This is a genomic window from Microbacterium fluvii (assembly GCF_025515205.1).
Taxonomy (GTDB): Bacteria; Actinomycetota; Actinomycetes; order Actinomycetales; family Microbacteriaceae; genus Microbacterium; species Microbacterium fluvii.
Genome location: NZ_JAOPFX010000001.1, coordinates 740721 through 967020 on the forward strand (window position 1 = coordinate 740721; position 226300 = coordinate 967020).

The 226300-nt window shown below is 70.4% G+C and carries 208 protein-coding genes, 6 tRNA genes and 1 other RNA gene (2 of these 215 only partly in view); 125 read left to right on the forward strand and 90 right to left on the reverse strand.

From position 1 onward, the window contains the following. Nucleotides 1-344: the 3' portion of a 50S ribosomal protein L7/L12 gene (gene rplL, locus OAW74_RS03310; RefSeq protein ID WP_262872909.1), read on the forward strand. 40 nt of this gene lie to the left of the window's left edge; 344 of the gene's 384 nt are visible here — the last part of the coding sequence; the start codon falls outside the window, past its left edge; the stop codon is at nucleotides 342-344. Between the two features lie 48 nt (nucleotides 345-392). On the opposite strand, the gene OAW74_RS03315 is transcribed toward rplL, so the two are convergent. Continuing rightward, nucleotides 393-1400 (reverse strand): LacI family DNA-binding transcriptional regulator, encoded by a 1008-nt coding sequence (locus OAW74_RS03315; RefSeq protein WP_262872910.1) that lies wholly within the window; start codon nucleotides 1398-1400, stop codon nucleotides 393-395. 242 nt (nucleotides 1401-1642) lie between these two features. Between OAW74_RS03315 and OAW74_RS03320 the strand changes: the two genes are divergently transcribed. The 3 genes from OAW74_RS03320 (at nucleotide 1643) to OAW74_RS03330 (ending at nucleotide 5173) form a co-directional block, all read left to right on the forward strand. Continuing rightward, nucleotides 1643-2977: an ABC transporter substrate-binding protein gene (locus tag OAW74_RS03320; protein WP_262872911.1), complete on the forward strand. Its 1335-nt coding sequence runs from the start codon at nucleotides 1643-1645 to the stop codon at nucleotides 2975-2977. 91 nt (nucleotides 2978-3068) lie between these two features. After that, nucleotides 3069-4208 (forward strand): carbohydrate ABC transporter permease, encoded by a 1140-nt coding sequence (locus OAW74_RS03325; protein ID WP_262872912.1) that lies wholly within the window; start codon nucleotides 3069-3071, stop codon nucleotides 4206-4208. Further along, complete coding sequence (locus OAW74_RS03330; protein WP_262872913.1) at nucleotides 4208-5173, forward strand: carbohydrate ABC transporter permease; 966 nt, start codon at nucleotides 4208-4210, stop codon at nucleotides 5171-5173. The genes OAW74_RS03325 and OAW74_RS03330 overlap by 1 nt, the downstream gene beginning before the upstream one ends. A 21-nt stretch (nucleotides 5174-5194) precedes the next feature. Here OAW74_RS03330 and OAW74_RS03335 read toward each other — a convergent pair whose 3' ends face one another. Both OAW74_RS03335 and OAW74_RS03340 read right to left on the reverse strand, forming a co-directional pair. Continuing rightward, the gene (locus tag OAW74_RS03335; RefSeq protein WP_262872914.1) at nucleotides 5195-5857 is read right to left on the reverse strand and encodes a DUF305 domain-containing protein; all 663 of its coding nucleotides are present in this window, start codon (nucleotides 5855-5857) and stop codon (nucleotides 5195-5197) included. After that, complete coding sequence (locus OAW74_RS03340) at nucleotides 5854-6558, reverse strand: DUF3105 domain-containing protein (protein ID WP_262872915.1); 705 nt, start codon at nucleotides 6556-6558, stop codon at nucleotides 5854-5856. The genes OAW74_RS03335 and OAW74_RS03340 overlap by 4 nt, the downstream gene beginning before the upstream one ends. A gap of 135 nt (nucleotides 6559-6693) precedes the next feature. Between OAW74_RS03340 and OAW74_RS03345 the strand changes: the two genes are divergently transcribed. The 6 genes from OAW74_RS03345 to OAW74_RS03370 all read left to right on the forward strand — a co-directional run bounded on the left by OAW74_RS03345 (nucleotide 6694) and on the right by OAW74_RS03370 (nucleotide 14432). Next, nucleotides 6694-7350: a phosphatase PAP2 family protein gene (locus tag OAW74_RS03345; RefSeq protein WP_262872916.1), complete on the forward strand. Its 657-nt coding sequence runs from the start codon at nucleotides 6694-6696 to the stop codon at nucleotides 7348-7350. Nucleotides 7351-7355: 5 nt separating this feature from the next. After that, on the forward strand, nucleotides 7356-9314 hold the full coding sequence (locus tag OAW74_RS03350) for a DUF853 domain-containing protein (RefSeq protein WP_262872917.1): 1959 nt from the start codon (nucleotides 7356-7358) through the stop codon (nucleotides 9312-9314). 54 nt (nucleotides 9315-9368) lie between these two features. Beyond that, nucleotides 9369-11891, forward strand: coding sequence for an FdhF/YdeP family oxidoreductase (locus OAW74_RS03355; RefSeq protein ID WP_262872918.1), 2523 nt, complete (start codon nucleotides 9369-9371; stop codon nucleotides 11889-11891). A gap of 67 nt (nucleotides 11892-11958) precedes the next feature. Next, nucleotides 11959-13512: an SDR family oxidoreductase gene (locus OAW74_RS03360; protein ID WP_262872919.1), complete on the forward strand. Its 1554-nt coding sequence runs from the start codon at nucleotides 11959-11961 to the stop codon at nucleotides 13510-13512. A 9-nt stretch (nucleotides 13513-13521) separates the two neighbouring features. Continuing rightward, on the forward strand, nucleotides 13522-14004 hold the full coding sequence (locus OAW74_RS03365; protein ID WP_262872920.1) for a MogA/MoaB family molybdenum cofactor biosynthesis protein: 483 nt from the start codon (nucleotides 13522-13524) through the stop codon (nucleotides 14002-14004). Further along, a complete protein-coding gene (locus OAW74_RS03370) occupies nucleotides 14004-14432 on the forward strand; it encodes a molybdenum cofactor biosynthesis protein MoaE (protein ID WP_262872921.1) in 429 nt (142 codons plus the stop codon). Before OAW74_RS03365 ends, OAW74_RS03370 begins: the two co-directional genes overlap by 1 nt. Nucleotides 14433-14439: 7 nt before the next feature. Here OAW74_RS03370 and OAW74_RS03375 read toward each other — a convergent pair whose 3' ends face one another. From OAW74_RS03375 to OAW74_RS03400, 6 genes are read right to left on the reverse strand one after another with little or no spacing between them, the layout of a single operon-like run. Continuing rightward, a complete protein-coding gene (locus OAW74_RS03375; RefSeq protein WP_262872922.1) occupies nucleotides 14440-14673 on the reverse strand; it encodes a MoaD/ThiS family protein in 234 nt (77 codons plus the stop codon). Beyond that, nucleotides 14673-14936 (reverse strand): DUF6457 domain-containing protein, encoded by a 264-nt coding sequence (locus OAW74_RS03380; RefSeq protein WP_262872923.1) that lies wholly within the window; start codon nucleotides 14934-14936, stop codon nucleotides 14673-14675. Before OAW74_RS03380 ends, OAW74_RS03375 begins: the two co-directional genes overlap by 1 nt. Continuing rightward, nucleotides 14933-15571 (reverse strand): molybdenum cofactor guanylyltransferase, encoded by a 639-nt coding sequence (mobA, locus tag OAW74_RS03385; RefSeq protein ID WP_262872924.1) that lies wholly within the window; start codon nucleotides 15569-15571, stop codon nucleotides 14933-14935. Before mobA ends, OAW74_RS03380 begins: the two co-directional genes overlap by 4 nt. Beyond that, nucleotides 15568-16044 carry a cyclic pyranopterin monophosphate synthase MoaC gene (gene moaC / locus OAW74_RS03390; protein WP_262872925.1) on the reverse strand — a complete coding sequence of 159 codons (477 nt, stop codon included), beginning with the start codon at nucleotides 16042-16044 and terminating at the stop codon, nucleotides 15568-15570. The genes mobA and moaC overlap by 4 nt, the downstream gene beginning before the upstream one ends. A 20-nt stretch (nucleotides 16045-16064) precedes the next feature. Then, on the reverse strand, nucleotides 16065-17300 hold the full coding sequence (locus tag OAW74_RS03395; RefSeq protein WP_262872926.1) for a molybdopterin molybdotransferase MoeA: 1236 nt from the start codon (nucleotides 17298-17300) through the stop codon (nucleotides 16065-16067). After that, the gene (locus OAW74_RS03400) at nucleotides 17297-18424 is read right to left on the reverse strand and encodes a ThiF family adenylyltransferase (protein WP_262872927.1); all 1128 of its coding nucleotides are present in this window, start codon (nucleotides 18422-18424) and stop codon (nucleotides 17297-17299) included. The genes OAW74_RS03395 and OAW74_RS03400 overlap by 4 nt, the downstream gene beginning before the upstream one ends. 134 nt (nucleotides 18425-18558) lie before the next feature. Between OAW74_RS03400 and OAW74_RS03405 the strand changes: the two genes are divergently transcribed. The 5 genes from OAW74_RS03405 (at nucleotide 18559) to OAW74_RS03425 (ending at nucleotide 22354) form a co-directional block, all read left to right on the forward strand. Next, nucleotides 18559-18951, forward strand: coding sequence for a TOBE domain-containing protein (locus tag OAW74_RS03405; protein ID WP_262872928.1), 393 nt, complete (start codon nucleotides 18559-18561; stop codon nucleotides 18949-18951). A gap of 1 nt (nucleotide 18952) precedes the next feature. Continuing rightward, the gene (gene modA / locus OAW74_RS03410; protein ID WP_262872929.1) at nucleotides 18953-19741 is read left to right on the forward strand and encodes a molybdate ABC transporter substrate-binding protein; all 789 of its coding nucleotides are present in this window, start codon (nucleotides 18953-18955) and stop codon (nucleotides 19739-19741) included. A 73-nt stretch (nucleotides 19742-19814) separates the two neighbouring features. Next, nucleotides 19815-20627 (forward strand): ABC transporter permease, encoded by an 813-nt coding sequence (locus OAW74_RS03415; RefSeq protein WP_262872930.1) that lies wholly within the window; start codon nucleotides 19815-19817, stop codon nucleotides 20625-20627. Continuing rightward, the gene (locus tag OAW74_RS03420) at nucleotides 20624-21727 is read left to right on the forward strand and encodes a sulfate/molybdate ABC transporter ATP-binding protein (protein ID WP_262872931.1); all 1104 of its coding nucleotides are present in this window, start codon (nucleotides 20624-20626) and stop codon (nucleotides 21725-21727) included. Before OAW74_RS03415 ends, OAW74_RS03420 begins: the two co-directional genes overlap by 4 nt. 30 nt (nucleotides 21728-21757) lie before the next feature. Beyond that, nucleotides 21758-22354, forward strand: a complete 597-nt coding sequence (locus OAW74_RS03425; protein WP_262872932.1) for a GNAT family N-acetyltransferase — start codon at nucleotides 21758-21760, stop codon at nucleotides 22352-22354. Nucleotides 22355-22357: 3 nt separating this feature from the next. On the opposite strand, the gene cydC is transcribed toward OAW74_RS03425, so the two are convergent. From cydC to OAW74_RS03445, 4 genes are all read right to left on the reverse strand, one after another. Further along, on the reverse strand, nucleotides 22358-24025 hold the full coding sequence (cydC, locus tag OAW74_RS03430; protein ID WP_262872933.1) for a thiol reductant ABC exporter subunit CydC: 1668 nt from the start codon (nucleotides 24023-24025) through the stop codon (nucleotides 22358-22360). Then, nucleotides 24022-25704: a thiol reductant ABC exporter subunit CydD gene (gene cydD / locus OAW74_RS03435; protein ID WP_262872934.1), complete on the reverse strand. Its 1683-nt coding sequence runs from the start codon at nucleotides 25702-25704 to the stop codon at nucleotides 24022-24024. Before cydD ends, cydC begins: the two co-directional genes overlap by 4 nt. Nucleotides 25705-25812: 108 nt before the next feature. Then, nucleotides 25813-26841 (reverse strand): cytochrome d ubiquinol oxidase subunit II, encoded by a 1029-nt coding sequence (gene cydB / locus OAW74_RS03440; RefSeq protein ID WP_262872935.1) that lies wholly within the window; start codon nucleotides 26839-26841, stop codon nucleotides 25813-25815. Nucleotides 26842-26853: 12 nt separating this feature from the next. Further along, entirely contained in the window at nucleotides 26854-28299 is a 1446-nt protein-coding gene (locus tag OAW74_RS03445; protein WP_262872936.1) for a cytochrome ubiquinol oxidase subunit I, read from the reverse strand. A 123-nt stretch (nucleotides 28300-28422) separates the two neighbouring features. On the opposite strand from OAW74_RS03445, the gene moaA reads away from it, so the two are divergent. Both moaA and fdhD read left to right on the forward strand, forming a co-directional pair. Continuing rightward, nucleotides 28423-29487, forward strand: coding sequence for a GTP 3',8-cyclase MoaA (moaA, locus tag OAW74_RS03450; protein WP_262872937.1), 1065 nt, complete (start codon nucleotides 28423-28425; stop codon nucleotides 29485-29487). A 1-nt stretch (nucleotide 29488) separates the two neighbouring features. Next, on the forward strand, nucleotides 29489-30364 hold the full coding sequence (fdhD, locus tag OAW74_RS03455) for a formate dehydrogenase accessory sulfurtransferase FdhD (protein ID WP_262872938.1): 876 nt from the start codon (nucleotides 29489-29491) through the stop codon (nucleotides 30362-30364). Here fdhD and OAW74_RS03460 read toward each other — a convergent pair. Continuing rightward, the gene (locus tag OAW74_RS03460) at nucleotides 30315-30920 is read right to left on the reverse strand and encodes a helix-turn-helix transcriptional regulator (protein WP_262872939.1); all 606 of its coding nucleotides are present in this window, start codon (nucleotides 30918-30920) and stop codon (nucleotides 30315-30317) included. The genes fdhD and OAW74_RS03460 overlap by 50 nt on opposite strands. Before the next feature lie 126 nt (nucleotides 30921-31046). On the opposite strand from OAW74_RS03460, the gene OAW74_RS03465 reads away from it, so the two are divergent. After that, entirely contained in the window at nucleotides 31047-33209 is a 2163-nt protein-coding gene (locus OAW74_RS03465) for a serine hydrolase (RefSeq protein WP_262872940.1), read from the forward strand. Nucleotide 33210: 1 nt separating this feature from the next. On the opposite strand, the gene OAW74_RS03470 is transcribed toward OAW74_RS03465, so the two are convergent. After that, nucleotides 33211-33618, reverse strand: coding sequence for a winged helix-turn-helix transcriptional regulator (locus OAW74_RS03470; protein WP_262872941.1), 408 nt, complete (start codon nucleotides 33616-33618; stop codon nucleotides 33211-33213). 102 nt (nucleotides 33619-33720) lie between these two features. Here OAW74_RS03470 and OAW74_RS03475 point away from each other — a divergent pair, with 102 nt between their 5' ends. Next, nucleotides 33721-34086 (forward strand): DoxX family protein, encoded by a 366-nt coding sequence (locus OAW74_RS03475; RefSeq protein WP_262872942.1) that lies wholly within the window; start codon nucleotides 33721-33723, stop codon nucleotides 34084-34086. Between the two features lie 13 nt (nucleotides 34087-34099). On the opposite strand, the gene OAW74_RS03480 is transcribed toward OAW74_RS03475, so the two are convergent. Beyond that, nucleotides 34100-35128, reverse strand: coding sequence for an LLM class flavin-dependent oxidoreductase (locus OAW74_RS03480; protein ID WP_262872943.1), 1029 nt, complete (start codon nucleotides 35126-35128; stop codon nucleotides 34100-34102). A 71-nt stretch (nucleotides 35129-35199) separates the two neighbouring features. On the opposite strand from OAW74_RS03480, the gene OAW74_RS03485 reads away from it, so the two are divergent. Genes OAW74_RS03485 through OAW74_RS03495 form a run of 3 tightly spaced genes read left to right on the forward strand, consistent with a single transcriptional unit; the run spans nucleotide 35200 to nucleotide 36854 of the window. Continuing rightward, the gene (locus tag OAW74_RS03485; RefSeq protein WP_262872944.1) at nucleotides 35200-35934 is read left to right on the forward strand and encodes a sulfurtransferase; all 735 of its coding nucleotides are present in this window, start codon (nucleotides 35200-35202) and stop codon (nucleotides 35932-35934) included. Further along, a complete protein-coding gene (locus tag OAW74_RS03490; RefSeq protein ID WP_262872945.1) occupies nucleotides 35931-36302 on the forward strand; it encodes a DUF3054 domain-containing protein in 372 nt (123 codons plus the stop codon). Before OAW74_RS03485 ends, OAW74_RS03490 begins: the two co-directional genes overlap by 4 nt. 54 nt (nucleotides 36303-36356) lie before the next feature. Beyond that, the gene (locus OAW74_RS03495; protein ID WP_262872946.1) at nucleotides 36357-36854 is read left to right on the forward strand and encodes a bifunctional nuclease family protein; all 498 of its coding nucleotides are present in this window, start codon (nucleotides 36357-36359) and stop codon (nucleotides 36852-36854) included. 4 nt (nucleotides 36855-36858) lie between these two features. Here OAW74_RS03495 and OAW74_RS03500 read toward each other — a convergent pair whose 3' ends face one another. The 3 genes from OAW74_RS03500 to OAW74_RS03510 all read right to left on the reverse strand — a co-directional run bounded on the left by OAW74_RS03500 (nucleotide 36859) and on the right by OAW74_RS03510 (nucleotide 39094). Further along, nucleotides 36859-37038 (reverse strand): DUF2510 domain-containing protein, encoded by a 180-nt coding sequence (locus OAW74_RS03500; protein ID WP_262872947.1) that lies wholly within the window; start codon nucleotides 37036-37038, stop codon nucleotides 36859-36861. A gap of 127 nt (nucleotides 37039-37165) precedes the next feature. Further along, nucleotides 37166-38191, reverse strand: coding sequence for an FUSC family protein (locus OAW74_RS03505; RefSeq protein ID WP_262872948.1), 1026 nt, complete (start codon nucleotides 38189-38191; stop codon nucleotides 37166-37168). A 9-nt stretch (nucleotides 38192-38200) separates the two neighbouring features. Beyond that, nucleotides 38201-39094, reverse strand: a complete 894-nt coding sequence (locus tag OAW74_RS03510; protein WP_262872949.1) for a hypothetical protein — start codon at nucleotides 39092-39094, stop codon at nucleotides 38201-38203. Nucleotides 39095-39217: 123 nt separating this feature from the next. Here OAW74_RS03510 and OAW74_RS03515 point away from each other — a divergent pair, with 123 nt between their 5' ends. The 8 genes from OAW74_RS03515 to OAW74_RS03550 all read left to right on the forward strand — a co-directional run bounded on the left by OAW74_RS03515 (nucleotide 39218) and on the right by OAW74_RS03550 (nucleotide 49858). Further along, nucleotides 39218-41896, forward strand: a complete 2679-nt coding sequence (locus OAW74_RS03515) for a hypothetical protein (protein WP_262872950.1) — start codon at nucleotides 39218-39220, stop codon at nucleotides 41894-41896. Continuing rightward, nucleotides 41893-44652 (forward strand): FtsX-like permease family protein, encoded by a 2760-nt coding sequence (locus OAW74_RS03520; RefSeq protein ID WP_262872951.1) that lies wholly within the window; start codon nucleotides 41893-41895, stop codon nucleotides 44650-44652. Before OAW74_RS03515 ends, OAW74_RS03520 begins: the two co-directional genes overlap by 4 nt. Next, the gene (locus tag OAW74_RS03525) at nucleotides 44652-45608 is read left to right on the forward strand and encodes an ABC transporter ATP-binding protein (protein WP_262872952.1); all 957 of its coding nucleotides are present in this window, start codon (nucleotides 44652-44654) and stop codon (nucleotides 45606-45608) included. The genes OAW74_RS03520 and OAW74_RS03525 overlap by 1 nt, the downstream gene beginning before the upstream one ends. Continuing rightward, nucleotides 45601-46284 carry an ABC transporter ATP-binding protein gene (locus OAW74_RS03530; protein WP_262872953.1) on the forward strand — a complete coding sequence of 228 codons (684 nt, stop codon included), beginning with the start codon at nucleotides 45601-45603 and terminating at the stop codon, nucleotides 46282-46284. The genes OAW74_RS03525 and OAW74_RS03530 overlap by 8 nt, the downstream gene beginning before the upstream one ends. A gap of 151 nt (nucleotides 46285-46435) precedes the next feature. Then, nucleotides 46436-46690: a hypothetical protein gene (locus tag OAW74_RS03535; protein WP_262872954.1), complete on the forward strand. Its 255-nt coding sequence runs from the start codon at nucleotides 46436-46438 to the stop codon at nucleotides 46688-46690. Between the two features lie 78 nt (nucleotides 46691-46768). Continuing rightward, on the forward strand, nucleotides 46769-47371 hold the full coding sequence (locus OAW74_RS03540; protein ID WP_262872955.1) for a PadR family transcriptional regulator: 603 nt from the start codon (nucleotides 46769-46771) through the stop codon (nucleotides 47369-47371). A 40-nt stretch (nucleotides 47372-47411) separates the two neighbouring features. Further along, nucleotides 47412-49100: an ABC1 kinase family protein gene (locus OAW74_RS03545; RefSeq protein WP_262872956.1), complete on the forward strand. Its 1689-nt coding sequence runs from the start codon at nucleotides 47412-47414 to the stop codon at nucleotides 49098-49100. 41 nt (nucleotides 49101-49141) lie between these two features. Continuing rightward, nucleotides 49142-49858, forward strand: coding sequence for an NUDIX hydrolase (locus OAW74_RS03550; RefSeq protein ID WP_262872957.1), 717 nt, complete (start codon nucleotides 49142-49144; stop codon nucleotides 49856-49858). Between the two features lie 58 nt (nucleotides 49859-49916). On the opposite strand, the gene OAW74_RS03555 is transcribed toward OAW74_RS03550, so the two are convergent. Next, nucleotides 49917-51524: a plasmid pRiA4b ORF-3 family protein gene (locus tag OAW74_RS03555; protein ID WP_262872958.1), complete on the reverse strand. Its 1608-nt coding sequence runs from the start codon at nucleotides 51522-51524 to the stop codon at nucleotides 49917-49919. Nucleotides 51525-51651: 127 nt separating this feature from the next. Continuing rightward, complete coding sequence (locus OAW74_RS03560; RefSeq protein ID WP_262872959.1) at nucleotides 51652-53253, reverse strand: sunset domain-containing protein; 1602 nt, start codon at nucleotides 53251-53253, stop codon at nucleotides 51652-51654. A gap of 221 nt (nucleotides 53254-53474) precedes the next feature. Here OAW74_RS03560 and OAW74_RS03565 point away from each other — a divergent pair, with 221 nt between their 5' ends. Next, a complete protein-coding gene (locus OAW74_RS03565) occupies nucleotides 53475-54782 on the forward strand; it encodes an HNH endonuclease signature motif containing protein (RefSeq protein ID WP_262872960.1) in 1308 nt (435 codons plus the stop codon). A 42-nt stretch (nucleotides 54783-54824) separates the two neighbouring features. Here the strand turns inward: OAW74_RS03565 and msrA are convergent, their stop codons facing one another. After that, entirely contained in the window at nucleotides 54825-55376 is a 552-nt protein-coding gene (msrA, locus tag OAW74_RS03570) for a peptide-methionine (S)-S-oxide reductase MsrA (protein ID WP_262872961.1), read from the reverse strand. A 143-nt stretch (nucleotides 55377-55519) separates the two neighbouring features. Between msrA and OAW74_RS03575 the strand changes: the two genes are divergently transcribed. Beyond that, a complete protein-coding gene (locus OAW74_RS03575; RefSeq protein ID WP_262872962.1) occupies nucleotides 55520-56611 on the forward strand; it encodes a DNA glycosylase AlkZ-like family protein in 1092 nt (363 codons plus the stop codon). 4 nt (nucleotides 56612-56615) lie between these two features. Here OAW74_RS03575 and OAW74_RS03580 read toward each other — a convergent pair whose 3' ends face one another. Next, nucleotides 56616-56987 carry a hypothetical protein gene (locus tag OAW74_RS03580; protein ID WP_262872963.1) on the reverse strand — a complete coding sequence of 124 codons (372 nt, stop codon included), beginning with the start codon at nucleotides 56985-56987 and terminating at the stop codon, nucleotides 56616-56618. 81 nt (nucleotides 56988-57068) lie between these two features. On the opposite strand from OAW74_RS03580, the gene OAW74_RS03585 reads away from it, so the two are divergent. Further along, a tRNA-Ser gene (locus OAW74_RS03585) sits at nucleotides 57069-57160 on the forward strand. A gap of 52 nt (nucleotides 57161-57212) precedes the next feature. Here OAW74_RS03585 and OAW74_RS03590 read toward each other — a convergent pair. The 6 genes from OAW74_RS03590 to OAW74_RS03615 all read right to left on the reverse strand — a co-directional run bounded on the left by OAW74_RS03590 (nucleotide 57213) and on the right by OAW74_RS03615 (nucleotide 65934). Beyond that, entirely contained in the window at nucleotides 57213-59492 is a 2280-nt protein-coding gene (locus tag OAW74_RS03590) for a transglutaminase family protein (protein WP_262872964.1), read from the reverse strand. Beyond that, on the reverse strand, nucleotides 59482-60708 hold the full coding sequence (locus OAW74_RS03595) for a DUF58 domain-containing protein (protein WP_262872965.1): 1227 nt from the start codon (nucleotides 60706-60708) through the stop codon (nucleotides 59482-59484). The genes OAW74_RS03590 and OAW74_RS03595 overlap by 11 nt, the downstream gene beginning before the upstream one ends. Nucleotides 60709-60730: 22 nt before the next feature. Next, on the reverse strand, nucleotides 60731-61717 hold the full coding sequence (locus OAW74_RS03600) for an AAA family ATPase (RefSeq protein WP_262872966.1): 987 nt from the start codon (nucleotides 61715-61717) through the stop codon (nucleotides 60731-60733). Between the two features lie 101 nt (nucleotides 61718-61818). Beyond that, nucleotides 61819-62334 (reverse strand): hypothetical protein, encoded by a 516-nt coding sequence (locus OAW74_RS03605; protein WP_262872967.1) that lies wholly within the window; start codon nucleotides 62332-62334, stop codon nucleotides 61819-61821. Between the two features lie 3 nt (nucleotides 62335-62337). Then, nucleotides 62338-64371: a primary-amine oxidase gene (locus tag OAW74_RS03610; protein WP_262872968.1), complete on the reverse strand. Its 2034-nt coding sequence runs from the start codon at nucleotides 64369-64371 to the stop codon at nucleotides 62338-62340. A gap of 27 nt (nucleotides 64372-64398) precedes the next feature. Next, nucleotides 64399-65934, reverse strand: coding sequence for an APC family permease (locus OAW74_RS03615; protein ID WP_316250202.1), 1536 nt, complete (start codon nucleotides 65932-65934; stop codon nucleotides 64399-64401). A gap of 166 nt (nucleotides 65935-66100) precedes the next feature. Between OAW74_RS03615 and OAW74_RS03620 the strand changes: the two genes are divergently transcribed. The 16 genes from OAW74_RS03620 to OAW74_RS03695 all read left to right on the forward strand — a co-directional run bounded on the left by OAW74_RS03620 (nucleotide 66101) and on the right by OAW74_RS03695 (nucleotide 92750). Next, nucleotides 66101-67591, forward strand: a complete 1491-nt coding sequence (locus tag OAW74_RS03620) for an APC family permease (RefSeq protein WP_262872969.1) — start codon at nucleotides 66101-66103, stop codon at nucleotides 67589-67591. Then, complete coding sequence (locus OAW74_RS03625; protein ID WP_262872970.1) at nucleotides 67588-68307, forward strand: helix-turn-helix domain-containing protein; 720 nt, start codon at nucleotides 67588-67590, stop codon at nucleotides 68305-68307. The genes OAW74_RS03620 and OAW74_RS03625 overlap by 4 nt, the downstream gene beginning before the upstream one ends. A gap of 32 nt (nucleotides 68308-68339) precedes the next feature. Then, nucleotides 68340-68436, forward strand: an RNA gene (gene ffs, locus OAW74_RS03630) — signal recognition particle sRNA small type. Nucleotides 68437-68508: 72 nt separating this feature from the next. Continuing rightward, nucleotides 68509-70635, forward strand: coding sequence for a phosphate acetyltransferase (pta, locus tag OAW74_RS03635; protein WP_262872971.1), 2127 nt, complete (start codon nucleotides 68509-68511; stop codon nucleotides 70633-70635). Further along, the gene (locus OAW74_RS03640) at nucleotides 70632-71861 is read left to right on the forward strand and encodes an acetate kinase (RefSeq protein WP_262872972.1); all 1230 of its coding nucleotides are present in this window, start codon (nucleotides 70632-70634) and stop codon (nucleotides 71859-71861) included. The genes pta and OAW74_RS03640 overlap by 4 nt, the downstream gene beginning before the upstream one ends. A gap of 51 nt (nucleotides 71862-71912) precedes the next feature. After that, nucleotides 71913-72638 (forward strand): HAD family hydrolase, encoded by a 726-nt coding sequence (locus OAW74_RS03645; RefSeq protein WP_262872973.1) that lies wholly within the window; start codon nucleotides 71913-71915, stop codon nucleotides 72636-72638. Further along, on the forward strand, nucleotides 72635-75163 hold the full coding sequence (locus OAW74_RS03650) for a glycoside hydrolase family 65 protein (RefSeq protein WP_262872974.1): 2529 nt from the start codon (nucleotides 72635-72637) through the stop codon (nucleotides 75161-75163). The genes OAW74_RS03645 and OAW74_RS03650 overlap by 4 nt, the downstream gene beginning before the upstream one ends. A 38-nt stretch (nucleotides 75164-75201) precedes the next feature. Next, nucleotides 75202-77265, forward strand: coding sequence for a DNA polymerase III subunit gamma and tau (locus tag OAW74_RS03655; protein ID WP_262872975.1), 2064 nt, complete (start codon nucleotides 75202-75204; stop codon nucleotides 77263-77265). Further along, nucleotides 77265-77858: a recombination mediator RecR gene (gene recR, locus OAW74_RS03660; protein WP_262872976.1), complete on the forward strand. Its 594-nt coding sequence runs from the start codon at nucleotides 77265-77267 to the stop codon at nucleotides 77856-77858. The genes OAW74_RS03655 and recR overlap by 1 nt, the downstream gene beginning before the upstream one ends. Next, the gene (locus tag OAW74_RS03665) at nucleotides 77855-78787 is read left to right on the forward strand and encodes a DMT family transporter (RefSeq protein WP_262872977.1); all 933 of its coding nucleotides are present in this window, start codon (nucleotides 77855-77857) and stop codon (nucleotides 78785-78787) included. The genes recR and OAW74_RS03665 overlap by 4 nt, the downstream gene beginning before the upstream one ends. Nucleotides 78788-78865: 78 nt before the next feature. Beyond that, a complete protein-coding gene (locus OAW74_RS03670) occupies nucleotides 78866-80149 on the forward strand; it encodes an aspartate kinase (RefSeq protein ID WP_262872978.1) in 1284 nt (427 codons plus the stop codon). A gap of 217 nt (nucleotides 80150-80366) precedes the next feature. After that, nucleotides 80367-81962: a collagen-binding domain-containing protein gene (locus OAW74_RS03675; protein WP_262872979.1), complete on the forward strand. Its 1596-nt coding sequence runs from the start codon at nucleotides 80367-80369 to the stop codon at nucleotides 81960-81962. A 191-nt stretch (nucleotides 81963-82153) separates the two neighbouring features. Continuing rightward, nucleotides 82154-83224 carry an aspartate-semialdehyde dehydrogenase gene (locus OAW74_RS03680; RefSeq protein ID WP_262872980.1) on the forward strand — a complete coding sequence of 357 codons (1071 nt, stop codon included), beginning with the start codon at nucleotides 82154-82156 and terminating at the stop codon, nucleotides 83222-83224. Between the two features lie 105 nt (nucleotides 83225-83329). Then, nucleotides 83330-84802 (forward strand): malate:quinone oxidoreductase, encoded by a 1473-nt coding sequence (locus tag OAW74_RS03685; RefSeq protein WP_262872981.1) that lies wholly within the window; start codon nucleotides 83330-83332, stop codon nucleotides 84800-84802. Between the two features lie 98 nt (nucleotides 84803-84900). After that, nucleotides 84901-92328, forward strand: a complete 7428-nt coding sequence (locus OAW74_RS03690) for a DUF5979 domain-containing protein (protein WP_262872982.1) — start codon at nucleotides 84901-84903, stop codon at nucleotides 92326-92328. After that, nucleotides 92325-92750: a pyrimidine dimer DNA glycosylase/endonuclease V gene (locus OAW74_RS03695; RefSeq protein WP_262872983.1), complete on the forward strand. Its 426-nt coding sequence runs from the start codon at nucleotides 92325-92327 to the stop codon at nucleotides 92748-92750. Before OAW74_RS03690 ends, OAW74_RS03695 begins: the two co-directional genes overlap by 4 nt. On the opposite strand, the gene OAW74_RS03700 is transcribed toward OAW74_RS03695, so the two are convergent. Then, nucleotides 92747-93982: an RNA polymerase sigma factor gene (locus tag OAW74_RS03700; protein ID WP_262872984.1), complete on the reverse strand. Its 1236-nt coding sequence runs from the start codon at nucleotides 93980-93982 to the stop codon at nucleotides 92747-92749. The two genes, OAW74_RS03695 and OAW74_RS03700, sit on opposite strands and share 4 nt — an antisense overlap. 4 nt (nucleotides 93983-93986) lie before the next feature. Then, a complete protein-coding gene (locus OAW74_RS03705) occupies nucleotides 93987-94400 on the reverse strand; it encodes a YciI family protein (RefSeq protein ID WP_262872985.1) in 414 nt (137 codons plus the stop codon). Nucleotides 94401-94492: 92 nt separating this feature from the next. Between OAW74_RS03705 and OAW74_RS03710 the strand changes: the two genes are divergently transcribed. Then, entirely contained in the window at nucleotides 94493-95140 is a 648-nt protein-coding gene (locus OAW74_RS03710) for a thymidine kinase (protein WP_262872986.1), read from the forward strand. Between the two features lie 3 nt (nucleotides 95141-95143). Here OAW74_RS03710 and OAW74_RS03715 read toward each other — a convergent pair whose 3' ends face one another. Beyond that, on the reverse strand, nucleotides 95144-95965 hold the full coding sequence (locus OAW74_RS03715; protein ID WP_262872987.1) for a DUF1295 domain-containing protein: 822 nt from the start codon (nucleotides 95963-95965) through the stop codon (nucleotides 95144-95146). 113 nt (nucleotides 95966-96078) lie between these two features. On the opposite strand from OAW74_RS03715, the gene OAW74_RS03720 reads away from it, so the two are divergent. Then, complete coding sequence (locus OAW74_RS03720) at nucleotides 96079-96786, forward strand: FadR/GntR family transcriptional regulator (protein WP_262872988.1); 708 nt, start codon at nucleotides 96079-96081, stop codon at nucleotides 96784-96786. 41 nt (nucleotides 96787-96827) lie between these two features. Next, nucleotides 96828-98099, forward strand: coding sequence for an alpha-hydroxy acid oxidase (locus OAW74_RS03725; protein ID WP_262872989.1), 1272 nt, complete (start codon nucleotides 96828-96830; stop codon nucleotides 98097-98099). Between the two features lie 81 nt (nucleotides 98100-98180). Here OAW74_RS03725 and OAW74_RS03730 read toward each other — a convergent pair whose 3' ends face one another. From OAW74_RS03730 to OAW74_RS03745, 4 genes are all read right to left on the reverse strand, one after another. Further along, nucleotides 98181-98933: an HAD-IIB family hydrolase gene (locus tag OAW74_RS03730; RefSeq protein WP_262872990.1), complete on the reverse strand. Its 753-nt coding sequence runs from the start codon at nucleotides 98931-98933 to the stop codon at nucleotides 98181-98183. A 54-nt stretch (nucleotides 98934-98987) separates the two neighbouring features. Continuing rightward, a tRNA-Pro gene (locus OAW74_RS03735) sits at nucleotides 98988-99064 on the reverse strand. Between the two features lie 18 nt (nucleotides 99065-99082). Further along, a complete protein-coding gene (locus OAW74_RS03740) occupies nucleotides 99083-100030 on the reverse strand; it encodes a metallophosphoesterase (protein ID WP_262873913.1) in 948 nt (315 codons plus the stop codon). 19 nt (nucleotides 100031-100049) lie between these two features. Then, nucleotides 100050-102671, reverse strand: coding sequence for a transglycosylase domain-containing protein (locus OAW74_RS03745; protein ID WP_262872991.1), 2622 nt, complete (start codon nucleotides 102669-102671; stop codon nucleotides 100050-100052). A 77-nt stretch (nucleotides 102672-102748) separates the two neighbouring features. Between OAW74_RS03745 and OAW74_RS03750 the strand changes: the two genes are divergently transcribed. Both OAW74_RS03750 and OAW74_RS03755 read left to right on the forward strand, forming a co-directional pair. Further along, nucleotides 102749-102964, forward strand: a complete 216-nt coding sequence (locus tag OAW74_RS03750; protein ID WP_262872992.1) for a DUF4177 domain-containing protein — start codon at nucleotides 102749-102751, stop codon at nucleotides 102962-102964. Next, complete coding sequence (locus tag OAW74_RS03755) at nucleotides 102964-103434, forward strand: RidA family protein (RefSeq protein ID WP_262872993.1); 471 nt, start codon at nucleotides 102964-102966, stop codon at nucleotides 103432-103434. Before OAW74_RS03750 ends, OAW74_RS03755 begins: the two co-directional genes overlap by 1 nt. A 12-nt stretch (nucleotides 103435-103446) precedes the next feature. On the opposite strand, the gene acs is transcribed toward OAW74_RS03755, so the two are convergent. Next, nucleotides 103447-105420 carry an acetate--CoA ligase gene (gene acs, locus OAW74_RS03760; protein WP_262872994.1) on the reverse strand — a complete coding sequence of 658 codons (1974 nt, stop codon included), beginning with the start codon at nucleotides 105418-105420 and terminating at the stop codon, nucleotides 103447-103449. Nucleotides 105421-105846: 426 nt separating this feature from the next. Between acs and OAW74_RS03765 the strand changes: the two genes are divergently transcribed. The 10 genes from OAW74_RS03765 (at nucleotide 105847) to OAW74_RS03810 (ending at nucleotide 116969) form a co-directional block, all read left to right on the forward strand. Beyond that, complete coding sequence (locus tag OAW74_RS03765; protein WP_262872995.1) at nucleotides 105847-106890, forward strand: TadA family conjugal transfer-associated ATPase; 1044 nt, start codon at nucleotides 105847-105849, stop codon at nucleotides 106888-106890. Beyond that, a complete protein-coding gene (locus tag OAW74_RS03770) occupies nucleotides 106878-107804 on the forward strand; it encodes a type II secretion system F family protein (RefSeq protein ID WP_262872996.1) in 927 nt (308 codons plus the stop codon). The genes OAW74_RS03765 and OAW74_RS03770 overlap by 13 nt, the downstream gene beginning before the upstream one ends. 34 nt (nucleotides 107805-107838) lie before the next feature. Next, nucleotides 107839-108033, forward strand: coding sequence for a DUF4244 domain-containing protein (locus OAW74_RS03775; RefSeq protein WP_262872997.1), 195 nt, complete (start codon nucleotides 107839-107841; stop codon nucleotides 108031-108033). Beyond that, nucleotides 108030-108362 (forward strand): TadE family type IV pilus minor pilin, encoded by a 333-nt coding sequence (locus OAW74_RS03780; RefSeq protein WP_262872998.1) that lies wholly within the window; start codon nucleotides 108030-108032, stop codon nucleotides 108360-108362. The genes OAW74_RS03775 and OAW74_RS03780 overlap by 4 nt, the downstream gene beginning before the upstream one ends. Continuing rightward, on the forward strand, nucleotides 108362-108682 hold the full coding sequence (locus tag OAW74_RS03785; protein ID WP_262872999.1) for a helicase: 321 nt from the start codon (nucleotides 108362-108364) through the stop codon (nucleotides 108680-108682). Before OAW74_RS03780 ends, OAW74_RS03785 begins: the two co-directional genes overlap by 1 nt. A 70-nt stretch (nucleotides 108683-108752) precedes the next feature. Then, entirely contained in the window at nucleotides 108753-111476 is a 2724-nt protein-coding gene (gene topA / locus OAW74_RS03790; protein WP_262873000.1) for a type I DNA topoisomerase, read from the forward strand. Then, nucleotides 111473-112105, forward strand: coding sequence for a dTMP kinase (tmk, locus tag OAW74_RS03795; protein WP_262873001.1), 633 nt, complete (start codon nucleotides 111473-111475; stop codon nucleotides 112103-112105). The genes topA and tmk overlap by 4 nt, the downstream gene beginning before the upstream one ends. A 236-nt stretch (nucleotides 112106-112341) precedes the next feature. Continuing rightward, nucleotides 112342-114210, forward strand: coding sequence for a hypothetical protein (locus tag OAW74_RS03800; RefSeq protein WP_262873002.1), 1869 nt, complete (start codon nucleotides 112342-112344; stop codon nucleotides 114208-114210). A 63-nt stretch (nucleotides 114211-114273) separates the two neighbouring features. Further along, nucleotides 114274-115428, forward strand: a complete 1155-nt coding sequence (locus OAW74_RS03805) for a DNA polymerase III subunit delta' (RefSeq protein ID WP_262873003.1) — start codon at nucleotides 114274-114276, stop codon at nucleotides 115426-115428. Continuing rightward, nucleotides 115425-116969 carry an alpha/beta hydrolase gene (locus tag OAW74_RS03810; protein WP_262873004.1) on the forward strand — a complete coding sequence of 515 codons (1545 nt, stop codon included), beginning with the start codon at nucleotides 115425-115427 and terminating at the stop codon, nucleotides 116967-116969. Before OAW74_RS03805 ends, OAW74_RS03810 begins: the two co-directional genes overlap by 4 nt. Nucleotides 116970-116973: 4 nt before the next feature. On the opposite strand, the gene OAW74_RS03815 is transcribed toward OAW74_RS03810, so the two are convergent. From OAW74_RS03815 to OAW74_RS03825, 3 genes are all read right to left on the reverse strand, one after another. Further along, complete coding sequence (locus OAW74_RS03815; RefSeq protein WP_262873005.1) at nucleotides 116974-117633, reverse strand: methionine ABC transporter permease; 660 nt, start codon at nucleotides 117631-117633, stop codon at nucleotides 116974-116976. After that, complete coding sequence (locus tag OAW74_RS03820) at nucleotides 117626-118693, reverse strand: methionine ABC transporter ATP-binding protein (protein WP_262873006.1); 1068 nt, start codon at nucleotides 118691-118693, stop codon at nucleotides 117626-117628. Before OAW74_RS03820 ends, OAW74_RS03815 begins: the two co-directional genes overlap by 8 nt. A gap of 64 nt (nucleotides 118694-118757) precedes the next feature. Continuing rightward, nucleotides 118758-119657, reverse strand: a complete 900-nt coding sequence (locus tag OAW74_RS03825; protein WP_262873007.1) for a MetQ/NlpA family ABC transporter substrate-binding protein — start codon at nucleotides 119655-119657, stop codon at nucleotides 118758-118760. Nucleotides 119658-119893: 236 nt separating this feature from the next. Between OAW74_RS03825 and OAW74_RS03830 the strand changes: the two genes are divergently transcribed. Beyond that, nucleotides 119894-119968: transfer RNA gene (locus OAW74_RS03830), tRNA-Thr, on the forward strand. Between the two features lie 49 nt (nucleotides 119969-120017). Beyond that, nucleotides 120018-120410: a hypothetical protein gene (locus OAW74_RS03835; RefSeq protein ID WP_262873008.1), complete on the forward strand. Its 393-nt coding sequence runs from the start codon at nucleotides 120018-120020 to the stop codon at nucleotides 120408-120410. Nucleotides 120411-120427: 17 nt separating this feature from the next. On the opposite strand, the gene OAW74_RS03840 is transcribed toward OAW74_RS03835, so the two are convergent. Further along, complete coding sequence (locus tag OAW74_RS03840) at nucleotides 120428-121387, reverse strand: EamA family transporter (protein WP_262873009.1); 960 nt, start codon at nucleotides 121385-121387, stop codon at nucleotides 120428-120430. A 55-nt stretch (nucleotides 121388-121442) separates the two neighbouring features. On the opposite strand from OAW74_RS03840, the gene OAW74_RS03845 reads away from it, so the two are divergent. Genes OAW74_RS03845 through OAW74_RS03855 form a run of 3 tightly spaced genes read left to right on the forward strand, consistent with a single transcriptional unit; the run spans nucleotide 121443 to nucleotide 125663 of the window. Beyond that, the gene (locus OAW74_RS03845; protein ID WP_262873010.1) at nucleotides 121443-123683 is read left to right on the forward strand and encodes an MMPL family transporter; all 2241 of its coding nucleotides are present in this window, start codon (nucleotides 121443-121445) and stop codon (nucleotides 123681-123683) included. After that, nucleotides 123680-124261 (forward strand): isochorismatase family protein, encoded by a 582-nt coding sequence (locus OAW74_RS03850; RefSeq protein WP_262873011.1) that lies wholly within the window; start codon nucleotides 123680-123682, stop codon nucleotides 124259-124261. Before OAW74_RS03845 ends, OAW74_RS03850 begins: the two co-directional genes overlap by 4 nt. Nucleotides 124262-124304: 43 nt before the next feature. After that, nucleotides 124305-125663 (forward strand): hemolysin family protein, encoded by a 1359-nt coding sequence (locus OAW74_RS03855; protein ID WP_262873012.1) that lies wholly within the window; start codon nucleotides 124305-124307, stop codon nucleotides 125661-125663. Between the two features lie 13 nt (nucleotides 125664-125676). On the opposite strand, the gene OAW74_RS03860 is transcribed toward OAW74_RS03855, so the two are convergent. After that, nucleotides 125677-125749, reverse strand: a tRNA-Lys gene (locus OAW74_RS03860). Nucleotides 125750-125826: 77 nt separating this feature from the next. Beyond that, entirely contained in the window at nucleotides 125827-126489 is a 663-nt protein-coding gene (locus tag OAW74_RS03865; protein WP_262873013.1) for a fasciclin domain-containing protein, read from the reverse strand. 171 nt (nucleotides 126490-126660) lie between these two features. Between OAW74_RS03865 and OAW74_RS03870 the strand changes: the two genes are divergently transcribed. The 5 genes from OAW74_RS03870 (at nucleotide 126661) to OAW74_RS03890 (ending at nucleotide 131513) form a co-directional block, all read left to right on the forward strand. Next, complete coding sequence (locus tag OAW74_RS03870) at nucleotides 126661-128376, forward strand: cytochrome c biogenesis protein DipZ (RefSeq protein ID WP_262873014.1); 1716 nt, start codon at nucleotides 126661-126663, stop codon at nucleotides 128374-128376. A 34-nt stretch (nucleotides 128377-128410) separates the two neighbouring features. Continuing rightward, nucleotides 128411-129013: an ECF RNA polymerase sigma factor SigK gene (gene sigK, locus OAW74_RS03875; protein ID WP_378733315.1), complete on the forward strand. Its 603-nt coding sequence runs from the start codon at nucleotides 128411-128413 to the stop codon at nucleotides 129011-129013. Next, the gene (locus OAW74_RS03880) at nucleotides 129010-129792 is read left to right on the forward strand and encodes an anti-sigma factor (RefSeq protein ID WP_262873016.1); all 783 of its coding nucleotides are present in this window, start codon (nucleotides 129010-129012) and stop codon (nucleotides 129790-129792) included. Before sigK ends, OAW74_RS03880 begins: the two co-directional genes overlap by 4 nt. 43 nt (nucleotides 129793-129835) lie before the next feature. Further along, nucleotides 129836-130474, forward strand: coding sequence for a DNA-directed RNA polymerase subunit beta (locus tag OAW74_RS03885; RefSeq protein ID WP_262873017.1), 639 nt, complete (start codon nucleotides 129836-129838; stop codon nucleotides 130472-130474). Nucleotides 130475-130628: 154 nt separating this feature from the next. Beyond that, entirely contained in the window at nucleotides 130629-131513 is an 885-nt protein-coding gene (locus tag OAW74_RS03890) for an aminotransferase class IV (protein WP_262873018.1), read from the forward strand. 81 nt (nucleotides 131514-131594) lie between these two features. On the opposite strand, the gene OAW74_RS03895 is transcribed toward OAW74_RS03890, so the two are convergent. From OAW74_RS03895 to OAW74_RS03930, 8 genes are all read right to left on the reverse strand, one after another. Next, on the reverse strand, nucleotides 131595-132443 hold the full coding sequence (locus OAW74_RS03895) for a type IV toxin-antitoxin system AbiEi family antitoxin domain-containing protein (RefSeq protein ID WP_262873019.1): 849 nt from the start codon (nucleotides 132441-132443) through the stop codon (nucleotides 131595-131597). A 248-nt stretch (nucleotides 132444-132691) separates the two neighbouring features. Further along, entirely contained in the window at nucleotides 132692-133471 is a 780-nt protein-coding gene (gene pstB, locus OAW74_RS03900) for a phosphate ABC transporter ATP-binding protein PstB (protein WP_262873020.1), read from the reverse strand. 19 nt (nucleotides 133472-133490) lie between these two features. After that, the gene (gene pstA / locus OAW74_RS03905; protein WP_262873021.1) at nucleotides 133491-134588 is read right to left on the reverse strand and encodes a phosphate ABC transporter permease PstA; all 1098 of its coding nucleotides are present in this window, start codon (nucleotides 134586-134588) and stop codon (nucleotides 133491-133493) included. 1 nt (nucleotide 134589) lies between these two features. Further along, nucleotides 134590-135540, reverse strand: a complete 951-nt coding sequence (pstC, locus tag OAW74_RS03910) for a phosphate ABC transporter permease subunit PstC (protein ID WP_262873022.1) — start codon at nucleotides 135538-135540, stop codon at nucleotides 134590-134592. Between the two features lie 67 nt (nucleotides 135541-135607). Continuing rightward, entirely contained in the window at nucleotides 135608-136708 is a 1101-nt protein-coding gene (locus OAW74_RS03915; protein WP_262873023.1) for a phosphate ABC transporter substrate-binding protein PstS, read from the reverse strand. A 131-nt stretch (nucleotides 136709-136839) separates the two neighbouring features. Continuing rightward, nucleotides 136840-137778 carry an NUDIX hydrolase gene (locus tag OAW74_RS03920; RefSeq protein WP_262873024.1) on the reverse strand — a complete coding sequence of 313 codons (939 nt, stop codon included), beginning with the start codon at nucleotides 137776-137778 and terminating at the stop codon, nucleotides 136840-136842. Next, nucleotides 137775-139940, reverse strand: a complete 2166-nt coding sequence (locus tag OAW74_RS03925) for an RNA degradosome polyphosphate kinase (protein ID WP_262873025.1) — start codon at nucleotides 139938-139940, stop codon at nucleotides 137775-137777. Before OAW74_RS03925 ends, OAW74_RS03920 begins: the two co-directional genes overlap by 4 nt. Before the next feature lie 34 nt (nucleotides 139941-139974). Then, entirely contained in the window at nucleotides 139975-140679 is a 705-nt protein-coding gene (locus OAW74_RS03930; protein WP_262873026.1) for a response regulator transcription factor, read from the reverse strand. 67 nt (nucleotides 140680-140746) lie between these two features. Between OAW74_RS03930 and OAW74_RS03935 the strand changes: the two genes are divergently transcribed. The 4 genes from OAW74_RS03935 (at nucleotide 140747) to OAW74_RS03950 (ending at nucleotide 144004) form a co-directional block, all read left to right on the forward strand. Next, nucleotides 140747-141037, forward strand: a complete 291-nt coding sequence (locus tag OAW74_RS03935) for a hypothetical protein (protein WP_262873027.1) — start codon at nucleotides 140747-140749, stop codon at nucleotides 141035-141037. 134 nt (nucleotides 141038-141171) lie between these two features. Next, complete coding sequence (locus OAW74_RS03940; protein ID WP_262873028.1) at nucleotides 141172-141777, forward strand: nitrobindin family protein; 606 nt, start codon at nucleotides 141172-141174, stop codon at nucleotides 141775-141777. Then, nucleotides 141777-142892 carry a CAF17-like 4Fe-4S cluster assembly/insertion protein YgfZ gene (gene ygfZ, locus OAW74_RS03945; protein ID WP_262873029.1) on the forward strand — a complete coding sequence of 372 codons (1116 nt, stop codon included), beginning with the start codon at nucleotides 141777-141779 and terminating at the stop codon, nucleotides 142890-142892. Before OAW74_RS03940 ends, ygfZ begins: the two co-directional genes overlap by 1 nt. Beyond that, the gene (locus tag OAW74_RS03950) at nucleotides 142892-144004 is read left to right on the forward strand and encodes an FUSC family protein (protein WP_262873914.1); all 1113 of its coding nucleotides are present in this window, start codon (nucleotides 142892-142894) and stop codon (nucleotides 144002-144004) included. Before ygfZ ends, OAW74_RS03950 begins: the two co-directional genes overlap by 1 nt. 12 nt (nucleotides 144005-144016) lie before the next feature. Here OAW74_RS03950 and OAW74_RS03955 read toward each other — a convergent pair whose 3' ends face one another. Continuing rightward, complete coding sequence (locus OAW74_RS03955) at nucleotides 144017-144835, reverse strand: class I SAM-dependent methyltransferase (protein ID WP_262873030.1); 819 nt, start codon at nucleotides 144833-144835, stop codon at nucleotides 144017-144019. Between the two features lie 42 nt (nucleotides 144836-144877). On the opposite strand from OAW74_RS03955, the gene OAW74_RS03960 reads away from it, so the two are divergent. Beyond that, entirely contained in the window at nucleotides 144878-145627 is a 750-nt protein-coding gene (locus tag OAW74_RS03960; protein ID WP_262873031.1) for a phosphoglyceromutase, read from the forward strand. A gap of 62 nt (nucleotides 145628-145689) precedes the next feature. Here the strand turns inward: OAW74_RS03960 and phoU are convergent, their stop codons facing one another. Then, entirely contained in the window at nucleotides 145690-146370 is a 681-nt protein-coding gene (phoU, locus tag OAW74_RS03965) for a phosphate signaling complex protein PhoU (protein WP_262873032.1), read from the reverse strand. Between the two features lie 165 nt (nucleotides 146371-146535). Here phoU and OAW74_RS03970 point away from each other — a divergent pair, with 165 nt between their 5' ends. The 3 genes from OAW74_RS03970 to OAW74_RS03980 all read left to right on the forward strand — a co-directional run bounded on the left by OAW74_RS03970 (nucleotide 146536) and on the right by OAW74_RS03980 (nucleotide 149502). Continuing rightward, nucleotides 146536-147771 carry a sensor histidine kinase gene (locus tag OAW74_RS03970; RefSeq protein WP_262873033.1) on the forward strand — a complete coding sequence of 412 codons (1236 nt, stop codon included), beginning with the start codon at nucleotides 146536-146538 and terminating at the stop codon, nucleotides 147769-147771. Continuing rightward, nucleotides 147768-148451 (forward strand): response regulator transcription factor, encoded by a 684-nt coding sequence (locus OAW74_RS03975; RefSeq protein WP_262873034.1) that lies wholly within the window; start codon nucleotides 147768-147770, stop codon nucleotides 148449-148451. Before OAW74_RS03970 ends, OAW74_RS03975 begins: the two co-directional genes overlap by 4 nt. Before the next feature lie 196 nt (nucleotides 148452-148647). Further along, nucleotides 148648-149502, forward strand: coding sequence for a type IV toxin-antitoxin system AbiEi family antitoxin domain-containing protein (locus OAW74_RS03980; RefSeq protein WP_262873035.1), 855 nt, complete (start codon nucleotides 148648-148650; stop codon nucleotides 149500-149502). Between the two features lie 99 nt (nucleotides 149503-149601). Here the strand turns inward: OAW74_RS03980 and OAW74_RS03985 are convergent, their stop codons facing one another. Continuing rightward, nucleotides 149602-150138 (reverse strand): DNA modification methylase, encoded by a 537-nt coding sequence (locus OAW74_RS03985; RefSeq protein ID WP_262873036.1) that lies wholly within the window; start codon nucleotides 150136-150138, stop codon nucleotides 149602-149604. 116 nt (nucleotides 150139-150254) lie between these two features. Between OAW74_RS03985 and OAW74_RS03990 the strand changes: the two genes are divergently transcribed. Both OAW74_RS03990 and ispD read left to right on the forward strand, forming a co-directional pair. Continuing rightward, nucleotides 150255-150737: a CarD family transcriptional regulator gene (locus OAW74_RS03990; protein ID WP_191765721.1), complete on the forward strand. Its 483-nt coding sequence runs from the start codon at nucleotides 150255-150257 to the stop codon at nucleotides 150735-150737. Nucleotides 150738-150763: 26 nt separating this feature from the next. Further along, nucleotides 150764-151939 (forward strand): 2-C-methyl-D-erythritol 4-phosphate cytidylyltransferase, encoded by a 1176-nt coding sequence (gene ispD, locus OAW74_RS03995; RefSeq protein ID WP_262873037.1) that lies wholly within the window; start codon nucleotides 150764-150766, stop codon nucleotides 151937-151939. 3 nt (nucleotides 151940-151942) lie between these two features. On the opposite strand, the gene OAW74_RS04000 is transcribed toward ispD, so the two are convergent. Then, nucleotides 151943-152410 carry a GNAT family N-acetyltransferase gene (locus OAW74_RS04000; protein WP_262873038.1) on the reverse strand — a complete coding sequence of 156 codons (468 nt, stop codon included), beginning with the start codon at nucleotides 152408-152410 and terminating at the stop codon, nucleotides 151943-151945. A gap of 40 nt (nucleotides 152411-152450) precedes the next feature. Further along, entirely contained in the window at nucleotides 152451-153377 is a 927-nt protein-coding gene (locus OAW74_RS04005) for a DMT family transporter (RefSeq protein ID WP_262873039.1), read from the reverse strand. A gap of 40 nt (nucleotides 153378-153417) precedes the next feature. Between OAW74_RS04005 and cysS the strand changes: the two genes are divergently transcribed. The 3 genes from cysS to OAW74_RS04020 all read left to right on the forward strand — a co-directional run bounded on the left by cysS (nucleotide 153418) and on the right by OAW74_RS04020 (nucleotide 156505). Beyond that, nucleotides 153418-154818: a cysteine--tRNA ligase gene (cysS, locus tag OAW74_RS04010; protein ID WP_262873040.1), complete on the forward strand. Its 1401-nt coding sequence runs from the start codon at nucleotides 153418-153420 to the stop codon at nucleotides 154816-154818. Next, a complete protein-coding gene (gene rlmB / locus OAW74_RS04015; protein ID WP_262873041.1) occupies nucleotides 154811-155797 on the forward strand; it encodes a 23S rRNA (guanosine(2251)-2'-O)-methyltransferase RlmB in 987 nt (328 codons plus the stop codon). Before cysS ends, rlmB begins: the two co-directional genes overlap by 8 nt. Nucleotides 155798-155866: 69 nt before the next feature. Continuing rightward, complete coding sequence (locus tag OAW74_RS04020) at nucleotides 155867-156505, forward strand: NAD(P)-dependent oxidoreductase (RefSeq protein WP_262873042.1); 639 nt, start codon at nucleotides 155867-155869, stop codon at nucleotides 156503-156505. On the opposite strand, the gene OAW74_RS04025 is transcribed toward OAW74_RS04020, so the two are convergent. The 3 genes from OAW74_RS04025 to OAW74_RS04035 all read right to left on the reverse strand — a co-directional run bounded on the left by OAW74_RS04025 (nucleotide 156489) and on the right by OAW74_RS04035 (nucleotide 159617). Further along, on the reverse strand, nucleotides 156489-157124 hold the full coding sequence (locus OAW74_RS04025; protein WP_262873043.1) for a YdcF family protein: 636 nt from the start codon (nucleotides 157122-157124) through the stop codon (nucleotides 156489-156491). The genes OAW74_RS04020 and OAW74_RS04025 overlap by 17 nt on opposite strands. 5 nt (nucleotides 157125-157129) lie before the next feature. Continuing rightward, entirely contained in the window at nucleotides 157130-158449 is a 1320-nt protein-coding gene (locus OAW74_RS04030; RefSeq protein WP_262873044.1) for a DUF4032 domain-containing protein, read from the reverse strand. A 70-nt stretch (nucleotides 158450-158519) separates the two neighbouring features. Beyond that, on the reverse strand, nucleotides 158520-159617 hold the full coding sequence (locus OAW74_RS04035; protein WP_262873045.1) for an ABC transporter ATP-binding protein: 1098 nt from the start codon (nucleotides 159615-159617) through the stop codon (nucleotides 158520-158522). A 240-nt stretch (nucleotides 159618-159857) separates the two neighbouring features. Between OAW74_RS04035 and OAW74_RS04040 the strand changes: the two genes are divergently transcribed. Beyond that, nucleotides 159858-160787, forward strand: a complete 930-nt coding sequence (locus OAW74_RS04040; protein WP_262873046.1) for a DsbA family protein — start codon at nucleotides 159858-159860, stop codon at nucleotides 160785-160787. 6 nt (nucleotides 160788-160793) lie between these two features. Here the strand turns inward: OAW74_RS04040 and OAW74_RS04045 are convergent. Beyond that, nucleotides 160794-160868: transfer RNA gene (locus OAW74_RS04045), tRNA-Thr, on the reverse strand. A gap of 71 nt (nucleotides 160869-160939) precedes the next feature. Here OAW74_RS04045 and OAW74_RS04050 point away from each other — a divergent pair. Then, nucleotides 160940-161893 carry a DMT family transporter gene (locus OAW74_RS04050; RefSeq protein ID WP_262873047.1) on the forward strand — a complete coding sequence of 318 codons (954 nt, stop codon included), beginning with the start codon at nucleotides 160940-160942 and terminating at the stop codon, nucleotides 161891-161893. On the opposite strand, the gene OAW74_RS04055 is transcribed toward OAW74_RS04050, so the two are convergent. Further along, complete coding sequence (locus OAW74_RS04055; RefSeq protein ID WP_262873048.1) at nucleotides 161890-162438, reverse strand: nitroreductase family protein; 549 nt, start codon at nucleotides 162436-162438, stop codon at nucleotides 161890-161892. The two genes, OAW74_RS04050 and OAW74_RS04055, sit on opposite strands and share 4 nt — an antisense overlap. Continuing rightward, nucleotides 162435-162848: a peptide-methionine (R)-S-oxide reductase MsrB gene (gene msrB, locus OAW74_RS04060; RefSeq protein ID WP_262873049.1), complete on the reverse strand. Its 414-nt coding sequence runs from the start codon at nucleotides 162846-162848 to the stop codon at nucleotides 162435-162437. Before msrB ends, OAW74_RS04055 begins: the two co-directional genes overlap by 4 nt. 88 nt (nucleotides 162849-162936) lie before the next feature. On the opposite strand from msrB, the gene OAW74_RS04065 reads away from it, so the two are divergent. The 6 genes from OAW74_RS04065 to groL all read left to right on the forward strand — a co-directional run bounded on the left by OAW74_RS04065 (nucleotide 162937) and on the right by groL (nucleotide 167975). After that, complete coding sequence (locus tag OAW74_RS04065; RefSeq protein WP_262873050.1) at nucleotides 162937-163938, forward strand: DUF2332 domain-containing protein; 1002 nt, start codon at nucleotides 162937-162939, stop codon at nucleotides 163936-163938. A 9-nt stretch (nucleotides 163939-163947) separates the two neighbouring features. Further along, on the forward strand, nucleotides 163948-164193 hold the full coding sequence (locus tag OAW74_RS04070; protein WP_262873051.1) for a DUF3263 domain-containing protein: 246 nt from the start codon (nucleotides 163948-163950) through the stop codon (nucleotides 164191-164193). A gap of 37 nt (nucleotides 164194-164230) precedes the next feature. Beyond that, the gene (locus OAW74_RS04075) at nucleotides 164231-164812 is read left to right on the forward strand and encodes a LytR C-terminal domain-containing protein (protein ID WP_262873052.1); all 582 of its coding nucleotides are present in this window, start codon (nucleotides 164231-164233) and stop codon (nucleotides 164810-164812) included. Nucleotides 164813-164948: 136 nt separating this feature from the next. Then, a complete protein-coding gene (locus OAW74_RS04080) occupies nucleotides 164949-165149 on the forward strand; it encodes a cold-shock protein (protein ID WP_262873053.1) in 201 nt (66 codons plus the stop codon). Between the two features lie 29 nt (nucleotides 165150-165178). Further along, nucleotides 165179-166243 carry a DUF3048 domain-containing protein gene (locus OAW74_RS04085; protein ID WP_262873054.1) on the forward strand — a complete coding sequence of 355 codons (1065 nt, stop codon included), beginning with the start codon at nucleotides 165179-165181 and terminating at the stop codon, nucleotides 166241-166243. Between the two features lie 112 nt (nucleotides 166244-166355). Continuing rightward, complete coding sequence (gene groL / locus OAW74_RS04090) at nucleotides 166356-167975, forward strand: chaperonin GroEL (RefSeq protein WP_262873055.1); 1620 nt, start codon at nucleotides 166356-166358, stop codon at nucleotides 167973-167975. Between the two features lie 146 nt (nucleotides 167976-168121). On the opposite strand, the gene OAW74_RS04095 is transcribed toward groL, so the two are convergent. The 4 genes from OAW74_RS04095 to OAW74_RS04110 form a co-directional block, all read right to left on the reverse strand. After that, nucleotides 168122-168904, reverse strand: a complete 783-nt coding sequence (locus OAW74_RS04095) for a CAP domain-containing protein (protein ID WP_262873056.1) — start codon at nucleotides 168902-168904, stop codon at nucleotides 168122-168124. 112 nt (nucleotides 168905-169016) lie between these two features. After that, the gene (locus OAW74_RS04100; RefSeq protein ID WP_262873057.1) at nucleotides 169017-169304 is read right to left on the reverse strand and encodes a WXG100 family type VII secretion target; all 288 of its coding nucleotides are present in this window, start codon (nucleotides 169302-169304) and stop codon (nucleotides 169017-169019) included. 109 nt (nucleotides 169305-169413) lie between these two features. Then, nucleotides 169414-171006, reverse strand: coding sequence for a sensor histidine kinase (locus OAW74_RS04105; RefSeq protein WP_262873915.1), 1593 nt, complete (start codon nucleotides 171004-171006; stop codon nucleotides 169414-169416). A gap of 138 nt (nucleotides 171007-171144) precedes the next feature. Continuing rightward, nucleotides 171145-171837 carry a response regulator transcription factor gene (locus tag OAW74_RS04110; protein ID WP_262873058.1) on the reverse strand — a complete coding sequence of 231 codons (693 nt, stop codon included), beginning with the start codon at nucleotides 171835-171837 and terminating at the stop codon, nucleotides 171145-171147. A 92-nt stretch (nucleotides 171838-171929) separates the two neighbouring features. Here OAW74_RS04110 and folP point away from each other — a divergent pair, with 92 nt between their 5' ends. Then, nucleotides 171930-172808, forward strand: coding sequence for a dihydropteroate synthase (folP, locus tag OAW74_RS04115; RefSeq protein WP_262873059.1), 879 nt, complete (start codon nucleotides 171930-171932; stop codon nucleotides 172806-172808). 52 nt (nucleotides 172809-172860) lie between these two features. Next, nucleotides 172861-173895 (forward strand): CPBP family intramembrane glutamic endopeptidase, encoded by a 1035-nt coding sequence (locus OAW74_RS04120; protein ID WP_262873060.1) that lies wholly within the window; start codon nucleotides 172861-172863, stop codon nucleotides 173893-173895. On the opposite strand, the gene OAW74_RS04125 is transcribed toward OAW74_RS04120, so the two are convergent. Genes OAW74_RS04125 through OAW74_RS04135 form a run of 3 tightly spaced genes read right to left on the reverse strand, consistent with a single transcriptional unit; the run spans nucleotide 173859 to nucleotide 177516 of the window. Beyond that, complete coding sequence (locus OAW74_RS04125) at nucleotides 173859-175499, reverse strand: DNA repair helicase XPB (RefSeq protein WP_262873061.1); 1641 nt, start codon at nucleotides 175497-175499, stop codon at nucleotides 173859-173861. The genes OAW74_RS04120 and OAW74_RS04125 overlap by 37 nt on opposite strands. 40 nt (nucleotides 175500-175539) lie before the next feature. Next, entirely contained in the window at nucleotides 175540-177249 is a 1710-nt protein-coding gene (locus tag OAW74_RS04130) for a helicase-associated domain-containing protein (protein ID WP_262873062.1), read from the reverse strand. Further along, complete coding sequence (locus OAW74_RS04135) at nucleotides 177250-177516, reverse strand: multidrug ABC transporter ATPase (RefSeq protein WP_262873063.1); 267 nt, start codon at nucleotides 177514-177516, stop codon at nucleotides 177250-177252. Between the two features lie 123 nt (nucleotides 177517-177639). On the opposite strand from OAW74_RS04135, the gene OAW74_RS04140 reads away from it, so the two are divergent. Further along, complete coding sequence (locus OAW74_RS04140) at nucleotides 177640-178023, forward strand: cold-shock protein (protein WP_262873064.1); 384 nt, start codon at nucleotides 177640-177642, stop codon at nucleotides 178021-178023. Then, nucleotides 178007-178609 (forward strand): DUF3027 domain-containing protein, encoded by a 603-nt coding sequence (locus OAW74_RS04145; protein ID WP_262873065.1) that lies wholly within the window; start codon nucleotides 178007-178009, stop codon nucleotides 178607-178609. Before OAW74_RS04140 ends, OAW74_RS04145 begins: the two co-directional genes overlap by 17 nt. 2 nt (nucleotides 178610-178611) lie before the next feature. On the opposite strand, the gene OAW74_RS04150 is transcribed toward OAW74_RS04145, so the two are convergent. The 6 genes from OAW74_RS04150 to OAW74_RS04175 all read right to left on the reverse strand — a co-directional run bounded on the left by OAW74_RS04150 (nucleotide 178612) and on the right by OAW74_RS04175 (nucleotide 186238). Then, nucleotides 178612-180852 carry an exo-beta-d-1,3/1,6-glucosidase gene (locus tag OAW74_RS04150; protein WP_262873066.1) on the reverse strand — a complete coding sequence of 747 codons (2241 nt, stop codon included), beginning with the start codon at nucleotides 180850-180852 and terminating at the stop codon, nucleotides 178612-178614. Further along, complete coding sequence (locus OAW74_RS04155) at nucleotides 180849-181868, reverse strand: ABC transporter permease (RefSeq protein ID WP_262873067.1); 1020 nt, start codon at nucleotides 181866-181868, stop codon at nucleotides 180849-180851. The genes OAW74_RS04150 and OAW74_RS04155 overlap by 4 nt, the downstream gene beginning before the upstream one ends. A 1-nt stretch (nucleotide 181869) precedes the next feature. Next, a complete protein-coding gene (locus OAW74_RS04160; RefSeq protein ID WP_262873068.1) occupies nucleotides 181870-182853 on the reverse strand; it encodes an ABC transporter permease in 984 nt (327 codons plus the stop codon). Beyond that, the gene (locus tag OAW74_RS04165; protein WP_262873069.1) at nucleotides 182850-183647 is read right to left on the reverse strand and encodes an ABC transporter ATP-binding protein; all 798 of its coding nucleotides are present in this window, start codon (nucleotides 183645-183647) and stop codon (nucleotides 182850-182852) included. Before OAW74_RS04165 ends, OAW74_RS04160 begins: the two co-directional genes overlap by 4 nt. Further along, on the reverse strand, nucleotides 183644-184495 hold the full coding sequence (locus OAW74_RS04170) for an ABC transporter ATP-binding protein (protein ID WP_262873070.1): 852 nt from the start codon (nucleotides 184493-184495) through the stop codon (nucleotides 183644-183646). Before OAW74_RS04170 ends, OAW74_RS04165 begins: the two co-directional genes overlap by 4 nt. Before the next feature lie 78 nt (nucleotides 184496-184573). Beyond that, entirely contained in the window at nucleotides 184574-186238 is a 1665-nt protein-coding gene (locus OAW74_RS04175; RefSeq protein ID WP_262873071.1) for an ABC transporter substrate-binding protein, read from the reverse strand. Nucleotides 186239-186338: 100 nt separating this feature from the next. On the opposite strand from OAW74_RS04175, the gene OAW74_RS04180 reads away from it, so the two are divergent. Next, the gene (locus tag OAW74_RS04180) at nucleotides 186339-186974 is read left to right on the forward strand and encodes a TetR/AcrR family transcriptional regulator (RefSeq protein ID WP_262873072.1); all 636 of its coding nucleotides are present in this window, start codon (nucleotides 186339-186341) and stop codon (nucleotides 186972-186974) included. On the opposite strand, the gene serC is transcribed toward OAW74_RS04180, so the two are convergent. Next, nucleotides 186947-188065, reverse strand: a complete 1119-nt coding sequence (gene serC, locus OAW74_RS04185) for a phosphoserine transaminase (RefSeq protein WP_262873073.1) — start codon at nucleotides 188063-188065, stop codon at nucleotides 186947-186949. The two genes, OAW74_RS04180 and serC, sit on opposite strands and share 28 nt — an antisense overlap. 82 nt (nucleotides 188066-188147) lie before the next feature. On the opposite strand from serC, the gene OAW74_RS04190 reads away from it, so the two are divergent. The 3 genes from OAW74_RS04190 (at nucleotide 188148) to OAW74_RS04200 (ending at nucleotide 190801) form a co-directional block, all read left to right on the forward strand. Further along, nucleotides 188148-188849, forward strand: a complete 702-nt coding sequence (locus OAW74_RS04190; protein ID WP_262873074.1) for a metal-dependent transcriptional regulator — start codon at nucleotides 188148-188150, stop codon at nucleotides 188847-188849. 272 nt (nucleotides 188850-189121) lie between these two features. Next, nucleotides 189122-190000, forward strand: a complete 879-nt coding sequence (locus tag OAW74_RS04195; RefSeq protein ID WP_262873075.1) for a M23 family metallopeptidase — start codon at nucleotides 189122-189124, stop codon at nucleotides 189998-190000. 303 nt (nucleotides 190001-190303) lie between these two features. Beyond that, nucleotides 190304-190801: an HNH endonuclease gene (locus OAW74_RS04200; RefSeq protein WP_262873076.1), complete on the forward strand. Its 498-nt coding sequence runs from the start codon at nucleotides 190304-190306 to the stop codon at nucleotides 190799-190801. Here OAW74_RS04200 and OAW74_RS04205 read toward each other — a convergent pair. Further along, nucleotides 190780-191307 carry a MarR family winged helix-turn-helix transcriptional regulator gene (locus OAW74_RS04205; protein ID WP_262873077.1) on the reverse strand — a complete coding sequence of 176 codons (528 nt, stop codon included), beginning with the start codon at nucleotides 191305-191307 and terminating at the stop codon, nucleotides 190780-190782. The genes OAW74_RS04200 and OAW74_RS04205 overlap by 22 nt on opposite strands. 40 nt (nucleotides 191308-191347) lie before the next feature. Here OAW74_RS04205 and OAW74_RS04210 point away from each other — a divergent pair, with 40 nt between their 5' ends. The 6 genes from OAW74_RS04210 (at nucleotide 191348) to poxB (ending at nucleotide 201050) form a co-directional block, all read left to right on the forward strand. Continuing rightward, on the forward strand, nucleotides 191348-192325 hold the full coding sequence (locus OAW74_RS04210) for a DMT family transporter (protein ID WP_262873078.1): 978 nt from the start codon (nucleotides 191348-191350) through the stop codon (nucleotides 192323-192325). Further along, nucleotides 192282-193022 carry a hypothetical protein gene (locus tag OAW74_RS04215; RefSeq protein ID WP_262873079.1) on the forward strand — a complete coding sequence of 247 codons (741 nt, stop codon included), beginning with the start codon at nucleotides 192282-192284 and terminating at the stop codon, nucleotides 193020-193022. Before OAW74_RS04210 ends, OAW74_RS04215 begins: the two co-directional genes overlap by 44 nt. A gap of 1 nt (nucleotide 193023) precedes the next feature. Further along, on the forward strand, nucleotides 193024-194574 hold the full coding sequence (locus tag OAW74_RS04220; protein ID WP_262873080.1) for a DNA polymerase Y family protein: 1551 nt from the start codon (nucleotides 193024-193026) through the stop codon (nucleotides 194572-194574). Continuing rightward, nucleotides 194574-197993: an error-prone DNA polymerase gene (locus OAW74_RS04225; RefSeq protein ID WP_262873081.1), complete on the forward strand. Its 3420-nt coding sequence runs from the start codon at nucleotides 194574-194576 to the stop codon at nucleotides 197991-197993. Before OAW74_RS04220 ends, OAW74_RS04225 begins: the two co-directional genes overlap by 1 nt. 130 nt (nucleotides 197994-198123) lie before the next feature. Next, entirely contained in the window at nucleotides 198124-199275 is a 1152-nt protein-coding gene (locus tag OAW74_RS04230; protein ID WP_262873082.1) for an amidase domain-containing protein, read from the forward strand. Nucleotides 199276-199316: 41 nt separating this feature from the next. Further along, the gene (gene poxB / locus OAW74_RS04235; protein ID WP_262873083.1) at nucleotides 199317-201050 is read left to right on the forward strand and encodes a ubiquinone-dependent pyruvate dehydrogenase; all 1734 of its coding nucleotides are present in this window, start codon (nucleotides 199317-199319) and stop codon (nucleotides 201048-201050) included. Nucleotides 201051-201105: 55 nt separating this feature from the next. Here poxB and OAW74_RS04240 read toward each other — a convergent pair whose 3' ends face one another. After that, a complete protein-coding gene (locus OAW74_RS04240; protein ID WP_262873084.1) occupies nucleotides 201106-201387 on the reverse strand; it encodes a Fe-S cluster assembly protein HesB in 282 nt (93 codons plus the stop codon). 147 nt (nucleotides 201388-201534) lie between these two features. On the opposite strand from OAW74_RS04240, the gene OAW74_RS04245 reads away from it, so the two are divergent. Beyond that, nucleotides 201535-201606 (forward strand) — tRNA-Arg (locus OAW74_RS04245). A 363-nt stretch (nucleotides 201607-201969) separates the two neighbouring features. On the opposite strand, the gene OAW74_RS04250 is transcribed toward OAW74_RS04245, so the two are convergent. Then, nucleotides 201970-202662, reverse strand: coding sequence for a DCL family protein (locus tag OAW74_RS04250; protein ID WP_262873085.1), 693 nt, complete (start codon nucleotides 202660-202662; stop codon nucleotides 201970-201972). Nucleotides 202663-202860: 198 nt separating this feature from the next. Further along, nucleotides 202861-203934: a DUF3644 domain-containing protein gene (locus OAW74_RS04255; RefSeq protein WP_262873086.1), complete on the reverse strand. Its 1074-nt coding sequence runs from the start codon at nucleotides 203932-203934 to the stop codon at nucleotides 202861-202863. A 341-nt stretch (nucleotides 203935-204275) separates the two neighbouring features. Between OAW74_RS04255 and OAW74_RS04260 the strand changes: the two genes are divergently transcribed. Next, nucleotides 204276-205148, forward strand: coding sequence for a hypothetical protein (locus OAW74_RS04260; RefSeq protein ID WP_262873087.1), 873 nt, complete (start codon nucleotides 204276-204278; stop codon nucleotides 205146-205148). Nucleotides 205149-205957: 809 nt separating this feature from the next. On the opposite strand, the gene OAW74_RS04265 is transcribed toward OAW74_RS04260, so the two are convergent. Beyond that, nucleotides 205958-206755, reverse strand: coding sequence for an AMP-binding enzyme (locus OAW74_RS04265; RefSeq protein ID WP_316250203.1), 798 nt, complete (start codon nucleotides 206753-206755; stop codon nucleotides 205958-205960). Here OAW74_RS04265 and OAW74_RS04270 point away from each other — a divergent pair. After that, nucleotides 206732-206896: a TetR family transcriptional regulator C-terminal domain-containing protein gene (locus OAW74_RS04270; RefSeq protein WP_262873088.1), complete on the forward strand. Its 165-nt coding sequence runs from the start codon at nucleotides 206732-206734 to the stop codon at nucleotides 206894-206896. The genes OAW74_RS04265 and OAW74_RS04270 overlap by 24 nt on opposite strands. Before the next feature lie 106 nt (nucleotides 206897-207002). On the opposite strand, the gene OAW74_RS04275 is transcribed toward OAW74_RS04270, so the two are convergent. After that, on the reverse strand, nucleotides 207003-208322 hold the full coding sequence (locus OAW74_RS04275) for a YhgE/Pip domain-containing protein (RefSeq protein WP_262873089.1): 1320 nt from the start codon (nucleotides 208320-208322) through the stop codon (nucleotides 207003-207005). Between the two features lie 561 nt (nucleotides 208323-208883). Between OAW74_RS04275 and OAW74_RS04280 the strand changes: the two genes are divergently transcribed. Next, complete coding sequence (locus OAW74_RS04280) at nucleotides 208884-209288, forward strand: TetR/AcrR family transcriptional regulator C-terminal domain-containing protein (protein ID WP_262873090.1); 405 nt, start codon at nucleotides 208884-208886, stop codon at nucleotides 209286-209288. An 89-nt stretch (nucleotides 209289-209377) separates the two neighbouring features. On the opposite strand, the gene OAW74_RS04285 is transcribed toward OAW74_RS04280, so the two are convergent. Together OAW74_RS04285 and OAW74_RS04290 are read right to left on the reverse strand one after the other, a co-directional pair. After that, entirely contained in the window at nucleotides 209378-210019 is a 642-nt protein-coding gene (locus OAW74_RS04285; protein WP_262873091.1) for a TetR/AcrR family transcriptional regulator, read from the reverse strand. Nucleotides 210020-210079: 60 nt separating this feature from the next. Next, a complete protein-coding gene (locus OAW74_RS04290; protein WP_262873092.1) occupies nucleotides 210080-211582 on the reverse strand; it encodes an FAD-dependent monooxygenase in 1503 nt (500 codons plus the stop codon). 139 nt (nucleotides 211583-211721) lie between these two features. Between OAW74_RS04290 and OAW74_RS04295 the strand changes: the two genes are divergently transcribed. From OAW74_RS04295 to OAW74_RS04315, 5 genes are all read left to right on the forward strand, one after another. Then, nucleotides 211722-213143, forward strand: coding sequence for an amidohydrolase family protein (locus OAW74_RS04295; protein WP_262873093.1), 1422 nt, complete (start codon nucleotides 211722-211724; stop codon nucleotides 213141-213143). A gap of 348 nt (nucleotides 213144-213491) precedes the next feature. Beyond that, nucleotides 213492-215255, forward strand: coding sequence for an FAD-binding oxidoreductase (locus OAW74_RS04300; protein WP_262873094.1), 1764 nt, complete (start codon nucleotides 213492-213494; stop codon nucleotides 215253-215255). A gap of 192 nt (nucleotides 215256-215447) precedes the next feature. Then, nucleotides 215448-216305: an alpha/beta fold hydrolase gene (locus tag OAW74_RS04305; RefSeq protein WP_262873095.1), complete on the forward strand. Its 858-nt coding sequence runs from the start codon at nucleotides 215448-215450 to the stop codon at nucleotides 216303-216305. Further along, a complete protein-coding gene (locus tag OAW74_RS04310; RefSeq protein ID WP_262873096.1) occupies nucleotides 216305-217228 on the forward strand; it encodes an alpha/beta fold hydrolase in 924 nt (307 codons plus the stop codon). The genes OAW74_RS04305 and OAW74_RS04310 overlap by 1 nt, the downstream gene beginning before the upstream one ends. A gap of 107 nt (nucleotides 217229-217335) precedes the next feature. Next, complete coding sequence (locus tag OAW74_RS04315; RefSeq protein WP_262873097.1) at nucleotides 217336-218574, forward strand: DUF3500 domain-containing protein; 1239 nt, start codon at nucleotides 217336-217338, stop codon at nucleotides 218572-218574. A 94-nt stretch (nucleotides 218575-218668) separates the two neighbouring features. Here OAW74_RS04315 and OAW74_RS04320 read toward each other — a convergent pair whose 3' ends face one another. From OAW74_RS04320 to OAW74_RS04330, 3 genes are all read right to left on the reverse strand, one after another. Further along, on the reverse strand, nucleotides 218669-218881 hold the full coding sequence (locus tag OAW74_RS04320; RefSeq protein WP_262873098.1) for a hypothetical protein: 213 nt from the start codon (nucleotides 218879-218881) through the stop codon (nucleotides 218669-218671). A gap of 363 nt (nucleotides 218882-219244) precedes the next feature. Beyond that, nucleotides 219245-219808, reverse strand: a complete 564-nt coding sequence (locus tag OAW74_RS04325; RefSeq protein ID WP_262873099.1) for an ImmA/IrrE family metallo-endopeptidase — start codon at nucleotides 219806-219808, stop codon at nucleotides 219245-219247. Nucleotides 219809-219811: 3 nt separating this feature from the next. Continuing rightward, entirely contained in the window at nucleotides 219812-220183 is a 372-nt protein-coding gene (locus tag OAW74_RS04330) for a transcriptional regulator (RefSeq protein ID WP_262873100.1), read from the reverse strand. 136 nt (nucleotides 220184-220319) lie between these two features. On the opposite strand from OAW74_RS04330, the gene OAW74_RS04335 reads away from it, so the two are divergent. The 4 genes from OAW74_RS04335 (at nucleotide 220320) to OAW74_RS04350 (ending at nucleotide 222822) form a co-directional block, all read left to right on the forward strand. After that, on the forward strand, nucleotides 220320-220487 hold the full coding sequence (locus OAW74_RS04335; protein ID WP_262873101.1) for a hypothetical protein: 168 nt from the start codon (nucleotides 220320-220322) through the stop codon (nucleotides 220485-220487). Nucleotides 220488-220490: 3 nt separating this feature from the next. After that, nucleotides 220491-221078 carry a hypothetical protein gene (locus tag OAW74_RS04340; protein WP_262873102.1) on the forward strand — a complete coding sequence of 196 codons (588 nt, stop codon included), beginning with the start codon at nucleotides 220491-220493 and terminating at the stop codon, nucleotides 221076-221078. A gap of 10 nt (nucleotides 221079-221088) precedes the next feature. Next, complete coding sequence (locus OAW74_RS04345; RefSeq protein WP_262873103.1) at nucleotides 221089-221859, forward strand: hypothetical protein; 771 nt, start codon at nucleotides 221089-221091, stop codon at nucleotides 221857-221859. 420 nt (nucleotides 221860-222279) lie between these two features. Beyond that, nucleotides 222280-222822 carry a hypothetical protein gene (locus OAW74_RS04350; protein WP_262873104.1) on the forward strand — a complete coding sequence of 181 codons (543 nt, stop codon included), beginning with the start codon at nucleotides 222280-222282 and terminating at the stop codon, nucleotides 222820-222822. 363 nt (nucleotides 222823-223185) lie between these two features. Here OAW74_RS04350 and OAW74_RS04355 read toward each other — a convergent pair whose 3' ends face one another. Together OAW74_RS04355 and OAW74_RS04360 are read right to left on the reverse strand one after the other, a co-directional pair. After that, on the reverse strand, nucleotides 223186-223584 hold the full coding sequence (locus OAW74_RS04355; protein WP_262873105.1) for a VOC family protein: 399 nt from the start codon (nucleotides 223582-223584) through the stop codon (nucleotides 223186-223188). A gap of 102 nt (nucleotides 223585-223686) precedes the next feature. Then, nucleotides 223687-224145 (reverse strand): DUF1294 domain-containing protein, encoded by a 459-nt coding sequence (locus OAW74_RS04360; RefSeq protein WP_262873106.1) that lies wholly within the window; start codon nucleotides 224143-224145, stop codon nucleotides 223687-223689. 114 nt (nucleotides 224146-224259) lie between these two features. Between OAW74_RS04360 and OAW74_RS04365 the strand changes: the two genes are divergently transcribed. Next, nucleotides 224260-224376, forward strand: coding sequence for a ribbon-helix-helix protein, CopG family (locus OAW74_RS04365; RefSeq protein ID WP_262873107.1), 117 nt, complete (start codon nucleotides 224260-224262; stop codon nucleotides 224374-224376). A 237-nt stretch (nucleotides 224377-224613) separates the two neighbouring features. Here the strand turns inward: OAW74_RS04365 and OAW74_RS04375 are convergent, their stop codons facing one another. Beyond that, on the reverse strand, nucleotides 224614-225093 hold the full coding sequence (locus tag OAW74_RS04375; protein WP_262873108.1) for a nucleoside deaminase: 480 nt from the start codon (nucleotides 225091-225093) through the stop codon (nucleotides 224614-224616). Nucleotides 225094-225316: 223 nt separating this feature from the next. On the opposite strand from OAW74_RS04375, the gene OAW74_RS04380 reads away from it, so the two are divergent. Further along, on the forward strand, nucleotides 225317-225610 hold the full coding sequence (locus OAW74_RS04380; RefSeq protein WP_262873109.1) for a hypothetical protein: 294 nt from the start codon (nucleotides 225317-225319) through the stop codon (nucleotides 225608-225610). Between the two features lie 140 nt (nucleotides 225611-225750). After that, nucleotides 225751-226300: the 5' portion of a hypothetical protein gene (locus OAW74_RS04385; protein ID WP_262873110.1), read on the forward strand. 182 nt of this gene lie beyond the right edge of the window; the window shows 550 of its 732 coding nt (coding positions 1-550); the start codon lies at nucleotides 225751-225753; its stop codon lies beyond the right edge, outside the window.

Consider the following 226300-nt stretch of genomic DNA (forward strand, 5'->3'; position numbering starts at 1 on the left):
CCGACCTGACCCTCGTCGAGCTCAGCGAGTTCGTGAAGGCGTTCGAGGAGAAGTTCGACGTCACCGCTGCTGCTCCCGTCGCCGTTGCCGGCGCCGGTGGCGCGGGCGCCGAGGCCGCTGTCGAGGAGGAGAAGGACTCGTTCGACGTCATCCTCGAGGCCGCAGGCGACAAGAAGATCCAGGTCATCAAGACGGTCCGCGAGCTCACCTCGCTGGGCCTCGGCGAGGCGAAGGCCGTCGTCGACGGTGCCCCCAAGGCCGTGCTCGAGGGCGCGAACAAGGAGACCGCCGAGAAGGCGAAGGCCGCTCTCGAAGAGGCCGGTGCTACGGTCACGCTCAAGTAACTCTCACGAGTTCACGAAGGCCCCGGATGCTGTCATCCGGGGCCTTCGTCATGCCTGCGCGAGCGCGGAGGTGGAGCTGCGCACGATCAGCCGTGCCTGCATCTGCACCGAGGTCGGCGGCCGGTGCGGTTCGTCCAGGTGCGCCAGCAGCAGCTCGACGGCCGCCGCGCCCTGCTGACGGGGGAGCTGCTGCAGGGTCGTGAGCGAGAACATCTCGGCGTACTCGTGGTCGTCGATGCCGACGACGCTGAGTGCCCCTGGCACCGGCACGCCGAGCCGCCGCGAGGCGATGATCGCGCCGATCGCGACTTCGTCGCAGACGGCCACCAGGGCGCTGGGCCTGGTGCGGGAATCGCCGAGCAGATCGACGGCCGCGTCGTAGCCGCCAGGGATGCTGACCTCCGAGCGCACATGCCGCGTCGTCGAGGCGAGGCCGGCCTCGGCCATGGCCGCTTCGTACCCGGTGAGCCGGCGACGGTCGACCTGCGCCCAGTGCTCACCCACGCCACCGCCGAGGAACACGATGTCGGTGTGCCCGAGGGCGATGAGGTGCTCTGTCGCCCTCCGCGCGGCGTAGTCGTCGTCGATCGAGACGACGCTCGAGCCCTCGTCGGCGCCGACCACCGAGACGATCGGGCGCCCGATCTGCATGAGCCGCTGCAGTTCGCGATCCTCGGGCTCCAGGCCCACCGCGATGAGGCCGTCGAAGCGCTTTCTGGCCAGGAAGTCGTCGAAGATGCGCGCTCGCCCCTCGGTGCCCGGCTTCGCGTCGTAGAGGGTCAGGTCGAGCCCGCGCTCCAGCAGTGGCTGCTGGATGCCCTCGAGCACCTCGGCGAAGAACCACCGGTTGACATAGGGCATCACGACGCCGACGTTGCGGGTGCGCCCCGTCGCGAGGCTCACGGCGCTGGTCGAGGGCACGTATCCGAGCGAAGCAGCGGCATCCAGCACGCGACTGCGGGTCGCCTGCGAGACGTGGCCGCTGCCGGTGAGTGCCCGGCTCGCGGTCGCCTTCGACACTCCCGCGAGCGCGGCGACGTCCGCGATGCCGCTCATCATGCTGACTCCACTCCGTCGTGGGAACGAACCGGGCGCACCTTCTGGAACCGGTTGCACCAGAGTATGGCGTGGGATACTCCTCCGCTGCCACGCGCCGCCGCATCCAGTTATGCACCTGTGATGAATCGCGCGTTGTGTCGGCCCGCGCTCATCCCCTAGCGTGACTGGAAGCGGTTCCCGAGCCGACGTCGATCGACTCCGGTGGCCGGCGTTCCTGCATCACTCAACGAGGAGGACACATGAAGGCACACGGACGGGGGAGGACCCTCATCTCCGTCGCAGCTCTGGGCGCGGTCGGCATCGTCGTCGCGGGCTGCTCGGGCGGACCCGGCGACACCGGCGGCGGCGCAAGCGGCGGCGCAGACGACAACGTCGTCACTGTGTACGGCACGATCGCCGACACCGAGGCCGAACTGCTCGAGCAGTCGTGGGCCGATTGGGAAGACGAGAACGGCATCGACATCAAGTACGAGTCGTCGAAGGAGTTCGAGGCGCAGATCGCCGTGCGCGCGCAGGGCGGCAACGCTCCCGACATCGCGATCTTCCCGCAGCCCGGCCTCATGGCCGACATGGCGACCCGCGGGTACCTCAAGCCGGCACCCGAAGCGGTGCAGAAGAACGTCGCCGACGGGTGGACAGAAGACTGGGCCAATTACGCGACGGTCGACGGCACGCTCTACGGCGCGCCGCTGATGGCCAGCGTCAAGGGCTGGGTCTGGTACTCGCCGTCGTTCTTCGAAGAGCACGGCTACGAGATCCCCACCGACTGGCAGGGTCTGCTCGACCTCACGGCCCAGATCCAGTCCGACACCGACAGCCCGCCCTGGTGCATCGGCTTCGGCTCCGACGCGGCGACCGGCTGGCCGGGCACCGACTGGGTCGAAGACATCGTGCTGCGCCAGAGCGGCACCGACGTCTACGACAAGTGGGTCTCGAACGAGATCCCGTTCACCGACCCCGCCATCAAGAGCGCGTTCGACGAATTCGGCAAGATCGCCCTCAACCCCGACTACGTCAACGCGGGCTTCGGCGACATCAAGTCGATCGTCACGACGCCGTTCGGCGACCCGGCGACGGCCTTGGTCGACGGCGACTGCGCCCTGCACCACCAGGCCTCGTTCTATGACGGCTTCATCACGGATGCCGGCGGCACCGTGGCAGAAGACGGCGACATCTGGGCCTTCCTGCTGCCCCCCTACGAGGCGGGCGGGTCGAGCTCCGGTGCGGTCGTGACCGGCGGCGGCGAGATCGTGGCGGCCTTCGACGACGCAGAGTCGACGCAGAAGGTGCAGGAGTACCTCTCCAGCGCCGACTGGGCGAACTCCCGCGTCGCGCTGGGCGGTGTGATCAGCGCGAACAAGGGGCTCGACCCCGCGAACGCGTCGAGCAACATCCTCAAGGAGGCCATCAGCATCCTGCAGGACGACACCACGACGTTCCGCTTCGACGCGTCGGACCTGATGCCGTCTGCGGTCGGCTCCGGCACGTTCTGGAAGGGCATGATCGACTTCGTCAACGGCACCGACACCGACACGGTGCTGCAGCAGATCGAGGCCGGCTGGCCGTCGAGCTGATCGGAGAGTGAGAGCGGGGTCGCCCCGAACGGCGGCCCCGCTCCCTTTCCGCACCCACCCGAGTCCACCGTCGCACTCGAGAAAGGTCCTCATGTCCGCCAGAGAGTTCTTCATTTGGCTGAGCACGCTCTCGCCGTTCCTGGAGATCGTCGTCATCGTCGGGGTCTTCCTCGCCGTCGTGGCGCTGATCCTCTTCTTCGTCGAGATCGCCCCTCGCAAGGGGCGCGTCTACACCTACATCCGTCTGGCCGCCTGCATCGCGGGGCCGGCCTTCGTGTTCTGGTTCCTGCAGTCCTACCAGTGGGCGATCGCGTCGGCGGCGGTCTTCGGGCTGCTCTTCTTCTTCCTCGACAAGCGCGCGAAAGACGGGCAGGGCTCGCTCTTCCAGCTGTGGGGCTTCCTCACCCCCGCGATCGCGCTGATCCTGGTGGGGCTGGTGGTGCCGACCATCCAGACCTTCATCCAGGCGTTCATGAACTCGTCGAGCACGCAGTTCATCGGCTTCGCCAACTTCGAGTGGGTCTTCACGAACCCGCAGAATGTGCGCATCATCGTCAACACGCTGCTGTGGGTGCTCATCGCGCCGATCGTGTCGACGTCGGCGGGCCTGGCCTACGCCTACTTCATCGACAAGACCCGCGGCGAGAAGTACTACAAGATCCTCGTGTTCATGCCGATGGCGATCTCGTTCGTGGGCGCCTCGATCATCTGGCGCTTCATGTACACCGCACGTCCGGAGGGGCAGAACCAGATCGGTCTGCTCAACCAGATCATCGTGTGGTTCGGCGGAGAGCCCTACAACTTCCTCGCCGACGACCCATGGAACTCGCTGTGGCTCATCGTGGTGTTCATCTGGATCCAGACCGGATTCGCGATGGTCGTGCTCTCGGCGGCCATCAAGGGCGTTCCCACCGAGCAGCTCGAGGCGGCCGAGCTCGACGGCACCAACGGCTGGCAGAAGTTCTTCAACGTCATCGTGCCCGGCATCCGCCCCGCACTCATCGTGGTGCTGACGACGATCTCGATCGCGTCGCTGAAGGTCTTCGACATCGTGCGCACGATGACGGCGGGCGCCAACAACACCTCGGTGCTGGCCAACGAGATGTACACGCAGTTCAAGAACTTCGAGGCGGGGCGATCGGCCGCCTACGCCGTCATCCTGTTCATCCTGGTCGTGCCGCTGGTCGTGTACAACGCCGTGCAGCTGAAGAAGCAGAGGGAGATCCGCTGATGTCCGTCACACCCGCAGAGCTCCCGCTCAACACCGAGGCGGCCACGACCCTCAAGCGCGGCGAGCGCAGGGCCGAATCGGGCCTCGGTCGCACCAAGCGGCGCCTCACCTCGCGATGGGCGACGGTCGCCGCCATCATCATCGCGGCGATGTGGATCACGCCGACCTTCGGCCTGTTCGTCACGTCGTTCCGGCCGCAGCAGCTGATCCAGACGACCGGCTGGTGGACGGTCTTCGAGAACTGGGGCTGGACGCTCGACAACTACTCGACCGCTCTTCAGGCCGGCAACAGCCAGCTGACGATGGCGGGCGCGTTCGTCAACTCGATCGCGATCACGGTCCCGGCGGTGATCATCCCGCTGTCGATCGGGATGCTCGCGGCCTACGCGTTCGCGTGGATGGATTTCCGCGGCCGCAACGTGCTGTTCATCGGCATCTTCGCCCTGCAGATCGTGCCGATCCAGATGGCTCTGGTTCCGCTGCTGCTGCTGTTCTCGCGCGGCACGATCTTCGGGTTCCCGATCATCCAGGCGATCGGCTCATCGGGCTACACGCAGGTGTGGATCGCGCACACGATCTTCGGCCTTCCGCTGATCATCTTCCTGCTGCACAACTTCGTCTCGGAGATCCCCCGAGAGGTGATCGAGGCGGCGAGGGTCGACGGCGCAGGGCACGGGCAGATCTTCTTCCGCCTGATCCTGCCGCTGACCGCCCCGGCGATCGCGGCGGTCGGCATCTTCCAGTTCCTGTGGGTGTGGAACGACCTGCTGGTGGCCCTCATCTTCGCCGACGGCAACGTGGCGCCCATCACGAAGCTGCTGGCCGAGATGACGGGCAGCCGCGGTCAGGACTGGTACCTGCTCACGGCGGGCGCGTTCATCGCGATCGTCGTGCCGCTGATCGTGTTCCTGTCGCTGCAGCGCTACTTCGTGCGGGGTCTGCTGGCAGGGTCCACCAAGGGGTAGGCGGATGCCGTCCGCTCGGGCTCAGCCGGTGCAGCCGAGCCGGGCCTGAGCGGACTGCATCGCGTCGATCTCGGCCGTCTGGGTCTCGATGACGGCCTGGGCGAACTGCAGCACGCGGGGCTGGGACCCGAGTTCGATGACCGCCTCGGCCATCGGCACGGCGCCCTCGTGGTGGCGGATCATGAGCCCCAGGAACAGGCAGTCGGCCTCGGTGCCCGTCGCCGCGTTCAGCTCGGCGAGCTCGGCATCGGTCGCCATGCCCATCTGGGCCTCGAGCTCCTCGGTCGAGAGCTGCTCGGTGTCGCCGTGGCCGGCGTGCTCGTCGGAGGTCGCCATCCAGCTCATGAGCGGGCCGTCGGCCTGCGGGAGGCCCCACTGTACGAGCCAGTCGTACATCTCGCCCTTCTGGGCGGACTGGCCGGTCGCGATGTCGTACGACAGGGCGCGCACGGTGTCGTCGTCGGTCGTGCGGTACACCTGCATCGCCATCTCGACGGCCTGCGCGTGATGCACCTGCATGTCGCGGGCGAAGCCCGCCTCGGCCGAGTCGGAGGTCGGCGTCGCCGTCTGCTGCGCGACGCCGAAGGTCGAGAACCGGCCGATCGCGAACGCGGCGCCGGCGATCAGCAGCACCGCCAGCATCCACGGCCAGATGCGGGCAGGGCCCTGCCGTTCGTCGGTCACGAGACCTTGCCGGGGCCGTCGATGCCGCCGGTGCAGGCGGCGTTGGGCTCGGGGGCGCTCGTGGAGCGCCAGTAGGCGGCCAGGAACTCGCCGATGCGCTCGTCGTCGGCCGAGTCGACCTTGACCTGCGCGTTCCAGGCGCTGAGAACGATGGGGGAGTCGAGGCCGTCGTAGGGCGAGAGCACGATGTAGCTCGAGGGCAGCTGGGCCTTGAGGGTGGCGAGCTCTGCATCGTCGACCTGGGCGGCGTCGTAGGTGATCCACACGGCGCCGTGCTCGAGCGCATGCACGGCGTTCTCGTTCTGCTGCGGCTCGGTGTAGACGCCGCAGTTGAGCCAGACGGCGTTGTGGTCGCCGCCGGCAGGCGGGTTCTGCGCGTAGTCGACGGTGCCTTCGACGTGGTTCGCGGTGTTCTCGAAGGTCTCAAGACCCGAGATGCCGGTGCCGTCGCCGTCGCCGCGGGCGATCTCGACCGGGCGCGGCGTCAAGACGACCGAGGCGACGATGAGGGCGACGACCACGAGGGTCGCGACGGAGCCGACGGTCCACCACACGGCCTTCGAGCGGCGGCGCTTGGCGAGCTGCCGCTGGTACTCGGCGAGCTTCTCCTGGCGCTTCTGCTCGCGCTGCTGCTTGACGGTGAGGTCGATCTTGGCCTGCGTCGCGGGGTTGCCGCTGGTGCGCTTGGGGGAGGAGGACATGTGCTGTGCTCTCGGCTCGGGCCTCGGGAGGGCGGCGGGTCGGGCGCCGCGATGCGGCGGAATCCCAGCCTATGCGCCTGAATGGGGGTGAAGGCTGGGAGAAGGCCAGGATGTGCGTCGTGCCAGGATGGCGGGATGCCGCCTCAACCGATCTCCTTCGCCCGGCCGCTGTGGATCGGCCTGGGGCTGCTCGCGGCGGGCGTGCTGCTGGGCGTCGGCATCGCCGTCGGCCTGGGCGCGCAGCCCTGGGCGATCGACGCGTGGTGGCAGGACCTGCTCGCCGGCGCCAGAGGCCCGGTGCTGCTGGCCTTCGCCTACGGCATGGACTTTCTCGGCGGGGGCTGGTTCGCCGTCTGGGTCGTCCCGCTCGGCGGCGCGCTCGCGCTGCTGATCGCGCGGCGGCCGTGGGGGGCGCTGCTGTTCCTGCTGGCCTCGATGGTGTCGGCGGGCCTCGTGCAGGTGCTCAAGCACGCCGTCGGCCGCGCGCGGCCAGAAGACATGATCGTGGTGTCGGACTACGGCTCCTTCCCCTCGGGTCACGTCGCGAACGCCGCGACCCTCGCCGTGGTGCTGTGGATGCTCTTCCCCCGGCTGTGGGTCGCCATCGCCGGCGCGGGATGGGTCGTGCTGATGGCCTTCTCGCGCACCTACCTCGGTGCGCACTGGCTCAGCGACACGGTCGGCGGGGCGCTCGTGGGGGCGGCATCCGCCCTGTTGGTCGCCGCCGCTCTCGCCGTGCCGCTCGCCCGAGAGGACGCCCGTGTGCGACCGGGAGCGCCGTCGCTAGAGTGAGCGCCATGAGCGCCGACCAGCCCGATCCCGCCGAAGCAGAGCTCGAGCGCCTTCGCGCCGAAGCCGCAGCCGCCGAGGCCGAGGCCAGAGCCGCGCAGGCCAGGGCGGCGCTGGCGGCCGCAGAGGCCGCGGCCGCCCAGGCGAGGGCGGCGGGTGCCGCGGCCCCCGCATCCGCTCCGCCCGCGGCCCCCGCATCCGCTCCGCCCGTGGCTCCCGCCTCCCCGCCAGATCAGGAGATCTCGCCGACACAGGACGATTCGGCCCAGAAGCCTCCTGCTTCAGCCGAATCACCTGATCTCGCGAGCGCGCCGGAGCCGGATGCTGCGGCACCGCCCGCCGGCCCGCTCGACGCCGACGAGATCGCCGCGATCGCGAAGGGCTACACCTTCGAGGGTGCCACGCTCGACCTCGGCGCCCTGATGAACACCGAGCCGGTGCCCGAGGCGCAGATCCGCATTCCGCTGGCCATGATGAACCGCCACGGGCTGGTCGCCGGGGCCACCGGAACCGGCAAGACCCGCACCCTGCAGGGGCTCGCCGAGCAGCTCGCCGCCCAGGGCGTGCCGGTGTTCGCCGCCGATATCAAGGGCGACCTGTCGGGGGTGGCGTCCCCGGGCGAGCCGAGCGACAAGCTGCTGGCGCGCACCGCGGCGATCGGCCAGGACTGGAAGCCCGAGGCATCGGTCACCGAGTACTTCGCCCTCGGCGGCATCGGCAAGGGCGTGCCGGTGCGGGCGACCGTCAGCGGATTCGGGCCGCTGCTGCTGAGCAAGGTGCTGGGGCTGAACGCGACGCAGGAGTCGAGCCTGGGCCTCGTGTTCCACTACGCCGACGCGCACGGGCTGGCCCTGGTCGACCTCAGCGACCTGCGCGCCGTGCTGACCTACCTCACGAGCGACGAGGGCAAGGTCGAGCTCAAAGACCTCGGCGGACTGTCGGCGGCGACGGCCGGGGTGATCCTGCGCGAGCTCATCACTTTCGCCGACGACGGGGCGGACGTCTTCTTCGGCGAGCCCGAGTTCGCGGTGACCGACCTGCTGCGCGTCGCCCCCGACGGCCGCGGGGTCGTGAACCTCCTGGAGGTGCCGGGGGTGGCCGACAAGCCGGCCCTCTTCTCGACGTTCCTGATGTACCTGCTGGCGGAGCTGTTCGAGGTGCTGCCCGAAGTGGGAGACGCCGACAAGCCCAAGCTCGTGTTCTTCTTCGACGAGGCGCATCTGCTGTTCCGCGACGCGTCGAAGGACTTCCTCGCCGCCATCACGCAGACGGTGCGGCTCATCCGCTCGAAGGGGGTCGGCGTCTTCTTCGTGACGCAGACGCCGAAAGACGTGCCCGGCGACGTGCTCGCCCAGCTCGGCTCGCGCGTGCAGCACGCCCTGCGCGCCTTCACCCCCGACGACGCCAAGGCGCTGCGGGCGACCGTGGGCACCTACCCGAAGAGCGGCTACGACCTCGAGCGCGTGCTGCAGGAGCTCGGCACGGGCGAGGCGATCGTCACCGTCATGAGCGAGAAGGGCGCGCCGACGCCGGTCGCGTGGACCAGGCTGCGCGCGCCGCAGGGCCTCATGTCGCCCACGCCCGACCCCGAGATCGAGCGGGCCGTGCACGCCTCGCCGCTGCTGGCGAGGTACGGCACCGCGATCGACCGCGAGTCGGCTCGCGAGATCCTCACCGCCAAGATGAAGGCGGCGCAGGACGCGGATGCTGCCGCCACCGCCGCCGCCGAGAAGGCCAAGGCCGAGGCGGAGCTGGCCAAGCAGCAGGCCGCGATCGACAAGCAGCAGGCCGCCGCCGACCGCAAGGCCCAGCAGGAGTACGAGCGGCTGCTGAAGAAGACCGCCGGCACCAGTCGCACGACGCGCAAGAGCACGAAATCGCCGCTGGAGGAGATCCTGGGCTCCGCCACCACGCGGTCGGTGCTCAACACCGTCATCAGGGGCATGTTCGGCAACAGCAGGCGGTGAGCCGCAGGCTTTGCTGAACCGCCGTGGCGACAGCATCCGCCGTACGATCGGACCATGGCGTCGAAGGCACCGAAGCACGACATCGACGAGGCGCGGCTGCGCGTCACCGAGCCCAGGAAGGTCGCGGTGGGCGTGCCCGCCGTGCTGCACGCGCTGCAGATCTCGGAGCGCCAGATGGGGCTCGTGCGCTCGGCGCAGACGCTGCTGCGGGTCAATCAGAGAGACGGCTTCGACTGCCCCGGCTGCGCATGGCCCGAGGAGGACAAGCGGCACGTCGCCGAGTTCTGCGAGAACGGCGCCAAGGCCGTCGCCGAAGAGGCGACGCTGCGCCGGGTGGGCCCCGAGTTCTTCGCCGAGCACTCGGTGGCGGCCCTGCGCGCGCACGACGACTGGTGGCTCGGCCAGCAGGGGCGGCTGACGCATCCGATGATCCTCGACGAGGGCGCGACGCACTACCGGCCGCTCTCGTGGGACGACGCACTGCGCGAGATCGCCGATGCCCTCCGCGATCTCGACGACCCGAACGAGGCGATCTTCTACACATCGGGGCGCACGTCGAACGAGGCGGCGTTCCTCTACCAGCTGCTCGTGCGGGGCCTGGGCACCAACAACCTGCCCGACTGCTCCAACATGTGCCACGAGTCCAGCGGTTCGGCCCTCACCGAGACGATCGGCATCGGCAAGGGCACGGTCTCGATCGACGACATCCACGACGCCGACCTGCTGATCGTCGCGGGACAGAACCCCGGCACGAATCATCCGCGGATGCTGTCGGCCCTCGAGAAGGCGAAGCAGCGCGGCGCGACCATCGTCGCGGTCAATCCGCTGCCCGAGGCCGGCCTCATCCGCTTCGAGAACCCGCAGACGCCGCGGGGCGTGATGCTCGGCGGAACGATGCTCGCCGATGAGTTCGTGCAGATCCGCCTCGGCGGCGACCAGGCCCTCTTCCAGGCGATCGGCAAGCACCTGCTCGAGGTCGAGGAGCGCTCGGGCGGGGTCGTCGACCACGCCTTCGTCGCGGCGCACACGACGGGGTTCGACGCCTACGCCGCCGAGGTCGCGGCGGTCTCGTGGGCCGACCTCGTCGAGGCGACCGGCGTCGCAGAAGACGAGCTGCGCCGAGTGGCGGAGCTCGTGCGCGCATCGAAGGCCACGATCGTGTGCTGGGCGATGGGCCTGACGCAGCACAAGCACTCGGTGCCGACGCTGCGCGACGTCGTGAACGTGCTGCTGCTGCAGGGGAACATCGGGCGGCGCGGCGCGGGCGTATGCCCCGTGCGCGGGCACTCGAACGTGCAGGGCGATCGCACCGTCGGCATCTACGAGAAGCCCGCCGAGGCGTTCCTCGCGGCGCTCGACCGCGAATTCTCGTTCCGCGCTCCCCGCGAGCACGGCCACGACGTCGTCGAGGCGATCCGCGCGATGCGCGACGGCCGAGGCCGCGTCTTCTTCGCGATGGGCGGCAACTTCGTCTCGGCGACCCCCGACACCGCCGTGACCGAGGCGGCGCTGGGCTCGGTCGGGCTCACGGTGCAGGTCTCGACGAAGCTCAACCGCTCGCACGTGGTCACCGGCCGCCGCGCCATCATCCTGCCCACCCTCGGCCGCACCGACCGCGACCGCCGCGGCGGCGTCGACCAGCGCGTCTCGGTCGAAGACTCGATGGGCGCCGTGCACTCCTCGCGGGGGCGGCTCGCGCCGCCCGCCGACGACCTGCTCAGCGAAGTCGCGATCGTGGCGCGGCTGTGCGGACTGCTGTTCGCGGGTCAGCCGACAGCATCCGCCCCTGCCCTCGCCTCGAGCGAGGAGATCTCGCGGAGCGAGGACGCTTCGGGTCGAAAGGGCCCTCGCCCGGCCGGATCTCCTCGCGTCGAGCGAGGAGGGGGAGCGCGGGGCGGTGCCGGCGAGCACGACCGCGGGCTCCCGGAGCGGCCGGAGGCCGAGGAGGCGGAGGGGAGCGACGGGCCGGAGGTGCGGCATCCGTCGAACGTGCCGCGTGCCGACTGGGCGGCGCTCGAGAACGACTATGCGCTCATCCGCGCGCACATCGCGGCGGTGATCCCCGGGTTCGACGACTACGACCGGCGCATCGACAAGGGGCGCACCTTATTCCTGCCGAATGGGCCTCGGGACGAGCGCCGCTTCGCCACGACGAGCGGCCTGGCCCACTTCACGGCGAACCCGCTCGAGTTCCCCCGCATCCCCGCCGGGCGCGTGCTGCTGCAGACCCTGCGCTCGCACGACCAGTACAACACCACGATCTACGGCAAAGACGACCGCTACCGCGGCATCCACGGCGGCAGGCGCGTCGTGCTCGCCCACGCCGACGACATCGCCGCGGCGGGCTTTCTCGACGGCGACGTGGTCGACCTCGTGTCGGAGTGGACCGCCGCCGACGGGCACGTCGAGGAGCGTCGCGCCGAGGAATTCCGGCTCGTGGCCTATGCGACGCCGCGGGGCAACGCCGCCGCCTACTACCCGGAGACCAACGTGCTCGTGCCGCTGGATTCGGTCGCCGATGTGTCGGGCACCCCCACCTCGAAGTCGGTGGTCGTGCGGTTCGAGCGGCGCGGCTGACAAGCACGACCGGTCCGATCGCGCAACCCCGCGCCGGCGACGGATGCCGCCGCGTACCGTCGCAGTCATGACAGAGCTCTCCGCCCCCACCGGACGCGAGCCCGCGCTGCGCGCGCAGGAACGCCCCGACGGCACGATGCCGATCGCGCTCGTGCTGGGAGCGACCGGCTACATCGGCGGACGGCTCGTGCCTCGTCTGGTGGCAGCCGGCTACCGGGTGCGCGTGCTGGCGCGGCGCCCCGAGCGCGTCACGGCATTCGACTGGGGCGACGACGTCGAGGTCGTCGCCGGCGCCGCTCAGGATGAGACGGCCGTCGCCGCGGCCTGCCGCGACGTCGACGTGCTGTACTACCTCGTGCACTCGCTCGCCGCCGGCGCGGGATTCGAGCGCGACGACCTCAGCGCGGCCCGCGCGGTGGCTGCGGCGGCGGCCGCGGCGGGGGTGGGGCGCATCGTGTACCTCGGCGGGCTGCATCCGTCCGGCGTGCGCCTGAGCGCGCACCTGCGCTCCCGAGTGGAGGTGGGCGAGGTATTCCTCTCGGGCGGCGTTCCCGCCCTCGTGCTGCAGGCCGGCGTCGTGATCGGCTCCGGCTCGGCGTCGTTCGAGATGATCAGGCACCTCACCGACGTGCTGCCGTACATGCCGGCGCCCCGATGGGTGCGCAACCGCATCCAGCCGATCGCGGTGCGCGACGTGCTGCACTATCTGCTCGGCGCCGCCAGGGTGGACGGGGCGGTCAACCGCGCCGTCGACATCGGCGGACCCGACATGCTGCGGTACGGCCAGATGATGAACGGCTACGCGGTCGCGGCGGGGCTCCGCCAGCGCCCGATCGCGGCGCTGCCGGTGCTCACGCCCCGCCTCGCCTCGCTGTGGGTGAACCTGGTGACCCCCGTACCGCGGGCACTGGCCAGGCCCCTCGTGGAGTCGCTGCAGAACGAGTGCGTCATGGACGACAGGGCCGTCGACGAGATCATCCCGCCGCCCGAGGCGGGTCTCACGCCCTACCGCCGCGCGGTCGAACTCGCCCTGGGCAGGGAGCGCGCCGACAGCGTGGAGACGAGCTGGCGCGACGGCGAGGTGTCGGGGGTGCCCAGCGATCCGCTGCCGAGCGACCCCGAGTGGGCGGGGCGCACCGTGTTCACCGACGAGCGCAGCGCCGTGTGCGACGCCGCGCCCGAGCGGCTCTGGGCCGTGGTCGCCGGCATCGGCGGTGACAACGGCTGGTACTCGACACCGGCGCTGTGGCGTCTGCGCGGCCTCATGGACCGGCTGGTGGGGGGAGTGGGCCTGTCCAGGGGGCGCCGCAGCCGGTCGCGAGTGAGCGTCGGCGACGCCGTGGACTTCTGGCGCGTCGAGACCGTGCAGCCGGGGAGCCTGCTGCGGCTGCGCGCCGAGATGCGGGTGCCCGGCCTCGCGTGGCTCGAGCTGCGCGTCAGTGCGGAGGGCGGGGGATCCCGCTACGATCAGCGCGCCGTCTTCTTCCCGCGGGGGCTGCTCGGCCGCCTGTACTGGCTGGCCGTCCTCCCGTTCCACGGACTCATCTTCCGCAGCATGACCGCGCGCATCACCGAGGCGGCCGGGCGGCCCGCCCAGAAGGTTCCTGCGCCGACCTCCTAAGCTGAGACGATGCGCGCCGTCGTCATCACCGTCTCCGATCGATCGGCCGCCGGCACTCGTGCCGACACGAGCGGTCCCGTCGCCGTCACGGCGCTCCGCGACGCCGGCTGGGAGTGCCACGACGCCGTCGTCGTGCCCGATGGCGCCGATTCCGTCGCGCAGGCGATCACGGATGCCGTGGCCTCCGGCGCCCGGCTGGTCGTCACGACCGGCGGCACGGGGCTGGGCCCCCGTGACCGCACCCCCGAGGGCACGGCGGGCGTGCTGAGCCGCCAGGTGCCGGGGATCGCCGAGGAGCTGCGCCGCCTCGGCGCCGCCGAGAAGCCCGCCGGCATGCTCTCGCGAGGTCTCGCCGGGGTGATCGAGACCGACGGAGGCGGGTCTCTGGTGGTGAATCTGCCCGGCTCGGAACGGGCCGTGCGCACCGGTGTGCCGGTGATCGTGTCGGTCGCCCGGCACGTCGTCGATCAGCTCGCGGGAGGGGACCACTGATGCGCGGAGTGCAGATCGCCCGGATCAGCGCCGAGCCGCTCGATGTCGACGCGCACCTCGCCGCCGTGCAGCACCGCACGGCCGGCGCCGTCACGTCGTTCGTCGGCACGGTGCGCGACCACGACCCCGATGCGGGCGGCGACGTCGTGGCGCTGGAGTACTCGGCCCACCCCGACGCCGAGGCGACGCTGCACGACATCGCCGTGCGCGCCATCGGAACAGCCCCAGCCCTCGTGGCGGTCAGTCACCGCGTCGGGCGGCTCGAGGTGGGCGACGCCGCCGTCGTGATCGCGGTGGCGACGCCGCACCGCGCCGAGGCGTTCGAGATCTGCCGCGACCTCATCGAAGAGATCAAGCGCGCCCTGCCGGTGTGGAAGCGACAGGTCGAAGCCGACGGCACGGCCGCCTGGAAGGGCATCGGCGGGTAGTCGCCTGTCAGCCGCCGGCGAAGGGCGGCAGCACGTCGACGAGCACATCGTCGTCGAGGGGTGCGGCGTCGTCGACGCGGGAACCTGCCACGAGCACGGCGCAGCGGGGGAGGATGCCGGCCAGCGCCGGGTGGTCGGCGGTCAGCCCGGCTCTGAGGGCGCCGAGCGTGCGCTCGTCGCGCCGCTCGTCGTCGCGTCCGGTCGCCTCCTGCGCGGCGGCGAAGAACCTGACGTGCGCCATCAGCCCTGCCAGCCCTCGGCGAGCTGGGCGATCGCGGCGACCGTCTCGCGCACCTGCTCGGGCGTGCCGCCGGTGCGTCCGGCGACCAGGCCCGCGACGAAGGCGCTGAAGGGTGCCGCAGGGCGGGCGACCCCGTGGGCGACAGACGCGGCCAGCTCGAGGATCAGCGCGATCGGCACGTCGCCTGCGGCGAGGTCGAAGCGCTCGCGCAGGGCAGCGGCCCACGCGTCGAGGGCCTCCGGAGGAAGGGTGCGCTCGCTCATCGGTGCTCCTGGGTGTCGGGTGCGGCGCCGAGCGCCGCGGTCAGATCCTCCCACGTGTCGACGTCGCGCGCGCCGCCGTCGCGGTCGCGCACCACGGCGATGGCGAGGTCGTCGAGCAGGGCGCGCATCGGGGCGTCGCGCGCCGCATCGGGCATCGCGGCGGCCGCCCGACGGAGGGCATCGGTGCGATAGAGGCCCGTCAGCCACTGCGGTCTGCCGCCCGCGTCGGCCAGGCACACGCCCTCGGTGTCGGAGGGCAGCAGCACACTGTCATCGAGCAGCTGTCGCACGGCGCGGTCGACGCGGGGGAGGTCGCAGGCCAGCACGAAGGTCCAGCGGGGGGTGTGCGGCGGCTGCTCGTCCTCCAGGGGGCGCAGCGCCGCGACGATCGCTGCGGCGGGCCCGGCGAAGGGCGGGTCTTCGCGCACCCACTGCACGCGCGCGTCGCCGGCGGCGAAACCCGCCACGGGATCCGCGACGATCACGATCGGCGCGGCGCCGACACCGTGTACGGCGTCGACGGCGCGGGCCAGCATCGAGCGCCCGCCCACCTCTATCAGCGGCTTGGCGGCGCCGCCCATGCGCGTCGCACGGCCCCCCGCCAGCAGCACGGCACCGTACGGAGGGGCGCTCACGGCTCGCCCGGGCGCGTCCAGTCGCCGCTGCGGCCGCCCGTCTTGGCGACGACGCGCACGTTCTCGATCGCGGTGCCCTTGTCGAGGCCCTTGACCATGTCGACGATCGCGAGCGCGGTGACCGACACGGCCGTCAGCGCCTCCATCTCCACCCCGGTGCGGTCTGCGGTGCGCACGGTCGCCTCGATCGCGACGCCGTCGTCGTCGATGCGCAGGTCGACGACGGCGCCGTGCACCCCGATCACGTGGGCGAGCGGCAGCAGGTCGGGCGTGCGCTTGGCGGCCTGGATGCCGGCGATGCGGGCGACGGCGAGCACGTCGCCCTTGGGCACGGCGCCGTCGCGCAGGGCCGCGACCACCGGCGCCGCGCACCGCACGAAGCCTCGCGCGGTCGCCGCTCGCACGGTCGGCTGCTTGTCGGTGACGTCGACCATGCGCGCGTGGCCGGACTCGTCGAGGTGCGTGAAACCCATGTCTGACAGCATCCCATCGTTCATCGCAGCATCACCTCGACCGCATCGCCCACGGCCACCTCGGCCGTCTCGGCCGGCACGATCGCCCACGCCTGCGCGCGGGCGAGCCCACCCGCCAGGTGCGAGGCCGAGCCGCCTCCCGTGGCGGGGGCCACCGTCCAGCGGGCGGGGTCGGTGCGGTCGATGACGGCGGGAAGGTACTGGCGACGGCCGGGCGGGGTGCGCCATGCGGATGCGGCGGGCAGCAGCATCCGCGGCCGCTCGAGGTCGCTGCGGCCCTGCAGGGCGAGGAGCGCAGGCCGCACGAACACCTCGAACGACACGGCGGCGCTGACGGGATTGCCCGGCAGGCCGAACAGCAGCACGCCGCCTGCAGTCGCCCCGAACCCCTGCGGCTTTCCCGGTTGCATCGCGACCCTGGCGAACTCCATGACCTCGCCCAGGGTGTTCTTGACGACCTCGTAGGCGCCCGCGCTGACGCCCCCTGAGAAGACGACGACGTCGGCGCCGAGCCGCCCCGCCTCGGCGACGATGCGCGCCGGGCCGTCGCCGTCGTCGGCGACCGTGGTGCGCAGCACGACCTCGCCCGCGGCCTCGGCGACGAGCCCCGCCAGCAGCTCGCTGTTGGACTCGGGGATCTGGCCGTGCGTGAGCGGCAGGCCGGGGGCGACGAGCTCGGACCCCGTCGAGACCACGATCACGCGGGGCGCGCGCGAGACGACGACCTCGGCGACTCCCGCGGCTGCGGCTGCGGCCAGCTGCAGCGGGCCGAGAGCGACCCCGGCCGGCAGCAGCTCGTCGCCGGTGCGGGCGTCGCCGCCACGGCGGCGGATGTGGGCGCCGACGGCCGCGGGCGCGTGGCGCACCTCGATCTCGCCGAGCGAGTCCGCCAGCCCTCCCGCCGTGTCTTCGAACGGAACGATCGCGTCGGCTGCCGTGGGCACGGGCGAGCCGGTCATGATGCGGGCGGCCTGACCGGCCCGCAGTGCAGGGTCGAGGGCGGTGCCGGCCGGGAGATCGGCGACCACCTGCAGTCGGGCAGGGCGATCGGGTGAGGCATCGGCGACATCGGCGAACCGCACCGCGAAGCCGTCCATCGCGGAGTTGTCGAACACCGGGATGTCGACGGCGGCGCGCAGGGGCTCGCGCAGGGTGCGGCCGATCGCGGCCGGGACGGGCACGACGTGGGCCTCGAGCGGGCGCACCGCGGCCAGCACGCGCTCGAGCTGCTCTTCGACCGTGCGCAGCCCGCTCACCGGGCGACCGCCGTCTGGGCGGTGTGCCGGTCGTGCGCGAGCGTCCACGCCGCCATGCCGCCCGCCAGTACGACGGCGTCGGCGCCTTCGCCGCGCAGCGCACGGGCAGCCTGAGCGGCGCGCGCCCCCGCGGCGCACACCACGACGACGCGGTGCCCGTCGAACCGGGCGGCCGTCGAGGCCGGATCGGCCAGTACGGCGGCCAGCGGCACGTGCACGGATCCGTCGATCGCGCCGGCGGCGACCTCGTGGCCCTCGCGCACGTCGATCAGCACGGCGCCGGAGGCGAGGGCGGCCTCGAGGTCGGCGACGGCGAGCGGCGGGGGAGTCGTGGCGGCGGCATCCGCATCCCGTGCGGCGGCGGGGCGCAGCGGCGCCTCCGTCTGACGGGCGCGCAGCGCGTCGATCAGCAGCACGCGGCCCACGAGCGGCTCGCCGATGCCGGCGATGAGCTTCACGGCCTCGGTGGCCATGAGCGCCCCGACCTGCAGGCACAGTGCGCCGAGCACCCCCACGGCCGAGCACGAGGGCGGCTCGCCGACGGTCGAGGGCGGATAGAGGTCGCCCAGCACCACCGGCGACAGGCCGGCAGGGGGAGCCGACCAGAACACCGTCAGCTGGCCGCAGAACTCCTGCACCGTGCCCCACACGAGCGGCGTGCCGAGCCGCTCGCATGCGGCGGCCACGGCGGCACGGGTGTCGAAGGTGTCGCTGCCGTCGAGCACGACGTGTGCTCCGGCGAGCAGCCGCTCGGCGTTGCCTGCGTGCAGCCGCTCCGCCACAGCCACGACCTGGGTCTCGGGCGAGAGGTCGGCGCCCACGCGCACCGCACTGTCGACCTTGCGGCGGCCGACGTCGCCCGCGCGGTGCATCACCTGGCGCTGCAGATTCGCGACCTCGACGAGGTCGTCGTCGATGACGGTGAGGGTGCCGACGCCGGCGGCGGCGAGAGCCAGCACGGCGGGCGAACCGAGTCCGCCCGCACCGACGATGGCGATGTGCGCGGCGGAGAGCCGGCGCTGGCCGAGATCGCCGAGACCGGCGAGGACGCGGTGGCGCGCCGTGCGCGCGGATTCCGCGGCACTGAGGGCGGCGACGGGCTCGACCAGCGGCGGCAGTGGCATTGCTCCAGCGTAGGCGGCGGTCACCGCGCTCGGGCGTTCCGCTCAGTCTGCACGCAGCGGATGCGTCGAGTGATTCCCGCAACAGCGGATGATCGGATTGGATGCTGCCGCATCCGCGGAGATAGGGTGAGGCCGTGACGAGCTATCGCATCGCAGAAGCCGCGCAGCTGCTGGGAGTCTCCGACGACACGGTACGGCGCTGGGTCGACCAGGGACACCTGCCCACTGACGGCGGAGCGCCCGCGCGCATCCCCGGCGACGCGCTCGCCGCCCGCGCCGTGGAGCTGGCGGCGGCTCCGCCCGATCCGGCCGGCGTGCTCTCGAGCGCGCGCAACAGATTCGTCGGCATCGTGACCCGACTGCAGGTCGACGGCGTGATGGCGCAGGTCGACATCCAGGCGGGCCCCCACCGCGTGGTGTCGCTGATGTCGTCGGAGGCCGTGCGCGAGCTCGGACTCGAGGTCGGCTCACTCGCCGTCGCCGTCGTCAAGGCCACCACCGTCATCGTCGAGACCCCGAAAGACTGAGATGCGCACACCCCCGATCCTGCTGGCCGCCGCGGCCGCCGCGGCACTCCTGCTCACCGGCTGCGCCGGCACGGCCGACGCCCCCGGCGCCGCGCCCTCCGAATCGATCAGCGAGACCGGTCCGACCGGCACCCTCACCGTCTTCGCGGCCGCCTCGCTCGGCGCCGCCTTCGACGACATCGCCGGGGCCTTCGAAAGCGCCTACCCCGGCGTCGACGTCGAGCCGATCACCTACGACGGCTCGAGCACGCTGGCCACCCAGATCGTCGAGGGAGCCGCGGTCGACGTGTTCGCCTCGGCCGACGAGAAGAACATGGCGACCGTCACCGACGGTGGCCTTGCCGCAGACCCGCAGCTGTTCGCGACGAACACCCTCGTCATCGCGGTGCCCGCGGGAAACCCCGCCGGCGTGACGGGACTCGACGATCTGCCGTCGGTGACGACGGTGCTGTGTGCCGTCGAGGTGCCGTGCGGGTCGGCCTCGCAGACCTTGCTCGAAGGCGCCGGTGTCGAGGTGACACCTGCCAGCTCCGAGCAGAACGTCACCGCCGTGCTGACCAAGGTCGCAGCCGACGAGGCCGACGCGGGGCTCGTCTACGCGACCGATGTGATCGGCCGCGACGACGTCGAGAGCATCGTCCCGGAGGGCGCCGCCGACGTCGTCAACCGCTACCCGATCGTCGCCCTCGACGACGCGCCGAACCCCGAGGCCGCGGCCGCCTTCGTGGCGTTCGTGTGCGGGGAGCAGGGGCAGCAGATCCTCGCCGGCCTCGGCTTCGGCGCCCCCTGACCCGCATGCCGGCACCCGCGCTGCGGGCGTCGACACGTGACCGCGCCCCTCGCCCCGTGAGAGGGTGGGACGCGTGAGCGGATCGCGCGAGACCCGCGGCTTCGTGCCCGGCGTGCTCGCCGTGCCCGCACTGATCGGCCTCGCCCTGCTCGTTCTGCCGCTGGCGGCTCTCATCGGCCGCGTCGACTGGTCGACGCTGTGGGGCGACATCACGTCTCCTCAGGCCCTCTCGGCGCTCTGGCTGTCGCTCGTGACGGCATCGGTCGCCACCGCCGTGTGCGTGCTGCTGGGGGTTCCGCTGGCGCTGATCATCGCGCGGGCGCGCCCCGGGCTGTCGGCGGCGCTGCGCGTGCTCGTGACGGTGCCGCTCGTGCTGCCGCCCATGGTCGGCGGTGTCGCCCTGCTGTTCCTGCTGGGGCGCAGCGCGCCGCTGGGCGCGCTGCTCGACCAGTGGTGGGGGCTGCGCATCCCGTTCACAGCCGCCGCCGTCGTGATCGCACAGGTGTTCGTCGCCCTGCCGTTTCTCGTCCTCACCGTCGAGGGGTCTCTGCGCACCGTGGGGGTCGGCTACGAGCGCGCCGCCGCGTCGCTCGGCGCCGGCCGCTGGCGCACGCTGGCCAGGGTGACGCTGCCGCTGGCGGCGCCGGGGCTCGTGGCCGGCACCATCCTGTGCTTCGCGCGTGCGCTCGGCGAGTTCGGCGCCACGGCGCTGTTCGCCGGCAACGCCCCCGGAGTCACCCAGACGATGCCGCTGGCGATCTACACGGCCTTCAACGGCTCGGGAGTGGGTCAGGGCACCGCCGTGGCGCTCTCGCTGCTGCTGCTGGTGACGGCCATCGCCGTGCTGCTGCTCGTGCGCGGCTGGCGGCCGGGAGCGCCGCGATGACCGGCGGGGCGCTGCGGGCGCACGTCGTGGCGCCGCGCAAGGGCGGCTTCCGCCTCGACGCGGAGGTCTCCGCGGCGCCCGGCGAGATCGTCGGCGTCATGGGCCCGAGCGGCGCAGGCAAGTCGACCCTGCTCGCCGTGATCGCGGGGCTGCTGCGCCCCGAGAGCGGCACCGTGCAGCTCGACGGCGTCGACCTGCAGCGCCGTCGGGTGCCGGCGTCCCGCCGCGGCATCGTACTGCTGGGGCAGGAGCCTCATCTGTTCCCCCACATGACGGCGCGACAGAACGTCGGCTTCGGCCTGCGGGCGCGCGGGGTCGAGCGAGAGCAGGCCGCCCGCAGCGCCGACGAATGGCTGTGGAACGTGGGGCTCGACGGCTTCGGCGACCACGCACCGCGCGAGCTGTCCGGCGGCCAGCAGCAGCGGGTCGCCCTCGCGCGCGCGCTGGCGACCGAGCCGCGCCTACTGCTGCTCGACGAGCCGCTCACGGCCCTCGATGCCGAGACGGCGGGCGACATCAGGGCGCTGCTGCACCACCAGCTCGTCTCCACCCGCACGACGGCACTCGTGGTGACCCACGACACCGTCGACGCCGTCGCCCTCGCGCAGCGCCTGGTCGTCATCGAGGCCGGTGCGGTGACGCAGCAGGGGCCGGTGCGCGAGGTGCTCGCCGCTCCCGCGACCCGCTTCGTCGCGGTCGCCGCGGGGGTCAACCGGGTGCAGGGCACGGCGAGAGCCGGCGCGTGGCACAGCGGAGGCGAACCCGCCGTCGTGCTCACAGCTCGCGCGCACACCAAGGTCGCCGACGGCGCCGCGCTCGCCGCTCTCGTGCGGCCGGGATCGGTGGTGCTCGAGCGTCCAGCCGATCTGTCGTGGACGGGCGCGCTGCGCCTCGCCCGCGTCGAGGAGGTGACGCCCAACACGTGGCTCGCGCGCATCGTGCGGCTCGAGCAGACCCCCGCCGGTGTGCGCGTGCACACCGCGGAGCCCCGCTTCGCCGTCGACCTGCCGGTCGACCGCGTCGCCGAGCTGCAGCTGACCCCCGGCGATCCGGTGCGCCTGAGCGTCAAGCCGTCGGATGTGCGGCTGCTGCCGGTGTGAGGCCGCGCGGGTTCTGGCAGACTCGCGCAGGTGAGCAGCATCCGCCCCTTCCGTCCAGGTGACGAGCCGGCGCTCGCCGAGATCTGCCTGCGCACCGCGGATGCCGGAGCCGACGCGACGGGCGTGCTCGCCGACGACGATCTGTGGGCCGAGATCTTCGTGCTGCCCTACGTGGCGCGCCACCCGGAATGGGCGTGGGTCGTTCAGGGCGACGACGGGGAGCCGGCCGGGTATCTCGTCGGAGCGCCGGACACCGACGCGTTCGAGGAGTGGTTCGCCGAGGCCTGGTGGCCGCGCTTCGCCGACCGCTGGCCCCGGCCAGAGGCCGAGACGACCCGTCAGGACGGCATTCTGCTCTACGCCTACGGTCGCCGCCCCGGCGCCGAGCCCTTCTCGACCGACCACCCCGCGCATCTGCACATCGACCTGCTGCCTGACCTGCAGGGGCAGGGGTGGGGGCGCCGGCTCATCGACACGTACGTCGCCGCCCTCCGCGAGGCCGGCGTGACCGGGCTGCACCTGGTCGCCGACGCGAACAACGCCGGGGTGATCGGGTTCTACCCCCGGCTCGGGTTCGCCGAGATCCCGGCGCACGAGGGCGTGCGGGCGTTCGGCATGGCGCTGTAGCGCTCAGCCGGCGAGGGCGCCGTGCTCGAGTCGCACGACGCGGTCGACGAGCTCGTCGGGAACGGTGACATGCGATATGAGCACGACCGCCTGGTCGTCGCCGACCGCGCCCAGCAGATCGCGGAGCAGAGCATCGGAGGCCTCAGGGTCGACGCCGGCGGTCGGCTCATCGAGCACCAGCACGGGAAAGCCGTGCAGCAGCGCGCGGGCCAGCGCGATGCGCTGCGCCTGGCCGCCCGAGACGAGTGCGCCGCGCTCGCCGACCCGCGCATCGAGGCCGCCGCGCTCGCGGAGCCACGGCCCGAGCCCGACCCGTTCGAGCGCGGCTTCGAGTTCGGCGTCGGTGGCCGTGTCGTGGGCGAACAGCAGATTCTGGCGGATGTCTTCGTCGAACAGCATCGGATGCTGCTCGCACAGCCCGACGACGCGCCGCACGTCGTCGGGGTCGAGCTCGCCCACGGCGGTGCCGCCGAGCTCGTACGTGCCCTCGATCTCGAGGAAGCGCACGAGCACATGCGCGAGGGTGGTCTTGCCCGCACCGCTCGAGCCCACCACGAGCACGCGCTCGCCCGGTCGCACCTCGAACCGCACGTCGCGCAGCGACGCCGAGGAGGAGCCCGGCCAGCGGGCGGCGACGCCGTGCAGCCGGATGCCGTCGCCGAGCGAGGGGGCGGCATCGGTCGCCGGCGTCGAGGCCTCGTCGACGAGCCCGTCCGGCAGGTCCGCGGGCAGCGCCAGGGCGATGCGCCTGGCGGCGGCGTGCACCTGGCGCCACGACGAGGCGGCCAGCGGAACGGCGGCGAACACCTCGAACACCGCCATCGGCACGAGCACCGCGACGGCGAACGCCGGCGCAGCGAGCTCACCCGTCGTCAGCGCGGGCGCGGCGGCCAGCACCGCGACGATCGAGGCGGCGCCGGCGGCCAGCGAGACGAGCGCCGAGGTGCCCGCCTGCGCTCCTGCGCGACGCACCGCGGCCCGGCGCAGGTCGGCATCGAGTGCGCGGATGCGGTCGCGACTGCGCGCCTCGGCGCCGCACGCCTGCAGCACCTCGAGGCTGCCGAGGTGGTCGACCAGGGCGCCGGCCAGGCGCCCTCGGAGCGGAGCGATCGTGCCCTCCGCACGGGAACCGGCCGCCCACCCCCACAGCGTCGCCACCGCCCCGGCGACGACGAGGCAGCCCAGCAGCGTCAGGGCGGCCGGCCACGACACGAACGCGACCAGCACGACGGCGCCGAGGGCCACCGCCGCCGAAGACATGAGTGGCTGCACGACCCGCAGCGGCAGGTTCTGCAGCTCGTCGACGTCGTCGACGAGCGCGCCCAGCACCGACCCGCGGCCCGTGCGGCCGAGCCCGTCGGGAGCCAGCGGCACGAGCCTGCGCACGAGATCGGTGCGGGTCGAGGCGAGCTGGCGCAGGGCGGCGTCGTGCCCGGCGAGGCGCTCCAGGTAGCGGAACGACGCGCGGCTCAGGGCGAACAGGCGCACGCCCACGACGGCCGCCGACAGATACATCACGGGAGGCTGCTCGCTCGCGCGCACGATGAGCCAGGCACTGACGGCCAGCAGCGCCACCGCCGACGCCTCGGAGAGGAATCCCGAGGCCGCGCCCGGCCAGAATCGGCGTGCGGGCGGCATGGCCCCTCGGAGCACGTCGGCGGCCGAGGTCATGCGAGCACCTCCGCAGGCTCCAGCCGCATCACCCGGTCGGCGATCGCGCGGGCGCTCGTGCGGTGCGAGACCAGCAGCACGGCCGCGCCCGCGTCGGCCAGCGATCGCGTCGCCGCCCACAGGCGCTCCTCGGTCGCGGAGTCGAGCGCCGAGCTCGGCTCGTCGAGCGCGATGACGGGCGCGAGGCCGCGCAGGTGCCGGTAGAACGCGCGGGCGACGGCGACGCGCTGGCCCTGTCCGCCCGAGAGACCGGCGCCCTGCACGCCCAGGGGCAGATCGGGGTCGAGGTCGGCGCAGGCGAGATCCAGGGCGCGGGCGACGAGCGCGGGGTCGGGGGAGTCGTCGCCGAGCGCGACGTTATCGGCGACGAGGCCCGCGACAAGTCCCGGCTGCTGCCCCGCCCAGCCCAGCCAGGTCGACGGCGACGCCGAGCGCACATCCACGCCGCCCCAGTGCGCGCCGCCCGTGAACGTGGCGGCGCCGCGCAGGGCCGCGATGACGCTCGACTTGCCCGATCCGCTCGGTCCTTCCAGCAGCACCACTTCGCCGGAGCGCACCTCGAGAGACACGGGCGCGAGCGTGCGCTCGCCGCGCTGCACCGCCACCGCCTCCAGGCGCAGCATCCCTCGATCCACGGATGCTGCCTGCGCCGTCACGGAGGGCGTGCTGCCGGCGGGCGGCAGCGCCCTGGCTGCGTCGAGCACGGCGAATACGTCGTCGGTGGCGGCGACCCCTTCGCTGGCGGCGTGGAACTGCACACCCACCTGTCGGAGGGGCAGGTAGGCCTCGGGTGCCAGCAGCAGCACGAACAGGCCGACGGCGAGCATCAGCGACCCGTCGATGAGGCGGAAGCCGATCGAGACGGCCACGATCGCGACCGAGATGGAGGCCAGGAACTCCAGGGCGAAGCCGGAGAGGAACGAGACCCGCAGCACGCGCATGGTCTCGGCGCGGTAGGTCTCGGTGACGCGCTGGATGGAGTCTGCGGCCCGGTGCTGACGTCCGAACACCTTGAGCGTCGACAGGCCCTGCACCGTGTCGGAGAAGCGCGCCGCGAGCCGCTGCAGCGTCTGCCACTGCTTCTGCTGCACCGATCTGGTGGCCATGCCGATCAGCACCATGAACACGGGGATGAGGGGCAGGGTGAGCACGACGGTCAGGCCCGAGATCCAGTCCTGCCACCACATCACCAGCACGATGATGGGCGTCGCCACGACCGTCGAGACGAGTTGGGGGAGGTAGCGGCCGAAGTAGGCGTCGAGGGAGTCGAGGCCCCTGCCCGCCGTCACGGCGAGCTTCGCGGTGTTCTGCGTCGTGAGCCACGCCGGTCCGAGCGCGTCGACGGCCCCCACGAGCCGGTCGCGCAACTGCGCCTCGACCCGCGCCGCTGCTCGCGCGGCGACGTATTCGCGCGCCCACAGCAGCGCGGCGCGCGCCGCGACCGTCGCCGCCAGCCACGCGAGCGTCGAGGCGAACTGTGGCCTCGGCATCCCGTCGATCGCACCGGTGATCGCGCGGGTGAGCAGCCAGGCGAACAGCACGACGATCACGGTCTGCGCGAAGGCGATCGCGCCGATCGCGACGAAGAAGCCGCGAGAGGCGCGCGCGTAGCGCAGCAGCCGGGGATCGACGGGCTTCATGCCGGTGCGCGGCGCAGCGTCCGCGTCGTCAGAAGCCATACGACGATCCTCCCACGCGCGGTCTGTGTCGGTTACGGTCACGACGCGCCGCGTCGATCTCACCGGGGCGCGGCGCGTCGTGACCGTAAACGGAATGGGGCGGGGGGATCAGTGGGCGGCGGCGGCCTGCTCGATGCGGGAGCGGGTGACGCGCTTGCGGAAGATCCAGTACGTCCACCCCTGGTAGAGCAGCACGAGCGGCAGGAAGATGACGGCGGCCCAGGTCATGATCGTCAGCGTGTAGTCGGTGCTCGACGCGTTCTCGATCGTGAGGCTGTTGGCGATGTCGGTCGACGACGGCATCACGTACGGGAAGAGGGCCAGCCACAGTGTCAGCACGGCGAAGACGATCGTGACGGCGCCGGCGGTGAAGGCCCACCCGTCGCGCTTGACCCAGTTCGCCGCGAGCGAGGCCAGCAGCGCCACGGCGGCGATGACGCCGCACGTCACCGACAGCCACAGCAGCGGGGCCTCGCGCCCCGCCGCGATCACCGTCGTCCAGATGACGCAGCCGGCGGCGAAGACCACCGTCGGGGCGGCCAGACGCCGCGCCAGCCGCATGGCGTCCTGCTGCACCTGCCCGTCGGTCTTCAGGCCGATGAAGTACACGCCGTGCAGCCAGAACAGCAGCAGCGTCGTCACGCCCACCCACAGACCGTAGGGGTTGAGGAGAGTCAGCAGCGAACCGGTGAACTCGTGGTCGGCGTCCAGCGGCACGCCCTGCACGATGTTGCCGACGGCCACGCCCCACAGCAGCGCCGGCACGACCGAGCCGACGACGATCATCGTGTCGAAGCCGCGCTTCCACTTCAGCGACTCGCGCTGGTGGCGGTACTCGAACGAGACGCCGCGGGCGATGAGGGCCAGCAGGATCAGCAGCAACGCGAGGTAGAAGCCGCTGAACAGCGTCGCGTACCACTCCGGGAACGCGGCGAACAGGCACGCGCCGGCCACGATGACCCACGTCTCGTTGAGGTCCCACACGGGGCCGATCGTGTTGATGATCTGCCGGCGGGAGATGTCGTCCTTGCCGAGGAAAGGCAGCGACATGCCGACGCCGAAGTCGAAGCCGTCGAGCACGAAGTAGCCCACGAAGAGCACGCCGACGATGAAGAACCAGACGTATGCGAGATCCATGTCCGTCGCCTCTCAGTAGACCGTCGTGGGGGTGTCTTCGACCGACATCTCCGACGGATGCGGATCGTCGGGGCCGGGGAGGGGATCGGGGCCGGTCTTCGCGGTCTTGATGATCAGCCCCGCCTCGACCACGGCCAGGGCCGCGTAGATCGCGGTGAACGCGATGAGCGAGATCAGCACGCTCCACCCCGGAACGCTCGGCGAGACGCCGTCTTCGGTGAGCATGAGGCCGAACACGATCCAGGGCTGGCGGCCCATCTCGGTGAAGACCCACCCGACGAGGATCGCGAACAGCGACGCCGGCCACGACCACACCGCGAGCTTCCACGCCCACTGCGGCACATCGCGCTTGGCGTTCTTGCGGGTCAGCCAGAGCCCGACCACTGCCACCAGCGCGCCGATGGCGCCCAGGCCGATCATCCAGCGGAACGCCCAGTAGGTGACCCACAGCACGGGGGCGAAGCTGCCGCCGACCTGGTCGGCGAACTGCGGGAACATCTCGGTCGTGTAGAGGGCGTTGAGGTCGTTGATGCCCTCGACGCAGCCGTCGAACGTATGGGTCGACAGCACGGCGAGCAGGTAGGGCACCCGCAGCGACCAGATCTCGCCGGTGCCGTCGGGCGTGCCGATCGAGAAGAGCGAGAACGAGGCGTCGGCCCCGCACGCGGTGTCGAACATCGCCTCGGCGGCGGCCATCTTCATCGGCTGGGTCTGCACCATTACGATCGAGAGCTGGTCGCCGGAGAGGAAGACGAGGGCGAAGCCCACCAGCATCCCCCACAGTCCGTACTTGAGCGCCGAACGCATGGTCTCGACGTTCTGCTTGCGCATGAGGTGCCACGCGGCGATCGAGATGATGACGCCCGCGGTGAACATGAACGAGGCGGTCAGTGTGTGGGGGAGGGCCGCGAGGGCGACGGGATTGGTGAGCACCGCGAAGAAGTCGGTCATCTCGGCGCGTCCGCCGTCGGCGGCCATCTGGTAGCCCACCGGGTTCTGCATGAAAGCGTTGGCGGCGAGGATGAAGTAGGCCGAGAACCACGCGCCGATGGTCGCGATCCAGATGCTCGCCAGGTGGAGTCCCTTGGGAAGCTTGTCCCACCCGAAGATCCATAGGCCGATGAAGGTGGCCTCGAAGAAGAAGGCCATGAGGCCCTCGAAGGCCAGCGGGGCGCCGAACACGTCGCCGACGAAGCGCGAGTAGCTCGACCAGTTCATGCCGAACTGGAACTCCTGCACGATGCCGGTGACCACGCCCATGGCGAAGTTGATCAGGAAGATCTTGCCGAAGAAGCGCGTCAGGTGCAGCCACTTCACGTTGCCGGTGCGGAACCAGGCGGTCTGGAAGATCGCGACGGTCAGCGCCATCCCCAGCGTCAGCGGCACGAAGAGGAAGTGGTACAGCGTCGTCAGTCCGAACTGCCACCTCGCGAGCAGGAGCGGGTCGAGCAGATCCATGGGAACCCCTTCCACCTATCTGAAGGTCACGGTACACAGCGCACTCTCAGCCAGGGTAGGTGAGCGGGCCGTGCAAAATAAGCCGACGCCCCGTGCGGCCGCCCCGACGGTAGCCTGAAGCGCATGGTCGCCGTTCCGCTCACGCTCGCGACGCGCCCTCCCGAGCGCCGGCACGCCGATGCGGATGCCGCCGCCTCCGGCCCGCTCGTCGACCGCTTCGGTCGCGTGCACCGCGACCTCCGCGTCTCGCTCACCGACCGCTGCTCGCTGCGCTGCACCTACTGCATGCCCGAGCAGGGCAACGAGTGGCTCGCCCGCACGAGCATCCTCACCCTCGACGAGATCGTGCGGGTGGCCGGCACCGCGGCGGAGTGCGGCATCACGACGTTCCGATTGACCGGCGGCGAGCCGCTGCTGCGCACCGACATCGTCGAGGTGGTGCGCCGGCTCGCGGCGCTGCGCACGCCGTCGGGGGAGCGCGTCGAGATCGCCATGACGACCAACGGCATCCGCCTGCGGGAGGTGCTGCCCGAGCTCGTCGAGGCGGGGCTGTCGCGCCTGAACATCTCGATCGACACGCTCGACCGCGAGCGATTCCTCGCCCTCACCCGCCGCGACCGCCTCGACGATGTGCTCGACGGCATCGCGGCGGCCGCGGCATCCGGACTGCGCCCGCTCAAGCTCAACGCCGTCGCGATGCGCGGGGTCAACGACGGCGAGCTGGTCGACCTGGTGGAGTTCGCCCTCGCGCACGACGCGCAGATGCGGTTCATCGAGCAGATGCCGCTCGATGCCGGCCACACGTGGGACCGCACGCAGATGGTCACGCGCGACGAGATCCTCACTGCCCTCGCGCAGCGGTGGACCCTCGCCGCGGTGCCGGGGCGCGGCGGAGCGCCGGCCGAGCGCTTCGTGCTCGACGGCGGCCCGGCCACGGTCGGGGTGATCGCATCGGTCACGGCGCCGTTCTGCGGCGACTGCGACCGGCTGCGGCTGACCGCCGACGGTCAGCTGCGCAACTGCCTCTTCTCGACGAGCGAGTACGACCTGCTGCCGGTGCTCCGCGGCAGCGGCGGCTCGGTGGAGCGGATGCTGCGCTCCTGCGTCGCCGGCAAGCTCCCCGGTCACGCCATCGACGACCCCTCCTTCTTGCAGCCGGCGCGCGGCATGAACGCGATCGGGGGCTGAGGTGGGACGCCTGACCGCCCGTCGGCCGCTCGTGCGCATCCGCCTGGGCGACGAGCCGGCGCGGAGGGTCGACACGCTGGCGGTGGAGGAGCCGCTCGAGATCCGCGTCGGCGGGTCGGCGTTGGCGATCACGATGCGCACGCCCGGGCATGACGTCGAGCTGGCAGCCGGGTTCCTGGTCTCGGAGGGCGTGATCGCCGAGGGCGGCCAGTTCCGCGGGGCGATCCACTGCGGCGGGCCGGGGACGGGCGGCGCAGACGGCAACACCTACAACATCCTCGATGTGACCCTCGCCCCCGGCGTCGCGCCGCCCGATCCCGACCTCGCCCGCCGCTTCTACACGACCAGCTCGTGCGGATTGTGCGGCAAGGCGTCGATCGACGCGGTGCAGACGGTGTCGAGTCACGACCTCGCCGTCGACGAGACCGTGCTCGACCCTGCGCTGCTGGCGACCTTTCCCGATCGCCTCCGCGAGGCTCAGGCGGTGTTCGACAAGACCGGCGGGCTGCATGCCGCGGCGCTGTTCGATGCGGCGACCGGCGAACCGGTCGTCGTGCGCGAAGACGTCGGGCGCCACAACGCCGTCGACAAGGTCGTGGGCTGGGCGGTCCTGGGCGACCGGCTGCCACTGCGCGGTCAAGTGCTCGTGGTGAGCGGACGCGCGAGCTTCGAGCTCGTGCAGAAGGCCGTCATGGCCGGCATCCCGATCCTGGCGGCGGTCTCGGCGCCGTCATCGCTGGCGGCCGAGCTGGCGTCAGCATCCGCACTCACCCTCGTCGGGTTCCTGCGGGGCGAGACGATGAACGTCTACGCGGGTGTCGAACGGCTCACCGGCGCAGCATCACGACGCACGTCGACGGATCGCACGACGTCGTGATCTGCGCGATGCGCAGCGGTCCGCCCGCCTGCGTCAGCACGCCCTCCATGAGTCCCTGATGCACGGCGCACAGCACATCGCGGTGCGAGCCGTCGGCCGAGGCGTGCGGGCACGGCGAGAGGTCGACGGTGAGCGCGCCCTCGTCGATGATCGGGTCGAACCCCGCGTCGCCGAGGTCTTCAACGAGCGCATCGATCTGGTGGAGCGCATCCGAGGGCAGCTCGGCGTCGGCCGTCCAGGGAAGCACGCGGCGCATCAGGTCGCCGCGGCGCGCGGCCTCCTCCGCCTTGCGGCGCGCGATGGGGCTCGATGCGGCGGCTTCGCCCGTCGCGGCGCTGTAGAGCACCCGGGGGCGACCGCGGGTGGTGCGGCGCTCGGTCTCGGCGACGAGGTAGCCGCCCTCGATGAGGCGCTGCACGTGCTCGCGCACCGTGTTGGCGTGCAGGCCCGTCTCGTCGCACAGGTCGGTGATCGTTCGGCCAGGGTGGTCTTGCACGAGTCGCATGATCTGCACACGCGAGTAACTCGACAGTGCGCTGTATGCGAGTCGGGTCATATGACGATCATCCCACGGATGCGGGGCCATCGGCCGGACTTCATGAGGAGTTCGTGAGGCGCGAGTGTACCTGAGTGCACGGTGTGACCGGATGCGGTTACCGTCGAAGACGGAGAGGTGTGCCGCATGCGTCTGGGAGAAGAACGATCATCGACACGTCTGACGGCGATCGCAGTCGGGTTGGTGCTGGTGATCGGGGCGCTGGCGCCGAGCGCGGCGAGCGCTCAGGCGATCGGCGACGAGGAGCAGGCGACGGCGGCGCCGACGCCGAGTGCAGCGGCGATGGACGACAACGCACCGCAGCCGTCGCCGACGCCGGCGGCGACCGCCGCGGATGAGACATCGACACCCGCCCCCACACCCACCCCCACTTCCAGCGAGTCCGAGACGCCGACGCCCGTCGTCTCGTCGCGCGCCGTCGCTCCCGACGCGACCACCGCGGCGTCGGCCGTGGTGCCCGCGACCTCGAGGATCGGCGACGCCGACATCTCCGCCAGGGCGGTCTCGGCCTCGGAAGCCGCTTACCCCGACGGCGCATCGACCGTCGTCGTCTCGCTCGGCGACGCCGCCGTGGCGCCCGCGGTGGCATCCGGACTCGCGGCGGAGCTCGAAGCACCGCTGCTGTTCATCACGGGCACCTCGGTGCCCTCTGCCGTGACGACCGAGATCACGCGACTCGGCGCGACCGACATCATCGTGGCCGCCTCCGCCGGCAAGGTCTCGAGCTCGGTGTACACCGCGCTCGGTCGGCTCGGCACCGTCGAGAAGCTGGTCGTCGACTCGCGGTACACGGGCGCCCGCGAGGTGCTCTCGCGGCTGTCGCATGACGTGGGGATCGTCTACCTGACCGGCAGCAGCCTGCTGGCCTATCCCGTCGTGGTGGCGGCGGCTGCGGCCAAGAACCGCGCCGCCCTCATGGTCGACGGCACGGCATCGTCGGCCGGTTCCCGCACGATCGCCGCGCTGAAACGCACGGGGGCGTCGAAGATCATCGTCTTCGGCGGCGCCACGAGTGTCAGCAGCGGCTACATCAGGTCGCTGCGGGATGCGGGCTTCACGGTGTCGCGGAGGGCGGAGGGCGACATCTACGCCCTGTCGACCTCGGCATCGGCCACCTACCCCGCGGGAGTGGACCGCGCCGTGATCGTCAACCCCAAGAGCAGGATCGACGCGGCGCTGGGCGCCGCTCTGGCCGGAGCGACGTCGCAGATGCTCGCCTATTCGACCTACGCGTGCGTGCCGAGCGGGCTCAGCGGTCAGATCTCCGCGCAGGGCGCCACGGTGCTGCCCCTGGGCACGACGTACTGGCTGACATCGGCGGTCGCCTCGAACACGCCGTGCTCTGAGCAGAACGCGAAGGCGAAGTCGTCGCTGCAATCGGCGATCAACGCGACGATCGCCCAGCGCGGCGGCAAGTACGCGGTCACCGCCTACGAGCTCGGTGCGACCAACGTCATGACCGGCACGAAGGGCAGCACGAAGCTCGAGCCCGCCAGCATGATGAAGCTCTACGCCGCCTGGGTGGCCCTCAAGAGGGTGCAGGACGCCAAGACGACGACGTCATCGGTGATCCTCTCGTCCGGATACTCCCTGCGCAGCTGCATCCGCATCATGATCCATGTCTCCGACAACTACTGCCACGACGACATCGTCCACTGGCTCGGCGTCTCGAGGCTCAACTCCGCGATCAAGAAGGCGGGCTTCTCGAGCACGAAGTACGGGGCGAGTGCCGACACGGGCAGCGTTCTGTACGCGGGCAACCGCACGACCACGAACGACCTCGTGCGCTTCATGAAGAAGCTGAGGGAGGGCGACCTGCTCGATGCGTCGCGCACCGACTTCCTCCTCGATCTGATGGGCGACCAGATCTGGCGCACGCGCATCCCCTCGGGCATCCCAGCGGGGATCGTGCAGCAGAGCAAGCCAGGCGCGCTCTGGATCGCGGCGGGACTGCTGCAGGCCGACACCGCGATCGTCTACGGCAAGCGCTCGACCTACGTGCTGTCGATCATCGGCTACGACGATGCGTCGAAGGCCGACCTCGCCGCGATCAGCCGCACCGTCTACACCTACTTCAACGGATCTTTCGGCGACGCCAAGGTGTACCCCGCGAAGCAGATGGTGACCACGAAGTCGATCTCGATGCGCTCGAGCGCTGCCGGAAAGGTCGTCGGCACGATCCCCAAGGGCAAGTACGTCGAGATCACCGACTCGCGACGCAAGTGGTACAAGCTCTACTACGGCTCGAAGCTCGTGTGGGTGGACTCCGGGGCCCTCAAGAACCGGTGAGTCAGCGCGCGTCGTAGGCGGCGCGCGACTGCTCGATGAGCGGATGCCGGGCGATCGCCCACTCCGCGAGTGCCGTCGCGACCTCGATCAGGGTCGCACCCAGCTCTGTCAGCTCGTACTCGACTCTGGGCGGGACCTCCGCGTGCACGGTGCGTGTGATGAGCCCATCGCGCTCGAGCTGGCGCAGGGTGAGGGTCAGCATCCGCTGCGAGATGCCGGGGATGTGCCGCTGCAGTTCGCTGAACCGCAGCCGCTCGTCGCGCAGCGTGCCGATCACCAGCAGCGACCACTTGTCGCCGATGCGGTCGAGCACATCGCGGATGGCGCGCCCGTCGGTGCCGCCGGAGGCCGTCGCCGCGCACGACCGGTCGTAGGCGCTCTTGGGCGCGGAGGGATCCACTGCCGTCATCTGTGCCTCGGTTACCCGGATGTGCCTTTTGCACGACCCGTCTCGGTCACTCATCATTGGGTCAGTACTCAACAGTAACCGACCCCACCGGAAAGAACCATAATGATCATCGCCCTCTGGATCGTCAACGCCCTGCTCGCGCTGGCTTTCATCGCCGCCGGCTTCATGAAGGCCGTGCGACCCAAGGAGCAGCTCGCCGCCGCCGGAATGGCGTGGACCGACGACTATGCCGCCGGCAGCGTCAAGGCCATCGGCCTGCTCGAAGTGGTCGGCGGGCTCGGCCTGATCCTGCCGCTGGCCACCGGCATCCTCCCGATCCTCGCTCCGCTGGCCGCCGTCGGTCTCGCGATCGTGATGGCCGGCGCCGTCGTCGTGCACGTGCGCCGCTCCGAGTCGTTCGCGCCGTCGCTCGTGCTCGGCGTGCTGTCGATCGTGAGCGCCGTGCTGGGCTTCGTCGCGCTGGTGTGACCAGACGCCCGGCTCAGCCCCGCGTGCTCTGCCATCCGAGGGCGGGAGCGACGTGGGTCGAGAACGACTCGACCAGGCGCAGGTTGAACTCCACGCCCAACTGGCTCGGGATGGTGAGCATGAGCGTGTCGGCCGACATGACGGCGGCGTCCTGCAGCAGCTGCTCGACGAGAACGTCGGGCTCGGCGGCGTAGGTCTTGCCGAACGTCGAGCGGAAGCCGTCGATGTAGCCGATGCCGTCGCCCTCGCCGCTGCGGCCGAAGTACATGGCGTCTTCGGCGGTCACGATCGGGAAGATCGACCGGCTCACCGAGGTGCGCGGCTCGCCCGCGTGCCCGGCCTCGCGCCAGGCCGCCCGGAACGCGTCGAGCTGCTCCGCCTGCAGGATGTCGAACGGGCGGCCGTCGGCTTCGGTGAGCAGGGTCGACGACATCAGGTTGACGCCCGTGCGACCTGCCCACTCCGCCGTCTCACGGGTGCCGGCGCCCCACCACACCCGCGAGCGCAGGCCGGGCGACTGCGGCTCGACGCGCGCCCTGCCGCTCACGCCCCCGAAGGGGCTGTTCGGGTCGCCGTCGGCGAGGCCCTCGCCGTCGATCGCACGCAGGAACAGATCGAAGTGCTCGCGGGCGAGGTCGGCTCCGCGCACATCCTCTGCGCCGGTGTAGCCGAAGGCCTCGTAGCCGCGCACGACCGTCTCGGGTGAGCCACGGCTCACGCCCAGGGCGAGCCGTCCCTCGCTGATGAGGTCGACCGCGGCGGCCTCCTCCGCGAGATACAGCGGGTTCTCGTAGCGCATGTCGATGACGCCCGTGCCCATCTCGATGCGCTCGGTCGTGGCGGCGATGGCCGCCAGCAGCGGCATCGGCGACGACTGCTGCCTGGCGAAGTGGTGCACGCGGAAGTAGATGCCGTTCGCGCCGAGGTCGTCCATGCCCTGCGCCAGGTCGATCGCCTGGCGCATCGAGTCACCGGCCGTCAGCTGCCTGCCGCCGCCGAGGGGGCCGTAGTGTCCGAACGAGAGTGTTCCGAAGCGTCGCATGCCCGGTGCAACGCCGCGGCGGCAGCATCCATTCCTCTGCATGGATGCTGCGCCGCCGTAGTCTGGAGGGCGTGTTCGAGTCCGTGCTCAATGTCGCCGCCTACCTGTTCACGAGGGTCGACGACCCCGCGGCGCTGCGCACGCCGCTGCGCGAGCGCGCCCTCGCCGGCGGACTCAAGGGCACCATCATCCTCGCCGAGGAGGGGATCAACCTCTTTCTCGCGGGTGACCCGTCCGCGCTGCGCGGCTTCGTCGACGACCTGCGCGCCGATGCGCGCTTCGCGGCACTCGCCACGAAGGAGAGCTGGTCGCAGGAGCAGCCGTTCGGCCGGATGCTCGTGAAGGTCAAGCGCGAGATCATCCGCATGGACCACCCTCAGATCCGGCCCGCTGCCGGCCGCGCGCCGGCGGTGAGTCCCGCGACGCTCCGGCGCTGGCTCGACACCGGTCGGGACGACGAGGGGCGCGAGGTCGTGCTGCTCGACACCCGCAACGCCTTCGAGGTCGACTACGGCACGTTCGACGGTGCGCTGGACTGGCGCATCGAGCGGTTCACCGAGTTTCCGCAGGCCGCTCGCGACCACCGTGCGCAGCTCGATGACAAGACGGTGGTCAGCTTCTGCACCGGCGGCATCCGCTGCGAGAAGGCGGCGCTGCATCTGCGCGAGCAGGGTGTGCAGGCCTGGCAGCTCGACGGCGGCATCCTGGGATACTTCGAGCAGGTCGGCGGCGCGCACTTCACCGGCGACTGCTTCGTCTTCGACGAGCGCGAGGCGCTGGGCGCCGACCTGGCGGCGCGCGCATGAAGTGGCACGCAGCGCTCGGGCTCGACGCGGTGCTCGTCGTGGTCTTCGCCGCGATCGGTCGCGCCAGTCACGGCGAGGGGGTGTTCGACGGGCTCTGGGTCACCGCGTGGCCGTTCCTCGCCGGTCTTGTGGTCGGCTGGCTCCTCACGTTCGCGTGGCGCGCCCCCGTCGCGCTGCTTCGCACAGGGCTCGGTGTCTGGGCGGCGACCCTCGTCGGCGGCATGCTGCTGCGCGCCGTCTCTGGCCAGGGCGTGCAGGTCGCCTTCGTCATCGTCGCCGCCGTCGTGCTGGCGCTGTTCCTGATCGGCTGGCGGGCCGTCGCGCGCCTCATCGTCTCGCGGCGCAGCGAGGGCCGCGCCGCCCACTGACCGCGAGGCGCGTTCCGTGCCTACCATGGACAGACGCCCACGAGGGGAGTCGCCATGGTGCAGGTGCGCGTTGCCGGGGTCGCACTCGACCAGACCGGCCAGCACGTCGTGCTGCTCAAGCCCGTCGACGAGATCCCCGGCGAGGGCCGCGTGCTGCCGATCTGGATCGGCCAGCTCGAGTCGACCTCGATCCTCGTCGCGATCGAGGGCGCCGAGGTTCCGCGCCCGCTCGCGCACGACCTCATGCGATCGATGCTCGATTCGCTCGGCGCGGAGCTGATCCGCGCCGAGGTCACTCGCATCGACGACGGCACGTTCTACGCCGAGCTGACCGTGCGCACCGCCGACGGCGTCGTGGCCATCGACTCGCGACCGTCGGATGCCGTCGCCCTCGCCGCCCGCGTCGGTGCGCCCCTCCACGTGGCACAGGCCGTGCTCGACGAAGCCGGGGTTCCCGACGTGCTCACCGACGCCGGCGAGGAGGCCGCGAACAGCATGAGCGAGTTCAAGGAGTTCCTCGACGACGTCGAACCCGAGGACTTCAACGGCTGACGGGTCAGCTCGCCAGATCGAAGTCCGGCAGCTCCGGCAGGGCCGCACCGGGGAACGCACCCACCGCCGGCGCCGTGTGCATCGTCCAGTCCTGCCCGTCCCAGTAGCGCAATGCCCCAGCATCCTGCGCGTCCTGATACCAACCCGCCGGCCACGCCGCGGGCGTACTCCACGTACCGCTCATACCTCTCCCCAGATGAGTGAACGCTGTCTTGTCGACCGTCGCCGTGCTCCCCATATCGCCCGGCGCCGCGTTCCCCGATCCGCGGTGGTGGACAGACTCTATCGGTACCTGCGCCACCGTGCGCAAGTCACTTCTGCTGCATCTCTTCGTGCACCCGTCGCAGGTCTTCCAGCAGCGACCCCACCAGCACCCACTGTGCGGGAGGGCGCAGCACCTGCAGCGGCGTCGTGAGGGCGGGGACGGGGGCCGTGTCGAGGGCGGGCTCGGGGGCGGCGCCGCCCGTGTGCCGCCGCACGTCGTGCGCCGCGCGGTGCAGCTGCTCGGCGATCGCCCGCACCGAGGGCTCTGCCGCAAGACCCGGCTCGTACCGGTCGTAGACGGCGCGCGTCATGCCGATCACCTGGGTCACCACGGGCGACAGCCGCTCCACCGCCGCGCGCAGCGCGTGCAGCTCCGCGCGGCGGCTGCCGCCGCGCGGATTGAGGGTGAGCGACTCCTCAGCGGCCGAGATCGCCTGCTCGGCGCCGTCCCGCATCGGCCGCATGAGTCGCGCCTGCAGCATGAGTTCTTCGAGCTGTGCGGGGGACTGCTCGCTCTTCAGGGCGATCGCGAGGCGGTCGAGCGATGCCGCGAGCTCCCGGCCGAGCACACCGGTGCGCTGACGGGCAGGGGCCAGCTGCACCGGCGGAACGACGACGGCGTTCACGACGATGCCCATCACCGCCCCGATCAGGGTCTCGAGGATGCGGTCGAGCGCGTAGCCGGGGGTGGAGGTGCCGAGCACGAGCACCAGCAGCGCACTGATGGCCACTTGATTCGACGTTCCCGGCGTCATCCGCAGCGCCCATGCCATCAGTAGCGCGAGTGCCAGCGCGACCAGCACGACCCACGACGCGTCGCCGAAGACCAGGCCAAGGCCCGAGGCGATCGCGACGCCGACGATGACGCCGACGCTGCGCTCGACGGCCTTCGCGAGCGACTGGTTGACACTGGGCTGCACCACCAGCAGCGCCGCGATGGCCGCGAACACGGGCGGCGCACCGCCGACGATCCAGCCGGCGACGATCCACGCCGCCGCGGTGGCGATGATCGACTTCGCCACTTGCAGCAGCGGGGTGCGGGCGGGCGCGCGCAGCGCCGAGGTCATGCGCATGTATCCACGCTACGGCGCGGTGACCGCCTGGGCGGGGCTGCGCCGCGCGGCCTTCATCACCTCGCGCCCTTCCAGGTTCGCGCCGTGCAGGGATCCTGCCACCGCATCCATCACGAGCACCGCGATCCCTGCACGGTCGGCGAAGAGGGTGACCCCCTCGCCGGGCGCGGAGGTGAAGAAGGCGATGCCTCGGGCGTGCGGGTGGGCGGCGACCGCGCCGGCGAGTTCTCGCACGGATGCGGCGGCGTCTTCGTCGCGGCCGGTCACCCGCGCCAGGCAGGGGCCGAACCGGATGTCGATGCCGTCGACGCGCACGGGGCTGATCGCGGGCGCGAAGCCGAGGTGGCGCAGCCATGCCGAGGCGAGTTCGACGGCGCCGCGCTCGGAGATGCCGTAGGTCTGCGGGCCCGGCGCGGGCGGCAGGTTGCCGAAGGTGCGGGCGGCGATGCGGCGGTTGTCGACCCGCAGCAGCGCCTCGCGAAGAGCCAGGGCGTGATGGTCGGCGAGGAGCGAGATGCGCCTGCGGGCTGCGATGGTGCGGCTGATGGCATTGCCGATGATGGCGATCACGACGCCGAGCACGGCGACCAGCCACGTCACCGCGGCGATCGCCAGCGTCTGGGCCGAGAGAACGGGAAGCGCGACACCCGCGTCGGGCAGCCACATCCACAGGCCCACGGCGGCGATCCCGGCGAGGGCGACCACGATGCACACGACCATGACCGCGATCCACAGGCGCTGTGCGTTGGAGCGGCGCACCGCGTGAGCGCGCAGCCACGCCGTGAGGTCATCGGAGATGCGCTGCACGACGACTTCGTCCGGGTCCCAGATCGTCGCGTGCTCTTCACCCAGGCGTGCACCACGATGACGCGCCTCGTCGGCGGTGGGCAGCCCCAGCGGCATGAGCGCTCCTCCCCAGGTGTGTCGCGCGTGGTCATTCTGACATGGTCCTCGCGCGCGGGGCGGCATCGGCACGGGGCGGCGCGCGCTGTCACCTAGGGTGGAGGCCATGCGAAGGAGCGGTGTGTGATCGGAGGGCCCCGGTTCGCGCTCGCCCGCGCACGTGCCGCCCTGCCTGCACTGCTCGCGCTCACCGTGGTCTCCACGCTCGCCGCGGCGCTGACGGTCGGCGCCGCAGCGAGCGTGCGATCGCTCGAGGCGCGCGAGGTGCGCACCGCCGTCTCCGCCCTGTCGGCCGACCGCGGCCGAGTGGTCGTGTCGACCGAAGAGGGCGAGCCCACCGCGGCCGTGCTCGACGCCGTGCGCGGCGTGCTCGCGCAGCACGGCGTCGAGAATGCCGTCACGGCGACAGTCGAGGGCGACGGCATCGTGGTCGCCCCCGATGTCGGGGCGATCACGGCAGACGACCTCTCCGGGCTCGGCGATGCGCTCGGCGAGCTCAAGAGCGCCGTCGATGACGTCACCGACGCGCGCGTGCAGGTCGACGGCGGCCTCGGCTCGGCACTCGACTCGATCGCCGAGAGCGTGCGCGTGCGCCGAGGGCCGACGCTCGTGGCGATCGGGATGCTGGCGCTGCTGGTGTCGGTCGTGATGGGCGCGGTGGCCGTCGAGCCCGTGCGGGCCCGGCATGCCGAGACGCTGCTGCTGCGTGCCCGCGGCGCACGCACGCGCGCGCTGGCGGCGCTGGCCGGCGCCGAGGCCGTCGTCGTGGCCGGCGTGGGCGGTCTGGTCGGGGCGGGGCTGGCGACCGCGATCCCCGCGGCGCTCGGCGGCGTGCTGACGGTCGTCGCCGCTCCGCCGCTGATCGCCCTCGCGACAGCCGGTGCGCTCGCGCTGGTGGCGGCGGTCAGCGCCGCCGTGGCCACCGGTCGCAGCGCCGACCGCCGCTCGACACGGGCCGAGACCGCCACGCTCGTGAGCGTCGCGGTCGTGCTCGGAGTCGTCACGGTGCTCGCCGCCTGGCGGTTCGCCGAGGCCGGCACGCCGGTGGACTCCGCCGGGGTCATCGACCCGCTCGTCGCTCTGGCGCCGGCGCTCGTGCTGCTGCTCGCGGCGCTGGTGGCGGTGCTGATGACGACCCCGATCGCCCGGCTGATCTCGGCCGGCCTTCGCACGACGCGCGGCGTGACGCCGATCACGCCGCTGCGACTGGGCAGCAGGCGCCCCGCGCGGCACGCCCTGCCGATCACGCTCGTCGCGCTCGCGGTGGGCTCTTCGCTGGTGGCCGTCTCGTACGCCGCAGGCGTGGCGCACCTGGGAGACGCGCCGGAGGCGCTGCGGGTCGGGGCGGACGTGCGGATCACGACGATCCCCGACGATGTGGGGGCCGCCGACGTCGCGGCGGCCGCCGAGCCGAAGGACGCCGCGATGCCCGCCCGGTCGCTCGTCGTGAGGGGATCCGACAGCCGCATCCCGCTCATCGCCGCGCAGGCGGCGCAGCTGGGCGACGTCATGCTCGACGCCGGCGGAGCGATCGATCCGGTGGCGATCTCCGACGCCGTCGCGCCCGCTCATCTCGGCATCCCGCTAACGGGTGCCGACCTCACTCTCACCGTGGAGTCGGAGCCGCAGCAGATGCTGGTCGACGACACGGGCGCACTCGCGCAGCCGTACCCGCTGGACGTGCGTGTGGCCGTGGCCGATGCCGACGGGGAGCTGCACTGGTTCGCCTTCGGCACGGCCGACATGACGACGGTCGAGAACGACGACGGCAGCACCATGACCAGCTGGGACGTGCACGCCGAGGTCACCGAGCAGCTCGACCTCGGCGAGGGGGAGTGGTCGCTCGCGGCGATCACGACCCAGCCCTACGACTGGTTCGCCCCTGAGCAGGGAGCGGTGATCACGGCGACCAGCGGTGGTCAGACCGTCGACCTCGCGGGCTTCACCGCGGCACCCGGCACGCCGGGTCAGGTGGAGGCGGCCGGCGACGGGGTGCGCATCGTCGCCGTCTCGGACGACCGCGACCGCCAGCCCACCCGCGCCCTCGCCCCCGAGACGCCGGCGTCCGCGCCGGTCGTGATCACCCGGGCTCTGGCCGACTCGATGGGCCTCGCCGAGGGCGACGCGCTCTCGCTCGACATCGACCAGCCGCGGTTCGCCGTCGACGCGGTCGTGGCGGCGGTGGTCGCGGTGCTGCCCGGCACCCCCGCAGGCGAAGGAATGGTCGTCGACTTCGGCACGCTGTCGCTGCTGTCACCGGTCGAGCTCGTCGCGAACCAGGTGTGGGTCTCGTCGGCAGACCCGGATGCCGCGGCCACCGCCGTGCAGGCGGCCTTCCCCGAACCGGTGGTGCTCGTGGCCGACCCCCGCGCCGGCAGCAGCGCCGCAGGCACCACGGTCGCCTTCGCGGTCACCGCCGTCGGTGCGCTCATGCTCGCCGCCGCCGTGTTGGTGCTGCGCCGCACGCGCACCCGCGCCGACTCGCACGAGCTCGCCCTGCTCGCGGTGCTGGGGCTCGGTCGCCGGCGCGCCGCCCGGCTGCGCGCCGGCGAGGATCTCTTCGCGCTGCTGGCCGGCGCTGCGGCGGGGGCGCTCGCCGGTCTGTTCACGGCGTGGCTCGTCGTGCCCTCGCTCGTGCGCGCCGCCTACGGAACCATCCCGGACGCCTACCCCGTCGAGCTGATCGTGCCGTGGGGTGCGGTGGCCGCATCCGTCGCGCTCATCGTCGCGATCGGGGCCGTCGTCGTGCTGACCGTGCGGGTGCCGTCGCGGCTCGCGCCCCTGCTGCGGGAGGACGAATGAGCACGACTCCTGGCCTGTTCGCCCTCACCAGGCGCCGCTTCGCCACCCCGCGCAGCGCGGCGCTGGTCATCGTCGCGCTGACGCTGCTGGCCGCCTTCGTCATCTCGGCTGCGCCGCGGGCCCTCGTGGGGGTCGTGCGCGACGAGGTGGCGCACCAGATCGCGGGGGTGCCCGCCACGTCGCGCGATCTGACGGGCTCGACGATCGGCATCCCGGCCTTCGGCGCGGCCGCCGACGCCGGCATCGCCGACGGCTGGGATGCCGGTGCGGCGGAGGTCTTCGGGGCGCTCGGCCAGGCGCTGGCCGACAACCGCGACGGGTTCGACACGGCGCTGCGCCCCCTCACCGCTCCCGCGCAGTTCGCCGAATACGCCGAGCGGTTCGCCGTCGTACCCGACGATCTTCCCGCCGATGCGCCGATCTCGTACATCCAGCCGCTGGCGGAGCCCGCCGCAGCGGAGCACCTCGAGGTCGTCGAAGGAGAATGGCCGACGGTCGGCGCCGTCGAGACCGAACTGCCAGGCGGATCGGAGGTCGCGCGGGCCGTCGTTCCGATCGTGCTGAGCGTCGAGGCGGCCGAGACCATGCAGTGGGCCGTCGGCGAGCGACGCGGAGTCGCCGCCGACGCGTCGCGCCCCGCGAAGGGCGTCGTCGAAGAGCTGCCGGAGTACGAACTGGTCGCCACCGTGCAGGCCGTGGACACCGCCGCCGACCGCTGGCTGCATCTGCCGACGGCGCTGACGGCGACCGTCTTCGACGACGGCAACCAGCGGCCGCAGGCGACGTCTGTCGCGTGGATCGCTGCGGACGTCTGGCCGGCGGCGACTGCGGGAATCATGACGCGCACGTGGACGACCGCGTGGTACCCCGTCGACGGCACGGCCGCGCAGAGCGAAGAGCCCGCCGACGTGCTCGCCGGGCTGCGCGCGGCGACCGCGTCGTCGGTGGCGCTCGATTCCACCGGGCAGCTGCGCATGCGCTTCGAGTCCGACCTCGTCGCGGAGCTGTCGACGGCGCTGGCGCGCTCGGCCTCTGCCTCGGCGATCCTCGCCGTCGCCGCCGTCGGGCCGCTCGCGGTGAGCGTGGCCCTCGTCGTGCTCGCCTCGGCGCTCATCATCCGGCGCCGGCGCGCCGATCTGGCGCTGATGTCGGCGCGGGGGGCGCCGCTGCCGCGGCTGCGACGGCTGCTCGCGGTCGAAGGACTGCTGCTGGGGGTGCCGGCGGCCGTCGTCGGCGCCGTCGCCGGCGTGGCCGTCACCTCCCACGACGCGGGGCCGGTGCCGACCGTCGTCGCGATCGCCATGGGGCTCGCGCCGGCAGCCGCACTCGCCTTCACTCTGCGGGCGCGCACTCTGGAGCGCTCGGCGCGGGCCGACCTCGATGCCCCGGTGCGCGGACGCGCCGTGCGGCTGGTCGAGATCATCGTGATCGTGCTCGCCGTGCTCGCCGTCGGGCAGCTCGTGATCGGAGGCGTCGGAGCGGGAGAGGCGATCGACCCGCTCGTGATCGTCGCGCCCCTGCTGGCCACCGTGGCGCTCGCCCTGATCTTCGTGCGGCTGCATCCGCTGCCGATCGCTGCGGTCGCACGCGCGGCCCGCCGCGGTCGGGGCGTCGTGTCGCTCGTCGGTGCGGCCCGCAACCTGCGCGATCCTGCCGCCGGCACCACGGCCGTGCTCGCGATGATCGTCGCGGTGGCGATCGCGGTGTTCTCGTCGCTCGTGCTGGCCACCGTCGACCGGGGTGCGGTCGCCGCGGCGCAGCGCGAGGTCGGCGGCGACATCCAGGTCGCGGGGCCCTACTTCTCCGACGAGGTGATCGACGCCATGCGGGGCGTCGACGGCGTCGTGCAGGCGGCCGGCGTCCTGCGCGGCGACTACATCGACGTCACGGGTCCGGACGATCGCGTCAGCGCTCAGGCGTTCGTCACCGACCTCGACGCCTTCACGGCCGTGCAGGCCGGCATGATCGGCGCCGTGCCGCCCGGCTCCGTCACCGCGGGCGCCGATCCCGTGCAGGTCGGGCTGTCGGCCGCGGCGCTCGAGGAGATCGGCCGCGGCGACACGACGGTGGTCGGCACGCCGGTGGAGGTGGGGGCCGCCTTCGACAGGGTGCTGGGCTTCACCCAGCCCGACGAGGTCGTGCTGGTCGACCGCGCGGACTACGAGACGCTCACCGGTGCCGGCTTCTACCCGCGGGCGGTCGTCGTCGACCTCGCAGAGGGGGCTGACGCGGCCGCGGTGGCCGCCGAGCTCGGCGAAGCGGTGGGCACGACCCACAGCATCCGCATCCTCGACGACTCGCTCGCCGAGATCCAGGCGTCTCCCGCCGTCGCGGCGCTGCGGTTCGTGCTGTTCGCGGCGCTGGCGCTGGCCGTGGCACTCTCGGTGGTCGCGGTGCTGCTGGTGGCGGGGGTCTCGAAGGACGCGCGCTCGCGCGTGATCGCCCTGCTGCGCACTCTGGGCCTCGACCGCCGACGCAGTCGAGGCATCGTGGCGTGGGAGTTCGCCCCGCTCGGGATCACGGCGCTCGTGGGCGGCGTCGTGCTGGGCGCCGTGCTGCCGCTGCTGGTGGTCGCATCGATCGACCTGCGCCCGTTCACCGGGGGAGGACGCCAGCCGGCGCTCGCCGTCGACCCCGTGCTCACAGGCGTGCTCATCGCCGTCGTGGTGGTGGCGCTGGCCCTGGCGGTCGTCGCCGGGGTGGTCAGCGCCCGCACCATCTCGATGGCGACCGTGCTGCGAACCGAGGAGGACTGATGACAGAACCCGACATCGTCTGCGAGGGGCTGGTGCGCATCTTCGCCGTGGCCGACATCGAGGTGCAGGCCCTGCAGGGCCTCGACCTCGTGATCGACCGCGGCGAGCTCGTGGCGCTCGTGGGCGCCTCCGGCTCGGGCAAGTCGACGCTGCTGTCGATCCTGTCGGGGCTCGATCTGCCCACGGCCGGGTCGGCGACCGTCGCCGGGCGCAGCCTGCCGTCGCTGTCTGCGCGCCAGCGCGTGGACTATCGCCGCGAGGTGGTGGGCTTCGTGTGGCAGCAGACGGCGCGCAACCTGCTGCCCTACCTCTCGGCGCTCGAGAACGTGCAGCTGGCCAGGGCGATCGGCGGCGACCGCCGCCGCGATCCCGGCCGCGCGCAGGAGCTCCTGGAGCTGACCGGCGTGGCGGATGCCGCGGGCCGCCGCCCCGCCGAGCTGTCGGGCGGGCAGCAGCAGCGCGTCGCGATCGCGGTCGCCCTCGCCAACGAACCGCGGGTGCTGCTCGCCGACGAGCCCACAGGAGACCTGGACGAGCACGCGTCGGCCGAGGTGCTGTCGACCTTCGAGGCGGTCAACCGCGAACTCGGCACGACGGCGCTCATCGTGACGCACGATCCGGCCGTCTCTGAGCACGTGCAGCGCACCGTGCAGATCCGCGACGGGCGCACCTCGACCGAGGTGCTGCGCTGGACGCACACCGACGAGACCGGCCAGGAGCACGCGATGGCCGAGGAGTTCGTCGTGCTCGACAAGGTGGGACGCATGCAGCTGCCGACCGAGTACATGACCCAGCTCGATCTGCGCGATCGGGTGCGACTCGAGCTCAACCCCGACCATGTGGGGGTGTGGCCGGGCGATTCGCGTGCGGTGCCCGCCGCGGCTGAACCCCCGTCGGGATTGCCGCAGACCCGCCGGCAGCGGCGCCTGAGCCAGGAGGAGCAGAGCCATGACTGAACCCGTGCTGACGGCATCCGGTCTGTCCGTCGTCCATCGCACGCGAGCCGGCGACGTGCACGCACTCTCCGACGCGTCGCTCGAACTGCACCCCGGCGAGTTCGTCGTGCTGGTCGGCCCGTCGGGTGCCGGCAAGACGACGCTGCTGCACGTGCTGGGCGGCATCCAGGAGCCCACGACCGGCACGGTGCAGGTGGGCGAGGTGGAGCTCACGACGGCGCCCGAGCGCGAGATCGACCGGGTGCGCCGCGAAGACGTCGGGTACGTCTTCCAGTCGTTCGGCCTGATCGCGGCCCTCTCGGCGGAGGAGAACGTCGAGCTGCCGCTGCGTATCCGCGGCGCCGACCCCGCCGAGCGCTCGGCGCGGGTGGCGCACCTGCTCGAGCGGGTGGGGCTCGCCGCCCACGCGCGGCAGCGCCCGGGGGAGCTGTCGGGCGGCCAGCAGCAGCGGGTCGGCATCGCGCGGGCCCTGGCCGGATCGGCGCGCATCCTGCTGGCCGACGAGCCGACCGGTCAGCTCGACTCGCACACCGCCGAAGCCATGATCGAGCTCATCGCCTCGATCGCGCACGACGACGGTGTCGCGGTGCTGCTGTCGACCCACGACCCCTCGGTGCGTGCACGTGCCGATCGTGTGCTGGAGCTTCACGACGGGGTGCTGCGCGCCGCATCCTGATCTTCTTCCTCGCCCGAGGCGAGGAGATCTCGCGGAGCGAGGACGGTATCGGGCGGATCGGTCCTCGCTCCCCGCATCCTCCTCGCTCCAGGCGAGGATGTGCCCCGAGGGGTCGCGTCCGCGCGCATCGCGCGTACGGTGGGACGAGGAGGTGAGCGCCGTGGCCGACGACCTGACGCCCGACGAGGCGGAGCGCATCGCGCAGCAGGCGCGCGACGGCCGGCTCGAGACCGACGACCCCCAGATCCGCAAGGTCGTCACGCGCGCACAGCGCACGGTCGTGCGCACCTCGCTGTGGGGCGACGCCCCTCGGAGCAGGCGGATGCTGGTGCTCTGGCTCGCGATCGGCTTCATCGCGCTGTGGGTGGTCGGACTGGCGGTTCCGCTGATCCTGACATTCGGCTGAGATCCCTTCCCGATGTGCGCTGAGCGATATATCGTTATGTATCGCTGAGATCCAGTGCACACGCGCGAGGAGGTCGCCATGAACAACAGCAGTGGCTTTGCCGGATACGGCTTCGGAGGTCGTCAGGGACAGGGCCCGGGCTCGGGCGGCGGATTCCCCGGCGGCGGGTTCCCGAGCGGTCAGGGTCTGTGGGACGCCATGGACCAGCTGCGCACGATGTTCGACCAGAAGGTCGCGCCGCGCATGGGCCGCGGCGACGTGCGCGCGGCCGTGCTGGCGCTGCTGGCCGAGCAGCCGATGCACGGCTACCAGATCATCCAGGAGATCTCCGACCGCACCGGCGGCTCGTGGAAGCCGAGTGCCGGCTCGGTGTATCCGACGCTGCAGCTGCTCGCCGACGAGGGGCTCATCCGGGCCGAGGAGGCGAACGGGCGCAAGACCTATTCGCTCACCGACGAGGGCAGAGCAGAGGCCGACGCCTCCGAGAAGCCCGCTCCGTGGGAGACCGGCACCGCCACCCCGCGGGAGAACCGCGGCGGGCCGCTCGCGAAGGCGGGCATGGAGCTCGCGCAGGCCGCGGCGCAGGTGGGCCGCTCCGGAACGCCCGACCAGGTGACGGCGGCGGTCGACGTGCTCGAAGACGCGCGCCGTAGGCTCTACAGCATCCTGGCTCAGGACTGACGCTGGCTCCGCACATCCGCGGCGGCGTCGAGGAGAACCGATGACCGACGCCCCGCGCACGCGCGCCCGTTATCGCCGCATCATGCGGTTCGCCCTGCGCTACATGGTGCAGACGTGGTGGTTCGAGCTGGTTCTGCCCCGCATCGGGTTCGGCGCTCTGGCGGAGCGGGGTCGGTCGGCACGGCTGGTGCGCATCGCGGAGCGGTTCCACGTGCTGGCCGTCGACCTCGGCGGGCTCATGATCAAGGTCGGGCAGTTCATGTCGTCGCGGCTCGACGTGCTGCCGCCCGAGATCACGAGCGAGCTCGCCGGCCTGCAAGACGAGGTGCCCGCAGTCGCGTTCGGCGAGATCCGCGCGCTCGCCGAGTCCGAACTCGGGCAGAGCCTCGACTCGGCGTACGCGAGCTTCGACGAGGTGCCCGTGGCGGCGGCATCCCTCGGTCAGGCCCACCGCGCGACGCTGGGCGACGCGGATGCCGCCGCCACGGGCCTTCGCGAGGTCGTCGTCAAGGTGCAGCGGCCCGGCATCGAGCAGATCGTCGAGGTCGACCTGTCGGCGCTGCGGCGCGTGGCGGCGCTCCTCAGCAGGGTCAGGGCCGTCCGAGAGCACGTGGACCTGCCGGCGCTCGTGGAGGAGTTCGCGCACACGAGCCTGGAAGAGATCGACTATGTGCACGAGGCCGCGAACGCCGAGCGGTTCGCGGCGGCCTTCGCGGGAAACCCCGGGGTCGCCGCGCCCACGGTGGTGCACGAGCGTTCGACAGGACGCGTGCTGACACTGCAGGACGTCACGGCGATCAAGGTCAACGACGTCGAGGCGCTCCGGGCGGCAGGCATCGACCCGACCGAGGTCGCGCATGCGTTCGCCGGGGTGATGTTCGATCAGCTCTTCGGCAACGGCTTCTTCCATGCCGATCCCCACCCCGGCAACATCTTCGTGACCCCGCTGCCGAACGGCACCTGGCGGCTGACCTTCATCGACTTCGGCATGATGGGCGAGGTCTCCGATCAGCTGCGCGGCGGGCTGCGAAAGGTGCTGATCGCGGTGGCCGGGCGCGACGGCAAGGGTCTCGTGCAGGCGATCCAGCAGGTCGGAGCGCTGCTGCCCTCCGCCGAGACCGGTCAGCTCGAGCGGGCGATGACCCAGCTGTTCGGCCGCTTCGGGGGTATGGGCATGGCCGAGCTGCGCGAGGTCGACGAGCGCGAGTTCCGCGATTTCGCCGTCGAGTTCGGCGATGTCGTGCGGGAGCTTCCGTTCCAGCTGCCCGAGAACTTCCTGCTGATCATCCGCGCCATCTCGATCACCTCGGGCATGTGCAGCGCGCTCGATCCCGAGTTCAACATCTGGAACGCGGTCGAGCCGTACGCGACCCAGCTGCTCCGAGACGAGAGCGGCAACATCGTCAAGCAGTTCGGCACGCAGGCGCTGTCGGTGGCCGGCACCGCCGTGAAGCTCCCTGGCCGCATCGACGAGGTCATCACGCGGCTCGAAGACGGCACGATCTCGGTGCAGACGCCCAAGCTCGACCGTCGCCTCGAGCAGCTGGAGCGGATGCTGCGGCGCGTCGTCTCGGCGGTGCTGTTCGCCGGGCTGCTGGTGGGCGGAGTGCTGCTGCGCGGACAGGACGTCGGGTGGGGCATCGCGCTGATGGTCGTGTCGGTGCTGCCGCTGCTGCACGCGGTGTTCGCCGGCCGCAGGCCCCGCCACCCCGGCTCTCGGCGGCGCTGATCGCCTCGGTGCGCCCGATCGGGGGCAGGATGGATGCTGCGATGCCTGATCAGACACCCACTCCCGCCGGCGCCAGGGCGCAGCTGGCGGCGCTGGCCGCCTCGGTGGGCCACGGCACGCCACCGCACTCGCGCTGGGTCGATCGGATGCCGCCGGCACCGGGTGCCCGTTCCGCCGCGGTGCTGATGCTCTTCGGCGTGCTCGACGCAGTGCCGGCCGAAGCCCTCGACACCGCTGTGTCGCGCGATCTCGACGTGCTGCTGCTGGCGCGCGCCGAGACGCTGCGGGCGCACCCCGGCCAGATCGCGTTCCCCGGAGGAAGGGTCGATCCGGGGGACGCCGACCCGATCGCCGCCGCCCTGCGCGAGGCGCAGGAGGAGACGGGCCTCGAGCCTGCCGGCGTCGAGGTGCTCGGTGCGCTCGAGCCAGTGCCCCTCGCGTTCTCGCAGCATCTCGTGACCCCCGTGCTGGGGTGGTGGCGGCATCCGTCACCGGTGCGCGTGGTCGACGAGGCCGAGTCGGCGGATGTGTTCCGCGCGCCGGTCGCGGAGCTGCTCAGCCCCGCCCACCGGGGCGTCACGGTGATCCGCCGCGACGGCCAGGAGTGGCGCGGGCCGGGGTTCGTCGCCGGTCGGCACCTCGTGTGGGGCTTCACCGGGATGCTGCTGGACGGCCTGTTCGATCGGCTCGGCTGGACCGAGCCCTGGGACGAGTCCCGCGAGCTGCCGTTCGTGGCCCCTGTCGACACCGGTCGATGAGCCGTGTGATCTGTGCGGCTGCGACCGCCATGCTGACACTCGAGACAGCGCCGACCGGTCAGAAGGCGCCGCTTCGCGCGTCCCAGGTGCTGCGCACGCTCGCCGAGCGGCTGTGCAGCGCGGCGAGAGCGAACTCGCGCAGCAACGGCGCGACGACCCAGCCCCCGTCGGGTGAACGCTCGAGCCCGAACAGTGCGAGCACCTCGATCAGCGCGCGGCAGCCGTTCAGCAGTTCCCGCTCGAGTGCGGCGGGCGTCTCGTGCGCGTCGTCGCGCTCCCGCTGCAGCAGCAGTCGAGGGGTCGACTGCTCGTCCAACCACGTCCAAGGGGCGTAGGGGTCGTCGTATGGGCTGCCCTGCGAGGCCACAGTGTCGGCTCCATCCGTGGCGACCTCGGCTGCGGCATCCCGCACGCACTGCACGACGATGTCGTGCCAGCTCGCTCCCGCGATGCGAGGGCATCGGCACTGTTCGCTGCAGTCGTCGGTGCCCGTGTCGTCGTCGTACCCCCACAGCCGCGATCGAGCTCCGGTGCGGGTGAGTCGGTACGCCTGCGCCGCGGGGGCGCCGCCGGCCGCGGGGTCGGCGAGGCTCCCGTCGGCGAGGGCGAGCAGGAAGAGGTCTCGTGCCACCGGGTCGAAGCCGCTCCCGTAGAGCCTCATGAGGCCCGAGGCGAGTTCGGTCCACAGCGCGATGGGCGATGCGGACTGCGCGAGCACCGCCCGCTTCACCACGAGCCTCCCGCTGCGGCGGTAGGCGAGGTGCAGCGTCAGCATCGCTGCGAAGATCTGCCGCACGCGTTCGGGAGTGCAGTGGAGTGCGGCGGCGCCCTCGATGGCGACCGACGGGTCGACCGTCCGTTCGAACAGGGCGACGCCGTCGGTCGATGCGCGGTCGATGGCCCACCGGATCTCGCGGCAGAAGGCGGCGGCCTCGTCGGCGGTCACCACGACCGGCATGTCGAGTGCTGTCGAGGCGATGTGGCCGCGCAGCCCCTCTCTTGCCGGGCTGGGCAGCCTGGCGACGAGATCGTCGAGCGGCCTGCGCGGGGGCGTGGCGGCAGCATCCTGGATCGCAGCCTGGGCGCGATCGATCGAGAACTCCTCGGCATCGAACGACGCCCAGGGGCCGAGCGTCGACTGGATGCGGGAGTGCATCGCCTCGTGCTGCGGATGGACCGGGTCATCGAGCACCCCTACCAGCACTTCGTGTTCGTAGGGGTCTCTCGCGCAGGTCAGCGGCGACCGCCGTTCGCCCGCGACCACCCGCGGCAGCGCGATGCCGGCGGGCGGCACGTCGCCGGACACGGCCTCGATCAGCACGCTCCAGCGCGGATCGCACGAGTGGGCGAAGACGAGCTGCGGATGGTCGCGCAGCACCGGACCGATACGCGCCGTCGACTCTTCGACGACGGTCGGATCGCGGTAGTCGATCATCGTCATGCGGTCACCCCAGCGATGGCGGCGCCGCGACCACGGCGCCTCTTCGGGGTGATCGGTGAACACGTGCCTCGTACACGAGGGCCAGGAGAACACCGTGCGCACGGCGTCGCGGAGTTCGGTGAGCTTCGCGTCGTAGGCGAACTCGATCTCGCGCCAGATCTCGGGGAGGACGCCGAAGAGCGTCGTGCGGACGGTGACGGTGCGCGTGTAGGGCGGCGGGTGCATGCGACGACGCTAGGGTCGCGGCGGGCCCGCATGGCGCGCGGGGCGGCGTGATGTGCACAAGTCACGCCCACTCCGGAATGGGGGAGGAGCGGTGAGTCGATCGCGGCGGCCCTCCACCGCCGGTGGGCTACACCTTCGCCTTGCGGTACCCCGCTGCCACGGCAGCCGACTGCGTGCGGAAGCACTCCTCCGGCTTGGTGGCGTTGTAGTAGCGCTGACCGGGCATGTGGTAGATGCCCGAGTCCGCGTTTCCCTTGATCGGCGCCCACGAGGGGCAGTTCCACTCCGATGCCGGCGCTGTGGACGACGGGTAGGCCACCGCCGCGGTCGCCTTCGACGTCTTCGACACGGTCGGATGCCCCGACTTCTTGCCCGTGACCTTGACGGTGATCTTCTTGCCTACGACCGCGCTGCTGAGCTTGAGAGTCGACTTCTTGGCGCCAGAGATCGCCTTGCCGTTCGCGTACCACTGATAGGTGAAGCTGGTCCCTGCCGTCCAGGTGCCCGTCTTCGCCGTCAGAGTCTTGGTGACCTTCGCGGCCCCGCTGATGCTCGGGGTGGCGACCTTCGCCACTTTGAGAGTCGACGCCGAGGTGCGCACCACAGTCGCGTAGCCGGACTTCTCGCCGGTGATCTTGACCGAGATCTTCTTGCTCTTCTGCGCGCTTCCGACCGTGTACGTCGACTTCGTCGCACCTGAGATCGCGACTCCGTCGGCGTACCAGCGGTAGCTGAGCTTCGTGCCAGACAGCCAGGATCCGGTCGTGGCCTTCAGCTTCGCGCCGACCACAGCCGTGCCTGTCACCTTTGCGGCGCTCGACGTCGTCGCCTTGGCCGTTGCCGCCGAGGTCTTCGACGCCGTCGTGAACCCGGACTTGGTGCCGGTGACCTTGACGGAGATCTTCTTCGCCTTCTGCGCCGCGCCGATCTTGAAGGTCGCCTTGGTCGCGCCGGGGATCGTCGTGCCGTTCGCATACCACTGGTAGGCGAACGAGGTGCCGGTCGTCCAGGTCCCGGGCTTTGCGGTGAGGGTGAGACCGTAGGCTGCGTAGCCCGAAATCGTGGGAGCGCCGACCGTGGGCGGGCGTGTTGTGCTCGCTGACGTGCGGGTGAGTGCGGCGTAGCCCGTCTTGGTGCCGGTGACGGCCACCGATATGGCTGCACCCCGCTGGGCGGACGTGATCGTGAACGAGGTCGAGGTGGCGCCCTCGATCGGGGAGGCGTCGGCCATCCACTGGTAGGTCAGTGACGTCCCCGACACCCATGTGCCCGCTCCGACGGTGAGCGTGCCGCCGACGACCGCCGTGCCCGTGATCTTCGGTGTCGAGGTGCTCAGCGGTGTGCCGAAGAGAGGCGTCACGGCGCTGCTGGCGACGCTCGCGGCAGAGGTTCCCGCCTCGTTGGTGGCTGTCACAGTGAAGGTGTACTCGGTGCCGTTGGTGAGCCCGGTGACTGTTGTCGAGGTGGCGTCGGTGGTCGTGGTGGAGCCGCCGGGCGCTGTCGTCACGGTGTAGGAGGTGATCGGCGCGCCACCATCCGCTTCGGGTGCGGACCACGAGACCGTTGCAGCGGCATCGGCCGCTGTCGCGACGACGTCGAACGGCGCGTCGGGTGCGACGGCGATGTCGGATGCCGGCGGCGCATCGTCGGCGACCGCGGCGACGGGCGTGAGGGAGAGTGTCCCCGCCATGATCAGGGCAGCCGTGATGGCTGCCAGAAGCTTCTTCACTTCGATCTTCTCCGCTCCCCGCGCGCTGATGACCTGCCGCTGCTCGAGGCCCCACGCAGGCGTCGGCGCCCTCGGAGCGAGATCCAGAGGTCAGAGGTGCTCCGGGTGCACCTCGCCTCAAGCCTACGGCGGTCGGGCAGCGCCGCAGCGAATGATCCGTCCAATCCGAGTGAGTATCGTCTATAAGTCCGAATGTCGGAGGGTGTGCGTAGTGTTGGAGTATGGAAGATGATATCGGGGTGACGCCTTCGGGTGAGCCCGATCCTGACCCCTCGTGGGGTGGGGATGATGTGGTGCTGCCGGGTCCGGATGGGGTGGGTCTGGTGGTGGAGGCGGCGGACATGATGGCGGTGTTCGCGGCGCGCAGGTTGCGGATGATCGAGGTCGCCCGTGCCGAGGCGATGGTCGAGTTTCAGCGGTTGGGGCGGGAGTTCGATCAGATCGGGGAGCGGTCGTTCCGGCTCGAGGTCGCGGCGGCGCTGCGGATCACCGAGCACGCCGCCGGTCAGCTGATCGGCACCGCGGCGGCGCTCACTCACCGGTATCCGCGGATGCTGGGTCTGTTGGAGCGGGCCGGCACCACGGAGCGGCACGCGCAGCTGCTGGCGGAGTTGCTGGACCGGGCGGAGCCGGGCACCCGGGACCGGGTGATGGACGACGCGATCGAGGCGGCCGAGCTGCTGCCGGTGGGCTCCTTCCGACGGCGCCTGGGTGAGTTGATCGCCCTCACCGAGCACCCCACCCTGGAAGACCGGTTCACCGACGCGGTCGCCGGCAGGCGGGTGGTGGTGGAGCGGGCCGATGATGCGATGGCGTGGCTGATGATCCTGCTGCCCGCCGTGGAGGCGCATGCGGTGTTCGAGCGCGCGACCGCGCAGGCCAAGGTGCTCGGGCAGGTCCCGGGGGAGACCCGCACCCTCGACCAGCTCCGCGCCGATGTGGTCGCGGATCTGCTGATCGACGGGGACTGCCAGGCCCACCCCGACACGGTCCGCGGGATCCGCGCGACCGTCGCGGTCACCGTGCCGGCCCTGACGCTGCTCACCGAAGACACCGGCCACGGCCCGGCGGCCGTGGACGGGGTCGGACCGATCCCGCTGTCCCAGGCCAGGGAGCTGTGCGGGGCGGCGGACGGCGGGTGGATGCGGGTGCTCACCCACCCCGAGACCGGCATCGTGCTCTCGGTCGGGCGGGACAGGTACCGGCCGCCGACACCCCTCCGCCAACTCGCCGCCTGGCGATCCGGCCGGTGCATGGCCCCCGGCTGCGCACTGCCCACCACCCGGTGCGACATCGACCACAGTCTCGCGTGGGAACACGGCGGACACACCGCCGCCCACAACCTCTGCCCCCTCTGCCGAGGACACCACACGATCAAACACCACGGACTGTGGACCGTGAACCAAACCCCCGACGGCACCGTCCACTGGCACTCACCGACCGGACGCCACTACACCGTCCACCCCGAACGCAGAACACCCACCTTCACCCCCGACACCCTCACCCCCGCCACCCCCGCACCCTTCTGACACAGAAGGAGAAGGGCCGGAGGGCGAGGCGATCGGCGCGGCTCAGACCGCGGCGTCGCGCGCGGGCAGCACCCAGCCGGCCCGCGGGAAGTGGCAGGTGTAGCCGTTGGGGTAGCGGATCAGATAGTCCTGGTGCTCCGGCTCGGCCTCCCAGAACGGCCCCTCGGGCTCGATCGTGGTGACCGCCTTACCCGGCCACAGTCCCGACGCGTCGACGTCGGCGATCGTGTCGCGCGCGACCTGCTCCTGCTCGGGCGAGAGGGGGAAGATCGCCGAGCGGTAGCTCGTGCCGATGTCGTTGCCCTGACGGTTCAGCGTCGACGGATCGTGGATCTGGAAGAAGAAGGCCAGAAGGTCGCGATACGTCGTCTGCGACGGGTCGAAGACGATCTCGACCGCCTCGGCGTGACCCGGGTGGTTCCGATACGTCGCGTGCGCATTCTCGCCGCCGGTGTAGCCGACGCGCGTCGAGAGCACGCCGGGCTGGCGCCGGATGAGGTCCTCGGCGCCCCAGAAGCAGCCGCCGGCGAGCACGGCGGTCTCGGTGCCGGGCGTGCGGGTGATGGTGCCGGTGTCGAAAGGTCCGCTGGTCATGATGTCTCCTTCGTCGAACCGCGCGATGCGCGCATATCCAGAACAACGGATGCTGACCCCGTTGTGGTCCCTTCCAGGCTAAGAGTCAGCTGGGAGTCGTGGCGACAGCATCCGCTGTCGGCGCTCACCACTACTCTCTACCCGTGACCCACCAGCTCACGCGCGACGAGGCCCGCCGCATCGTGGTGCGCGCCCAGCTGCTCGACGCCGATCGGCCGGGCGACGTCGTCGAGGTCGCCGAGCAGCTCGGCTACGTCAAGATCGACCCCACCGCCGTCATCTCGCCGGCAGAGCACACGGTGCTGTTCTCGCGCATCGGCTGGTCGTACGAGCCCGGTCAGCTGCAGAAGGCGACCGAGCTCGACCGGCAGCTGTTCGAGTTCGACGGCGCGTTCCGACCGATGAGCCTGCAGCCGGCGCTGCTGGCCGCGCAGCGGCGGCGAGGGTTCCGCGACAGCACGACGCAGTGGCTGGCGGCCAACGCACGGTTCCGACGCGACGTGCTCGCCCGGCTCCGCGCCGACGGCCCGCTCGCTGCAGCCGAGATCCCCGACACCGCGCAGGTCGCACGCGCGCCCGACGGCTGGTCGGGGTCGAACCAGGTGCCGATCATGCTCGACCTGCTCGCGCGCATCGGCGAGGTCGCCGTGTCGCGCCGCGAGGGGCGCCACCGCATCTGGGATCTCGCCGAGCGGGTCTATCCGGCCGTCACCACAGGAGACGATGGCGCGGCGCTGCGATCGCTTCAGGAGCGGATGCTGCAGGCCTCGGGCCTGGCCCGCCCGCACACGTTTTGGAGCGGCGTCGGCAAAGACACCGGCGAGCCCGCCGTCGTCGAGGGCGTCGCGACGAAGTACCGCGTCGACCCGGAGGCCCTCGCCGCCCTCGACGCGGAAGACGCGGGCGGTCGCGTCGCGTTTCTCAACCCCTACGACAGCCTGCTGTTCGACAGGCGCCGTCTGCAGGAGGTGTTCGGGTTCACCTACGTGCTCGAGCAGTTCAAGCCCAAGTCGCAGCGCGTCTACGGCGCGTTCGCGCACCCCATCCTCATCGGCGACCGCTTCGTCGGCATGCTCGAGGCCGAACTCGACCGCCAGAACGACGCGCTGCAGGTGCGCGCCGTGCACGAGTTCGCGCCGTTCGAGCCGGAGGACCACGAGATGGTGCGCGCCGAGATCGCCGAGTGGGCGCAGTGGCTGGGCGTCGACGTCGTCGAGGGCGGTCGGCGCGGGTAGCCGATCAGAAGACGAAGAGCTGCCCCAGCACCAGCACCAGGATGAAGAACACCCCCACGAACGCGGCGATGATGGCGAGCGTGCGCCCGGACAGGCGTGCCACGCCCCAGCCGACGAGGAAGGGGAGAGCGAACAGGCCGATCGCCACGATCCACCAGAAGGTCACGTAACCTGCCCGTGTCGCGTCTTCGAGACGACCGCCGAACAGCTGCTGCGACAGCGGGTGGGTCGCGTACTTCACGGCCGCCGAGATCGGCACCGCCACGAACACGAACGTGATGAGACCGACGAGCGTGCCCCACAGCGCGGGGCTGCCGCCGTCGCTGAGCACTCCGCCGCGCAGCGTGCCGTCGTCCTGCCTGTTGTCGGATGCCATGGCATGAGCGTAGGGGACGCACCGGCGCGAGGGGGTCAGCCGGTGAGGGTGAGACCGGGGCCGATGGTAGGATCGTCGATTGGAAGTGTGTCCGAGCGGCCTAAGGAGCATGGCTGGAATCCATGTAGGCGGGGTAACTCGCCTCGCAGGTTCAAATCCTGTCACTTCCGCCACAGGCAGAGCGCCCACTCCCGTGCGGGGTGGGCGCTCTGTCGTCGTCTGCCGTTAGGTCGGCACCGGCTCCCGAGCCCACGGCAGCCCTGCGGCTGCGAACGGCGAACCGGGCCGGATGAGCAGCGACCGCGGCGCGAACCACGCGATCGTCCTTCGCCACGGCGGCGCCGATGCCAGCAGTCCGCGGCGCACGGTGCCGGCATCGGCCGCCGTGACGGTCGCCTGCGCGGCTGTCGGGGCATAGCTGGCCTGCTCGATCGCGACGACGAGCCTGCTCATCGCGCCCCGCGGGGCGCCTGCGGCGATCAGACGCTCGCCGAACACCCGAGGCGACTGGCTCCAGGGCATCGCGATGCCGAGGTCGATCGCCGCCTCCTGACCGAACAGCCATGCCGCGGCCGCCGCGCCCGCATCGTGCGCATCGACACGGGCGCGCAGCATCCGCCGCCGCGCGGCGCCGGCCAGCGCGGGCGCGAACAGCACGGCGAGCACCCCGGCGACCAGCCCGATGCCCGGCCAGGGATTGACCGTGTCGACACGAGTGCTGCCCGACGCCTCCTCGCGCTCGCGCTCGAGCCGGTCGAGCTCCTGCGGGCTCAGACTCGCGCTCTGCGAAGGGGTGGGCGTGGCGCCCGGCGTCGCCCGCGGCCCGTCGGTGGGAGTCGAGGCGAACGACGTCGGCACCCCGAGGCCCTTGGTCGGCTCGAACGCCACCCAGCCGATGCGGTCGAAATACACCTCGGGCCACGCGTGCAACTGGCTCGACATGACGCTGAACACCGGTTCGTCGCCGACCTTGTCGCCGGTGGAGGTACCGGGCAGATACCCCACGACGATGCGGGAGGGCATGTCGAGGGTGCGGGCCATCAGGGCGAAGGCGGCGGCGAAGTGCACGCAATAGCCCTCGCGCACCTCGAGGAACCGGGCGACGGCCTGCACCCCCTCGCCGTCGAATCCGTCTTCGACGGGCGCATCGAGCGAATAGCGGAAGTCCGACCCGCGGAACCACGTCTGCAGCGCGATCAGGGCGTCGTAGTCGTTGTCGGCGTCGGCCGTCACGGCGCGGGCCGTCTGCTCGATCACGGCAGGAGTGCCCTCCGGCACCTCTTTGGTGTCGCGCAGCAGCAGCGGATTCTGCGCCTCCACCGCACGGATCTGCTCCAGCGTGGGCTGCGGCACGACGGTGTCGACGTTGTACTCCTGCCCCCGCGACGATGCCGTCGACGAGCGCACGGTGCGGTTGTAGGGCACCGCCTCCCATACGCCGTCGGCGCCCTCGACGGCGACGGCGGGGTAGGCGGTGGGCAGCCACCGGGTCGCGAGCTCCTGCACCTGCACGGTCGTGCGGGTATCGACGGTGGAGATCGAGGGGTCGGCGTTGAGCGTGCCGAACGCGTGCTCTGCGCCGAGCGCGACCGAGTGCATGGAGTCGGGCTTCCACACCTTGCCGTCGAACTCGGTGAGGGTCGTCACGCGCAGATACGGCGGGTTCTTGGCCGTCGTGTGCAGTCGGATGACCTCGGTCTCGTAGGGCTGGCGCAGGTCGCGACCGAGCGAGAGGTCCGCGTTGATGCCGGGGCCGCCCAGGGCCGCCGGCTGCGACGAGGCGACGGGCTCCGGCAGCAGCGGTGCGACGGCGACCGCCACGATCACCGCGACCGCCCCGATGCCGACCGCGGTCGCGGGCACCCCCGGCTGATCGGGAGCGCGCGGCGCCGCATCCGTTCGCCTTCCCTTGGTCTCGGCGCGCAGCAGGAACAGGATCGCGACCGCCAGCAGCACGAAGCCGATCACATCGGCCTCGCGGGGCACGACGATCGCGGGGATGAGCGAGACCGCGATGAGTCCGACGGCGGCCAGCAGCGGCATCCGCGCGGTCAGCACGACGTGGTCGACGACGATGGTGAGCAGCCCCGTGGCGCCGGCGATGAGGAACGCGAACGACGCCGACACCGGCATAGGCGCTCGACCGAGCTGGATCTCGGTGAGCGCCGTCGTCCACGCCATGCCGGCGTCGTCGAAGGTCTGCGGGGTGGGCAGCACCCAGAGCAGGGCCGAATCGCGGAAGAAGATGCCCGTCAGCAGCAGCGCCCACACCGCCGCCTCGATGAGGGTCACCGCGATCGCCGCCAGCCGCGCGCGGCGCGCCAGGTAGCCCGCCAGCAGCACGAGCGCGCACACCGCGATCGCCGCGACGAGCCACCATCCGCCGACGACGACCCACAGCACGGGCAGCAGCGCGGCCATGACGGCGGCGAAGACGCCGAGCGTCAGTGCGGGCTCGCCGGGCCGCGCGGGGCGAGCGGATGCCGGCGCCTGGTCAGCCGACACGGCTCACCCCTCTCGCCACGGCGCCCACCCACGCGTCGACGGCGTCGTCGGCGTCGGCGGTCGCGGCGGTGTGCCACCCGATGCTCGCCGCGCGCGCGAGCGCGTCGTCGACGGGGGCGATCGCGAGCAGCACGGGCAGCGCCGTGTGGTGCGCGAGACCGCCGAGGGCAGGCACGTCGGCGGGGGTGAGGCGCCCGACGATCAGCACGAGGGGTCCCGTCGTGTCGCCGGCATACCGCGGTGCGAGCGCGGCGAGGCGGTCGTCGCGGTGGGCGGTCAGGGTCGCGCAGCGTCGGATCAGCTCTTCCACCTCGCCGAGATCGCCTGCGTCGATGCGCTCGGCCAGCGGCGCGCCGTCGGTGTCGAGCACCTCGACCGAATACCCGTCGGAGACCAGACGCAGCGCCACCGAGACGCACAGCGACACGGCGTGCTCGAACGACGGGTCGGCCCCGGGCTCGAGCAGGGCGGACGCCTGCCAGCGCACCAGGCTGCGGTCGAGCACGACCGTCGCGTCGGGGGTGGACTCCTGCTCTTCCTGGCGCACCATCAGCGCATCTCGATGCGCGGAGGCCCGCCAGTGGATGCGGCGCATGGAGTCGCCTGGAACGTAGTGACGGGCGATCAGGTTGTCGGCGCCCTGGCCCAGGCGGCTGTTGACGCTGTGCAGCGCGCCCCCCGATTCGCCGGAGAACTCCGAGAGCGTCGGCAGGTCGATGACGGCAGGTGCGACCGAGACGGCGGTCGTCGCCCCCAGCGTGCTGTCGCGCCGGGCGAGGCCGAACGGATCGGTGGTGCGCACCGACAGCGGGCCGAGCACATGCACACCGCGCCGGATGCCGACGGCGGAATACTCCAGGGTGACCTCCTGCTCGCCGGCGCGCAGCCCCGAGCGCAGCGCAGGGAACGCGCCGTGCGCGTCGCCGGCGAAGCCCGACGAGAGCCGGTCCGACCAGCTGCCGGGGGCCGTCGGCAGCGAGCTGCGCATGCTCACCCCCAGCGAGACGCGCACCCGCTCTCCCACGGTCGCCGTCTCCGGCCGCAGCGTCCGCTCCACCTGCTCGGAGTGCCGCGCCAGATGCAGCGAGATCAGGGCCGCGGCGACGGCGGCGGGCAGCAGCAGCCCGAAGTACATGAGGGCGGGGATGCCCAGTTCGTTCGCGGCGACGAAGCAGCCGACAGCCAGCGCGAGGGCGCCCGTCCCGCGGGCGGTCAAGGGCCAGAGCCGTCTCATCGTGCTACTGCCGGCTGGCGATCGGCACGCGCACGGTCTGCGCGATGCGATCGAGGATCGCCGCGATCGTCTCGTGGCCGACGCGGGCACGGGAGCCGGTTGCGGCCCGCGTGGCGATGAGCCGGTGCGCGAAGACGGGGTGCAGCAGATCGGTGAGATCGTCGGGGATCACGAAACCTCTGCCCTCCAGCGCCGCCCACACCTTGGCGGCCCGCACCAGCTGCAGCGTCGCCCGCGGGCTCGCGCCCAGCCGCAGGTCGGGGTGGGTGCGTGTCGCGTGCGCGAGCGCGACGGCGTACTGCTCGATCGCGGGCGCGACGTGCACGTGGCGGGCGGTGTGGATGAGCGCCTGCACCTGATCGGCGCCGACGACCGGCCGGATGGCCTCGAGCGGGTTGACCGCATCGCGCTGGCGCAGCATGAGCGCCTCGTTGTCGGCGTCGGGGTAGCCCATCGAGATGCGCATCATGAAGCGGTCGCGCTGCGCCTCGGGCAGTGCATACGTGCCCTCCATCTCGAGCGGGTTCTGGGTCGCGACCACCAGGAACGGCTCGGCGAGCAGGTGCGAACGACCGTCGACGGTCACCTGCCCCTCTTCCATCGCCTCCAGCAGGGCCGACTGCGTCTTGGGAGAGGAGCGGTTGATCTCGTCGGCGATGACGATGTTGGCGAACACCGCGCCTGGCTTGAACTCGAACTCGCGGTCGACCGGGTTGTAGACGCTCACGCCGGTGACGTCTCCCGGCAGCAGGTCGGGGGTGAACTGGATGCGGCGCACCGTCGCATCCACCGACGCGGCCAGCGCCCGCGCGAGCATCGTCTTGCCGACCCCCGGCACGTCTTCGATGAGCAGATGCCCTTCGGCCAGCAGGCACACCAGGGCGGAGCGCACGGCATCCGGCTTGCCGTCGATGACGCGGCCGATCGCCGCAGAGATCGCGTCGGTCGTGCGTGCGAAGAACTCGGTCTGCTCGTCGGCCTGCTCCGGCATGCGAAACCCCTCGGATCGGTGTCGGGTGCGGCTCGTCGTCGAGCCCTGTTCCGATGCTAATCCTGTGGGCGGATGCGTGGGCCTCCGCGTCTGCTGAGAACCTAGATCGCCGCAGCCACCGCCATCAGCCCGACCGCGACGGCCATCGCGACGGTCTGCACCCGATCGAGCGGGCGGTGCGCGCGGGCGGCGACGACGGCCGAGAACACCGCGTAGACGACCGCGCCGAGGATGAGCAGCGCCGTGAGGGCCTGCGCGCCGACGCCGTGCTGGTGGGCGCCAGGAGACGTGTGGCCGACCCCCATGCCCAGCTGGAGGGCCGCCATCGCGATCATCCCGACATTCGCGTGCACGGCCATCGCGACGGTGTTGGAGTCGACCGCCCTCCGCCCGCGCCGAGGGCTGCGGACCATCGCGAGCACGATCGCGCCGGCGACCAGCAGCGCCGCCCACGCGACGGCGGGCACCAGCCGCGTCGACCACGCGTCGAGCATGGCCACGAGCATCAGCACGGAGGCGGCGAGCTCGGGCGCCCGCACCCGCCGCCGATCGGCTGCCAGACAGCAGGTTCCGATCGCGGCGGGCGCGAGCGCCCAGGCGTGGAGCAGTTCGGTCACGTCTCAACCGTGGTGGCCGTGGCCGCCGTGGTCGTGCCCGTGAGCGCTGTGGTCGTGCCCGTGAGCGCTGTGTGCGCTCGCCGTGCCCGCCGAGCAGTGGTCGCTCACCGGGGCCGGCACGTTCAGCGTGGGGTTGCGCTCGAAGAAGTTGTAGGGCTTGAGCGTGAACTTGGCGTAGTCCATCGGCATGACCGGCCAGTCCTCGTTGCGGGGGAAGTGGGTCAGCCCGAAGGTGTGCCACAGCACGACGTCTTCGCCCACGAGCGGCTCGTCGCCCGCGATGAAGGCGGGGATGCCGGCGCCGCCGGGGTTCTGGTTGACGAAGTCGCCCGCGGCATACCGCTCGGCCGGGTCGTACTTCGTGACGAAGAGGTTCTTCGTCGCGAAGGCGGCCCGCGAGGCGATCGACGAGTCGTCGTCGGCCAGCAGCACCGGGGTCTCGGTCGGGAAGAGCACGTACGAGGTGGGCTGACCCATCGACGTCGTCTTCTCAGTGGAGGCGATCTGCCACACCCGATTGCGCGCGCCGTCGGCCAGGCGCCCGGAGACGAGCTCGCTCGTGATGGGGGTCACCTGCTTCGTGAAGGCGTTGCCTGCGGGGTTGCGCTCCGAGATCGGCACCCGCACGGCGTCGATCTCGTTGACGACGTTGGCCGTGCCGTCGACGGTCATGTCGAGCCGTGCCGAGAACAGGTGCTGGTGGTACGGGGCGCCCAGCCCCGGCGCGACCTCGGAGGCGAACGGATACGGCGACCCGTCGGCATCCGTCCCCGGATAGGCCGACGTGAACAGGATGCCGGTGAGCTTGGCCTCGCACTCGATCGTGCCGTCGAGGTAGAGGTACCAGAAGAACCCGTAGTCGTAGTTGCCGACCGTCGTGAAGAACGAGATCACCAGGCGCCGCTGGCGGCGCACCTCGGACGAGCCGGTGAACAGGTCGGTGTGCTTCCACAGCGACCCGAAGTCCTCTTCGTGCATGCACACGCCGTTGCGGACCGTCCGCGGCATGCCCAGCTCGTCGGCGAGGATCGCGTCGACGTAGGTGATGTCGCCGACGCAGTCGCAGCCGAGTTCGAGCTCGTTGGTGTAGCGGCCGAAGAGGTACTCGCCGGTGTCGAAGTAGTTCTGCCAGAAGCGGTTGGGAGCGGGGTCGGCGTAGGGCACGACCATCTCGCTGATCGACCCGCGGTACATCACGGGGCGCCCGGCGAACGAGAGCTGCCGCAGGATCAGTCCCTCGCGGGTGTCGAAGCCGATGCGCAGATCCCACTCGCCCCACGTGACGTGCTCGCCGTCGACCGTGAAGCTCGAGCCCTCCGGCTGCGAGATGACGATGGGCGTGAGGCCCTCGAGGGGCGGGCCCTGCAGCTCGGGGTCGTCGAAGTTGCCGCTGGTCTGCGGGATCTCGAAACCGGGGGTGTCGATGATCTGCACCACGCGGCGGTCGGCCACGTCGATGTAGGCGGTGAGGCCGTCGACGGGGTGCGCCCACGGGTGATCGGCGGGCGAGAACTGCTGGAAGGCGAAGGTGCGCAGGATCCGCCTGCCCTTCTCGTTCTCGTAGCCGTAGTGGCCGGCCGACAGCGGCACGAGCACGACGTCGTCGACGGTGAGCCCGCGCGCGGCGAGCGCGGCGACCCACTCCGCGTCGGCGTTGGCGATCACGCCGACCTCCTCGAACTCCGCGTCGAGGATCGGCAGCTGCCCGTCGGAGCCGTCGAGCACGGCCTCGCTGATCACTGCGCCGGTCGTGATCGCGACGACGAGGTCGCTCGATCGGGTGGTGGCCATGTCGAGCAGCTGCACCCGCGCCCGGCGTTCGGGCAGCGCCCCGCCGGCCTCCCACGCGAGCACTTCGGCCTTCGTGGGCTCCTCGAGCCCGACATAGGCGAAGCGCACCGTGTCGGTGGTCTCCGGGAGGGCCAGCACGACGGCGCGGACGGCCAGGATCTCGGCGGGGGTGAGCGACGACAGCGGATGCTGCGCCGACGGCGGGGCGGCGGGCGAGACGGTGGGGATGGTGTCGGTGATGGTCATCGTGTTGCTCCTTGCGGGGTGGTGCGTTCAGCCGGCGATCGTGTCGGTGAGCTTGGCGTAGGCCTCGGGGCGGCGCGCCTTGATCCAGGCGGCCTGCAGGTAGCCGAACAGGGGGAAGACGACGATGAGCAGCAGCAGGAACCAGCTGAGCGCTCCGAAGACGGGCGTGCCTGCGGCATCCACGTCGCCGACCATGATCGGGAAGTAGGCGACGATCAGCACGGCCGACAGCACGAGTCCGACGAAGCCGAGTCCGGGGGCGATGATCGTGTTCCACACCCGCCCGTCCTTCTTCGTCTTGACGAAGTAGACGATCACCGCGATCGAGGTGAGGGCCATCAGCAGCGCGATGGCGAGGGTCGCCACGCCGGCGAACCACGTGAACACCGCCAGCACGGGGTCGAGCTGGAAGAGGGCGAACACGGCGATCAGCACGGCGGCCGTCACGGTCTGGGCGAGCGACGACACGTGCGGCGAGAGATGCCGGTGGTGCACGCCGCCCAGGCGGTCGGGCAGCAAGCCCGCGTTCGACATCGAGTGCTGGTAGCGCGTGACGACGTTGTGGAACGAGAGCACGCACGCGAACATCGAGGTGATCAGCAGGACGTTCGTGATGATCTCGCCGGTGGCGCCGAGGTACTGCGACATCGTGCGCAGGATGAGGCTGCCGGGGTCGGCGGCGGCCTCAGCGACGATGTTCGACGGGCCCCAGGCCATCACCAGGCCCCACGACGAGAGCGTGTAGAAGACGCCGATGCCGATCACGGCGGCATAGGTGGCGCGGGGGATGGTCTTGTTCGGGTCGCGCGCCTCGTCGCGGAAGATCGCGGTCGCCTCGAAGCCGATGAAGGCGGCGATCGCGAACATGAGGCCGACGCCGGGGGAGCCCGAGGCCACGTTGGACGGCTCGAAGGGTGCCAGGCTCAGCCCCTCGGCGCCGCCCGAGATGACGACGGCGCCCACCAGCAGCAGCACGATGCCGACCTCCGCCACCAGCAGCACGCCGAGCACCTTGCTCGACAGATCGATGTGCCGGTAGCCGAGCACGCCGACCAGGGCGATCGTCAGCAGCGCGAAGAGCCACCAGGGGAGGGTGACCCCCGTGTAGGTCTGCAGCGTGTAGCTCAGGATGTAGCCGACGTAGCCGTACACCGACACCTGGATCGTCGTGTAGGTGAGCATCGCCACCCACGCGGCGGCGAGGCCCGTCGAGCGGCCCAGGCCGTAGCCGACGTAGGTGAAGAACGCGCCGGGCTTGGGGATGTGGCGCGACATCGCAGCCAGCCCCACCGAGAACAGCAGCAGGATGACGGCGCTGATGGCGTAGAGCGCCGGAAACCCGACGCCGTTGCCGAGCAGGATGCCCAGCGGGGCCGCTCCGCCGATGACGGTGAGCGGGGAGGCGGCGGCGACGACCATGAAGACGATCGCGGTGACGCCGAGGGAGCCGGTGAGGGTCCGCGGCGCGGCGCCCTCCACTCCCGTCGATTCGAGCTTGGTCATGGATTCCTCCGGAGCGGATGCGGGTGCCGTGCGGATGCGGTGGCCTGCGGCAATACTCACGGCGCGCTGTTGCCCGGCCGTTCCCGCGGTGTGAAACCTCTGGCGCCCGAACTGGGAAGGCCGGTGCGGGGTGTCTCATTCGGGCGACACGAACCCGAAACACGGGCGACGCGCCCGGGCAACCGCTCGCGCGTACCGTCGGGAGCGCACCACCCGGGAGACGCCCATGACCGCACTCGCACGCGCCATCGCCCGCCCCGAACCCGTCCACGACTTCGGCGCGACCTCACCCCTGCACGGCCTGGAGCGGCGCACCGTCGGCTTCTGGGACGTGCTGGCACAGTCCGTCGCCGCCGTCGCGCCGGTCGCGGCCTCGACGACCGTCGTGCTGCTGGTGGCGGGAGTCGCGCCGTCAGCGACGGTGATCTCGATCGTGATCGCCGGGGTCCTGAGCCTGGCCGTCGCAGCCACCGTCTCGCAGTTCGCGCGACGCCTGGCCGCGGCCGGCTCCACCTACACCTACACGGCGCGTGGTCTCGGCCCCGGTGCCGGGCTCGCCGCGGGCGCCGCGATCCTCGTCGGCTACGGAGCGATCGCGATGTTCGCGCTCCTCGGCGGCGCGTACTACGTGTCATTCCTGCTGGCTGCGGTCTGGCCCGCCCTGGCGGGCCCCGCCGTGATCGCCGCGGTGCTCGTGGCCGAGGCGGTCGTGGTCGCCCTCGTGCTGTGGCGCGGCATCCGACTGTCGTCGCGGGTCGCGCTGGTGGTCGAGGGACTCTCGGTGGCTCTCGTGGTCGTGCTGCTGGTCGTGCTGCTCGTGCAGATCGGGCCGATCGACCCCGCTGTGGTGTTCCCGGTCGGCCAGTGGTCGCCGGCGGCGATCGCGGCCGGATCGGTCATCGCGTTGACGGCGTTCGTCGGCTTCGAGAGCGCGGCGACCCTCGGCGTCGAGGCGGTCGCGCCGCTGCGCACGGTGCCGAGGGCGATCACCTGGACGGTCGTGGTGGCCGGCGGCCTCTACATCGTCGCGGCAGTCACCCAGGTGGCGGGCTTCGACGCGCTCGGAGCCGACTTCACCTCGGCCGTCTCGCCGATCAACGAGCTGACCGCGGCCTACGGCCTGGGCGGCTGGGGAGTGGTCGCCGACCTCGGCATCGCGGCATCGTTCGTCGCGTGCGCCATCGGGTCGACCACGGCCCTGACCCGCGTGCTGTTCGCGATGGGGCGCGACGGCGTGCTGCCGACGCTCGCCGGCCGCACCCACCGGCGCTTCGGCACGCCGATCGGGGCGATCGCGCTGTCGTTCCCGGCGATCACGGTGATCCCGCTGGCGCTCGTGGTCGCCGGGGTCGGCATCCGCGACGCGATGCACCTGACGATCGCCGTCGGCGGAGCGGGCTACATCGTCGCCTACATCCTGGTGTGCGTCGCGGCCCCCGTCTTCCTCTCGCGCATCGGCGAGCTCACCTGGCGCACCGCGGCGATCGCGATCGTGTCCGCGGTCGTGCTGACGGCGGCCCTCGTGCTGTTCTTCGCCGGCGATGCGGCGGCCGGGAGCCCCGCCCTGTGGGTCGTGCTGGGATGCGCGGCGGCCGCCGGCGCCGCGATCGCGCTGCGGCTGCGCCGCCCCGTCGAGGCGCTGGGCTCGTACGACGAGCCGACGGCGGCCGAGGTGCTCGGCGGCGTCGCCAGGACGAGGGGTGCGGGCGCCTCGTGACGCAGACGGCTGCTCCGAGCCTCGCGGCGCGGCAGCCGCGGGCGATCCACAGCGCCCTGACGGTGCTCGAGGCGGTCGCCCACCTCGGCCCCGGCGCGACGGCGAGGGAGATCTCGACCGAACTGGGGCTGCCCAGGGCCACCGCCTACCGCCTGCTCAACCTGCTCGTGCAGGACGAATACCTCGTGCGCACCCCCGATCTGTCGGGCTTCGCCCTCGGGGCCAAGGTCGCCCAGCTCGCGGCGGTGGCTGCGCCGCCCGCGCGGCTTCCCACCGCGGCGCGCGAGGTCGTCGCTGCGGCCCGCTCCGCGCTGCGCGCCGGGGTGCACGTCGTGCTGTTCGCCGACGGCCGCATCGTCGTGGCCGACGCCGACCCCGACTTCCCGCTCTCCGACGCCGTGCGGCTGGTCCGAGAGCCGGAGCGGTTCGCCCTGGGCATGCTGCTGCTGGTCGAGGGGGGAGCGGGGGGAGACGCGACGGCGCTCTACGGCACCGCGGGCGCCGCCGCCGCCGACGACCTCGCCCGCTACGGCGCGACCCGCCGACTCGGCGACGGCGCCGGCTACGGCTGCATCGCCGTTCCCATCCGTGACGCCGGCGGCGTCCTCGTGGGCGCGGTGTCGTTCTGCGGCCCCCGGCACCGCGTGGCCGATCCGCTCGGGGTGCTGGAGGTGCTGCAGCCGGCAGCGACCGCCCTCTCTCCGCTCGTGAGCTGAGAGGCGGGGCCCGCGGCATCCGGTAGAGTGGTGTCAGCTCTCCGCGAGGCGGCATCCAGGCCAATTCCCCCAGGACGGAAACGTAGCAAGGGTAACCGGGCTCTGCCGGGTTCGCGGAGAGTCTTTCTTTTGCCCGCGGTGCCCGGCTTTTGCCCGGCGGCGCCCTGGCCGCACCCCACGGTCGGACCATAGGGTGGATGTGTGGCGCAGAGCATCTTCATCACTTCGGCAGAAGGACACTCGGGCAAATCCACGGTCGCACTGGGGGTGCTCGACGCCCTCAGTCACGCCACCGCGCGGGTGGGCGTCTTCCGCACGATCGCCCGCTCCACCGACGAGCGCGACTACGTGCTCGAGATGCTGCTCGACCACGACGGCGTCGACCTGGGCTACGAAGAGTGCGTCGGGGTCACCTACGACGAGGTGCGCGACGACCCCGAGGCGGCCCTGGCGACGATCGTCGAGCGCTACAAGGCGGTCGAGGCGCAGTGCGAGACCGTCGTGATCCTCGGCAGCGACTACACCGACGTGTCGGGGGCGACCGAGCTCGGCTACAACGCCCGCATCGCCGCCAACCTCGGTGCGCCGGTGCTGCTCGTGCTCAACGGGCGCGCGACCTTCGGAGAGCAGCTGGGCTCGGCCGAGGCGCGCTCGCCGGAGGAGATGGGCCAGCTCGTGCCGCCCGCACTGGCGGAGCTCGCCCATGCGCGGGCGTCGCTGTTCGCCGTGGTCGCCAATCGCGCCGATCCCGACCGACTGGTCGAGGTCGTCGAGGCCCTTTCGTCTGCGGTGGATGCGGGGCGCCTCCGTGGCGCGAAGGTGCCGGTGTGGGCGCTCCCCGAAGACCGGTTCCTCGTCGCCCCCGCCGTGCGCGATGTGCAGCGCACGCTCGGGGCGACGCTGCTCAAGGGCGACCCAGAGCTGCTCAAGCGCGAGGTGCTCGCCGTCGTCATCGCCGCGATGTCGATGGTCAACGTGCTCGGCCGCCTCGAAGAGAGCGCGCTCGTGGTGATCCCCGCCGACCGCACCGAAGTGCTGCTGTCGACGCTGCTGGCGCACTCGTCCGGCACTTTCCCGTCGCTGAGCGGCATCGTGCTGAACGGCCCCTTCCCGCTGCCAGACGAGGTGACGCGGCTCATCGAGGGCCTCGGCTCGCCGCTGCCGATCATCTCCACTGACATGGGCACCTACGAGACCGCCGCCCGCATCATGAACACCCGTGGGCGGCTCGCCGCCGACTCCGACCGGCGCTACGACACGGCGCTGGCGATCTTCGAGCAGCACGTCGACACCGACGAGCTGACCCGCTCGCTCGGCCTCGTGCGCTCGACGATCGTCACGCCGCTGATGTTCGAGTACGGACTGCTCGAGCGTGCGCGCTCGGCGCGCAAGCGCATCGTGCTCCCAGAGGGCGGCGACGACCGCGTGCTGCGCGCGGCGGCGACGGTGCTGGCCCGCGGCATCGCCGACCTCGTGATCCTCGGCGAAGAGGTCGAGGTGCGCTCTCGTGCGCTCGAACTCGGCATCGACCTGCGTGCCGCCCGCATCCTCTCGCCTTTCGACGCCGTGCACGTCGACAAATTCGCCAGGGAGTACGAGCGGCTGCGCGCGCACAAGGGCATGACCTACCAGCGCGCCGCCGACACCGTCACCGATGTGTCGTACTTCGGCACCCTCATGGTGCACCTGGGCCTTGCCGACGGCATGGTCTCGGGCGCCGCCCACACGACGGCGCACACGATCCGCCCGGCGTTCGAGATCATCAAGACCAAGCCAGGCGTCTCGGTGGTCTCGTCGGTGTTCCTCATGGCCCTCGCCGACCGGGTGCTGGTCTACGGCGACTGCGCCGTGATCCCCGACCCGACCTCCACCCAGCTCGCCGACATCGCGATCTCGTCGGCCGCGACGGCCCAGCAGTTCGGCATCGAGCCGCGCATCGCGATGCTGTCGTACTCCACCGGCACCTCCGGTTCGGGCGAAGACGTCGAGAAGGTGCGGGAGGCGACCGCCCTCGTGCGCGAGCGCGCGCCGCAGCTGCTGGTCGAGGGCCCCATCCAGTACGACGCCGCCGCCGACGCGGCGGTCGCGGCGGCCAAGATGCCCGACTCGCAGGTGGCGGGGCGCGCGACGGTCTTCGTCTTCCCCGATCTGAACACCGGCAACAACACCTACAAGGCGGTGCAGCGCTCGGCGGGCGCCGTCGCGATCGGCCCCGTGCTGCAGGGCCTCAACAAGCCGATCAACGATCTGTCGCGCGGCGCCCTCGTCGACGACATCGTCAACACCATCGCGATCACGGCCATCCAGGCCCAGGGGGAGCAGGCGTGAGCGTCATTCTGGTCGTCAACAGCGGATCGTCCTCGTTCAAGTACCAGCTGATCGACCTGGCCACCGAGCAGCCGCTCGCCTCGGGCCTGGTCGAGCGCATCGGCGAGGGCGAGGGCATCGCGACCCACAAGGTGCTGTTCTCGGCCCAGCCGGGGGAGCCCGTGCCGACAGCGCGCGACGCGAGCTACCGGCGGGAGGTGCCCATCCCGAACCACACCGAGGGCTTCGCCGTCATGCTGCGCGCCTTCGAGGAGTACGGGCCCTCGCTCACCGAACGGGCGCCGGTGGCCGTCGGCCACCGCGTCGTGCACGGCGGGGCGCGCTTCTTCGAGCCGACGCTCATCACGCCGCTCGTCGAGATCAACATCGACGAGCTGTCGCTGCTGGCGCCCCTGCACAACCCCGGCGCGCTGCAGGGCATCAAGGCGGCCACCGCGGCCTTCCCCGACCTTCCCCACGTCGCCGTCTTCGACACGGCGTTCCACCAGACGCTGCCGCCGGCCGCCTACACGTACGCGATCGATGCGGAGCTGGCAGAGGCTCACCGCATCCGCCGCTACGGGTTCCACGGCACGAGCCACAAGTTCGTCTCTGAAGCCGCGGCCGCCTTTCTCGAGCGCCCGCTCGGCGACCTGCGCCAGATCGTCTTCCACCTCGGCAACGGGGCGTCGGTCACCGCCGTCGACGGCGGCAGGTCGGTGGAGACCTCGATGGGCATGACGCCGCTCGAGGGTCTCGTGATGGGAACCCGCTCGGGCGATGTCGACCCCGCGGTGCTGTTCCACCTGCACCGCCGCGCCGACATGAGCGTGGCCGACCTCGACGAGCTGCTCAACAAGCGCAGCGGCGTGCGGGGGCTCTCGGGGGTCTCCGACATGCGCGACATCGAAGAGCGCGTCGAGGCGGGGGATGCCGCCGCCACGCTCGCCTTCGAGGTGTACCTGCACCGGCTGCGCGCGTATGCCGGGGCCTACATCGCGCAGCTCGGCGGGGTGGATGTCATCTCGTTCACGGCAGGAGTCGGCGAGAACTCGCCGGCCGTGCGCGCGGGGGCCATGGCGACCCTCGGCTTCGCCGGCGTGCGCATCGACCCAGAGCGCAACCAGACCCGGGCCCGCGGCATCCGCGTCATCTCCACCGACGACTCGCCGGTCACGGTGCTGGTCGTGCCGACGAACGAAGAGCTCGAGATCGCCAGGCAGACGCTGGCCGTCGCGCGGGGCTGAGTGCGCATTCACCCGCGCGTAACACCCCGCGGCTACGCTGGCGGTGTGCCAGTGGAACAGCTCCCGGACCTGACCTCCTACGACGCCGTGCTCTTCGACCTCGACGGGGTGCTCACCCCCACCGCCGAGGTGCACATGCACGCGTGGCAGACGATGTTCACCGAACTCTTCGCCGCGTGGAGCATCGAGCCGCCCTACACGGAGGCCGACTACTTCGAGCATCTCGACGGCAAGAAGCGCTATGACGGCGTCGCGAGCCTGCTGCGCAGCCGCGACGTCGAGGTGCCGTGGGGAGACCCGGCCGACTCCCCGACCGCCGACACCGTCTGCGGCATCGGCAACCGCAAGAACGCCTTCTTCGAGCGCGTGCTGCGCGATGAGGGAATCGCCGCCTACCCCGGTTCGCTCGACCTGCTGAACGTGCTGCGCGACGCCGGCACGACGGTGGCGGTCGTCTCGAGCTCCAAGAACGCCGAGGAGGTGCTGGGCGTCGCCGGCATCCGCGATCGGTTCCCTGTCGTCATGGACGGCGTCATCGCCGAGCGCGATCACCTCGCCAGCAAGCCCGCGCCCGACGTCTTCGTCGAGGCGGCGCGGATGCTGGGAGTCGATCCCGCCCGCAGCGCCGCCGTCGAAGACGCCATCAGCGGCGTGCGCTCGGCCGTCGCGGGAGGCTTCGCGCTGGTCGTCGGCGTCGACCGCGGCGTCGGCGTCGAGGCCCTGCGCGCCGCCGGTGCCCACGTGATCGTCTCGGACCTGGAGGAGTTCGTCTCATGATGGATCGCGACCGCTTTCCCGTCGACCCGTGGCGCCTGGTCGAGACGAGCTTCTCGCTCGAAGACGCCGGGGTCACCGAGACGGTGTTCGCCGTTGGCAACGGCTACCTCGGCCTCCGCGGCAACCAGCCGGAGGGGCGCCACGCGCACGAGCACGGCACCTTCATCAACGGGTTCCACGAGACCTTCCCGATCCGCCACGCGGAGCAGGCCTACGGCTTCGCCGAGGTGGGCCAGACGATCATCAACGCCCCCGACGCGAAGGTCATGCGCGTCTACGTCGACGACGAGCCCCTCTCACTCGATGTCGCCGACGTGCGCGATTACGAGCGCTCGCTCGATTTCCGCGACGGCGTGCTGCGACGGCGACTGCTGTGGGTGACGCCCAGTGGCAAAGAGGTGCAGATCGACTTCGACCGCCTCGTCTCGTTCGAAGAGAAGCACCTCGCCCTCATGCGGCTCGCGATCACGGTGCTCAACTCCGACGCTCCGGTCACCGTCAGCTGCCAGCTGATCAACCGGCAGGACGGCGAAGACGTCTACGGCGGCACGCCCAGTGCGCCCAGGAAGGCGGGCTTCGACCCTCGGAAGGCGGAGCGCATCCACGAGCGCGTGCTGCAGCCGCAGGAGTACTGGCAGGACGCCAACCGCTCGGCGCTGGCCTACAAGGTCACCGAGTCGGGCATGACCTTCGCGGTGGTCGCCGACCACATCATCGAGACCGAGAACCCCTATGACGCGCGCCGGCTCATCGAGCCCGACATCGCCAAGAACGTCTTCCGCGTGCGGGCCAAGGCGGGCGTTCCCACGACCATCACCAAGCTCGTGAGCTATCACACCTCCCGCGGAGTGCCCGCCCGCGAGCTCGTCGACCGCTGCCGGCGCACGCTCGACCGGGCGCTGGCCGAAGGCGTGGCGTCGGTCTACGACCGCCAGCGTGCATGGCTCGACGGCTTCTGGGAGCGTTCGGACGTCGTGATCGAAGGCCACGACGACGTGCAGCAGGCCACGCGCTGGTGCCTGTTCGCGCTCGCGCAGGCCGCGTCGCGCGCCGACGGGTCGGGCGTGCCGGCCAAGGGCGTGAGCGGCTCCGGCTACAGCGGCCACTACTTCTGGGACACCGAGATCTACGTGCTCCCGTTCCTCACCTATACGACCCCGCTGTGGGCGAGGAACGCGCTGCGGATGCGGGGGCTCATGCTGCCCGCCGCGCGCCGGCGCGCGTTCATGCTCAACGAGGCGGGCGCCCTGTTCCCCTGGCGCACGATCAACGGCGAGGAGGCGTCGGCCTACTACGCCGCCGGCACCGCCCAGTACCACATCAACGCCGACGTCAGCTACGCCCTCGCCAAGTACGCGCGGGCCACGGAAGACATCGACTTCCTCTTCCGAGAGGGCGTCGACATCGCGGTCGAGACGGCGCGCCTGTGGTACACGCTCGGCTTCTGGCGCACGAGCGACCCGACCGACGGCGAGGGGGAGGGCGAGACCTTCCACATCCACGGCGTGACGGGTCCTGACGAGTACACGACCGTCGTCAACGACAACCTCTTCACGAACGTCATGGCCCGCTTCAACCTGCGGTTCGCGGCGCGCATCGTGCGGATGATGCAGGAGCACGACGGCGAGGTCTACCGTCACATGGTCGATCGGCTCGGACTCGACGAGAGCGAGGCCGACGAGTGGGAGCGGGCCGCCGAGGCGCTGCACATCCCGTTCAGCCCTGCCCTGGGCATCCATCCGCAGGACGCCGTCTTCCTCGAGCGGGAGGTATGGGATCTGGCGGCAACCCCGCCCGACAAGCGGCCGCTGCTGCTGCACTTCCACCCGCTCGTGATCTACCGCTACCAGGTGCTCAAGCAGGCCGACGTCGTGCTCGCCCTCTTCTTGCAGGGCAACCACTTCACGGCGGAGGAGAAGCTCGCCGACTTCGAGTACTACGACCCGCTGACCACGGGCGACTCGACGCTGTCGGCGGTCGTGCAGTCGATCCTGGCCGCAGAGGTCGGCTACCAGGATCTCGCCCTCGAGTACTTCCGCCAGGCGCTGTTCGTCGACCTCGGCGACCTGCACCACAACGCCGCCGACGGCGTGCACGTCGCCTCCGCGGGCGGAGTGTGGACGGCGCTGGTGTCGGGCTTCGGCGGCATGCGCGACTACTTCGGCGAGCTGAGCTTCGATCCGAGGCTTCCGGCCGACTGGCCGTCGCTGAGCTTCGTGCTGCACTGGAAGGGCACGCGCCTGGCCGTCACGGTCACGATCGACGCCCTCACGGTGACCGCGGGGGAGGGCGAGGCCGTCGCGTTCACGGTGCGCGGCACCGACTACGCGGTCGGCCCAGGCGAGACGGTGCGGGTGCCGCTGGACGGCCAGGGGCCGGTGCGGGCCGGCCGCCCCAGCATCGAGCAGTTCGCCGACACTCCGCTCGAAGACGGCACGCTGCTGTCGGCATCCGTCCCCGTCGTCACGACCGCCATCCCGATCATCGGCGAGCCCGCCGATCTCGAGCACGGCGCGGACGTGTGAGCGGGCTGGATGTCGCACCCACGCCGTAGGCTGGAAGAGTGACCACCGCTCTGTATCGCCGCTACCGCCCTGAGTCGTTCGGCGAGATGATCGGGCAGTCGCAGGTCACCGATCCACTCATGACGGCGCTCCGCGGCGATCGGGTGGGCCACGCCTATCTGTTCTCCGGCCCTCGAGGCTGCGGCAAGACGACGTCGGCGCGCATCCTCGCGCGCTGCCTCAACTGCGCGGAGGGTCCCACCGACACCCCGTGCGGGCGCTGCGACAGCTGCGTCGAGCTCGGCCGCGGCGGCGGCGGATCCCTCGATGTCGTCGAGATCGACGCGGCCAGCCACAACGGCGTCGACGACGCGCGCGACCTGCGCGAGCGGGCGGTGTTCGCCCCCGCCCGCGACCGCTTCAAGATCTTCATCCTCGACGAGGCCCACATGGTCACCCCGCAGGGCTTCAACGCCCTGCTCAAGCTCGTCGAAGAGCCCCCCGATCACGTCAAGTTCATCTTCGCGACGACGGAGCCCGAGAAGGTCATCGGCACGATCCGCTCGCGCACGCACCACTATCCCTTCCGGTTGGTGCCGCCGGCCGCGATGCTCGAGTACGTCCAGTCGCTGTGCGAGCAGGAGGGCGTGCAGGTCGAAGCCGGCGTGCTGCCGCTGGTCGTGCGCGCGGGCGGCGGCTCGCCCCGCGACACGCTGTCGCTGCTCGACCAGCTGATCGCGGGCTCAGAAGACGCGAAGGTCGCCTACGCCCGCGCCGTCGCACTGCTGGGCTACACACACGCCGAGCTGCTGGACGAGGTGGTCGACGCGTTCGGGGCAGGGGATGCGGCGGGCGCGTTCGCCGCCGTCGACCGCGTCGTGCAGACCGGTCAAGACCCCCGCCGCTTCGTCGACGATCTGCTCGAGCGCCTGCGCGACCTCATCGTCGTCGCCGCCACCGGACAGGGCGCGGCCGCCGTGCTGCGCGGCATCTCGGCCGAAGACCTCGCCCGCATGCAGCGCCAGGCCGCCGCCTTCGGGCCCCAGCGCCTCTCGCAGGTCGCCGACCTCGTGATCGCGACCCTCGACGAGATGAGCGGGGCCACCTCGCCGCGTCTGCAGCTCGAGCTCATGGTCGCAAGGGTGCTCACGGCGGGTTCGGGCGCCGCTGCGGCGGCGGGGCCCGTCGCCGCTCCCGCGTCGGTCGCGTCGCCTGCTCCCGCGCCGGTCGCGTCGCCTGCTCCCGCGTCGGTCGCGTCGCCTGCTCCCGCGTCGGTCGCGTCGCCCGCTGCGTCGCCCGCCGCCGAGCCGCTCGCCGAGCCGACGCCGGCGCCCGTCCCCGTCGTGCCTTCCGGCCCCGTGGAGGCGACGCAGGTGCGCAGCGCGTGGCCAGAAGTGCTCTCGAAGCTCGAGGGCATCTCGCGCACGTCGTGGATGATCGTCGTCGGCGCCGAGGTGACCGCCTTCGAGGGCGACGTGCTCACGTTGGGCTTCTCCAGCGCAGGAGACCTCGCCAAGTTCAAGCAGCTCTCGGCCGGCGCCGGCCCCAGCGAAGACCTGCGGCAGGCGATCGTGGCCGTGCTCGGCATCCGCGTGCGCTACATCGCGAGGCTCTCGGGCGAGGCGCCCCCGGCGGCACCGGGAAAAGCATCGCCGCCGGCTGACGAGCCGGCGGCTGCTCCGGTCCGCCCCACCGCACCCGTGTCGGCGCCGTCGCGTCCGGCCGCCGCTGCTCCCGTGACGGAGTGGGCGGTCGCCGCGATCCCCGCCGACGAGCCGGCGCCGGCGGCATCCGCCCCCTACGAGGGGCCGTCGCTCGCCGTCGACGACGAGCCGGAAGAGGTCGCGGCCGTCGCCGTGCGCACCGCCACGCTCGCTCCGGTGCGCGAGGGAGACGTGCTGCCGTCGGGCGACGTCGAGCCGTCGCCCTGGCCCGACGACGACGATGCGCCGGAGCCCGACCCCGGGCCTCCCGCCGAGACGCCCGTGCCGCCGACGGTCGCACGGCGCCTGCCCGCGATGCCGGGCGGCGTACAGCGCTACGGCGAGGCGGTCGTGCGACAGGTGCTGGGTGCCACCTTCGTGCGCGAAGAGCCCTACGAGCCGCCCACGAGGTTCCGCTGATGTACGACGGCATCGTCCAAGACCTGATCGACGAGTTCGGGCGGCTTCCCGGAATCGGGCCGAAGTCGGCCCAGCGCATCACGTTCCACATCCTCCAGACGCCGAACTTCGACGTCTCGCATCTGGCGACGCTGCTGGCCGACATCCGCGAGCGGGTGAAGTTCTGCGAGGTGTGCGGCAACGTGTCGGAGCAGGAGCGCTGCGCGATCTGCCGCGACCCGCGGCGCAACCAGACCCTCATCTGCGTTGTCGAAGACGCCAAAGACGTCGCGGCGATCGAGCGCACCCGCGAGTTCCGCGGGCTCTATCACGTGCTCGGCGGCGCCATCAGCCCCATTGCGGGAATCGGGCCCGACGACCTGCGGATCACCCAGCTCATGCAGCGGCTCGCCGACGGCACTGTGCAGGAGGTCATCCTCGCCACGAACCCCAATCTCGAGGGCGAGGCGACGGCGACCTACCTCAGCCGGCTGCTGCACACCCTCGAGATCACGGTGTCGCGCCTGGCGTCGGGGCTGCCGGTCGGCGGCGATCTGGAGTACGCCGACGAGGTGACCCTGGGCCGCGCCTTCGAGGGGCGCCGCACGCTGTGAGCGGGCCCGTGGCGCCGGCATCGTCGCCGGCGGCGCAGGGATTCAGCGGCCGGGGCTGGGCGCTGTTCGCCGCCATGTGCGTGCTGTGGGGCGTGCCCTACCTCTTCATCAAAGAGGCCGTCGACTCGATCTCGCCCGCGGCGATCGTGGCCGGCCGCACGCTGCTGGGCGGTCTGCTGCTGCTGCCGTTCGCCCTGCATCGGGGCGCCCTGCGGCCGGCGCTGAAGGTGTGGCCGTGGGTGCTCGCCTTCGGCGCGATCGAGATGGCGGGTCCCTTCGTGCTGCTCGGCCACGCCGAGCAGACCCTCTCGTCTGGGCTGACCGGGCTGCTGGTCGCCACGGTTCCGCTGTTCGCCGCGCTCATCGCGGTCGGCCGCGGCGACCGCGGCGTGCTGCGCCCCGCGCGCATGATCGGCCTGTTCGTCGGCTTCATCGGCGTCGCCGTCATCGTGATCGGCCCCGGGTTCGCCTCCGGTGGACCCGGTGCGCTCGTCGCGGTGGGGGAGGTGCTGCTGGTCGCCCTGCTCTATGCGATCGCGCCGTTCATCGTGGCCACGAAGCTCAACGGCGTGCCGTCGCTGGGATCGGTGACGCTGTCGCTGTTCGCGGTCGGCCTCGCCTACCTGCCCATCGCCCTGCTCACCCAGCACGAGGTGCCGACGGCGCGCAGCACCGTGTCGCTCGTGCTGCTGGGCGTGCTGTGCACGGCGGTGGCCTTCATCTGCTTCTTCGCCCTCATCGACGAGGTCGGCCCGGTGCGCGCGCCTCTGTTCACCTACGTCAATCCGGTCGTGGCGCTGACCCTGGGCTTCGTGCTCCTGGGCGAGCCGATCACCCCGGGGCTCGTGATCGGCTTCCCGCTCGTCGTCGTCGGATGCTGGCTGGCGGCGACCGGCGGCACGTTCAGGGTGCGGGGCCCCGTCACATGAGCGGTGCGGCATGGCCGGCTCCGTAAGATGGTGCGTTGGGCGGCAGCATCCGTCGTCCCCATCCCCAGGAGTTCCACCGTGGCGCTGATCGTCCAGAAGTACGGCGGGTCGTCGGTCGCCGACGCCGAGAGCATCAAGCGCGTCGCCAAGCGCATCGTCGACACGCGCCGCGCCGGTCACGACGTGGTCGTCGCCGTCAGCGCGATGGGCGACACCACCGACGAACTGCTCGACCTCGCCCACCAGGTCGCCCCCATTCCCGCCCCCCGCGAGCTGGACATGCTGCTGACCAGCGGCGAGCGGATCTCGATGGCGCTGCTGGCGATGGCGATCCACTCGATGGGCTTCGAGGCGCGCTCGTTCACCGGCAGCCAGGCCGGCGTCATCACGGACGCGACCCACGGCGCCGCCCGCATCGTCGACGTCACCCCCGTGCGGCTTCGCGAGGCGCTCGACGAGGGCGCGATCGTCATCGTCGCCGGATTCCAGGGCTTCAACCGCGACACGCGCGACATCACGACGCTCGGCCGCGGCGGCTCCGACACGACCGCCGTCGCCCTCGCGGCGGCGCTCGAGGCCGACGTCTGCGAGATCTACAGCGACGTCGACGGGATCTTCACGGCAGACCCCCGCGTCGTCCCGAAGGCCCGCAAGCTTGACGCCGTCTCCGCCGAGGAGATGCTCGAGATGGCCGCCAACGGCGCCAAGGTCCTCTATATCCGCGCCGTCGAGTATGCGCGGCGCCACGGCGTGCTCATCCACGCCCGATCCACCTTCAGCTCGGGGGAGGGCACCTGGGTGCTCGGCCCCGGCCAGACCCTGCCCAACGGTCAAGGAGAAGACATGGAAGAGCCGATCGTCGCGGGAGTCGCGACCGACCTCGGACAGGCCAAGATCACCGTCATCGGCGTGCCCGATGTGCCTGGCAAGGCCGCCGAGATCTTCAAGATCGTCGCGCGCAGCGGCGCCAACGTCGACATGATCGTGCAGAACGTGTCGGCGGCGGCCACGGGGCGCACCGACATCTCGTTCACGCTCCCCAAGGGCGATGCGGCCGCGGCCCTGCGGGCGCTCGACGCCGACCGTGACGACGTCGGCTTCGAGAGCCTCATCCACGACGACCAGATCGGCAAGCTCTCGGTCGTCGGCGCCGGCATGCGCACGCACTCCGGCGTCTCGGCGACGCTGTTCGAGGCGCTGAGCGTCTCGGGCATCAACATCGAGATGATCTCGACCTCCGAGATCCGCATCTCGGTCGTGGTGCGCGGCGACGATCTGGCCGAGGCAGCCCGCGTCGTGCACACCGCCTACGGCCTCGACGGCGACATCGAAGCCGTCGTGCACGCCGGCACCGGCCGCTGACGCGGCGCCCTTGGGCGGGCATTGCGCTCGTCTTGAGAGTGCATTCTGGCGCATGAACACGTGAGGATTCGCACAGGCCTCGCGCGAGTGCGCTGAATCGAGCGGATCACCGTTCGGCGCGAGCATACGCTCGAAAAGCATCCCCCGGATGCCCATCGCCGACCCGACGGATCACTCCGCGGCGGTGGATCGCACAACACCCTCCAGGAGGGGTCTCATGACGCGTCCGCGCGCCCTCGCGCGTCCGACGTCGCCGATGTTCCGTCGCGCCACCGCGACGGTCACGGCCGTCGGCTTCGCCCTTGCCACCGTGCTCGCCGCCGCCGCTTCGCCCGCCACGGCGGACCCGGTGCTGGCCAACCCCATGGCCGCCGCCACCCCGATCGGCTCGGACGACGGCTACACGATCTTCGTCACCGGCGACGCCGTGCTGAGCAACAGCGAACTCGAAGGGACGCTCGCCGTCCGCGGCACGGCCACCTTCGGCGACCCTCGGGGCAACACGAACCTGCAGTATCCCGTCTATCACGGCGGCATCGGCGGCAACGCCGACTACGGGCTGCCCACGATCGACGGGGTCGCGAATCGGATGCTGCTCTCGGCGTTCGCCGTCAACACGGCCGTGCCGAAGGTCGTGCAGATCAAGAAGCAGTCCCAGTACCAGATGGGCAATGCCGTCATCATCGACCAGGCGACACCCGCCGGCTACACGTTCCGCCAGCAGTTCGGCGGCAGCGGCACCGCCTATGCGCCCGTCAACGCCACGAACATGAGCCCGCAGCTCGAGTCAGAGACGCAGAGCTGGAACTCCGGCGCGGGGGCGGCCACCTTCTCGAGCGCGGCCTCGTCGTTCGACGCGTACTTCCCGACGGATCAGGGCACGGCGCTGCTGGCGCAGACGGGCATCTGGAAGACCCCCACGATCACGACCGGAGGCGAGGCCCGACTGACCCTCGACCCGACCGGCCCGAACCGGGTGACGCTGGCCGACTTCGGCGGCGACGCGAAGTTCCATGTCTACGGCTACTCGCAGACGGCCCCGCTGATCATCAAGATCACGGCGGCCGACGTCGTCGGCGGCAAGCTCACGCTCCCGACCTATGCGAACGCGGGCAAGTCGGCCGCGGGCGAAGGCATCAGCTATGTGCTGTGGGATCTCAGCGACCTCACCGGCACGGTGACGATCACCAGCAGGGGCGGCGTCGTGCGCGGCGCCGTGTATGCGCCGCAGGCGCACGTGGTCATCCCCTCGGAGGCCGACGGCGGCCACGAGGTCGAGGGCCAGGTCATCGCGAAGCAGCTCACCGTGCTCAGCAACGGCAAGGAGCTGCACACGAACCTCTTCCTCGGGCTGCTGCCCTCGACGACGACCCCGACCGCGAGCCCGACCCCCACGGCGACGGCCACGCCCACCGCGACTCCCACGGCGACTCCGACGGCGACGCCCACCGTGACCCCGACGGCGACGCCCACCGCGACGCCGACGGCGACTCCGACGGCGACGCCCACGGCGACTCCGACCGCGACTCCCGCGGTGACGCCGACCGCGAGCCCGACTCCGACGGCGACGCCACAGGTCCGCCCGATTCCCACACCCACGCCCACGACGTCGGCGAGTGCTGTCGCCACACCCTCGCCCACTCCCAGCGGCACGACCGCCGGCGGGTCGGTGTCGTCGGATGATCCCGACGAGGGCGACGACGACCTGGCAGCGACGGGCGGGTCGGTGGGCTACGGTGTGCTCCTCGTCGCGATCGGGGGCCTCGCTCTCGGCGTGCTGTTCCTGATCGCGGGGCGTCGGCGCACGGTATGACGGCGGACTACCATGTGGTCTGACCACGTGATAGGTTTGTAGGGATCGATCCCGCCCCCACGCGGATCGTGTGGATTCCGGTCGGCGCGCTCTTCTTCCTTTCGTGCACGCGCCGGCCGGTGTCGTCGGGCGGGCATCCGCAACCCCCAGCGCCGGTGCCCGCCCCATTCCGCTCCCGATAGACTCGGCCCATGACCCGCATCTCCGATTCAGGACTCAACATCGCCGTCGTCGGCGCCACCGGACAGGTCGGAACCGTCATGCGCGAGATTTTCGCCGAGCGGGGATTTCCGATCCGCGAGCTGAGACTGTTCGCCACAGCGCGCTCGGCGGGCACCTCGGTCGAGTTCGCCGGCCAGACCGTCGTGATCGAAGACGTGGCCACCGCCGACCCCGCGGGCATCGACATCGCCCTGTTCTCGGCGGGGGCCACCGGTAGCCGCGCGCACGCGCCTCGGTTCGCCGAGGCCGGCGCCCTCGTGATCGACAACTCGAGCGCCTGGCGGATGGACCCCGAGGTGCCGCTCGTGGTCAGCGAGGTCAACCCGCACGCGATCGACGAGGCCGTCAAGGGCATCGTCGCCAACCCCAACTGCACCACGATGGCCGCCATGCCGGTGCTCAAGGTGCTCGACGCCGAAGCCGGCCTCGAGCGTCTCATCGTCAGCACCTACCAGGCGGTGTCGGGCTCCGGGCTCGCCGGTGCGCAGGAGCTGCTCGGCCAGGTCGAGGGCGTGCTCGCCCAGCAGCACACGCTCGATCTCGTGCACGACGGGTCGGCGGTCGACTTCCCCCAGCCCGAGAAGTACATCGCCCCGATCGCGTTCGACGTGATCCCGTTCGCCGGCAACCTCGTCGACGACGGTCAGAACGAGACCGACGAAGAGAAGAAGCTGCGCAACGAGAGCCGCAAGATCCTCGAGCTGCCGGACCTCCGTGTCGCCGGCACCTGCGTGCGCGTGCCGGTCTTCACCGGTCACTCTCTCTCGATCAACGTCGAGTTCGCCCGCGACATCACGCCCGAGCGTGCGCGCGAAGTGCTCGCGGCCGCTCCGGGGGTGCGCCTCGAAGAGGTGCCCACCCCGCTGCAGGCGGCCGGCACCGACCCGAGCTATGTGGGCCGCATCCGCGCCGACCAGTCCGCGCCGGAGGGCAAGGGGCTCGTGCTGTTCATCTCGAACGACAACCTGCGCAAGGGCGCCGCCCTCAACGCGGTGCAGATCGCCGAGGTCGTCGCCGCCAAGCTCGGCGCGAAGGCGTAAGCGGCCGCATCCGTCGTAACACTGCGGCAAGAACCGCGATCCTTGCCGCCCGGCGAGGCGTCAAGCGGCGGGCGGCGGCGGGATCCCGGCCTAGACTGGAACATTGTGAGTAAACCTGTCGACGTGGTCCTGATCGGCGGTGGCATCATGAGCGCCACCCTCGGAACCCTGCTCAAAGAGCTGCAGCCGGACTGGAAGATCGTCGTCTACGAACGGCTGTCCGAGGTCGCGCAGGAGAGCTCGAACGCGTGGAACAACGCCGGCACCGGTCACGCGGCGCTGTGCGAGCTCAACTACATGCCCGAGGGCGCTGATGGCTCGGTCGACGCCGCCAAGGCCGTGCAGATCAACGAGCAGTTCCAGCAGAGCCGTCAGCTGTGGTCGACCCTCATCGAGCAGGGCGTGCTCGATGCACCCTCGACCTTCATCAACGCGACCCCGCATATGACGTTCGTGCGGGGCGAGAAGGACGTCGCGTACCTCAAGAAGCGCTACGAGGAGCTCAAGAAGCAGCCGCTGTTCGCCGGCATCGAGTACTCGGAAGACTCTCGCGTGATCAACCAGTGGGCGCCCCTGCTGATGCAGAAGCGCCTGAAGGGCGAGCCCTTCGCCGCGACCCGCGTGCCCGCCGGCACCGACGTCGACTTCGGTGCGCTGACGCGACAGCTGTTCGCCGACCTGAAGAGCAAGGGCGTCGAGGTCGTCACCGACCGGGAGGTGCGCAAGCTCCGCAAGCGCGCTGACGGCACCTGGCGCGTGACCTGGCGCAACGCCATCGGGCGCACGCCGGGGGAGACCTCCGCGCGGTTCGTCTTCGTCGGAGCGGGCGGGTGGGCTCTCAAGCTCCTGCAGTCCTCCGGCATCCCCGAGATCTCGGGCTACGGCGTCTTCCCGATCGGCGGCCAGTTCCTCAAGACCAGCAACCCCGCCATCGTCGCCCAGCACAAGGCGAAGGTGTATTCGCAGGCGTCGGTGGGCGCGCCGCCCATGTCGGTGCCGCATCTGGACACCCGCGTCGTCGACGGCGAGGCGTCGCTGCTGTTCGGGCCGTTCGCGACCTTCAGCCCCAAGTTCCTGAAGAAGGGCCGCATCACCGACATCGTCGCGCAGGTGCGCCCCGGCAACATCGGCCCGATGCTCAAGGTCGCCGTCACGAACTTCGACCTCGTGAAGTACCTCGTCGGCGAGCTCGCCAAGACCCACCGCAAGAAGGTCGACAGCCTGCGGGTGTTCATGCCGACCGCGAAGGACGAGGACTGGACCCTCATCCAGGCCGGCCAGCGCGCCCAGGTCATGAAGAAGGACCCCCAGAAGGGCGGTGTGCTGCAGTTCGGCACCGAGGTGATCTCGTCGGCCGACGGATCGATCGCCGGCCTCCTCGGCGCCTCGCCGGGGGCCTCGACGGCCGTCTCGATCATGCTGGGGCTGCTCAAGACCTGCTTCCCCGAGCGCATCGAGGGCTGGGAGCCGCGGCTGCGCCAGCTCATCCCGAGCTACGGCGAGACGCTGAACCCCCGGCCGGAGGCCGCGGCGGCGACCCTCTCCAAGACCGCGGAGGTGCTCGCTCTCAACGTGTGAACCGCGTACTCCTCGTGGCCGACGGGGTCGACGTCGACCCTGTGAAAATCGTCAGAGTCTTGTAAGACTGGCCTGACGGATGCTGCGGGGGGTCACACATGAGCGCACAACGGGTCCGATGGCTGGCGGCATCGGCGACGGCCATCCTGCTGCTCCTGGGCTCCGTCGCCCCCGCATCGGCGGACTCCGTCGTCGAGCCGGACGCGCTGACTGTGGCGGATATCGCCACTCCGGCAGCGACCGAGACCGCGTCGTCGACGCCCACGGCCACCCCGACGCCCAGCGCCACGCCGACGGCTGAGACCTCGCCCGCCCCCTCGCCGAGCACGACCGCCGTGCCCGCCCCCGAGGCGAGCACCCCCGCCGCGCCGAGCGCCGAGCCGACTTCGACCCCTGAGCCCTCTGCGGCGGCCAGCCCGACACCGCGGGCAGAGGCCACCGCGACCCCGGCCGCGCGTGACCGTCAGCTCGTGACGCCGATGCTGCTGCCAGGTGCGACCCCCACGGCGTCGCTGTCGATCCAGAAGGCCGCGTCGGCGGGCACCGTGAGCCCCGGCGACCAGTTCACCTATACGATCCAGTTCCAGTGCACGGCGGGCACTGTCAGCGGGTGCGTGAATGCCGAGCTGACCGACCCCATGCCTGCCTATCTGACCGTGGTGGGCACACCCAAGGTCACCGGGACCGCGAACTACGACGCGGGCGCGACCACCTCGTCGACGTTGGATGTGGTCTTCACCGATGCCCTCGGTGGCGGCACCGTCGGACTCGCGCCGGGCAAGGTCGTCACGGTGCAGGTGACGGTGCATGTCGACGACGACGCCCCCGCCTCGGCCGACGGCACGGTGCTCACCAACACGGCCACGATCACCGCAGACAACGCGACCTCAAAGAGCGCCGTTGCCAGCTCGACGCTCGCGGTGGAGCCGACGATCGCGGCTGGCGCATCGAAGAGCTTCACGCCGAGCTCCGGGCTGAACACCACGGGCGCCACCACCGAGATCAGCGTCACGGGGCAGAACGGGTCGAATGTGCCGGTCGAGCGGCTCGTGATCTCCGACCCCGTTCTCGACGGCTCCGGCGTGCCGACCACCGACATCAACGCATTCACCTACCTCACGCTCGACGGGATCACCGGCGTGCAGGCCCCCGCCGGCGCCGACACCGTGCAGCTGCGCGTGTACGACCCGACTCTCCCAGGGTGGGTCGCCGGCGATGAACTGCCCGTTCCGCAATCGACCCTCCCGATCCCGGACGGCGTCGATCCCACCGTGATCACGGGTTTCCAGTTCATCTTCCGCAGCACAGACGGCGACGACATCCCGCCAGGTGCCGGCGCCACGGTGAACGGTACGGCCCACCTGTCGGAGCCCATCCCCGAAGAGGAGCTGCCGTTCGACATCTCCAACACCACCGAGACGGTGGTCACCACGGCGGGAGGCCGGTCGGCGCGAGACGCCGACGTGGCGCACTACCAGGTCGGCTCGAGCGTCATCGACGTCTCGGCGGGCAAGTCGTTCGATCCCGCCGTGGTGCGGGCGGGCGAGAACTCGACAGCCACCCTCACCGCGGGCAACGACTCGACGGGAACCATCGACTCCCTGACGCTCGTCGAGCCCGCCCCGGCCGGTCGCGGATTCTTCGGAGCCGACGACTTCGTCTTCGTGCAGATGGGATCGGCCGACGGCGGCGGAATCGTCTGGCCGGACGGTGCGAGCCAGGCCACCATCACCTATGAGTGCGCGGGCACACCCGCAGACCCGCAGACCACGGAAGATCCGAACACGCTCCCCGACCCGCCGGCAGGATGCGACCCCGTCACCGGCTTCTCGGTGACCTTCACGGGGCAGATCAGCCCCGGAGCGCAGGCGACCATCCCGTTCGTGGTGCAGACGCCCACCGATCAGACCGGCGAGGAGGCGCTGCATCTGAACGCCGTGCGCGTGGTCGGGCAGCGTGGTGACGACACCGGCAGCGCGCAGGCGGTCGCGCCCATCCGCACGATCATCGATCGGATCGACGTCGAGGCGGGCAAGCGTCTGTACCCGAGCACGATCCCCTCGTACCCGGGACAGATCGTGACGGCGCAGCTCACCGGCAAGCTCCAGGAGTTCCCCGCTTCCACCGTCTCGGCCTCGACGATCGTCGTGCAGGATCCCGACGTACTGCCCGACCCCAACCAGTGGTACGACGACTTCGACCCGCAGGCGGTCGTCGGAACTCCCGTTCCGGCATGCGCGTCGCTGACCGTTCAGTACACGGTCGACGGCACATCGTGGGTCTCCATCCCGAGCATGACGGGTATCGCTGGAGCCGCGATCTTCAACGCGGTCTTCCCGCCCAGCGTGCAGCAGAACGCCATCGGCATTCGGTTCGTCTACACGGCGGCACCGGCAGGGGGCGAATGCTCCGGCGGATTCCCGCCTGGCACCACTGTCAGCCCCAACCTCTCCTTCACGCTCGGCGCGGACGCCCCGAACGAGACCGTGGGCACGCTCACCGACTGCACCGTGACCTCCGCCGCGGCGCCCACGGCCGACGACGCCGAGTCCGACCCCGCATGCGACAGCGTCGACCTCACACCTGTGACGCCGGGGACCATCGACCCGATCGACAAGAGCTGGTCGCCCGAGACCGTCGTCGAGCGTTCCCAGGCCGAGACCACGGTCGCGCTCGGGTGGTCGACGGGCGGCTTCACCGGCACGGGGCGCATCGACATCTCCGACACCGCATCGCCGGCGACCACCGCGGTCGCCGACAGTTCGTTCGACGCATTCGACCTCGTCAGCATCGCGCCGATCACCGAGGCGATGGACCCGTGGCTGCGTTACGACCAGATCCTCGCCGTGCAGCTCTATCTGCTGCCGGCCGGCAGCACCGACCCCTCCGCCGGGTCGTGGGTGCGCGCGTCGGCAGACCCCTGCCCCACAGCCTGTGACGGGACATTCCCGGGATACACCCTGACCGACGACGAGCGCGAGCGCGCGATCGGGTTCCGGCTGAGCTACGTCGAGAGCCCGAACCGCGCCGACCGCGTGGACGGCCCCACGGCGCCCGCCGTCGGCTCGGGCGTTGCCGCATCCACCGGCAACGATCGCCACATCGACGCCGTGCTCCTGCTGCGCGATCTGCGACGAAGCGACGGTCAGCCGGTGGTGGCGTCCGACGAGTACAACGTCCCAGGGGAGGAGGGCGCGGTGAACAACACCGTGCGGCTGGACCCGTATTGGAACGTGGATGACACCGAGCCGATTCTCACCCGTACCGACGCGGACGACATCCTGATCACGAATGTCGATGTCACCGTCGATGGCACCAAGACGTGGGAAGGCGGCCCGCTCGGAATCCCCGAGACCGGCGTCGACCAGAGCCGCTACCCGACAGGCAGGGTGACGGTCACCGCGTCGAACACCACGCCGGCGAAGCTCGACCTGCTCTCGATCACCGAGCCCGACATCAGCGACGAGGGTCCGAGTTCGTGCACCGAGGATCCGTTCGAGCAGTTCACCCTCGTCGGGTTCGCCTCGATCACGGCGCCCGACGCGATCGGCGCAGACGACGTCACCATCGTGCTGACCCCAGGGCCGAACGGCCAGACCGACTACACCAGAGATGAGGCCCTCGCCCTCGCCGAGGACGATCTCGTCGATGTGACGTCGCTGACCGTGGCCTACACCGGGCGGATCGATGCGGCGACAGACACCGTCGTCCCGACGGCGACGATCGCCTTCGACGTGAGGCTGAGAGAACAGGGTCGCACCTCCGGCGACGCGCCGACGCCGGGCACGGTGTGCGACCAGGTCAAGGTCGAGGCCTCCGACATGGTCGACTTCCCTGACGACACCGACACCGAGGACACCTACCCCACGGCTGACATCGACCTGGTCGCGCAGGGCATCGACGTCCTCGCCGGCAAGACGATCACTCCCGGGAGCATCACGGAGCCTTCCGCGGGGCCTGTGACCGTGGGTCTGTCGGGTCAGCCGACCGGAGTCGGCGGCACGGGGTCGCCCGCCTCTCGCGCGGTCGAGCTCGTGCTCACCGACGACTCGACGACGTTCTTCAACCAGTACGACTTCGGCGCGTTCGGTCCGCTCTCGCTCACCTCGCCCATCGACCGGGTGCAGGTCGACGCACTCGTCGGCGGCACCTGGTCGGTCGGGGAAGCGGGGCCGGTGCTGACCGGCGCGAGCTGGGTGAATGGCACCGCCGGCACGTCGCTCGCGCTGCCGACCGGTGTCGCGGGGGCGGACGTCGTCGGCCTGCGCTTCACGTTCACCCGCGCCGACGGAGCCAACTGGGAGAACCCGGCCAACCCCGTGCAGAACGTCTCGTTCCAGGCGACCAGGCGTGACAGCCTCCGCACCGGAGGGTCGGTGGAGTCGGACCTGGCCGGCAGCGCGCCGGCGCCAGGGGAGGACGACCCCGGCGTGGCCACGAACCTCGTCGTCGCCGACGTGACCAGCTCGGACGTCGACGCCGACGGCGTGCCGCTGAGCGCACAGGAGGACGCCGACGACACGGTGCTCTACCACCACGCCAGCAACGCGGTCACTGTGCGCAAGACCCCCACCGATGACACCGTCTCGCCCGGCAGCCCGTTCACCTACACGATGACCTTCGTCAACAGCGGCGACATCGACATCGTCGATCCGGTGATCACCGACATCTTCCAGGCCGATGCCGACGGGCCGCTCATCGAGCTCGCGGCTGACCCCGCCTATGCGTTCGCGCTCAGTTCCGGCACCGGAATGCCGACCGACGCGGCCGACGTCACGATCGACGAGTCCGCCACGGGCCTGGTCTTCACCTTCCCGGCCGGGAGCGTGCTGGAAGTCGGCGACACCTACACGATCAGCTACCAGGCGGTCACCCGTGCGGGGCTGCCGGCGGGGACCGAGTTCACCAACACCGTCGGCATCACCGGTGAGCGTCCGTGGGACGAGTGCGACGGCGGCGGCGAGCCGGGGTCAGGGCTCGACGCCGGCACCGGCGAGTGCCGCACGGTCGCACGCGACACCGTCATCTCAGCGGCCGCGGTGGGCGTCAGCAAACTCGTGCGGGCACAAGGCTCCGACGAACTCGGGGTCGTGATCGATCCGCTCGTGACCACCGGTGCGGACTGCGCGGCCGACGCCGACGGGTTCTACGCCCGTCCGTGCCTGCCGATCGCCGAGCCTGGCGGCGACATCACGTGGCGCTGGCACTTCGTCAACGCGGGCAACCAGCCTCTGGACCGCATCCTGGGCATCGACCGGCTGCCTGCGCCCGGCGATGCGGTGGCCACCGCGCCGAGCCTGGAGAGGCTGAGCGACTGGCGGCCCCTCCTGACCGGCGTGCGTCCCGTGCTCGCATCGGGCAGCGGCACGCTGAACGTGTACTACACCACCGGTTCCGATTGGTGCGATGGGCCGGCGGGCGCCGACGGGCAGCTGCTGTGCCCGGAACTCGATTGGGTCGAGTGGCCCGCAGGCATCGCTCTCCCGATCGATCCGGCCAGCGTCACCGGACTGCAGACCGAATATCTGCCGACCGGCGCGCTGGCGCCCGCGGGCACCTTCGACGTCGATGTGGCCATGGCAGCCCCTGCGTATTCTCCTGCCGACACCCCGAACACATCGGCGATGTCGTCTGAAGACACCTACGCCTTCAACAGCGTCGGCACGTCGGCGCGCGAGGGCGGACAGGCCGCCGCCGACGACATCGTCGTGTTCGCGGTCGGCGACTACACGCTGACCACTGAGCCGCCACGCGTCGGCGTCGGCCTCGCGCACGGCGGCCTCGTCGTCGAGAAGCAGGTGACCGGGGCCGCCGCCGGCCAGTACGCGCCGGACACCTTCGAGGTCACCCTGTCGTGCGTCTCGGCGGGGGTGTACGTGCCGCTGCCCGCCGATGTCGCCGCCCTCACTCTCGAAGCCGGCACCCCCGTGACGATCTACGATCTGCCGTACGGCGCGGTGTGCACCCTCGGCGAGGGCGACAACGGGCAGACAACGTCGCAGACCACCTCGGCGACCGTGCAGCGCGAGGTCGCCGACTTCGAGACGGCGACCCTCGTCAACGACTACGAGTACGCCTCGCTGTCGGTGACCAAGACGGTGGATTCGGATGCGGTGGACCAGGACGGTGGGCCGGTCGAGTACGGCCCCTTCACGGTGAGCGTGGAGTGCTTCTTCCTCGGCGACGCCGTGTACGCGACCGGTTACGGCCCTGACGACCCCATGACGGCCGATCTCTCGGACGGCGAGGTGGTGACCTTCGACGGGCTTCCGGCCGGCGCGGAATGCACGGTGGAGGAGACCGACGACAAGGGGGCGGCCACGACGACCATCGTGACCACGGTGGGTGACGACGACGCCGTCACCACCGACGGCACGGTCTCGGACCCGATCGAACTCGCCCCCGACGACGACGGCGCCGCCAACTCGGCCGAGGTGATCAACGCGTTCGAGGTGGGCCGCCTCCCGATCGTCAAGATCGTCGACGGCGATGTCGCCGATCTCTACGGAGCGGGACCCTTCACGGTGCACGTGCGGTGCGTGCTCTCCGACGACACCGGCATCCGCGAGGTGTTCGACGACGACGTGGTGCTCGGCGGGGGTGCGCCGCTGAGCGCCGTCATCGTCGACCTCGCCGCCGGAGCGCAGTGCCTGGTGACCGAGCCGGCCGACGGCGGAGCCTCGACCAGCACCGTCTCGCCGACGGGGCCCATCCCGGTCGACCCTGATGAGCCCGTGCAGGTCACGGTGACGAACACGTTCGATCCGGCGGTGCTCTATGTCGACAAGGTGGTGGACGGCGATGCCGCGGGCTTCGCGCCCGACACGTTCCCGATCGAGGTCATCTGCATCGCCGATGGCGAGCTGCTGCCAGGCTTCCCGCTGACGGTGGAGGTGACACCAGGCACCCCCGTCGAGATCGACACCCTCGCCGGCGCCGGGTGCGCGGCGATCGAGACCGACACCGGAGCGGCCACCGAGGTCGTCTACGACCCGCCGTCTCCTAGCGGCGCCAGCTCGGACGCCGTCCTCGTCGATCCGGACGACCCGCCCACCATCACGGTGACCAATACCTATCGCGCGGGCGGCCTCCAGATCGTCAAGCGCATCACCGGCAGCGGGGCGACCGCCGCGACAGGGCCGTTCGTCTTCTCCGTCGTGTGCGCATTCGACGGCGACCCCGCGGCGTTCTCCGAGTCGGTCACGCTGCGGCCTGCGGGGAGCCTCACGATCTCCTCCGACGTCATCGAGCCGCTGCCGGTGGGTGCCGAGTGCACCGTCGCCGAGACCGACGACGGCGGCGCGGATCAGACCCCGCCGCCGGTCACGGTGATCATCCCGGATCCGGACGACGAACCCGCCGTCGTGCGCGCCCAGTTCGAGAACGAGTTCACCGCCGACCTCGCCGGCACCGGCGGCGTTCCCGCGTGGTGGCTGCTCTCGCTGGCCGGCGGCGTGCTGATGCTCGGTCTCGCGCTCGGACTCGGTGCGGCGGTGCGCCGTCGTTCGGGCAGAGTGGAGGGGTGAGACTCTGGTCGCTGCATCCGTCGCTCCTCGATCGCGCCGCCCTGGTCGCGTGCTGGCGAGAGGGACTGCTGGCACAGGCGGTGCTGGCCGGCCGCACCCGCGGCTACACGCGGCATCCGCAGCTCGAGCGCTTCCGCGCGGCATCCGACCCCCTGCAGGCGATCGGGCACTTCCTGATGCAGCAGCAGGCGGAGGCCGTCGTGCGCGGCTACCGGTTCGACCGCGACCGCATCGATGAGGCGGATGCTGCCGCCCCCGCGATCCCGGTGACCTCCGGGCAGCTGGAGTACGAGTACGCGCACCTGAAGATGAAGCTCGCCGTGCGGGCGCCCGAGCGGCTCGCGCAGCTGCCGGCGGCCCCGATGCCCGCCGAGACGTTCCTCGTCGTGCCCGGCGGGATCGAATCCTGGGAGCGCCCCTAGCCCTCGAGCGCCGCGGCCTTGCCTCGCAGCACGGCGGCCTCGCGCTCGTTGGCGGCGAGCCCGGCAGCGAGCCGCAGCTCCGAGCGCGCCTCCTCGGTGCGACCGAGGCGAGCGAGAAGCTCGCCCCGCACGCTCGGCAGCAGGTGCGATCCGCCCAGCGCCCCCTCCTGCTCGAGCCGGTCGACGATGCGCAGCGCCGTCGCGGGTCCCGTCGCCATCGCCACCGCGACCGCGCGATTGAGCTCGACGACGGGGCTCGGTGCGATGCGACCGAGCGCCTCGTACAGCACGACGATCTCATCCCAGTCGGTCGCTTCCACCGACGCCGCCACCGCGTGCTGCTCGGCGATCGCGGCCTGCAGCGCGTAGGCGCCGCGCGCGCGACCCGACGCGTCGGCCCGCGCGAGGGCGTCGCGACCACGACGGATCTGCGCCCAGTCCCAGCGGGCGCGGTCCTGGTCGGCCAGCAGCACCGGCGCGCCGTCGGCGTCGATCCGCGCGGCGAAGCGCGAGGCCTGCAGCTCCATGAGGGCGACCAGCGCATGCGCCTCGGGCTCGCGCGGCACGAGGCCCGAGAGGATGCGCCCCAGTCGCAGAGCCTCGTGCGCGAGGTCCTCGCGCATCCATCGGTCGCCGCTGGTGGCCGCGTAGCCCTCGGTGAAGATCAGGTACACCACTCCCAGCACGCCGCCCAGTCGCTCACGCCACTGCGACGGCTCCGGAGCCTCGAAGGGCACGTGCGCGGCGGCCAGGGTCTTCTTGGCCCGCGTGATGCGCGCCTGCACCGTCGGCACCGGAACCAGCAGCATCCGCGCGATCTCCTGCGTCGACAGGCCGCCCACCGCCCGCAGAGTGAGAGCGACCTGCGACTCGCGCGAGAGCACGGGGTGGCAGGCGGTGAACACGAGCCGCAGCACGTCGTCGTCGATGGGCTCCCAGGCGTCTTCTGCCGCCTCCGACAGATCGTGGGCCATCGCGCGGTACCGCTCGTCGAGGGCGGCGCGGCGGCGCCACTGGTCGATCGCGCGGCGCTTGGCCACCGCCGTGAGCCACGCCCCGGGGTTGCGGGGCACCCCCGCCGCCGGCCACTGCTCGAGCGCTTCGACGAGTGCCACCTGGGCGAGGTCTTCGGCAAGCCCCAGGTCGCCGGTGTGCTTGGCGAGGGTCGCGACGATGCGCGCGCCCTCGATGCGCCAGACGGCATCGATCTGGCGCGCCGTCGTCGAGATCATCGGCTCACTCCGCCGCGCGCCACTGCTTCTGCTGCTGGATGTACTCGTTGTTCTGATAGTCGGCGAAGTCGCTGTCGTCGGTCATGCGGCGCACCTCGATCTTGTTGCCGGGGCCGAGCGGTGCGCGCGTGGCCCACTCGATCGCCTCCTCCTGGGTGGCGGCCTGGATCGTCCAGAAGCCGTTGAACAGCTCGTGCGTCTCGCCGTAGGGGCCGTCGGTGACCAGGGGCGCCTCGGCGGTGAACTCCACGACCGCGCCCTGCGCCGCGTCGGTGAGTCCGTCGCCGCCCAGCAGCACGCCGGCCTTCATCATCTGCTCGTTGTAGGCGCCCATCGCGTTGATGACCGCCTCGAAATCCATGTCTGCGTAGTCCTCGACCGATCCGCTGTTGCGCATGATCAGCATGTACTTGGCCATCTCGTCCTCCTCGGGCAGTGGGCGCCTCTCGCCCTCCTACTATCGCGTCGAACGGCGCCGGGCGGAATCGACATCGCCCGTAGACTTCTTCGGTGGCCAAGCTCTACTTCCGCTACGGGGCGATGAACTCCGGAAAGTCGACGTCGCTGCTGCAGGCCGCGTACAACTACGAGGAGCGCGGTCAGCATGTCGTGCTGGCCAAGCCCGAGATCGACACCAAGGGCGCCGACCAGATCGACAGCCGCCTGGGCGTCAAGCGCACCGTCGACTTCCTGGTGGCCCCCGACGACGATCTGCGGATGCTGTTCGCCCGTCACCGCGAGAACGTGCGGGCTGCCGCGGCCGACGCCCTCATCCCCGACACCGAGCCGCAGCACTCCGACGTGGCGTGCCTGCTCATCGACGAGGCGCAGTTCCTCACCCCTGCGCAGGTCGACGACCTGCTGAGGATCGTCGTGCTCGACCGCATTCCGGTGCTGGCATACGGCATCCGCACCGACTTCCAGACGCGGGCCTTCCCCGGCTCCGCGCGACTCATGGAACTCGCGCACAGCCTCGAAGAGCTCAAGACGATCTGCCGGTGCGGACGCAAGGCGCTGTTCAACGCGCGCCTCGTGGGAGGGCGCTTCGTCTTCGACGGCGATCAGGTCGCCATCGACGAGCTGTCGGCCGACCGCGTCACCTACGAGTCGATGTGCGCCGAGTGCTACCTGCGTGAGTCGGGCGGGCGCCTGAGCTGACGCTCACCCCTCCTGAGGGCGGGCGGAGCGGCGCCGCGGCGGGAGCGGAACGAGCATCGAGACGGTCTTCTGGTACTCGCGGTACGCGGGGTGCCTGCCCGCCGAGATCGACTCGGTGAAGATCGTCGATCCGATGAACAGCACCGTCAGCAGCACGGCGCCCGCGATCGTCGGGTTCAGCCAGGCGGACGCCGCGACCGCGCCGAAGGCGTAGAAGACCCACCACTGCGCCTGCTCGAAGAAGAAGTTGGGATGCCGGCTCCAGGCGAAGAGCCCCGTCGTGACGAATCCTGGCTCGAGCGTGCCGCCCGCGGCCTTCTTGGCGCGGTGGAAGTCCCACTGCTGCTGGTCGGCGGCGAACTCGCCGACCAGGAACGCGGCGAACAGCACGGCGAGCACGACGTCGCCGACGGTCAGCGGTGCGGGGTGCGCCCAGGCGAGGGCCGCCGGCAGCGTGATGAGCACGAGCAGCGCGTTCTGATAGAGCACGATGAACAGCAGATTGAAGGCCTGGAACTGCCACGGCTTCATCCGCCCTCGGAGGATCGCCCAGCGGTAGTCCTCCATGCCGGTGTAGCCGCCCTTGCGGGCGAAGTTGAAGGTCAGCCGTGCGCCCCACGCGGTCACGAGCACCGCCATGAGCACGAGGCGGGCAGCATCCGCTCCCTCGGCGAGAGCCGCGATCGCGAACACCCACACGTAGACCACCGGAACGATCGACCACAGCCGGTCGACCCACGAGGTGTCCTTCGTGATGAGCGAGGCGACCCAGCAGAACACGCACACGGCCGCGGCGATGACGATCACGATCAGCAGGGGATCCATGCCGCCAGCGTAGGGGAGGAGCGGCGCCGGACCGCGTATACCGCATCGCGCGCCGAGTTGCATGGTCAGACCACCGTGGGTATCGTGGTCGGGCCACAACGACGAGGAGCCCCGTGACCGAACCTGCTGCACGCGCCTGGCGCGTGGTCTTCGACAAGATCGAGAACGATCTGCTGGAGGGCCGCTATGGCCCTGGCGATCGCCTGCCCCCCGAGCGAGAGCTCGCCGCCACCCTGGGAGTGGGCCGCTCGAGCGTGCGCGAAGCGCTGCGCGTGCTCGAGGTCATGGGCCTCATCAAGACCGGCACGGGGTCTGGCCCGACGTCGGGCGCCATCATCATCTCCACGCCGCACGGGGGACTGGCCGCCTTCCTGCGCCTGCAGGTCGCGGCAAAGGGGTTCGAGATCAGCGACGTCGTCGACACCCGCCTCATCCTCGAGGCGTGGTCGGTGGGCCATCTCGCCGCAGACGACCACCGCGATCTCGGCGAGGTCGCCTCGACCCTCGAGGCGATGCGGGTGCCGAACCTCACTCCGGAGGAGTTCCTGGCCCTCGACGCCCAGTTCCACCTGAGGCTCGCCGATGCCGCGGGCAACACCATCGTGGCCGCCACGATGGGGGGCCTGCGCAGCGCCATCGAGAGCTATGTGCAGCGCGGCGCGTCCGCCGTCGAGGACTGGCCGGCCATGGTGGCGCACCTGGTCGCCGAGCACGACGGCATCATCGCCGCCATCGAGGCGGGCGACGCCGACACCGCCCGTGAGCTCGTGCGCGCCCACATCACCGGCTACTACGCCGCCACCGGCCTCTCCCGCGTCTGACGCGCGTCGACACGACATCCGACAACAAGAAGGAAGCACCCATGGTCCAGCGCCAGCTGCCCAAGCCCGCAGAGCTGCTCGAGCTCATGCAGTTCAAAAAGCCCGAGCTCGACGGCCGCAAGCGCCGCCTCGACGCGGCTCTGACGATCTCCGACCTCCGCACGATCGCGAAGCGTCGCACGCCGAAGGCCGCGTTCGACTACACCGACGGCGCGGCGGAGGGCGAACTGTCGCTGGCCCGCGCTCGGCAGGCGTTCCAGGACATCGAGTTCCACCCGGGCATCCTGACCCCCGCGCCCGATCTCGACACGTCGGTCGAGATCCTCGGCGGGCCATCGGCCCTGCCGTTCGGCATCGCCCCGACCGGGTTCACCCGCCTCATGCAGACCGAAGGCGAGACGGCGGGGGCGGGAGCGGCCGGTGCCGCCGGCATCCCGTTCACCCTCTCGACCCTCGGGACGACGTCGATCGAAGACGTCAGGAAGGCCAACCCGCACGGGCGCAACTGGTTCCAGCTGTACGTCATGCGCGATCGTGACATCTCATACGGGCTCGCCCGTCGCGCGGCGGCGGCCGGCTTCGACACGCTGCAGTTCACCGTCGACACTCCGGTCGCAGGGGCGCGCCTGCGCGACAAGCGCAACGGCTTCTCGATCCCGCCGCAGCTGACTCTCGGCACGATCGTCAACGCGATCCCGCGGCCGTGGTGGTGGATCGACTTCCTGACGACCCCGAAGCTCGAGTTCGCCTCGCTGTCGACGACCGGCGGCACCGTGGGGGAGCTGCTGGACGCCGCGATGGACCCGACGATCAGCTACGAGGATCTCGCGGTGATCCGTGACCTCTGGCCAGGCAAGCTCGTCGTCAAGGGGGTGCAGAACGTCGAGGACTCCAAGAAGCTGGTCGACCTGGGCGTCGACGGCATCATCCTGTCCAACCACGGCGGGCGTCAGCTCGACCGTGCGCCGATCCCGTTCCACCTGCTGCCGAAGGTCGTGCGAGAGGTCGGCAAGGACGCCACGATCATGATCGACACCGGCATCATGAACGGCGCCGACATCGTGGCCTCGATGGCGCTCGGCGCCAAGTTCACCCTCATCGGCCGTGCCTACCTCTACGGCCTCATGGCCGGTGGCCGCCAGGGCGTCGACCGCACCATCGCGATCCTGCGCAGCGAGATCGAGCGCACGATGCGACTGCTGGGAGTCTCGACGATCGCCGAGCTCGAGCCCAGGCACGTCACGCAGCTGCAGCGCCTGTCGCCGGTCGCCCAGCCGGCCGCGCGCGCACCGCGACGCGTCGCCGCGAAGTAGCCCCGAGCCCCACCCCGCTTACGGTCACGACGCGCCGCGTCGCAAGCCGCGTCGCACGGCGCGTCGCGACCGTAAACAGAGTCAGAGGGTGGGGATGAGCCGTTCGAGATACTCGGCGGTCTCTTCCCACCCCTCGACGGCCTGGCACCGCACCCCCATCGCGAGCACCGGGTAGTCGTTGCCGTCGGGGTCGAGCCGGTCGCCGACGAACAGCATGTCGTCGAGATCGATGCCGGTCTGCTCGGCGAGGCGGGCCATGCCGTAGGCCTTGTCGATGCCACGCTCGGTGATGTCGACCGAGGTCGATCCGCCGGAGCGCACCTCGAGGTCGGGGAGCAGGTCGGCGACGGCCGCGCGCAGCGTGTTCTTCTTGTGGCCGGTCGGGTCCCACGCGGTCTTGGCGTGCACAGGGGCGGTCTGCCCCAGCGCCGAGAAGGTGATCTGGGAGCCGCGGTCCTCGAGGATCTCGCCCCAGGTCTCGCTCTCCCACAGCCCGAGCCGTCGCGCCTCGCCCTCGACGGCGGCGAGCGCGCGCGTCTTCTGGTCGTCGCTGAGCGTGCGTGCATAGACCGTCGTGACGTCGCCGTCGCTCAGCCGGTAGTACTGCGTTCCGCACGTGGGCAGCAGGTGGAAGCGCGCCAGGACGGATGCCGAGGCCTGCGGCAGCCGGTCGACGACCTGTGCGCGGAACTGCCCGAGCTGCCCGCCGGAGATGATCGCCACCTCGACGCGCTCGGCCAGCGCCACCAGCAGATCACCCATGCGCGGGTCGATCGCCGTCTTCGACGGGGCGAGTGTGTCGTCGAGATCGAAGGCGACGAGTCGGGTGGGCACGGCTCTCCTCAGGCTATGTGAAAGGCCCCGCCTGGCGGCGGGGCCTTTCTGTGCTGGTCGGGGTGACAGGATTTGAACCTGCGGCCTCTTCGTCCCGAACGAAGCGCGCTACCAAGCTGCGCCACACCCCGTTTTGCAACCCTCCGAGTCTACCCGATGTCGGAGGCTGTCTCGTACGCGCGGGGGGTCAGGGTGATCACGGAGACCTCCGGGCGGCATCCGAAGCGCACCGGCGCGTAGATGGAGTGGCCGAGGCCCGCGCTCACGTTCAGCGGCACGGTGCGGCCCTCGTGGGTCCAGGTGCTGAGGCCCCGCGCCTGATCGAGCGGGATGTCGCAGTTGGCCACGATGGCCTTCGGAGAGAACGGGATCCGCACCTGCCCGCCGTGGGTGTGCCCGGCCCACAGCGTGTCGGCGCCGAGGTCGACGAAGGCGTCGAGCACGCGCCGGTACGGCGCGTGGGTGACCCCGAGGGTCAGGGCGGCCTCGCCGGTGGAGCGCAGGTGCGACAGCATCCCCGGGAGCACGTCGAGGTCGTCCCACCCGCGGTGCGCATCGCTGACGCCGAAGACGTCGAGGCGCATGCCGAGCAGGTCGAGCGAGCCCACCGCATTGTTGAGGTCGATCCAGCCGAGGTCGTCGGCGAGGTAGCCGTCGAGCGCTCCGGTGTCGAGCGGCTCTGGCGTGGGCGGCACGCGCGACGGGCCGGTGAAGTACTTGAACGGGTTGCGGGGACTCGGCGCGATGTGGTCGTTCGAGCCGTGCACGAACACACCGGGGATGCCCCGAAGGGGAACGAGCGCACGACGCAGGCCCGCAAGACCGTCGACGTGACCGAGATTGTCACCCGTGTTCACGACGAGATCTGGGCGCTCCTGGTCGGCCAGGCGGGCGATCCAGTCCTGCTTGCGGCGCTGCCACGGCGCCATGTGCGCGTCGGAGAGATGCAGCACCCGCAGCGGGGGAGCGCCCACGGGCAGCACCGCGAGTTGGTGCCGGCGCACCGTGAACAGGTAGCGCTCGATGCCGACTCCCCACGCCGCTGCGCCGACGCCGACCGCCCCCACCGCGCCGAACGCGGTGAGGGCGGTCTTCATGCCCTGCGTGGCCAACGGCTCAGCCGTCGCGTCCGCCGCCGCGGTCGCTTTCGCCGCAGTCCTTGTGCGCGTAGTTGATGGCGACGCTGTCACCGGAGCCGACGACCTTGCCCGCCGCCGGCGAGGTGCCGGTGGCCGTGCCGTTGCCCTCGGTCGATCCGTCGGCCGAGCAGCTGCCGGCTGTCGGGTTGAGTCCCGCCGCGCGCAGGGTGTTCGCCGCATCCTGCACGGATTGGCCAGCGACGTCGGGGACGCTCACTCCCTTGCCGTTGCTCGGCGAGATCGTGACGGTCGATCCGCCGGCGACCTTGCCCGCGCCGGGGCTCTGGTCGACGATCGTGCCCTTGGCCTCGACGGCGTCGACGGAATCGCCCACGGTCACGTTGAATCCGAGGCCCGTGAGCTTGGTCTTCGCCTCTTCGGTGGACAGTCCGATGACGCTGGGAAGATCGGTGAGCACGCGCTTGGTCAGCTTGGCCGACGGATCGGGGAACGCCGAACCGGGGTAGAGGTCGTTGGCCACGCGCTGGATCGCCGGGGCGATCTTGTGGCGCAGCTGCGACACCTGCCAGCCATTGGCCCACCGGTGGAAGATGTCTCCCTTGCCGGTGGAGTTGCCCACCCACACGGCCGTGGCCACGGCCGTCGACGACTCGACCATCCACGTCTGGTAGCTCTCGTGGGTACCGGTCTTGCCGATCATCTGCGTGCCGTCCCACGGGTTGGAGGCCGAGCCGGTGCCGCCGTAGGCCATGACGCCCTTGAGGGCGTAGGCGGCGGTGGCGGCGACGTCCTCGTCGAGCACGCGCGTGCACGACGCCTCGGGCAGGTCCATCTTCTCGCCGTCGGCGTCGAGCACCTTGTCGATCGCCCGCGGCGTGCAGTACACGCCGTTGTTGGCGACGGTCCCGTAGGCGGCGGCCATCGCGATCGGGGTGACGTTGTTCGAGCCGATGATGTCGAACTGATAGTTCACCTCGACGGGATCGCCGTTGCCCCGCGTGACGCCCATCTTGGCGGCCACCTTCTCGATGTCGCAGAGGTCGAGCTCCTGGGCCATCGCGAAGTAGCCCGAGTTGAGCGAATCGCGGGTGAACTGCATGGGAGTGCCGTAATAGCCGCCCACGTTGTTGAAGTTCCCGACCTTCTCGGTGGGGGTGTAGTTGCCGCCGCACGAGTTGGTGAAGGTGCCGAAGATCCGGTTGCGGCCGTTGAGGTACTCGTTGACGGAGTGGCCCTGCTCGAGCCAGTCCACGAGAGTGAACAGCTTGAAGGTCGATCCGACCTCGAACCCTGTCGAGCCGCCGGTGTTCTCGTCGCCCGCGTAGACGAGCGACGAGTAGTCCGGATCATCCGCGTGCGCGGACGACTCGCTGAACTTGGTGTTCTGGGTGATCGAGAGGATGCGGCCGGTCGAGACCTCGATACTCACCGATGCCGCGCCGAACTTGCCGGTCTTCACGCCCGTCATGCCGTCCAGCGACGAGGGCGCGGAATCCTTCATCGTCTTGACGGCGGAGTTCTGCAGCTCGTAGTCGAGCGTCGTGTAGATCTTCAGACCGCCGCGCTGCAGCGTCTTCATGCGGTCGTCCTTGTTCGCGCCGAATGCCTCATCGGTGCGGATGACGTTCTTGACGTACTGGCAGAAGTACTGCGCGTTCTTGGCGGCGGCACAGCCGGTCGTCGGCTGGGTGATGTCGGGCTCGACGTCGGCGGCGACCGCTTCGTCGTGCTCCTCCTGCGTGATCTTGCCGTCGTCGAGCATGCGGTCGAGCACGTAGTTGCGGCGGTCCTTGGCGAGGGAATAGCCGTCTTCCTCGCTGTTGATCGCGTTGCCGTCGGCATCCGTCGTCGATCCGTTCGGCAGGTCGATGCGGAACGTGTTCGGGTTCTGCACCATACCGGCCAGGGTCGCCGCCTGGGTGAGGCTCAGATCGGCCGCCTTGACGCCGAAGTAGTAGCGGGCGGCGGCGTCGATGCCGTAGGTCTGCCCGCCGAAGTTGGCGATGTTGAGGTAGCCGAGCAGGATGTCGTTCTTCGAGTACTCCTGCTCGAGGGCGATGGCGTAGCGCATCTCCTGGAGCTTGCGCTGGTAGCCCTCGGTGCCAGAAGACTCGGTCGCCTCGGTCCAGCACTGGAGCGCCTCGGCGTCGTCGGCGGCCTCCCACTCGCAGCGCTGCACGAGCACGTTCTTGACGTACTGCTGGCTGATCGACGAGCCGCCGCGCGTCGAGTTGCCGCGGAGGTTGCTCACCAGGGCGCTGACGGTGCCGACGATGTCGATGCCGCCGTGCTGGTAGTAGTTCTTGTCCTCGCTGGAGAGCACGGCGTCGTAGACGACCGGGTTGATCTGGTCGAACTCCACCGGCGACCGGTTCTGGTCGTAGAACTTCGTGAGCGTGACCCACTTGGTGTCGTCGGAGTTCCGTGCGTAGATCGTCGACGGCAGCATGAGCTTGTCGATCTTCAGGACGCTGGGCAGGTTCTCGAACAGCGAGATGGCGCTGGTCGTCGCCGCTCCTGTCAGGGCGATGGCGGGGGTCACGGTCGCGGTGATCAGGAGCCCGGCGACTGCGCTCAGGCCGATCAATCCGAGGAACCCTCCGAGCACGCCGCTGGCCGTGCGTTTCTTCTGAGGCATAGGCTTGATCGTAAGGGAGATTCCTGGGGGATCCCCTGACAGACCTGCCCGTTCCGCCAGATCCACAGGGAGCGCCGATGACCACCTGGGAGTACCTCACCACTCCTCTTCTCATCCACAACACCGCAGCGATCCTCAACAACTGGGGCAAGCAGGGGTGGGAGCTGGTGCAGGTCGTGCCCGGCCCTGAGGGGGGCCTCGTGGCCTATTTCAAGCGCCCGAGCGGCGGTGGAGCCGCCAACGCCGGCCTCGGCGCCGCCGCCCAGGCGGCCGCCCAGTTCGGGGAGGCGTGATGAGCGTCTCGGCGAAGCTCGCAGAGCTCGGCATCGAACTGCCCGCCGTCGTGCCGCCGGTCGCGGCCTACATCCCGGCGAAGGCATACGGCGACCTCGTCTATACCGCCGGCCAGCTGCCGATGGTGGCGGGCGCCCTCCCCGCGACGGGCAAGGTCGGCGACGGCCACGGCCTCGTTCCTGCGGCGGATGCTGCCGCCTACGCCCGCCAGTGCGCCCTCAACGCGATCGCGGCGGCCGCCGCCGTCGTCGGTGGCGTCGACGAGCTCACCGGGGTCCTCAAGGTGACGGGCTTCGTCTCGTCGGTTCCGGAGTTCACGGGGCAGCCCGGCGTCATCAACGGAGCGAGCGAAGTGCTGGCCGAGATCTTCGGCGACGCCGGTCGCCACGCCCGCTCCGCCGTCGGGGTGCCCGTGCTGCCGCTGGACAGCCCCGTCGAGGTCGAAGTGGTGTTCACCACGCGGGGCTGACCAGCATCCGCACTACTTCACCTGGGCCGAGATCACGCTCATGACCGCGGTGTCGGCCAGGGTCGTGGTGTCGCCGACCTCTCGGCCCTCGGCGACGTCGCGCAGCAGCCGCCGCATGATCTTGCCCGAGCGGGTCTTGGGCAGCTCCCCGACGATGTAGACGTCCCTGGGGCGGGCGATCGGCCCGATCTGCTCACCCACCCACGTGCGCAGCGCGTCGGCCAGGCCCGCGGGGGAGTGCGCGTCGAGGTAGCTCTGCTTGACGATCACGAACGCGACCACGGCCTGTCCGGTCGTCTCGTCGGAGGCGCCCACGACGGCCGCCTCGGCGACGGCTTCGTTGCCGACCAGGGCCGACTCGATCTCGGTGGTCGACAGGCGGTGGCCCGACACGTTCATGACGTCGTCGACGCGCCCGAGGAACCACACGTCGCCGTCGTCGTCGAGCCGGGCGCCGTCGCCGGCGAAGTAGTAGCCCTGCTTCTGGAACTTCTGCCAGTAGGTCTCCACGAACCGCTCAGGGTCGCCCCAGATCCCGCGGAGCATGCTCGGCCAGGGCTCGGTGATCACGAGCAGCCCGCCGTTGCCGGTGCCCACGTGCGCGCCGTCTTCGTCGACCACGTCGATCGAGATGCCGGGGAGGGGGACCTGGGCGCTGCCCGGTTTGGTCTCGGTGACGCCGGGGAGGGCGGAGACCATCATGGCGCCGGTCTCGGTCTGCCACCACGTGTCGACGATCGGCGCCTTCTTGTCGCCGATGATCTTGCGGTACCACATCCACGCCTCGGGGTTGATGGGCTCTCCCACCGAGCCGAGCAGCCGCAGGCTCGACAGATCGAACTTCGCCGGCACCTGGCGGCCGATCTTCATGAACGAGCGGATCGCGGTGGGCGCCGTGTAGAGGATCGTCACGCCGTACTTCTGCACGATCTCCCACCAGCGGCCGGGATGCGGCGTGTCGGGCGTGCCCTCGTAGAGCACCTGGGTCGCGCCGTTGGCGAGCGGTCCGTAGGTGACGTAGGAGTGGCCGGTGATCCATCCGATGTCGGCGGTGCACCAGAACACGTCGGTGTCGGGGTGGATGTCGTGCACGACGCGGTTGGTGAAGGTGGCCTGGGTGAGGTAGCCGCCCGAGGTGTGCAGGATGCCCTTGGGCTTTCCCGTGGTGCCGGAGGTGTAGAGGATGAACAGCGGGTTCTCGGCCGGGAACGGCTGGGCCACGTGGTCGGCGGCCGCCCGCGGCACGACGTCGTGCCACCAGAGATCGCGGCCCTCTGTCCACTCGACGGCGTTCTCGCCGCGGCGCACCACCAGCACGTGCTCGACCGTCTCCTGCACGCCCGAGCCGTTGCGGTCGGCCAGCGCCATGTCGACGGCCGGCTTGAGCGGCGACACCTTGCCCTTGCGCCAGCCGCCGTCGGCGGTGATCACGAGGCGGGCTCCGGCGTCGTCGATGCGCGCGCGCAGGCTGTCGGCCGAGAACCCGCCGAACACGACCGAGTGGATGGCGCCGACCCGCGCGACGGCCAGCATCGCCGCGATCGCCTCGGGGATCATCGGCATGTAGATGGCGACGCGGTCGCCGTGGCCGATGCCGAGGTCGCCGAGCACGTTGGCGAGGCGCTTGACCTCGTCGGTGAGCTCCGCGTAGGTGACGCGGCGCTCGTCGCCCTCAGGCTCACCCTCCCACAGCAGCGCCACGCGGTCGCCGTCACCTGCTTCGACGTGCCGGTCGAGGCAGTTGTAGGCGACGTTGAGCTCGCCGTCGGCGAACCAGGTCGCGAACGGAGGGTTCGACCAGTCGAGCACCTCGGTGAAGGGCGTGTGCCAGTGCAGCAGGTCGCGCGCCTGATCGGCCCAGAACGCCTCGCGATCGGCGGCCGCCCGCTCATAGAGAGAGGCATCGGCGACGGCGTCTGCGGCGAACTCGGCAGACGGGGCGAACTTGCGGCTCTCGGTGAGGAGGTGATCGATCTGGCTGCTCATCCGGCGCTCCTTTGCGGCGATGTGTCGGGGTGTGGCGAGGGGCGCGGGCGCGCTCCGATCCCCCAGGGAATGTACCCAGCCGCATCGGTGCGACACTACCGCCGATAGTGGGTGCCGACGGGGTGGGCGACACAACTGATATATCGCATCGCGGGGCCGTGTTTCTTTTGGAACGTTGCCGCAAGTTGCGTAGGATCGTGCACGGCCGAACATCGATTCTGGCAGCGCGACACCCGACTCACCCCCCGAACAGGGTGTCGCTTGTGGCGGCATCCCATTCCCCCCATGGGATGCCGCCCTCTTTTTGTTCGGGGTCCTTGTTGATGCGGACGGATGGGTCCTCCCCAGGGGTCGATCTGCCCCGTTCGATGCACCGATCCCGCCCCGCGCCACCCGCGCGCACCGCGGCGCTTCTAGCGTCTGGGCATGCCCGATCCCTTCGTCGTCCGGCCCCGCACCCCTCGGGCGCCGGACCCGCGGGGTGCCGCGGCGGCGACCCGAGAGCGCGCACCCCGCAGCGCGCCCGCCGCAGCGCGGCATCCCGCGCTCGCACCGCTGGCACCGTTTCTCAACGACCCCGAGGTGACCGACCTGTTCGTCAACGGCGAGAGCGGGCTGTTCATCGACCGCGGCGCCGGTGCCACACGCGTGCCGGAGTGGTCGGCGACCGAGTCAGAGGCGCGCGCGCTGGCGGTCGCCCTCATCGCGCTGGGCGACCGACACCTCGACGACGGCGCGCCCGCCGTCGACGTCAAGCTGCCCGGTGGTCTGCGCGTGCATGCCGTGCTGCCCCCGGTGTCGGCCGAGGGCACGGCCATCTCGATCCGCGTGGCCAGGCTCCGCCGCCCCGATCTCGACCGTCTGCAGCGGCTCGGCATGTTCGACGACGCGGCGCGACACGGCCTGGAGCGCTGCGTCGGCCGGCGCGAGAACCTGCTCGTCACGGGCGCCGCGGGGGCAGGGAAGACGACGCTGCTGGCCGCCCTGCTGTCGTGCGCCGAACCGCTCGAGCGCATCGTGACGGTCGAAGACCTGGCCGAGCTGCAGCTCGACCACCCGCACCACGTGCGCCTCGAGGCGCGCCAGCCCAATCTCGAGGGCGCGGGGGCGATCACCCTCGCCCGGCTCGTGCGCGAGGCACTGCGCATGCGCCCCGACCGGCTCGTCGTCGGCGAGTGCCGGGGAGAAGAGGTGCGGGACCTGCTCGGAGCGCTCAACACCGGCCACGACGGCGGCGCCGGCACTCTGCACGCCAACAGCATCGCAGATGCCGCCACCCGGCTCGAGGCGCTGGGGGCGCTGGCTGGGCTCGACGACGCGGCGCTGGCCCGTCAGGTCAGCAGCGCGATCCACCGGGTGCTGCACGTCGAGCGCGGCAGCGACGGTGTGCGTCGGCTCGCCGGAGTCGGTCGCCCGGTGCTCGACGGTGCCGGTCGGCTCTCGATCGTCGAGGCGTCGTGGCCGTCGTGACGAGGGCGCGCCGAGCGACGGATGCGGTCGCCGACAGCGCCGACACGGTGCTGCGATTGGCGGTGCTGCTGCAGGCCGGTGTCACGCCGGCACGGGCGTGGGGACACCTCGCCTCGAGCGGAGACCCTGCGGCCGGGCGCATCGAGGCGCAGCTCGCCCTCGGCACTCCGCTCGCCGAGGCCGTGCGTGTGGCGGCCGCCGGAGCCCGGGGTGACGGGTGGGATGACATCGCCGCGGCGTGGGAGGTGGCGACCACGGTCGGCGCGCCGCTCGCCGAGACGCTGCGCGGCCTGTCTGTCGCCCTGCGCGACGCGCAGCAGACGACAGACGACGTGCGCGTCGCGCTCGCCGAGCCCGCCGGCACGGCGCGCCTGCTGGGCTGGCTGCCACTGGTCGGCGCGGGTCTGGGCGCGGCGCTCGGCTTCGACACCGTCGGCGTGCTGTTCGGCACGCTCGGCGGGCTGGCATGTCTCATCGGCGGTGGCGCCCTCGCCCTCGCCGGGCGCGGCTGGAGCGCGCGACTCGTCGCGCGGGCCGCCCCGCCGGGCGGCGTACCTGGCATGGGCGCCGAGCTTCTCGCGATCGCGCTGGGGGGAGGCGTGTCGGTCGAGCGCGCGGGCGACATCGTCGCGCACGCTCGCCGCGGGCACGACGGGGCGCTCGCGTCGACGGAGCCCGACACCGCCGGCATCCTTCGACTGTCGACCGAGGCCGGGGTGCCGGCGGTGGAGCTGCTGCGGGCATCGGCTGTGCTGGCGCGTCACCGTGCCCGTGTCGAGGGGCGTCTGGCCGCCGCGCGGCTGTCGGGGCGGCTGCTCATTCCGCTGGGCGTGTGCACCCTGCCGTCGTTCGTGCTGCTGGGAGTCGCCCCCATGCTGCTGAGCGTGTTCGCGGCGGTGCCGCTGCGCATCTGACCCGTGCCCGAGAACCCACCCATGAAGGAGAGAGATGTCCATTCCCCGATTGACCCGCCGCCGCTCCGCGCGCCTGTTCGCCGACGACTCCGGCGCCGCCACCGCCGAATACGCGATCGCCACGATGGCTGCCGTCGCCTTCGCGGGGCTGCTGGTGGTCATCATGAGATCGGATGAGGTGCGCGGCATCCTCACCGACCTCGTGCGCCGAGCCCTCACGGTCGCATGACGCGCCGCCGTGGCGACGAGCGGGGGTCGGTGGTGGCCGAGTTCGCCGTCGCGCTCCCCGCCGTCGCCGCGGTGATCCTGCTCGGCGCCGCGGGGCTGGGCGCGGCCGCACTGCAGGTGCGCACTCAGGACGCCGCCGCCGACGCCGCGCGTCTGCTCGCGCGCGGCGAGTCCGACGCCAGAATATCGGCCGCCGTCGAGGCCACGGCGCCCGGCGCCGCGTGGTCGGGGTCGGACCGCGGCGACCTCGTGTGTGCGACCGTCTCGGCGCGGGCGAGCCTGCCGCTCTCGGTCTCGGCGACGTCGTGCGCCCTGGCGGGAGGGGGCTGATGGCGGGAGGGATGCTGGGGCTCGGCGCCTGCGCCTGTGCGGCCGGGCTCGCGCTCGGACTCGTCGGCGCGGGGGCGGCAGCGGCCTTCGGCCAGCGCCTCGCGGGGGTCGCCGACGCGGCGGCGCTGGCGGCGGCCGATGCGGCGAGCGGGGCCGCCACCGGTGTGCCCTGCGAGCGTGCGCAGCAGGTGGCGGAGGCCGCCGGCGTCACCGTGCGCGCGTGCGACGTGGACGGGCTGATCGCGACGGTGACGGTGGGCGGTGTGTTTTTGCGGATGGACGCGTCGGCCCGAGCGAGAGCCGGACCGGCCCTGCCGTGACCCTGTGGTCTCACAGCCCTCTCATGGTCGGGCGGTGTGTATGGTGTGCATCGAAGAAAGGACGCCCCCGTTGGCAACAGGCAAGAAGCTCGTCATCGTCGAGTCTCCGACGAAGATGAAGTCGATCCAGGGATACCTCGGCGACGGCTACGTCGTGAAGAGCTCCGTCGGTCACATCCGCGACCTCGCGAGCAAGAAGGACATCCCGGCCGAGAAGAAGGCCGCGTACGGCAAGTACTCGATCGACATCGACAACGACTTCGACCCCCTGTACGTTCCGAGCGACCGCGGCAAGAAGACGGTCACCGAGCTTCGTCAGGCGCTCAAGGGGGTCGACGAGCTGCTGCTCGCCACCGATGAAGACCGCGAGGGCGAGGCCATCGCGTGGCACCTGCTCGAGACGCTCAAGCCCAAGGTGCCGGTGCGGCGCATGGTGTTCCACGAGATCACGAAAGACGCCATCCAGGCCGCCGTCGGCAACACGCGCGAGGTCGACACCGCGCTCGTCGACGCGCAGGAGACCCGCCGCATCCTCGACCGCCTCTACGGGTGGGACGTCTCGCCCGTGCTGTGGCGCAAGATCGGCAGCGGGGCCGAGGGGCAGGCGCTGAGCGCCGGCCGCGTGCAGTCCGCCGCGACCCGCCTGGTCGTCGACCGCGAGCGCGAGCGCATGGCGTTCGTCAGTGCCGGCTATTGGGACATCGAGACGCAGGCGATCCCTCGACGCACCGACGGACTGGCCGAGCACGACGCCTTCGCCGCCCGCCTGGCGCGCCTCGACGGTGCGTCGCTCGCCCGCGGCACCGACTTCGACGATCGCGGTCAGCTCAAGAAGGCCGTCGTCGTGCTCGACGAGGCGAAGGCCCACGCGCTCGCCGCCGCGCTGACCGAGGTGGCCACGGCATCCGTCACCGCCGTCGAGGCGAAGCCCGGCACGCGCAGCCCGAAGCCGCCCTTCACGACCTCGACGCTGCAGCAGGAGGCCGGGCGCAAGCTCTCGATGAGCGCGAAGCACACGATGAGCGTCGCCCAGAGCCTCTACGAGCAGGGCTACATCACTTATATGCGCACCGACTCGATCTCGCTGAGCACGCAGGCCGTCCAGGCTGCGCGCGCCCAGGCGGTCGCGCTCTACGGCGACACGGCGGTGCCGGCGAACCCCCGCTCCTACAAGGGCAAGAGCAAGAATGCCCAGGAGGCCCACGAGGCGATCCGCCCGTCGGGCGAGACGTTCCGCACCCCCTCGCAGGTCTCGGGCAGCCTCAACCGCGACGAGCTGCGCCTCTATGACCTCATCTGGAAGCGCACCGTCGCCAGCCAGATGTCCGACGCGAAGTACGAGACGACGACCGTGACCCTCGAGGCCGCCGCCGCCGGGCAGCGCGCCGAGTTCACCGCTTCGGGCACCGTGTACACCTTCAAGGGCTTCCTGGAGGCCTACGAAGAGGGGCGCGACGAGAAGCGCAGCGATGCCGACAAGGCCGACGACCAGTCGCTGCCGGCGCTCGCCGTCGGAGACGAGCTGCGCCTTCGCGACGTCGAGCCCAAGGGCCACGCGACCAGCCCCAAGCCCCGCTACACCGAGGCGTCGCTCGTGAAGGCCCTCGAAGAGAAGGGCATCGGCCGCCCGTCCACCTTCGCGAGCATCATCGACGTCATCCTGAACCGCGGCTACGTCACCAAGCGCGGCCAGGCCCTCGTGCCCAGCTGGCTCGCCTTCAGCGTCGTGCGCCTGCTCGAAGAGCACTTCGCCGACCTCGTGGACTACGACTTCACGGCGGCGCTCGAAGACGACCTCGACGCGATCGCCCGCGGCGAGCAGGAGCGCAGCGCCTGGCTGCGCGAGTTCTACTTCGGCTCGGAGGCCCACACGGGGCTGCGCAACATCGTCGACAACCTCGGCGAGATCGACGCGCGCGAACTCAATGCGACCCCGATCACGGATGCCGCGACCCTGCGATTCGGCAAGTACGGCCCCTACCTCGACGTGGTCGACCCGGCGAACCCCGAGGCGCCGCCTCGGCGGGTGAACATCCCGGAAGACCTCGCACCCGACGAGCTGACCCCTGCCAAGGCGCAGGAGCTGATCGACGCCCCGGTCGCCGGGGACCGCGTGCTCGGCGAGAACCCCGACAACGGCAAGGTCATCGTCGTCAAAGACGGCCGTTACGGCCCCTATGTGCAGGAGCTCGAGCCCGTCGACGAGCAGGTCGACGCCGCCACCGGCGAGGTCGTCGAGGCGCCGAAGAAGAAGGGCGCCAAGAAGGATGCTGCGCCCAAGCCCCGCACGGCGTCGCTGTTCAAGACCATGTCGGTGGACACGATCGACCTCGACGCCGCACTGCAGCTGCTCTCGCTGCCGCGGGTCGTCGGTGCCGATCCCGCCACCGGCGAGGAGATCACGGCCCAGAACGGCCGCTACGGTCCGTACCTGAAGAAGGGCACCGACTCGCGCTCGCTCGACACCGAGCAGCAGCTGTTCGACATCACGCTCGACGAGGCGCTGGAGCGCTACGCGCAGCCCAAGTACGGCGCCAAGCGCGCCTCGAGTGCGCTCAAGGAGTTCGACGCGGATCCGGTCAGCGGCAAGCCGATCCGCATCCGCGACGGTCGTTTCGGCGCCTACGTCACCGACGGCGAGACCAACGTCACGATCCCTCGCGGGGTCACCGTCGACGAGATCACCTTCGAGCGGGCGGTCGAGATGATCGCCGAGAAGCGCGCGAAGGGCCCCGCCCCCAAGCGCACGACCCGCAAGGCTCCCGCCCGCAAGACGGCGGCCGCGAAGAAGTGAGCGACCGCACCCCCGGCGGGCTGTGGATCACCTTCGAGGGCGGTGACGGCTCGGGCAAGACGACCCAAGCGGCCCTGCTGCAGGAGTGGTTCGAGAAGCAGGGCCGCGTCGTCGTGCGCACCCGGGAGCCTGGCGGTACCGAGGTGGGTGTGCTCATCCGCGATATCGTGCTGCACCACCGCGGCGACATCGCCCCCCGTGCCGAGGCGCTGCTGTATGCCGCCGATCGTGCGCATCACGTCGAGACCCTGGTGCGCCCCGCACTCGCCCGCGGCGAGGTCGTCATCCAGGACCGCTACCTCGACTCCTCCGTCGCCTATCAGGGCGCGGGGCGTGTGCTCGATGCGGGCGAGATCCGCGACCTGTCGCTGTGGGCGACCGGGGGAGCGCTGCCCGACCTCACGGTGCTGCTCGACCTCGACCCTGCGCATGCCCGCGAACGGCTCGACGCCGACGACAAGCCGTTCGACCGCCTCGAGGCGGAGAAATCTGAGTTCCACCATCGCGTGCGCGACGCCTATCTCGCGCTCGCGGCGGCCGAACCCGAGCGATTCCTCGTGCTCGATGCGTCGCAGCCGATCGACGTCATCTCGGCGGAGGTTCGGGAGAGGCTCGCGGGCGCTCTCTGAGGCCTCCGCGGGGCTCTCAGGGGATGCACAGGAAGCTCTCCGTTTGTGCTTATAGTTGACGCACTGTCGACACGACTGGGGGTCGGCAGGTGCGCGACGACGCGCATGGTGACGACTCTTGGGGAGTTCTCTGTATGGGTGAAACGGTGTTCGGCGTGTCTGCAAGGCGGAACGCGAGGAGTCGGCGAGGTCTGTGGGGCGGCGCGCTGACCACGGCCGCCGTCGTGGCTTCGATGATGGGCGCAGCTCCTGCCCTGGCCGACGAGGAGACGCCGGTCGTCGAGCCGGCCGCCTTCGCCTTCGACGGCGACCTGGTCGTCGACCAGACGATCATCGTCGAGCAGGTCGCGGGCGAGGCCGTCGTCGACGCCGACGTGCACTGGTTCGTGGGCGACGCCGAGACCGAGTTCGAGGTCACCGGGGCCGAGGCGGAGAACGACTTCGATCTGACGCTGCTGCCGGAGTGGCTGGGCGAGACGGTGTGGGCCACGGTCAGCTTCGGCGTCGACGAAGACGCGGCGCTGGTCGAGGTGGCCGGTGCCGGCGAGGTGGGTGCGGCATCGTTCACGACGGCGCCGACGCCGGTGATCTCGGGTGCGGCGAAGGTCGATTCGACGTTGACCGCGGTGACCGGTGAGTTCGTGCCGGCCGCGACCTCGTACGGCTACGCGTGGTCGATCGGCGGCGTTGTCGTCGGTGATGAGGCGACCTTCGTTCCGAGCGGTGCGCAGAAGGGCAAGAGCGTCACGGTGGCGGTCACGGGGTATCGCGACGGCTACCTCGATGAGACCCGCACGAGCGCCGCCGTCACGATCGGCGCGGCGAGCTTCACGTCGGCGCCTGCGCCGAAGATCAGCGGCACGGTGCGCGTGGGCAGCAAGCTGACGGCCGTGCCGGGCTCGTGGGCACCGGATGCGACCTTCACCTATGCGTGGAAGGTCGACGGCAAGAGCGCCGGCACCGCCGCGACGTTCACCCCCTCGGCGAGCCAGCGCGGCAAGAAGCTGACCCTCACGGTCACCGCCTCGCGCAGCGGCTACACCTCGGCGTCGAAGACGACCTCCTCGGCCACCATCGGCTATGGCGCCTTCTCGGCTCCGACGCCGAAGATCACGGGCACCGCGACGGTCGGCAGCACGCTCAAGGCGTCCGCCGGCACCTGGTCGCCGAAGGCCACGTTGAGCTACCAGTGGCTGCGTGACGGCAAGGCGATCTCGAAGGCGACGAAGTCGTCGTACAAGCTGACCAGCAGCGACTGGAAGAAGAAGATCACCGTCAAGGTCACCGGCAAGGCGAGCGGCTACAGCACCAAGTCCGTGACCAGCTCCTCGGTGACGATCAGCAAGGCGTTCACCAAGGTGAAGACGCCCACGATCTCGGGCACCACGCGCGTCGGTTTCACCCTCTCGGCGAAGGTGGCGGCCTGGTCGCCGACGGCGAGCTTCACCTACCAGTGGAAGCGCAGCGGCGTGGCGATCTCTGGAGCGACCAAGAGCACGTATGTTCTCACCGCTGACGACTACGGGAAGACGATCACGGTGACCGTGACCGGCAAGAAGTCGGGCTACTACACCCGCACACTCACCAGCACCGCGACGGCGAAGATCACGATCGCAGCGAAGGACGGGGTCTACAAGGTCGGCACCGACATCAAGGCCGGCACCTACACCGTCACTGCGGCGAGCGACTGCTATTGGGAGCGCGGCGACAGCACCTGGTCGTACGAGGACTACGAAGGAATTCTCGGCTGGGGTTACAGCTATGAAGGCACCCGGGCGATCGTGACCATCTCGAAGACCGACAAGGTCTTCTACACCGAGGGCTGCGGGGCGTGGGCACCGTATGCGTCGGTGGGCACTCCCGCCACGTCGTTCGGCGACGGCACCCACGAGGTCGGCGTGCACGTGCAGCCCGGTCTTTATGAAAGCAGCGAAACCGCGTGGGGCGGCTGCATCTGGGAGCTTGCATCCGGCTTCGGCGGCAGCGATGACGAGGTCATCGATTCCGACTATGTCGAGGAGGGAACGACGCAGATCCGCATCTACCCGGAAGACACTGCCGTGATCTCGTGGGACTGCGGCACCTGGACCCGCATCAGCGACTGATCGATCAGGACGGGGCCGCCGCGCGCGGCGGCCCCGTCCCACCCCGCCGGTAGGCTGGAGCCCATGACCCTCGCGCCCGACATCGCCGTGCCGTGGGGGGCCGTGTGGGGGCAGGACGACGCGCTGGCGACACTGCAGGCGGCGGCATCCGACCCCGCCTCGATGACCCACGCCTGGCTCATCACGGGTCCGCCCGGGTCCGGCCGCTCGACCCTCGCCACCGCGTTCGCTGCGGCGCTCATCGCCGAGCCCGGTGACGAGGCGGCGATGCGCCAGGTGATCGCCGGCACCCACCCTGATCTCACTGCCCTGCGCACCGAGGCCGTCGTCATCCGCATCGAAGAGGCCAGACGTCTGGTCGAACGCGCCTCCTATGCGCCCTCGCTCGGCCGGCACCGCGTGATCGTCGTCGAAGACGCCGACCGCATGACCGAGCGCACCTCGAACGTGCTGCTCAAGGCGCTCGAAGAGCCCCCCGAGCAGACCGTCTGGGTGCTGTGTGCGCCGAGCGAGGCCGACCTGCTTCCCACCATCCGCTCGCGGGTGCGCACGCTGCGCCTGCGCGAGCCCGGCATCGCCGACGTGGCGCGGCTGATCGTCTCGCGCACCGGCGCCGCGCCCGAGGTCGCCGAGCAGGCTGCGCGGCACGCGCAGCGGCACATCGGCATGGCGCAGCGACTGGCGACGGATGCCGACGCCCGCGCCCGCCGCGACGACACGCTGCGCGGGGTGCTGGGCGTGCGCGGCGTGGGTGACGCGGTCGAGGTCGCGGGCCGCATCGTGCAGTCGGCGACCGAAGACGCCAAGGCGCTGACGGCCGAACGCGACGCGAACGAGCGCGCCGCGCTGCTGCGCACCCTCGGCATCGCCGAAGGCGCGGCGGTGCCGCCCGCCGTGCGATCGCAGCTGTCGGCCCTGGAAGACGAGCAGAAGCGCCGAGCCACGCGGAGCCTGCGCGACGGCATCGATCGCGTGCTCACCGACCTGCAGTCGATGTTCCGCGACGTGCTCATGCTGCAGTTCGGCCGCGACGCCGAGCTCATCAACATCGAACTCGACGCCGATCTGCGTGCCCTGGCCGCCGCGTGGTCGCCTGAGCGCACCCTGACCGTCCTCGATCGCATCGCCGAGACGCGCCGCAATCTCGAGGGAAACGTCGCCCCCACCCTGGCCCTCGAAAGCATGCTCGTGACCGTCGCGAGCGGGAGAACCCCGTGACCACATCCGCTCCGCGCCGCGCGCGCCTCGCCCTGGTCGCCGCTGTCGCGGCGGTGTCGCTGCTGCTGGGGGGCTGCGTGCCGCGCCCCGACGACGACGCCGCTCCGACGACGAGCCCGACCCCCGACACGACGGGCGTGGCGGCCGACCTGCTGCCGTTCTACGACCAGGCGCTCGACTGGGCGTCGTGCGACGACGGCTTCCAGTGCACGACGGTGACGGCGCCGCTGGACTGGAGCGACCCCTCCGCCGGAGAGATCGAGCTCGCCGTCATCCGTCATCGCGCGACGGGCGGCGAGCCGGTGGGATCGCTGCTGACCAACCCGGGGGGCCCGGGGGCGAGCGGACTCTCGTTCGTGCGCGACAGCCTGAGCGGCCTCGCCGGCCAGCGCGTCATCGACGCGTACGACGTCATCGGGTTCGACCCGCGCGGCGTGGGGGAGTCGACCGCCGTCACGTGCCTCGACGCCGCCGACATGGACTCCTACCTCTTCGACATCCCCCAGCATGAGCGCGCCAGCGACGCCTGGGAAGAAGAGCTCGATGCGCGCAACCTCGAGTTCGCGCAGGCCTGCGATGCCAACAGCGACGGCATCCTTCCCTACATCACCACCGTGAACGCGGCGCGCGATCTCGACCTGCTGCGCGCCGTGCTGGGAGACGCGAAGCTGAACTACCTCGGCTACTCCTACGGCACGTTCCTCGGCGCGACCTTCGCCGAGCTCTATCCCGAGCGCGTCGGCCGTCTCGTGCTCGACGGCGCGATCGACCCGTCGGTGTCGGGCACCGAGGTGGGCATGACCCAGGCGACCGGCTTCGAGTCGGCGCTGCGCGCCTACATGGCCGACTGCCTCGGCGACGACGAGTGCCCCTTCCGCGGCACCGTGGACGATGCGATGGCCGACCTCGGCACACTGCTGGCGAGCGTCGACCGCTCGCCGCTGCCGGCATCCGACGGGCGCGAGCTCGGCGCCGACAGCCTCATGACGGCGATCGTGGCGGCGCTCTACTCGGAGTCGAGCTGGACCTACCTCACCCAGGCCCTCTCCGACGCGATGCGGGGCGACGCCGACATGGCCTTCCTCCTCGCCGACTTCTACTACAACCGCGTCGACGGCGAGTATCTCGACAACTCCACGGAGGCCTTCCGCGCGTACAACTGCATGGACTACCCCGACGACACGACGGATGCCGAGCAGGACGCGATGGAGAAGCAGCTGGCCATCGACGCCCCGACGATCGCGCCGTACTGGACGGGACCCGACCCGTGCGAGCAGTGGCCCTATGAGGCCACCGGCACGCGGGGCGAGCTCACCGCCCCAGGCGCCGACCCGATCGTCGTCATCGGCACCACCAACGACCCCGCGACGCCCTACGAGTGGGCGGTGTCGCTGGCCGACCAGCTGACCTCCGGCGTGCTGATCACCCGCGTGGGCGAGGGCCACACCGGCTACAACAAGGGCAACGACTGCGTCGACGACGCCGTCGACGACTACCTCATCGACGGCGTCGTGCCCGAAGACGGCCTGCGCTGCGAGTGAGGCCTCAGCGACGCAGCACGCGGCGGGCGAGGGCGTTGCCCACGAACTGCACGCTCTGCACGATGACGATGATCACGAGCACGGCGGCCCACGTGACCGCCGGGTTGAACTGCTTGAACCCGTAGACGATCGCGAACTCGCCGAGGCCGCCTGCGGCGACGGCACCGGCCATCGCCGTCATGTCGACGAGGGCGACCACGACGAACGTGTAGCCGAGGATGAGCGGCCCGAGCGCTTCGCGCGGGACGAGGCGGAAGAGGATGCGCGACCGGCTCGCCCCCGTCGCCCGCGCGGCCTCGATGACCCCGGGGCGCACCGTGAGGAGGTTCTGCTCGACGATGCGGCTGATCGCGAACAGCGACGCGATCGTGATGGCGAAGATGCCGAAGGCGGGGCCGATGCCGGGAAGGCCGACGGCGCGAGCGAGCGGCTGGACGGCCGCCAGCAGGATCACGAACGGGATCGGGCGGAAGAAGTTGACGACGAAGTTGAGCACGCCGAACACCGCGCGGTTCGGGAAGAGGCTGCCGGGGCGCGTGGCGTAGAGGGCGAGACCCAGCAGCAGCCCGGCGATGCCGCCCAGGATCAGGGCGGCCGTGGCGACGTAGAGCGTCTCGACGGTCGCGGCGAGCAGCTCGGGAAGCAGGTCTGCGAGCCTATCCACGGGGGTCCTCCTCGATGAGCGGGGCGAAGGCCGAGGCGGCGGCGATGGCGGAGGCCACCGCATCCGCCTCTCCGGACAGCGCGAGCGTGAGGTGGCCGAACACACGGCCGCCGATGTCGTTGATGCCGCCGTGGATGAGTTCGAAGCGCACGCCGTGGGCAGACAGCGCGGCGAACACGTCGGCCTGCGTGGCGGCGCCGTCGCGGATCGTGCCGTCGTGGATCGTGCCGTCGTGGATCGTCATGGTGACGATGCGTCCGGGGTGGCGCGCGCGCAGCGTCTGCAGCTGCGCGCCGGCGGGCACGTCGTCGATGATGCTCGCGACGAACCGCCGCGTGGCGGCGTGCTGCGGACCAGAGAGCACGTCGAACACCTCGCCGGTCTCGATGATGCGGCCGTGCTCCATGACGACGACGCGATCGGCGAGGGTGCGGATGACGTCCATCTCGTGCGTGATGACGAGGATCGTGATGCCGAGCTCGTCGTTGACGCGGCGCAGGAGCTCCAGCACCTCCTGCGTCGTGTCGGGGTCGAGGGCGCTCGTGGCCTCGTCGGCGAGCAGGATGCGGGGGCTCGTCGCCAGAGCGCGGGCGATGCCCACCCGCTGCTTCTGGCCGCCGGAGAGCTGCTCGGGGTAGCTGCGCGCCTTGCCGTCGAGACCGACGAAGCGCAGCAGCTCGTCGACCCGCGCCGCGATCTCGGCGCGGGGGCGGCCGGCCACCTCGAGCGGGTAGGCAACGTTGCCGGCCACCGTGCGCGAGTCGAACAGGTTGAACTGCTGGAAGATCATGCCGATGTCGCCGCGGAGCCGCCGCAGCTCGCGCTCGGGCAGCGCCGTGATGTCGCGACCGTCGATCTCGACGGTGCCGGAGGTCGGCTTCTCGAGGGCGTTGACCAGGCGGAGCACGGTCGACTTGCCGGCGCCCGAATAGCCGATGATGCCGCAGATCTCGCCTGCGGCGATCTCGAGCGAGACGTCGTCCACCGCGACGACGGGATCGGCGCCCTTCGACGGCGCGGGGTAGGCCTTCGTGACGCCGGTGAGGCGGATGAGGGTCATGGGGTGTCTCCTCGAAGACATACGTGTGCGGCCCGCCGTGTCGACGGGCCGCACACGCGGGGTGTCACTGGTTCGCGCGGATGTCGTCTTCGACCTCGGTGAGCGAGGTCACGAGGTCGGCTGCGGGCGTCTGCACGAGCACGGCGGTGCCGCCGGAGGCCTCGAGCACGCCGTCCTGCACGCCCTGCGTCGACTGGTAGATCTCGACGAGCTTGAGGTAGGTCGGGTTGTCGGCGTCTTCGGCCTTCGCGGCGAAGATGTTGATGTAGGGGAACGAGGCGGGGTCGGCCGGGTCGTCCTGCGCGAGCAGCTCGTCTTCGGTGAGCCCCGACTTCGAGACGAAGTCGTTGTTGACGATGGCGCCGGCGAAGTCGGGCAGCGACGACGCGGTGAAGTCGGCGTCGACCGCTTCGACCTTGACCTTCGACGACTCCTCGATGACGTCGGCGGGCGTCGAGAAGATCGACCCGCCGTCCTCGAGTTCGATCAGGCCGGCCGACTGCAGCACGAGCAGCGCCCTGGCGCCGTTCGACTCGTCGTTGGGGATCGCGATCGTGCCCCCCTCTGGGATGTCGGCGACCGAGTCGTACTGCGTCGAATACAGGCCCAGCGGGTAGATCGCCGTCGCGCCGATCGGCTGCAGGTCGTCGCCGGCGGCCACGTTGTAGGTGGCGAGGTAGATCACGTGCTGGAACTGGTTGAGGTCGAGCTCTCCGGCCGACAGCGCGGGGTTGGGCTGGTCGTACGAGGTGAAGTCGACGATCTCGACCTCGATGCCCTCGTCGGCGGCGGCCTCGGTGAAGGTCTCCCAGTAGGGGTCGCCCGCGCCCACGACGCCGATGCGCACGGGGCCGTCGGCGGCGGTGTCGCCGCTGGCGGCCGTGTCGGCGCTGCCTGCGCAGCCCGACACGAGAAGGGCGAGGGGAAGGGCCAGCGCCGCGGCGCTGAGGAATCTCTTGGACATGGTGGTGCTCCTCGGTGATCATCGGCACCGCGCGGCGGTGCGACGACCGCCGGAAGCGGCCCAGGGGGGCCGCCACGCCTCATCGCGGTGCCGACATCGACGCTACGTCGAGGGCGGCGGGTTCGCCCAATCCCGGTGTCACACGCCGACACAGGTGCGCGGGCGCCGGCCGTCGGTTCGCGAGGGGTCTGCGCACCCTGTAAGATCGTTGCTTGTGCATCGCGCAAGCGAGGCGCGCCACCTTAGCTCAGTGGTAGAGCAGCTCACTCGTAATGAGCAGGCCGTCAGTTCGATCCTGACAGGTGGCTCCATCGCGTCGAGGGCCGCAATCGCGGCCCTCGACGTGTATCTGGAGACGACATGGATGCTGCTGACGCCCTCGCCGAGATCTTCACGTGGGTGGGACTTGCAGCAGGCATCGTCGCGGGCGCGATCGGCATCGCGATGCTGCTCGCCGACGGCGCCTGGGCGCCCGTGCGGATCATGATCGACGACGCGCCGACCGGCCGCGTCGCCCGCTGGTTCGATGCCGCCGGGGGAGTGAACGAAGCGGTGCTGACACCGCATCAGGTGCACCAGCTCGCCGGGGCCGACCAGGCCCGCGCTTTCGCGAAGGTGGGTGTTCCCCACCAACTGCGGCTCACCAAGACGGCCCCCGCTGCGCTGTTCACGCTGCGGCTGAGCGCGGGCTTCCTCGCCGTCGGCGTGGTGGCGGCGATCGTCTCGCTCGTGCTGCTGTTCGCCCGCGGCTGAGCTCGCCCGGCGCGACGTCAGGCCAGCGCGAGCATCGCACCCGCGGCGAGGGCCATGGCCAATCCCAGCCACTGCACGACGGCGATGCGCTCGCGCAGCACGATCGCGGCCAACAGGATCGTGCCGGCCGGATACATCGCCGTCAGCGCCGACACGATCGACAGGTCGCCCAGACGCAGCGCGACGAGCATGAGCACGTTCGCCGTCGCATCGACCACACCGCACGCGGCGGCCAGCACCCAGGCGCGCGGGGCGATGCGGTCGACCACGATCGCCACCGGGCCCGTCGCGTGCTCGAGGTCGGCGTGGCCGGTCGGAGTCGCGCCGATCGCGAGCCCGCGGGGCCGCAGCGCCGTGGCCGGCGGCTGAGAGCGCCGCGCCGCCGCCAGCAGCAGCATCCCCACGATCACGGCCGTGATCGCCGTGTTGGTGGCGCGGTTCATGATCAGCGGCACGACGCCGCTGTCGTCGGAGGTGAGGTCGATGACGATGAGGAACGCGCCGATCGCGAGCCCCGAGCCGACGGCCATGACCAGGCCCCGCACGCTCGGGCGGGCGACCGCTTCGCCGGGGATGAATCCCACGAGCACGACCGCGACGAGGGCGACTCCGAGCCCCGCGTAGCCGAGCGCCGAGAGCGTCTCGCCCTTGACCAGCAGCCCCCACAGCATCGGAGCGACGGCCGAGACGACCGCGGTCAGCGGCGAGAGGATGCTCATCGGGCCGATCGCCAGGCACGCATAGAGCAGGGCGATGGCGAACACGCCGAACACGCCAGACAGTGCGCCCCATCCGACGTCGGCGGCGCTCCAGGTGCCGCCCAGCACGGGGTAGGCCAGCGCCAGCACGACCAGCCCGGATGCCGCGGCCACCGCCGTCGCGACGATCGAGCGCAGCTGCCTGGCGGCCAGGCCACCGAGGAAGTCGGCGGACCCGTAGATGACGGCTCCGGCGAGGGCGATGGCGGCGGAGATCATGGTGTCATCAGCTTAGGGTGGCGGCGATCGGCATTTTGCTAGATAAGCTAGCGATATGACCTCGCGCACTCCCACCCGCTGGCTGCGGATCGGCATTCCCGTGCTCCTCGTTCTGATCTGGCTCGTCGGCGGCTCGATCGGCGGGCCCTACTTCGGCAAAGTCGACGAGGTCTCCACGAACGACCAGTCGTCGTTCCTGCCCGAGAGTGCCGACGCGACGCAGGTGAACGAGCGCCTGCCGGAGTTCCTCGGCGGCGACAGCATCCCGGCGGTCGTGGTCGTCACGGCGGGCGCCGACCTCACCGACGACCAGCTCACCGCGCTGCAGGATCTCGCCGACGATCTCGCGGCTGTCGAGGGCGTCGACGACGACGCCGTCTCGCCGCCGGTCGTCTCGGACGACGGCGAAGCGGCTCAGATCTTCGTGCCCATCGATGCCACCGGCGACGTCGACGAGACTGTCGCGGCCCTGCGCGAGACCATCGCGTCGTCGCTGCCCGACGGCATGGAGGCGTGGGTGACCGGGCCCGCCGGCTTCACGGCCGACCTCGTCGAAGGCTTCCTCGGCATCGACGGGCTCCTGCTGGGAGTCGCCCTGCTCGCGGTGTTCATCATCCTCGTCATCGTCTACCGCTCGCCGCTGCTGCCGATCCTCGTGCTGCTGACCTCGACGTTCGCGCTGTGCGTCGCCCTGCTGACGGTGTGGTGGCTGGCCAAGGCCGGCATCTTCGTGCTCAACGGTCAGGTGCAGGGCATCCTCTTCATCCTCGTCATCGGCGCCGCCACCGACTACGCGCTGCTCTACGTCGCGAGGTTCCGCGAGGCCGTCGCCGAGGGGCACAGACGCTGGGATGCGACCCTGCAGGCCTGGCGCGGCGCGTTCGAGCCCATCCTGGCCTCCGGGGGCACCGTGATCGCGGCGCTGCTGTGCCTGCTGCTGAGCGACCTCGCCAGCAACCGCGCTCTCGGCCCGATCGCCTCGATCGGCATCGCCTTCTCGGTGCTGTCGGCCCTCACGTTCCTGCCCGCGCTCATGGCCCTCGTCGGGCGTGCCGCCTTCTGGCCGTTCATCCCGAAGGCGCCCACCCCCATGCCCGCCGACTTCACCGGCGAGGTCAAGGGCTTCTGGCCCCGACAGGCGCGGCTGGTCGCCCGCCACTCGCGGCCGGTGTGGATCATCTGCACCGTCGTGCTGCTGGCCGCCGCCGCTGGACTCACGCAGCTCAAGGCCGACGGCGTCCCCTCGAGCGACCTGGTGCTCGGCGCCTCGGAGGCCCGCGACGGGCAGGACGTGCTGGCCGAGCACTTCCCCGCCGGCTCAGGCAGCCCCGTCTACGTCATCGTCGCCGAAGACGACCTGGCCTCGGCCGTGGGGGTGCTCGACGACAGCGACGGCATCGAGTCGGTGGCAGCCGCATCCGACGACTCGCCGACGGGGCAGGCAGAGGTCGCCCTCGACGACGGCGAGCCCGTGTTCACCGCCGTCGGCCCCCCGGGGACCGCGGCGCCGGAGCCCACCGTCGCCGACGGCGACGTGCTGCTGATCGCGACGCTGACAGACGCCGCGGACTCGTTCGAAGCCGAGCAGACCGTGCGCGACCTGCGCGTCGCCCTCGACGACGAACTCGGTGCGGGCGCCGCCCTCGTGGGCGGCACGACGGCGATCGACGTCGACACCAACGACACCTCGATCCACGATCGCACCCTCATCATCCCGGTGGTGCTCGCGGTGATCCTCGTGATCCTCATGCTGCTGCTGCGCGCCGTCGTCGCGCCGGTGCTGCTGATCCTCTCGGTGATCATCTCGTTCGGCGCAGCGCTGGGGGTGAGCGCCCTCGTCTTCAACCACGTCTTCGGCTTCCCCGGGGCAGACCCCGCCGTGCCGCTGTACGGGTTCGTCTTCCTGGTCGCACTCGGCGTGGACTACAACATCTTCCTCATGTCGCGGGTTCGGGAGGAGTCGCTGCGCCACGGCACGAGACCGGGGATCCTCCGGGGCCTGGTCGCCACGGGCGGCGTGATCACCTCGGCGGGGCTCGTGCTCGCCGCGACGTTCGCTGCGCTCGGGGTCATCCCGATCCTGTTCCTCGCGCAGCTCGCCTTCATCGTCGCCTTCGGCGTGCTGCTCGACACCTTCGTCGTGCGCTCGCTCCTGGTGCCCGCCGTCACCTATGACATCGGCCGTGCGATCTGGTGGCCCTCGAAGCTGTCGCGCGCGGATGCGGCTGACCCGGCATCCGACGAGCCCGCCGGCGAGATGACCAGGGCCGAGTACCGGCGTACTCTCGAGCCATGAGCAGGGCCCTTTTCATCGTCGACGTGCAGAACGACTTCACCGAGGGCGGGGCGCTGGGCGTCGCAGGCGGCGACGCGGTCGCTGAAGGGATCAGCCGGCACCTCGCCGCCCACGCGGGCGACTACGCGCTGATCATCGCCTCGCGCGACTGGCACGACGCCGACGGCGACAACGGCGGGCACTTCGCCGCGGGCGAGCCCGACTTCGTCGACACGTGGCCGGTGCACTGCGTCGCCGGCACGACCGGCGCCGACTACGACCCCGCTCTGGCGACGGATGCCGTGACCCACCACGTCAAGAAGGGCCAGGGAAAGCCCGCCTACTCGCTGTTCGAGGGCACGACAGACGACGGGCGCACCGTGGGCGACCTCCTGGCCGAGCACGGCGTGACCGACGTCGACGTCGTCGGCATCGCGACCGACTACTGCGTGCGCGCGTCGGCCGTCGACGCCATCGAGCACGGTCGGCACGTGCGCGTGCTCACCGACCTCGTGGCAGGGGTCGCGCCCGAGTCCAGCGAGCGGGCGCTGGCCGAACTCGCGCACGCGGGCGCGGTGCTGGCGGCATCCGGGGCCTGAGCTCGACTTGCCGCAGACGGCATGCGTGCCGTTCGATGGAGGCATGGACAGCGGACTCTGGCTCAACATCGCCCTCGTCGTGCTGTTCATCCTCATCGGGGGAGTGTTCGCCGGAACCGAGATCGCGCTGATCTCGCTGCGCGAGAGCCAGATCGACCAGCTCGAGCGGCAGAGCTCCCGCGGCGCGCGCGTGGCCGCCGTCGCACGCGACCCGAACCGGTTCCTCGCCTCGGTGCAGATCGGCGTCACGGTGGCCGGCTTCCTGTCGGCGGCCTTCGGCGCCTCGACGATCGCTCCGTACCTCACGCCCGTGTTCCTGGCGTGGGGGATGCCGGAGGCCGTCGCGGCGGCCGTGTCGCTCATCGTGCTCACGCTGATCATCGCGTATCTGTCGCTCGTGCTCGGCGAGCTCGTGCCCAAGCGGTTCGCGCTGCAGCGGGCATCCTCTCTGGCGCTCGCCGTCGGGCCCACCCTCGACCGGTTCTCGCGCATCATGCGTCCCGTCATCTGGCTGCTCTCCGTATCGACCAACGGCGTCGTGCGGCTGCTGGGCGGCGATCCGAAGGCCGCCGGCGAGGAGATGAGCGACGAAGAGCTGCGCGAGCTCGTCGTCTCGCACGAGGGACTCCCTGAAGACGAGCGGCAGATCCTGCGCGACGTGTTCGAAGCGGGGGAGCGCTCGATCGGCGAGGTGATGCGCCCGCGGCATGACGTCGTCTTCCTCGACGGCGACCTCACCGTCGATGAGGCGACCCGCATCGTGGCGACCCAGCCCTACTCGCGCTACCCCGTCATCGGCACCGACTTCGACGACATCCTCGGGTTCGTGCATGTGCGCGATCTGTACCAGGCCGATGCCCTGCTCGCGGGCGACGACGACGCGGGCGCCGTGCGGGTCGGCACGACGACCCCGGTCGAGGGTGTGCGGCGCGTGCGCGATCTCGTGCGCCGTATCGCGGTGCTGCCGGCGACCAACGCGCTGCTGCCGTCGATGTCGATGCTGCGCCGCGAACGCATCCACATCGCGGTCGTGATCGACGAGTACGGCGGCACCGACGGCATCGTGACGCTCGAAGACCTCGTCGAAGAGCTCGTCGGCGAGATCGAAGACGAGCACGACATGACGGATGCCGTCGCCGCCGCATCCACGGGAGACCTGGTCGTCGACGCCGGTCTCAACCTCGAGGACTTCCGCGAGCAGACCGGCATCGCCCTCGTCGACGAAGGCGATTACGAGACCGTCGGGGGCTACATCCTCGATCGGCTGGGACGCGTCGCCGCCGTCGGCGACGTCGTCGAGGCGGGCGAGCACGAGCTCGAGGTCGTCGAGGTGGAGGGCCACCGCATCGAGCGGGTGCGCGTGCGCGCGCACGTCGACGACGGCGGCGCTGCGCGCGCGTAGGAGAAGACTGCGGTGGGCCCCGTGGGGCTCGAACCCACGACCCGCGGATTAAAAGTCCGATGCTCTACCGACTGAGCTAGAGGCCCGCTGCCCTCCAGCCTACTGGCCCCCAGGACGCCGAAGAGCCGCCGACCCCGCGGGCCGACGGCTCTTCCGGGTCATGTCACTCCGTCGGCGGCATGAGCACCGTGTCGATGAGGTAGACCGTCGCGTTGGCGGTCTGGACGCCGCCGCAGATGACGGTCGCGTCGTTGACCATCCACTCGTCGCCGCTGCCGGTCACCTCCAGGTCGGAGCCCTCGACCGTCGTGTGCGTGCCGGCGATGTCGGCCGGCTCGATCTGACCGGGCACCACGTGGTAGGTCAGGATCTTCGTCAGCGTCTCGGAGTCGGTCTTCAGCGACTCGATCGTGTCGGCGTCGATCTTGGCGAATGCGTCGTCGACGGGCGCGAACACCGTGAACTCGTCGCCGTTGAGGGTGTCGACCAGGTTGACGTCGGGGTTGAGCTCACCGCTGACCGCCGAGACCAGCGTCGTGAGCATCGGGTTGTTCGAGGCCGCGACGGCGACAGGATCCTGCGACATGCCCTGGATGGAGCCGTCTCCGTCGGGGACGGCCGCCGCGTAGTCGGCGCAGCCGGGGCCGACGAGGTTCGCGGCGGGGTCGTTCTCCATGGCCGGGGCGCTGCTCTCGGCGGCGGGCATCGACGGCGAGGCGGTGTCTTCTGCCTCGGTCGAGGCGCCCATCGAACAGGCGGAGAGCGCGATCGCTCCCGCGAAGGCGAGGGCGAATCCGGCTGTCGTGCGGGTCTTGGTGCTGAGCATGATCTTCCTCCGTGTCGGAGTCCGGGGACTCGTCGGTGGTGGTCCTGGTTGACCTGTGCGCCGGGTGGCGTACACGGGGGATTCGGTGCCCTCGCCCGTTCGGATGGGACGGCTCCCGATCAATCCGATCGACCACTCGGCGACGAACAGCGCTCAACGAAGGGAATGCGCATGTCGCTCATCGTCATCGGACTGCTCGGCGGTCTCATCACCGGAATCTCGCCGTGCATCCTGCCAGTGCTGCCGGTCATCTTCCTCACCGGCGGGGCGCAGTCGGCGCGCTTCGACGACGAGCCGGCACCGGCGTCGCGATGGCGTCCGTACCTCGTGATCGCGGGGCTCGTGACCAGCTTCACCGTCGTCACCCTGGCCGGGACCCTCCTTCTGGGTGCGCTCGATCTTCCGCAGGACGTGATCCGCTGGGTGGGCATCGCGGTGCTCGTGCTGATCGGGGTGGGCCTGCTCGTGCCGGCCGTCGAGCGCCTGCTCGAGAAGCCGTTCCAGTGGATCCCTCGGCGCGAGGTCGCCAACCGCGGCAGCGGCTTCGGCGTCGGCCTGGCGCTCGGCGCCGTCTTCGTGCCCTGCGCGGGTCCCGTGCTGGCGGCGATCATCGTCGCCGGAGCCACCGGCAGCATCGGCATCGACACGGTGGCGCTGACCGCGTCGTTCGCCGTCGGCGTCGCCGTGCCCCTCCTCGTGTTCGCGCTGGCGGGGCGCGGCCTCGTCGAGCGCATCCGCAGCTTCCGCTCCAAGGAGCGCGGCATCCGCATCGCCGCGGGGATCGCCATGCTGGCCCTGGCCGTCGGCCTCGTCTTCAACGTGCCGCAGCTGCTGCAGCGCCTCGTGCCCGACTACACCGCCGAGCTCCAGCGCGACCTCACCGACAATCCGGACGCGCGCAGGGCCCTGGACCTCGGCGGCCTCGTCACCGACGAGAACCGCGATCTCGACAAGTGCAGCAACGGCGCAGACGAATTGGAATCGTGCGGCACCGCCCCCGCCATCCGCGGCATCGAGCAGTGGCTGAACACCCCGGGGGGTGCCGGCATCGACCTCGAGGACCTCCGCGGACAGGTCGTGCTCATCGACTTCTGGGCCTACTCGTGCATCAACTGCCAGCGCTCGATCCCGCACGTCGTCGCATGGGATCGGGCCTACCGCGAGGCCGGGCTGCAGGTCATCGGCGTCCACTCGCCCGAGTATGCGTTCGAGAAGGATGCCGCCAATGTCGCGGCAGGGGCGAAGGGGTTCGGCATCACGTACCCGATCGCACTGGACAACGACCTGTCGACGTGGACCGCGTATCGCAACCGCTATTGGCCCGCGCACTACCTCATCGACGCCGACGGCACCGTGCGCCACATCGCCTTCGGAGAGGGCAACTACGCCGCCACCGAGAAGCTCATCCGACAGCTGCTGACCGACGCCGACCCCGATGTCGACCTCCCCGCCCAGACCGAGGTCGCCGACACCACCCCGGATGCCGGCAGCACGACCCCCGAGACCTTCCTCGGGTCGAGCAAGGACGTCAACTACGGCGGCGAGGGCGACTACCGCGCCGGCGAGAACAAGTACGCTCTGCCGGCCGACCAGCCCCAGGACACCTTCGCACTCGAGGGCCCCTGGCAGGTGCAGACGCAGTACGCCGAGCCCGCGGGACCCGGAGGCGGCAGCATCCGTCTCGCCTTCCGCGCCTCGGAGGTGAGAATGGTGCTCGCCGGCGAGGGCGAGGTGCGGGTGAGCGTCGACGGCGGCGAAGAACAGGTGATCGAGGTCAGCGGTACGCCGCGCTCGTACGCGCTCATAGACGGGCGAGAGCCGAGCGAGGGGCGGCTCACCGTCGAGGTCGACCAGGGTGTGCAGGCATACTCCTTCACGTTCGGCTGAGCAAGGCTCCCGGTGAAAGGGGGTGATGTCGGGCATGCTGGCTGAGATGGTCATCGACGGTATGGATGTGGCAGAGGACGGCTCGACGCCGGACCTCGCCGGGGCGCTGCTGGCGCGCATCGCCGACGACGGCGACCAGCGGGCGTTCGCCGACCTCTACGACATGCTCGCGGCGCGCGTGTTCGGCCTCGTGCTGCGGGTGCTCGTCGACCGCGCGCAGAGCGAGGAGGTGCTGCAGGAGGTCTTCCTCGAGGTGTGGCAAACCGCCGCGCGCTTCGCTCCGAATAAGGGACAGGGGAGAACCTGGGTGTTCACGATCGCACATAGGCGGGCCGTCGACCGGGTGCGCTCGGCGCAGTCGGCCGCCGCACGCGACGTGCGCGTCGGGCACCGCGATCTCGACGTAGCCCACGACGGCGTCGCCGAGCAGGTGGAGCTGCAGATCGAGGGGGAGCGGGTGTCTCGGGCGCTGCGGGTGCTGCCGGAGGCGCAGCGCGAAGCGATCGTGCTGGCCTACTACGGCGGTTACTCTCAGAGCGAGATCGCGGCCCTCGTGGGCTCGCCGCTGGGAACGATCAAGACGAGGATGCGCGACGGACTGTCGCGCCTGCGCACCGAGATGGGGGTGGCATCGTGAACGAGCAGGAATTCGCCGAACTCGCGGCAGGCCACGCCCTGCACGCCCTGGGCGCCGACGACGAGGTTCGCTACGCCGCGGCTCTGGCCGCTCACCCTGAGTGGGGGTCGCCCGCCGACGCCGAGACCGCGGCGCTGCTCGCCGAGGGGACGCCCGCCGTCGCCCCGCCGCCGGCCGTGCGCGCCGCGCTGCTGGCGCAGATCGCGCAGGCGCCGCAGGATGCCGGCGCGGCCGCCGCGGATGCCGGCGCCCAGGCCGCGGATGCCGTCGCCCAGGCCGGCAGGCAGGAGCCGCCGCGCGAGGCGTCGCCCGTGGCGCCGCGCAGGTGGCGGCGCCGTCTGTTCGCACTGGCAGCATCCGTCGTGCTCATCGTCGCGGCCGGCTGGGGAGCGCTGGCGATCGCCGATCTGGTGCGCACACCTGCGCAGCTCACGGCGCTCGAGCAGATCGAAGCGGCGCCCGATGCGCAGACCGCCAGCGCGCCGCTCGCCGGCGGTGGGACCATCGCGGCGCACTGGTCGGAGTCGCTCGGGGAGGCCGTGATCGTGGGGGAGGGTCTGCCGGAGATCGAGTCGGATCAGACGTTCGAACTGTGGTGGGTGCGTGACGGCGCTGCGATCTCGGCGGGAACGTTCGATGCCGACGACGGCGCGGCGGTCGCGCCTCTGGAGGGCGGCATGCAGCCGGGCGACACGATCGCCGTCACCGTCGAACAGCACGGCGGGTCGCCGACGGGGCAGCCCACCAGCGACCCGATCGCCGCCATCGCGACGTCGTGAGCGCGCCGGGCCGCACCAGGTCGGGCGCGGGTAGCCTGGAGCGATGGCCGACGCATCCCGTGACTTCCACAAGCCGGTGCGCAGGCCAGGAGAGGTGTTCGACCGGTTCTTCGTCGGCGACGACCCCGCCGAGGTGTCGCGGGTGGCGCACTCCACCGCCAACGCCCTGCTGGCTCGGGTGCGGGCCGAGCCTGCCGCCGACGTCGTCGACCGGTTGGTGGCCTTCACCGACCTGCACGGCATCGACGACATCGCGGAGCTGTGGTCGCGCTCTCCCGCGCGAACGCTGCCGGGGGCGCTCTGGCGGCTGTATCTGCTGCAGCTGATGATCCACGACGACGCGCAGACCGCGGCGCTGCTCTACGAGCGGGGTCGGGTCGAGATCGGGTCGGCAGACCCCGTCGTCGCCGGTGCCCCGTCTCCGGCTTCGCCGGAAGAGCTCGTCGCCCTCGTCGACACGATCATGCGGGGCCTCTTCGAAGGCGATTTCGCGGTCGCGCTCGAGCGTGCGGCGGCCTTCTGCCGCATCGAGGCGTCGGGCGCCACTCATCTGGCCGACGACTACGAGGCGACCGAGCCCGATCGCGCGAGTGCGCTGACCACCCGCGCGCTGCGCCTGTCGACGTATGCGGTCGACCTCGCGGCGAGTGCGGCGCTGTGGCGACGCGAGTCGCTGACCTGAGTCTTCGCGCATCGGAATACCCGCGGCGCCCCCTCGGTTACACTGGATCAGCCGGGCCGCAGTAACCCCGGGCTCCATCTTCTGCCGCTGCGAGCGGCCTCGCGCCGAGAGGCGTTCTGCGGCCCGGCTTCTCCGTTCCCTCTAGGCTCGTGCCATGGCTTCGCGCTTCGCTCTCGTCATCGATCCAGCCGCCGCAGACGATCTGCGCACCGACTTCGCCGAGACCTTCACGGTCATCGATCCGAGTGCGCCTGCCCTGAGCGTCGGCGAGCTCAGCACGCAGCGCGGCGACGGCATCTTCGAGTCGATCGGCGTCGTCGACGGTCACGCCCAGGAGGTCGGGCCGCACCTCGAGCGCCTCGCGCACTCCGCCTCGCTGTGCGACCTGCCGGCGCCCCACCTCGAGCAGTGGCGCCAGGCGATCGCGCAGGCCGCCGCATCCGCGGGAGCGGGGGAGCAGGTCATCAAGCTCATCCTCAGCCGGGGCATCGAACACGGCCCCACCCCGACGGCCTGGGTGACGGCGGCGCCCGCGGCCGACTTCTCGGCGCAGCGCACGGCCGGCATCCGGGTCGTCACCCTCGACCGCGGCTTCGACAGCGGCGCTCCCGCTCGGGCGCCGTGGCTGCTGCTCGGGGCGAAGACCCTGTCGTACGCCGTGAACATGGCGGCGATCCGCGAGGCACACCGCCGCGGCGCCGACGACGCCGTCTTCGTCTCGTCGGACGGGGTGCTGCTGGAGGCGCCGACCGCCTCGGTGATCCTGCGGCAGGGCGACCGGTTCGTGACGCCCGCGCCGGGCGCCGGCATCCTGCACGGCACGACGCAGCTGAGCCTGTTCGCCCACCTCGAGGCCCTCGGGTTCGCGACGGCCTACGAGACGGTGCCGGCATCCGCGCTGCCGCGGGCCGATGCCGCCTGGCTCGTCTCGAGCGTGCGGCTGGCCGCTCCCCTCACGTCGGTCGACGGCACCGCGATCCCCGTCGATGCCGAGCTGACCGCATCCGTCAATCGGTACCTGCTGAGCCCGCGCGACTGACCCCACGCCGGGCACAAGTCGCTGAGATCGTGCACGACTCGCCGGTGCCGGATGCCGCCGCGCGGCGTGTCGGTGAAGATCTCAGGCAGTTGGGCGCACGGCGTGCGCGGTCGAGGCCGCGAGGGCGCCGAGGATCGCCGCCTCGACCAGCGCCCAGTCGTGCACGACGAGCGCGTAGTCGAACCGCAGCGTCGTGTAGCCCCACAGCGCCGCGTTCGCGTCGCGCACGAGGTCCTTGTGCCGATGGCTCTCGTCGTGGTGGTTCGCCCGGCCGTCCAGCTCGATGATCAGCCGGTCGCCGATGAGCACGTCGACCACGCCCACGCCGGTGATGTGCACCTGCGTCTTCACCGCCAGCCGATGCGCGCGCAGCCGCCAGCGCAGCAGCGACTCGAGGCCGCTGTCGGCGTCGGAGCGCGCGAGTCGCACCGCCTCGCGGCCCAGAGCGTTCGTGTGCGCCTGCAGCCAGCGCAGCCCGGTGCGACCGATGAGGTGCTGCCGGAGCGCTGACTCGAGAGCCGCGAAGAAGTCCTCGACCCCCTTGCACTGCAGCACCTGGCGCAGAATGCGCGTGACGGAGGGCAGCCCGAACGCGTCGGTGATCGTTCCGCGGTCCCAATGCACGACGCAGTCGCAGGGTTTCGGCTCCCGCGGGTGGTAGCTCGGGTGCGCACGCCCCATCCACACGTGCGTGCGCTGATCGTCGCTGAGCACCCAGAGGCCGTGGTGTCGGGCCGCGCTCACGCAGGCGAGCACGCCGCCGTGCGCGACCGCGGCGGCAGCTGCCTCACACGCACCCGAAGCGGCGTAGGCGCCTCGACGCAGGCGACGCAGTGCTCCTGAGCCGAGAGCGTCGTCGATCGCCTTCCGCGTCCAGCCGGCGTCGCGCAGCTGGCGGTAGCTGCGGAGGTCGTCTCCAGAGGTGCACATGCCGTCAGGATGGCCGCGCCCGTCGTCACCACGGGGCTGCCGCCGCCGCATCCGAGGAGAGTCACGCTGCCCAGTCCCCTGAGGAGGAGCCGCAGCGAGCGGCCGCGCCGCGCACATCTCACTGACAGTTCAACCGACACGCCGGTACGCGGCCCGGGCCGCCGGCGTGTCGGCCACGATCTCAGCGAGCTGTGCACGGGAGACGGGAGGGCGGATGCTGCCGGCCGAGGGGCGGCATCCGCACGGGGTCACCCGAAGCGGCCCGAGACGTAGTCCTCGGTCGCCTGCACCGACGGGGTCGTGAAGATCGTCGAGGTGTCGTTGTATTCGATGAGCTTTCCCGGCTTGCCGGTGCCGGCGATGTTGAAGAACGCGGTCTTCTCGGAGACGCGGGAGGCCTGCTGCATGTTGTGGGTGACGATGACGACCGTGTAGTCGTTCTTGAGCTCGCCGATCAGCTCCTCGATCGCATAGGTCGAGATGGGGTCGAGGGCCGAGCACGGCTCGTCCATCAGCAGCACGTCGGGCGAGACGGCGATCGCGCGGGCGATGCACAGACGCTGCTGCTGGCCGCCCGAGAGGCCCGAGCCCGGCTTGTCGAGGCGGTCCTTGACCTCGTTCCACAGGTTGGCGCCCCGCAGCGACTTCTCCACGAGGGCGTCGGCGTCGCTCTTGGAGATCCTCTTGTTGTTGAGCTTCACGCCCGCCAGCACGTTCTCCTTGATCGACATCGTCGGGAAGGGGTTCGGGCGCTGGAAGACCATGCCGACCTGACGGCGCACGAGCACGGGGTCGACGGCGGGGCCGTAGAGGTTCTCGCCGTCCAGCAGCACCTCGCCCTCGACGCGTGCACCGGGGATCACCTCGTGCATGCGGTTGAGGGTGCGCAGGAACGTCGACTTGCCGCAGCCCGAGGGGCCGATGAAGGCCGTCACCGAGCGCGGCTCGATGTCGAGCGAGACCCCTTCGACGGCGAGGAAGTCGCCGTAGTAGACGTTGAGGTCGTTGACTTCGATGCTTTTTGACACGTGTGTTCCTTCTGGGGGCTCAGCGGCCGGTCTTGGGGGCGAAGATCCGCGCGACGAGCCGCGCCGCGAGATTCAGCACCATGACGATGAGAATGAGGGTGAGCGCGCCGGCCCAGGCGCGCTCGACATAGGCCTCGGCGGGGATGCCCTGGTAGGCGTACTGCGAGTAGATGTACACCGGAAGCGTCTGCATCCGCCCGTCGAAGAGGTTGTAGTTCATCGAGTCGGTGAACCCAGCGGTGATCAGCAGCGGAGCGGTCTCGCCGATGACGCGCGCGATCGCGAGCATGACGCCGGTGGTGATGCCGGCGATCGAGGTGGGCAGCACGACCTTGGCGATCGTGAGCCACTTCGGAACGCCCAGCGCATACGAGGCCTCTCGCAGCTCGTTGGGAACGAGCCGCAGCATCTCTTCGCTCGAGCGCACGACGACGGGGATCATCAGCACCGACAGCGCGACCGCGCCGGCGAAGCCCATGCGGATGCCAGGACCGAAGATGAGGGCGAACAGGGCGTAGGCGAACAGACCGGCGACGATCGAGGGGATGCCGGTCATCACGTCGACGAGGAACGTGATGGCCCGCGCCAGGCGCTTTCCCTCGCCGTACTCGATGAGGTAGATCGCCGTCATGATGCCGATCGGGATCGAGATCACGGATGCTGCGAGGGTGATCAGCAGCGTTCCCATGATCGCGTGCAGCGCGCCGCCGCCCTCGCCGAGCACTCCGCGCATCGACGAGGTGAAGAACTCGGCGTCGAAACGGGCGAGGCCGTTGGTGACGACGGTGATGGCGACGGAGATCAGCGGCACCATCGCGACGGCGAACGCGCTGGAGACGATGCCCGTGATGAGCCGGTCGAATGCGCGACGCGCGCCCTCGACGACGCGCGAGAGCACGTAGATCAGCACGAGGTAGAGCAGCACGCCGATGATGAGCCAGCCGGCGAGAGAGAACTCCGAACCGGCGGCGGTGCTGACAAGGAACGACAGCGCGGCCGAGACGGCCAGCGACAGCGCCAGCAGGGCCCAGGGGACCCACCGCGGCAGTCGGCCGCTGGTGAGGCTCACATGCTCGGGAGCGGCGCTGCGGTCGGGGGCGAGTGCGGTGGTTGCCATGTCAGTTCGCTCCCGAGAATTCCTTGCGGCGGCTGACGATCCAGCGCGCGACCGCGTTGACGGCGAAGGTCACGACGAACAGGATCAGGCCGGTGGCGATCAGCACGTTGATGTTGAGCTGGTACGCCTCGGGGAAGGTCAGCGCGATGTTGGCGGCGATGGTCGACGGGTTCTGGTTGGTGAGGAGGCGGAAGGTGACGACGTTGGTCGCCGAGAGCACCATGGCCACCGCCATCGTCTCGCCGAGCGCACGGCCGAGGCCCAGCATCGACGCCGACACGATCCCGGAGCGCCCGAACGGCAGCACCGCCATGCGGATCATCTCCCAGCGAGTCGCTCCCAGCGCCAGCGCCGCCTCTTCGTGGAGAGTCGGCGTCTGCAGGAAGATCTCGCGGCAGATCGCGGTGATGATCGGCACGACCATGACGGCCAGCACGAGCGAGGCGGTGAGGATCGTGCGACCGCTGTTGAGCACCTGGCCCGAGAACAGCGGGATCCAGCCCAGGTTCTCGTTGAGCCACTTGTAGCTGGGCACGAGGGCCGGCGCGAAGACGAGGATGCCCCAGAGGCCGAAGACGACCGAGGGAACGGCGGCGAGCAGGTCGACGACGTAGCCGAGCGTCTGGGCGAGCCGGCGGGGCGCGTAGTGGGTGATGAACAGCGCGATGCCCAGCGACAGGGGCACCGCCACCAGCAGCGCCAGGAACGCGCTCCAGATCGTGCCGAACAGCAGCGGCAGCACGTAGTCCCAGAAGTTGGTCTTCAGCAGCGACGCGTCTTCGGCGCTGAGGCCGAAGGCGGGCAGCGACTGCACGATCAGGAAGATCGCGACGGCCGCGAGCGTCACGACGATCATCGATCCGGCGAACAGCGCCGTGCCGGAGAACCAGACGTCTCCCGCGCGCTTCTTCGCCTTCGCCCTGGTGGGGGCCTCGGCGGTGGATGCTGTCATCTCAGGTCATTTCTCGTCGGGGCGCCGATGCGGCCTCCCGGCATCCGCCGGGAGGCCGCACATGGCATTACTTGATCAGCTCGATCGCGGCCAGAGCCTGCTCGCGCAGGTCGTCCGAGATCGGGGCGCTGCCGGCGTTGCTGGCGGCCGAGTCCTGCCCCTCGGCGCTGACGGCCGTGGTGAAGAACGCCTTGGTCAGCGCGGCGATGTCGGCGTCCTCGTACTGCTCGCAGCCGATGAGGTAGCTCACCAGCAGCACGGGGTAGGCTCCGGCCTCGGTCGTGGTGCGGTCGATCGCGAAGGCGAGGTCGCCCGCCGAACGGCCCGACTCGATCTCGGAGGCGTCGAGGGCGATCGAGGCGCCTTCGGCCGAGTGCGCGACGAACTCGTCGCCCACCTTGACGTTCACCGACGAGATGCCGGAGGCCTGCGACGAGTCGGCGTAGCCGATCGAGCCCTCGCCGGCCTTGACGGCGTTGACGACACCCGAGGTCTTCTCGGCGGCCTCGCCGACGACGCCCGACGGCCACTCCTCGACCGAGCCCCACGTCCACACATCGGCGGCGTTGGCGGCGAGGTAGTCGGTGAAGTTGCCGGTCGTGCCCGACTTGTCGGAGCGGTGCACGGCGTTGATGGCGAGGTCGGGAAGCTCGACGTCCGCGTTGGTGGCGGCGATCGCGTCGTCGTTCCAGTTCGTGATCGTGCCGGCGAAGATGCCGGCGACGGTGGCCGCGTCGAGGTCGAGCGAGTCGACGCCGGGGACGTTGAAGATGATCGCGATAGGCGACACGTAGGCGGGGATCTCGACGATGCCCGAGTCGGCGGCGCACGCGCCGAAGCCGCCGGCGGCGATCTCGTCGGTGGTGAAGGCGCGGTCGGAGCCGGCGAAGTTCACGGCGCCGGCCTGGAACGACTCGCGCCCGGTGCCGGAGCCCGCGGGGTCGTAGTCGACCTGGGCGTCGGGGTTGGCCTCGAGGAAGGCCGCGGTCCACGCCTGGATGGCCACCTGCTGAGACGAGGCGCCCTGGCCCACGAGCTGTCCGCTGAGAGCGGCCTCGGACGGGGCGGCGGAGTTCGACGAGGAGGTCTCGTTCGACGCACAGGCGGTGAGTGCGAGTGCCGCGACGGCGGCGACAGCGCCCAGCTGGGCGATGCGGGTGATCTTCACTGTGTGAATCCTTCACATTTGTCAGAGGTTGCCCCGGTGCGGGGATGCTCTGACGGTAGGAGTGGACTCTTACCAGAGTGGAGAACGACGGTGAACGGGAGGTGAACGACCGGCGCCCTGATGGTGCGCGGTCAGACCTTCGGAGCGTGCGTCTCGATGGCGACGATGCCCGATCCTGGGTTGTGCACCGACAGGTGCACGACCGAGAACGCGCCGGGCTCGAGTGCCGAGGCGCTGCCCAGGTACGAGCCGCGAAGGGTGCCGGTGGCCAGAGCCAGCTCGGTGAGGATCTCGGGGAGCACCGGGCCGTGGCTGCACAGCACCGCGGGCACCCTGGCGCGCACGCGCGCGCCGATCACGCTGCGCGCATCGGAGCGGCCGACCTCCCACGCATCCTGGCTGATGAGCTTGGTGGTCGAGATCCCGACTCCGAGCGACTTCGACAGCGGCGTCACGGTCTTCACGCACCGCACGGCGGGGCTCGAGAGGATCTTGCGCACCCCGAACGCCGAGAGCGGGCCGACGATCGCCTTGGCCTGCTGCTTTCCCCGCGGATGCAGGGGGCGCGCCGCATCCGCATCGGTCCAGCCCTCTCGGGGCTCGGCCTTGGCGTGGCGCAGCACGATGATCGGGAAGGTCTGCAGCACGCCGTCTGCGACCAGCCGCAGGAAGTTCTCGACGATCTCGACGTCGACCGGGTAGCTCAGCCGCTTGAGCGCCTTCTTGGGCGAGATCCACTCCAGCCCGGCGATCTCGCGGTTGGGCACGAACGCCGACGCCTTGATCGCCTCGTCGGTGGCCTCGGCGGCCCAGTAGTGCACGATCTTCTGCTTCTTGCTGGGCATGCGGTAGCGGGAGACCCCCACCGGCACGCCGAGGTTCACGGCGATGCCGGTCTCTTCGAAGATCTCGCGCACGGCCGTCTCGGCGAGCATCTCGCCGGGGTCGACCTTGCCCTTGGGCAGGGTGAGGTCGCGGTACTGGGTGCGATGGATGAGCAGGATGCGCAGCTTCGAGTCGACGAAGCGCCACACCACGCCCCCCGCCGCGTAGACGGCGGTTTCGGTCATCGCACCGCCCGCACGCGCCGGCGGCGCTGCACCGAGGCCATCGTCTTGTCCTGCAGGTCGATGAGCGCCTTGCCGTTCTCGCCGAGGTGATGACGGGTCCACACGCCCTCGTCGCCGAGGTGCCACGAACTGGTGGAGTCGCTCATCGCCAGGTCGAACAGGTCGATGAGCTCCTTGACGTGCGCCCGCTCTGTGACGCGCACGAGCGCCTCCACGCGGCGGTCGAGATTGCGGTGCATCATGTCGGCGCTGCCGATGAAGGCCTGGGGGTCGCCGTCGTTGTCGAAGGCGAAGATGCGCGAGTGCTCCAGATATCTGCCCAGGATGCTGCGGACCGTGATGTTCTCGCTGACCCCCTCGATTCCGGGCTTGATCGAGCAGATGCCTCGCACCCACACATCGACTTTCACCCCGGCCTGGCTCGCGCGGTACAGCGCGTCGATGATCTGCTCGTCCACCATCGAGTTGACCTTGATGCGCACGTGCGCCGGCTTGCCGTCGAGCGCGTGGTGGCGCTCGCGGTCGATCTGCCGAAGGAGTCCCTTGCGCAGGTGCAGCGGGGCGACCAGGAGGCGCTTGAACTTCTTCTCGATCGCGTAGCCGCTGAGCTCGTTGAACAGGCGGGTCAGGTCGCGCCCGACCTGCTCATCTGTGGTGAAGAGGCCGAAGTCCTCGTAGAGGCGGCTGGTCTTGGGGTTGTAGTTGCCCGTGCCGATGTGGCTGTAGCTGCGCAGCATCCCGTCTTCTTCGCGGATGACGTGCAGCAGCTTGCAGTGGGTCTTCAGGCCCACGAGGCCGTAGACGACGTGGACGCCCGCCTTCTCGAGCTTTCGCGCCCACACGATGTTCGCGGCCTCGTCGAAGCGGGCCTTCACCTCGACGAGGGCCAGCACCTGCTTGCCGGCCTCTGCCGCGTCGATGAGGGCCTTCACGATCGGGCTGTCGCCCGAGGTGCGGTAGAGCGTCTGCTTGATGGCCAGCACGTGCGGGTCTTTCGCCGCCTGCTCGAGAAAGGCCTGCACGCTCGTCGCGAACGACTCATAGGGGTGGTGCACGAGCACGTCGCCCGCGCGGATGGCGGCGAACAGGTCGGCCCGGCCGTTCTGCTCGGCGGGCTGGAACGCCACCGCGGTGGTGGGGACGTGCGGTGCGTAGTGCAGTTCAGGTCGATCGATGCGCGACAGATCGAACAGGCCGCGCAGGTCGAGCATGCCGGGAAGCCGATAGACCTCCTGCTCGGTGATGTCGAGTTCGCTGATGAGCAGATCGAGGGTGAGCCGGTCCATGTCGACGCCCACTTCGAGGCGGATCGGCGGGCCGAAGCGGCGACGCAGCAGCTCTGCCTCGAGCGCCTGGATGAGGTTCTCGGTCTCGTCCTCCTCGATCTCGACGTCTTCGTTGCGGGTGAGGCGGAAGGCGTGATGGTCGAGGATCTCCATGCCGGGGAAGAGGTCTTCGAGGTTGTGGGAGATGAGGTCTTCGAGCGGCAGATACCGCACGCGCTCGCCGTCGCGGCCGATCTCGACGAAGCGCGGCAGCATCGAGGGCACCTTCAGGCGGGCGAACTCCTGGCGGCCCGTGCGGGCGTTGCGGATGCGGATCGCGAGGTTCAGCGACAGCCCCGAGATGTAGGGGAACGGGTGCGCCGGGTCGACGGCGAGCGGCATCAGCACGGGGAAGACCTGCGCCTGGAAGTAGTCGTAGAGGGCTTCGCGCTCGCTCTTGCTGAGGTCGTCCCAGCCGACCACGTCGATGCCCACCGCGCTCAGCGCGGGCGCCACGAGACTCGTCCACGCGTCGGCGTGGCGCAGCTGCAGTTCGTGCGCGTCGGCCGAGATGTCGGCGAGCACGTCGTGCGGAGAACGCCCCACGTTGGTCGGCACGGCGAGCCCCGTCACGATGCGGCGCTTGAGACCGGCGACGCGCACCATGAAGAACTCGTCGAGGTTGCTCGCGAAGATGGCCAGGAAGTTGGCGCGCTCCAGCACCGGCAGGGCGGGATCCTCGGCCAGCTCGAGCACTCGCTGATTGAACGCGAGCCAGCTCAGCTCACGGTCGAGGTAGCGGTTGTCGGGCAGCTGCGAGTCGTACGCCTCGTCGAGATCGAAGTCGTCGTCGTCCGCATCGCCCAGGCCAGCGTCGAGCACGTCCTGTTCCAGCATCCCCTCATCATGGCAGGAGGAGATGACCCACGGGTTAACCGGAGGTCTCGCTGCGCTCCTTCGGGGAGGGCACCTGATCGTCTTCGTAGACGTTGAAGCGGTAGCCGACGTTGCGCACGGTGCCGATCAGCTGCTCGAGATCGCCGAGCTTGGCCCGCAGGCGCCGCACGTGCACATCGACGGTGCGGGTGCCGCCGAAGTAGTCGTAGCCCCAGACTTCGCTCAGCAGCTGCTCCCGCGTGAAGACCCGGGAGGGGTGGGTGGCGAAGAAGTGCAGCAGCTGGAACTCCTTGTAGGTGAGATCGAGCGGCTTGCCGTGCACCTTCGCCGAGTACGACGACTCGTCGATCGAGATGCCGGAGGTCTGGATGCGGGTCGACACGGGGTCGACGTTCTGGCGGCCGATGGCCAGGCGCACGCGCGCGTCGACCTCGGCGGGCCCCGCCGTCACGAGCACGACGTCGTCGACGCCCCAGTCGGTGGAGACGGCCGTGAGGCCGCCCTCGGTGACGATCAGCAGCAGCGGCGCGTCGAGACCGGTCGTGTTGAGGATCTTGCACAGCGACTTCGCGCCGACGAGGTCGACCCGCGCATCCACGAAGATGACGTCGGCGCTCGGCGCGTTCACCAGCTGCGCCGGCTCTGCCGGGATCTGCCTGACGCGGTGACTGAGCAGCTCGAGGGCGGGCAGGGCGGAGCCGCCGCCCTGTGCGGAACTCAGAACAAGAAGCTGTGCCAACGCGCCGTCCTCCCGCCGCGGCGACCCGCGGCGTGCTCATCAGTTTAGGGCGTGCGAGAATGGCCACGTGGCAGCACCTCAGCTCGCACCCCGCCCCATGTTCGCAGGCGTCGTCGCCGTCTGGGTCGTCGCGGCGCTGATCGGGGTCGCGATCGGAGTGTTCGTGCCAGAAGGGCTGCGCGCCGCGTGGCTCGCCATCGGCCTCGGCGTCTCGCTGCTGCTCTCGTTCGCCATCCAGCTCGCCGCCGGCAGGTCGCAGGGCTTCATCCGCAGGGTCGCGATGAGTGTGCTGGGTGCGCTGCTGGCGATGGGCGTCATCAGCCTGACCTTCGGTCTGGCGGCGCTCTTTCCGGGATAAGGTGGACGCATGGATCTCGTCGCGCTCGAACTGTTCTTCGTGGGGCTGCTGGCGCTCGCGTCGCTGGCCATCGTGTTCGTCTCGGGCGTCGTGATCAAGAACCTCTATCGCGGCCAGCGCTGACCGGAGGCGTCGTGATCGACCTGCCGACCGACCTGCCCGCCGACCTCGTTCCGCTGGCCTGGCTCATCGGGGTCTGGGAAGGAAGCGGCGTCATCGACTACGACGCCGGCGACCACCATTACGCGGGGGAGTTCTCGCATCGTGTGAGCTTCAGCCACGACGGCGGCGACTACCTCAACTACTCCGCGACGGCGCGGATGCGCGACGCCGACGGGCACGCGGGTGAGCAGCTCGTCTCCGAGGTCGGCTACTGGCGGCTGACTCGTCCCGCAGGCCCTGCGGATGCCGGACCCGGCCTGCTGCCGGCGACCACGAGCGGGCAGGTGCGCACGGCAGACGACGTCGAATCGCTCCGACTCGACGACGGGGGCTTCGAGATCGAAGCGTCGATCGTGCACTCCGACGGGGTCAGTGAACTGTACGTCGGCTCGATCCGCGGTCCGCGGGTCGATCTGGCCACCGATGCCGTCATGCGCACCGGCGGCGCCAAGCATTACGCGGCCGCCACCCGCATGTACGGGCTGGTCGAAGGACACCTGCTGTGGGCGTGGGACATCGCCGCCCTCGGCGCATCGCTCGCCTCGCACGCGTCCGCCCGCCTGGCCAAGGTGCAGTGATGGCAGACCCCTTCGGCGCCGTACCGGGTGCCGTCATCGACGACGCGGGCCTGCAGCACGTGGGAAACCCCCTGGCCGAGCAGCGCGCGCTGGCGCAGGGCGCCGCCGTCGCTCCGCTGGGCGATCGCCGCGTGCTGGTCGTGTCGGGCGAAGACCGCCTGACGTGGCTCGACTCGCTCACCTCGCAGGCGGTCGCCGGTCTCGCGCCGGGGGAGAGCACCGAGCTTCTCGTGCTCGATCCTCAGGGTCGCGTAGAGCATGCGGCATCCGTCGTCGACGACGGCGAGTCGGCCTGGCTCATCGTGGACCGCGCCGACGCCGAGCCCCTCCTGGCCTGGCTGCGGCGCATGCGCTTCCGGCTGCGGGTCGACCCCCGAGACGCCGACGACGAGGTCGCCGTGGTCGGCGGCACGGCGGCGGCCCTCGCCGCGGTCGCCCCCGCGGCGCCGAGCGGCATCCCTCTCGTCTGGCGCGACCCGTGGCCGGCCGTGTCGGCCGGAGGCCACGCCTACGCGCCGAACGACGGGCACCCCGGTCTCGAGCGCGACTGGAGCGAGGCCATCGTCCCGCGCGCCGAGTGGGCCGCTCTCGCGGCGCGCGCCGCGGCGGGCGAGGTCGCCCTCGCCGGACTTCAGGCAGCCGACGCGCTGCGGGTCGCGGCATGGCGTCCGCGCTGGGCGCGCGAAGTCGATGAGCGGTCGCTGCCGCACGAGAGCGACTGGCTGCGCACGGCGGTGCACCTGAGCAAGGGGTGCTACCGAGGGCAGGAGACGGTGGCCAAGGTGCACAACCTCGGCCATCCGCCGCGGCGCCTGGTTGCGCTGCAGCTCGACGGGAGCGACAGCGTGCTGCCCGCGCCAGGCGACGAGGTGCGAATCGGCGACGACGTCGTGGGCGCCGTGACGTCTGCCGCCCTGCACTTCGAAGAGGGGCCGATCGCGCTTGCGATCGTGCGCCGATCGACCCCCGTCGATGCCGGGCTCGTGGTCGCCACCGCAGACGGCGAGCTGGCCGCCGCGCAGGAGGCCATCGTTCCGCCCGACGCCGGTGCGACCGCGTACGTGCCCCGCATCACCCGCCTGTCGCGCCGCGCCGCCGCGCAGCGGCAGCCGTGATGGGCGAGGACGAGCAGCAGCATCCGGCCACGGCGCCGATCCCGACCGGCTGGCGCTCGCGCATCGACCCGCGGCCCGGCCTCGCGCGGGTGCGCGAGTCGGGCGCCGCGATCGCGCAGATCGTCGTGGCGACCACGGCGGCCTTCGCCTTCGCGCATCTCGTGCTCGGCCACGACGCCCCCCTGCTGACGGCCACCGTCACCATCTCGAGCCTCGGCCTCGTGCGCGACGCGCGACCGCGCAGGCTCGTCGAGACCCTCGCCGGGATGCTGCTGGGCATCGCCATCGCCGAACTGCTGCGGCTGTGGGCGGGGCCGGGATGGTGGCAGCTGGCGCTCGCGCTGGCGCTGACCCTCGCCGTCAGCAGATTCCTCGCCCCCGACCCCGGGTTCGCCATCGCGGCGGCCATCCAGTCGGCCATCGTCATGGTGATCCCCGGCAACGCCCCGTTCTCTCGGCTGGCCGACGCCGTCGTGGGCGCGATCGCGGCGCTCGCGGTCACCGCGCTGATCCCTCGGACGCCGCGATCGGTCGAGGCCCGCGACGGCCATGCCCTGTTCGACGGCATCGACTCCGCGATGGGCACCCTGACGCAGGCTCTGCGCCGCGGCGATCGCGTGCGGGCCGAGCGCGGACTCGAGAAGGCGCGGGCGCTGCACCCCCGCGTCGAGTCCTGGCGCGCCTCGACGGAGTCCGGCCGTGAGATCGCGCGCATCTCGCCCTTTCTCGGGCGCCAGCGCACCGAGATCGAACGTCACCAGCGCGTGCTGGCGGCCATGGACCTCGCCACCCGCAACCTGCGCGTGGTCGCCAGACGCACGGCGTATCTCGTCGACGACGAAGAGGCTCGGCCGGTGTTGGCCGACGTGCTCGCCGAATTGCAGCGCGCGGCCCGCCTGATCGACGATTCGCTCGACGACATCTCGTTCGAACCCGCCGCGCGCGATGTGCTCGTGGCCGTGGCCGCGCGCCTCGACCCGGTGCGGATCCTCCCCGACGGGTCGCTGGGCGACCAGAACCTCGTCGCCGCGATGCGCCCGCTCGCCGTCGACCTGCTCACGGCGACGGGGATGCCGCCGGCACAGGCCCGTGCGGCCATCCCGCGCATCTGACCTCGGCCGGCTTCACGGCAGCGGCGCGACGGCCTCCCACGGCAGGGTGAGCTCGCCCAGTCGCCAGCGCGCGCGGCCGCGCAGCGGCCAGCCCGCGGCGCTGAGGGCGTCGAGCGCCGCTATCCAGCGCTGCGCCGCGCCGAACGTCGACAGCGCCGCCGCGCGGTGCCACTCGGCATCCAGCGCGGTGAAGAAGTCGTGGATCCTCTCGCCGGGCACATTGCGGTGGATGAGGGCCTTGGGCAGGCGCTCGGCCGCGATCGACGGGTGATCGAGCTCTGTCAGCCGCAGCGAGACGCTGAAGGTGCGGGGCACCGCATCCGGGTCGATCTGCACCCACGTCATGATGCGGCCGAGCTCGTCGCAGGTGCCCTCGACGAGCACGCCGTCGGGCGCGAGCCTGGCCGACATGCTGCCCCACGCCGCCGGCACGTCGGACTCGTCGTACTGCCGCAGCACATTGAACGCCCGGATGACGGCCGGCCGGCGACCGCCAGGCACCGGCACCTCGAAACCGCCGAGGCCGAAGCTCACCCTCGCGTCGGGGGCGAAGGCCGTGCGGCCGGCCCGCACGTCGTCGAGCTGGTGCGCGGCGCGGGCGACGCGCGCGGGGTCGATCTCGAGACCGCGCACCTCGACGTCGGGCCTCGCGCGCGCCAGGCGCGCGTGCAGCTCGAGCGCGGTGACACCGCTGGCACCGTAGCCGAGGTCGATGACGAGGGGATCGGCTGCCCGCAGCAGGGCGGGCTGACGGGCGATCCAGCGGTCGACGCGTCGCAGTCGGTTGGTGCCGGTGGTGCCGCGGGTGATCTGTCCCACGGGCCGAGCCATGTTCCCATGATGCCAGGGCGACGCCGTCGATAGGATGGCGGCATGACCGCTCCGTACACGCTCATCCTCCTCCGCCACGGGCAGAGCGAGTGGAATCAGTCCAACCAGTTCACCGGCTGGGTCGACGTTCGCCTCACCGATCTCGGCAAGAGCGAAGCCCAGCGCGGCGGCGAGCTGCTGAAGGAGTCGGGCCTGCACCCCGACGTGCTCTACACCTCGGTGCTCAGCCGCGCGATCCAGACCGCGAACATCGCGCTCGACGCCGCCGACCGCCTGTGGATCCCCGTCAAGCGCTCCTGGCGGCTCAACGAGCGCCACTACGGCGCTCTGCAGGGCAAAGACAAGGCGCAGACCCTCGAGGAGTTCGGCAACGACCAGTTCATGCTGTGGCGCCGCTCGTTCGACGTGCCGCCGCCGCCGCTTTCCGACGACAGCGAGTACAGCCAGGTGAACGACCCCCGCTACGTCGGCATCGACGGCGAGATCCCGCGCACCGAATCGCTCAAGCTCGTCATCGACCGTCTGCTGCCCTACTGGGAGAGCGACATCGCCGAAGACCTCCGCGCCGGCAAGACCGTGCTGGTCACCGCCCACGGCAACTCGCTGCGCGCGCTCGTGAAGCACCTCGACAAGATCAGCGACGAAGACATCGCCGAGCTCAACATCCCGACGGGCATTCCGCTGGTCTACAAGCTCGATGAGAACCTCGAGCCGATCGGTGCGGGGGAGTACCTCGACCCCGAGGCAGCCGCCGCGGGTGCCGCCGCGGTCGCGAGCCAGGGCAAGAAGTAGCCTTCACAGAACGAACGAAGCGGGGCGGATGCTGCAGCATCCGCCCCGCTTCGTTTCGCGTGTCAGCCGCCCGAGACGACGATGTCGATCGCGTCGGTGGCCGTGGTCCAGTCGCCCGTCGACAGGTAGATGACCTTCTTGGTCACCGACACGGCGTGGTCGCCGAAGCGCTCGAGGTAGCGGCTGGCGAGGGTCGCGTCGACCGTCGCTGAGGCCTCGCCCTTCCACGAGTCGCTGAGCACCTTCTCGAAGACGCTCGCGTGCAGCTCGTCGAGGCCGTCGTCGGCGTTGCGGATCTTGTCGGCGAGGGCGTGGTCCTCGGTGCGCAGCAGCTCGGTGAGGGTGTGGGCGATCTCGACGTCGAGCTGACCCATCTTGGTGAAGGTCGACTTCAGGCCCTTGGGGATGGCGCGCTCCGGGAATCGCATGCGGGTGAGCTGGGCGATGTGCTCGGCGATGTCGCCCATGCGCTCCAGCGATGCGCTGATGCGCAGCGCGCTGACGACGATGCGCAGGTCGCGGGCGACCGGCTGCTGACGGGCGAGGATCTCGATCGCCAGTTCGTCGAGGGCGATGGCCTTCTCGTCGATGATGTCGTCGGCCTCGATCACCTCCTCGGCCAGGGCGACATCGCTGGACTCGAAGGCCCGCGTCGCCTTGTCGATCGCGACCGTCACCAGCTCGGCGATCTCGACGAGCCGGGACTGCACGTCCTCGAGCGACTGATGGAAGACCTCGCGCATGACTGCACCTCTCGAATATCCGCGCACGCGATCGCGTCCACGTCTGGGCGATTGTCGCCAGCGAAGGTTAACGAACGGTGCTGTGCGAGTGAATACTAACCGGCGGCCCCTCGAGGGGCCTTCTCGCGGCATCCTCGCCGTTAACCGTGCCTCTACGCTGGAGCCATGAACACGGTGCAGCTGACGCTGCTCGCGCTGCTGCTGGGCGTGGCGATCGGCGCTTCCGTCGCCGCCATCCTCGTGGCCGCGCTGCGGGCGCGGGAGCGCGGCCGCGTGCAGATGTCGTCGGCGATCCCCTCCGGGGTCACCGACGTGCTGCACGGCCTCGACGATCCGGCCGCCGTCGTCGACGCCTCCTCGACGGTGGTCGCCGCATCCGATTCCGCGCGCGCATTCGGGGTGAAAGAGGGCGGCCGGCTCGTCGTCGACGATCTGCGCACGCTCGCGCGTCAGGTGCGCGACTCCGACACGACGGCGAACGTGACGCTGAGGCTCAAGCGCAAGGGCGCCACCGAGCTGCGCCTGGTCGCCGTGCGCGCCACCCGCATCACCCCCCGACTGTCGCTGCTGGTGATGCGCGACATCACCGAGCACGAGCGCGTCGAGCAGATGCGCCGCGACTTCGTGGCCAACACGAGCCACGAGCTCAAGACGCCCGTGGGCGCGGTGAGCCTGCTCGCCGAGGCGATCGACTCGGCCGCCGACGACCCCGACCAGGTGCGGGTCTTCGCCGCGCGGCTGAGTGCGGAGGCCGCCAGACTCGGGCAGCTGAGCGCACGCATCATGGATCTCTCCCGGCTGCAGTCGGCCGATCAGCTGCTCGATCAGCGTGCCGTCTCGGTCGATGAGATCGTCGCCTCGGCCCTGGAGGCCCACGCGATCCAGGCCGATGCCGGTGAGGTCCACGTGGTGCGCGGAGGCGAGCGCGGGCTGCACGTGCAGGGCGATCCGCAGGTGCTCAGCGACGCCGTCGGCAATCTTCTCGCCAACGCCATCGCCTACTCTCCGCGCGGTGCCAGTGTCGGGGTGGGGGTCAAAGAGGTCGACGGCGCGGTCGAGATCGCCGTCACCGACCGTGGCATCGGCATCGCCGAGGCCGATCAGGAACGGGTCTTCGAGCGGTTCTACCGCGCCGACCAGGCTCGGTCGCGCCGCACCGGCGGCACGGGGCTGGGCCTGTCGATCGTCAAGCACGCCGTACAGCGGCACGGCGGCGAGGTGCGGCTGTGGTCGCAGCCGGGCAATGGGTCGACCTTCACGATCCGCCTGCCGCTGAGCGGCCCGCCCGAGGAGCTTCCCGCATCGAAGCGCCGCAAGGCCGCGAAGGCGAAGGCGAAGGCCAAGAGCAAGCAGAACAAGAAGCGGGCCGGTGTGCCCGTGGTGAACGGAGAGTCCGCATGACCCGCGTCTTGATCGTCGAAGACGAACCCGACCTCGCCGATCCCCTGGCGTACCTGCTGCGCCGCGAGGGCTATGAGGTCGAGATCGCCGAAGACGGGCCGAGCGCCCTCACGGCGTTCCGTGAGCGCGGAGCCGACATCGTGATGCTGGACCTGATGCTGCCAGGCATGCCGGGAACCGAGGTCTGCCGCCAGGTGCGCGCCACCTCCACCGTGCCGATCATCATGGTCACGGCCAAGGACTCCGAGGTCGACATCGTGGTGGGGCTCGAGCTCGGCGCCGACGACTATGTGACCAAGCCCTATTCCGCGCGCGAGCTGCTCGCGCGGATGCGAGCCGTGCTGCGGCGGCACGTGCAGAGCGTGGACGACCTCGACGAGCGGGTGCTCGACGGCGGCCGTGTGGTGCTCGACGTCGACCGGCACACCGTCGTCGTCGAGGGGGCCGAGGTCAGCATGCCGCTGAAGGAATTCGAGCTGCTCGAGTTCCTCATGCGCAACTCCGGTCGCGTCATGACCCGAGGGCAGCTCATCGATCGGGTCTGGGGCAGCGACTACTTCGGCGACACGAAGACCCTCGACGTGCACATCAAGCGCATCCGCTCGCGCATCGAGAAGCACCCAGCCGAGCCGGAGATGCTCAAGACCGTGCGCGGGCTCGGCTACCGGTTCGAGGGCTGAGGGCGCTGCGGGCCGTCCATCTGTCGGACGTGTGGGGCGGATGCTGCCGCCTGACCGCTCACCGCAGACTCCCGCATCCGCAGTCCGACCGCTGAACCGCGGGCGCGGCTCCTCCCCAGCGTGGGGTGCCGGGCGATCATGCCGCTGAGCGGGCGCGGGCCGTCTGCACGGGTGGTCGGTGAGCGACGCTCGGGGGATGAGCCCGATGCAGATCGCCCTGGTCGCAGCGGATCGCGGCGGCGTCGTGCGCCTGAGCGAGCTCCTCACGTGCGGCGCGAGTCGGGCTGACGTGCGGCGGGCAGTCGCGAGGGGCGGGATCGCGCGCGTGCGCGACGGGGTCTTCGCGCATCCCACGGCCGATGCCCTGGTCGTGCTCGCCGCAGAGCATGGCGGAAGGGTCGCCTGCGTCTCGGTGCTGCGCAGGCTCGGCGTGTGGCTGCTCGACGATGACGACCGACTCCACGTTCTGCTTGAGCCGAAGGGACGGCGGCACGTGCACACCGGCTGCAGGTGCGTGGATCACCGGGATGCGGGTGGGGCGGGTTTCGGGATCGTGCCGATCGAGCGGGCGCTCGTGCAGCTGCAGCGCTGCGTCGGCGACGAGAGCTTCTTCGCGGCGTACGAGTCGGCGTGGCGACAGGGGCGGTTGTCGGCCGGGGCGCGCGCGTGGATCCGCGAGCACCTGCCGGCGGGCAAGCGGTGGCTCGTCGATGTCGCTCGGCGCAACGCCGACAGCGGGCTCGAGTCGATTCTCCGACTGCGGTTCCATCGGCTGGGCGTCGCGATGCGCAGCCAGGTGCGCATCCTCGACGTGGGTCGCGTCGACTTCGTGGTCGACGGCATTCTCATCCTCGAAGTCGACGACAGACAGAATCACGACGGCGAGAGCCTTCGACACAGAGACCTGATGCGCGACGCGCGCGCGGCAGCCGCCGGCTACGAGACGCTGCGCTTCGACTATGCCATGGTCATCCACGACTGGCCGACCGTCGAACGCGCCGTCCTGGCTCGGCTGGAGCGGGCTCGGGCACGCAGCCGTCGGACGGCCTGATCGATCGACACGTCAGGCGTCACGGGCGGATGCTGCAGCCCCACCGATCCGACAGGTGAACCACGCCGAGGCCGAGCCCGAGCCAAAGCCCGGTGCGGCTCAGGGCACGAGGTCGGCGTACTGCGGCAGCGCGCCGTCGAGCACGGGGACGCTCACGAGAGCGCCGTCGCCGTCGCCCGACTGGAAGAACATCGCCAGGTCGCTGCCGGGCGTGGCGCCGATGCCCTCGAGCAGCAGCGGCTCGTCTTCGCCGCCGAGGCTCAGGGTCGTGCGGGCGGGCACACTCACGGTCTGGCGCACGTCGGCCTCGGTGGACTCGATGACCAGCGTCTGCGCCGTGTCGGTGTCGTTGACGATCGCGGCGACGAAGTTGCCCGCCGTCCCCGCCTCATCGGCGACGATGAGAGCGTTGCGCACCTGCACGGGGCCGGCCGTGTCGGGCACGGCGACGCCGTCGGAGGGGGAGTAGTGGATCGTCGACGCCTGCGGAGTGATGAAGGTGCAGGCCGTCGTGCTGCCGAGGGCGACGGCGCCGAGGGCCAGAGCCGCGATCACACGCGACGTCGTGCGGGTGGTCGCCACGGCGCGGGTGCGGTGGGTCGAGATCACGGATCCTCCTGGAGCGGCTGACAGCATCCCTGTCATTGTATGGCCTGGCCCTCGTCGGAGCGGACCGCCGGCACGGTGAGCGGCGGAACCTTAGCGCATGCAGCCCTGTGATAAACTGGAGGTTGCCGAAAGGACATAACTGCATGCTTTTTGAGGTTGGCGAGACCGTCGTCTATCCGCACCACGGCGCCGCGACGATCATCGAGGTCAAAGACCGGATCATCAAGGGCGAGACGAAGAAGTACCTGAAGCTCAACGTCACCCAGGGAGACCTCATCATCGAGGTTCCTGCGGAGAATGTCGATCTGGTCGGGGTTCGAGACGTCATCGGCAAGGAGGGCCTCGATAAGGTCTTCGAGGTGCTGCGCGCGCCGTTCACCGAAGAGCCGACCAACTGGTCGCGCCGCTACAAGGCCAACCTCGAGAAGCTCGCCTCGGGCGACGTGATCAAGGTCAGCGAGGTCGTGCGCGATCTGTGGCGCCGCGATCAGGACCGCGGACTCTCGGCCGGCGAGAAGCGCATGCTGGCCAAGGCCAAGCAGATCCTCGTCTCCGAGCTGGCGCTCGCCGAGAAGACCGATGAGGAGAAGGCTTCGGTCATCCTCGACGAGGTGCTCGCGAGCTGATCGGGCCGGGCGCGTAGGCTCGACGCGTGTCGACCCTTCCCGTGCCCCGCATCGCCGTCATCGTCGTGGCCGCCGGCTCCGGCGCGAGGCTCGGCGCTGACGGGCCCAAGGCGTTCGTCGGGATCGATGAGCACACGATCCTGCACCATGCGCTGCAGGGGGTGTTCGCCGCGCCCGCCGCGCAGGTCGTGATCGTCGCGCCCGCGGGCCGCGAGGGCGATGCCCTCACCGATGCGCGCGCCGTCGCCGGCGATCGCGCCGACCTCGTCACGGTGACCACGGGCGGTTCGACCCGTCAGGAATCGGTCGCCGCGGGCCTCGCGGTGCTGTGGGGCGACGTCGACATCGTGCTCGTGCACGACGCGGCGCGGGCGCTCACGCCCCCCGAGGTCTTCGCCAGGGTGGCGGATGCCGTGGCCTCCGGCCGTGGGGCGGTGCTGCCCGTGCTGCCCGTCGTCGACACGGTCAAGCGGGTCGACGACGACGAGGTGCGCGCCGCGGTCGACCGCGACGAACTCGCCGCCGCGCAGACGCCGCAGGGCTTCCGCCGCGAGCTGCTGGTGAGCGCCTATCGCGGGGCCGCGCAGGAGTTCACCGACGACGCGGCGCTCGTCGCGGCCGCCGGCCACCAGGTCTTCACGGTCGCCGGCGACGAGCGGGCATTCAAGATCACGACGCCGGCCGACCTCGAGCGGGCCCGCACGACCCTTCATCCCGCCGCGCAGGCGGCGCTGCCTCGGGTCGGCGTGGGCACCGACGTGCACGCCTTCGGCGGCGACGGGGCGCTCTGGCTCGCGGGCCTCGAATGGCCGGGGGAGCGGGCGCTGTCTGGTCATTCCGACGGGGATGCCGTGGCCCACGCGATCGTCGACGCGCTGCTGTCGGCGGCCGGGATCGGCGACATCGGCACGCATTTCGGCACGGCGCACCCCGAATACGCCGGCGCGCATGCGGCGGTCTTCCTCGAGCGCACCCGCGAGCTGCTGGCAGGGGCCGGCTGGCGCATCGGCAACGTGAGCGTGCAGGTGCAGGCGAACCGGCCGAAGTTCGCGGCGCGCCGGGCCGAGGCCGAGGCGGTGCTCTCGGCGGCGCTCGGCGGTGCGCCGGTCTCGGTGGCGGCGACCACCACCGACGGCCTCGGGTTCACCGGCGCAGGCGAGGGCGTCGCGGCGTTCGCCGTGGCGCTCGTGGTGCCCGCCTGACGATCAGAGGGCGAGCGTCATGAACACCGAGTGCCGGTCGGGCACGTAGGTGTCGAAGGGCCCGCACTCCACGAACCCCTCGCTCTCGTAGAGGCGCCGAGCGGCGTCGAACTCGGGGGCGGTGCCGGTCTCGAGCCACAGCGAGCGGAAGCTGCGCGCGCGGGCCTCGGCGACGATGTGGTGCAGCATCCGTCGCCCCACGCCGGTGCCGCGGAAGCGGTCGTCGACGCGCATCGACTTGAGTTCGGCGCGCTCGGCATCGAGCTGCTTGAGCGCCCCGATGCCGGCGATCTCGCCCTGCACCCACGCCGACCAGAAGGTGATGGCGGGGTCGCGCAGTCGATCGACGTCGAGCGCGTGGCAGCTGTCGGCGGGCGACGTGGCGTGCATGCCGTCGAGGTGGAAGGCGACCAGCTGCCTGGTCGCCTCTCCGGTGAGGTCGTCGGGGCGGATGTCGATCGTGATGCTCATGACGAACCCCAGTGTGGCACCCGGATGTGTCTGGGCGGTTTCAGGCTTCGACCGGGAATGGCCGGGGGTCGCGCGCCGCGCGGGAGCCCCACGCCAGCAGCACGAGCCCTGCTCCCAGCACCGCCAGCCCCGCGATCGCGAGGGCGCTGAGCCGCTCGTCGAGCACGACGATGCCGAGCACGCCGGCGGTGAGGGGCTCGGCGAGCGTGAGGGTCGCGGCAGTGGCGGCCGTCAGGCGCTCGAGCCCCCACGTGAACAGCGTGTAGGCGACGGCGATCGTGGCAATGCCCAGCCACAGGGCCATGGCGAGTCCGCGGGGGTCGGCGAGCCAGGACAGATCGACGAAGGGCAGCGCGAGTGCGCCGACGATCGCCGAGCCCGCGCCCATGGCGCCGGCCACCGTGAACGGGTCCCAGCCGTCGTCCATGAGGCGGCGCTGCGCATTCGCGAAGATCGCGAACGACGCGCCGGCGCCGATCGAGCCGAGAAGCCCCACGGCATCCGCGCCGCCCGTCGTTCCCGCCCCGCCTCCGACGCCCAGCAGCACGACCCCGAGGGTGGCCAGGGCGGTCGCCGCCATCCAGGTCGCGCTCGGAAGGCGTCGGGTCAGCATCCACTCCAGAAGGCCCGCCAGCACGGGCGCCGACCCGAGGGCGATGACGGTGCCGACGGCGACGCCGTTGCGGGCGGTGCCGAGGAAGAAGAGCGGCTGATAGGCCGCCAGACACACGCCGGTGAGCGCCATCAGCAGCAGGGCGCGGCGCGTGAGCGGCGGGTTGACGTGCCCGCCGGTGCGGGTGCGACGGCGCGCCAGCACGAAGCCGACCGCCGCCAGTGCCGTGCCGCCGATCATGAGGCGCATCGCGCCCACCGCCAGCGGCGTCGTGCCCTCGGGGCCCAGCGCCTGCGCCGTTCCGGTGGTGCCGAAGAGCATGGCGGCGGCGATGACGGCGAAGACGGCGAGCACCCTCAAGTTCTACCGGAAACCCGGCCGGTAGGCTGGAGCGGTGACTCTGAGGCTCTACGACACCAAGGCGCAGGCGCTGCGCGACTTCGTGCCCCTGGACCCGGCGAACGTCACGATGTACGTGTGCGGCCCCACGGTGCAGTCGGGGCCCCACATCGGGCACCTTCGAGGGGCCCTGAGCTTCGACATCCTGCGCCGCTGGCTCACGTACCGCTTCACGCGCGTCACGTTCGTGCGCAACGTCACCGACATCGACGACAAGGTGCTCGCGAACGCGAGCCCGATCGAGCCATGGTGGGCGCTGGCCTACCGCATGGAGCTCGAATTCACCCGCGCGTACGGTGCCATCGGCGTGCTGCCGCCCACCTACGAGCCGCGGGCCACGGCATCCATCCCGCAGATGATCGAGCTCATCGAGCGCCTCATCGCGGCGGGGCACGCCTACCCCGCCGAGGGGAGCGTGTACTTCGACGTGCGCTCGTGGGCGGAGTACGGCGAGCTGACCAACCAGCGCCCCGACGCGATGGATTCGTCGCCCGACACGGATGCCGGCAAGCGCGACGCGCTCGACTTCGCACTGTGGAAGGCGGTCAAGCCCGGCGAGCCGACGTCCGCGACGTGGGAGTCGCCGTGGGGGGCGGGTCGCCCGGGCTGGCACATCGAGTGCTCCGCGATGAGCAGACGCTACCTCGGCGGCGAGTTCGACATCCACGGCGGCGGTCTCGACCTGCGCTTCCCGCACCACGAGAACGAGCTCGCGCAGTCGCGCGCGGCCGGCGACGCGTTCGCCCGCTACTGGGTGCACAACGGGCTGGTCACCGTCGGCGACCAGAAGATGTCGAAGTCGCTGGGCAACTTCCTGCTCGCCCACGACGTGCTCGCCCGCCACGACCCGCTCGTCGTGCGCTACGCCCTGGGGGCTGCGCACTACCGGTCGAGCCTGGATCTGACCGAGGCGTCGTTCGCCGAGGCGGATGCCGCGCTCGAGCGCATCCGCACGTTCCAGCAGCGCGCGGCCCGCGTGCTCGGCGAGCAGAGCTGGCTGACCGCCGCAGAGCTTCCCGCGGCCTTCGCCGAGGCGATGGACGACGACCTCGGCGTGCCGCAGGCGCTCGCCGTCGTGCACGAGCGAGTGCGGGCAGGCAACACCGCGCTCGACGCCGGCGACCGTGCCGCGGCCGCAGAGGCGGCCGTGCAGGTGGGGCGCATGACCGGGATCCTGGGGCTCAACCCCGAGGATCCGCAGTGGCGCACTCAGGGCGGGGCGGCCGAGACGGCGGCCCTGGACGCCCTCGTGCGCGAGATGATCACGCAGCGCGCAGACGCGCGCGCACAGAAGGACTGGGCGGCAGCCGACCGCATCCGCGACGCGATCGCGGCGGCCGGCATCGTCCTCGAAGACGGTCCCGACGGGACCCATTGGAGTGTGAACGATGGCTAAGCCTGGGCGCCCCGGCGCGAGCAAGGGCGGCAAGGGCCCCACGAAGGGCTCTGGCGGCAAGAACAAGAGGTCTCTCGAGGGGCGTGGGCCCACGCCCAAGGCGGAGGACCGCGCCTGGCACCCCGCGGGCAAGCGCAAGGCCGCGGCCGAGCGCTATGCCGCGGCGGGCGGCAAGGGCCGCCCCGGCGGGGCCGGCGGCAGGCCGCGTCAGGCCAAGAAAGAAGACGACACCGAGACCGTCACCGGCCGCAACAGCGTGCTCGAGGCCCTGCGCGCGAAGATCCCCGCGACGGCGTTCTACATCGCCCAGCGCGTGGAGATGGACGACCGCGTCAAGGAGATGCTCGCCATCGCGACGCACCGCGACATCCCCGTGCTCGAGGTCACGCGCCCCGAGCTCGACCGCATGGCCGGCTTCGACGGCGTGCACCAGGGCGTCGCCATCAAGGTGCCCCCGTACGAGTACGCGCACCCGCAGGACCTGCTCGAAGAGATCATCGACCGCGGCGAGACCCCGCTGCTGGTGGCCCTCGACGGCGTGACCGACCCGCGCAACCTCGGGGCGATCATCCGCTCGACGGCGGCGTTCGGCGGCCAGGGGCTCATCCTGCCGCAGCGCCGATCGGCCAGCGTGAACTCGGCGGCGTGGAAGACGAGTGCGGGCGCCGTCGCGCGCGTGCCGGTCGCGCTCGCGGCCAACCTCACCGCGACGCTCAAGGAGTTCAAGAAGCAGGGCGTGTTCGTGCTGGGCCTGGACGGCGGGGGCGACGTGTCGCTGCCGGCGCTGGAGCTCGCCGACCGCCCGGTCGTGATCGTCGTGGGCTCGGAGGGCAAGGGGCTCTCGCGTCTGGTGACCGAGACGTGCGACCAGGTCGTCTCGATCCCGATCTCCTCCAGCACAGAATCGCTCAACGCCGGCATCGCCGCCTCGGTGGCGCTGTATCAGGTGGCGACCCTGAGGCAGGCCGCGGCATCCTGACGCATGCGAGGGAATGAACCGGATGCGGTCGCGATTGCATCTGGTGACCCACCCGTCGAAAGGACACCCATGGCTCGTATCGCCGTCATCGGAGGAACCGGCTACGCCGGACGCAACATCGTCGCCGAGGCGGTGAACCGAGGCCACACCGTCGTGTCGGTCGCGCGCACCCTGCCCGCCGAGCGCGTCGAGGGCGTGACCTATGTCGAGGGGACCCTGCTCGACGTGCCGTCGCTCGTGGCCGAGCTCGAGGGCGTCGACGTCGTCGTGGTGGCCACCTCGCCCCGCGGCGACATGGCAGGCAAGATGCGCCCGGCGATCGCCGAGCTCGTCGCGGCGCTGCCGGCCGACGTGCGCGTGGGCGTCGTGGGCGGCGCGGGCGGCAGCCTGTCGGAGCCCGGCGGCGCACGCCTGGTCGACCTCGACTTCCCCGAGGAGTACAAGGGCGAGGCGCTCGAGGCCATCGGCGTGCTCGACGACCTTCGGGCCACCCCCGCCGAGCGCGACTGGTTCTTCGTGCACCCGGCGGAGATCTTCGGCGCCTGGAACCCGGGGGAGCGCACCGGCTCCTACCGCACCGGCGGAGACGTCGTCGTGCGCGATGCCGAAGGCGTCTCGAATCTCTCCGGCGCCGACCTCGGCGTCGTCTTCGTCGACGAGATCGAGCAGCCGAAGCACTCCCGCGAGCGCTTCACCGTCGGCTACTGACCGACTCCGCGACCTCTGGGCGCCGCGCGGCCACCCGCCCGGCGCCCAGGTCGTAGGCCACCAGAGCGATGCGCAGCGCGCCGAGCTCGAACAACATGAAGTCGCGCGTCGTGGCGAGCCGGCCGACCAGCTCGGGCGCCTGCGCCGCGAGGTAGCGGCGCGCCCGGCGCGCGTGCGCCGTGTTCGACGCGATGCGGATCGTGCGCGCCCTCCTCAGCAGCGGGAGGGCGAAGTCGATATTCTGCCAGGTCGTCTCGGCCTGCTCTTCGAGCACGACGCGCTCACGCGGCACGCCGAGTCGGTCGACGGCGTAGTCGGCCATCACCGCCGCCTCGCTGCGGCCGCCTCGAACGGCGGCCCCCGAGAACACGAACGTCGCCGCCGTGGGATCCGGCACCGAGCGCACCGCGATGCGCGTGCGCCAGCGCTGCACGGCGTTGACGCCGCCGCGCCGCGATGAGCGGAAGCCCAGCACGAGCACGACGTCGTCGCCGTCGAGCGCGACGATCGGATGGTGGGGATACCCGCGCCGGGAGTCCATCCACGTGAGAGCCTCAGCGGCCAGCAGGGCGCTCGCGCCGACGAGCGCGGCGCCGACGACGAGCGGATGCCGCAGCATCCGCATCACACCAGATCGCGCCAGTCGACGGCCTCTTCGTCGTCGCCCTCGTCGAAGTCGAGCGGAGTGCCGCTGGCGGTGATCACGGGGATCGACATGGTCTCGGTCACCGGGCCCATGACGGTCGCCTCGTCGCGGCGATGCCGCAGCACGTTCTCGATGTAGCTCGAGAGGGCTTCGGCCAGGGGCACCGATTTGCCCCTTCCCTGCGAGAGGTACCAGCGGTGCTCGAGCAGCTGGTGGAACACCTCGGCGGGCTCGAGCTTGGCGCGCAACTCGAACGGCACGGCCTTCACGACCGGCTCGAACACACGCGTGAGCCACTCGTGGGCCACCATCTCCTCATCGTCGCCGAGCCGCGAGATCCTGGCGCGGAACTCGTCGAGGTCGTTGAGCAGGCGCCTGGCCTGGTTCTCTTCGACGTCGAGTCCGGTCAGCCGAAGCAGGCGTCGCTGGTGGTGGCCGGCATCGACGACCTTGGGCTGGATCGAGACCCTGGTGCCGTCGTCGGTCGTCTGGATCGACATCTCGCCGATGTCGAACCCCAGTTCGTTCAGGCGCTGCACGCGCTCGCTGATGCGCCACGACTCGTCGAAGGCGAAGGTCTCCTCGTCGGTGAGGGCGGCCCACAGCAGGCGATACGACGAGACGATGCCGTCGGCGATCTCGAGAGCATCGACGCCGCCTTCGAGGCGTCCGCCGGCTTCGAGGTCCATGATCTCGCCGGCGATGTTGGTGCGGGCGACCTCGAGATCGTGCTCGCGCTGCCCGCGGGTGAGGCCGCCCTCATGCAGCTCGCCGGTCTCGGCGTCGACGAGGTAGGCGGCGAAGGCGCCGGCGTCGCGGCGGAACAGCGTGTTCGACAGCGACACGTCGCCCCAGAAGAAGCCGACGTTGTGCAGGCGCACCAGCAGCACTGCGAGGGCGTCGACGAGCCGGCCGGCGGTGTGCGGGCGCAGCGTCTGGGTGAAAAGGGCCCGGTAGGGCAGCGAGAAGCGCAGGTGCGCCGTGACCAGGGCGGCCGGGAGGGGGCGGCCTGCGGCATCCGTCCGCCCAGCGATCACCGCGACGCGTTCGACGCACGGGGCGTCGAGGCGGGCGAGGTTGCCGAGCATGTCGTACTCGCGGCGGGCCATCTCGGCGGTGGTCTCTTTGATGGCCACGACCCGGCCGGACAGGTTCGCGAAGCGCACGAGGTGGCGCGAGATGCCCTTGGGCAGGAACACGATCGTCGACGAAGGCCATTCGGCCAGCGGCGTCGACCACGGCAGCGCCAGGAGCCCCGGATCGACCGAGCTGGCGGTGATGCTGAGCGAGGTGGGCATGCGTGGTCTCCGGGGGAATGCCGCGGCGCGGGCGGTCTGAGACTCGCCCGCGCCGCGGTCGGATGTGCGATCAGGCCGCTGTGATGGCCTGCTTGGTGAGGCGCTGGCCCGACTCCACGTCGAACGCGTGCACGTGGTGCGGCACGGGGGCCAGCACGACCTTCTCGCCGGCGTTCGGGTGGTTGCGACCGTCGACGCGCGCGACGATGTCGGTGCGCTTGCCGCTGATCTCGGTGTGGCCGTAGAGGTAGCCGTCGGCGCCGAGCTCCTCGACGAGGTCGACATTGACCGTCAGGCCCTGGCCGTCGGCCGGGTTGACGATGATGTCCTCGGGGCGCACGCCCGCCGTGACCTGCGTGGCGTTCGCGGGGCGATCGATGTCAGCCTCGACGACGGCGGAGCCGAACTGGATGCCGCCCTCTGCCAGGTCGGTCGGGAACAGGTTCATCGCGGGCGAGCCGATGAAGCCGGCCACGAACACGTTGTCGGGCTTCTCGTAGAGGTCGCGCGGCGTGCCGACCTGCTGCAGGATGCCGTCCTTGAGCACCGCGATGCGGTCGCCCATCGTCAGGGCCTCGGTCTGGTCGTGCGTGACGTAGACCGTCGTGACGCCGAGGCGCCGCTGCAGCGACGCGATCTGGGTGCGCGTCTGCACGCGCAGCTTGGCGTCGAGGTTCGACAGCGGCTCGTCCATGAGGAACACCTGGGGCTGACGCACGATGGCGCGGCCCATGGCGACACGCTGACGCTGGCCGCCAGAGAGGGCCTTGGGCTTGCGGGTCAGGTACTCCTCGAGGTCAAGGAGCTTCGCCGCCTCGAGCACACGCTGAGCACGCTCCTCCTTGCCGACGCCGGCGATCTTCAGGGCGAAGCCCATGTTCTCGGCGACGGTCATGTGCGGGTACAGCGCATAGTTCTGGAAGACCATCGCGATGTCGCGGTCCTTCGGCGGAACGTCGGTGACGTCGCGCTCGCCGATGCGGATGTGGCCGGAGTTGACCTCTTCGAGGCCGGCCAGCATGCGCAGGGAGGTCGACTTGCCGCAGCCCGAGGGGCCGACCAGCACGAGGAACTCGCCGTCTGCGACTTCGAGGTTGAGCTTGTCCACAGCGGGGCGGGTGCCTCCGGGGTACAAGCGGGTCGCGTTGTCAAAGGTGACGGACGCCATTTTTATCTCCTTCACCGGCAGGTACGTGCCGGACGATCCGTAGTGATGGATTGAGCGGGGGCTTGGCCCGCACGCCCCCGGGAGGGACGTGCTCTCAGTATGGCATGTCGGGGTCTCTGCGGGCCTGGTGCGCACCGGGATGATGGCACCTGTGTGGGCATTTCCCAGGGTCTCTCGTTAACATCGACACGGCCCTTCCCCCGAAAGCGGCCCGGGTGTCAATCCCTTCCGAGAGGTCCCATGTCCAGCGACGAGAGTCCCACGCCGTCGAACGAGCGCCGCGAGGCGGTGCGCGAAAAGGCGATGCAGGTGCACACGCAGCAGTCCCGCGCGCGGATGCTGCGCCGCGGCGCCATCGGTGTGGCCCTGGTCGCCGCAGTCGCGGTGGCCGCTGTCGTGGTGACCTCCACGGTCGCCTCGTCTGTCAAGCCCAACCTGTCGCCCGCCGAGGTCGAAGACGACGGCTTCGCCGTGACCTCGTTCACCGGTGTGGCCGGGGTCACCAGTGCGATCTCCGACGATGCCACGCCGACGCCGACCGAGACGCCCGCCGCCGACGAGACGCCTGCGGCGGCCGAGCCGACCCAGGCCGCCGTCGACATCCGCGTCTACGTCGACTACCTCTCCGCCGGGTCGGGCACCTTCCAGCAGACCAACGTGCAGCAGCTGGCCAAGTGGGTCGACAGCGGCGCCGTGACCCTCTCGTACCACCCGGTGGCGATGCTGACGGCCAAGTCGAACGGCACGAAGTACTCGCTGCGCGCGGCCAGCGCGGTCGCCTGCGTCGCGACCTACGCCCCCGACAGCCTGTCGGCCTACAACCACACGCTGCTCACCCAGCAGCCCGACGTCGACAGCGCCGGCTACACCGACACCGAGCTCGCCGACATGGCGCAGGCCTCTGGCGCGAAGAACCCGAAGGTCGTGCGCGCCTGCATCGAAGACGAGAAGTACCTCTCGTGGGCGAAAGAGGCCACCGAGCGGGCGCTGAACGGCATCCCCGACACCGACGGCGTCGTGCTCACCGGCACGCCCACGGTGCTCGTGAACGGCGTGCCCTACATCGGCGCGCTCGATGACGCGCAGGAGTTCTCGCAGTTCGTGCTCACCAGCGCCAGCGACGCCTACTATCAGGCGACGCCCACCCCCACGCCGTCGCCGACCGACTGATCGGGCTGGAGCCGCCTGTCGGATTCGAACCGACGACCTTCGCTTTACAAGAGCGCTGCGCTACCACTGCGCCAAGGCGGCGTGCCGCGCGTGCGCGGCGTCGTCGAGTCTAGTCGGCCGCAGGCCCCTCGCCCGCCCGGCATGATGGAGGGGTGACCCGCACCCGCATCCCCATCTGGACGGCGTTGGCGGGGGCGGTGCTCATCGGCGTGCTCACGGCGCTGCAGGCCCGCATCAACGGACAGCTGGGCGTGCGGCTCGAAGACGGCTTCGTCGCGGCCGTCATCTCGTTCGGGTCCGGGCTCGTGCTGCTCGTTCTTCTCTCGCTGGCCCTTCCCGCCGGTCGCCGCGGCTTCCGCACGCTGCGCTCTCAGCTGCGCGCCCGCAGCATCCCGGTCTGGATGCTGTGCGGCGGCGTCGCGGGAGCCCTCACGGTCGCCACCCAGGGCCTGGCCGTCGGCATCATCGGCGTGGCGCTGTTCACCGTCGGGGTCGTTGCAGGTCAGGCCGTGTGCGGACTGGTGCTCGACCGCACCGGATTCGGCCCGGCCGGCGCCGTCGCGGTCACCCCCGCGCGCGTGGCCGGCGGCGCGCTCGCCCTCGTCGCGGCCGGCATCTCGCTCACCGGCGGGGGAGCGAGGCAGGTGCCGACGTGGATGCTGGTGCTGCCGCTGCTGGTGGGGGTCGGCCTCTCATGGCAGCAGGCGACCAACGGGCGCCTGCGTCAGCGGCTGGGCACGCCGTTGACGGCGACGCTGGTCAACTTCGTCGGGGGCACGCTCGTGCTGGCGATCGCCGCCCTCGTGCACGTCGCCGTCGTGGGGCCGCCGGCATCGCTGCCGACCGACCCCTGGCTGTACCTGGGCGGGGCGACCGGAGTGCTCTACATCTTCCTGAGCGCCGCCATCGTCTCGTACACGGGCGTGCTGCTGCTGGGCCTCGCCTCGGTCGTGGGGCAGCTGGGCACGGCCCTGCTCATGGACACGCTGTGGCCCGCCCCCGCGAGCCCCGGGCTTGCGATCGAACTGGCGATGGTGCTCGTGGCGTTCGCCTCGGTGGTCGTCGCGGCCGTGCCGTGGCGCAGTGTGCTGCGGCGTCGGGGCTAGGGCATCCTCGAGAGCACCTTGGCGGCATCCAGCCCCTTGCGGCGCCCTCCGCGGGCCTTGGCCGGCTTTCCGCCCACATAGAGCCAGCCGAGCAGCTCCTCGTTCTTGCGCAGCCCGTGTGCCTTCGCGACCGCCTTGGCGCGCGTGTAGTGCCCCGTGCGCCAGATGACGCCCCACCCCGCCTCGTCGAGCAGCAGGCTCAGCATGTGGGCGACCCCGGAGGCCACGGCCTCCTGCTCCCACCTGGGCACCTTGTCGCTCTTGCGGTAGTCGGCCACCACGGCGATCAGCAGCGGCGCGCGCAGCGGCTTGCTCGAGGGCTTCTTGTCGCCCTCCGCCTTCGCGATCGCCTTGCCGAGCTTGTCGCGGTCGGCCCCGCGCAGCACGATCAGCCGCCACGGACGCAGCGACGAGTGGTCGGCCACGCGGCCGGCCGCCGAAACCAGCTCGGCGAGCTCGTCGTCGGAGGGGGCCTCATCGGTCACCTTCGACCACGAGCGGCGCGCACGCACGGCCTCGAGTGCGGGAGACGACGGGCGGGTCATGCCTCGGCGTCGCCGTCGGCCGCGAACGACAGCGACAGCGAGTTCATGCAGTAGCGGTCGCCGGTGGGGGTGCCGAACCCGTCGGGGAACACGTGACCGAGGTGCGAGCCGCAGTTCGCGCAGCGCACCTCGGTGCGCACCATGCCGTGGCTGCGGTCATCGATCAGCTCGACCGCCTCCGGACGCACCGATTCGTAGAAGCTCGGCCAGCCGCAGTGCGAGTCGAACTTGGTGCCGCTGCGGAACAGCTCGGCCCCGCATGCGGCGCAGGTGTAGAGCCCTGCACGATGCTCATCGAGCAGCTCGCCGGTCCACGCGCGCTCGGTGCCTGCCTGGCGCAGCACGGCGTACTGCTCGGGCGAGAGCTCCTCGCGCCACTGGTCGTCGGACTTCTGCACGGCGTAACTCATGGGTTCCTCCTCGTTCGCTACCCCATTCAACCCCAGCACGGCTGCGGCTGTTCCGCGGCGGCTGGGTGTTCGCCACGAGAATGGGGGGATGGACCCCGATGCCGTCGCCGCCGTCGTCGCCCGCTACCGGCGCTTCGCCGAGGTCGAGGCGCCGGGGCGGTCGGCGCTCTACGCCGAGTGGGCGCGTGGGCTGATCGGCGACCCCGCCGCCGTGGCCGTGCTCGCCCGCATCCCCGCGGCACGCCGCCAGCCGCCGCTCGTGTTCGCCGTGACGCGGATGCTGGGAGCCCCCGAGCGCGGGTATGCCCACTGGGCCGCGTGGCTCGCCGACCACGCCGACCTGGTCGTCGAGGAGTGCGCCCGGCGCGCGCTGCAGACCAATGAGCCGGCGCGCTGCGCCGCGCTGCTGCCCGCGCTCGGCGCGATCGACGGGCCGATCGCGCTCATCGAGCTGGGCGCCAGTGCCGGCCTCTGCCTCTACCCCGACCGCTACTCCTACGCCTACCGCGCCGGCGAGGCGACCGTCGCGGTCGATCCCGCCGACGGCCCGTCGCGGGTGCGCCTGGCGTGCGACGTCTCTGGGCCGATGCCCGCGCCGCGGATGCCGCAGATCGTGTGGCGCGCCGGCATCGATCTGCAGCCCCTCGATGCCGCAGACTCCGACGACCGGCGGTTCCTCACGTCGCTGGTGTGGCCGGGGGAAGAAGGCCGCGAAGCCCGCATCGGCGCGGCGCTCGACGTCGTGGCCGCCGACCCGCCGGTGCTCGTGGCCGGCGACGCCACCGACCCCGCCGTGCTGGCGGCGGTGGCGCACGCGGCGCCTGAGGACGCGCGCCTTGTGATCACCACGCCCGGAGTGCTTCCGCATGTTCCGCGGGCGGGCCGCGAACGCCTGGAAGCGGCGCTCGACGACCTCGACGCCACCTGGATCACGATCGATCCGATCGCGCTGCACGACGACTGGCGCGGTGCCGACGGGGTGCCGGACGACGCGTTCGTGCTGGGGCTCGACCGGCGGGTGCTCGCGCGCGTCGACCCGCTCGGCGCATCCGTGGAGTGGCTCCCGGGCGCGCCGTCCGCGCGGGGTTAGCGTGGAGGGGTGCCACTGACCGACCGCGACCGCGACATCCTCGCCTTCGAGGCGGAGTGGTCGCGTCACGCGGGGGCGAAAGAAGAGGCGATCCGCTCCGACCTCGGCCTGTCGCCCGCCCGGTACTACCAGCTGCTCGGGCGTCTCATCGACACGGTGGAGGCGCAGGCGCACGACCCCATGCTGGTGGGGCGACTGCGGCGCCTGCGCGATGCGCGCCGCGACGCCAGAGTGCAGCGCAGCGCGCTGGGCTGAGCGGGGGATCGACAGGTTCGCCCGGTAGCATCGTCGGGTGGCGAAATCGACGTACCCCCGGGATCGCTTCGACGACCTTCCCGAGGATGCCGGTCGCATCGGAGCCCACCGCGCTGAGAACCCCCGTATGAACGGCTGGGCGGTGCTGCTGTGGGCGCTGGCGGCGACGGTGGTGCTGATCGGCCTCGGCGTCTTCGGCACTCTCGTCTCCAGCGGTCGCATCGACCTGTTCCCCGAGCCCGAGGCGACCGTCGCCTCCACGCCCGAGCCGACGGTCACCCCTGTGATCGACACGTCCTACGACGTGCTCGTGCTCAACGCGACCCCGCAGGAGGGGCTTGCCACCGAGGTCAAGGGCGAGATCGAAGACGCCGGCTGGGACGCCAAGGGCGCGGGTTCGGTGCTGGCCAGCGAGGCCGGTCAGGACGACTTCGAAGAGACGACCGTGTACTACGCCTTCGCAGAAGACGAAGCGGCGGCCGCGGGGCTGGCTGAGCTCCTCGGCGGCGCGCTCGTCGCCCAGAGCGACGTCTACCTGCAGACCACGGCGGCGGACGGCGAAGAGCAGCCCACGCAGCTGACCGTGGTGCTGGGTCTGGACCGCGTCACCGACGAGTGAGGCGGCAGGACGGGCGCGTGTTTCCGGCCGGTAAACACTTCGGTGCGCGCGTGTCAACAACTGCCCGATCCGCGGTTTCGCGGGTTGTCGGCGTGCATACGATGACGGTTGTCCCACCGCACCACAGGAGATACGCATGACACAGGGCACCGTCAAATGGTTCAACGCTGAGAAGGGCTACGGCTTCATCACCGCTGAGGGCCAGGATGTCTTCGTGCACTACTCGAACATCGACATGAGCGGCTTCCGCGTGCTCGAAGAAGGACAGACGGTCGAGTTCACCGTCGGGACCGGCCAGAAGGGTCCGCAGGCCGAAGCCGTGCGGGTCGTCGCCTGAGGCGACGCCGCACTGAGTATGCTCCAGGCGTGACCCCCCGATCGATCGACCGGCGCAGCATGCTGGCCGGCCTCACCGTGGGTGCTGCCGCCGTGCTGGCGGGCTGCGCACCGACCGCCCGGATCGCCGCGACGCCGACTCCGACGCCCACTCCCACAGCGACGCCGTCCGCGACGCCGACGCCGACGCCCACACCGTCGGTCGCGACGGGCGCTGCGCCGCTGCGCGGCACTCAGAAGCCACTGACGGCGCTGGCCCACCCGTCGATCGCCGTCAAGATCGACAACCACTGGGACGCGCGGCCGCAGTGGGGGCTCGAGCACACCGACCTCGTCTTCGAGGAGCTGGTGGAGGGCGGGCTCACCCGCTATGTCGCGGTCTGGCACTCCGACATCCCCGACGCGGTCGGCCCGGTGCGCAGCATCCGCCCGATGGATCCGGACATCATCAGCCCGTTGGGCGGCATCGTCGCCTATTCGGGCGGGCGCGCGGCGTTCGTCGCGATGATGCAGAACACCCCCGTGCTCAACCGCATCCACGGCATCAGCGACGAAGGCCTGATGGTGCGCTCGACGGCGAAGTACGCGCCGCACAACGTCGTGCTGAACGCATCCGAGATGGTGGCGTCCCACGACGACCTCGAGCAGCCGCAGCCGCAGTTGGCCTACGCCCTGCGCGCCTCGACGGCATCGGCGGCCGCCTACGGCACGCCCGCCGACGGCGTCGACCTGGTGTTCTCGTACGCCTCTTCGCGTGGATGGCGCTGGAGCGAGAAGTCGGCAGCGTATCTGCGCACTCAAGACGGAGTGAAGGATCTCGACGGGAACGGCGAACGGCTGCGCGCCACCAACGTCGTCGTGCTCGAGGTGGTGATCGACTGGTCGTACGGCGATGTGCCCAGGACCGTGCTGATCGACTCCGGAAACGCATGGGTGTGCACCGGTGGGAAGGTGCTGCAGGGCACCTGGTCGAAGAAGAGCAAGACCGCCCCCATCCGGCTGCGCAACGCCAGCGGGGTCGACATCCACCTCGCCCCCGGCAACACCTGGATCGAGCTCGTGCCGACGAGCGGATCGGTGAAAGTCGTCGGGTGACGACGGCGCCCGGCGCGGCTTGCACTCCCCAGGGGCGAGTGCCAGAATGAATTAGCACTCACTCTTGTCGAGTGCTAAGACATCGCCTACGTCCGGGAGGGACGACACACACATGGCAAAGATCATCGCTTTCGACGAGGAGGCCCGCCGTGGCCTCGAGCGCGGCCTGAACACCCTGGCCGACGCCGTCAAGGTGACGCTCGGCCCGCGGGGTCGCAACGTCGTGCTCGAGAAGAAGTGGGGCGCCCCCACGATCACGAACGACGGCGTCTCGATCGCCAAGGAGATCGAACTCGACGACCCGTACGAGAAGATCGGCGCGGAGCTCGTCAAGGAGGTCGCCAAGAAGACCGACGACGTCGCCGGTGACGGCACCACGACCGCGACCGTGCTCGCCCAGGCGCTCGTGCGCGAGGGCCTGCGCAACGTCGCGGCCGGCGCCGATCCCATCTCGCTGAAGAAGGGCATCGAGAAGGCCGTCGCGGCCATCACCGACGAGCTGCTCGCTTCGGCCAAGGAGGTCGAGTCCAAGGAGCAGATCGCTGCGACCGCGTCGATCTCGGCTGCAGACCCCTCGATCGGCGAGCTCATCGCCGAGGCGATCGACAAGGTCGGCAAGGAGGGCGTGGTCACCGTCGAGGAGTCCAACACCTTCGGCACCGAGCTCGAGCTCACCGAGGGTATGCGCTTCGACAAGGGCTACCTGAACCCCTACTTCGTCACCGACCCGGAGCGCCAGGAGGCGGTCTTCGAAGACCCGTACATCCTGATCGCGAACCAGAAGATCTCCAACATCAAGGACCTTCTGCCGATCGTCGACAAGGTGATCCAGGACGGCAAGGAGCTGCTGATCATCGCCGAGGACGTCGAGGGCGAAGCGCTCGCGACCCTGGTGCTCAACAAGATCCGCGGCATCTTCAAGTCGGCCGCCGTCAAGGCCCCCGGCTTCGGCGACCGTCGCAAGGCCCAGCTGCAGGACATCGCGATCCTCACCGGCGGTCAGGTCATCACCGAGGAGGTCGGTCTCAAGCTCGAGAACGCCACCCTGGACCTGCTCGGCCGTGCGCGCAAGGTCATCATCACCAAGGACGAGACCACCATCGTCGAGGGTGCGGGCGACGCCGCGCAGATCGAGGGTCGCGTGACCCAGATCCGCCGCGAGATCGACAACACCGACAGCGACTACGACCGCGAGAAGCTGCAGGAGCGCCTCGCCAAGCTCGCCGGCGGCGTGGCCGTCATCAAGGCGGGCGCGGCCACCGAGGTCGAGCTCAAGGAGCGCAAGCACCGCATCGAAGACGCCGTGCGCAACGCGAAGGCGGCCGTCGAAGAGGGCATCGTCCCCGGCGGCGGCGTCGCGCTGATCCAGTCGGGCAAGAAGGCCCTCGAGGCCCTCGAGCTGACCGGTGACGAGGCGACCGGTGCGAACATCGTGCGCGTCGCGATCGAGGCTCCGCTCAAGCAGATCGCTCTGAACGCGGGCCTGGAGCCGGGCGTCGTGGCCAACAAGGTCGCCGAGCTGCCCACCGGTCACGGCCTCAACGCCGCGACCGGCGAGTACGGAGACCTGTTCGCCCAGGGCATCATCGACCCCGCCAAGGTGACCCGCTCGGCGCTGCAGAACGCCGCGTCGATCGCCGGCCTGTTCCTGACGACCGAGGCCGTCGTCGCCGACAAGCCCGAGAAGGTCGCGGCCCCGGCCGGCGACCCCACCGGTGGCATGGACTTTTGACGCGAGACGGGTCAATGCCGCGCAGCGGCGTTGATGCGGCTCGGGTCAAGGTTGAGTAGCCGCCGCAGGCGGCGTATCGAAACCCCGGTCCAGCAGTGACGCGGAAGGGCCCCTCCTCGGAGGGGCCCTTCTTCGTGCTCGCGCTGCTAGATCGCGACGTATCTCGAGTACCCGGAGGTCAGCGACGCCGGGAAGTACTTCTTGTTGCTCGCCTTGACCTTCACGCGCAGGCGCTTGCCCGCGTCGGCGGACTTCACGGTGTACGAGGTCGAAGTCGCGCCCGAGATCGCGGTGCCCTCTCGGTACCACTGCCACTTCAGCTTCGTGCCGGAGGGCCAGCCGGTGCTCTTGGTGGTGACCTTCGCTCCGGTCGTCGCGGTGCCCGAGACCTTGGGCGTGCTGCCTTTCTTGATCGCGGGCTTGGCGACGCCGAAGATGACGACCCAGTAGTGGCCGTAGGGGCCGCCCTTGACGTAGCCGACGCCGACGCCCTTGTAGCTCTTGCCGAGGATGTTCGCCTTGTGGCCGCTGGACTTCATCCAGGCCGACACGGCCGCGGCGGCGCTCGTCTGGCCGGCAGCGAGGTTCTCGCCCGACGACTTCCACCCGGAGGCGCCGATCTTGGCACTGCGCCACGCGGAGCTGCTGTGCGCGAAGATCTTCTTCGTCTTGAGGTGCTTCGCCCAGCTCTCGGCGGCGGAGGTGATGGCGCCGTACGACTTCAACGCGGGAAGACCCGCCTTGGCGCGCTGCTTGTTGATGAGGGCGACCACCTGCTGTTCGGGGGTGGTGGTCGATGCGGCGGCGACGACGGCCGTCGGTGCGGTGACGACGGCGGCCGACGCGGGGGAGGCGGCGGTGCCGACGACCAGCGCCGTGGCGACGGCGAGGCCGGCCAGGGTGCGGCGGGGCAGGGAAAATGGGCGCACGAATACTCCAGGGGGATGCGGGAAAGTGCCCGCCGGGGGAGAGCGGGCCTGTTTCACGGTAGCCAGCAGTGCGCCGATCGCCCTGGTCGAGCGGCGGAATCTCACCGGAATCTCACCGGAACAGGCTCGCCGATGCCAGCTCCGCGTCGGCGTACTGACGGCCCGCCGCGCCCAGTGCCGCACTCACGGCGAGGATCGCGTCATCGACCTGATGCTGCGCCGCACGCCATTGGTCGACGACCCCCTGGAACGCGGCGGAGGCACCGCCGGTCCAGCTGGACTGCAGCTGCGTCAGCTGGGCGAGCATCGCCTGGTTCTCGCTCTGCACCCGCGCGATCGTGCCGCGCATCGCGGCGGTCGCGGTCAAGACGGCGTCGCTGTCGACGGAGTATGCGCTCATCGAAGACCTCCTCGTTCGAAGGCCCCACGCTAACGGCGCAGAGGAGTGCCGCTGCGGGTCGCCCGTCGATCTGTGGAGGCTGTCGGCGCCCCGGCGAGCGGGGGAGGAGTCAGCTCTCCGCGGGCGGCTGCGGGCGCCACAGCGGCTGCGTCTGGATCGAGAGGTGCTCCGCGGCATCCCTGGTCTGATCCAGCGGGATCGATACGCGGAACGTCGCGCCCCCGCCAGGGGTGTCGAGCACCGCGACCGAGCCGTGCAGCGCCTCGACGACCGAGGCGACGATCGACAGGCCGAGTCCCGTGCCGCCGGTCTCGCGCGCCCGCGAGGTGTCGGCGCGCCAGAACCGCTGGAAGATCTTCTCCTTGATCTGGTCGGGCACCCCCTCGCCGTGGTCGACCACCTCGATCCAGCCGGCGCCGGCTTCGGAGTCGACGCCGATGCGCAGCTCGATCGGCGAGGTCTCGGCCGTGAAGCGCCGTGCGTTGCCGAGCAGATTGGCGATGACCTGGCGGATGCGGTTCTCATCTCCCAGCACGATGGGCTCGGTCATGGGCGCCCGTGGTGCGGGCGCCGTCGTCAGCGGTGCCGTGTCGTCGGTCGGCCGGCGACGTCGCAGCAGCGACAGCGCCTCTCCGGCGCGGGCGATGGGCGCGGGGCGCCGCCGCGGCGCGGGGGCCGAGGGGGTGGCGGTGCGCTCGACGGCGGGGGCGGCGGGCAGCTGCGCCGTCGTGTCGATGACGGTGACGGTGCGCCCGGGCGAGGCGGCGCGCACGTCGAGCGCCGCGTCGCGGGCGAGGGGGCGCAGGTCGATCGAGACGAAGGCCACGTCGCGGCGCTCGTCGAGACGCGCGAGTGCCAGCAGGTCTTCGACCAGCAGGCCCATCCGCACGGCCTCCTTCTCGATGCGCTCCATCGCCTGGGCGACGTCTTCGTCGGTGTCGATGGCCCCCATGCGGTACAGCTCGGCATAGCCGCGCACGGTGACCAGCGGCGTGCGCAGCTCGTGGCTCGCGTCGCCGATGAACCGCCGCATCTGCTGCACCGTCGCATCGCGCTGCGAGATCGCGGCATCGACCCTGCCGAGCATCGTGTTGATGGCCGCCTTGAGCCTTCCGACCTCGGTGCGCGGCTCGATGTCGGTCATGCGCTGGCCGAAGTCGCCCGCGGCGATCGACATGGCGGTGGCCTCGACCTGGCCGAGACTGCGGAAGGTGAGGGTGACCAGCCACCGCGTCAGCAGCGCCCCCGCGACGATGATGATGACGGCCAGCACGAGATAGATGCCGATGTAGGTGCCGACGAGCCGATTCACCTGCGAGGTGGGCATCGCGATGAGCTGCGTGTAGGCGACGTTGGTGCCCTGGAGCTCCTGCGTCGAGACACTCGCGTGGAACGGCGCGCCGCCGGTGCTGGAGGGGATCGTGAACGGCTCGACCCCCTGCGCCACCGCCAGCGTCAGCGGGAAGGACGCCGGGAAGATCGGGGGATCCTCGGTGCCGTCGCCTCCTCCGGTCGCGATGCGCTGACCGGTCGGGCCGTACACGGCGACGAAATAGTCGATGCCCGCCGAATCGATCGGCTCGAGGACGAGTTCGCCGTCTTCCACGGCGAACTGGAACAGCGAGCTGGCCACGTCGGTGCGGGCCGTCTGCATCAGCTGCGCGTCGAGCGTCGAGATCTGCGTGTTGCGCAGGAACGCCATCGTGCCGAAGCCGGCGGCGAGCACTCCGACCGCGAGCAGCGTGACGGTGACGCCGGTGACCTTCGCGCGCAGGCTGATGCCGCGCCACCACCGGGTGACGGCGTCGCTCTTGCCTACGTGGGCGCCGACAGACACGACTCAGGCGGTCTTGCCGGCCTTGAGCATGTAGCCGAAGCCTCGCTTGGTCTGGATGAGGGGTTCGGTGGAGTGCGGATCGATCTTGCGGCGCAGGTACGAGATGTAGCTCTCGACGATGCCGGCGTCGCCGTTGAAGTCGTACTCCCAGACGTGGTCGAGGATCTGCGCCTTGCTCAGCACCCGATTCGGGTTGAGCATCAGGTAGCGCAGCAGCTTGAACTCGGTGGGGCTGAGGTCGATCGAGGCGTCGCCGACGAGCACGTCGTGGGTGTCCTGATCCATCGTCAGCTCGCCGGCGCGGATGATCGACTCCTCGTCGGCCTGCATCGTGCGCCGCAGGATCGCCTGGATGCGCGCCACGATCTCGTCGAGCGAGAAGGGCTTGGTGACGTAGTCGTCGCCGCCGGCGTTCAGGCCCGTGATCTTGTCTTCGGTGTCGTCCTTGGCAGTCAGGAACAGGATCGGCGCGGTGTACCCGGCCCCCCGCAGACGCTTCGTGACGCTGAAGCCGTTCATGTCGGGCAGCATGACGTCGAGCACGATGAGGTCGGGTTCTTCCTCGAGCACCGCCGAGATCGTCTGGGCCCCGTTGGAGACGGCCCTGACCTGGTAGCCCGCGAACTTCAGGCTCGTGATGAGGAGGTCGCGGATGTTGGGTTCGTCGTCCACGACGAGGATGCGCGGTGCGGTCATAGGGCCATTATGTCCAGGGAACCCCTGTGGCGGCTGGATATCGTGCGGAGAGGCTGCGAGCCCGCCGGGCGGCGCCCGTGCGAGGAGGACCGATGGATGAGCGGATGCTGCGCCTGGGCGCACGGAGCATCGACCTGTCGCGCGAGCTCGCCGTCATGGCGATCGTCAACCGCACGCCGGACTCGTTCTACGACCGCGGGGCCACCTTCGCCCTCGACGCCGCGGTGCGAGCGGGCGTCGCCGCCGTCGAGGCGGGAGCGACGATCGTCGACGTCGGCGGTGTGAAGTTCGCCCCAGGCCCGCCGGTGCCGATCGACGACGAGATCGCCCGCGTCGTTCCCGTCGTGCGCGAGCTCTCGCCCCTCGTGGCGGTGAGCGTCGACACGTTCCAGCCGCAGGTGGCCGCCGCCGCGATCGCGGCCGGGGCGGTCGTCATCAACGACACGACGGGCCTGCGCGATCCGCGCCTGGCCGACGTGATCGCCGACTCCGACGCGGCGGTCGTCATCGCGCACAGCCTCGCCGCGCCGCGCACCGTGCTGCCGCAGCCCCGATACGCCGATGTCGTCACCGAGGTGCGCGCCTTTCTGGCCGAGCGGCTCGACGCCGCCCTCGCCCGCGGCATCCCGCGCGATCGCATCGTGCTGGATCCCGGTCATGACCTCAACAAGAACAGCCGGCACTCGCTCGAGCTCACGCGTCGGATCGACGAGCTGACGACTCTGGGCCCGCCGGTGCTGGTGGCCCTGTCGAACAAGGATTTCGTGGGCGAGACGCTCGGCCGCGACCGCGGCGAGCGGCTCGCCGGCTCGCTCGCCGCGGCGGTCTGGTGCGTCACCCACGGCGCGCGCATCGTGCGTGCGCACCACGTGCGCGAGACCGTCGACGCGCTGCGGATGATCGAGGCGATCATCGGGTGGCGGCAACCTGCGCGTCTCGAGCACAACATGCGGCCGGAGGGCAACAGCTGAACCCTGCCGCGCGCCGCGTGCGGCAGCATCCGTCGTCCACGATCATGGAGGGATGACGACGCCCCTCTCGTTGCCCTCCGCCCTGCCGCCCGTCGCCGTTGCGGCCCCGCGGCCCGCGCCGCGCGCGCTCCCCGCCGATGCCGCCGACCCCGGGCTCGCCTTCCACCGGCTCGTGTTCGCGCGGCGGCGTTCGGGCTGGTGGACTCCGCTGGTCACCGGCGCCGTCGGCATCGCGTTCTACTTCGCGTTCCTGGTGATGATCGTCGTGGCCGCGGTCGTGGCGATGCTCCTCAACCCCGACGTCGCGCAGTGGGTGCTGCAGATGACGGACTCGCTCGAGTTCGACTTCGCCGACCCCGCGATGCTGGCGGTGATGCTGGGCTCGATCGTGCTCATGCTGCCGGCCTACGTGCTCGCGTCGCTGCTGATCAACGGACGGCGGCTGGGCCTCATCTCGTCGGTCGTCGGGCGCCTGCGGTGGAGGTGGATGCTGCTGTGCGCGGGCGTCGCGCTGCTCGTGTTCGTCGTCTCGACGGCCGTGTCGCTGCTGATCCCCGCCGACCCGTCGGCCGGCGGTGCGGTGCTCATGCCCGAGGACAACCCGCAGCTGTGGTGGTCGCTGGCGGTGCTGATCGTGCTCGTGCCGCTGCAGGCGACGGCGGAGGAGTACGTCTTCCGCGGCTACCTGCAGCAGGCCATCGGGCGCTGGCTGCGGCATCCGGCCTTCGCGATCCTGCTGCCGGTGCCGTTCTTCGTGCTCGGCCACGCCTACGACCTGCTCGGGCAGACCAGCGTCGCGGTGTTCGCGATCGTGGCCGGCTGGCTCACGTGGCGCACGGGAGGGCTCGAGGCCGGCATCGCGCTGCACGTCGTGAACAACCTGCTCGCGTTCCTGCTGTCGCTGGCGGGCATGAGCGATGTCAACGACAGCTCGCCCGGCGTGGCGGACTTCGTGTTCTCGACGGTCGTGACCGTCGCCTACGCCGTCATCGTCGAGCTGCTCGTGCGGCGCGCGCACACGCGGCGCACGCTCGTGATCCCGCCGTCAGGTCAGGCCACGAGCGAGTCGGCGTCCATCATCGTGTAGCTGTAGCCCTGCTCGGCCAGGAACCGCTGGCGGTTCTGCGCGAAGTCCTGGTCGACGGTGTCGCGGGCGATGAGCGTGTAGAAGCTCGCGGTGTTGCCGCTCTGCTTGGGGCGCAGCAGTCGCCCGAGGCGCTGAGCCTCCTCCTGCCGGGAGCCGAACGAGCCTGACACCTGGATCGCGACCGAGGCCTCCGGGAGGTCGATGGAGAAGTTCGCGACCTTCGAGACCACGAGCACCGAGATCTCGCCCACGCGGAACGCCTGGTAGAGCTGCTCGCGCTCGTCGACGGGGGTGGCCCCGGTGATCTTCGGGGCGTCCAGGGCCTCTGCGAGCGTGTCGATCTGGTCGAGGTACTGTCCGATCACGAGGATCTGCTCGCCCGCGTGGCGGGCGACGAGGTCGCGCACCACCGGGATCTTCGCCGGTGCGGTCGCCGCCAGCCGGTAGCGGTCCTCGTCGGCGGCTGCCGCGTACTCGAGGCGGTCGTCATCGGGCAGGTCGATGCGCACTTCGTAGCAGACGGCGGGGGAGATGAAGCCCTGGGACTCGATCTCCTTCCACGGTGCGTCGAAGCGCTTGGGGCCGATGAGGCTGAACACATCGCCTTCGCGGCCGTCCTCCCGCACGAGGGTCGCCGTCAGCCCCAGGCGCCTGCGGGCCTGCAGGTCGGCGGTGAGCTTGAAGACCGGCGCGGGGAGCAGATGCACCTCGTCGTAGACGATCAGGCCCCAGTCCAGGGCGTCCAGTAGCGCGAGGTGGGCGTACTGGCCCTGCCGCTTGGCCGTGAGGATCTGGTAGGTCGCGATCGTGACCGGCTTGACCTCCTTGACCTGGCCGGAGTACTCGCCGATCTCCTCCGGCTTCAGCGAGGTGCGCTTGAGCAGCTCGTCGCGCCACTGCCGTGCGCTGACGGTGTTGGTGACCAGGATGAGGGTCGTCGTGCGCGTCGCGGCCATGGCACCCGCTCCCACGAGGGTCTTCCCCGCGCCGCAGGGGAGCACCACCACCCCCGAGCCGCCTTCGGCGAACGTGTCCACCGCGTGGCGCTGATAGGGGCGCAGCGCCCAGCCGTCTTCTGCCAGATCGATCGGATGCGGCGTCCCGGGCGTGTAGCCGGCCAGATCTTCCGCGGGCCAGCCGATCTTCAGCAGCTCCTGCTTGATGTGCCCGCGCGCCCACGCGTCGACGACGTAGGTGTCGGCGGTGGGGTGGCCGATGAGCAGCGGCTGGATGCGCTTGTTGCGCGAGACCTCGGCCAGCACCGCCTTGTCGGTGGATCGCAGCACCAGCAGGCCCTCGTCGTCGCGCTCGATGACGAGGCGCCCGTACCGGCCGACGGTCTCGCGGATGTCGGTCGACACCGACGGCGGCACCGGGAAGCGCGACCAGCGGTCGAGGGTGTCGAGCATGTCGTGCGCGTCGTGCCCGGCGGCACGTGCGTTCCACAGCCCCAGGCGCGTGATGCGGTAGGTGTGGATGTGCTCGGGCGCGCGTTCGAGTTCTGCGAAGACGGCGAGCTCGTGGCGCGCCGATTCGGCGTCGGGGTGCGCGACTTCGAGCAGCACCGTGCGGTCGCTCTGCACGATGAGGGGACCATCAGCCATAACGGGCCATTCTACCGGCCGCGGCGATGGGCCCGGTCCGTCAGGGCGCGGTGGCGACGCGCAGGATGTGCGAGACGGGCAGGGTGCGCTCGACGTCGGCCGCGCGATCGCGCCCGCGGAGCCTGCCGCCGCCGAGCCCCGTCGCCTCGATGGTGAAGGTGCGCTCGGTGTCGTCCGGCATGCGCACGGCGACCTCGATCACGGCGCGCGCGCGCACCGCCTGCTCGAGCTCCCGCACGAGCCATGCGCCATCGGTGTCGGCGCCCTCGGCCTCGCGCAGCCGGGCTATGAGCGGCGCATACAGCTGCGCCGCGTCCGGGCTCGGCGCCCCAGCGCCCGCCGCGGTGCGGCGGTGCAGCGATTCGGCGGCCCCGGTGGAGTCGACGGCCATGACGGGGTAGCGGGAATCGGCGAGCGCCCAGTAGACCGCGTCGCGCCCGACTCGCGACGTGAGGGCGACCTCGCCGTCGGCGACGAGGCCCAGCGGCCGCAACGCCTGGTCGACGGCGATGGCGTCGCGCAGCGCCCGGTCGGCGGCGGTCACGACGGTGCGCGAGGCGGCGGCATCCCATTCCACGCGCACGCGGCCGTGCCGCGACGCGGTGCTCTGGATGAGGTACTCCAGCGGCTGGGGGATGCCGGTGAGCGAGAGGGCAGAGAGGAACTCCCTGATCGAGGCGGCCGTCTCGCCCTCGGTGAGCGCGCCGCCGAGCGAGTCGGCGCTGAACCGGTAGGTGGAGGCCTGGGCGCGTGACTCGCGGTGGGCCATCGTGCGCAGCCGCAGCTCGAGCGGCGGCGCGAGCGGCCCCGGCGAGATCGCGGTGAGATCGGCCTGCAGATACACGCGGTCGATCTCGGCCGGCAGCGGCGGGTCGACGGGTACCGCGTCGGGCCGCCCCGTGCGCAGCGCCGCGGTCCACGCCGGCTCGGCGCCCGACGGCGCGATGAGTCCCCATCGCACGGCGACGCGCGCGCGGCGCTCGGAGAGCTCTCGCCAGCCCGCGCGCAGCGGGTAGGCGTCGTGCCAGTGGTCGAGGGGCAGGATGCCGCCGCGGGCGCGCACCCCGTCGGGGGCCGCGGCGGCGAGGGCGTCGGCGACGATCCGCCAGCGCCGGGCGGTGGAGGCCTGCAGCCATTCTTCGCCGGCGGCGGTCACCTGCCACTCGCGCTCGGTCGGCGCCAGCAGTCCCGCGGTGCGTGCCGTCTCGACGAGGTCGTCGAGCTCCTCCGGAGTCTCGACCGCGCCGGCGTCGACGAGGCGGCGGCGGTCGACGGCCGATACGGCGCCGCTGCCGGTGCGCGCCAGCGGCAGGTGGGCGGCGGCGAGCAGAACGTCGGCCAGCGCCCCCGTCGTGGTGAACGCGAGTTCGGCGGCGGATGCGGCATCCTGCTCCCGCGCCGGCGTGGGGTCGGGCGGCACGGGCCGATGCTCGAAGGCGTCGGGGTGCGCGCTGCGGGCGGCCTCGACGCGCGCCGTCACCGCTGCGAACGGCGTGCCGTCGGCATCGATGAGCAGCAGGGCGGCCGGCAGCTCGGGCGCGGCGACCCCGGCGGCGAGGCCGACCAGCGCCGCGCGGGGGAGCGAGGTGAGGGCGCGGTCGATCGAGGTGGGCTCGAGCAGCCCGCCGGCCGCGTCGAAGAAGTCGTGCCACGTGGAGCCGGGGCTCACCGCGCGGGCGGCGAAGGTGCGCGCGAGCGCGTCGTCGGTGAGACCGGACAGCCCGGTCGCCAGCGCCCGCTCGTCGGCCACTCAGCTGCCCTTGTTCGCTCGTGCCCTCCGCACGAAGCTCATGATGAGCACGGTCAGCAGCAGCACGAACGCCACGATCGGGGCGAAGTAGACGAGGATCCCGATCACCGGCCAGATGCCGGACTTCATGTCGCCGCCGCTGCTGGAGCCGATCATGATCGCGAAGAAGCAGATCACCGAGAGCGCCAGCAGGCCCAGCGACATGAAAGCCAGGATGCGGTCGATACGACGGATCGGCACGTCGCCGTCGGGAGTGCTGTTGCTCATCCGCCCCAGCCTATCCCCCCGAGGGCCCGGCGGCGGTGCGTGGCGTAGGCTGGGATCGGGGACGCCGTGTCTCCGTTTCCGTCATGCCCGCCCGCGAGCGGCGCGATACACAGCGAGGTCTCCATGCCCACCGGCAAGGTCAGGTTCTACGACGAGGAGAAGGGGTTCGGCTTCATCACCGCAGAAGACGGCCAGGACGTCTTCCTGCACGCCACCGCCCTTCCCGCGGGGGCAGCCGCCCCCACGCAGGGCACGCGCGTGGAGTTCGGGGTGGCCGACGGGCGCAAGGGGCTGCAGGCCCTCGCCGTGCGGGTGCTGGACGCGCCTGTGAGCATGGCCAAGCGCAACCGCATGAAGGCCGACGACATGGCGATCGTGATCGAAGACGTCGTGAAGCTGCTCGACGGCATCGGCGGCGATCTGCGTCACGGCAACTACCCCAAGGGTGCGCAGGCCAAGAAGGTCGCCGCCATTCTGCGCAAGGTGGCCGATGACCTCGACGCCTGAGCCCGAGGCCACGCCCGATCCGGCGCTGATCGAGGCGCACGATCTCGCGCTCGCCGCGCTGCGCGAGATCACCCCGGAGCGCACGATCGGCCCCGCCGCGGGCTACCGGCTCGAAGACGAGGGCGTCGTGTCGCTGCGCTTCGAGAATCGCCTGGGCGGCTACCCCGGCTGGTACTGGACGGTCTCGCTCGCGCGCGTGGAAGGTGCCGAGCCCACGGTGCTCGAGGTCGAGCTGCTGCCGGGCGACGGCGCGCTGCTGGCGCCCGATTGGGTGCCGTGGGCGGTGCGACTGGCCGAGTACCAGGCGACGCAGGCGGCGCTCGCCGAAGCGGCCGAGGGCGAAGACGGCGCCGATGACGATCTCGACGACGTCGAAGACGGCGACGACCTCGACGATGACGACGACGTCGAAGACCTGGACGCCGCGGACTTCGACGAGGACGGATCGCCCATCCTGCACGCCGGAGACCTCGACGGCGTCGACATCGACGAACTCGACGACGACTCGGACGACGAGGACGCCGAAGACGACGACGACTCGGACGACGAGGACGCCGACGACGAGGGCGACGACTCCGACGACTGAGGTCAGCGCACCGTGAAGGTCGCGCTCAGCAGGTCGTCGTCACGCGACGACGGGCCGACCAGCAGATCGAACGCGCCTGGCTCGACGATGCGGCGACCGGCCGCATCCACGATCGTGCAGTCGGCCACCGGCAGGGTGAGCTCCACGGTCGCCTCGGCGCCGGGGGCGAGGTCGACGGTGCGGTACGCCTTGAGCTCTCTGTCTGCCCAGCTCACCGAGGCGACCTGGTCGCGCACATAGACCTGCACGACCTCGCGGGCGGGCCGTGAGCCGGTGTTGCGCACAGTCACGACGGCGCGCACCTCGGTGTCGGGGTGCTCGTCGACGATGCGGAGGTCGGAGTACTCGACCGTCGTGTACGACAGCCCCTCGCCGAACACGTGCGCCGGGCTCTGGGTGAGGTCGGCGTAGCGGTCGCCGTGCTGCCCGCGGATCTGGTTGTAGTACGTCGGCTGCTGGCCGACGTGACGGGCGAACGAGATCGGCAGGCGACCGGTGGGCTCGATGACGCCCCGCAGCAGCTCGGCGATCGCGCGGCCGCCCTGCATGCCGGGGTTCGCCGCCCACACCAGCGCGGCGGCACGTGCCGCCGACGGCGGCAGCACGAGGGGCTTGGACGCCAGCAGCACCACGACGACAGGCGTGCCGGTGGCCACGAGCGCGTCGAGCAGCGCGATCTGGCCGCCGATCAGGTCGAGGGTCGCCGTGGATCTGCCCTCGCCGACCAGCTCGACCCGATCGCCGACGACGGCGACGACGACGTCGGCCCGCTCGGCGGCCGCGACGGCCTCGGCGATGAGGGCCTCGTCGGGCGGGGTGGGCACGACCACCTGCGGGCGGGGCTGCCCGTCGGGGAAGAACGCCCCCGCGGGGTCTTCGGCCAGGGTCAGGATGCCGGCGCCGACGGCGTGCTCGATGACACAGCCGTCCGGAGCCTGCGCGCGCAGCCCGTCGAGCACCGTCGTGATCATCTCGCGCGGGTGCCCGTTCGGCAGCCAGTCGGCCTGCCCCGACGAGCCCGCCCAGTCGCCCAGCTGGGTCTGCGCGTCGTCGGCGAGCGGGCCGACGACCGCGATGCGCCGCGTGCCGGGGCAGAGCGGCAGCGTGCCGTCGTTGCGCAGCAGCACGAGCGAGCGCCGAGCGGCCTCGAGGTTGAGCGCCGTGTGCTGGGCGCTCGCGACGACCTCGCCGATGCGGGCGTGGTCGGGCAGTCGGGGGTCTTCGAACAGGCCGAGTTCGAACTTGAGGGTCAGGATGCGGGCGACCGCGCGGTCGAGGTCGCTCTCGGCGAGGAGGCCCTGTGCGATGGCGTCGAGGGCGCCCTGATAGAAGCCGGGAGTCGTCATCACCATGTCGTTGCCGGCCCTCACCGCCGCCGCCGACGCGTGGGCGTAGTCGGGCTGCACCCGCTGCTCCCACACCATGCGACCCACGTTGTCCCAGTCGGTGATGAGGGTGCCGGTGTAGCCCCACTCGCCTCGGAGCACGTCGTTCAGCAGCCACTCATTGACGGTGATCGGCACGCCGTCAGTCGTCTGGTAGCCGAGCATGAAGGTGCGGCAGCCCTCTTTCGTGACCCGCTCGAACGGCGGCAGGAACCATGAGCGCAGCTTTCGAGGGGAGATATCGGCCTCGCTCGCGTCGCGCCCGCCCTGCGTCTCGGAGTAGCCGGCGAAGTGCTTGGCGGTGGCCAGGATCGCGGTGGGGTCGGCCAGACCATCGCCCTGGTAGCCGCGCACCATCGCCGAGGCCAGCTCGCCGATGAGGAAGGGGTCTTCGCCGAAGGTCTCGTCGACCCGGCCCCAGCGGAGGTCGCGCGCGATGCACAGCACGGGAGAGAAAGTCCAGTGGATGCCGGTGGCGGCGACCTCGACGGCCGTCACGCGCGCCACCCGCTCGAGCAGCTCGGCATCCCACGAGGCGGCCATGCCGAGCTGGGTCGGAAAGATGGTGGCGCCCTCGAAGAACGAGTGCCCGTGGATGCAGTCCTCTGCCACGAGAAGCGGGATGCGCAGACGGGTGCGGGCGACCAGCTCGTGCGCGAGCGCGAGGCGGGCGGGGGAGGCGTGCAGGATCGAGCCGACGTGCTGGTGAACCACCTGCTGCTCGACGTCGTCGCGCGCGTCGAGCTGCAGCATCTGCCCCACCTTCTCTTCGACGGTCATGCGTCCGAGCAGGTCGGCGACGCGGTCAACGACGGGCAGTGCGGTGTCGAGGTAGGGGGTGTCGACGGCGAGGGTCACGAATCTGCTCCAGGTGATGCGGGGGAGGAGGTGGGTCGGCGGACGGCGGTCACGCCGCTGGTGACGGCGATGCCCTTCTTGCGGAGGGCCCTGGCGCGCTCGCCGGCCGAGCGCAGGCGCGGATTGACGTACTCGTCGATGCCGAAGTTGATGAGAGACAGCGCGGTGCCCAGCAGCGCGATGCACAGGCCCGCCGGGATGTACCACCACCAGTAGTCGGGGAACGCGCCGTTCTGCTGCGCCCAGAACAGGATCGTGCCCCAATTGAGGTTGGTGATGGGGATCACCCCGATGAAGGCGAGGGTCGTGAGCCCCAGGACGGCGGCGGTCACGGTGCCCACGAAGCTCGAGGCGATGATCGCCATGAGGTTCGGCAGCATCTCGACCGTGATGATGCGGTGCAGCGGCTCGCCGTTCGCGCGGGCGGCCTGCACGAAGTCGCGGCTGCGCAGCGACATGGTCTGGGCGCGCAGCACGCGCGCGCCCCACGCCCAGCCGGTGATGGCGAGCACCGCCGCGATCAGGAACAGGCTCGGGTCGTCGTACTGCGAGGCGATGATGATCATCAGCGGCAGTCCTGGGAGCACGAGGAACACGTTCGTCAGCGCCGACAGCGACTCGCTGCGCCACCCCGAGATCATGCCGGCGGTCACCCCGACGGCGATCGCGATGACGGTCGCGATGATGCCGGCGAGGAACCCGACCACGAGCACCCCGCGGGTGCCGTAGACGAGCTGGCTGAAGACGTCTTCGCCCATGTGGGTCGTGCCCAGCAGGTGCTGCCAGGAGGGCGGCTGCTTGAGCGCCGTGTAGTCCTTCTCGAGCGGGCCGTAGGGGGCGATCAGGTCTTGGAAGATCGCGACGATCACGAAGAACCCGAGGATCGCCAGGCCGGTGACCGACTTGGGGTTGCGGAACATCGCGAACGAGGCCCCGAGGCGCCGCCACGAGCGCACCGGGGGCCGGAAGGTCTCGGGCTCGGCCGCTTCGAGGGCCGTGGTGGTGGGGATCGTCATGTCAGGCCTCCAGCTGCCGCGCGCGCGGGTCGAGGATCGCGTAGGCGATGTCGGCGAGGATGTTGGCCACGAGCACCGCGAGGGTGATCACGAGGAACAGCCCCTGCATGAGCGGGTAGTCCTTGGCCGTCGTGGCGTCCAGCAGCAGCTTGCCGACGCCCGGGTACGAGAAGACGAGCTCCATCACGAGCGTGCCGCCGACGATGAACCCGAGCGAGAGCGCGAAGCTCGACAGCTGCGGGAGCATGGCGTTGCGCGACGCGTAGGTGGTGACGACCCGCTGCGGCGACAGGCCCTTGGCCTGCGCGACGGTGATGTAGTCCTCGTCGAGCACCGTGATCATCATGTTGCGCATGCCCAGCATCCATCCGCCGAGCGACGCGACGACGATCGTGAGGGCGGGCAGGGTGCCGTGGTAGATCACGTCGCCGATGAATTCGAGGGTCCAACCAGGGTCGGCGCCCTTGGAGTAGGCGTGCGACGAGGGGAACCAGCCGAGCGCCGTCGAGAAGACCGCGATGGCGATCAGGCCCATCCAGAAGTAGGGCACCGTCGAGAAGAAGCTCGCGATCGGGATGAGGGCGTCGGATCCGCGGCCTCGCCGCCACCCGATGATCGCCCCGGCTGCGGTGCCCAGCACGAAGGAGATGATCGTCGCGATGCCCACGAGCCCCACCGTCCACGGCAGCGCCGAGGCGATGACGTCGGTGACCGGTGCCAGACCGTGCGAGAACGAGCGGCCGAGGTTGCCGCTGATGAGCAGCCCCCAGTAGTCGAGGTATTGCTGCAGCAGGCTCTTGTCGGTGTCGAGCCCGAAGAGGGTGCGCAATGCGTCGGCCGCCTCCGGGCTGACCTTGCCCTGGTTCTTGGCGAGATAGGCCGAGACCGGGTCGCCCTTCATCATGCGCGGCAGGAAGAAGTTGATGGTGATGGCCGCCCACGCGGTGAACGCATAGAACAGGATGCGGCGCGAGACGAATCTCATCGGGCACCCCGTTCCGTGGCGAAATGCCGATCGGGGTCGGGCGAGGCGTCGCGCAGGGCGCGGGTGTAGGGGTCCTGCGGGTTGAGGATCACGTCGTCTGCGGGTCCCGTCTCGACGACCCGGCCGTGGTGGAGCACCATGATCTCGTCGCTGAAGTGGCGGGCGGTGGCCAGGTCGTGGGTGATGTAGAGCACGCCCAGGTCGCTCTCGCGCTGCAGGTCGGCGAGCAGATTCAGCACGCCCAGGCGGATCGACACGTCGAGCATCGAGACGGGCTCGTCGGCGATGAGGAGGGACGGGCGGGATGCCAGGGCCCTGGCGATCGCGACGCGCTGCCGCTGTCCGCCGCTCAGCTCGTGCGGGCGCCGGTCGATCGTGGCATCGACGTCGAGCCGCACGCGCTCGAGCAGCCGGCGCACTTCGCCCTCGACCTCGGCCGGCGGCACGACGCGGTCGAGCCGCAGCGGCCGCTCGAGGTGGTGACGGATCGTGTGGTACGGGTTCAGCGACGCGAACGGGTCTTGGAAGACCATGCGCACCTGCTGGCGGTACCGCCGCAGCGCGCGGCCAGAGCGGGGGATCGGCGCGCCGTCGAGCAGCACCTCGCCGGAGGTGGCGCGCTCGAGCTGCGTGATGATCTTGGCGATCGTCGACTTGCCGCTGCCGCTCTGACCGACCAGGGCGATCGTGCGGCCGGGGGTCAGGGCGAACGACACGTCGTCGAGGGCGAGCATGGTGCCTGCGCCCCGCACGCGGTAGCGCTTGGTGACGTGCCGGAATTCGAGTGTGGTCATCGCGCGGCCTCCTCGCCGGCGGCGCGCACGAACCCGCCGCGCTCGCCGGTGAGGCTCGGGAACGAGCCGAGCAGCGTGCGGGTGTAGTCGTGCCGGGGGTGGCGGTAGAGGTTCTCGGCGGTGTCGAGCTCGACGATGCGCCCCTCGCGCATCACGGCGATGCGGTCGGAGATCTCCAGCAGCAGCGGCAGGTCGTGCGTGATGAACACCACCGAGAAGCCGAACTCGTGGCGCAGATCGGAGATCTGCCGCAGGATCTCGCGCTGCACGAGCACGTCGAGGGCGGTCGTCGGTTCGTCCATGATCATCAGCTGCGGCCGCAGGGCCAGGGCCATCGCGATCATGACGCGCTGGCGCATGCCCCCGGAGAGCTCGTGGGGGAACGAGCGCAGCCGGTCGCGGCCGACCCCGACGATCTCGAGCAGGTCGCCGCATTCCTGCCTGCGCGCCTTCGCACTCATGCCGGGGCGGTGGGTGGTGAACACGTCGTCGAGCTGGCGGCCCACCGTGATGACGGGGTTGAGGGCGTTCATTGCCCCCTGGAAGACCATCGAGGCCTTCGCCCAGCGGAAGCGGCGGATGCCGGCATCCGTCAATTCGCCCACGCGGATGCGGGTGCCGTCGGCGTCGTGGAAGACCACCTCGCCGCCGGTGATGACGGCCGGCGGCTTGAGCAGCCGCTGCACGCCGTAGGCGAGGGTCGTCTTGCCGCAGCCGGACTCGCCGGCCAGGCCCAGGATCTCGCCGCGGCGGAGGTCGAGTGAGACCTCGCGCACGGCGTGGACGGGGGGATCCACGTCGTAGGTGACGCTGAAGTCGGAGATCGTCAGCAGAACGTCGTCGGTCATGTGCACAGTATTCCGGGGGAGGGCGGGTGGGATTCCGGGCCGGGGTGGAAGCCCCGGCCCGGAACCGCAGGGGGTGGATCAGCCCGCGGGCTGCAGCTTCGTCAGGATGTACACCGCCGTCGGCTGCGTCGGGTCGGCGGGAACGTACGGGTCGTCCTCGCCGGGCCAGCCGACGTAGTTGCGGGTGTTGTACTCCGCGATCGAGGGGCGGGTGCCGATCGGCATCGCGGGCACCTCGTCGACGAAGATCTTCTGCACCGTCGCCAGGGCCTCGGCGCGCACGGCGTCGTCGGTCGTGCTGGCGTAGGTGGCCAGGGCCTCGGTCGCCTCGGGGCTGTCGAAGCGGCCGAAGTTGAAGTCCGCCGCCTCGCCGAGCGGCGTGAGGAACCGGCCGTCCATCTGGTCGCTGTACAGGTCGTACGGCGTCGCACCGCCGTCGGTCCAGTGCAGGATCGCCTGGAAGTCGCCCTCGCCCTTGGCCGCCCACCAGCTGTCGGCGTCCGGCGTGTCGACGGCCGCCTCGACGCCGAGCTGCTTGACCGAGTCGGAGATGAGGCTGATGCCGGTGACGTAGTCGTTCCAGCCCTGCGGCACCGACAGCGTGAAGGTCACCTTCTCGCCGTCGGGGTCGACGAGGGTGTCGCCGTCCCACGTGTAGCCGGCCTCTTCGAGCACGGCCTTGGCGCCGTCGACGTCGACCGCGTACGACTGGCTCGCGTACTCGTCGGAGATGAAGGCGTCGCCGGCGGGAGTCGGCAGACCCGTCACCGAGGTGAGCTCTGGCACGCCGCCCTCACGGGCGATCTCGGCGTGCTTGGCGCGGTCGATGACCATGTTGACGGCGGTGCGGAATGCGACGTCGTCGAAGGGCTTCTCGGTGGTGTTGACGAACATCGTGTCGATCGCGAGGCCCGCGGCCGCCCAGTACACGTTGTGCTCGGCGTCCTTGTCGATGTAGGCGGACTGCACGTTCGGGATGAACGCCTGCGCCCAGTCGGCCTCGCCGTTCGCCAGCGCCGTCGTGAGCGCCGTGTTGTCGGCGTACGAGACGTAGTACAGCGTCGGCACGGCCAGCTCGCCGCCCCAGTAGTCGTCGCGCGCGGTGAGCTCGACGGCCTGCGTGTCGAACTTCGACAGCACGTAGGGGCCGGTGCCCACGGGGTCTTCGTTGACGAAGGTGGTGGGGTCGTCGACGTCCTTCCAGATGTGCTCGGGCACGATCAGGGTGTGCAGCACCTTGTCCTGCTTGATGAACATCGGGTTGGCGAAGGCGATCGTGGCCACGTCGCCGTCGACGGAGACGTCGGTGATGCCCAGCGCCTTGGTGTCGAGGGCCGGGGTGTCCTTGATGAGCTGGAACGTGAAGGCGATGTCGTCTGCCGTGAACTCCTCGCCGTCGTTCCAGGTGGCGCCGGCGCGGGCCTTCAGCTGCACCGACGTGTAGTCGTCTGACCACGTGATCTCTTCGGCCAGCCACGGCACGACGTCGGCGCTGGGGTCTGCCAGGTTGACGATGCCCAGCGGCTCGAAGATCGCGTTCGCGTAGCCGAGCTTCAGCGCCGACGAGTCGCCGACCCACGGGTTGTTGCCCTCCGTGGTGATCGGGCCGTCGGGCTTGGCGATCGTCAGTGCCGCGCCTGCCTCGGGTGCAGCGGATTCCTCAGTGCTGTTGCTGGATGAGCAGCCGGTGAGCACCAGCGCCGCGGCCAGGCCGACGGCGACCAGTGAGGACGTGAGCCTCATTGCTTCTCCTTCTCGGTGGATCCGGACGACGACGTCGCGGATCTGGGTGGTGGCGCCAACTTACAATCAAGTAAGTAAGTGTTGCAAGTACACTCTGATCATGAGCATGCAACGGCACCAGCCGAAGTCGCGGCCGGAGACCATCGCGCGTCGCCGGGAGATCGTCAAGGCCGCCGCAGAGGTGTTCGGGGCGAAGGGATACACGGGCGGGACGCTCGTCGACATCGCCGAACAGGTGGGCATGACCCACGCCGGGATCCTGCATCACTTCGGCTCCAAGGATCAGCTGCTGCTCGAAGTGCTCGCCTACCGCGACGAGACCGACGTCGAGGCCCTGGAGGGCAGGCACATCCCCGACGGCGCCGACCTGTTCCGCCACCTCGTGCGCACGGCCTTCGCCAACGAGGAGCGCGCAGGCATCGTGCAGTCGTTCGTCGTGCTCTCCGCCGAATCGGTGACCGACGAGCATCCGGCGCGCGAGTTCTTCCGCGGGCGCTATGAGACCCTCCGAGGCGAGATCGAGCACGCGTTCGGCGTCATGTGCGACCAGGCGGGCATCGACGAGCCCGACACCGTCGCGGCCGCGGCCGCCGGCATCCTCGCCGTCATGGACGGCCTGCAGGTGCAGTGGCTGCTCGAGCCCGACGGCGTCGCGCTCGCCGAATCGACCGAGTTCGCGATCTCGGCGATCGTGTCGGCGGTGCTGGGTCAGCCGTTCAGGTTCTCAACCGTGTAGTCGATGCACTTGATCAGCTGACGCACGTCGTCGGGCTCGATCGAGACGAACGTCGCGACGCGCAGTTGGTTGCGGCCGAGCTTGCGGTAGGGCTCGGTGTCGACGATGCCGTTGGAGCGCAGGCTCGCCGCGACCGCGGCCGCATCGACCGACTCGTCGAAGTCGATGGTCACGACCACCTGGGAGCGGTCGGCGGGGTCGGCCACGAACGGTGTCGCGAACGACGAGGCCTCGGCCCACTCGTAGAGCGCCGCGGACGACTCACGGGTGCGGGCATCCGCCCACTGCAGACCGCCAGAGGCGGTCATCCACTCCAACTGCTTGTCGAGTAGGAACAGCGTCGACAGGGCCGGGGTGTTCAGCGTCTGGTTCAGCCGCGAGTTGTCGAGGGCCTGCTTGAGGCTCAGGAACTCGGGGATGTAGCGACCGGATGCGGCGATGCGCTCGATCCGCTCGATCGCCGCAGGCGAGACCAGGGCGAACCACAGCCCGCCGTCGGAGCCGAAGTTCTTCTGCGGCGCGAAGTAGTAGACGTCGGCGTTGCGGATCGAGAAGTCGATGCCGCCTGCGGCGCTGGTCGCGTCGATGACGGTGAGAGCGCCCTCGTCGCCGTCGACCCGTGTGATCTGGGTCGCGACACCGGTCGAGGTCTCGTTGTGCGGCCAGGCGTACACGTCGACGCCCTCCACGGCCTCGGCGACGGTGCTGGTGCCGGCCGGCACCTCACGCACATCGGGGGCCTCGAGCCAGGGGGTCTTCGCCGCCTTGGCGAACTTGCCGCCGAACTCGCCGAACACGAGGTGCTGGCTGCGCTTCTCGATGAGACCGAACGCCGCGGCATCCCAGAACGCCGTCGATCCGCCGTTGCCGACGATGACCTCGTAGCCGGCGGGAGCGCGGAACAGGTCGCTGAGCTGGATGCGCACCTGCCCGACGAGGTTCTTCACTGGGGCCTGCCGGTGAGACGTGCCCAGCAGCGCCGCACCCGGCCCCGCCAGCTCTGCGAGCTGCTCGGCACGCACCTTCGAGGGGCCGCAGCCGAAGCGACCGTCGGCGGGCAGGATTTCACGGGGGAGTGCGACGTGGGCCATAGCACGATTCTAGGGACGCCCCGCGACCGTCTGCGCCCCGATAGGCTGGACGGGCACGCTTCGCACTCTCTTCGAGGACCAGATGGCCGACCTGATCGACACCACCGAGATGTACCTGCGCACGATTCTCGAACTCGAGGAGGAGGGCATCGTCCCGCTGCGCGCGCGCATCTCCGAGCGCCTCGGCCACTCCGGCCCCACCGTGTCGCAGACCGTCGGGCGCATGGAGCGCGACGGGCTGGTCGTCGTCTCGGAGGACCGCACCCTCGAGCTCACCGGCGACGGCCGTCAGAAGGCCGTCGACGTGATGCGCAAGCACCGCCTCGCCGAGCGCCTGCTGTCCGATGTCATCGGACTCGACTGGGCGTACGTGCACGAAGAGGCCTGCCGCTGGGAGCACGTGATGAGCGAGCAGGTGGAGCGGCGCCTCGTCGAACTGCTCGGCCACCCCACCGAGTCGCCCTACGGCAACCCCATCCCCGGGCTCGCCCAGCTCGGCGACATCGCGGCCAATGCCTTCGATCAGGGCGTGATCGGTCTCGTGCGCCGGCTCAACCTCGAAGGCGGCCCCGTCACGGGCACCGTGCGGCGCCTGGCGGAGCCTGCCCAGGTCGACCCCGAGCTGCTGCAGCAGCTCAAGAGCGCGGGCGTCATGCCGGGAGCGACCGGCGACTTCCGCTTCAGCGAGGGGTACGTGCTGGTGCAGATGCACGGCAGCGACGAAGCCCTCGAGCTTCCCGTCGAGGTCGCCTCGCACATCTTCCTGGTCGACGAGACCGCCTGATCCGCGCCGGCGAGACCGCCTGATCCGCGCCGGCGAGACGCCTCCTCCCGATCGCCGAACGTTCACCCGCTCTCCACCGTTCGGGTGCCGCAGCGTGACAATTTCGTTATCTTCAGGTACCGTGGACGGGTCCACAGGCGAGAAGCCCGCCGACGGATCCCGCGCAGATTGCCTCCCCGGCTCGTCGTCTGCGCAGGCAAACCCGCACAGTGCACCCCGATGCACCTGCTGACGAGCCAGCGCTTCGGCGCAGAGGCGCCGGAGGACTGAGTTTGGCTGAAGAGAACGAGACGGCACCCCCCGCCGACCGTGACGACGCGACGCGCCTGAGCCGCAGGAGCGATCGACGACCGGTCGCGCGCAAGCCGCGACTCGCTGTCCGCATCGCGCGCCCCGCGCGCACCCGGCCGCGGGGCACCGCCAAGCCGCTGCGCAGCCTCGTGATCCTCACGATGGTCGGCGGTCTCGTCGCCACCGTCGCCCTCCCCGCCTACGGCGCGTGGCGCACCACCGAGGTCGAAGCCGTCACTCTGCAGCAGGTCGCCGCCGACAACGCACAGTCGCTCGTCGTGGCCTCCGACGCCACCAGCACCGACCTCGACCGCGACAGCTATTCGGCCACGACCTCGGCCGAGATCGCGAAGAAGAAGGCCGAAGAGGCCGCCGCCGCCCGCGCCAAGGCGCTTGCGGCGTCCACCGCATCGGCCTCGTCGATGCTCGCCTCTGTCGACCTCTCGATGGTCGCCCCCGGCAGCGGCGAGGTGCGCTGGCCGATCTCGGGCTACACGCTCGGCGACGGCTTCCGCTCGCGCGGCGGCGCCCACATGGGAATCGACATGCTGGCGCCCGCCGGCACCCCCATCTATGCGGCCGCGGCCGGCGTCGTGCGCGTCTCGCAGGAGAGCTTCGGCGGCTACGGCGTGGCCGTCACGATCGACCACGTCATCAACGGCGTCAAGGTCTCGACCCTCTATGGGCACATGACCTACGGCAGCCGGCAGGTCTCGTCCGGGCAGACCGTCAAGGTCGGCCAGCTGATCGGCCTCGTCGGCAGCACGGGCCGCTCGACCGCGAACCACCTGCACTTCGAGGTGTTCATCAACGGCTCGAACGTCGACCCGCTGTCCTGGCTCAAGTCCAACGCCGGCTGAACATTCCGCGAACGTGCGACACGCGCGGCCGCGTATACGGCCCCGGTGTCTGCGGGGTGCATTAGCCTGAAACCCGACGCTGGGAGAAGCGGAGGGAAGCCGATGGGCAGCGTGCCGAGCATCCGAACCATGGATGCGCTCGGGCGCCTCGTTCTTCGGCATCGTACGAGTGGATGCTGCGGCTCTGCCGTCGCGCGTGGGCGCTGTCTGTGAGACAGCGCCTTTTTCGTGCCCTTTCGCCTGTCGCAGTCGTCGTTGATTCGAATACCGAGAAGCCGTCCCGGCCATTCGAGAGGACGAGAGATGCGCACACTGGTGCTCAATGCGGGGTATGAGCCGCTGGCCGTCGTGTCGTTCAAGCGGGCGATCGTGCTCGTGATGAACGAGAAGGCGGTCGTCGTCGAGCAGGTCGACGCCGATCCGGTCTGGGGACCGTCGGCCGTCTACGACCGACCCGCCGTGATTCTGCTGACCCGCTACGTGCGGATCCCGTCGAGCCGGCTCGTGCCGGTGACCAGACGCGGGGTGCTGCGTCGTGATGGGCATCGCTGCGGCTACTGCGGAAAGAGCGCCTCGACGATCGACCACATCCTGCCGCGTTCGCGCGGTGGGGCCGACTCGTGGGAGAACCTCGTGGCATGCTGCCTGCGCTGCAACAACGTCAAGGGCGATCGCACTCCGCAGGAGATGGGCTGGGAACTCACCATCGCGCCGCAGCCTCCGCGCGGCGCGCACTGGACGGTGCGCGGTGCCGAGCGCGCCGACCCGGCCTGGGAGCCCTACCTGGCACTGGCCGCCTGAGCGCTCGGCGGCTCATCGAGCAGGGTGAGCCATCGTGCGAGGATCGGCTCGATCGCCGCGGCGTCGGCCGTGCCGAGGTCGTCGAGCAGGCGCTGCTCGTTGGCCAGATGCGCCTCGAACGCGCGGTCGATGAGGTCGCGGCCGTGCGCCGTGAGACGCACGGCGCGCCGCCGCGCGTCGCCGTCGCCGGTGCGACGTTCGACGAGGCCCCGTGACTCGAGCCGGTCGACGCGCTTGGTGAGTCCGCCGGTGGTGACCAGCGTGCGCCCGGCGAGGTCGCCGGCCAGCAGCTCGTAGGGGGAGCCCGCCTTGCGCAGAGTGGCCAGCACATCGAACTCGCCTTCGCTCAGGCCGAACTCGGCGTAGACGGTCACCAGGCGCGCGGTCAGCTCGATGGCCACGCGGTGCAGGCGACCGATCACGCCCTGCGGTGCGGGGTCGAGATCGGGGCGCTCGCGGCGCCAGGCGGCTTGGATCTCTGCGACGCGGTCGGGAGCGGCATCCATGCGGCCACTATATCTTCCAGGCAAGGTATTATTGCCTTCCATGGAAGATAAAGGACTCCGAGCGGTTCTCCTCACGGCGATCGCGCCGGTGGCGTGGGGGAGCACCTATGTCGTCACCCGCCAGCTTCTGCCGGCCGACGCGCCGCTGTGGGGCGGGGTGCTGCGGGCGCTGCCGGCCGGAGTGCTGCTGCTCGTGCTGTCCAGGCGCGTGCCTGCGGGCGCCTGGTGGTGGCGTGCGCCGATTCTCGGGGTGCTCAATGTGGGCGGCTTCTTCGTGCTGATCTATGTCGCCGGCCAGCGGCTGCCGTCGGGTCTGGCGTCGACGCTGATGTCGACGTCGGCGGCGTGCATGATGCTGTTCGCCTGGATGCTGCTGCGCCGGCGCCCCCGGGTCGCGACGGCGCTCGGAGCGCTCGTCGGACTGGCCGGCGTCGTCGTGATGTTCGGCGGGGATCCCGCCGGGTTCGACGCGTGGGGTGTCGCGGCCTCGCTCGGGGCGATGGTCGCCTCGTCGCTGGGGTTCGTGCTGACCGCCCGCTGGGGCGCTGACGTGCCTGCGCTGTCGATGGCCTCATGGCAGCTGATCGCGGGGGCACTCGTGCTGCTGCCGGTCGCGGTGCTCGTCGAAGGCGCGCCGCCCGAGCTCACGGCGCCGTCGGCGCTCGGCTTCGCCTACGTCACTCTCGTGGCCACGGCGCTCGCGTACGCCGTGTGGTTCTCGGGCCTGCGGACCCTGAGCCCGGGTGTCGTCGGCGTGATCGGGCTGCTCAATCCTGTGACGGGGGTCGTGCTGGGCGTCGCGCTGGCGGGGGAGGCGTTCGGCGTCGCGCAGGGGATCGGCGTGGCGCTCGTGCTGGGCGGGGTCGCGCTCGGGGCTCTGCCTCCGGCATCCGCTCGACGCGGAGTGTCGCAGGGGGAGGATATCTTCGATTCTCGACATGGTGTTCTTCGAACATCGGTTCTAAAATGTCGGGATGAGGGCGATCGTGCGAGAGCAGGCGGGCGCGGCGCGGCGTGATGCGCACGGCCGTGATGTGCACGGCGAGGTGCAGCGCCTGCGTGCCCAGCTCGAGCGGGTGCAGGGGCGCTCGCTCGATTCTCCCGTGCTTCCGGCACACCCTGCGCTGGCGGGGCTGCTGCCCGGTGGTGGGCTGCGCCCCGGCGCTGCCTACTCGCTCACGCCGTCGGCGACGCTGCTGACGGCACTGCTGGCTCCGGTCTCGCAGCAGGGCAGCTGGTGCGGTGCGGTGGGCGTGCCCGACTTCGGAACCGAGGCCGCCGAGCACGGCGGGGTCGAGCTGTCGCGGCTCGTGCTCGTGCCAGACCCCGGGGGGCGCTGGCTGGCGGTGACGGCGGCGATCGCCGAGGTGCTGCCGGTGGTCGCGGTGCGCCCGCCCTCGCGCGCGACCGACGGCGAGGTCGCGCGTCTTTCGGCGCGGCTGCGCGATCGGGGGGCCGTGCTGCTGGTGCAGGGGCCGTGGCCGCAGGCCGAGGCCGTGCTCGAGGTGGGGGCGCCGCAGTGGCAGGGGCTCGGGCAGGGGCACGGCTATGTCACGCAGCGCGAGGTCACCGTCACGGCGCGCTCCCGTCGATGGCCGACGCCCCGCAGAGAGCGGATGCTGCTGCCCGGCGCCGACGGCAGGCCCGTGGCGCTGCATCCCGCCCGCGCCGTGCGCCCGCAGGTCGAGCCGGTGCCGATGAGGGCGGTGGGGTGACGTGCGCCCCGACGCGCCGGTGCGCAGCATCGTGCTGTGGCTGCCCGACTGGCCGGTGATCGCCGTCACCCTCGACGGCGACGCCCCGCCCTCGTCCGACCGGCCGATCGCGGTGGTCGCCGGCAACGCCGTCGTGGCATGCTCGGCTGCCGCACGCGCCGAGGGGGTGCGCCGAGGCCAACGCCGACGCGACGCGCAGGCGCGCTGCCCCGGACTGCTCGTGGTGGCAGCCGACCCCGCCCGCGACCACCGCACCTTCGCTCCGCTGGTGGCCCGCATCGAAGAGCAGGCTCCGGGGGTGCAGCTGCTGCGCCCTGGGCTGTGCGCCGTGAAGGCCAGGGGGCCGGCGCGCTATCACGGCGGCGAGCACGCGGCGGCGCTCATGCTGCAGGGCCTCGTCGCCGACGTCGGCGATGCCCGCGCCGGCGTCGCCGACGGCCCGTTCACCGCCGAGCAGGCGGCGCGGGCGGCCACGAGCCGCGCCGAGCCGGTGTGCGTGGTGCCGGCCGGGGGAGCGGGCGGCTTTCTCGCGCCGCTGCCGGTGACGGTGCTCGGCGACGGCGCCGAGCCCGAGCTGCTCGCGCGGCTCGGGGTGCAGACGCTCGGCGCGTTCGCGGCGATGGACGCCGACCGCGTGCGCGAGCGCTTCGGCGACCGCGGCGCACGGCTGCACGCACTGGCCGGGGGGCTCGACTCGCAGCCTGTCGTGCCCCGAACGCCGCCGCCCGAGCTGCACCGCGAGATCGCGTTCGAGCCGCCGCTCGAGCTGGCGGAGCAGGTGGCGTTCGGCATCCGCATCGCCGCCGACGAGTTCATCGCGGGGCTCGGCGCCGCGGGCCTGGTGTGCACCGAGCTGCGGGTGGAGCTCGTCGGCGACCGGGGCGAGCGCAGCGACCGGGTGTGGCTGCATCCTGGATCGTTCGATGCCGCCGCCGTCGTCGACCGGGTGCGCTGGCAGCTGGCGGAGGACGCCGACCGGCGGGTGCTGCGCAGCGGGGTGTCGCTCGTGCGCATCGTGCCCGAGACGGTGGATGCGGCGTCGCACCATGCCCCCGCGATCTTCGGTCAGGGCACCGACGAGCGGGTGCACCACGCGCTCTCGCGGGTGCAGGCGATGCTCGGGCACCGCGGAGTGGCGACCCCGGTGATCGGCGGAGGGCGGTGGCTGGCCGAACGCCAGGTGCTGGTGCCGTGGGGCGACAGGGTCGTGCTCGCCAAGGAGCGCGCCCGGCCGTGGCCGGGGAGCCTGCCCGATCCGCTGCCGGGCACGGTGTTCGCCGTTCCCGTGCCGGTCGAGGTGGTCGACGGCGACGGCGACGGCGTGGCGGTGGGCGACCGTGACGCTCTCACGGCCGAGCCCGCGGTGCTGTGGGAGGGCGGCACGCGGCGGCAGGTCACCGCATGGGCGGGGCCGTGGCCGGTGATGGAGCGCACATGGGATGCCGCGCGCTCCCGCCGGGCGCACCGGTTCCAGGTCGTCGACGACGACGGCACCGCGTGGCTGCTGGTGTGCGAGAGCGGCCAGTGGCAGGCAGAGGGCAGGTACGACTGATGGGCTTCGACAACCCCTCGGTGCCGTGGGCCGAGATGGAGCGGCTGCTCAGCGACCGGCCGCGGCCGGTGGGCAAGGAGCCCGACGGCGGCGACGGTCCTGCGTTCTCGCGCAAGCGCGGGCCCTACACGCCGCCGGCGATCCAGCGCCCCGAGCATCCGGTTCCCTACGCCGAGCTGCACGCGCACTCGTCGTACTCGTTCCTCGATGGGGCCTCTTCGCCGGAGGAGCTCGCCGAAGAGGCCGAGCGACTGGGGCTGCATGCGCTCGCCGTCACCGACCACGACGGGTTCTATGGCATCGCCCGGTTCGCGGAGGCCGCCGAGCACCTGCAGGTGAAGACCGTGTTCGGCGCGGAGCTGTCGCTCGGGTTCGAGGATCGGTCCCCGAGCCCGTCGAGGGGCGGCGAGCCCGATCCCGTCGGCGCGCACCTGCTCGTGCTCGCACGGGGTGAGGAGGGCTACCATCGCCTGGCCGCCGCCCTCACCCACGCGCAGCTGACCGGCGCAGAGAAGGGGCGCCCGCGGTACGACCTCGACGAGCTCGCCCAGCGCGCCGACGGCCACTGGGCCGTGCTCACCGGCTGCCGCAAGGGCGCGGTGCGCCGCGCGCTCGCAGACGGGGGAGCGGATGCTGCCGCCACCGCCCTCGACCGGCTCGTCGACCTGTTCGGTCCCGCCGCCGTGCATGTCGAGCTGATCGACCACGGCGGCCCGCTCGACTCCCGGCACAACGACGTGCTCGCCGGTCTCGCCGCCGACCGCGGCCTGCCGGTGCTCGCGACGAACAACGTGCACTACGCGGTGCCCGAGCGCGCGCACCTGGCGGCCGCGATCGCGGCGGTGCGCGCGAACCGCGGGCTCGACGAGCTCGACGGGTGGCTGCCTGCCCATCACGGCGCGCACCTGCGCTCGGGCGCCGAGATGGCCGCGCGCTTCGCGCGCTATCGGGGCGCCGTCGCGCGCACCGTGACCCTCGCCGACGAGCTGGCCTTTCCGCTGCGGAGGGCCAAGCCCGCCCTGCCGAAGCAGAAGGTGCCCGAGGGGCACACGCCGATGTCGTGGCTGCGGCACCTGGTGTGGCAGGCGGTGCCGCGCAAGTATCCCGACCTCGCCGAGCGCGACCGCGCCCGCATAGAGCGCGAGCTCGAGGTGATCGAGATGAAGGACTTCCCCGGGTACTTTCTCATCGTCCACGGCATCGTGAAGCACGCGCGCGACCTCGGCATCCTCTGCCAGGGCAGGGGGTCGGCCGCCAACAGCGCCGTCTGCTACCTGCTCGACATCACCGCCGTCGATGCGATCGCCTACGACCTGCCCTTCGAGCGGTTTCTCTCGAGCCTGCGCGACGAAGAGCCCGACATCGACGTCGACTTCGACTCCGACCGCCGGGAGGAGGTGATCCAGTGGGTGTTCTCGACCTACGGCCGTGAGCGGGCGGCGCAGGTGGCCAACGTCATCCAATATCGGCCGAAGAACGCCGTGCGCGACATGGCCAAGGCCCTCGGCTACTCGCCTGGCCAGCAGGACGCCTGGTCGAAGGAGGTCGACCGGTGGGAGGGCTGGTCGCCGCCGGCGGGGGCAGAGGGCCACAGCATCCCCGATCAGGTCATCTCCTATGCCACCGAGCTGCTCAAGGCGCCGCGGCACCTGGGCATCCACTCCGGGGGCATGGTGCTCACCGAGCGGCCGGTCGGCGAGGTCGTGCCCATCGAGCATGCGCGCATGAAGGACCGCACGGTCATCCAGTGGGACAAAGACGACGCGGCCTGGATGGGTCTGGTGAAATTCGACCTGCTGGGCCTCGGCATGCTGGCGGCCCTGCAGTACTGCTTCGACCTCGTCGCGGGGGCGACGGGAGAGAGGTGGGAGCTCGCGACGATCCCCAAGGAGGAGGCGGCCGTCTACGACATGCTGTGCCGGGCCGATTCGATCGGGGTGTTCCAGGTGGAGTCGCGCGCGCAGATGGGCCTGCTGCCGCGCCTCCAGCCCCGGCGGTTCTACGACCTCGTGATCGAGATCGCCCTCATCAGACCAGGGCCGATCCAGGGCGGCGCCGTGCACCCGTACGTGCGCCGCAAGCTGGGGGACGAGAAGGTGACCTACGCCCACCCCAAGCTCGAGCCGGTGCTCGAGCGCACGCTCGGCATCCCCGTCTTCCAGGAGCAGCTCATGCAGATGGCGGTGGCCGTCGGCGACGTCAGCGGGGAGGACGCCGACCTGCTGCGGCGGGCGATGGGCTCCAAGCGCGGCATCGAGAAGATCGAGTCGCTGCGCGAGAAGCTCTACACCGGCATGGCGGCCAACGGCCTGGTGGGGGCTGCCGCCGACGACATCTACGCCAAGATCCAGGCGTTCGCCAACTTCGGCTTCGCCGAGAGCCACTCGCTGTCGTTCGCACTGCTCGTGTATGCCTCGTCGTGGCTCAAGCTGCACTACCCGGGGGCTTTTCTGGCGGGGCTGCTGCGCGCGCAGCCGATGGGGTTCTATTCGCCGGCGACCCTGACCGCCGATGCGCGCCGCCACGGCGTCGAGGTGCGCCGCCCCGACCTGCACGCCTCGGGGGTCGAGGCGGTGCTCGAGCCGGTGGCGGGGGAGGGACGGATGCGGCCGCCCACCGGCCGCGACGAGTGCGCCGCGCGCATCCAGCCCCCCGTGGCGCCCTTCGACCGCGGCGCGCCGGACGAGTCGGCGGCGCACCGCCGCGACGGGGAGTTCGCGGTGCGGCTCGGGCTCGCCGCGGTCAAGGGCGTCGGCGTGCCGCTGGCGACCCGCATCGTGACCGAACGCGACGCGCACGGCCCCTACCGGGACCTGCGCGACCTCGTGCGCCGCACCGACGCGGCCGCCGCGCAGCTGGAGGCGCTCGCGACCGCCGGGGCGTTCGAGTGCCTCGGGCTCAGCCGCCGCGAGGCGATCTGGCTGTCGGGCTCTGCCGCGCAGGACCGCGCGCAGTACCTGCCCGACTCGCTCGTCGCGGTGCAGCCGCCGCTGTTCGGCGACCAGACCAGCTACGACGTGCTCGCCGCAGACCTGTGGGCCACCGGCATCTCGACCGACGACCACCCGCTGACCCACTACCGCGCGCCGCTCGATGCCAGGGGAGTGCTCACCTCGACCGAGCTGCGCACCCACGACACCGGCAGGCGCATCGAGGTCGCGGGGCTGGTGACCCACCGGCAGCGGCCGGCGACAGCATCCGGAGTCACGTTCCTCAACCTCGAAGACGAGCACGGCGTGGTGAACGTGATCTGCTCGGTGGGGGTGTGGAACCGCTACCGCCGCGTCGTGCGCGACGCGCCGGCGCTGATCGTGCGGGGGATGCTGGAGCGCTCGCCCGAGGGCGTGACCAATGTGCTGGCCGATGCGTTCGAAGACCTGCGGGTGGGGGTGCAGCATCGCTCGCGCGATTTCCGCTGAACCCGTGCCGCGTGCACGAGACCCATAGGCGGGCTCGGTTAGGGTGGGGCCAGTGAGTTCCGTCGGGCGCCGAATCCCCCAGGCCGCCCCACCCGAGACGAGACGAGCCCGGAGGCGACGCTTCCGCGAGTTGAGCAGACGTCGCCGCCGGCGACTGACGATCACGACCGCGGTGAGCCTGGTCACCGTCATCGTGTTCGCCGTGGTGGTGGGCGGTGCCTCGGCGCGCACGCGCACGGCCGACAGCTTCGCGGCCGCCTCGGCCGACCTCACCCAGGCGGTCGACCAGACGCCGCTGAGCGACCTCGAGAGCGCCGTCGCCGGTGCCGAGGGCGCCCTGGCCGTCGGCAGCGACCTGGCCTCCGCCGACGTCACCGCGGCGTACACCGAGGCGCACGACGAGGCCGCGGCGACGCTGACGGCGGCGACCGGTGCGCTGCAGGCCGCGCAGGCGGCCGCATCCGCCTCCGCATCTGAGTCGACGACCGACGATCTGCTCGCGCGCCTTGACGAGTTCCGCACGGCCGCCGCCGACGCGCAGGAGCAGTTCGATGCGCTGGTGGCGGTGCGAGAGCAGTTCACCGCCGACGTCATCGCCGGGGGAGAAGCGGTGCTCGGCGACTACGCCGACGCCGAGAAGTCCACCGAAGACGCGCTGCACACGGCGCTGCAGGAGGTCGAGGGTGCCACCGGCGCGCCGCTCGGCGATGCGGTGGCGCAGGCGACGCAGGCGGCGGCCGCGGTGCGCTCGTCGGCGAAGGACTATCGCGCCGAGATCGCCGCGCAGGCGAGCGGCCAGCCCACCGGCGGCGATGTCGATGCGCAGATCGACTACCTGCTCGAATACGCGACCGACTACAACACCGCCGAGTGGGGCGACTACAACTCCTCGGGCGGCGACTGCGTCAACTTCACGAGCCAGGGTCTGCTCGCCCGCGGCTGGCAGATGGACGGCACCTGGTCGTCGACGGGGCCGGGGGGCGCCTCGAAGGCGTGGATCCTCACGCCCACGATGGACGAGTACCTGCAGTCGCTCGGGTTCGTCTCGCACGACCAGGACGACCTCGATCGGGTGCGCGTGGGAGACGTCGGGATCTTCGACTGGGGCGAGAACGGCTGGGGTCGAGACCACACGATGACCGTCTCGAAGATCGAGTACACGACGGAGGGGCCGGTGATCTACTTCGCCAGCCACAACTCCGACGGCCAGTATCGCGAGCTGATGACGGCGCTGTACGAAGAGCACTCCGACTCGACGGTGAAGATCTACTCGATCCCCTGAGTGCCCTTCACGGGGCGCACGCCGCCGCCTAGCGTGGAGTGATGGCACAGAACGTCGCAGAACTGTTCATCGACACCCTCGTCACGGCCGGGGTGCAGCGCGTGTGGGGGCTGCCGGGAGATTCGCTCAACGCCTTCACCGATGCGCTTCGGCGCGACGGGAGGCTGCGGTGGATGCACATGCGGCACGAAGAGGCGGCGGCCTTCGCCGCCGGCGCCGAGGCCGAGCTGACCGGCGAACTGGCGGTGGTGGCCGGCAGCTGCGGGCCGGGCAGCCTGCACTTCATCAACGGCCTGTTCGACGCGCAGCGCTCGCGGGTGCCGGTGCTGGCGATCGCCAGCCACATCCCGTCGGCCGAGATCGGCAGCGGGTATTTCCAAGAGACGCATCCGCAGGAGCTCTTCCGCGAGTGCAGCGTGTATTCCGAGCTCGTCGGCGATCCGTCGCAGCTGCCGTGGGTGCTGGAAGCGGCGATGCGCGCGGCCGTCGAGCAGCGCGGTGTCGCCGTCGTCGTCGTGCCGGGTGACGTGTTCTTCGCCGAGGCGCCGGGCCGCCGGGCCTCCGCGCCGATCCGTGCGGCCGCACCGCACATCCTCCCCGGTCACGAAGAGCTGCAGCGGGCCGTCGCGCTCCTCGACGGCGCGAAGAAGGTCACGATCCTCGCGGGGGCGGGGGCGGCCGGCGCGCACGACGCCGTGATCGGGCTGGCCGAAGTGCTGCAGGCGCCGATCGTGCACGCGTTCCGCGGCAAGGAGCACGTCGAGTGGAACAACCCCTACGACGTCGGCATGACGGGCCTGCTCGGCTTCGCGTCGGGCTATCGCGCGATGGAGAAGTGCGACGTGCTGCTGATCCTCGGCAGCGATTTCCCGTATCGGCAGTTCTATCCGGGCAAGGCCAAGATCATCCAGGTCGACATCCGCGGCGCCCAGTTGGGCCGCCGTACGCCCATCGATGTCGGGCTGGTCGGCGATGTGAAGGCGACGGCATCCGCTCTCATCTCGCTGCTGCGCGGGGGCCGCGACGACAAGCACCTGCGCGATGCCGTCAAGCACTACGAGAAGACCCGGCGCGATCTCGACGCTCTGGCCGTCGACGACGGCAAAGAGCCGATCCACCCGCAGTACGTCGCGAAGCTCATCGACGAGCTCGCCGCAGACGACGCCGTGTTCACGGTCGATGTGGGAACGCCGGTGATCTGGGCGGCGCGCTACCTGCACATGACCGAGGGGCGCCGGCTTCTGGGCTCGTTCGTGCACGGCTCGATGGCCAACGCGATGCCGCAGGCGCTGGGCGCGCAGGGCGTCGACCGGTCGCGGCAGGTGATCTCGCTGTCGGGCGACGGCGGCCTGTCGATGCTGATGGGCGATCTCATCTCGATCACGCAGAACGACCTGCCGGTGAAGATCGTCGTGTTCGACAACTCGGCGCTCGGCTTCGTCGAGGTCGAGATGAAGGCGGCGGGCATCGTCAACTTCGGCACCGATCTGAAGAACCCCGATTTCGCCGCCGTGGCGCAGGCGATGGGCATCACGGGCATCCGGGTCGAGAAGCCGGGGGAGCTCCGAGGAGCGCTCGAGCGGGCTTTCGCCGATCCTGGGCCGGTGCTCGTCGATGTGGTCGTCGCGCGCGAAGAGCTGTCGATTCCGCCGTCGATTACCGTCGAGCAGGCCAAGGGCTTCTCGCTGTGGGCACTGCGCACCGTGATGTCTGGCCGAGGCGACGAGCTGCTCGACCTCGCCGACACGAACGTGTGGCGGAGGGTATTCAAGTAGCGGATGCTGAGAAGGGCCCCGGGCTGTTGCTCCGGGGCCCTTCTCTGCGGGCGGGTCAGCCCTGGTTCGCGAGGGCGAAGCGCACGCTGCCGCTGTCGTCGAGCTGCGCGTCGAGCACGCGCTCGTCGAGCACGGTCGCGGCGACCTGATCGAGGAACACCTTGGCGCCGGCGCCTTCGATCACGACGTCGTCGGGCTCGGGCGCCGGGGCGACGCTGATCTCGAAGCCGGTGTCGGGGCCGGTGTCGCGGATGCGCACACCGCCGTCCTGAGCCTGCGGAACGCGGGCGACGATCGTCTTGACGGCCTCGGCGGCCGTGTCGGTCATCGTGAGCATGGTGCTCTCCTTCCGGTTGGTCTTGCGGACATCGGAGTCGGCCACGATTCCGAGATCCGCCGCCGGATGCAAGCGCATCCCGCCCGTTCACACCGGATACGGAGGTTGCGGGTCGACCGGCTTCGCCCCGGTAGACTCGACGGGCCTGCCTCTGTAGCTCAATGGAAGAGCAGCTCCGTCCTAAGGAGAGGGTTGGGGGTTCGAGTCCCTCCAGGGGCACTTTCTCTTCGCCGTTGCGTGTTGCGGGTGGATGCTGCCGGCGCCGGTGACTCGTCGGGGGTCGGGCTTCATTGCGGCCACCACTCGGGCGAGTTGGGTGCGCGTAGAGCGCACGCTCATCGTGTTTCGGCGCGGGCGGGGTTCTCGGGCGCCGGGTCCGCAGGGGCCGGCGCTGGTGTGTCGCGCGGCGCTGAGCGTCCGTTTCAGGACCGGTTTGAGGGCGGCCCTCACCAGCGTTGGCTGCTTGCCGATGCTGGCCACGTAATCTACGGGCTACCCCGGGCTCACAGCCGGCGACGGTCACCGATGCTTGCGTCTGTTGACGTCTGAGGTGAGCGCGAAACCGCTCCCCGATTGCATTCGCTAGGGCGTCCACGCCGTCTCGTTAGCGCGGGGCCGGCTCGCACCTTCGCTCCGCGTAGCAAGTTGAAGTCGAGCGTGACTGCCGAAGAAGTCCCGCCATCGCTGGCGGACCGCCGGATCAATCAGCGCGTCGCCGATAAAGGCGTTGCTAGCGCCGGATTCCACGTCAATCGCGTTCCAGCCGCCCTCAGACTCAGCGAAGCGGTATGCAAGTTGGGAAAAGGAGGGATTGTCATAGATGACGCTCGCGTCCGACCGGCGGGCGAACGGATTGCCGGAGACGTCGCTCTTTGCACTACCGCCGGCAAATCGTGAGTCACGGAACTGTAGACGAAGGTCATCTATCTCCGCCTTCAGGGCATTGGTCACTCGTCGTTTCTGGTCGCTCGGGTAAATCGCCTCGACGTAGCTGAAGTCGACCTTCCTGCCATCCACATGGTGAATGACAAATCCAATTGAGTCGCTCGAGACAGTCTGCCCTGGAGTGCCGGCCATCTGCTCGATCGTGAAGAAGTCGATCCCAGACCCCGTCTTTTCCGCCGAGTGAGGATGGATGGCGACGAGACCACTCAGTACCGCAATGTGGTCCGGGTTCGTGACGCGAGCTCCAACCGAGTATCCGCTGTGGCGCAAGATCTGCAGGCACTCGGTCTCAGCCGCAATACGGGTGGGCCATTGACGCGTCGGGGTCACTACGGGAATTGGCACCATCGTCTCCGGGAAGGGTTTCGCGGATATTGCAGAGGACGCATCTGCGACGCGAAGACCCGAACCTGGGCGGATCCGCGTGCGGCGATGGCTCGCAGTCTAGCGACTCATCGGACTCAGGCGGCCCAACCATGAGCACTCGTGGCGAGAGCGCTCCCGACGCTGAGGACCCCAGGGACTCTGCTACGGCTTTCGCTTTTGTGACTGCAGTGCTCGATACTCGGTCCAGACATCTTCAATGCCGCGATCCTGTACAAGGGCCCGAATGCGGTCGATCGACTTCTGCGAGTAGCGCTGGAACACAGAGCGCCCAATCTTGAAGGCCTTCGAGCAGTCGAGATCTTCCTTCAAGCCTAGGACCGCGATCGCAGCGGTCGTCTTGATCGGTGAGAGCTTGAGCTTTCCCGCGAGATCGCTGTGAGAAAGATTGTAGAAGCCGAGCTCATCCACCCGCTTCACTGCGATAACACCACCGGCAGAAGTTCCCTCAGGAACTAGGTGAACAGGAATCCCTTCATTCTTCGTGATGCGCAGGCTGACATCCGCCCCTTCGCCGTCGGAGTTGAACGACACTGCTGAGATGCCTGGAAAGAGATCGTCGAAGGTCGAGCCGGACACCAGCTTCTGGCCAAGCTGCGACAATTGCCTCTCGCTCGGCTGAATGAACTCACCCTCGAGCGCTCCGTTCACGATCGCGAGCCCGCGAAGCTTGGCAGCGGCTTCGGCGTGGCGTCTGCGGCCAGGCGCAAGCAGGCGCCGCACCTCCTCGACCTCTTCAGCAAACATTGAGATAGGGTCGATCGGCGCAACAGTCGAGATGGGTAATGCGCGCTCCGGGAGCATCGTGGCCAAGTTCTCGCCAAACACAGCTCGGAGGAGGTCGCGGAATAGTGTGACCCCAGACTGCGCGTGGATGTAAAGCTGGCCCTCCGAGAGCTCTAGGAGGTGGTGCTGAGCGGCATCCCGCAGCCCGTTGATCGTCTGCAGGACTAGCGCCTGCTCATCGGTCAGGAATCGCTCGGTGGAGAGTCCGCGACGAACACACGCGTCGAACCCAATAGTGTTTACCTCGCGCGGTTCACGAATACGTCCCCCCTCGTTGAGGATCGCGGATTTGAGCAGCATCTCGAAAGCGTGGTCCATCAGGATCAATACCGACTCGACCCGGCCGACATCCGACAGTCGATTGAAGTGATCTATGGACAGCAGAAGTGACGCGACAGCCTTCGCTTTCAGTAGACGAGCTTCCTTCTTCACTGACACCCCTTTCCCATCAGCGAAGAATCTCGCTCCAACCTCTCGAGCGGTAACTTACCGAGCTTGGGGACCATCGCGTCGTTGAATCGCGCGCCGGGCGACGAACGCGGGTGGACGAGGACCCGAGGCCACTCGACGCGGCGCAATAACTCACCGCCACACGATCCTTCGGCCGAGCAGTGACATCCAGTCGGCAGCTGATCTCCTGCAAACGCGACTTCTCCCATCTGTGCGTTGAGGGACCGAGAGCGCACCTGCGGATTCGGACGGCACGAACCGGTCCCTCATTGGGGCGCTGCCCGTATGAGGATCCAGTCGATTCCATGCCACAGGATGAGGTCATGACACGAATGGACGGCTGGGTCTCGCACAAACTGACCCGCGAAGAGGTCATGCCTTGGATCGAGGCCGCACAGGCGGCGCGCATCGACTCCTATGTGTTCGACCGACTGCCCGCACCCCTAGAGGGGTCGTTCTTCGACAAGCCTGAGCTCGAACAGATGATGAATTGGTGCGCCGCACTCATCGAGGCCGGTCTCTCACACATGCTGACGTGGGCCGACTACGCCGTTCCGCTCAAGTCCCATCCCGAGGCACAGATCGCCCATCAGCTTCGACCTGCGTTCACGCTAGCTAGAGCGTCGATGGAGTGCGCCGCGCAAGCACTCTGGATTCTCGGTGCCCCCGACGATCCGGAGTCCGGCCGCCGATACTTGACGCTGGGCATCTGGGACCTGGACGAGCAAGCAAAGGCGGCGACCAGTGCCGAGCAGAAGGCCGACCTCCGCGCCGAGCGAGATGCATGCCTAAAGGTTCTAGGTCTCACGTTAAAGACGTTCCCTCGGCCGCTCTACGTAAGCCTGATACGTTCGGCAGCCGACTTCGTGCCGGATCAAGAGACTGGCGAGTCAATGACGGCTGACCGGATCGAACGAGTCTGGCGGACGGCCGCGGGAGCCGCGCATGGAAAGGTCTGGCCGCACGTGGAAATAGCGTCCACCGAATCCGCCGAGCCGAGCATCAACGCAATATCCGAAGTGCTGACCGTCGCCAAGATGATGACGAGCGCGGCCGTGCTGCTCTATGGGATGCGATGTGGGCTGGACGAGCAGTTGTCGGAACTGCATCAAGAGGGCTGTGTGCACGTCGCGACGACTATGACACCCATCGACGGCAAGACGATTCGGCCGGAGGACGTGCCTGATTTCCGGTGACCCGCCAGCCGATCGGCGGCGAGTACACCGCACTACGGTGGCAGGGTGGCGAAGAGGGCAGCGAGCGACGAACACTACGTGCTTGACCTGTGCGATGAGATCCTCGGAGCGACAGGACTCCGGCAAGCCCGGTTCGATTAGCTCCGTGGAGACGTGTCGCCTTCGTCGGGGCGTTCAGCCCGACTACCAGTCGATGGATACTGGCCGGCGAACGAGCTGGTGGTGGAGTTCCAGGAGAAGCAGCACACCGAGTCGGTCCCGATCTTCGACCGGCGAGCGACGGTATCTGGCATTCCTCGTGGAGAGCAGCGGAGACTCTATGACCAGCGCAAGGCTGAACTGATTCCGGCTTACGGCCTCCGACTTGTCGTGATTCACAAGAGCGAGTTCGAGGTGCGGCGCGACCGAATCGTTCGTGATCGGGATCGTGACATAGCGGTGGTCCGACGCCGACTGGAGTCATAACTGCACCGAGCGGCACGCATGCGTCCCTCATCCGAGCGGTGCCCGTATGGGGATCCTTCGTCGGGCTGTCACTTCCGACACCGCCAGCGAGCTCACCGGAACCAGGACGGGCCGGTGTCGATCCGAGTCCCGGACTCCGACGGGAAACTCTCGCCGATGCTCTTGGGAGTCGGAAGGTGTCCCCCGCGGGGTCACGTGGGGGTCACTCGAGTGCATCACCCTGTCCGTGCAGGTCGGGGTAGCGCACTGCCGACGCGGAGCGGCTTCCGCGTCGTTCCGCGGCTGGAAGCCCTATTGGGTGCAACCACCCCGCACAGGTGGTGTACCCGCCGCGAACTGGGCACTCAGCCCTGTTCGCGCGGAGTTTCCTCGCGGCTGAAAGAGTCAACGCTTCGGCCCCTCAACTCGACCGCGAAAGTGAATTGCCCGAGTCGCTGCGCAAAGGCGTCGAGGTCGCCGTTCGCCTCGACCGTGGTCAGGAGCCCCCGCGACGGATGCTGAACAACGACGACCGAGTCCAGCTCCGTGTCGCAATCGAGTGCGACGCCGCGCACAACGTCTTCGATCTCCCGCATCGTCAGTGCCGGTTTGAAAATCTTTCCGACTGTCGTCATGGGCAATTCATCCACGATGTGCACAGCCTTCGGCCGCGCGGCGCGCTCGCCGACCCTCGATGAGGCGAAGGTCGCCAGATCGGATTCCGATACCGTGGCGCCCGGGCGAAGCTGGACGTACGCGACGGGAACTTCTCCGGCATGCCAGTCAGGGCGGCCGATCGCGGCCGCCAACGCGACGTCGGGGTGCTGCTGTAGCGCATCCTCGATGATGCGGGGGTCGATGTTGTGACCGCCTCGGATGATCAGTTCCTTCTTCCGGCCGGTGAGCCAGAAGTATCCGTCGGCGTCCTGTCGGGCGGTATCGCCCGTATTGAACCATCGTGCTCCGTCGACGTCGACCCAGATGCCTTGGTTGTGTGCGTCGTCTACGTACCCGACGAAGACGTTAGGTCCGTCGAGCAACACCACGCCTACTTCGTCGACGTCGGCGAAGCGAACAAACGAACCGTCTTCGAGGATGGCGGTGCGCATCTGCTCACTGCTGCGTTCGATGCCGCACGGATGGATGGCGACCTCCCGGCTCATCGAGACCCTCGAACCGAGGCGATGCTGCTGGTGGCTCTGTGGGACGGTCTGCAGATTCAATGGCTGTACGCTCGCGACGCCGTAGACATCGAGGCCGCTCTTGCCGATCACTTGGAGGACGTGCTTCCCTCTCAGCTGTAGACGCGACAACGGGTCGACCGAGTACGAACTCGGTCGACCCGTTCTCATTCAGTCGATAAGGCGAAGCTCACCGGCGTCCTTCACCGCCGTGGGCACCGGCAGCGCTTCAGGCGGCCAGAGCGAGCGGGCCGCGCTTCATCTTGAGGGCGTCATAGCGAGCTGTGATGCCGAACCCGAGTACGAGGCTGATCGCAATCCCGATCACCGAAGCGGTGATCGCGGTCGTGAGCCCTGCGTCGGGGGCTGCGCCGAAGTAGAGGATAGAGCGGACACCGATGTAGATCTGATGCATCGGCTCGAATGTCGCGAGCCAGCGGAAGAATCCGGGTGTCGCCTCTAGAGGGATGGTGCCACCCGAGCTGGGGATGGCGAAGACCACCATGATGAACAGGTTGATCATCATGCCCGCGTTGCCCACGACGGCGACCACTGTCTGCGCGATCGAAGCGATCCCGAAGATTGCCAATGCGCTGAACCCGAAGAGTGGCCAGCCTTCGTCGATGGGCATTCCTGTGGCGCTGGCGATCAGGATGTATACCCCCGCAACCAACAGTGCGACTATCCCCATCAGGACCAGCTTGAGGGCGAAGGTACGTGTACGGCTGAATCCCCGCCACGGCGCCACGCTGTATCGCGGTCCGGCCTCCAGTGGCATCACTCCGAGGCGCGCGTCGATGATGGAGTTGGCGATGATCGTTCCTGAGAACCCGGCCAGCACGAGCACCAGGGCATAGAAGAATGCGGACAGCCCGCCGCCTGTCCCGTCGGGCAGGGGATTGTGGGCGACGATCTGGACGTCCAGCGGGTCGGCGAGCGCCTGGGATGCGGCTGCCGTGAGGGGCTCGGTGACACCGACGGTGGTTGCCGTCGATGCGGCGAGGCTCTGCAACTGCGTGCCGAGCGCTGCGCTGACCTCGCTCAGTGCCTCCCGGCCGAGTTGTGTCACGATCGACGCGGCGAATGCCCCGACGCGCGGATTCGTTTGCACCTGCACATACGGTTGTGCACCTTCGGTGGTGAAGGCCGCTCGGCCGAGACCCACGAAGTCCTCGCTCAGGGTCTCCGGGAGGAGAATCACCCCGTAGAGACTGCCGTTGTCCATCCGTGCGGTGGCTTCATCGAGGCTGAGCACGGAGATGTCGAACTTGTCTTCGTCCACATTCTCCAGGAGCGCGGATTGGATGTCATCGCCGATCGTGAGTTCTTCCCCGCTGGGAAGCGATGTCCCGGCGTCGGCGTTCACGATGGCGACGGGGAACTCGGAGATGTTCTCTGCGGAGTTGATCGTGCCGCCGAAGTAGGTGGCGGAGAGGGCTGCGCAGAACGCTGTGACGACGAGCACCGGCGCGAGCCACATCAGCCAGCGGGGGCGCGATCGACCGTGGCGGGCCGTCATGTCGGGGACTTGTGTGTCTTCAGTGCTCATTTTTTCCTAGGTGGGTTGGTGGGTGTGTTGAGTTGGTTCGGGTGAGCCGCATGTGCGGGGCGGCGATGGCATGGCAATCGCAATGCTCAAACTGTGGGAGTCGACGAAGGTGAGACAGGAAGTCCGCGACGCCCGGTCTACGATGCGGATAGTCGCTCCCGTCGTGTGAGTTCACGCGCGAGCGTGGAACTCACGGGTTGAGCGCCAACGGCCAACTCGTAAATTGGTATAACGACAACAGTGTTGTAGAAAAGGACTCAGGTGTCAAATTCTCACGAGCCCCCGGCTAATTCCCTCGAGCCAGGGAGCCGGGAGTGGTGGGCGGAGATGGCGGTTCCTGTTGCGAAGCGGGGTCGCCCGCCCATCGGTACCGACCGGATCACGTCGGCCGCCCTGGACCTTCTCGCCAGTGAGGCGACAGACGAGTACAGCATCCGGAACGTTGCTGCTCGCCTCGGAGCGAGCACTGCGACCCTGTATCGGAAGATCGGTGGGCGACCTGGCCTTGATGCTCTCGTTGTGGACGCTGTAATCGGCACGGCCCGTCAACAGGCGGAGGAGATGGACGCACCGGACTGGAAGGCGGGCCTCCGGGCGGGCGCGACGGCCACCTTCGACGCGCTTGCTCGGCACCCGCTCGCAGTGCCCCTTTTCGCGGCGACCGTGCCATCCGGCCCGAACGCCACAGCTATGCGCGAACGCAGTATCGGTCAACTCCTCGAGCACGGGTTCGCGCCGGAACTCGCGGCGCACACCTATACGAGCGTGGGACACCTCACGATCGGATTCGGGCTGCAGCTCCTCTATGCGCCCACGCAGTCCCTTGCGCGCCGCCACCTCCCGCCGGCGACTGCCAGGGTCGCGGAGCATCTCGACTCCAGTTTGCGGGAGGAGTTCCAGTTCGGCCTCCAGATGATGATCCAAGGAGTGGCGGCGTCGCAGCCCCGGGACGGCACCGCCCTTTAGAGCAAACTGTGGCGGGGTCGATCCGGCAGCTCAGAGGCCGGCGACCCGCGCTCGTTCCCGCTCGCTGGGAGGAGTCCGGGACGGAACATTCACGAGCTGCGACGGGTGGCTTCGAGTCCGCGCAGCATGAGCGCGAGGCCGAACTCGAACTCTTCGTGGAGCTCCGGAAGCCTGCCGGTGATCTTCGCCAGGTATGGGTAGCGGCCGCCTTCGAGTGCGATGAGCGCTTCGGGCGACGGCTGATCGTTGTCGGATTGCATGGCGATTCCGAGCGTGTACCGCGCGAGTGTCGCGACGGAGCTCGCGGCCGTTTCTACGGGGAAGTCGGCGCGCAGGAGCGCACGCGTGAGCCGCTCGCGCAGGGCGAAGGCGGCCGGCCCATCGGGGAAGGTGTCAGCGAGCAGGGATGCGGCGCGCCGATGCCTGGTCAGTGCGAGGAACGCACCCGTGAGTACCTCCCGGCAGACCTCGTCCCAGCTTCGACCGGTATCCTCGTCCTCTCCGACGTCCGGCACCTCCGCGAGCATCCGGTCGACGACCAGGCCGATGAGTTCCGCGCGACCGGAGACGTTTCGGTACAGCGTGGCGGTCCCCGAGGACATCTGCGTGGCCAGCGCACGCAGGGTGAGCGCGTCGCCGCCGTGCTCGTCGACGAACTCCAGCGCCGCCTCGATGATCCGCTCGCGCGGAATCGGGGGCCGGCCGGGCCGACGCGGGGGTGTCACAGTCATTCTCGGGCCCTCATCGTAGGTTCTTGTATCCACGGTAGCGGGGCCTTCCGGCGTGACGTCTCACGCCGCAATGGGCGCGGCGGGGAAGGCGGGTAGCGTCCGCCAGTCGGCGATCGCGGCGGGCGCGGGCGCGATCGCGGCGATGTACCCGTCGGGGCGTACGAGCAGCGCGGCGTCCTGCTGCAGCCCGTAGTAGCGACGGAATGCCTCATTCGCGCCGGAATCCAGTTCGACTACGCGCACCCCAGCGCCGGTCTCGGGCCACGCGACGGACTTCGCGGCCTTGGTGAACGGCGCGCCGATGGTGAGCACGGTGAAGTGCTTGCCGCGGAAGATGTCGAACAGGCTCGTTCGGTCGCCGGCGGCGGTGAGCACGGGGGAATCGGGCGCGCGATCGCCCGTGGCGAGGAGGTCGGTGCTTCCGGAGCTCGCGAGCGGTCCACCGCGGTAGCTCAGGCCGAGCTGCCTCTCTTCGTCGCCCCGCTTCATCGCTGCCAACGGCCTGTCTCCCATGTGGGCGTACAGATCGCTGGCAAGCCCGAGCACCCGGGCTGCGACCGGTTGACGCTCGGCCTCGTACGTATCGAGAAGTTCCTCGGGGGCTCCCGCGATGACCTGTCCCAGCTTCCACCCAAGGTTGTAGGCATCCTGGACGCCGGTGTTCAGGCCCTGCCCGCCGGTGGGCGGATGCACGTGTGCCGCATCCCCGGCCAGGAAGACCCTGCCCACCCGATAGCGCTCGGCGAGTCGGATGTTGGGCCGCCATACCGATGACCAGCGCACCTCCTCGACGCGCATCTTCGCGTTGCCGATCACCTCGCGCGCGAGACGCTCGATCGCCTCGGCCGACAGGTTCGCCGGGTCCTGGGGTCGCAGTCGGAGCATGAGCTGGAACACGTCGCCGGGCAGCGGGCAGAGGGCGACGAAGCGGCCGCTCTTGCGCGGCCAGATGTGCCACCGGTCGCGGCTCAGGCCCCTGACGACGACGTCCGCGACGATCATCCGGTCGCTCTCGTCGGTCGTGCCCCGGAAGGCGACCGCGAGTTGCTTCCGCACGGTGCTGCTGCCACCGTCCGCCCCGACGACGAAGCGTGCGCGGACGACCCGTTCCTGGCCGTCCTGTTCGACCGTCGCAGTGACGCCGTCGGCATCCTGCGCAAGCTCGACCAGCCGCGTGCCCTGTTCGACGGTGCCACCGAGCTGGGCGAGACGCTCCCGCAGGGAGGCGTCCGTCGCATATTGCGGCGCGAGGAGGGTATTCGCATGCGGCACGTCGGGCGTCGCCTGGTGCAGCTTGATCATCGTGCGCCGCAGCGTGATCGGACCGAGGTGGAGCCCCAGTGGTGGGTAGAGAATCGACCGCCCTTCAAGGGCGGGAAGCACACCGAGGTCGTCGAACACCTCCTGAGTTCGCGGCTGCACCGCCTTGGCGCGCGAACCGGCGAAACCCGTCGACGCGGCATCCAGAAGCCGGTACGACACCCCGCGCCGTGCGAGGTCGCACGCGAGCGTGAGCCCGACCGCTCCTGCACCGACGATCAGCACATCCACGTTCTCCGGCATTCGACCACCCCTCACCTGCAGGCGACAGTTCCTGCATACTTTTCGATACAGTGTATCCGATTTAGAATCTCACGGGAAAGATCCCTTTATCGGCTACGCTGTAGCGAATACTCTCGGACGCCATCGCTGCCGCACAACCATGGGAGGCACTGTGAATCGGACACTTCTGCGCGGAGCACGAGTGATCACGATGGCAGCCGGGAGCTCCGGTGCCGAAGAGGTCGACGTGCTCGTCGAGGGCGAGGAGATCGTGCAGGTCGGCCCCGGCCTCGTCGCCGCGGACGCGGAGATCGTGGACTGCTCCGAGCGGATCGTCATGCCGGGCCTGGTGAACGCCCACCTGCACACCTGGCAGACGGGGCTGCGCAGCATCGGGGCCGACTGGACGCTGTCGGAGTATCTCTCGAACATGCACGGCACCATCGCCGGCTTGTACCGCCCCGCCGACATGCGGATCAACGGGCTGGCGGGCGCCCTCAGCCTTCTCGCGGGAGGCACGACGACCGTCGGCGACTGGTGCCACGGCAGCGCGGACCCGGAACACTCCGACGCCGCGATCGAGGGCTTGAAGGACTCAGGTATCCGCGGTGTCTTCCTCCATGGCACCCCTTACCGTGCCATCCGGTCGGGTTCCCGATCCGAGCTCGACCGGCTCATCGACACCTGGCACTCGGACGTGATCACGATCGGGATGGCGATCCGCGGCCCCCAGCTCTCGCCGGGATGGCGAGCCGCCGACGACATGCGTGCGGCCGCCGAGCGGGGCATCGTGGCCTCGATGCATCAGAGCGGCGGCGTGCTCAAGCCCGCCTGGCGCGATGTGCGCGACGCGCGCCTGTTCGGCCCCCTGACGAACATCGCGCACGGCGCGGGCTTGGATGACGAGTGGCTCTCGTACCTGGTGGACGCCGGCGCGACGTTCACCACCACAACCGAGAACGAGCTCGGTCAGGGCCATGGCCGGCCGATCACCGCCCGCCTGCTGTCCTGGGGCACCGCACCGTCACTCGGCACGGACACGAGCGCCGTCGTCGGCGATGACCTCTTCAGCATCGCGCGCACAGCGTTGGCTATCCAGCGATCCGCGGACCACGAGCAGCACCGCCGCGACACCGGGATCTTCGCCCCGACCGCCACAGTCACGGCGCGACAGGCACTCGAATGGGCCACGGTGGAGGGGGCGCGCGCGCTCGGACTCGGCGACAGGGTCGGCCGCCTCGAGCCGGGACTGCAGGCGGACCTGATCGTGCTCGATGCCCGCGCCGCGAATCTGTGGCCGGCGCATGACGCGGTCGCCGCTGCCCTGCAGTCCAGCTTCGGGAACGTCGAATCGGTGATGGTCGCCGGGAAGTGGCGAAAGCGCGACCACCATCTCATCGGGATCGATGTGGACCGCGTCCGCGTCGACCTGCAGGCATCCGCCGACCGGATCCTGCGAGCATTCACCACGACCAATCCACTCGGCGCGCTCCGGAAGAAGATCGTCAATCGCGTCGGGCAGGCGAAGGCGCATGCCGAACTGCGCGTGCCTCGGGCTGACGAGGATGCATCGGGGAGTTGACCCATGAGCGGTGTCCGACTCTTGATCACCCGGATCGTCTCGCCCACGATCGGGGCAGCGCTTCTGCTCGCGGCGGCTGCGGGCGTCGGCATCTATCCGGCGGATGTCCTGCCGCCGGCCGGCGCGACCGTCGGCCTCGTCGCAGCGGCGGTGGCCCTCCTGTCGAGGGGAGTCGGGGATGCCGTCGGCGCGCGCGGGCCCGCGCTCCTCGGCGGCGCCGCGACCCTCGCCGCGATCGCCGGCGGCTGGCTTCTGCCGGAAGGCTGGCTCGCGTGGTCGGCGCTCGCGGGCGCGGGGGTGGGGTTCGCTGTGCCCCCGGTCGCCGGCCGACCGTCGACGCGATGGACGATGGGCAGCGCCACGACACCGCGCATCACTCTTCCTCTCCCCGTGCGCCCGCCGGTTGCCGCGGAAGTTCGACACCGGGTCGGCATCGTGTGCTCCCTCGCTGGCGGCGCCGTACTCGTGGTCGCCCTGGTCACGTCGATGGGAGTGCTGCGGTATCTCACGATCCTGCTCCTGGTCGCGGGGGTCGCGCTTCTCCTGGCCGGCGTACTCGTCTCGGTGCGGGCCCAGAACCCGTTGGCCGCTGCGGCGGTCTCGAGTGCCGTCCTCGTGCCGGGGCTCCTGGGATTCGGTGCCGCGTGCGCCGGTCTCACCGTCGGCAAAGACCTGCCTCCCGCGCTCGTTGTTCTGACCGCCGCACTCCTGTTCGCCGTTGTGTGCGCGACGTTCCTCCTCCGCCCACGCGGTAACGGCACCTTGGCTCGGCCGCGGTCACCCCGATATCGCGCCGCAACGCGCTCGTTCGACGCCGTCCGCCTCACCCCGGCTCGCGCAACCGTGATCGCCTCGCCCGATCAGGCACGGGCCGCCCTCGCGGGCGCGGTGGCCGCAGGACTCCCGGTGCGGATGCACGGCACGGGCCACAAGGCCGGCACGACGCGCGCGATGGGCGGGGCCGCGCTTCTCAAGGTGCGCATCCACGAACCGGTCACCGTCGACCCCGTCGCGCGCACGGCGCGGATCCCTGCCGGGACCACCTGGGGTGACGTGGTGGCTGCCATCACCCCCCACAAGCTGGGCGCCGCCCATGGTTCGTCCGGCCGGGTCGGTGCCGTGGGCTATCTGCTCGGCGGTGGATTGAGCGCCTACGCCCGCACGACCGGCATCGCAGCGAACAGCATCGAGTCGATCGAGGTGCTCCTCGCGGATGGCGAACAGGTCACCGCCGACCGATCCGCGCACAGCGACCTGTTCTGGGCGATCCGCGGAGGAGGCGGCGGGTTCGGCATCGTGACCGCGATCACCGTGCGCCTGTTCGATCTGACCCACGCGATGACAGGAACCATGATCTGGGACGGCGCGCACGCAGCGGACCTGCTGAACGCCTGGCACCAGTGGGCACGGTCGGCGCCGGACGCCATCACCACGTCCTTCCGACTCATGAGGATGCCGCCCCTCCCCGGCCTTCCCCCGGCGCTGACAAGACATCCGATCGTCGCGATCGACGGTTCCATCCCGGTGGCGACGGCCGGTTCGGCGAGAGAGGCGGAAGCACTGGTCGCCGAGCTGCGCAGCTCCCTCCGTCCCGTCGCGCCTCCGCGACGGGACACCTTCCGGCTCGCCTCACCGCTCGAGACCGCGTTCACCCACATGGATCCTCCGATCGCCGTCGCGCAGGTCACCGACTCGTTCATGATCACGGCGGAGGACCATGCCGCCGTCGAATGCTTCGGGGCCTTCGCAGATCTGGATGCCGTGGGGCTGGCCACTCTCGAACTGCGACATCTCGGCGCTGCGCTTGCCCGCCCTGTGCGGGATGGGGGCGCGGTTTCGAGCGTCTCCGGGGACTACTTCTATTGGGGACTCGGGCTGCCCAGCCGCCGCACGCCGAAGAGCCACGTCACCCGCAGCCTCGATGAGATCCGAACGGCGCTGGCACCGTGGCAGACAGGTTTCGTCATGCCGACGTACGCTCCCGAGCCCGGCATCCCACACCACCTCTTCGACTCGTCGACCCGCGCGCGCGTCGATGAGGTGCGCGCGACGTACGATCCCGACGGTCTCTTCTCCGGCGACGTCGCCTTCGGTGCCACCGACCGCAACTGATCGCTGCGACCGCGCGTTCCCGTCTGCGATCGAGGCTGCGAGCGCCTTCTGAAGGCGCGGCGCGGAGGGGTCTGCATCGGCGCTGACCGTGCTCTCGGACGACAACTCGGTCATTCGATCACTTTGTGTGGATTAGTGGCTACAACGTAGCGTAAACTCGGATCCTCAGAGACCCGCACGAAGGAGTGCCCCGTGACGACTCGCCATGAAGCCGTGCTCGCCCTTTCCGATGCTGATTCACGGTTTGTCGATGTCGACGGATCGGCATTGCACTTCAAGCGCGCCGGAAGTGGACCGACGGTGCTGCTCCTCCACGGATCAGGTTCGTCGCTGCACTGCTGGGAGCACGTGACGCCTCCACTCGCGCGCGCCGCGGACATGGTGAGCGTCGACCTCCCGGGCTTCGGCCTGAGTGCCCCTCCGGACGACCACGATTTCCATATCGCCGCGTTCAGCCGCCGCATCCGCTTGTTCGCCGCCGAGTTGGGGCTGCAGGACATTGTGCTGGTCGGTAACTCGCTCGGAGGCAACATCGCCTGGAATGTCGCGCTCGATGCGCCCGACCTCATCCGAGGCCTGGTCCTGATCAACGCGACCGGCTTCCCCGGCAAGTCTCTCCCGCTGCCGATGCGACTGGCTCGCCACCGCGTAGGTCGTCGCGTGCTCGGCCTCCTCAGCAACCGCAACGGCGTCGAGCGCAACCTGCGCGGGATCGTCGGCCCGGGTTCAGCCGCGGTGGTGACCCCGGACTTCGTCGATCGCGTCTTCGCGATGATGTCGATCCCTGGCAACCGCGACGCATTCATCGAGTTCTGCCGCGCAGATCAGCCCGATCGCACGGAGGCGCTCTCCGCGATCACGGCGCCGACGCTCGTCCTGCGCAGCGCCTCGATCGATGGTCAGCACTTCACCAGCCGTATCCCTAATGCGGTCGAGAGAGTTCATCCGGACACAGGGCACCTGATGCCGGATGAGGACCCGGCGTGGGTCGCCGCGGAGATCGCGGAGTTCCTCACCCGCCTCACCGCGGACGAACGGAGCAACGACTGATGGGCGGCCCAATCTTCTTCACGACAGCGGACGAATCTGTGCACCTCGACGACGCCACGCGCGCGGACATGCGCGGCTCGTACATCCGATGCGCCGACGGTGTCACGCACTACGAGCTCGCGGGCCCGGAGGAAGGACCCCTCGTGCTTCTGGCTGGGGGCCTGACGATCCCGCTGTACTACTGGGACGACTTCGCGGCGCAGCTGCACGCGCACGGATTCCGCACGCTCGCGTACAGCGGATTCGGTCGCGGATACTCGGATCGCGTGCGCGGGAGTTACGACGCGGACATGTTCGATCGCCAGCTTGCGGACCTGGTCGAGCGGCTGCAGCTCGCGCCCCGTCACGTCGTAGGCTCGTCGCTCGGCGCGGTCGTCGCGATGCGGTTCGCACTCCACCATCCGGAGCTCGAATCGCTGTCGATCATCGGTCCGGCGGGGCTCGCCCCGAAACCGATGCCGTTGACGCGGCTGCTCCGCCGCGCCCGTCTCGGGGCCTTCGTCGGACGGCATCTGGGGCCGCGCATGCTGCGCGCCCATATGGCGCACAATGTGCGCGCGGGCGTGGTTCGCGACCGCCTCACGAAGATGGTGTTGGACTGCTACCGCGTCGAAGGCTCCATGTACGCGCTGTGCGCGACCCTCGCAAGCTTCCCGCTGGCACGCCAACACGAGCTCTACCGCCGCGTCGGCGAGCTCGGCATCCCGATCGCCCTGCTCTGGGGCGACGACGACCAGGTCACCCCTGCCGCGCACCTCGCGCAGGCGCGCGGACTTCTCTCGCCTGCGGCGTGCGAGCTCCTCGAAGGATGTGGACACATGGTTCCCCTGGAACGCCCTGACGCGTCCGCACGCATCGTGGCGGAGTTCATGGGGAGAGAGGGATACCGGAACGAGGCGCACGAAGCGAGGAAGCGGCCCTGAGGGAGGAGAGCCCTGTTGACGAGTGCCCGCAGGGGGATCCCCCCCTCATAGGAGGCGCATAGCTTCCGCAGGGGTGGGTGCTGGGATTGGTTCCTACTGTCGTAGGCATGACCGAGACTGCCAGGAACCCCCGTCCCCGCAAGCGCACCATCGCGCGTCGACCGTCGACCTGGATCGCGGCATCCGTCGTCGTCCTCAGTGTCTCCCTCGCCGGTTGCGCAGCAGCGACAACCACCGAGAGCACCACGACGAGCACGAGCACGGAGTCGACCACATCGACGTCGACCAGCACCGCCGAGTCGTCGACATCCGGTGCCACCACGACCGCGGAGACTGTCGCGGACACGACCGCGGCGGCGGAGGCGTTCCTCGCGACGCTGACCGACGAGCAGCGTGAAGCGGTGCTGTACGCATACGACGATGAGACGAAGTCGACATCGTGGTCCAACTTCCCGGTGACGTTCGTCGACCGTGCCGGCCTGAACCTCGCCGACCTCACCGACGAGCAGAAGACCGCCGCCCTCGCCGTGCTCGAGGCGCTGCTCAACGACGAAGCGTACGACACCGCGGTGGCCATCATGGGCGGCGACCAATACCTGCTGGACTACAGCTCCACCACCGAGGACTCGCTCGGCCAGTACTACATCGCGTTCTTCGGCGACCCGTCCGAGACCAGCGCCTGGTCTCTGCAGTTCGGCGGCCACCACCTCGGCATCAACGCCGACCTCGACGGAGCCGCCGGGGAGATCACCTTCGCGCCCACGCACCTCGGCATGCAGCCGGCGGTCTACACCGATGCCGACGGCAACGAAGTGCAGACCTTCGACGCCATCTACACCGACGCGTTCGCGTTCTTCGACAGCCTCACCGCAGAGCAGCAGGCCACCCTGACGTCCGGTGAGGTCACGATGTGCGCGCCCGGTGACACGTGCGACTTCGACAGCGGATCGGGCCTCACCGGCGCCGACCTCACCGACGAGCAGAAGCAGCTGCTGCTCGCCCTCATCGCGAACTGGGCCGGAATGGCCGACGACGAGACGACCGCAGCCGAGCTGGCCGAGATCGAAGCCACTCTCGATGAGACCGTGATCGCCTGGTCCGGGGAGACGACCTACGACATGAGCACGGGCGACGGCATCTCGTTCTCGATCTCCGGCCCCAACGTCTACATCGCACTCCAAGCCCAGAACGGCTCCGCGGGCGCCGACGTGGAGGGCGTCAGCACCTCCGGATGGGGACACGTGCACTCCATCTACCGAGACCCCACCAACGACTACGCCGGCAGCGTCACCCAGGCCGCCGCGTCCGGCGGCACGGGCGCCGACCCAGGCGGCAACGCCCCCTGATCGGCCGGCCCCCGTCCGCACGAAAGTGCGCGCCGCGCCCGCCCGCATCGGTGGCGCCTCCCGACAACGCCCGTTTGCGGATCGACGCCGTTCGCTACGGAGCGAGGGCCGCCTCGACGTCGGACAATTCCACGTGCATCTGTTGGATCGCGTCGGGGGTGAATCGCCGCACCGACATGCTCAGGATCGCGTCGGCCTGAATCATGTCGACATCGAATGCTTGTCTGATCGCTGTGTTCGCGGACGCGGTGTTTTCCGCCGGCTGTCGCGAATGCACGGAGCAGCTCGCCTTGGTTTTCGGCGGCATGGAGCATGGCGACGATGATGTGGCGACGCGCCAACGCGTTCTCCCGATCGTCCATGACTCAACGTATCGCTCCTCCGCGATGCGGAGCCCTCAGCGAGCACTGCACGTTTAGGATGGCGAACGGACGCGCTGGGCGCCGAACGCGAGGTGCCCTTCACCGGGCAGTGCCCGTTTACGGATGCCTCACCGGATCGACCAGATAGGCGTCGAAGTAAGTTGGGCATGTCGACCGCCACGAGGCAACATCTACCTGAGATCTCAACGGCCGCTCGCTGATGCCGTGCGACGCGCGAAGTGGCTCAAGGTGCACCAGCAAGCGTCGTACCGCCGAGTTGAGCGGCGGGCGGTCCGTCTCTACCGCAATTACCCGGTCTTGCCCCATTTCCTCCGGCTGCGCTCGAGGATCGCGTAGCCGCCTGACATCTTCATGCGCCATGTCGCCATCTCGATACTGACTTGGTATCGGTTGGCCACGACGAGCGGTGCAATGCCCTTGATGACCGCGATTTTGGCCTTCTCCTGCGGTACGAGAAGCGCACCCGCAAGCTCTTCCGCTTCCTTCTCCTGCGCCTTCGACGTGCCACCGCAACTGCTGTCGGCTCCCGTCCATGCGGGGGACGGATCGTGCTCGGCCTCGAAGTGCGCGACCTCATGGGTGAGATCCGAACGAATTCGCTCGCCGCTTCGTTCGGGGTTGTAGATCACCAGGCTCCGCCGACCATCGCGCAGGAGCGCCGCCGACCATACATGAGGCTTCTCTTCGAGGAAGCGGCGCATAGCGGCTTCGTCTGCGGTGAAGTCCCGCAGCGAGATGAACGGAATGCCGTTCTCGTCCGACCAATGGAACGGATCGAAGGGCACGTCCTCCGAGAGGTCGTAGTCCTTCCTCACCTCCTTGGCGAGTCGGCCGAGAGCGGCTTTGTTCATGACTTAGCTCGACTTCCTCGTGGAGCGGAAGTAGTCGATCCCCGACTGCAAGATCGACTCCAGATGCTGTTTGTCTTGTTCGTCGAGATCGCTTCGCGCGCGCAGCAGCGCATTAATCGACGAGCCAAGTTCTGGCTCATCTCGAGTCGCAAGCTCGTGGGCGTCGACCATGAACTGATCAGCCGGGATGCGCAACCAACGCACGATGCGCGCAAAGGCGTCGAGGTCGGGTCGCTGATCGTTTCGAAGTCTGGTGAGTAGTGATGGGCTGACGCCGATCTGGCCGGCCGCCTGTCGCCACGAGATCTCGTCCGCTTTGACTCGAGTTTCGAGTGCGCTGGCGAGGCCGGTGACGTCGATGACTGTGTCTGGCATGAGGCTCCCAATCTTCGGGATCGTCGTGCGATCCGTAGTTCAAGCGTAACCCGTCAGCGACGAGATGTTGTGCAACTGAAACACTGTGTTAGTCTTGAGTCACTGTTTTGCTACTAGAACACTTCAGGAGGAAGTCATGGCAAAGAACACCGGCGAGGGATACCGACAGGGCGCAGTGACTGGTCGCTCGCAGTCGTACAACCCGACGACCAAGACGCACACGAAGCGCGACACCTCCACGGGCCGCTTCATGGACAGCAAGAGCGACGGCACGCCTTTCAAGGGCGTTCGACGAGAGGACTAAGGCATGGAGATCGGACTCGGGGCGTTCATCAAGTTCGCCAACGCCACCCCGCGGGCTCGTCCCCGCCTGGCGCGCCAGATCGCGGAGCAGTCTCGCAGTGACTACGACCCTGCGACGGACTTCTGGCGTCCCATGCGGCAGGCGATCCACCGCGACCGGAAGACGACTCGCGATGGTGAGGCGCTGCGTCAGGTCGCGCAGGCGGCTTCTGATCGTCGTCGTCCGAGCTTCGAGGAGATCAGCGTTCGCTGGGACGGTGTCGCGCCGCGCTGGAACGGCGCCGGCCACATCCCGTCGCACGCCGCGCGCATCGAGATCGGCGGTCTGCACGTGCGCGTGAACCCGCTCTTCTCCGAGCAGTGGACCGATGGGCATGCTGAGTCCGCCTACGTCTGGTTCAACAAGGAGGAGCTCCGCGACGACACGCTCGCGGGAGTTCGCCACCTGCTGACGCGGGACGGCCACGAGGCACACCTCGAGCCCGTCTTCATCGACGTGCGGCGTACCCTGGCGGCCGCCGCAACGCCGACCGAAGGCATCGACGAGTGGCTCGAAGACCTCGGCGCGGAGTTCCGCGGCCTGGCTGCGTAGGAGGCTGATCGTGGAAGAAGCGAAGAGTCGCACGACCGGTGTTGTATGGGATGCCGAGCAGTTCGCCGCCCTCAGTACGGGCGAGCGAGACTCCCTGCGCGATTCGCTGGTCTGCACGGCCTGCGGGGCCGATGCCTACTACATTCGCGAGGCGCGCAATGGACGCCGCGCATGCTTCGGCGCTCGCCCGCACCGTGCGGACTGCGAGCTGGCATCGTTTGTCACTGACGACGGTGGCGGCGCGCCGCTGGACGAGGTCGACGAGCTCATCAACGCGGGCGACATCTTTCGGATCGACCCGAACCGTGGGCGCACCATCCGGCATGTCCGCAACGATCCGTCCGCTCCCGACTCGACTGGCGGATCGGCCGTTCGGTACGCCCGGCGCGGGCGTGGCAACGTGCGCCAGTCTTCTATGGGGCTCGGCCGACTGCTGCGCCAGCTCGTGCTTCGCGAGCCCTTCCGGCGCAGTCAGACGCTGTTGATCATGTCCGACGACAGCCGTCAGACGGTGCGATCCGGCTGCGTGCACCTGTCAGAGATCGAAGAGAAGCACAGGAACCGCCTCCGCGTGTACTGGGGGACCATCCGCTTCCCCAGGCCGAAGGATGATGGTGGTGCGTGGTTGAACACAGGGTGGGGCTCGCCGACGATCGTCATCAACGCCGAAGAGCTCGCTGCCGTCCTGGAGCGTTCTGGGCTCGAAGAGCTCGATGATCTGTCGGGCTCCTTCTTCGCCATCATGGGTCGGCTCCGTGAGACGGCCAACGGAAAACAATAGTTCTTCGTCAACGAAGACGTCGACTGGATGGCTGTGCGTCCGTTCGTCCAGGATGAGACGCTGAACTAGTCCGATTCGATCGCGTCCCGGAGCTCCCGGCCTCAGTTTGCGATTCAATCCGAGACGGCGGCGATCGAGCGCGTCGTGAAGTGTCTCTTGACCGCGTCGATGTCTCTCGTCCGAGTGGGCGTATCGAGGCCCGCACTATCAAGGAGCGGCAGGTTGTCGCATCGGGCCGAGGAAGCTCTCGCCATGCATTGCCCGGTTTGAACGCTCGGATTCCCCCAGCGGATCGCACCTTCGGTGTACGCCTCGGGTAAAACGATGATGCGGGGCGTTCGCGCAGATAGCGTGAGTTGCAATTGGCCCCCCTGGTCGTGGCTGGCGCTGACCGCATTGTGGCCCCAAGGGAGACGACTAATGCGCATCGTTTCGTATCGGCAGGGTTCAGGGCGACCGACACAGGTGGCCCGTGGAAATCTGAACGAGCTGGTAATGCTCATGGAGGCGGCGGTCGCACTGGCGAACGTTGAACGCTGGGTACAAGAATCCGTGTCGGCGGCTGCTCGCGCGAAAGCAGGATCGACAATCCTCACTGACGCGATCAAGAACGCAGGCAAGCGTGATTCCTACGAGGTGTCCGTGGTGGACGGCTTCATGCGACTGGGTGCGGTCAGCTTCGCTGCGCACGGCTCCGAAGCAGTGTGGGAGCGGAGCTTCCCCACGGGCAAGAAGGGGCGACCGCTATCCGTCGATGTGTGCCTCTTCAACGCGAAGCGTAACGAGGAAGCTCGTGTCGAGTTCGGGGTTTACACACTCGCGAAGCTGCGCAGCGATGCGAAGAAGCTGGCACTGGACCTGTCTGCGGCGGAACCTCACAAGGTTTCGAATTTCGTCATGCTGTGGCGAACACGAGAAGGGGGTAGTGGTGACCAGCACGACTTGGCGGGACACGTGCATTAGGGATGCGAAGGCTGCGTCCACGCCCACCCACGAGGTGAAGATGGAAGTCGCGTCAGAACAGGACATGTTCGTTGCTGGAAGTGCAGACCGGCGCAAGGTGCAGGTGGCGCTATTCTCCGTCATTGCCTTGAATCAGAACAGCGGTGCTGACCCGGCCCCCGACAACACGATCGATCTCCCACTCTGAATAGCGCCACCATCCTGAGGACGGCCAAACTCGGTCCGGCGGCGTATCACCGGAAGCATGAGTGAGCCAACCACGCACTAGCTCGATCGCTGCCCCACTGGAGGCCCGAGACGCCCCGCTAACGCGCGATGCCCGTTCAGGGATCGGAAGGGGCTGGGACTCCTGCTCGCGGTGAATCAGTCCGATCCGGGGTTGTGCATGAACTCGATACGAATGCCGTTGTCGTCCTCGACGAAGGATGCGTAATAGTGATCGTTGAAGCGCGGATACAGCTTCGGCGCTCGGATCACCGCCCACCCGGCATCCACAGCGATCGTGTGCAGCCGGTCGACCTCGTCTCGCGAACCGACCGCGAAGGCCAGGTGTTGCCATCCGATATGACCGTGTCGATGTGGGCCGGCGTGGGGCTCGCGTGCCTGGCGCACGATGAACTCCGTCTCGCCGTCCGCGTACCAGGAGGCGCCGTCGTCGGCGTCGGTGCGTTCCAGCCCCAGCGCGGTGAGGATCGGATCGTACTGAGCGATGGCGCGGGCGACGTCGTCGACACTCACGCCGAGATGATCAAAGAGGGGCACCCCCGCAGTCTCTCGCGAACTGCGGGCTTGGACTTGGCGTGGCGGCTGCCCCGACAAGGATCGGCGCTCTGCGCCTCGTACGCCAGGTGCCCGTCAGCCCACCTACTGCGACAGCCACGTCCCGAGAGGGAGCTCGAGGACAACACCGTTGAGCGTCGCGAAGGTGACGAGTTCTCCGATCGCGGCGACATTGATCACGACTGTGCCCCAGAACGTCCGGCGGAACGACCGTTTGCGGGTTTTGTGGCGGAACAGCTGCTGCGCGATGAGCGCGCCGGGCCTGCCGCCGAAGAGCCCGAGCATGAGGAGCGTCTGCTCAGAGATTCGCTGCCGACCTCCGCGCGCCGCGGCCTTGTCGATCCCGTATGCCGCGAAGGCGACAACGCTCATGACGACATACAGCGCTGGCATCCACCAGGGAAGGTCGAGCACGGCGAAAGCGACCGCGAGTACGACCACGAAGGCCATCAATGCAGTCCAACTCAGCGCCGCCGGCAGCGGTCGCGACAAATCGCGGGGGCGATCGGTGGCTGGGCGCAATCGGTCGTATCCGGTCGTCACTCGCCGATCCTAAGCGTCGAGTCGTCGACCGGCGGTGAGGACCGGCCGCGCTCCTCGAGCGCAAACTACGCCCCGCCAGCGTGCACCGCCCGGTTAGGGGACCAACCCGGGTGCGTGTCCACGCTCCGATTGACGGCCGGTGAGCTCGCCGCCCTTGACGCCCGCGCAGCGCGAGAACACAAGTCGCGGTCCGAGCTGATCCGCGAGGCGATCGCCGCGTACGCGGCGTGAACATCCACGACACCGCTCTCAAACGGGTATGGCTCGATAGCGGGACCGGCTAGGCGCATCGATCCTCTTGCGGTCGTGGCGGCTGCGGCGTCGGGGCGGGAGGTCGAGCATCTGTGATCGCGCCTTCACGGCGTGACTGACGAGTTCGTTGCCACTGTCGAACAGCAGGATGACGGTCTCGACCAGTCGCCCTTGTGTGTCGAATCCGAGTCGCAACTGGCGAGCGAGCGGTGGGGGTCAGGAGGTCCAGAAGTCCCGGTGCGGGATGGCTGCTTCGGACTCCAGTAGCGGCCCGCGCACGTCGACGCCGGTGGTCCCCGCCGCGAACACGGTGCGACAGGGGAGGGCGAGCGTCGGGTTCTCGGGATGGGAGCCGGTCAGCTCGAACAGGGCCGTCTCGGCGAGGCCGTACGCGACCCGGCCGATGCCCGCCCAGTAGATGGCTCCCGAGCACATCGCGCACGGTTCGCACGATGTGTAAAGCGTGTAGGAACGGCGCTCACTCTCGGGCACCGCCTGGCAGGTCATGCGCACGAGGTTGGTCTCGGCGTGATTCGTCACATCGTTGCCGGTCGTAACCGTGTTCTCCGCTTCGAGCACAACCTCGCCGTCGGGACCGATAAGGATCGCGCCGAAAGGGTGGTTGCCGTTCGCGCGCGCCCGAGCGGAGACCTCGATCGCCAGCCGGATGTAGTCCTCGTCAGTGCGTGCGGTCATGCGTGTGCCTCTCTGCGGATGGGAGTGCGAGCCGGCAGCGGGCCTAAGCGAGACTGGCCGTCGCAACCGCGATGACGGCAACGGCGATCACCGAGCTAGCATCCACCTGGCAATTCTCCCACCGGCGCGTCCTGCTGACCGGGCCACACGCGGCCCCTCCTCACCCGGGCAGTGCCCGCAAGGGGATCGTCCCGGAGCTCACGCTCACGGATAGTGTCGAGCCGTGAGCGAACACAAGAGATCGATCATGGCTTGGACGATCACCGGCATCGTGATCGCAGCAGGCGTGGGCGTACTGATCGCTGGGTTGCTGACACCGGTCACGTTCGGCTGGTTCGCCTATCAGCCTCTCGCCGACGCGACGTTCGTTCCCGATGCCGGGGGCGTGTTCCTGTCACAGATCGCGATCATCGGATGGGTCATCCTGACGATCGGCCTCCTCACGGTCGCCTTTCTCGTCGGCCGGCATACTGCGCGAGCGCGCTCCAATCGGCCCGACTCCGAATCCGCGAGTTGAGGGCGAACACCTGGACGGCATCCCCCCGCGCAGTGCCCGCGAGTCGAGCGATCGCCGTACGGTGCGCGTGACCATTTCCCGCAGTTCGGTCTTGTGCCACTATTCGTAAAGATCGGTCCTTCACTGGGGAAGAGGAGCGGATGTCAAACCTCGTCGCCACTCGAACAGCAACGGAACTCGTGTTCGTTGTCCACGACACTGACGCCGGGCTCCCGGCGCGCGAGTTCCTTGCGATCATCGAGAGCATCAACTTCGCGATCGAGTTCAGCGGTCATCTTGCCGAGGTCGCAGCCCCGCCTGCTCAACCAACCCGCTGGGAAGGGGACAAGCAGCTGGCGGATCACGTCCGCATTCGCCGATTGCGATATGGGAGCCCCATTGAGATCGTCCTGGATCTTCAGCCGTTGATGAACTTCCTGACGAACGGCGGCTGGTTGGTGTTTCTGGGCCTGGTCACCAAGGTGTTTTCACAAGGCGCGACCGGTTGGAAGACACTCGAGGAGGCCATCGAGCTCCGCCGCAAGAGCAAGTCGATCAGGGCCAAGAACAAGCGACTGGAAGATCGCAGGTCTCCGTCGGCGACGCGGGATGCTCGGCTGAGCCTCGCCCAGGCTGAGGCCGAGCAGGCGCGTGCGATGAGCGCCTTCATCACACCATTGATCGAAGAGGCCGTGGCGCGCGTCGCGAGCC

What these genes read in the sequence shown, in the direction of transcription:
- OAW74_RS03315 (WP_262872910.1), bottom strand. Translation starts at nt 1,400, where the DNA reads ATGAGCGGCATCGCGGACGTCGCCGCGCTCGCGGGAGTGTCGAAGGCG.
- OAW74_RS03320 (WP_262872911.1), top strand. Translation starts at nt 1,643, where the DNA reads ATGAAGGCACACGGACGGGGGAGGACCCTCATCTCCGTCGCAGCTCTG.
- OAW74_RS03325 (WP_262872912.1), top strand. Translation starts at nt 3,069, where the DNA reads ATGTCCGCCAGAGAGTTCTTCATTTGGCTGAGCACGCTCTCGCCGTTC.
- OAW74_RS03330 (WP_262872913.1), top strand. Translation starts at nt 4,208, where the DNA reads ATGTCCGTCACACCCGCAGAGCTCCCGCTCAACACCGAGGCGGCCACG.
- OAW74_RS03340 (WP_262872915.1), bottom strand. Translation starts at nt 6,558, where the DNA reads ATGTCCTCCTCCCCCAAGCGCACCAGCGGCAACCCCGCGACGCAGGCC.
- OAW74_RS03345 (WP_262872916.1), top strand. Translation starts at nt 6,694, where the DNA reads ATGCCGCCTCAACCGATCTCCTTCGCCCGGCCGCTGTGGATCGGCCTG.
- OAW74_RS03350 (WP_262872917.1), top strand. Translation starts at nt 7,356, where the DNA reads ATGAGCGCCGACCAGCCCGATCCCGCCGAAGCAGAGCTCGAGCGCCTT.
- OAW74_RS03355 (WP_262872918.1), top strand. Translation starts at nt 9,369, where the DNA reads ATGGCGTCGAAGGCACCGAAGCACGACATCGACGAGGCGCGGCTGCGC.
- OAW74_RS03360 (WP_262872919.1), top strand. Translation starts at nt 11,959, where the DNA reads ATGACAGAGCTCTCCGCCCCCACCGGACGCGAGCCCGCGCTGCGCGCG.
- OAW74_RS03365 (WP_262872920.1), top strand. Translation starts at nt 13,522, where the DNA reads ATGCGCGCCGTCGTCATCACCGTCTCCGATCGATCGGCCGCCGGCACT.
- OAW74_RS03370 (WP_262872921.1), top strand. Translation starts at nt 14,004, where the DNA reads ATGCGCGGAGTGCAGATCGCCCGGATCAGCGCCGAGCCGCTCGATGTC.
- OAW74_RS03375 (WP_262872922.1), bottom strand. Translation starts at nt 14,673, where the DNA reads ATGGCGCACGTCAGGTTCTTCGCCGCCGCGCAGGAGGCGACCGGACGC.
- OAW74_RS03380 (WP_262872923.1), bottom strand. Translation starts at nt 14,936, where the DNA reads ATGAGCGAGCGCACCCTTCCTCCGGAGGCCCTCGACGCGTGGGCCGCT.
- moaC (WP_262872925.1), bottom strand. Translation starts at nt 16,044, where the DNA reads ATGGGTTTCACGCACCTCGACGAGTCCGGCCACGCGCGCATGGTCGAC.
- OAW74_RS03400 (WP_262872927.1), bottom strand. Translation starts at nt 18,424, where the DNA reads ATGCCACTGCCGCCGCTGGTCGAGCCCGTCGCCGCCCTCAGTGCCGCG.
- modA (WP_262872929.1), top strand. Translation starts at nt 18,953, where the DNA reads ATGCGCACACCCCCGATCCTGCTGGCCGCCGCGGCCGCCGCGGCACTC.
- OAW74_RS03420 (WP_262872931.1), top strand. Translation starts at nt 20,624, where the DNA reads ATGACCGGCGGGGCGCTGCGGGCGCACGTCGTGGCGCCGCGCAAGGGC.
- cydC (WP_262872933.1), bottom strand. Translation starts at nt 24,025, where the DNA reads ATGACCTCGGCCGCCGACGTGCTCCGAGGGGCCATGCCGCCCGCACGC.
- cydD (WP_262872934.1), bottom strand. Translation starts at nt 25,704, where the DNA reads ATGGCTTCTGACGACGCGGACGCTGCGCCGCGCACCGGCATGAAGCCC.
- cydB (WP_262872935.1), bottom strand. Translation starts at nt 26,841, where the DNA reads ATGGATCTCGCATACGTCTGGTTCTTCATCGTCGGCGTGCTCTTCGTG.
- OAW74_RS03445 (WP_262872936.1), bottom strand. Translation starts at nt 28,299, where the DNA reads ATGGATCTGCTCGACCCGCTCCTGCTCGCGAGGTGGCAGTTCGGACTG.
- moaA (WP_262872937.1), top strand. Translation starts at nt 28,423, where the DNA reads ATGGTCGCCGTTCCGCTCACGCTCGCGACGCGCCCTCCCGAGCGCCGG.
- OAW74_RS03460 (WP_262872939.1), bottom strand. Translation starts at nt 30,920, where the DNA reads ATGACCCGACTCGCATACAGCGCACTGTCGAGTTACTCGCGTGTGCAG.
- OAW74_RS03465 (WP_262872940.1), top strand. Translation starts at nt 31,047, where the DNA reads ATGCGTCTGGGAGAAGAACGATCATCGACACGTCTGACGGCGATCGCA.
- OAW74_RS03470 (WP_262872941.1), bottom strand. Translation starts at nt 33,618, where the DNA reads ATGACGGCAGTGGATCCCTCCGCGCCCAAGAGCGCCTACGACCGGTCG.
- OAW74_RS03475 (WP_262872942.1), top strand. Translation starts at nt 33,721, where the DNA reads ATGATCATCGCCCTCTGGATCGTCAACGCCCTGCTCGCGCTGGCTTTC.
- OAW74_RS03480 (WP_262872943.1), bottom strand. Translation starts at nt 35,128, where the DNA reads ATGCGACGCTTCGGAACACTCTCGTTCGGACACTACGGCCCCCTCGGC.
- OAW74_RS03490 (WP_262872945.1), top strand. Translation starts at nt 35,931, where the DNA reads ATGAAGTGGCACGCAGCGCTCGGGCTCGACGCGGTGCTCGTCGTGGTC.
- OAW74_RS03495 (WP_262872946.1), top strand. Translation starts at nt 36,357, where the DNA reads ATGGTGCAGGTGCGCGTTGCCGGGGTCGCACTCGACCAGACCGGCCAG.
- OAW74_RS03500 (WP_262872947.1), bottom strand. Translation starts at nt 37,038, where the DNA reads ATGAGCGGTACGTGGAGTACGCCCGCGGCGTGGCCGGCGGGTTGGTAT.
- OAW74_RS03505 (WP_262872948.1), bottom strand. Translation starts at nt 38,191, where the DNA reads ATGCGCATGACCTCGGCGCTGCGCGCGCCCGCCCGCACCCCGCTGCTG.
- OAW74_RS03510 (WP_262872949.1), bottom strand. Translation starts at nt 39,094, where the DNA reads ATGCCGCTGGGGCTGCCCACCGCCGACGAGGCGCGTCATCGTGGTGCA.
- OAW74_RS03520 (WP_262872951.1), top strand. Translation starts at nt 41,893, where the DNA reads ATGAGCACGACTCCTGGCCTGTTCGCCCTCACCAGGCGCCGCTTCGCC.
- OAW74_RS03525 (WP_262872952.1), top strand. Translation starts at nt 44,652, where the DNA reads ATGACAGAACCCGACATCGTCTGCGAGGGGCTGGTGCGCATCTTCGCC.
- OAW74_RS03530 (WP_262872953.1), top strand. Translation starts at nt 45,601, where the DNA reads ATGACTGAACCCGTGCTGACGGCATCCGGTCTGTCCGTCGTCCATCGC.
- OAW74_RS03540 (WP_262872955.1), top strand. Translation starts at nt 46,769, where the DNA reads ATGAACAACAGCAGTGGCTTTGCCGGATACGGCTTCGGAGGTCGTCAG.
- OAW74_RS03545 (WP_262872956.1), top strand. Translation starts at nt 47,412, where the DNA reads ATGACCGACGCCCCGCGCACGCGCGCCCGTTATCGCCGCATCATGCGG.
- OAW74_RS03550 (WP_262872957.1), top strand. Translation starts at nt 49,142, where the DNA reads ATGCCTGATCAGACACCCACTCCCGCCGGCGCCAGGGCGCAGCTGGCG.
- OAW74_RS03555 (WP_262872958.1), bottom strand. Translation starts at nt 51,524, where the DNA reads ATGCACCCGCCGCCCTACACGCGCACCGTCACCGTCCGCACGACGCTC.
- OAW74_RS03565 (WP_262872960.1), top strand. Translation starts at nt 53,475, where the DNA reads ATGGAAGATGATATCGGGGTGACGCCTTCGGGTGAGCCCGATCCTGAC.
- msrA (WP_262872961.1), bottom strand. Translation starts at nt 55,376, where the DNA reads ATGACCAGCGGACCTTTCGACACCGGCACCATCACCCGCACGCCCGGC.
- OAW74_RS03580 (WP_262872963.1), bottom strand. Translation starts at nt 56,987, where the DNA reads ATGGCATCCGACAACAGGCAGGACGACGGCACGCTGCGCGGCGGAGTG.
- OAW74_RS03600 (WP_262872966.1), bottom strand. Translation starts at nt 61,717, where the DNA reads ATGCCGGAGCAGGCCGACGAGCAGACCGAGTTCTTCGCACGCACGACC.
- OAW74_RS03610 (WP_262872968.1), bottom strand. Translation starts at nt 64,371, where the DNA reads ATGACCATCACCGACACCATCCCCACCGTCTCGCCCGCCGCCCCGCCG.
- OAW74_RS03620 (WP_262872969.1), top strand. Translation starts at nt 66,101, where the DNA reads ATGACCGCACTCGCACGCGCCATCGCCCGCCCCGAACCCGTCCACGAC.
- OAW74_RS03650 (WP_262872974.1), top strand. Translation starts at nt 72,635, where the DNA reads ATGATGGATCGCGACCGCTTTCCCGTCGACCCGTGGCGCCTGGTCGAG.
- recR (WP_262872976.1), top strand. Translation starts at nt 77,265, where the DNA reads ATGTACGACGGCATCGTCCAAGACCTGATCGACGAGTTCGGGCGGCTT.
- OAW74_RS03675 (WP_262872979.1), top strand. Translation starts at nt 80,367, where the DNA reads ATGACGCGTCCGCGCGCCCTCGCGCGTCCGACGTCGCCGATGTTCCGT.
- OAW74_RS03680 (WP_262872980.1), top strand. Translation starts at nt 82,154, where the DNA reads ATGACCCGCATCTCCGATTCAGGACTCAACATCGCCGTCGTCGGCGCC.
- OAW74_RS03690 (WP_262872982.1), top strand. Translation starts at nt 84,901, where the DNA reads ATGAGCGCACAACGGGTCCGATGGCTGGCGGCATCGGCGACGGCCATC.
- OAW74_RS03700 (WP_262872984.1), bottom strand. Translation starts at nt 93,982, where the DNA reads ATGATCTCGACGACGGCGCGCCAGATCGATGCCGTCTGGCGCATCGAG.
- OAW74_RS03705 (WP_262872985.1), bottom strand. Translation starts at nt 94,400, where the DNA reads ATGGCCAAGTACATGCTGATCATGCGCAACAGCGGATCGGTCGAGGAC.
- OAW74_RS03715 (WP_262872987.1), bottom strand. Translation starts at nt 95,965, where the DNA reads ATGGATCCCCTGCTGATCGTGATCGTCATCGCCGCGGCCGTGTGCGTG.
- OAW74_RS03725 (WP_262872989.1), top strand. Translation starts at nt 96,828, where the DNA reads ATGGTCCAGCGCCAGCTGCCCAAGCCCGCAGAGCTGCTCGAGCTCATG.
- OAW74_RS03740 (WP_262873913.1), bottom strand. Translation starts at nt 100,030, where the DNA reads ATGAAGACCGCCCTCACCGCGTTCGGCGCGGTGGGGGCGGTCGGCGTC.
- OAW74_RS03745 (WP_262872991.1), bottom strand. Translation starts at nt 102,671, where the DNA reads ATGCCTCAGAAGAAACGCACGGCCAGCGGCGTGCTCGGAGGGTTCCTC.
- OAW74_RS03750 (WP_262872992.1), top strand. Translation starts at nt 102,749, where the DNA reads ATGACCACCTGGGAGTACCTCACCACTCCTCTTCTCATCCACAACACC.
- OAW74_RS03755 (WP_262872993.1), top strand. Translation starts at nt 102,964, where the DNA reads ATGAGCGTCTCGGCGAAGCTCGCAGAGCTCGGCATCGAACTGCCCGCC.
- acs (WP_262872994.1), bottom strand. Translation starts at nt 105,420, where the DNA reads ATGAGCAGCCAGATCGATCACCTCCTCACCGAGAGCCGCAAGTTCGCC.
- OAW74_RS03765 (WP_262872995.1), top strand. Translation starts at nt 105,847, where the DNA reads ATGCCCGATCCCTTCGTCGTCCGGCCCCGCACCCCTCGGGCGCCGGAC.
- OAW74_RS03775 (WP_262872997.1), top strand. Translation starts at nt 107,839, where the DNA reads ATGTCCATTCCCCGATTGACCCGCCGCCGCTCCGCGCGCCTGTTCGCC.
- OAW74_RS03780 (WP_262872998.1), top strand. Translation starts at nt 108,030, where the DNA reads ATGACGCGCCGCCGTGGCGACGAGCGGGGGTCGGTGGTGGCCGAGTTC.
- OAW74_RS03785 (WP_262872999.1), top strand. Translation starts at nt 108,362, where the DNA reads ATGGCGGGAGGGATGCTGGGGCTCGGCGCCTGCGCCTGTGCGGCCGGG.
- OAW74_RS03800 (WP_262873002.1), top strand. Translation starts at nt 112,342, where the DNA reads ATGGGCGCAGCTCCTGCCCTGGCCGACGAGGAGACGCCGGTCGTCGAG.
- OAW74_RS03805 (WP_262873003.1), top strand. Translation starts at nt 114,274, where the DNA reads ATGACCCTCGCGCCCGACATCGCCGTGCCGTGGGGGGCCGTGTGGGGG.
- OAW74_RS03820 (WP_262873006.1), bottom strand. Translation starts at nt 118,693, where the DNA reads ATGACCCTCATCCGCCTCACCGGCGTCACGAAGGCCTACCCCGCGCCG.
- OAW74_RS03825 (WP_262873007.1), bottom strand. Translation starts at nt 119,657, where the DNA reads ATGTCCAAGAGATTCCTCAGCGCCGCGGCGCTGGCCCTTCCCCTCGCC.
- OAW74_RS03835 (WP_262873008.1), top strand. Translation starts at nt 120,018, where the DNA reads ATGGATGCTGCTGACGCCCTCGCCGAGATCTTCACGTGGGTGGGACTT.
- OAW74_RS03840 (WP_262873009.1), bottom strand. Translation starts at nt 121,387, where the DNA reads ATGATCTCCGCCGCCATCGCCCTCGCCGGAGCCGTCATCTACGGGTCC.
- OAW74_RS03845 (WP_262873010.1), top strand. Translation starts at nt 121,443, where the DNA reads ATGACCTCGCGCACTCCCACCCGCTGGCTGCGGATCGGCATTCCCGTG.
- OAW74_RS03850 (WP_262873011.1), top strand. Translation starts at nt 123,680, where the DNA reads ATGAGCAGGGCCCTTTTCATCGTCGACGTGCAGAACGACTTCACCGAG.
- OAW74_RS03855 (WP_262873012.1), top strand. Translation starts at nt 124,305, where the DNA reads ATGGACAGCGGACTCTGGCTCAACATCGCCCTCGTCGTGCTGTTCATC.
- OAW74_RS03865 (WP_262873013.1), bottom strand. Translation starts at nt 126,489, where the DNA reads ATGCTCAGCACCAAGACCCGCACGACAGCCGGATTCGCCCTCGCCTTC.
- OAW74_RS03870 (WP_262873014.1), top strand. Translation starts at nt 126,661, where the DNA reads ATGTCGCTCATCGTCATCGGACTGCTCGGCGGTCTCATCACCGGAATC.
- sigK (WP_378733315.1), top strand. Translation starts at nt 128,411, where the DNA reads ATGCTGGCTGAGATGGTCATCGACGGTATGGATGTGGCAGAGGACGGC.
- OAW74_RS03885 (WP_262873017.1), top strand. Translation starts at nt 129,836, where the DNA reads ATGGCCGACGCATCCCGTGACTTCCACAAGCCGGTGCGCAGGCCAGGA.
- OAW74_RS03890 (WP_262873018.1), top strand. Translation starts at nt 130,629, where the DNA reads ATGGCTTCGCGCTTCGCTCTCGTCATCGATCCAGCCGCCGCAGACGAT.
- OAW74_RS03895 (WP_262873019.1), bottom strand. Translation starts at nt 132,443, where the DNA reads ATGTGCACCTCTGGAGACGACCTCCGCAGCTACCGCCAGCTGCGCGAC.
- pstA (WP_262873021.1), bottom strand. Translation starts at nt 134,588, where the DNA reads ATGGCAACCACCGCACTCGCCCCCGACCGCAGCGCCGCTCCCGAGCAT.
- pstC (WP_262873022.1), bottom strand. Translation starts at nt 135,540, where the DNA reads ATGACAGCATCCACCGCCGAGGCCCCCACCAGGGCGAAGGCGAAGAAG.
- OAW74_RS03920 (WP_262873024.1), bottom strand. Translation starts at nt 137,778, where the DNA reads ATGACCGAAACCGCCGTCTACGCGGCGGGGGGCGTGGTGTGGCGCTTC.
- OAW74_RS03925 (WP_262873025.1), bottom strand. Translation starts at nt 139,940, where the DNA reads ATGCTGGAACAGGACGTGCTCGACGCTGGCCTGGGCGATGCGGACGAC.
- ygfZ (WP_262873029.1), top strand. Translation starts at nt 141,777, where the DNA reads ATGGCAGACCCCTTCGGCGCCGTACCGGGTGCCGTCATCGACGACGCG.
- OAW74_RS03950 (WP_262873914.1), top strand. Translation starts at nt 142,892, where the DNA reads ATGGGCGAGGACGAGCAGCAGCATCCGGCCACGGCGCCGATCCCGACC.
- OAW74_RS03955 (WP_262873030.1), bottom strand. Translation starts at nt 144,835, where the DNA reads ATGGCTCGGCCCGTGGGACAGATCACCCGCGGCACCACCGGCACCAAC.
- OAW74_RS03960 (WP_262873031.1), top strand. Translation starts at nt 144,878, where the DNA reads ATGACCGCTCCGTACACGCTCATCCTCCTCCGCCACGGGCAGAGCGAG.
- phoU (WP_262873032.1), bottom strand. Translation starts at nt 146,370, where the DNA reads ATGCGCGAGGTCTTCCATCAGTCGCTCGAGGACGTGCAGTCCCGGCTC.
- OAW74_RS03970 (WP_262873033.1), top strand. Translation starts at nt 146,536, where the DNA reads ATGAACACGGTGCAGCTGACGCTGCTCGCGCTGCTGCTGGGCGTGGCG.
- OAW74_RS03975 (WP_262873034.1), top strand. Translation starts at nt 147,768, where the DNA reads ATGACCCGCGTCTTGATCGTCGAAGACGAACCCGACCTCGCCGATCCC.
- OAW74_RS03980 (WP_262873035.1), top strand. Translation starts at nt 148,648, where the DNA reads ATGAGCCCGATGCAGATCGCCCTGGTCGCAGCGGATCGCGGCGGCGTC.
- OAW74_RS03985 (WP_262873036.1), bottom strand. Translation starts at nt 150,138, where the DNA reads ATGCTGTCAGCCGCTCCAGGAGGATCCGTGATCTCGACCCACCGCACC.
- OAW74_RS03990 (WP_191765721.1), top strand. Translation starts at nt 150,255, where the DNA reads ATGCTTTTTGAGGTTGGCGAGACCGTCGTCTATCCGCACCACGGCGCC.
- OAW74_RS04000 (WP_262873038.1), bottom strand. Translation starts at nt 152,410, where the DNA reads ATGAGCATCACGATCGACATCCGCCCCGACGACCTCACCGGAGAGGCG.
- rlmB (WP_262873041.1), top strand. Translation starts at nt 154,811, where the DNA reads ATGGCTAAGCCTGGGCGCCCCGGCGCGAGCAAGGGCGGCAAGGGCCCC.
- OAW74_RS04020 (WP_262873042.1), top strand. Translation starts at nt 155,867, where the DNA reads ATGGCTCGTATCGCCGTCATCGGAGGAACCGGCTACGCCGGACGCAAC.
- OAW74_RS04025 (WP_262873043.1), bottom strand. Translation starts at nt 157,124, where the DNA reads ATGCTGCGGCATCCGCTCGTCGTCGGCGCCGCGCTCGTCGGCGCGAGC.
- OAW74_RS04030 (WP_262873044.1), bottom strand. Translation starts at nt 158,449, where the DNA reads ATGCCCACCTCGCTCAGCATCACCGCCAGCTCGGTCGATCCGGGGCTC.
- OAW74_RS04035 (WP_262873045.1), bottom strand. Translation starts at nt 159,617, where the DNA reads ATGGCGTCCGTCACCTTTGACAACGCGACCCGCTTGTACCCCGGAGGC.
- OAW74_RS04040 (WP_262873046.1), top strand. Translation starts at nt 159,858, where the DNA reads ATGTCCAGCGACGAGAGTCCCACGCCGTCGAACGAGCGCCGCGAGGCG.
- OAW74_RS04055 (WP_262873048.1), bottom strand. Translation starts at nt 162,438, where the DNA reads ATGACCCGCCCGTCGTCTCCCGCACTCGAGGCCGTGCGTGCGCGCCGC.
- msrB (WP_262873049.1), bottom strand. Translation starts at nt 162,848, where the DNA reads ATGAGTTACGCCGTGCAGAAGTCCGACGACCAGTGGCGCGAGGAGCTC.
- OAW74_RS04065 (WP_262873050.1), top strand. Translation starts at nt 162,937, where the DNA reads ATGGACCCCGATGCCGTCGCCGCCGTCGTCGCCCGCTACCGGCGCTTC.
- OAW74_RS04080 (WP_262873053.1), top strand. Translation starts at nt 164,949, where the DNA reads ATGACACAGGGCACCGTCAAATGGTTCAACGCTGAGAAGGGCTACGGC.
- groL (WP_262873055.1), top strand. Translation starts at nt 166,356, where the DNA reads ATGGCAAAGATCATCGCTTTCGACGAGGAGGCCCGCCGTGGCCTCGAG.
- OAW74_RS04100 (WP_262873057.1), bottom strand. Translation starts at nt 169,304, where the DNA reads ATGAGCGCATACTCCGTCGACAGCGACGCCGTCTTGACCGCGACCGCC.
- OAW74_RS04105 (WP_262873915.1), bottom strand. Translation starts at nt 171,006, where the DNA reads ATGGCGTTCCTGCGCAACACGCAGATCTCGACGCTCGACGCGCAGCTG.
- OAW74_RS04110 (WP_262873058.1), bottom strand. Translation starts at nt 171,837, where the DNA reads ATGACCGCACCGCGCATCCTCGTCGTGGACGACGAACCCAACATCCGC.
- folP (WP_262873059.1), top strand. Translation starts at nt 171,930, where the DNA reads ATGGATGAGCGGATGCTGCGCCTGGGCGCACGGAGCATCGACCTGTCG.
- OAW74_RS04120 (WP_262873060.1), top strand. Translation starts at nt 172,861, where the DNA reads ATGACGACGCCCCTCTCGTTGCCCTCCGCCCTGCCGCCCGTCGCCGTT.
- OAW74_RS04125 (WP_262873061.1), bottom strand. Translation starts at nt 175,499, where the DNA reads ATGGCTGATGGTCCCCTCATCGTGCAGAGCGACCGCACGGTGCTGCTC.
- OAW74_RS04135 (WP_262873063.1), bottom strand. Translation starts at nt 177,516, where the DNA reads ATGAGCAACAGCACTCCCGACGGCGACGTGCCGATCCGTCGTATCGAC.
- OAW74_RS04140 (WP_262873064.1), top strand. Translation starts at nt 177,640, where the DNA reads ATGCCCACCGGCAAGGTCAGGTTCTACGACGAGGAGAAGGGGTTCGGC.
- OAW74_RS04145 (WP_262873065.1), top strand. Translation starts at nt 178,007, where the DNA reads ATGACCTCGACGCCTGAGCCCGAGGCCACGCCCGATCCGGCGCTGATC.
- OAW74_RS04155 (WP_262873067.1), bottom strand. Translation starts at nt 181,868, where the DNA reads ATGACGATCCCCACCACCACGGCCCTCGAAGCGGCCGAGCCCGAGACC.
- OAW74_RS04160 (WP_262873068.1), bottom strand. Translation starts at nt 182,853, where the DNA reads ATGAGATTCGTCTCGCGCCGCATCCTGTTCTATGCGTTCACCGCGTGG.
- OAW74_RS04165 (WP_262873069.1), bottom strand. Translation starts at nt 183,647, where the DNA reads ATGACCACACTCGAATTCCGGCACGTCACCAAGCGCTACCGCGTGCGG.
- OAW74_RS04170 (WP_262873070.1), bottom strand. Translation starts at nt 184,495, where the DNA reads ATGACCGACGACGTTCTGCTGACGATCTCCGACTTCAGCGTCACCTAC.
- OAW74_RS04175 (WP_262873071.1), bottom strand. Translation starts at nt 186,238, where the DNA reads ATGAGGCTCACGTCCTCACTGGTCGCCGTCGGCCTGGCCGCGGCGCTG.
- OAW74_RS04180 (WP_262873072.1), top strand. Translation starts at nt 186,339, where the DNA reads ATGAGCATGCAACGGCACCAGCCGAAGTCGCGGCCGGAGACCATCGCG.
- serC (WP_262873073.1), bottom strand. Translation starts at nt 188,065, where the DNA reads ATGGCCCACGTCGCACTCCCCCGTGAAATCCTGCCCGCCGACGGTCGC.
- OAW74_RS04190 (WP_262873074.1), top strand. Translation starts at nt 188,148, where the DNA reads ATGGCCGACCTGATCGACACCACCGAGATGTACCTGCGCACGATTCTC.
- OAW74_RS04200 (WP_262873076.1), top strand. Translation starts at nt 190,304, where the DNA reads ATGCGCACACTGGTGCTCAATGCGGGGTATGAGCCGCTGGCCGTCGTG.
- OAW74_RS04205 (WP_262873077.1), bottom strand. Translation starts at nt 191,307, where the DNA reads ATGGATGCCGCTCCCGACCGCGTCGCAGAGATCCAAGCCGCCTGGCGC.
- OAW74_RS04210 (WP_262873078.1), top strand. Translation starts at nt 191,348, where the DNA reads ATGGAAGATAAAGGACTCCGAGCGGTTCTCCTCACGGCGATCGCGCCG.
- OAW74_RS04215 (WP_262873079.1), top strand. Translation starts at nt 192,282, where the DNA reads ATGAGGGCGATCGTGCGAGAGCAGGCGGGCGCGGCGCGGCGTGATGCG.
- OAW74_RS04225 (WP_262873081.1), top strand. Translation starts at nt 194,574, where the DNA reads ATGGGCTTCGACAACCCCTCGGTGCCGTGGGCCGAGATGGAGCGGCTG.
- poxB (WP_262873083.1), top strand. Translation starts at nt 199,317, where the DNA reads ATGGCACAGAACGTCGCAGAACTGTTCATCGACACCCTCGTCACGGCC.
- OAW74_RS04240 (WP_262873084.1), bottom strand. Translation starts at nt 201,387, where the DNA reads ATGCTCACGATGACCGACACGGCCGCCGAGGCCGTCAAGACGATCGTC.
- OAW74_RS04260 (WP_262873087.1), top strand. Translation starts at nt 204,276, where the DNA reads ATGACACGAATGGACGGCTGGGTCTCGCACAAACTGACCCGCGAAGAG.
- OAW74_RS04270 (WP_262873088.1), top strand. Translation starts at nt 206,732, where the DNA reads ATGGATGGCGACCTCCCGGCTCATCGAGACCCTCGAACCGAGGCGATG.
- OAW74_RS04265 (WP_316250203.1), bottom strand. Translation starts at nt 206,755, where the DNA reads ATGAGCCGGGAGGTCGCCATCCATCCGTGCGGCATCGAACGCAGCAGT.
- OAW74_RS04275 (WP_262873089.1), bottom strand. Translation starts at nt 208,322, where the DNA reads ATGAGCACTGAAGACACACAAGTCCCCGACATGACGGCCCGCCACGGT.
- OAW74_RS04280 (WP_262873090.1), top strand. Translation starts at nt 208,884, where the DNA reads ATGGACGCACCGGACTGGAAGGCGGGCCTCCGGGCGGGCGCGACGGCC.
- OAW74_RS04285 (WP_262873091.1), bottom strand. Translation starts at nt 210,019, where the DNA reads ATGACTGTGACACCCCCGCGTCGGCCCGGCCGGCCCCCGATTCCGCGC.
- OAW74_RS04290 (WP_262873092.1), bottom strand. Translation starts at nt 211,582, where the DNA reads ATGCCGGAGAACGTGGATGTGCTGATCGTCGGTGCAGGAGCGGTCGGG.
- OAW74_RS04295 (WP_262873093.1), top strand. Translation starts at nt 211,722, where the DNA reads ATGGGAGGCACTGTGAATCGGACACTTCTGCGCGGAGCACGAGTGATC.
- OAW74_RS04300 (WP_262873094.1), top strand. Translation starts at nt 213,492, where the DNA reads ATGGGCAGCGCCACGACACCGCGCATCACTCTTCCTCTCCCCGTGCGC.
- OAW74_RS04310 (WP_262873096.1), top strand. Translation starts at nt 216,305, where the DNA reads ATGGGCGGCCCAATCTTCTTCACGACAGCGGACGAATCTGTGCACCTC.
- OAW74_RS04315 (WP_262873097.1), top strand. Translation starts at nt 217,336, where the DNA reads ATGACCGAGACTGCCAGGAACCCCCGTCCCCGCAAGCGCACCATCGCG.
- OAW74_RS04320 (WP_262873098.1), bottom strand. Translation starts at nt 218,881, where the DNA reads ATGCCGCCGAAAACCAAGGCGAGCTGCTCCGTGCATTCGCGACAGCCG.
- OAW74_RS04325 (WP_262873099.1), bottom strand. Translation starts at nt 219,808, where the DNA reads ATGAACAAAGCCGCTCTCGGCCGACTCGCCAAGGAGGTGAGGAAGGAC.
- OAW74_RS04330 (WP_262873100.1), bottom strand. Translation starts at nt 220,183, where the DNA reads ATGCCAGACACAGTCATCGACGTCACCGGCCTCGCCAGCGCACTCGAA.
- OAW74_RS04335 (WP_262873101.1), top strand. Translation starts at nt 220,320, where the DNA reads ATGGCAAAGAACACCGGCGAGGGATACCGACAGGGCGCAGTGACTGGT.
- OAW74_RS04340 (WP_262873102.1), top strand. Translation starts at nt 220,491, where the DNA reads ATGGAGATCGGACTCGGGGCGTTCATCAAGTTCGCCAACGCCACCCCG.
- OAW74_RS04350 (WP_262873104.1), top strand. Translation starts at nt 222,280, where the DNA reads ATGCGCATCGTTTCGTATCGGCAGGGTTCAGGGCGACCGACACAGGTG.
- OAW74_RS04375 (WP_262873108.1), bottom strand. Translation starts at nt 225,093, where the DNA reads ATGACCGCACGCACTGACGAGGACTACATCCGGCTGGCGATCGAGGTC.